The sequence below is a fragment of the Apibacter raozihei genome (assembly GCF_004014855.1).
Taxonomy (GTDB): Bacteria; Bacteroidota; Bacteroidia; order Flavobacteriales; family Weeksellaceae; genus Apibacter; species Apibacter raozihei.
This window is the reverse complement of the sequence record NZ_CP034930.1, coordinates 461374-692059: the sequence shown is the minus strand read 5'-3', so window position 1 is coordinate 692059 and position 230686 is coordinate 461374. Positions and strand designations below refer to the sequence as shown.

General features: G+C 33.2%; 198 protein-coding genes and 2 tRNA genes (2 of these 200 running past the window's edge). 135 read left to right on the top strand and 65 right to left on the bottom strand.

The window, feature by feature from the left end; genetic code table 11:
- The 3 genes from EOV51_RS03095 to EOV51_RS03085 all read left to right on the top strand — a co-directional run.
- A protein-coding gene (locus EOV51_RS03095; protein ID WP_128149753.1) for a BatD family protein crosses the window boundary here: on the top strand, positions 1-732 show its 3' end. Its footprint begins 1068 nt before the window's first position; the window shows 732 of its 1800 coding nt (coding positions 1069-1800); its start codon lies beyond the left edge, outside the window; its stop codon occupies positions 730-732.
- Positions 733-821: 89 nt separating this feature from the next.
- Positions 822-1412 (top strand): MarC family protein, encoded by a 591-nt coding sequence (locus EOV51_RS03090; RefSeq protein WP_128149751.1) that lies wholly within the window; start codon positions 822-824, stop codon positions 1410-1412.
- A gap of 45 nt (positions 1413-1457) precedes the next feature.
- Positions 1458-1649, top strand: coding sequence for a hypothetical protein (locus EOV51_RS03085; protein WP_128149749.1), 192 nt, complete (start codon positions 1458-1460; stop codon positions 1647-1649).
- A gap of 10 nt (positions 1650-1659) precedes the next feature.
- On the opposite strand, the gene rnpA is transcribed toward EOV51_RS03085, so the two are convergent.
- On the bottom strand, positions 1660-2031 hold the full coding sequence (gene rnpA / locus EOV51_RS03080) for a ribonuclease P protein component (RefSeq protein WP_128149747.1): 372 nt from the start codon (positions 2029-2031) through the stop codon (positions 1660-1662).
- 160 nt (positions 2032-2191) lie between these two features.
- Between rnpA and EOV51_RS03075 the strand changes: the two genes are divergently transcribed.
- The 4 genes from EOV51_RS03075 (at position 2192) to EOV51_RS03060 (ending at position 4426) form a co-directional block, all read left to right on the top strand.
- Positions 2192-2605, top strand: coding sequence for a BrxA/BrxB family bacilliredoxin (locus EOV51_RS03075; RefSeq protein ID WP_128149745.1), 414 nt, complete (start codon positions 2192-2194; stop codon positions 2603-2605).
- 10 nt (positions 2606-2615) lie between these two features.
- Positions 2616-2942, top strand: coding sequence for an iron-sulfur cluster assembly protein (locus tag EOV51_RS03070; protein WP_128149743.1), 327 nt, complete (start codon positions 2616-2618; stop codon positions 2940-2942).
- A gap of 172 nt (positions 2943-3114) precedes the next feature.
- Positions 3115-3576, top strand: coding sequence for a PepSY-like domain-containing protein (locus tag EOV51_RS03065; protein ID WP_128149741.1), 462 nt, complete (start codon positions 3115-3117; stop codon positions 3574-3576).
- A gap of 136 nt (positions 3577-3712) precedes the next feature.
- A complete protein-coding gene (locus tag EOV51_RS03060; RefSeq protein WP_128149739.1) occupies positions 3713-4426 on the top strand; it encodes an RsmE family RNA methyltransferase in 714 nt (237 codons plus the stop codon).
- On the opposite strand, the gene EOV51_RS03055 is transcribed toward EOV51_RS03060, so the two are convergent.
- From EOV51_RS03055 to EOV51_RS03030, 6 genes are all read right to left on the bottom strand, one after another.
- Positions 4427-4942, bottom strand: coding sequence for a DUF2480 family protein (locus EOV51_RS03055; protein WP_128149737.1), 516 nt, complete (start codon positions 4940-4942; stop codon positions 4427-4429).
- A 17-nt stretch (positions 4943-4959) separates the two neighbouring features.
- Complete coding sequence (gene trmD / locus EOV51_RS03050; protein ID WP_128149735.1) at positions 4960-5637, bottom strand: tRNA (guanosine(37)-N1)-methyltransferase TrmD; 678 nt, start codon at positions 5635-5637, stop codon at positions 4960-4962.
- A gap of 33 nt (positions 5638-5670) precedes the next feature.
- Positions 5671-6207: a YfiT family bacillithiol transferase gene (locus tag EOV51_RS03045; protein ID WP_128149733.1), complete on the bottom strand. Its 537-nt coding sequence runs from the start codon at positions 6205-6207 to the stop codon at positions 5671-5673.
- A 9-nt stretch (positions 6208-6216) separates the two neighbouring features.
- On the bottom strand, positions 6217-6618 hold the full coding sequence (locus EOV51_RS03040) for a hypothetical protein (RefSeq protein WP_128149731.1): 402 nt from the start codon (positions 6616-6618) through the stop codon (positions 6217-6219).
- A 123-nt stretch (positions 6619-6741) separates the two neighbouring features.
- Entirely contained in the window at positions 6742-7434 is a 693-nt protein-coding gene (locus EOV51_RS03035) for an NUDIX hydrolase (protein WP_128149729.1), read from the bottom strand.
- A gap of 4 nt (positions 7435-7438) precedes the next feature.
- On the bottom strand, positions 7439-7915 hold the full coding sequence (locus tag EOV51_RS03030; RefSeq protein ID WP_128149727.1) for an Lrp/AsnC family transcriptional regulator: 477 nt from the start codon (positions 7913-7915) through the stop codon (positions 7439-7441).
- 240 nt (positions 7916-8155) lie between these two features.
- Between EOV51_RS03030 and EOV51_RS03025 the strand changes: the two genes are divergently transcribed.
- Positions 8156-9073 carry an ion transporter gene (locus EOV51_RS03025; RefSeq protein WP_228427700.1) on the top strand — a complete coding sequence of 306 codons (918 nt, stop codon included), beginning with the start codon at positions 8156-8158 and terminating at the stop codon, positions 9071-9073.
- Between the two features lie 2 nt (positions 9074-9075).
- Positions 9076-9510 (top strand): nucleoside deaminase, encoded by a 435-nt coding sequence (locus EOV51_RS03020; RefSeq protein ID WP_128149725.1) that lies wholly within the window; start codon positions 9076-9078, stop codon positions 9508-9510.
- Here the strand turns inward: EOV51_RS03020 and EOV51_RS03015 are convergent, their stop codons facing one another.
- The 4 genes from EOV51_RS03015 to EOV51_RS03000 all read right to left on the bottom strand — a co-directional run bounded on the left by EOV51_RS03015 (position 9511) and on the right by EOV51_RS03000 (position 14589).
- A complete protein-coding gene (locus tag EOV51_RS03015; RefSeq protein WP_128149723.1) occupies positions 9511-10575 on the bottom strand; it encodes an inorganic phosphate transporter in 1065 nt (354 codons plus the stop codon).
- A 9-nt stretch (positions 10576-10584) separates the two neighbouring features.
- A complete protein-coding gene (locus EOV51_RS03010; RefSeq protein WP_128149721.1) occupies positions 10585-11226 on the bottom strand; it encodes a DUF47 domain-containing protein in 642 nt (213 codons plus the stop codon).
- 107 nt (positions 11227-11333) lie between these two features.
- A complete protein-coding gene (dnaG, locus tag EOV51_RS03005) occupies positions 11334-13268 on the bottom strand; it encodes a DNA primase (RefSeq protein WP_128149719.1) in 1935 nt (644 codons plus the stop codon).
- A 196-nt stretch (positions 13269-13464) separates the two neighbouring features.
- Complete coding sequence (locus tag EOV51_RS03000; RefSeq protein ID WP_128149717.1) at positions 13465-14589, bottom strand: efflux RND transporter periplasmic adaptor subunit; 1125 nt, start codon at positions 14587-14589, stop codon at positions 13465-13467.
- A gap of 250 nt (positions 14590-14839) precedes the next feature.
- On the opposite strand from EOV51_RS03000, the gene EOV51_RS02995 reads away from it, so the two are divergent.
- Positions 14840-16708: a RecQ family ATP-dependent DNA helicase gene (locus tag EOV51_RS02995; RefSeq protein ID WP_164875237.1), complete on the top strand. Its 1869-nt coding sequence runs from the start codon at positions 14840-14842 to the stop codon at positions 16706-16708.
- 42 nt (positions 16709-16750) lie between these two features.
- A complete protein-coding gene (locus EOV51_RS02990; protein ID WP_128149713.1) occupies positions 16751-17410 on the top strand; it encodes a uracil-DNA glycosylase in 660 nt (219 codons plus the stop codon).
- A gap of 36 nt (positions 17411-17446) precedes the next feature.
- Here the strand turns inward: EOV51_RS02990 and EOV51_RS02985 are convergent, their stop codons facing one another.
- The 4 genes from EOV51_RS02985 to EOV51_RS02970 form a co-directional block, all read right to left on the bottom strand.
- Positions 17447-18241: a hypothetical protein gene (locus EOV51_RS02985; protein WP_128149711.1), complete on the bottom strand. Its 795-nt coding sequence runs from the start codon at positions 18239-18241 to the stop codon at positions 17447-17449.
- Between the two features lie 106 nt (positions 18242-18347).
- Positions 18348-19592: a hemolysin family protein gene (locus EOV51_RS02980; protein ID WP_128149709.1), complete on the bottom strand. Its 1245-nt coding sequence runs from the start codon at positions 19590-19592 to the stop codon at positions 18348-18350.
- Between the two features lie 8 nt (positions 19593-19600).
- A complete protein-coding gene (lptC, locus tag EOV51_RS02975; protein WP_128149707.1) occupies positions 19601-20176 on the bottom strand; it encodes an LPS export ABC transporter periplasmic protein LptC in 576 nt (191 codons plus the stop codon).
- 28 nt (positions 20177-20204) lie between these two features.
- On the bottom strand, positions 20205-21482 hold the full coding sequence (locus tag EOV51_RS02970; protein WP_128149705.1) for an aromatic hydrocarbon degradation protein: 1278 nt from the start codon (positions 21480-21482) through the stop codon (positions 20205-20207).
- A 167-nt stretch (positions 21483-21649) separates the two neighbouring features.
- Between EOV51_RS02970 and EOV51_RS02965 the strand changes: the two genes are divergently transcribed.
- The 5 genes from EOV51_RS02965 (at position 21650) to EOV51_RS02945 (ending at position 26845) form a co-directional block, all read left to right on the top strand.
- Positions 21650-21722, top strand: a tRNA-Phe gene (locus EOV51_RS02965).
- 449 nt (positions 21723-22171) lie between these two features.
- Complete coding sequence (locus tag EOV51_RS02960; RefSeq protein ID WP_128149703.1) at positions 22172-22462, top strand: hypothetical protein; 291 nt, start codon at positions 22172-22174, stop codon at positions 22460-22462.
- Positions 22463-22661: 199 nt separating this feature from the next.
- Positions 22662-22910 (top strand): helix-turn-helix domain-containing protein, encoded by a 249-nt coding sequence (locus EOV51_RS14930; RefSeq protein WP_394343674.1) that lies wholly within the window; start codon positions 22662-22664, stop codon positions 22908-22910.
- Between the two features lie 124 nt (positions 22911-23034).
- Positions 23035-26100 (top strand): Eco57I restriction-modification methylase domain-containing protein, encoded by a 3066-nt coding sequence (locus EOV51_RS02950; RefSeq protein WP_128149701.1) that lies wholly within the window; start codon positions 23035-23037, stop codon positions 26098-26100.
- The gene (locus EOV51_RS02945) at positions 26084-26845 is read left to right on the top strand and encodes a hypothetical protein (RefSeq protein ID WP_128149699.1); all 762 of its coding nucleotides are present in this window, start codon (positions 26084-26086) and stop codon (positions 26843-26845) included. The genes EOV51_RS02950 and EOV51_RS02945 overlap by 17 nt, the downstream gene beginning before the upstream one ends.
- 577 nt (positions 26846-27422) lie before the next feature.
- Here the strand turns inward: EOV51_RS02945 and EOV51_RS02935 are convergent.
- From EOV51_RS02935 to EOV51_RS02920, 4 genes are all read right to left on the bottom strand, one after another.
- Complete coding sequence (locus EOV51_RS02935) at positions 27423-28529, bottom strand: hypothetical protein (protein WP_128149697.1); 1107 nt, start codon at positions 28527-28529, stop codon at positions 27423-27425.
- 121 nt (positions 28530-28650) lie between these two features.
- Complete coding sequence (locus tag EOV51_RS02930; protein WP_128149695.1) at positions 28651-29256, bottom strand: CHAP domain-containing protein; 606 nt, start codon at positions 29254-29256, stop codon at positions 28651-28653.
- Entirely contained in the window at positions 29253-31478 is a 2226-nt protein-coding gene (locus EOV51_RS02925; RefSeq protein ID WP_128149693.1) for a LysM peptidoglycan-binding domain-containing protein, read from the bottom strand. Before EOV51_RS02925 ends, EOV51_RS02930 begins: the two co-directional genes overlap by 4 nt.
- A gap of 35 nt (positions 31479-31513) precedes the next feature.
- On the bottom strand, positions 31514-31984 hold the full coding sequence (locus EOV51_RS02920) for a DUF4280 domain-containing protein (RefSeq protein WP_128149691.1): 471 nt from the start codon (positions 31982-31984) through the stop codon (positions 31514-31516).
- Between the two features lie 114 nt (positions 31985-32098).
- Here EOV51_RS02920 and EOV51_RS02915 point away from each other — a divergent pair, with 114 nt between their 5' ends.
- Positions 32099-32314, top strand: coding sequence for a helix-turn-helix domain-containing protein (locus tag EOV51_RS02915; protein WP_128149689.1), 216 nt, complete (start codon positions 32099-32101; stop codon positions 32312-32314).
- A 22-nt stretch (positions 32315-32336) separates the two neighbouring features.
- Here the strand turns inward: EOV51_RS02915 and EOV51_RS02910 are convergent, their stop codons facing one another.
- Positions 32337-32915 carry a GNAT family N-acetyltransferase gene (locus tag EOV51_RS02910; protein ID WP_128149687.1) on the bottom strand — a complete coding sequence of 193 codons (579 nt, stop codon included), beginning with the start codon at positions 32913-32915 and terminating at the stop codon, positions 32337-32339.
- Positions 32916-33425: 510 nt separating this feature from the next.
- Here EOV51_RS02910 and EOV51_RS02905 point away from each other — a divergent pair.
- The 4 genes from EOV51_RS02905 to EOV51_RS02890 all read left to right on the top strand — a co-directional run bounded on the left by EOV51_RS02905 (position 33426) and on the right by EOV51_RS02890 (position 37892).
- A complete protein-coding gene (locus EOV51_RS02905) occupies positions 33426-33857 on the top strand; it encodes a hypothetical protein (protein ID WP_128149685.1) in 432 nt (143 codons plus the stop codon).
- Between the two features lie 151 nt (positions 33858-34008).
- Positions 34009-34452, top strand: coding sequence for a PACE efflux transporter (locus EOV51_RS02900; protein WP_128149683.1), 444 nt, complete (start codon positions 34009-34011; stop codon positions 34450-34452).
- Between the two features lie 181 nt (positions 34453-34633).
- Positions 34634-35836 (top strand): cation:proton antiporter, encoded by a 1203-nt coding sequence (locus EOV51_RS02895; RefSeq protein WP_128149681.1) that lies wholly within the window; start codon positions 34634-34636, stop codon positions 35834-35836.
- 175 nt (positions 35837-36011) lie between these two features.
- The gene (locus tag EOV51_RS02890; protein ID WP_128149679.1) at positions 36012-37892 is read left to right on the top strand and encodes an ABC-F family ATP-binding cassette domain-containing protein; all 1881 of its coding nucleotides are present in this window, start codon (positions 36012-36014) and stop codon (positions 37890-37892) included.
- Positions 37893-37952: 60 nt separating this feature from the next.
- On the opposite strand, the gene EOV51_RS02885 is transcribed toward EOV51_RS02890, so the two are convergent.
- Positions 37953-38654 carry a Crp/Fnr family transcriptional regulator gene (locus EOV51_RS02885; protein WP_128149677.1) on the bottom strand — a complete coding sequence of 234 codons (702 nt, stop codon included), beginning with the start codon at positions 38652-38654 and terminating at the stop codon, positions 37953-37955.
- A gap of 101 nt (positions 38655-38755) precedes the next feature.
- Between EOV51_RS02885 and EOV51_RS02880 the strand changes: the two genes are divergently transcribed.
- The 10 genes from EOV51_RS02880 to EOV51_RS02835 all read left to right on the top strand — a co-directional run bounded on the left by EOV51_RS02880 (position 38756) and on the right by EOV51_RS02835 (position 49300).
- A complete protein-coding gene (locus EOV51_RS02880; protein WP_128149675.1) occupies positions 38756-41137 on the top strand; it encodes a heavy metal translocating P-type ATPase in 2382 nt (793 codons plus the stop codon).
- A gap of 98 nt (positions 41138-41235) precedes the next feature.
- Complete coding sequence (ccoS, locus tag EOV51_RS02875; protein ID WP_394343662.1) at positions 41236-41448, top strand: cbb3-type cytochrome oxidase assembly protein CcoS; 213 nt, start codon at positions 41236-41238, stop codon at positions 41446-41448.
- An 18-nt stretch (positions 41449-41466) separates the two neighbouring features.
- The gene (ccoN, locus tag EOV51_RS02870; RefSeq protein WP_128149671.1) at positions 41467-43698 is read left to right on the top strand and encodes a cytochrome-c oxidase, cbb3-type subunit I; all 2232 of its coding nucleotides are present in this window, start codon (positions 41467-41469) and stop codon (positions 43696-43698) included.
- A gap of 3 nt (positions 43699-43701) precedes the next feature.
- Positions 43702-43887: a hypothetical protein gene (locus tag EOV51_RS02865; RefSeq protein ID WP_128149669.1), complete on the top strand. Its 186-nt coding sequence runs from the start codon at positions 43702-43704 to the stop codon at positions 43885-43887.
- A gap of 19 nt (positions 43888-43906) precedes the next feature.
- Positions 43907-44893, top strand: a complete 987-nt coding sequence (locus EOV51_RS02860) for a cbb3-type cytochrome c oxidase N-terminal domain-containing protein (RefSeq protein ID WP_128149667.1) — start codon at positions 43907-43909, stop codon at positions 44891-44893.
- Between the two features lie 164 nt (positions 44894-45057).
- Positions 45058-46521 (top strand): cytochrome c oxidase accessory protein CcoG, encoded by a 1464-nt coding sequence (ccoG, locus tag EOV51_RS02855; RefSeq protein WP_128149665.1) that lies wholly within the window; start codon positions 45058-45060, stop codon positions 46519-46521.
- A gap of 3 nt (positions 46522-46524) precedes the next feature.
- Positions 46525-46986, top strand: coding sequence for a FixH family protein (locus EOV51_RS02850; RefSeq protein WP_128149663.1), 462 nt, complete (start codon positions 46525-46527; stop codon positions 46984-46986).
- The gene (locus EOV51_RS02845; RefSeq protein WP_128149661.1) at positions 46977-47702 is read left to right on the top strand and encodes a sulfite exporter TauE/SafE family protein; all 726 of its coding nucleotides are present in this window, start codon (positions 46977-46979) and stop codon (positions 47700-47702) included. The genes EOV51_RS02850 and EOV51_RS02845 overlap by 10 nt, the downstream gene beginning before the upstream one ends.
- 78 nt (positions 47703-47780) lie before the next feature.
- Entirely contained in the window at positions 47781-48527 is a 747-nt protein-coding gene (locus tag EOV51_RS02840) for an MlaE family ABC transporter permease (protein ID WP_164875236.1), read from the top strand.
- Entirely contained in the window at positions 48527-49300 is a 774-nt protein-coding gene (locus tag EOV51_RS02835; RefSeq protein WP_128149657.1) for an ABC transporter ATP-binding protein, read from the top strand. Before EOV51_RS02840 ends, EOV51_RS02835 begins: the two co-directional genes overlap by 1 nt.
- Positions 49301-49311: 11 nt before the next feature.
- On the opposite strand, the gene EOV51_RS02830 is transcribed toward EOV51_RS02835, so the two are convergent.
- Both EOV51_RS02830 and EOV51_RS02825 read right to left on the bottom strand, forming a co-directional pair.
- Positions 49312-50406 carry a mannose-1-phosphate guanylyltransferase gene (locus EOV51_RS02830; protein WP_228427696.1) on the bottom strand — a complete coding sequence of 365 codons (1095 nt, stop codon included), beginning with the start codon at positions 50404-50406 and terminating at the stop codon, positions 49312-49314.
- On the bottom strand, positions 50390-51019 hold the full coding sequence (locus EOV51_RS02825; RefSeq protein ID WP_128149655.1) for a SprT family zinc-dependent metalloprotease: 630 nt from the start codon (positions 51017-51019) through the stop codon (positions 50390-50392). Before EOV51_RS02825 ends, EOV51_RS02830 begins: the two co-directional genes overlap by 17 nt.
- A gap of 164 nt (positions 51020-51183) precedes the next feature.
- Between EOV51_RS02825 and EOV51_RS02820 the strand changes: the two genes are divergently transcribed.
- The 8 genes from EOV51_RS02820 to EOV51_RS02785 all read left to right on the top strand — a co-directional run bounded on the left by EOV51_RS02820 (position 51184) and on the right by EOV51_RS02785 (position 62397).
- Positions 51184-52401, top strand: coding sequence for a PSP1 domain-containing protein (locus EOV51_RS02820; RefSeq protein ID WP_128149653.1), 1218 nt, complete (start codon positions 51184-51186; stop codon positions 52399-52401).
- Positions 52402-52413: 12 nt separating this feature from the next.
- Positions 52414-52863 carry a gliding motility lipoprotein GldH gene (locus EOV51_RS02815; protein ID WP_128149651.1) on the top strand — a complete coding sequence of 150 codons (450 nt, stop codon included), beginning with the start codon at positions 52414-52416 and terminating at the stop codon, positions 52861-52863.
- 23 nt (positions 52864-52886) lie between these two features.
- Entirely contained in the window at positions 52887-55289 is a 2403-nt protein-coding gene (locus EOV51_RS02810; RefSeq protein ID WP_128149649.1) for a penicillin-binding protein 1A, read from the top strand.
- An 82-nt stretch (positions 55290-55371) separates the two neighbouring features.
- Positions 55372-56082, top strand: a complete 711-nt coding sequence (locus tag EOV51_RS02805; RefSeq protein ID WP_128149647.1) for a gluzincin family metallopeptidase — start codon at positions 55372-55374, stop codon at positions 56080-56082.
- Between the two features lie 73 nt (positions 56083-56155).
- Entirely contained in the window at positions 56156-56836 is a 681-nt protein-coding gene (locus EOV51_RS02800; RefSeq protein ID WP_128149645.1) for a LysE family translocator, read from the top strand.
- 114 nt (positions 56837-56950) lie between these two features.
- Complete coding sequence (locus EOV51_RS02795) at positions 56951-59404, top strand: TonB-dependent receptor domain-containing protein (RefSeq protein ID WP_164875235.1); 2454 nt, start codon at positions 56951-56953, stop codon at positions 59402-59404.
- Positions 59405-59775: 371 nt separating this feature from the next.
- The gene (locus EOV51_RS02790; protein ID WP_128149641.1) at positions 59776-61623 is read left to right on the top strand and encodes a M1 family metallopeptidase; all 1848 of its coding nucleotides are present in this window, start codon (positions 59776-59778) and stop codon (positions 61621-61623) included.
- 6 nt (positions 61624-61629) lie between these two features.
- Positions 61630-62397, top strand: a complete 768-nt coding sequence (locus EOV51_RS02785; protein ID WP_128149639.1) for a type III pantothenate kinase — start codon at positions 61630-61632, stop codon at positions 62395-62397.
- A 113-nt stretch (positions 62398-62510) separates the two neighbouring features.
- On the opposite strand, the gene EOV51_RS02780 is transcribed toward EOV51_RS02785, so the two are convergent.
- The 8 genes from EOV51_RS02780 to EOV51_RS02745 form a co-directional block, all read right to left on the bottom strand.
- Positions 62511-62909, bottom strand: coding sequence for a hypothetical protein (locus EOV51_RS02780; RefSeq protein ID WP_128149637.1), 399 nt, complete (start codon positions 62907-62909; stop codon positions 62511-62513).
- A gap of 181 nt (positions 62910-63090) precedes the next feature.
- Positions 63091-64944, bottom strand: coding sequence for a hypothetical protein (locus EOV51_RS02775; protein ID WP_128149635.1), 1854 nt, complete (start codon positions 64942-64944; stop codon positions 63091-63093).
- A gap of 635 nt (positions 64945-65579) precedes the next feature.
- Positions 65580-66605, bottom strand: coding sequence for a uroporphyrinogen decarboxylase (hemE, locus tag EOV51_RS02770; protein ID WP_128149633.1), 1026 nt, complete (start codon positions 66603-66605; stop codon positions 65580-65582).
- Positions 66598-67248: a uroporphyrinogen-III synthase gene (locus EOV51_RS02765; protein WP_128149631.1), complete on the bottom strand. Its 651-nt coding sequence runs from the start codon at positions 67246-67248 to the stop codon at positions 66598-66600. Before EOV51_RS02765 ends, hemE begins: the two co-directional genes overlap by 8 nt.
- Before the next feature lie 139 nt (positions 67249-67387).
- Positions 67388-69085, bottom strand: coding sequence for an MBOAT family O-acyltransferase (locus EOV51_RS02760; protein ID WP_128149629.1), 1698 nt, complete (start codon positions 69083-69085; stop codon positions 67388-67390).
- On the bottom strand, positions 69066-70277 hold the full coding sequence (locus EOV51_RS02755; protein ID WP_128149627.1) for a GDSL-type esterase/lipase family protein: 1212 nt from the start codon (positions 70275-70277) through the stop codon (positions 69066-69068). The genes EOV51_RS02760 and EOV51_RS02755 overlap by 20 nt, the downstream gene beginning before the upstream one ends.
- Positions 70255-71586, bottom strand: a complete 1332-nt coding sequence (locus tag EOV51_RS02750; protein WP_128149625.1) for an SGNH/GDSL hydrolase family protein — start codon at positions 71584-71586, stop codon at positions 70255-70257. The genes EOV51_RS02755 and EOV51_RS02750 overlap by 23 nt, the downstream gene beginning before the upstream one ends.
- Before the next feature lie 134 nt (positions 71587-71720).
- A complete protein-coding gene (locus EOV51_RS02745; RefSeq protein WP_128149623.1) occupies positions 71721-72689 on the bottom strand; it encodes an ABC transporter ATP-binding protein in 969 nt (322 codons plus the stop codon).
- A gap of 116 nt (positions 72690-72805) precedes the next feature.
- Between EOV51_RS02745 and EOV51_RS02740 the strand changes: the two genes are divergently transcribed.
- From EOV51_RS02740 to mscL, 3 genes are all read left to right on the top strand, one after another.
- Entirely contained in the window at positions 72806-73465 is a 660-nt protein-coding gene (locus tag EOV51_RS02740) for a YceI family protein (RefSeq protein ID WP_128149621.1), read from the top strand.
- Between the two features lie 61 nt (positions 73466-73526).
- Positions 73527-75632, top strand: a complete 2106-nt coding sequence (locus tag EOV51_RS02735) for a type IA DNA topoisomerase (protein WP_128149619.1) — start codon at positions 73527-73529, stop codon at positions 75630-75632.
- A 53-nt stretch (positions 75633-75685) separates the two neighbouring features.
- Positions 75686-76078, top strand: a complete 393-nt coding sequence (gene mscL, locus EOV51_RS02730) for a large conductance mechanosensitive channel protein MscL (RefSeq protein WP_128149617.1) — start codon at positions 75686-75688, stop codon at positions 76076-76078.
- Between the two features lie 57 nt (positions 76079-76135).
- Here the strand turns inward: mscL and EOV51_RS02725 are convergent, their stop codons facing one another.
- Positions 76136-77581: an OmpP1/FadL family transporter gene (locus EOV51_RS02725; protein WP_128149615.1), complete on the bottom strand. Its 1446-nt coding sequence runs from the start codon at positions 77579-77581 to the stop codon at positions 76136-76138.
- A 31-nt stretch (positions 77582-77612) separates the two neighbouring features.
- Positions 77613-78845 carry a hypothetical protein gene (locus EOV51_RS02720; RefSeq protein WP_128149613.1) on the bottom strand — a complete coding sequence of 411 codons (1233 nt, stop codon included), beginning with the start codon at positions 78843-78845 and terminating at the stop codon, positions 77613-77615.
- Between the two features lie 177 nt (positions 78846-79022).
- Between EOV51_RS02720 and proS the strand changes: the two genes are divergently transcribed.
- The 9 genes from proS to purE all read left to right on the top strand — a co-directional run bounded on the left by proS (position 79023) and on the right by purE (position 88842).
- A complete protein-coding gene (gene proS / locus EOV51_RS02715) occupies positions 79023-80495 on the top strand; it encodes a proline--tRNA ligase (RefSeq protein WP_128149611.1) in 1473 nt (490 codons plus the stop codon).
- Between the two features lie 48 nt (positions 80496-80543).
- On the top strand, positions 80544-81473 hold the full coding sequence (locus EOV51_RS02710) for an SRPBCC family protein (RefSeq protein ID WP_128149609.1): 930 nt from the start codon (positions 80544-80546) through the stop codon (positions 81471-81473).
- A 26-nt stretch (positions 81474-81499) separates the two neighbouring features.
- A complete protein-coding gene (locus tag EOV51_RS02705; RefSeq protein ID WP_128149607.1) occupies positions 81500-82750 on the top strand; it encodes a 3-deoxy-D-manno-octulosonic acid transferase in 1251 nt (416 codons plus the stop codon).
- 107 nt (positions 82751-82857) lie between these two features.
- Positions 82858-83463 (top strand): cytochrome c nitrite reductase small subunit, encoded by a 606-nt coding sequence (nrfH, locus tag EOV51_RS02700; RefSeq protein WP_128149605.1) that lies wholly within the window; start codon positions 82858-82860, stop codon positions 83461-83463.
- 16 nt (positions 83464-83479) lie between these two features.
- Positions 83480-84964 (top strand): ammonia-forming cytochrome c nitrite reductase, encoded by a 1485-nt coding sequence (gene nrfA, locus EOV51_RS02695; RefSeq protein WP_128149603.1) that lies wholly within the window; start codon positions 83480-83482, stop codon positions 84962-84964.
- A 69-nt stretch (positions 84965-85033) separates the two neighbouring features.
- Positions 85034-86314: a cytochrome c biogenesis protein ResB gene (locus EOV51_RS02690; RefSeq protein ID WP_228427694.1), complete on the top strand. Its 1281-nt coding sequence runs from the start codon at positions 85034-85036 to the stop codon at positions 86312-86314.
- The gene (gene ccsA / locus EOV51_RS02685) at positions 86301-87089 is read left to right on the top strand and encodes a cytochrome c biogenesis protein CcsA (RefSeq protein ID WP_128149601.1); all 789 of its coding nucleotides are present in this window, start codon (positions 86301-86303) and stop codon (positions 87087-87089) included. The genes EOV51_RS02690 and ccsA overlap by 14 nt, the downstream gene beginning before the upstream one ends.
- A 116-nt stretch (positions 87090-87205) precedes the next feature.
- A complete protein-coding gene (locus EOV51_RS02680; protein WP_128149599.1) occupies positions 87206-88330 on the top strand; it encodes a 5-(carboxyamino)imidazole ribonucleotide synthase in 1125 nt (374 codons plus the stop codon).
- A gap of 8 nt (positions 88331-88338) precedes the next feature.
- Positions 88339-88842 carry a 5-(carboxyamino)imidazole ribonucleotide mutase gene (gene purE / locus EOV51_RS02675; RefSeq protein WP_128153281.1) on the top strand — a complete coding sequence of 168 codons (504 nt, stop codon included), beginning with the start codon at positions 88339-88341 and terminating at the stop codon, positions 88840-88842.
- Between the two features lie 9 nt (positions 88843-88851).
- Here purE and EOV51_RS02670 read toward each other — a convergent pair whose 3' ends face one another.
- From EOV51_RS02670 to pyrH, 3 genes are all read right to left on the bottom strand, one after another.
- On the bottom strand, positions 88852-89706 hold the full coding sequence (locus EOV51_RS02670; RefSeq protein ID WP_128149597.1) for a prephenate dehydrogenase: 855 nt from the start codon (positions 89704-89706) through the stop codon (positions 88852-88854).
- A gap of 85 nt (positions 89707-89791) precedes the next feature.
- Entirely contained in the window at positions 89792-90346 is a 555-nt protein-coding gene (gene frr, locus EOV51_RS02665) for a ribosome recycling factor (protein WP_128149595.1), read from the bottom strand.
- A 48-nt stretch (positions 90347-90394) separates the two neighbouring features.
- Positions 90395-91102: a UMP kinase gene (gene pyrH / locus EOV51_RS02660; protein ID WP_128149593.1), complete on the bottom strand. Its 708-nt coding sequence runs from the start codon at positions 91100-91102 to the stop codon at positions 90395-90397.
- Positions 91103-91371: 269 nt separating this feature from the next.
- Here pyrH and EOV51_RS02655 point away from each other — a divergent pair, with 269 nt between their 5' ends.
- The 3 genes from EOV51_RS02655 (at position 91372) to EOV51_RS02645 (ending at position 96482) form a co-directional block, all read left to right on the top strand.
- The gene (locus EOV51_RS02655; protein WP_128149591.1) at positions 91372-93282 is read left to right on the top strand and encodes a DUF3857 domain-containing protein; all 1911 of its coding nucleotides are present in this window, start codon (positions 91372-91374) and stop codon (positions 93280-93282) included.
- Positions 93279-95201 carry a transglutaminase domain-containing protein gene (locus EOV51_RS02650; protein WP_128149589.1) on the top strand — a complete coding sequence of 641 codons (1923 nt, stop codon included), beginning with the start codon at positions 93279-93281 and terminating at the stop codon, positions 95199-95201. The genes EOV51_RS02655 and EOV51_RS02650 overlap by 4 nt, the downstream gene beginning before the upstream one ends.
- 93 nt (positions 95202-95294) lie before the next feature.
- A complete protein-coding gene (locus EOV51_RS02645; RefSeq protein ID WP_128149587.1) occupies positions 95295-96482 on the top strand; it encodes an aminotransferase-like domain-containing protein in 1188 nt (395 codons plus the stop codon).
- 67 nt (positions 96483-96549) lie between these two features.
- On the opposite strand, the gene thrC is transcribed toward EOV51_RS02645, so the two are convergent.
- From thrC to thrA, 3 genes are all read right to left on the bottom strand, one after another.
- A complete protein-coding gene (gene thrC, locus EOV51_RS02640; protein ID WP_128149585.1) occupies positions 96550-97845 on the bottom strand; it encodes a threonine synthase in 1296 nt (431 codons plus the stop codon).
- Positions 97846-97869: 24 nt separating this feature from the next.
- A complete protein-coding gene (locus EOV51_RS02635) occupies positions 97870-98811 on the bottom strand; it encodes a homoserine kinase (RefSeq protein WP_128149583.1) in 942 nt (313 codons plus the stop codon).
- A 198-nt stretch (positions 98812-99009) separates the two neighbouring features.
- Complete coding sequence (thrA, locus tag EOV51_RS02630) at positions 99010-101460, bottom strand: bifunctional aspartate kinase/homoserine dehydrogenase I (protein WP_128149581.1); 2451 nt, start codon at positions 101458-101460, stop codon at positions 99010-99012.
- Positions 101461-101672: 212 nt separating this feature from the next.
- Between thrA and EOV51_RS02625 the strand changes: the two genes are divergently transcribed.
- Positions 101673-102131, top strand: coding sequence for an SRPBCC family protein (locus tag EOV51_RS02625; protein WP_128149579.1), 459 nt, complete (start codon positions 101673-101675; stop codon positions 102129-102131).
- Between the two features lie 23 nt (positions 102132-102154).
- Here EOV51_RS02625 and EOV51_RS02620 read toward each other — a convergent pair whose 3' ends face one another.
- On the bottom strand, positions 102155-102715 hold the full coding sequence (locus EOV51_RS02620) for a Crp/Fnr family transcriptional regulator (protein ID WP_128149577.1): 561 nt from the start codon (positions 102713-102715) through the stop codon (positions 102155-102157).
- A gap of 112 nt (positions 102716-102827) precedes the next feature.
- On the opposite strand from EOV51_RS02620, the gene EOV51_RS02615 reads away from it, so the two are divergent.
- On the top strand, positions 102828-103157 hold the full coding sequence (locus EOV51_RS02615; protein ID WP_128149575.1) for a DMT family transporter: 330 nt from the start codon (positions 102828-102830) through the stop codon (positions 103155-103157).
- A 1-nt stretch (position 103158) separates the two neighbouring features.
- On the opposite strand, the gene EOV51_RS02610 is transcribed toward EOV51_RS02615, so the two are convergent.
- Entirely contained in the window at positions 103159-104112 is a 954-nt protein-coding gene (locus EOV51_RS02610; protein ID WP_128149573.1) for a hypothetical protein, read from the bottom strand.
- 309 nt (positions 104113-104421) lie between these two features.
- Positions 104422-105165 (bottom strand): SDR family oxidoreductase, encoded by a 744-nt coding sequence (locus EOV51_RS02605; RefSeq protein WP_128149571.1) that lies wholly within the window; start codon positions 105163-105165, stop codon positions 104422-104424.
- A 411-nt stretch (positions 105166-105576) separates the two neighbouring features.
- Here EOV51_RS02605 and EOV51_RS02600 point away from each other — a divergent pair, with 411 nt between their 5' ends.
- From EOV51_RS02600 to EOV51_RS14610, 6 genes are all read left to right on the top strand, one after another.
- Complete coding sequence (locus EOV51_RS02600; RefSeq protein WP_128149108.1) at positions 105577-108654, top strand: T9SS type A sorting domain-containing protein; 3078 nt, start codon at positions 105577-105579, stop codon at positions 108652-108654.
- Between the two features lie 28 nt (positions 108655-108682).
- The gene (locus EOV51_RS02595) at positions 108683-118663 is read left to right on the top strand and encodes a SpvB/TcaC N-terminal domain-containing protein (protein WP_128149569.1); all 9981 of its coding nucleotides are present in this window, start codon (positions 108683-108685) and stop codon (positions 118661-118663) included.
- 12 nt (positions 118664-118675) lie between these two features.
- On the top strand, positions 118676-119128 hold the full coding sequence (locus EOV51_RS02590; RefSeq protein ID WP_128149566.1) for a hypothetical protein: 453 nt from the start codon (positions 118676-118678) through the stop codon (positions 119126-119128).
- A 414-nt stretch (positions 119129-119542) separates the two neighbouring features.
- The gene (locus EOV51_RS02585; protein ID WP_128149564.1) at positions 119543-120100 is read left to right on the top strand and encodes a hypothetical protein; all 558 of its coding nucleotides are present in this window, start codon (positions 119543-119545) and stop codon (positions 120098-120100) included.
- Positions 120101-120622: 522 nt separating this feature from the next.
- On the top strand, positions 120623-120967 hold the full coding sequence (locus EOV51_RS02580; RefSeq protein ID WP_128149562.1) for an RHS repeat-associated core domain-containing protein: 345 nt from the start codon (positions 120623-120625) through the stop codon (positions 120965-120967).
- A gap of 51 nt (positions 120968-121018) precedes the next feature.
- Positions 121019-121180 carry a hypothetical protein gene (locus EOV51_RS14610; protein ID WP_228427692.1) on the top strand — a complete coding sequence of 54 codons (162 nt, stop codon included), beginning with the start codon at positions 121019-121021 and terminating at the stop codon, positions 121178-121180.
- Between the two features lie 42 nt (positions 121181-121222).
- On the opposite strand, the gene EOV51_RS02575 is transcribed toward EOV51_RS14610, so the two are convergent.
- A complete protein-coding gene (locus tag EOV51_RS02575) occupies positions 121223-121531 on the bottom strand; it encodes a hypothetical protein (protein WP_128149560.1) in 309 nt (102 codons plus the stop codon).
- Between EOV51_RS02575 and EOV51_RS02570 the strand changes: the two genes are divergently transcribed.
- Both EOV51_RS02570 and EOV51_RS02565 read left to right on the top strand, forming a co-directional pair.
- On the top strand, positions 121526-121987 hold the full coding sequence (locus EOV51_RS02570) for a hypothetical protein (protein WP_128149558.1): 462 nt from the start codon (positions 121526-121528) through the stop codon (positions 121985-121987). The genes EOV51_RS02575 and EOV51_RS02570 overlap by 6 nt on opposite strands.
- Before the next feature lies 1 nt (position 121988).
- A complete protein-coding gene (locus tag EOV51_RS02565; RefSeq protein WP_128149556.1) occupies positions 121989-122432 on the top strand; it encodes a hypothetical protein in 444 nt (147 codons plus the stop codon).
- Positions 122433-122499: 67 nt separating this feature from the next.
- Here EOV51_RS02565 and EOV51_RS02560 read toward each other — a convergent pair whose 3' ends face one another.
- Positions 122500-122775, bottom strand: a complete 276-nt coding sequence (locus EOV51_RS02560) for a hypothetical protein (protein WP_128149554.1) — start codon at positions 122773-122775, stop codon at positions 122500-122502.
- A 237-nt stretch (positions 122776-123012) separates the two neighbouring features.
- On the opposite strand from EOV51_RS02560, the gene EOV51_RS02555 reads away from it, so the two are divergent.
- Complete coding sequence (locus tag EOV51_RS02555) at positions 123013-123933, top strand: RHS repeat-associated core domain-containing protein (RefSeq protein ID WP_164875231.1); 921 nt, start codon at positions 123013-123015, stop codon at positions 123931-123933.
- A 4-nt stretch (positions 123934-123937) separates the two neighbouring features.
- The gene (locus EOV51_RS02550; RefSeq protein WP_128149550.1) at positions 123938-124249 is read left to right on the top strand and encodes a DUF1493 family protein; all 312 of its coding nucleotides are present in this window, start codon (positions 123938-123940) and stop codon (positions 124247-124249) included.
- A gap of 184 nt (positions 124250-124433) precedes the next feature.
- On the opposite strand, the gene EOV51_RS14605 is transcribed toward EOV51_RS02550, so the two are convergent.
- Positions 124434-124574: a hypothetical protein gene (locus EOV51_RS14605; protein ID WP_164875230.1), complete on the bottom strand. Its 141-nt coding sequence runs from the start codon at positions 124572-124574 to the stop codon at positions 124434-124436.
- 191 nt (positions 124575-124765) lie between these two features.
- On the opposite strand from EOV51_RS14605, the gene EOV51_RS02545 reads away from it, so the two are divergent.
- Positions 124766-125677 (top strand): RHS repeat-associated core domain-containing protein, encoded by a 912-nt coding sequence (locus EOV51_RS02545; RefSeq protein WP_128149548.1) that lies wholly within the window; start codon positions 124766-124768, stop codon positions 125675-125677.
- A 9-nt stretch (positions 125678-125686) separates the two neighbouring features.
- Complete coding sequence (locus EOV51_RS02540; protein ID WP_128149546.1) at positions 125687-126190, top strand: hypothetical protein; 504 nt, start codon at positions 125687-125689, stop codon at positions 126188-126190.
- A 115-nt stretch (positions 126191-126305) separates the two neighbouring features.
- On the opposite strand, the gene EOV51_RS02535 is transcribed toward EOV51_RS02540, so the two are convergent.
- On the bottom strand, positions 126306-126581 hold the full coding sequence (locus EOV51_RS02535) for a hypothetical protein (protein ID WP_128149544.1): 276 nt from the start codon (positions 126579-126581) through the stop codon (positions 126306-126308).
- Positions 126582-126818: 237 nt separating this feature from the next.
- Here EOV51_RS02535 and EOV51_RS02530 point away from each other — a divergent pair, with 237 nt between their 5' ends.
- Positions 126819-127619 carry an RHS repeat-associated core domain-containing protein gene (locus EOV51_RS02530; RefSeq protein WP_181951005.1) on the top strand — a complete coding sequence of 267 codons (801 nt, stop codon included), beginning with the start codon at positions 126819-126821 and terminating at the stop codon, positions 127617-127619.
- Between the two features lie 103 nt (positions 127620-127722).
- On the top strand, positions 127723-128211 hold the full coding sequence (locus tag EOV51_RS02525) for a LemA family protein (protein ID WP_164875229.1): 489 nt from the start codon (positions 127723-127725) through the stop codon (positions 128209-128211).
- An 88-nt stretch (positions 128212-128299) separates the two neighbouring features.
- On the opposite strand, the gene EOV51_RS02520 is transcribed toward EOV51_RS02525, so the two are convergent.
- Positions 128300-128662, bottom strand: coding sequence for a hypothetical protein (locus EOV51_RS02520; RefSeq protein ID WP_128149538.1), 363 nt, complete (start codon positions 128660-128662; stop codon positions 128300-128302).
- A 199-nt stretch (positions 128663-128861) separates the two neighbouring features.
- Between EOV51_RS02520 and EOV51_RS02515 the strand changes: the two genes are divergently transcribed.
- The gene (locus tag EOV51_RS02515) at positions 128862-129371 is read left to right on the top strand and encodes a hypothetical protein (protein ID WP_128149536.1); all 510 of its coding nucleotides are present in this window, start codon (positions 128862-128864) and stop codon (positions 129369-129371) included.
- A gap of 465 nt (positions 129372-129836) precedes the next feature.
- Entirely contained in the window at positions 129837-130241 is a 405-nt protein-coding gene (locus tag EOV51_RS02510) for a hypothetical protein (RefSeq protein WP_128149534.1), read from the top strand.
- 212 nt (positions 130242-130453) lie between these two features.
- Here the strand turns inward: EOV51_RS02510 and EOV51_RS14840 are convergent, their stop codons facing one another.
- Positions 130454-130588, bottom strand: a complete 135-nt coding sequence (locus tag EOV51_RS14840) for a hypothetical protein (RefSeq protein ID WP_262901879.1) — start codon at positions 130586-130588, stop codon at positions 130454-130456.
- Positions 130589-131233: 645 nt separating this feature from the next.
- On the opposite strand from EOV51_RS14840, the gene EOV51_RS02505 reads away from it, so the two are divergent.
- The 4 genes from EOV51_RS02505 to EOV51_RS02490 all read left to right on the top strand — a co-directional run bounded on the left by EOV51_RS02505 (position 131234) and on the right by EOV51_RS02490 (position 134458).
- Positions 131234-131647 carry a hypothetical protein gene (locus EOV51_RS02505; RefSeq protein ID WP_128149532.1) on the top strand — a complete coding sequence of 138 codons (414 nt, stop codon included), beginning with the start codon at positions 131234-131236 and terminating at the stop codon, positions 131645-131647.
- Between the two features lie 716 nt (positions 131648-132363).
- On the top strand, positions 132364-132756 hold the full coding sequence (locus tag EOV51_RS02500) for a hypothetical protein (protein WP_128149530.1): 393 nt from the start codon (positions 132364-132366) through the stop codon (positions 132754-132756).
- 333 nt (positions 132757-133089) lie between these two features.
- Complete coding sequence (locus EOV51_RS02495) at positions 133090-133347, top strand: hypothetical protein (protein ID WP_128149528.1); 258 nt, start codon at positions 133090-133092, stop codon at positions 133345-133347.
- 775 nt (positions 133348-134122) lie between these two features.
- Positions 134123-134458, top strand: a complete 336-nt coding sequence (locus EOV51_RS02490; protein ID WP_128149526.1) for a carboxymuconolactone decarboxylase family protein — start codon at positions 134123-134125, stop codon at positions 134456-134458.
- A gap of 28 nt (positions 134459-134486) precedes the next feature.
- Here the strand turns inward: EOV51_RS02490 and EOV51_RS02485 are convergent, their stop codons facing one another.
- Positions 134487-135023, bottom strand: a complete 537-nt coding sequence (locus EOV51_RS02485; RefSeq protein WP_128149524.1) for an RNA polymerase sigma factor — start codon at positions 135021-135023, stop codon at positions 134487-134489.
- 495 nt (positions 135024-135518) lie between these two features.
- Positions 135519-135603: transfer RNA gene (locus EOV51_RS02480), tRNA-Leu, on the bottom strand.
- 620 nt (positions 135604-136223) lie between these two features.
- Between EOV51_RS02480 and EOV51_RS02475 the strand changes: the two genes are divergently transcribed.
- The 12 genes from EOV51_RS02475 (at position 136224) to EOV51_RS02420 (ending at position 149495) form a co-directional block, all read left to right on the top strand.
- A complete protein-coding gene (locus tag EOV51_RS02475; protein ID WP_128149523.1) occupies positions 136224-136754 on the top strand; it encodes an NADH-quinone oxidoreductase subunit NuoE family protein in 531 nt (176 codons plus the stop codon).
- Positions 136755-136777: 23 nt separating this feature from the next.
- Positions 136778-138109: an NADH-quinone oxidoreductase subunit NuoF gene (gene nuoF, locus EOV51_RS02470; RefSeq protein WP_128149521.1), complete on the top strand. Its 1332-nt coding sequence runs from the start codon at positions 136778-136780 to the stop codon at positions 138107-138109.
- Positions 138096-138923, top strand: coding sequence for a hypothetical protein (locus tag EOV51_RS02465; RefSeq protein WP_128149519.1), 828 nt, complete (start codon positions 138096-138098; stop codon positions 138921-138923). The genes nuoF and EOV51_RS02465 overlap by 14 nt, the downstream gene beginning before the upstream one ends.
- A gap of 18 nt (positions 138924-138941) precedes the next feature.
- Positions 138942-139934: a 2Fe-2S iron-sulfur cluster-binding protein gene (locus EOV51_RS02460; RefSeq protein ID WP_128149517.1), complete on the top strand. Its 993-nt coding sequence runs from the start codon at positions 138942-138944 to the stop codon at positions 139932-139934.
- A gap of 6 nt (positions 139935-139940) precedes the next feature.
- Positions 139941-140987, top strand: coding sequence for an NADH-quinone oxidoreductase subunit NuoH (gene nuoH / locus EOV51_RS02455; RefSeq protein WP_128149515.1), 1047 nt, complete (start codon positions 139941-139943; stop codon positions 140985-140987).
- Positions 140988-141063: 76 nt separating this feature from the next.
- The gene (locus tag EOV51_RS02450) at positions 141064-141561 is read left to right on the top strand and encodes a NuoI/complex I 23 kDa subunit family protein (protein WP_128153280.1); all 498 of its coding nucleotides are present in this window, start codon (positions 141064-141066) and stop codon (positions 141559-141561) included.
- Between the two features lie 4 nt (positions 141562-141565).
- On the top strand, positions 141566-142060 hold the full coding sequence (locus EOV51_RS02445; RefSeq protein WP_128149513.1) for an NADH-quinone oxidoreductase subunit J family protein: 495 nt from the start codon (positions 141566-141568) through the stop codon (positions 142058-142060).
- Between the two features lie 36 nt (positions 142061-142096).
- Positions 142097-142420, top strand: coding sequence for an NADH-quinone oxidoreductase subunit NuoK (gene nuoK, locus EOV51_RS02440; RefSeq protein ID WP_128149511.1), 324 nt, complete (start codon positions 142097-142099; stop codon positions 142418-142420).
- 3 nt (positions 142421-142423) lie between these two features.
- Entirely contained in the window at positions 142424-144319 is a 1896-nt protein-coding gene (gene nuoL, locus EOV51_RS02435; protein ID WP_128149509.1) for an NADH-quinone oxidoreductase subunit L, read from the top strand.
- Between the two features lie 31 nt (positions 144320-144350).
- On the top strand, positions 144351-145829 hold the full coding sequence (locus EOV51_RS02430) for a complex I subunit 4 family protein (protein WP_128149507.1): 1479 nt from the start codon (positions 144351-144353) through the stop codon (positions 145827-145829).
- Between the two features lie 659 nt (positions 145830-146488).
- Complete coding sequence (locus tag EOV51_RS02425; RefSeq protein WP_128149505.1) at positions 146489-147469, top strand: helix-turn-helix transcriptional regulator; 981 nt, start codon at positions 146489-146491, stop codon at positions 147467-147469.
- A 283-nt stretch (positions 147470-147752) separates the two neighbouring features.
- Entirely contained in the window at positions 147753-149495 is a 1743-nt protein-coding gene (locus tag EOV51_RS02420; protein ID WP_128149504.1) for a hypothetical protein, read from the top strand.
- A gap of 341 nt (positions 149496-149836) precedes the next feature.
- Here EOV51_RS02420 and EOV51_RS02415 read toward each other — a convergent pair whose 3' ends face one another.
- Genes EOV51_RS02415 through EOV51_RS02400 form a run of 4 tightly spaced genes read right to left on the bottom strand, consistent with a single transcriptional unit; the run spans position 149837 to position 154118 of the window.
- The gene (locus EOV51_RS02415) at positions 149837-150415 is read right to left on the bottom strand and encodes a LutC/YkgG family protein (protein ID WP_128149503.1); all 579 of its coding nucleotides are present in this window, start codon (positions 150413-150415) and stop codon (positions 149837-149839) included.
- Positions 150405-151793, bottom strand: a complete 1389-nt coding sequence (locus EOV51_RS02410; RefSeq protein WP_128149502.1) for a lactate utilization protein B — start codon at positions 151791-151793, stop codon at positions 150405-150407. Before EOV51_RS02410 ends, EOV51_RS02415 begins: the two co-directional genes overlap by 11 nt.
- The gene (locus EOV51_RS02405) at positions 151787-152527 is read right to left on the bottom strand and encodes a (Fe-S)-binding protein (protein WP_128149501.1); all 741 of its coding nucleotides are present in this window, start codon (positions 152525-152527) and stop codon (positions 151787-151789) included. Before EOV51_RS02405 ends, EOV51_RS02410 begins: the two co-directional genes overlap by 7 nt.
- A 16-nt stretch (positions 152528-152543) precedes the next feature.
- Positions 152544-154118 (bottom strand): L-lactate permease, encoded by a 1575-nt coding sequence (locus EOV51_RS02400; RefSeq protein ID WP_228427690.1) that lies wholly within the window; start codon positions 154116-154118, stop codon positions 152544-152546.
- A gap of 396 nt (positions 154119-154514) precedes the next feature.
- Between EOV51_RS02400 and ruvB the strand changes: the two genes are divergently transcribed.
- The 11 genes from ruvB (at position 154515) to EOV51_RS02345 (ending at position 165401) form a co-directional block, all read left to right on the top strand.
- Positions 154515-155540 carry a Holliday junction branch migration DNA helicase RuvB gene (gene ruvB / locus EOV51_RS02395; RefSeq protein ID WP_128149500.1) on the top strand — a complete coding sequence of 342 codons (1026 nt, stop codon included), beginning with the start codon at positions 154515-154517 and terminating at the stop codon, positions 155538-155540.
- Positions 155541-155543: 3 nt separating this feature from the next.
- Positions 155544-155876 (top strand): DMT family transporter, encoded by a 333-nt coding sequence (locus tag EOV51_RS02390; protein ID WP_128149499.1) that lies wholly within the window; start codon positions 155544-155546, stop codon positions 155874-155876.
- Between the two features lie 23 nt (positions 155877-155899).
- Complete coding sequence (locus EOV51_RS02385; RefSeq protein ID WP_128149498.1) at positions 155900-157234, top strand: dihydroorotase; 1335 nt, start codon at positions 155900-155902, stop codon at positions 157232-157234.
- 38 nt (positions 157235-157272) lie between these two features.
- Positions 157273-157758 carry a Cys-tRNA(Pro) deacylase gene (gene ybaK / locus EOV51_RS02380; RefSeq protein ID WP_128149497.1) on the top strand — a complete coding sequence of 162 codons (486 nt, stop codon included), beginning with the start codon at positions 157273-157275 and terminating at the stop codon, positions 157756-157758.
- Between the two features lie 63 nt (positions 157759-157821).
- Complete coding sequence (locus EOV51_RS02375) at positions 157822-158412, top strand: class I SAM-dependent methyltransferase (protein ID WP_128149496.1); 591 nt, start codon at positions 157822-157824, stop codon at positions 158410-158412.
- A 121-nt stretch (positions 158413-158533) separates the two neighbouring features.
- Positions 158534-160456 (top strand): threonine--tRNA ligase, encoded by a 1923-nt coding sequence (gene thrS, locus EOV51_RS02370; RefSeq protein WP_128149494.1) that lies wholly within the window; start codon positions 158534-158536, stop codon positions 160454-160456.
- A gap of 48 nt (positions 160457-160504) precedes the next feature.
- Positions 160505-161023 (top strand): translation initiation factor IF-3, encoded by a 519-nt coding sequence (gene infC, locus EOV51_RS02365; protein ID WP_128149492.1) that lies wholly within the window; start codon positions 160505-160507, stop codon positions 161021-161023.
- 59 nt (positions 161024-161082) lie between these two features.
- Positions 161083-161280 carry a 50S ribosomal protein L35 gene (rpmI, locus tag EOV51_RS02360; protein WP_128149490.1) on the top strand — a complete coding sequence of 66 codons (198 nt, stop codon included), beginning with the start codon at positions 161083-161085 and terminating at the stop codon, positions 161278-161280.
- A 101-nt stretch (positions 161281-161381) separates the two neighbouring features.
- Entirely contained in the window at positions 161382-161729 is a 348-nt protein-coding gene (gene rplT, locus EOV51_RS02355; RefSeq protein ID WP_128149488.1) for a 50S ribosomal protein L20, read from the top strand.
- 273 nt (positions 161730-162002) lie between these two features.
- Complete coding sequence (locus tag EOV51_RS02350) at positions 162003-164132, top strand: TonB-dependent siderophore receptor (protein WP_128149486.1); 2130 nt, start codon at positions 162003-162005, stop codon at positions 164130-164132.
- Between the two features lie 36 nt (positions 164133-164168).
- Positions 164169-165401 carry a PepSY-associated TM helix domain-containing protein gene (locus tag EOV51_RS02345; protein ID WP_128149484.1) on the top strand — a complete coding sequence of 411 codons (1233 nt, stop codon included), beginning with the start codon at positions 164169-164171 and terminating at the stop codon, positions 165399-165401.
- Between the two features lie 34 nt (positions 165402-165435).
- On the opposite strand, the gene EOV51_RS02340 is transcribed toward EOV51_RS02345, so the two are convergent.
- On the bottom strand, positions 165436-166779 hold the full coding sequence (locus EOV51_RS02340) for a PhoH family protein (protein WP_128149482.1): 1344 nt from the start codon (positions 166777-166779) through the stop codon (positions 165436-165438).
- 60 nt (positions 166780-166839) lie between these two features.
- The gene (gene dnaB / locus EOV51_RS02335; protein ID WP_128149480.1) at positions 166840-168402 is read right to left on the bottom strand and encodes a replicative DNA helicase; all 1563 of its coding nucleotides are present in this window, start codon (positions 168400-168402) and stop codon (positions 166840-166842) included.
- A gap of 213 nt (positions 168403-168615) precedes the next feature.
- On the opposite strand from dnaB, the gene EOV51_RS02330 reads away from it, so the two are divergent.
- The 8 genes from EOV51_RS02330 (at position 168616) to EOV51_RS02295 (ending at position 179284) form a co-directional block, all read left to right on the top strand.
- The gene (locus tag EOV51_RS02330; protein WP_128149478.1) at positions 168616-169746 is read left to right on the top strand and encodes a DNA polymerase III subunit; all 1131 of its coding nucleotides are present in this window, start codon (positions 168616-168618) and stop codon (positions 169744-169746) included.
- Between the two features lie 272 nt (positions 169747-170018).
- Positions 170019-171347, top strand: a complete 1329-nt coding sequence (locus EOV51_RS02325; protein ID WP_128149476.1) for a c-type cytochrome — start codon at positions 170019-170021, stop codon at positions 171345-171347.
- Between the two features lie 26 nt (positions 171348-171373).
- Positions 171374-174565 carry a TAT-variant-translocated molybdopterin oxidoreductase gene (locus tag EOV51_RS02320; protein ID WP_128149474.1) on the top strand — a complete coding sequence of 1064 codons (3192 nt, stop codon included), beginning with the start codon at positions 171374-171376 and terminating at the stop codon, positions 174563-174565.
- Positions 174566-174583: 18 nt separating this feature from the next.
- Complete coding sequence (gene nrfD, locus EOV51_RS02315; RefSeq protein ID WP_128149472.1) at positions 174584-175984, top strand: NrfD/PsrC family molybdoenzyme membrane anchor subunit; 1401 nt, start codon at positions 174584-174586, stop codon at positions 175982-175984.
- Positions 175971-176513 (top strand): DUF3341 domain-containing protein, encoded by a 543-nt coding sequence (locus EOV51_RS02310; RefSeq protein WP_128149470.1) that lies wholly within the window; start codon positions 175971-175973, stop codon positions 176511-176513. The genes nrfD and EOV51_RS02310 overlap by 14 nt, the downstream gene beginning before the upstream one ends.
- Positions 176497-177135 carry a c-type cytochrome gene (locus EOV51_RS02305; protein ID WP_128149468.1) on the top strand — a complete coding sequence of 213 codons (639 nt, stop codon included), beginning with the start codon at positions 176497-176499 and terminating at the stop codon, positions 177133-177135. Before EOV51_RS02310 ends, EOV51_RS02305 begins: the two co-directional genes overlap by 17 nt.
- A 4-nt stretch (positions 177136-177139) precedes the next feature.
- Positions 177140-178480: a quinol:cytochrome C oxidoreductase gene (locus tag EOV51_RS02300; protein WP_128149466.1), complete on the top strand. Its 1341-nt coding sequence runs from the start codon at positions 177140-177142 to the stop codon at positions 178478-178480.
- 204 nt (positions 178481-178684) lie between these two features.
- A complete protein-coding gene (locus EOV51_RS02295; RefSeq protein WP_228427688.1) occupies positions 178685-179284 on the top strand; it encodes a hypothetical protein in 600 nt (199 codons plus the stop codon).
- 120 nt (positions 179285-179404) lie between these two features.
- Here the strand turns inward: EOV51_RS02295 and der are convergent, their stop codons facing one another.
- Positions 179405-180712 carry a ribosome biogenesis GTPase Der gene (gene der, locus EOV51_RS02290; RefSeq protein ID WP_128149464.1) on the bottom strand — a complete coding sequence of 436 codons (1308 nt, stop codon included), beginning with the start codon at positions 180710-180712 and terminating at the stop codon, positions 179405-179407.
- A 160-nt stretch (positions 180713-180872) separates the two neighbouring features.
- Here der and EOV51_RS02285 point away from each other — a divergent pair, with 160 nt between their 5' ends.
- From EOV51_RS02285 to EOV51_RS02250, 8 genes are all read left to right on the top strand, one after another.
- Positions 180873-181367 carry an acyl-CoA thioesterase gene (locus EOV51_RS02285; RefSeq protein ID WP_128149462.1) on the top strand — a complete coding sequence of 165 codons (495 nt, stop codon included), beginning with the start codon at positions 180873-180875 and terminating at the stop codon, positions 181365-181367.
- Positions 181368-181925, top strand: a complete 558-nt coding sequence (gene rfbC / locus EOV51_RS02280; protein WP_128149460.1) for a dTDP-4-dehydrorhamnose 3,5-epimerase — start codon at positions 181368-181370, stop codon at positions 181923-181925.
- Entirely contained in the window at positions 181922-182770 is an 849-nt protein-coding gene (gene rfbD / locus EOV51_RS02275) for a dTDP-4-dehydrorhamnose reductase (RefSeq protein ID WP_128149458.1), read from the top strand. The genes rfbC and rfbD overlap by 4 nt, the downstream gene beginning before the upstream one ends.
- 110 nt (positions 182771-182880) lie before the next feature.
- Positions 182881-183279, top strand: a complete 399-nt coding sequence (locus tag EOV51_RS02270) for a hypothetical protein (protein WP_128149456.1) — start codon at positions 182881-182883, stop codon at positions 183277-183279.
- A 313-nt stretch (positions 183280-183592) separates the two neighbouring features.
- Entirely contained in the window at positions 183593-187900 is a 4308-nt protein-coding gene (locus EOV51_RS02265; RefSeq protein ID WP_128149454.1) for a CusA/CzcA family heavy metal efflux RND transporter, read from the top strand.
- Positions 187901-187908: 8 nt separating this feature from the next.
- Entirely contained in the window at positions 187909-189042 is a 1134-nt protein-coding gene (locus EOV51_RS02260) for an efflux RND transporter periplasmic adaptor subunit (protein ID WP_128149452.1), read from the top strand.
- 154 nt (positions 189043-189196) lie between these two features.
- Positions 189197-190459: a putative DNA modification/repair radical SAM protein gene (locus EOV51_RS02255; protein WP_228427686.1), complete on the top strand. Its 1263-nt coding sequence runs from the start codon at positions 189197-189199 to the stop codon at positions 190457-190459.
- Positions 190460-190477: 18 nt separating this feature from the next.
- Positions 190478-191242 carry a TIGR03915 family putative DNA repair protein gene (locus EOV51_RS02250; protein WP_128149450.1) on the top strand — a complete coding sequence of 255 codons (765 nt, stop codon included), beginning with the start codon at positions 190478-190480 and terminating at the stop codon, positions 191240-191242.
- A 165-nt stretch (positions 191243-191407) separates the two neighbouring features.
- Here the strand turns inward: EOV51_RS02250 and EOV51_RS02245 are convergent, their stop codons facing one another.
- Positions 191408-193822 (bottom strand): TonB-dependent receptor, encoded by a 2415-nt coding sequence (locus EOV51_RS02245; RefSeq protein WP_128149448.1) that lies wholly within the window; start codon positions 193820-193822, stop codon positions 191408-191410.
- Between the two features lie 259 nt (positions 193823-194081).
- Between EOV51_RS02245 and EOV51_RS02240 the strand changes: the two genes are divergently transcribed.
- The 10 genes from EOV51_RS02240 (at position 194082) to EOV51_RS02195 (ending at position 212088) form a co-directional block, all read left to right on the top strand.
- Positions 194082-194447 carry an NADH-quinone oxidoreductase subunit A gene (locus EOV51_RS02240; protein WP_128149446.1) on the top strand — a complete coding sequence of 122 codons (366 nt, stop codon included), beginning with the start codon at positions 194082-194084 and terminating at the stop codon, positions 194445-194447.
- A 42-nt stretch (positions 194448-194489) separates the two neighbouring features.
- Entirely contained in the window at positions 194490-195035 is a 546-nt protein-coding gene (locus tag EOV51_RS02235; RefSeq protein WP_128149444.1) for an NADH-quinone oxidoreductase subunit B, read from the top strand.
- 22 nt (positions 195036-195057) lie between these two features.
- Positions 195058-195552, top strand: coding sequence for an NADH-quinone oxidoreductase subunit C (locus EOV51_RS02230; protein WP_128153276.1), 495 nt, complete (start codon positions 195058-195060; stop codon positions 195550-195552).
- 32 nt (positions 195553-195584) lie between these two features.
- Positions 195585-196829, top strand: coding sequence for an NADH-quinone oxidoreductase subunit D (locus tag EOV51_RS02225; RefSeq protein ID WP_128149442.1), 1245 nt, complete (start codon positions 195585-195587; stop codon positions 196827-196829).
- Between the two features lie 174 nt (positions 196830-197003).
- Positions 197004-197681, top strand: coding sequence for a MarC family protein (locus EOV51_RS02220; protein ID WP_128149440.1), 678 nt, complete (start codon positions 197004-197006; stop codon positions 197679-197681).
- A 400-nt stretch (positions 197682-198081) separates the two neighbouring features.
- On the top strand, positions 198082-203235 hold the full coding sequence (locus EOV51_RS02215) for a leucine-rich repeat domain-containing protein (RefSeq protein WP_128149438.1): 5154 nt from the start codon (positions 198082-198084) through the stop codon (positions 203233-203235).
- Between the two features lie 290 nt (positions 203236-203525).
- The gene (locus EOV51_RS02210) at positions 203526-208466 is read left to right on the top strand and encodes a leucine-rich repeat protein (protein WP_128149437.1); all 4941 of its coding nucleotides are present in this window, start codon (positions 203526-203528) and stop codon (positions 208464-208466) included.
- 134 nt (positions 208467-208600) lie between these two features.
- On the top strand, positions 208601-210769 hold the full coding sequence (locus tag EOV51_RS02205; RefSeq protein WP_394343661.1) for a S9 family peptidase: 2169 nt from the start codon (positions 208601-208603) through the stop codon (positions 210767-210769).
- A gap of 261 nt (positions 210770-211030) precedes the next feature.
- Positions 211031-211210: a hypothetical protein gene (locus tag EOV51_RS02200; RefSeq protein ID WP_128149435.1), complete on the top strand. Its 180-nt coding sequence runs from the start codon at positions 211031-211033 to the stop codon at positions 211208-211210.
- A 305-nt stretch (positions 211211-211515) separates the two neighbouring features.
- On the top strand, positions 211516-212088 hold the full coding sequence (locus EOV51_RS02195) for a pentapeptide repeat-containing protein (RefSeq protein ID WP_128149433.1): 573 nt from the start codon (positions 211516-211518) through the stop codon (positions 212086-212088).
- A gap of 2 nt (positions 212089-212090) precedes the next feature.
- Here the strand turns inward: EOV51_RS02195 and EOV51_RS02190 are convergent, their stop codons facing one another.
- Both EOV51_RS02190 and EOV51_RS02185 read right to left on the bottom strand, forming a co-directional pair.
- Positions 212091-213248, bottom strand: a complete 1158-nt coding sequence (locus EOV51_RS02190) for an acyltransferase family protein (RefSeq protein ID WP_128149431.1) — start codon at positions 213246-213248, stop codon at positions 212091-212093.
- A 271-nt stretch (positions 213249-213519) separates the two neighbouring features.
- On the bottom strand, positions 213520-214497 hold the full coding sequence (locus EOV51_RS02185; RefSeq protein ID WP_128149429.1) for a polyprenyl synthetase family protein: 978 nt from the start codon (positions 214495-214497) through the stop codon (positions 213520-213522).
- Between the two features lie 263 nt (positions 214498-214760).
- On the opposite strand from EOV51_RS02185, the gene porG reads away from it, so the two are divergent.
- The 5 genes from porG (at position 214761) to EOV51_RS02160 (ending at position 220780) form a co-directional block, all read left to right on the top strand.
- The gene (porG, locus tag EOV51_RS02180; protein WP_128149427.1) at positions 214761-215612 is read left to right on the top strand and encodes a type IX secretion system protein PorG; all 852 of its coding nucleotides are present in this window, start codon (positions 214761-214763) and stop codon (positions 215610-215612) included.
- 10 nt (positions 215613-215622) lie between these two features.
- Positions 215623-216369 (top strand): isoprenyl transferase, encoded by a 747-nt coding sequence (locus EOV51_RS02175; protein ID WP_128149425.1) that lies wholly within the window; start codon positions 215623-215625, stop codon positions 216367-216369.
- A gap of 20 nt (positions 216370-216389) precedes the next feature.
- Positions 216390-218969 carry an outer membrane protein assembly factor BamA gene (bamA, locus tag EOV51_RS02170; protein ID WP_128149423.1) on the top strand — a complete coding sequence of 860 codons (2580 nt, stop codon included), beginning with the start codon at positions 216390-216392 and terminating at the stop codon, positions 218967-218969.
- Between the two features lie 105 nt (positions 218970-219074).
- Positions 219075-220238 carry an OmpH family outer membrane protein gene (locus EOV51_RS02165; RefSeq protein WP_128149421.1) on the top strand — a complete coding sequence of 388 codons (1164 nt, stop codon included), beginning with the start codon at positions 219075-219077 and terminating at the stop codon, positions 220236-220238.
- Between the two features lie 26 nt (positions 220239-220264).
- Positions 220265-220780 carry an OmpH family outer membrane protein gene (locus EOV51_RS02160; protein ID WP_128149419.1) on the top strand — a complete coding sequence of 172 codons (516 nt, stop codon included), beginning with the start codon at positions 220265-220267 and terminating at the stop codon, positions 220778-220780.
- A 55-nt stretch (positions 220781-220835) separates the two neighbouring features.
- On the opposite strand, the gene EOV51_RS02155 is transcribed toward EOV51_RS02160, so the two are convergent.
- The 3 genes from EOV51_RS02155 to EOV51_RS02145 are packed head-to-tail and all read right to left on the bottom strand — an operon-like array spanning position 220836 to position 224337.
- Positions 220836-221720, bottom strand: coding sequence for a bestrophin family protein (locus EOV51_RS02155; protein WP_128149417.1), 885 nt, complete (start codon positions 221718-221720; stop codon positions 220836-220838).
- A 2-nt stretch (positions 221721-221722) separates the two neighbouring features.
- Positions 221723-223000, bottom strand: coding sequence for a UDP-N-acetylmuramoyl-tripeptide--D-alanyl-D-alanine ligase (locus EOV51_RS02150; protein WP_128149415.1), 1278 nt, complete (start codon positions 222998-223000; stop codon positions 221723-221725).
- Positions 223001-223053: 53 nt separating this feature from the next.
- Positions 223054-224337, bottom strand: coding sequence for a solute carrier family 23 protein (locus EOV51_RS02145; RefSeq protein ID WP_128149413.1), 1284 nt, complete (start codon positions 224335-224337; stop codon positions 223054-223056).
- A 177-nt stretch (positions 224338-224514) separates the two neighbouring features.
- Between EOV51_RS02145 and EOV51_RS02140 the strand changes: the two genes are divergently transcribed.
- Positions 224515-225297 carry a hypothetical protein gene (locus tag EOV51_RS02140; RefSeq protein WP_128149411.1) on the top strand — a complete coding sequence of 261 codons (783 nt, stop codon included), beginning with the start codon at positions 224515-224517 and terminating at the stop codon, positions 225295-225297.
- Between the two features lie 311 nt (positions 225298-225608).
- Here the strand turns inward: EOV51_RS02140 and mdh are convergent, their stop codons facing one another.
- Positions 225609-226547 (bottom strand): malate dehydrogenase, encoded by a 939-nt coding sequence (mdh, locus tag EOV51_RS02135; protein ID WP_128149409.1) that lies wholly within the window; start codon positions 226545-226547, stop codon positions 225609-225611.
- Positions 226548-226707: 160 nt separating this feature from the next.
- On the opposite strand from mdh, the gene EOV51_RS02130 reads away from it, so the two are divergent.
- The 3 genes from EOV51_RS02130 to EOV51_RS02120 are packed head-to-tail and all read left to right on the top strand — an operon-like array spanning position 226708 to position 229722.
- On the top strand, positions 226708-227424 hold the full coding sequence (locus EOV51_RS02130; protein ID WP_128149407.1) for a glycosyltransferase family 2 protein: 717 nt from the start codon (positions 226708-226710) through the stop codon (positions 227422-227424).
- Complete coding sequence (locus EOV51_RS02125) at positions 227421-228092, top strand: lipid-A-disaccharide synthase N-terminal domain-containing protein (RefSeq protein ID WP_317126972.1); 672 nt, start codon at positions 227421-227423, stop codon at positions 228090-228092. Before EOV51_RS02130 ends, EOV51_RS02125 begins: the two co-directional genes overlap by 4 nt.
- Positions 228082-229722: an ArnT family glycosyltransferase gene (locus EOV51_RS02120; protein WP_228427684.1), complete on the top strand. Its 1641-nt coding sequence runs from the start codon at positions 228082-228084 to the stop codon at positions 229720-229722. Before EOV51_RS02125 ends, EOV51_RS02120 begins: the two co-directional genes overlap by 11 nt.
- Here EOV51_RS02120 and EOV51_RS02115 read toward each other — a convergent pair.
- On the bottom strand, positions 229708-230466 hold the full coding sequence (locus EOV51_RS02115) for a Kdo domain containing protein (protein WP_128149403.1): 759 nt from the start codon (positions 230464-230466) through the stop codon (positions 229708-229710). The two genes, EOV51_RS02120 and EOV51_RS02115, sit on opposite strands and share 15 nt — an antisense overlap.
- 148 nt (positions 230467-230614) lie before the next feature.
- On the opposite strand from EOV51_RS02115, the gene porW reads away from it, so the two are divergent.
- Positions 230615-230686, top strand: the start of a protein-coding gene (gene porW / locus EOV51_RS02110; protein ID WP_128149401.1) for a type IX secretion system periplasmic lipoprotein PorW/SprE. 2373 nt of this gene lie beyond the right edge of the window; the window shows 72 of its 2445 coding nt (coding positions 1-72); it begins with the start codon at positions 230615-230617; its stop codon lies off the right edge, out of view.

Genomic DNA, 230686 nt, shown 5'->3' with positions numbered 1-230686 from the left:
GGGAGTTTCTCAATTAAAGTAAAACCATTCACTTTTTTTGATCCGAAGGATGAGCAATTTAAAACTATTTCAGCAGAACCAGTAGTTTTTAAAGTCAGAGAAGATACTCTTAAAAATGTGAAATCTGATAGTATTGAAACAAATATTAAATCCAGAGACTCTGACAAATTAAAATCGTATATTCCTGATTTACATGTTAAAGAAACTATTTCTGAAGTTTTGGAAGGGAAACCGGTAAAAACCGAAAAAAGTGCTGTTCTATTGATTGTTGCAGGAGTAGTATTCTTAAGTGGATTTTTGTTTTTTATTTTATATAAAAAGAAAAAAAGGATTAAAAAAAATGTGAATACTGTAAATGAAATAGATAAAACTTCAGTTCATAAAATTAACAAATTATCACCACCTCCTTCAGATAAGAAAAATTTTGAAGCCGAGTTATTTCAGTTAAAAAAAATAGCAGAGAAAGGCGATGATAAAAAAGCATTTTATTCTTTAGCAGAATCAATAATACAGGCTGCAATTTACCAGAATTTAGGTATTGAACAACAACAATTTATTACTTCTGTAGATATTGAAGAAAAGTTAATCAATAAATTTGGAGATGAGTTTGCAGAAGAATGTAAAAATTTATTATTGAAATCCCAGATTGAACAATACTCAAATTTAACAGATCAGGATTCGTTACTTTCCGTTTATCTGAAAATTGAAGACTTAATAAAAAAATTAAATTAGATTTGTTTTTGTGAGTTAATAAAAGTGGTTAATTCGTATTTTTATTATTTTTTCAAATTTAATTAACTTTGTTGAATAAATATTAAAAAATGCTATCAAACATTTCTATTAAAGAAATTGTAAGTTGCTTTATGGTGTTATTTGCTATTATAGATATAATAGGAAGCATACCTATAATCGTGACAATTAAAGGGAAGATAGGATACCTGCAAGCCAGAAAAACGTCTTTGGTAGCCTGTGGTATTCTTATAGGATTCTTATTTATTGGCGAAAAATTACTCAAAATAATCGGAATAGATGTTTATTCCTTTGCAGTAGCTGGAGCTTTCGTTCTTTTTGTAATCGCATTGGAAATGATACTTGGAATTGAGATTAATAAAATGGATGAGCCACAATCTGCATCTATTGTCCCTCTTGCATTTCCTTTAATTGCCGGAGCAGGTTCCCTTACAGCTGTACTAGCTTTAAAGGCAGAATATCACACAGAAAATATAATTCTTGCGATTATCTTAAATATGTTAGTCGTTTATTTAGTTTTGAAATATAGCGGAAAATTGGAACAAATACTTGGGCCCGGAATTATTTCTGTAATGAAAAAAATATTTGGTGTTATATTATTAGCGATATCGATAAAGCTTTTTACAGCAAACATTGCTTCATTAATTGGAACGATTAATTAAAATTATGGATTATAAAACTTTCTTATATTTGTAAAAATGAGTAAAATGAAAAATTTTCTAAATATAGCCCTTATAGTTTTTTTAGCCGTTGTGGTTTTTAATGCAAGTCTTATTAACTATAAGTTAAATTTGACCCATGAGCCAAATGATAAATTTTTATATTCCGGATTAGTAGCTGTTTTAGGAATTCTAGTAGTATTTATTATTAAACAATTGAGGGTATTATCTAAAAAATAAAATAGATTCATTAGTTTTTATTAAGAGAGCTGATTTTTTCTAAGAGTTTAATGTAATTTTTTTCTAATTCTTTAAACGTAGGTTTATCCTTTCCCGTATATATGATCATTAACAAATGAGCCTGAGGGAAAAGAGTATATATTTTATTTTTATTTAACCTGTAACACTCCCTTAAAAGTCTTTTAATATAGTTTCGATCAACGGAATGTTTGAAATTTCTTTTTGAAACGGAAACACCGGCTTTATGAAGGTTATCTGGTTGCAATTGTGGTGTGTAAATTATTTTAAGTGGAAATTTGCTTGCCCATAAACCTTTTTCAAATAAATATTTTATTTGTTTTTCACCTTTTAAATGTTCGTTTTTCGTATATTTCTGATTCATAAAAACTAATAATACTATAACGAATATTGATTAAAAAAATAATTATCAGTATTATTTTTGAGCTTAAGTAAAGCATTATAGTTTGTCAAAGATATAGAGTATTTGTATGAATGACAAACAATAATTATTTTTGTATAAATATATAAAACAATAGGAGATTATGTACCCAGAAGAAATGGTATTGCCGATGAAGGCACAATTAACAAATAAAGGATTTGAAGACTTAAATACAGCAGAAAAAGTTTCAAACGCATTAAAACAATCAGGAACCACTTTGCTAATCATTAATTCTGTTTGTGGATGCGCCGCTGGTGCTGCACGTCCAGGTGTAGTATTATCTGTAGAAGGCTCTGGAAAAAAACCGGATCATCTAGTTACTACTTTTGCAGGGTTTGATGTAGATGCTGTTAAAACAGCTAGAGAGCATTTAGTTCCGTTTCCTCCTTCTTCCCCATCTATAGCACTGTTTAAAGATGGTGAACTTGTTCATTTTTTAGAAAGACACCATATTGAAGGACATTCTGCTGAAATGATAGCTGAGAATTTACAACACGCTTTTGAAGAATATTGTTAATTAATACATTATGTCTCTAACAGAAGAACAAATACAGGCATTAGCAGAAAAAATAGTTGAAAAGTTAAAAACTGTTTACGACCCGGAAATTCCTGTTGATATTTATGAGTTAGGCTTAATTTATGATGTACAAATAAGTACGGAGGGTAAAGCTGAGATTTTAATGACTTTAACAACTCCCAATTGTCCGGTTGCAGAAACTTTGCCATTAGAGGTTGAAGAAAAAATTGAATCAATTGATGAAATTACTAAAGCAGAGGTTAAAATAACCTTTGAACCTACATGGGATAAAGACATGATGAGTGAAGAAGCTAAATTTGAGTTAGGGTTGCTATAAACAATTACTAATTTAAAAGTTTTAATATAGGGCAAGTAAATTTAACTTGCCTTTTTTTATTATATTAAATTTAAAAGTAAATTTTTTAAGATGCATTATTCGCTACAGAATAGCTTCAGAATTGAATATTAATTTTGTCATTATAATAAGAAAAATTTAAAATCGTAGAGTTATGAAAAAAATAGTATTTAGCTTATTAAGCTTTTTGATGTTTTCTTTAGTTTTGTTAGCTAAAGACATCGATGAAAGTCAGGTTCCAAAAGCAGTAAAGGATTACGTAACTAAAAATTATCCTAACGCTGTAGATAAAGAATGGAAATATAAAGATAAAGACAATACTTTTTATTATTACAAAGTAGAATTTGAAGTAGAGGGTAGAGAAGTTGAATTAGAATTAGAGTCTAATGGCAAGCTTATCTCTTCTAAAGAAGAATTACATATAAAAGATACTCCTTCATTTGCAAAGGATTATATTAAAACTAACTATCCTAATGCAACCATTCTTGGAACTAAAAAGAAAGTGGAGCGTGGAGTTACTACCTATGACGTAGGTATTGTATTTAATAATCATTATGGGAACATACGGCACAGAAATATATACTTTGATACAAAAGGTAATGTTATGAAGCAGTAGGTTAAGCGTTCATGATAATAATTAAGTATACTGGTAAAATAGCTCTTAAAATTTAAGAGCTATTTTTATTTTTGACACATAAAAAAATTTCATATTTCTATTTATCTTTGTTAACCAATAGTAAATTATAGTTTTAATGAAGTTGTTTATAGGTAGTATTTTTAAAGATAATGTTGAGATTAGAGAAGATGAAGCTCATCATATAGTTAAAGTCCTTCGAATGAGTAGTGGAGAGGAAATTTATGTTACAGATGGAGCAGGTAAATTAGCGAAAGGAACTTTGATAATTTCAGGAAAAAAAGCTGAAGTTGAAATTATTGAAATTTATCCGGATACAGAAAAGTCTAAAACTAATTTACACATAGCTATAGCTCCCACTAAAAATATTGATCGGTTTGAATTTTTTTTAGAAAAAGCAGTTGAGTTGGGAGTTTCAGAAATTACGCCGTTACTATGTGCTAATTCGGAAAGAAAAACACTTAAACTAGAGAGATTAGAGAAACAATTAGAAAGTGCTTGTAAACAATCTTTGCAGCGTTTTTTTCCAATATTGAATCCGTTGACAGCGTTTAAAGATTTCGTTCATACAGAATCTAACGGTAAAATATGGGTAGCCCATTGTTATAAAGAATATGAAAAAAGCCCAATACATGAAGCTCTAGGTATATCTGATGCAATTACTTTTATGATAGGTCCAGAAGGAGACTTTTCAAAAAAAGAGATATCTGATTTATACGAATCTGGCGTAGGAGGAGTAAGCTTAGGAGAAAATAGGCTCAGGACGGAAACAGCCGGTATATTTATTGCTGGCGCCCATTATTATTCTCAAATTTCAAAAACTCAAACTTAATTAGGATTCAGTTTTCTTCTTTTTATATATAGGAACTGTACTACAGGCCTCGCCAAACATAAGAGAAGAAACTACAGGCTTTAGTTTTTGAATGATTTGTAAATATGCATTTTGAGGGACAGGCTTATTTGAACAACCTTTTACAATTACTTTCTTATCTATATAATCATTTGCATTTATACTTTGAATAATTTCGGTATATATATCCCTTTCCAGATCTTGTAAGGTACCAAAAGAAATCATTTTAGCATATCCGGTTAAATAACTGGCCACAAGTAAATATGCCCATGAGGGAACAATAGCATCTGAAGAGCAATGTACAGCTACATAGGAATTCTGATATTGGGTCCAATCAAGTTCATTTAAAGATTTTCGAAAATCTTTTTCTCTTAAAATTAATTCTTCATATAAATAGATTTTTAAATCAAATACATGCCGGGATTCTTTAGGATAATAATCTTCTAAATCAAAAGTAATTAAACCGCTTTTTTCTACTTTATTTATAATTTCATCCATTCGTCACTTTTTTAGAGTTATTCATTAAATAAATCAGGTCTTTTTTCCTGTGTATGTTTTATGGACATTTCATGTCTCCATTCCTCAATTTTAGGAAAATTACCACTTAATAAAATCTCAGGAACTTTTATTCCTTTATATTCTTCTGGTTTGGTATATACAGGGGGTGCTAATAAATTATCCTGAAAAGAATCATAAAGGGCAGAGGTTTCATCATTAAGAACACCAGGTAACAGGCGAACAATAGCATCAACTAAGACACAGGCTCCCAATTCTCCACCACTTAGGACATAATCACCTATAGATATTTCACGGGTAACAAATAAATCTCTTACCCTTTGATCTACCCCTTTATAATGTCCACATAAAATAATGATATTTTCTTTTAAGGATAAATGATTACAGGTTTTTTGATTTAAGGTATCTCCATCAGGAGTCATATAAATAACTTCATCGTAAACTCTCTCTGATTGTAATTGCGAAATACATTTATCTATAGGTTCCACCATCATCACCATGCCTGCACCACCTCCATATTGAGTATCGTCAATTTGTCTATAATTGCCTTTACCATAATCCCTTAGATTATGAAAGTGAATTTCAACTACTTTCTTATCCTGAGCCCTCTTCATAATCGATTCCTGCAAGGGGCTTTTCAGTATGTCAGGAACAGCACTGATGATATCTATTCTCATGAATTTCTTAATTTATTTATAATAGCAGGTGAATTAATTCCAGTTTTTAAAATTTTTCAATGTCGTTATATGGGCAAGATGATGTTCTCCATGCCAGGAATACATCTCTATAGCATCTTCGATCTTAACAGGCTCGTCAAAGTCAGGATGTTTGAAAAACTTTTTCATTTCGGCCGGAGACAATTTTTTGAGTAGTATTACCCATCTTTGATGTACACCTTCAATTATTTGTAAAGATGGTCGAATAGGAGCATTTAATGAGTCGTCCAGTACAGCCCATAGTTCCTCTTTATAAGGCTTGATTGCAGGTAATTCTTCTGTTAAAGCCAGCTTAATACGAATAAAAGAATTCACATGACTGTCTGCCAGATGATGAATTACTTGCCGTATACTCCATCCGTCCTCTCTATAAGGAGTATCTAACTGTTTTTCTGACAAGTCAGATACTTCTATTAACAATCTTTTGGGTAAAGATTCCATTTTTTGAATCAATATTGATAGATCTTTAGCTGTTAAATTTTGGGATTTTTTAAACTTTCCAATCGGATACTTCAATTTTTCAATGTTCATAAATTAAAATTATTTAAAAAATTTCCATCGGGGAATAATTGGTACTAAAGCAAATCCGATAAAGAAATATAACCCGTGTATGGCATCCAGTTCTTCCAAACCTAATGAAAGATGAAAAAGAATATCAATAATTAAAGAAACGGTAAATAAATAGATTCCGTTTTTTTTAAAATTGTAGGTTCCGTAGGAGCCAATGATCATTAAAATACCAAAAATAATATTTGAAACAAAAAACCATTGAGGAGCTCCGGGGAAATATATTTTCATAAATCCTAATATACCCAGAAGAATGGGTATGCTTCCCATAAAGCCCATGTAAAGGGAAGATAATAAAAATCCAACAGATTTTTTATTTTTTACTTCAAAATATTCTTTTGGACGTTTACCAAAAATTTCTTCATCACTGCTCATAACTATTCTTTATTTTACTACCCTTAGGCAAAGTAAAGGTAAAAAAAATATTTAATCGAAACAGGAACATTAAATTTTAAAATAAATTGTCAATAAAAGTTAAAAACAGGAGGTCTAAGTGTTTTAAAATAAAAAATCATAACCTTTGAGGCTCAGTTTTTCATATTTTTCTTCATCAAACTTAAACAATTTGGCAGATTTTCTTGAACCTGAATTGTCAGTTAGATCCGTTTCTATAATTAATTGAGAGTTGAATATTTTTTTTCTAAAGTTTCGTTTATCCATTTCCCGGTTGAGTGCAGTTTCATATAATTTCTGAAGTTGAGAAATGGTAAAGTGTTCAGGTAATAAATAGAAGCCTATAGGTCTTCTTTTAACCCTTCGTTTTAAGCGTTCTTTAGCATATTCAATAATTTCGTTGTGATCGAAAGCCAGATCGGGAATTTTAGAGTATTCAATCCATTCTTCTTTCCTGCTTTTGGAATACTCTAATAGCTTTTCATCCAGTTTGACAGTGCCGTAATAGGCAACATTGATGACTCTTCCTAAAGGATTTCTAAAAACTTTAGCAAAAGCCTTTAGCTGTTCAATGTATATTTTTTCTTCGTTTGTGTGGGAATATAACAACTCCTTAACCTTGGAATCAATGCTTTCATCTGCTTTTACATATATGGCAGGAAGAAGCATTGCTCCAAGAAAAGGGTCGTTTTTTTTCTTTCTGAGTAAAACACGTAGTTTTTCCCCGTCAAACCCGAATAAAACCAAAGAGGTTGAAATAGCTACATTAAAATAGATTTCTTTTTCTTCGGGTGACATAATTTTATTTGAATAGAGCGTCCATTAATCTGTTCTGATCGTTGATGTTCTCTTCAAGAGAAATCATACTTTCAGTTCTTAAAACGTCATCTATATCATCTATTTTGTAAATAACATTTTTAGCATCTTCAGCATCTTTAGCGTTTATTTTACAATAAATGTTATACTTTCCTGAAATTACATTAGCAGTTGTTACATTTGGAATTAATGCAAGTTTTTCAAGAACACTTTGAGTTTTGCTTGATTTGGTTAATAATATACCAACATAGGCAATAAAACCATATCCTAAAATGGAATAATCAATGTTTAAGGAAGTTCCTTTAATAACTCCTGCATCTTCCATTTTTTTAACTCTTACGTGAATTGTACCTGCAGAAACATCCATTTTTTTTGCGATTTCTGTAAATGGCATTCTTGTGTTAATAGACAAGTACTGTAAAATGCGTTTGTCTGTGTCGTCTATATAAAATTTTTCTTTCATGATGAAGTAAATTTATTGTTTGTTAAATTAATTTGTTCTTATTTTGCAAATATATGAAATTTATTTAGACAGTATTTAAGTTTTTATCTAAATAATGTAAATTATGAGCAAAATCACCATCAATCAGACAAAAATAAGGAATATTTCCAAGTATACATTATTTTATTTTTATATTTGTTATTATTTAATATGAAAAATAATAAATTTATTCAGAACTGATTATAATAATTCCGATTTGTGATGAAATTTTTTAAAAGAATAAAATTTTTTTTCGAAGGATCTAATTCAAAACAAAGAATGGGAAGTGCCAAATGGAAATTTGAACTTCATGAAATTATTTTTGAATCAGACACATACAAAGGAAAAATATTTGATGTACTTCTTTTGTTTTTTATCACATTAAGTACACTGATTATCATGTTAGAAAGTGTAAGAGGGATAAATAACAAAATTGGTTTCTGGCTTTATATTCTGGACTGGTGGGTGACAATATCCTTTACTATTGAATATGCCTTAAGGCTTATTAGTGTTAAAAATCCTAAAAAATATGTGGTTAGCTTTTATGGAATTATAGATTTATTATCCATTGTGCCTACATACCTTAGCATTATTTTTATACAATCTCACTATCTAGCAATTATACGTATTTTAAGATTGTTAAGAATTTTCAGAGTTTTAAAATTAGGAAATTATGTAGACGAAAGTAACATGATTCTTATTTCTTTGCGTAACAGTAAAAGGAAAATTTTTGTGTTTCTGTATTTTATATTAATTACCACCCTGATATTAGGCGCATTAATGTATGTGATCGAAGGAGGACACAATCGGGAAAGCTTTTCAAGCATTCCGCAATCTATGTATTGGGCAATAGTTACTTTAACTACAGTTGGGTACGGAGATGTTGCGCCTGTTACAATATTAGGGAAAATTATTGCCTCAGGGATAATGATTTTAGGTTATTCTATTATTTCCGTACCGGCGGGTTTAATTTCCGTAGAATACAGACGGAATAAAAACTCTCTCATGAATACGCAGATATGTCGCTACTGTATGGCTGAAAATCATGAAATTGATGCCATTTATTGTAAACGTTGCGGACACTTACTAAATGAACCGGCAGAGGATGAAGTTAATAAAAAGCAAGAGAAAAAATCATAAAGATGTTTACGGATGAGAATTATATGAAAATTGCTTTACAGCAAGCAAAAGAAGCTTATGAAAAAGATGAAGTTCCTGTAGGAGCGGTTATTGTAGCAAATAATAAAATACTGGCTAAAACACATAATTTAAGTGAAATTCTTACAGATGTAACTGCACACGCAGAAATGCAGGCGATAACTTCGGCAAGTAATTATTTGGGAGCAAAATATTTGCACGGCTGTACTTTATACGTAACTCTGGAACCTTGTGTCATGTGTGCCGGTGCATTATACTGGTCCCAAATCAGCCGGGTAGTTACTGGAGCTTCAGATAAAAAAAGAGGATTTATTTCTCAGGGAATACAACTACATCCTAAGACAGAATATGTTTTCGGTATACTTGAAGATGAATGTTCACAATTACTACAGGATTTTTTCAGATCTAAGAGAATGTAATTACATAAAAAGACTTACAAACCAATATACTATCATAGCTAATACAGCACTTACTGGAATGGTTAAGACCCAAGCCCACAATAACTTTATAGTAATTCCCCAGCGAACTGCTGAAACTCTTTTTACCAATCCCACTCCAATAATAGAGCCGGTTATAGTGTGAGTAGTACTTACCGGGATGCCTAAGTGTTCACTTAAAAATAAAGTTATAGCTCCGGAAGTTTCCGCTGCAACACCCTCCAAAGGAGTAACTTTAGTAATACGAGTTCCCATAGTTTTAACAATTTTCCAGCCACCGGACATAGTTCCTAAAGCGATAGCTATAAAACTGCTGATGGGTACCCACCAATAATCTGCAGTAAAATGCTGAAAGCGTTCTGTCGCAGACAGATTAACATATTCAGCGGCATGGACCACGTTTACTTCATAAAAAATAAATGCGGCACCAATGATACCCATTACTTTTTGAGCATCGTTCCCTCCGTGTCCTATGCTAAATGCGGCTGAAGAAACCAGCTGAAGCCTTTTAAACCATTGATCTGCTTTAAAAGGATTTGCCTTTCGGCAAATGTTTATAATTATTAAAGTAATTATGGAAGACATAACCATACCTACAAAAGGGGCTATGAAAATAAACAGGATAATAGGAATAACTACCGGATAATTGATAACGGCCTGACCCGCTTCGCTGAAACCTCCAATATGCGCAATAGCTGCTCCTATAAAGCCACCAATAAGCGTATGAGATGAAGAAGATGGAATCCCTGCCCACCAGGTAAATAAATTCCAGATGATTGCGGCTACAAGTCCAGAAAAAATTACTTCAAGTGTAATAAAGTTTTCGTGCACAGATTTAGCTATAGTATTTCCTATTTTGAATTCTCCAATAATATGCAGGGAAACAAAATAGGCAACAAAGTTAAAAAATGCTGCCCAAAGAACTGCCTGAAAGGGAGTTAAAACTTTTGTTGAAACAATAGTTGCAATCGAATTTGCCGCATCGTGAAATCCGTTAATATAATCGAATATTAAGGCTAATACTACGATAGTAATAAGTAAAGTCATGGGAGTTACTTAAGAATATTTAACTAAAATAGATTCGATAATGTTAGCTGATTCTTCACATTTGTCGGTAACATCTTCTAAATATTCCAAAACATTTTTTATCTTGATAATATCCAATACATCTTTTTTACTTTCAAATAAAGCACTGAGTTCCTTACTGAAAACATCATCTGCTACATTTTCAATACGATTGATTTCTACACAAGAGACAAGAACCTCTTTAGGTTTTTTAAAATCACGCATATTGTAAATTGCTTTCTTAAGCTCCAAGGTACTGTCATTTATAAGATTCGCAAACGTAGAGTAAGCTGAGATGTAAGGAGACTTATAAAGTAGTGTGTACTTGGAAGAAGCATATATGAAATCGGCAATATCATCCAAAGAAGAGGCTAGCTGATGTATATCTTCTCTATCAAAAGGAGTAATAAAGTTTTTTCCTAACTCAATAAAAATGTTATGTGTTAATTTATCATTTTCATGTTCATAGTGTTCCATTTTATTGTAGAACGCTTCCGTGATTGTGTCTGGTGATTTCATTCCTTCCACCATGTCTTTCGACATAGCGGTTAAATTATCTGCAACCTGTTCAAACAAACTATAAAATACTTTATCTTTCGGTTGAAATAATCTAAAAAATGCACTAATACCCATAGTTTTATTTTTAGTTTACTTTCTTTTCTGTGGCAAATATATTGATTTTTATATTAACAGAATTGTAACTCAAGAATTAATTTTATTTAAGCTTTATATGAACTTTGTCAGATGATTCGGTTTTCCAATCCATGAATTTGTTTCAGCAACTTATCAAGATTCATAATCTGCTTAAATATATCAACCCTTCTGTCTTCTGTGAGTTCACTTTCAGAAAGCTCTCCTGCCAATTTTTTTTTCATTTCGAGAATTTTCAGAGCTTTGTATTTTAAAACGACATCTCTGGTGTTTTTGGAAAGATTTTGCTCCAGTGTAGGAACAAAAATTTCCTTTACCTGCCAGTTTTCACTAATGAAATGTTTTTTTAACATTTTTTCTGCTGCGAATCTTGTAAATTCTTCGTCTTCCGATTTAACAAAAAAATCGCCTGTTCGTAATTCATTATTTTCTATTCCTTCAACAATATCTGCAAACACTTTATTATAAAAATCTATGGAAAACTGAATGTCATCTTCACGAAAACGCTGAACTATTTCCTCTATAATGGTTGTTTTATAAGGTTCTTCATCTTCCATGTAATTGATCAGTATTTCATAATTCCCAAAAGAAAGCATTAAATCAAGAATGTCTTCTTCGATTTTATAAGTAAAATCAACCTCTTCCTTTTTTGCAGATTCTACAGGCTGAAGTTTTAGCTCTTTTCGAAACTCATTTGTATGAGATTGAGTGTTTTGTTGCGTAATCTGGGCAAGTTCACTAAACAGAACCTGTTCTGAAATATCTAATAACCTTGAACATTCTTTAACGTAAATTTCTCTTTGGATAAGGTTTTTAATCAAAGCTATACTACCAACAATATCTCTGATAAGGCCTGCCTTTTTAATGGGATCTCCCTTAGTTTCTTTTAATAATACATCCGTCTTAAACTGTATAAAATCTTTAACATTTTCTTTAAAAAATTCAGAAAGTTCTTCAGATGTGTGAGAACGTGAGAAACTATCGGGATCTTCTCCGTCCGGAAAGAGAAGAACTCGAACATTCATATCCTGTTCCAGAATCATATCAATTCCTCGAAACGAAGCTTTAATTCCGGCAGGATCTCCATCATATAAAATGGTTATATTATCCGTAAGTCGTTTAATTAATCGGATCTGATCTACGGTTAAAGAAGTTCCTGAAGATGCTACTACATTTTTTATCCCGTTTTGATGAAGAGAGATTACGTCCATATATCCCTCTACCAAAAAGCAATTGTCTTCTTTAGTTATATGCGATTTTGCCTGAAATAAACCATATAATATTTTACTTTTATGGTAAATTTCACTTTCCGGGGAATTAAGATATTTAGCAGTTTTTGCATTATTTTGTAAAATACGTCCACCAAAACCTAAAACTCTTCCGGAAAAACTGTGAATAGGGAAGATAACCCTCTCTCGAAATCGATCTATGCCCAGAATGTAATCCTCTCTGAATATACTAAGACCTGATTGTTCCAGAATTTCTTTTTTATATCCCTTATCTGAGGCAAATTGTGAAAAAGAATTTTTATTTTTGGGAGAGTATCCCAATTGAAATAATTTAATAATTTCTCCTCTTAACTCCCTTTCATTAAAATAAGATAATGCAATGTTTTGACCTTCTTCCGAATTCCAAAGTTGATCCTGAAAATATTCATTTGCTACTTCGGATAACTGGTATAAACTTTCTTTATTGAGCCGAAGTTCCTTTTGATCTTCGGAAAGCTCTGCCAAATCATCTTCAATCTCAATGTTATATTTTTTGGCTAAATATTTTAATGCTTCAGGATAGGTATAATGCTCCTGCTCCATAATAAAGGTTACCACATTTCCGCCTTTTCCTGAAGAAAAATCTTTCCATATTTGCTTAGCAGGCGAAACCATAAAAGAAGGTGATTTTTCATCAACAAAAGGACTTAAACCTTTATAATTACTTCCAGATTTTTTTAGATTTACAAAATCGGAAATAACTTCTTCAACCCGGGCTGTTGAGAAAATTTTATCTATAGTTTCTTTAGAAATCATAAATACAAAAATACATTATTTATAATTAGATTCTAAATTTGATAAGTAAACTCAATATAATACAAGAATAGTTAAATTATAGTGGACAAATTAGCCAGATGGCTAAGTGTAATTTTTGACAACTATGGCCTGAAAATTTATCGCAACAAAGATTATTGTCTGATTATCAATAGAGGTTTAAATATTTTGTTTAATATTACTCTTGCTGATTATTATTGTTTTTATCCGTATCTGATTCGCTAGGATTCCATATTTTAATCTTATCGGTTTTGTTGATGCCCTGAACCTCAACAAAAAGACCGTCTGAAAGGCCAAGTTTTATAAAAACTTTTTTAAATTTATTATTAGGCTGTAAAATTTCAACAAACGGTTTATCATTTTCATACTGTATAAGAGCTTCTCTTACAGCAAGTATATTTTTTCTTTCATTTAATATTACTTCAGCATTAGCGCTATAGCCTGCTCTGATGGTAACATTTTCAGGTTTTAAAATATCGGCTTTGATTTCATACTTAACAGCCCCGTTTTCTTCTTTTCCTTGTGGAGAAATAAAAGAAAGTTTACCATCAATACTTTTATCCCGTAATGCGCCTATTACAATTTTTAATGGCATTCCTTCTGTCATTTTTCCAGCATCAGATTCATCAACTTTTCCCTCAAAAATCATTTTACTTGTATCTGCTACTGACGCAATAGTGGTTCCTGCGTTAAAAGTATTAGCCTCAATTACCTGGTCTCCTACTTCTACAGGTACTTCCAGAGCAATACCATTAGCTGTGGAACGAATTTGAATACTGGCTAGATCTTCAAGTCCGGGTGCAATACCGGTTCTGGCTATTTCATATTCCTGTTGGGCTTGTTTTAAAGTTTGTTGAGCCATTTTATACTCGGTTTCCGAACTTTCATATTCCTGTTGAGAAATAACTCCCTGACTATAAAGTAATTTTTGACGGTTAAAAATTCTTTGTTGGTTATTTAGCTGAATTTTAGCTGAATTAATTGATTGCATTGCCGTATTGACGGATGCTACCACAGGAACTACCCTTATAGTGGCTATAAGTTCTCCTACTTTTATTTCATCACCCTCTTTGACAAATACTTCTTTTATAATTCCGGAGATATTGGGTTTTATATCAATTTTTTCTTTTGGATTTATTTTTCCGGTAGCTATCGCTTTTTGCTCAATAGTCGTTATTACTGGCGTCTCAGTTGTATACTCCGCATTTTCCTGGGTATTGGTTTTGATGACATACCATAGGCTGTAGATTAAAAGTAGCAAAAAAATAATTAGCAAAGTAATCTTAAGAGCTTTATTTTTCATGACCAGTTTATTTCTGTTTTTTTAATACTATAATTAATAAGTATAATAATTCATTATTTTGTTACGCAAAGATAATTTTTTTATTTGGGAATAATTGTGTTAGACAATTTTTTGAATTGAAGCCTGAACTGAAATTACGAAAATATAAGGTAAACAATTAACAGAAAAAAGAATTAAAAAAATGTAAATGTTAAGATTTTAATATATTTGTGAGAGTAAATACCAAATGTCTGCCTTGATGGATTTTTCAATGCCAAATAAAATATTACAATTATATTGGGGATATCAGAATTTTAGAGATCCACAAAAAGAAATTATTGTAAGTATTTTGGAAGGCAATGATACCATAGCTCTTTTACCGACCGGGGCGGGGAAATCAATTTGTTACCAGGTTCCGGCGCTGATGGGACAAGGAACCTGTATAGTAGTTTCTCCTTTATTGGCACTTATTAAAGATCAGGTATTTCAATTAAAAAAAAGAAAAGTTCCTGCCGCCTACATTTCTTCAGATCAGACGGCTGAACAACAGACAGCTTCATTCACAAGCTTAAGGAATGGAGAATTAAAATTATTATATGTATCACCCGAAAGACTGCTAAACCGTACTTTTCTTGAGATAGTTAAGGATATTGAAATTTCTTTTTTGGCAGTTGATGAGGCCCATTGTATTTCGGAATGGGGAAATGATTTTAGACCCTCTTATCAGCAAATTGAAGATTTTAGAAAATATATTGGTTATCAGACACCTTGCATGGCATTAACTGCCACTGCTACTGAAAAGGTTTTAGGGGAAATTATTAAAAAGTTGAATCTTAAAGATGTACAGCTTTATAAAAAGTCATACGAAAGAAAAAATCTGGCTTTGCAAATAGTTAATACTCAGGATAAAATTGGCCAGATTGAAAGGGTATTAAAAAAATATAGAGGCTCAGGAATTATTTATTGCAGAACGCGTAATGAAACCAGAAATTTATCTCAGCTTTTGAAAAGCAAAGGTTTTGATGTAGATTTTTTTCATGCTGGATTACCTGCTCACGAGAAAGTGAAAAAACAAAAAGAATGGACGAGCAGTGATTCAAAAGTATTAATATCAACTAATGCTTTCGGAATGGGAATTGATAAAGAAAATGTAAGACTAGTTATCCATCTTTCTCCTCCTTATTCATTAGAAAATTACTACCAGGAAGTGGGTAGAGCAGGTAGAGATGGAAATTTATCTTTTGCTTTCCTGTTTTGGTCAGAAAGTGAATTTTCCGATATTTCATCGGTTTTAACTTCTTCAATACCTACACGTGCAGATTATAATAAGATTGTCCGTTACCTGTATTCCTTTTACGGTATAGCTCCTAACGAATTGCCTGAAAATATTTTTGATTTTGATTTACAGGAATTTCAGAAAAGAACAGAGCTTTCTCAAAGTAAAATTATTTCCGTCTTGGAATATTTAAATAATTCTGGAGTTTTGCAGTGGAAGTATGATACATCCGATAGTTTAATTCAGTTGAAATTTCCTGTTGAAAGATTAGATTACCATTCATTTGGCAAAGATTCATTTCTTATGGAAAAAATTGCCAGAATTATCACCGGTGTTTTTTCATATCAGGTTAAAATTAATGAAAAAAAATTATCTGAAACACTAGGGATTTCTTACGAGCATCTTCACAGTACCTTTATAAAATACAATTTAACGGGAGATATTAGTTATGTAGATGGAAACAGGCAAAAAATATATTTCCTCATACCCAGAAGTGATACACTTATTTTAGAGGATTATTGGAATAAATTCCGCCAGATTCAGGAAAATAAGCTATATAAGTTTAGGGAACTTGAGTTTTTTATTCAGAATAAAAAACATTGCAGAATGAGGCTCATATTAGGATATTTCGGAGAAAGGGCTAAACATGATTGTGGTAAATGTGATGTTTGCATACAAAAAAACAAACCCAAATTATCTTTGAATGAACTCTTAAATTTTATATGTATTGAGCCAAGGACCCGAGAAGATATATATACAGAATTTGATTCCAATTCGGTAGCCGAGATTCATGAGTACTTGCAGGAACTACTATCAGAAGATAGGATTAAGTTATTAAATTTCAATACATATTCTATAAATTGACTTTTTTAAAAAAATATGTTTTACTTTAGCTTATAAAAGTGTATGGATATAAAAATAGAACCTTCATGGAAAAAAATTCTGGCTTCCGAATTTGAAAAACCGTATTTTACTTCATTAATTGAATTTGTTAAAAATGAATATAATACTTATACCTGCTTTCCTAAAGGTAAAGATATTTTTAAAGCTTTTGACCTTACCCCTTTCAATCGGGTAAAAGTTGTTATATTAGGACAGGATCCCTATCATGGCGTAGGTCAGGCGATGGGCTTATGCTTTTCGGTTCCAGAAGGAATTGCTTTTCCACCTTCATTAAGAAATATAATGTCCGAATTAAAAACTGATTTAGAAATTGATTTAAAATCAGGGAATTTAACTTCCTGGGCAGAACAAGGGGTTTTTTTACTAAATGCTACTTTAACGGTCAGGGCGCATGAAGCAGGCTCTCATCAAAAAAAGGGCTGGGAAACTTTTACGGATTCAGTCATTGAAAAGATTTCAGATGAAAAAGAAAATATTGTATTTGTACTGTGGGGAAGTTACGCTCAGCAGAAAATAAATCTTATAGATACAAATAAGCACTTTATAATAAAATCGGTACATCCGTCTCCATTATCTGCACACAGAGGCTTTTTTGGCTCTAAACCTTTCAGTCAGACTAATCAGTTATTGGAGGCTAAAAAAATAACCCCTATTCACTGGTAGTAAATAGGGGTTATTTTTTTAGATTATTTATTCAACTTATTCAGAATCTTTTTGATTTTTCAATTCTTTTTCAAGTTGTTTCATTATTTTTTTCTCGTTCTTTTTGTATAACTTCTTTTCTTTTCTACTCATATCCTCATAATTTTTTTCAAATAAATCTGAGGTGTTACCAACATCGTCTTTGGTAATCTGAATAGTTTCGTCCAATTGATTATCAGATGATTCAGTTACTTTAGGGTTTGTTTCGACAGGTTGTGTTTGAATAGCCGGTTCTTCAATTTCTTCGATAATGATTTGTTTGGTTTTTCCTTCTGAATCCGAAGATTTAGTATCAACAACAGGATTATCTATTTGTTTTTGAACAGGTACGTCTTCAATTTTTTTAGTTTCTGTAGTTATGATTTTTATTTGAGAATCTGTAGCCTGAGTACCTTTTGTTTCCGGAACTTCAATTAATTCAGTCTTTTTACTATCATAAATAACAGTTTTTTCAGGTACGCTGGATGATTGAGCTTCTTTTGCCGGTTGAGAATTCTCTTTGTCGTAAGAAGTGATACCGGTTCGGGTAACTATTTCGCTTTTTACAATGGTTCCGTCAATAATATACCAATATTTGTTTCCTAATTCATCCTGAGTCATAATGACATCATTGGGTGATGAAAAAGAAGAAGATGAAGGAACACCTGAACGTGAATTGCTCGCTAATAATTCTATTTTTCCGTCTACTTCTCTAAAAGCTACGTCCCCGCTCGAAGAAGGTCTTACCTTATTATTCTGGGCAAATATGGAAAAACTTATTAATAATGAGAAAATAGTATAGTTTCTTTTCATAATCATTATGCATTAATCAATTATAAATATTTCAGTGTACTAAGGTACTGAAATATTTTTTATTTGCAACAGTTATTTTTTTATAAAAAAAACGAATTTTTCAATTTTAATTCGCATTAAGAGATAAATATACTTCTTCTATTTTAGAATTGGAAACTTGTGTTATTGAGAAAGTTTTATTTTCGAATTGAATTTCACTTCCTTGTAACGGAATATTTCTTGTTAAGCTGATAAGAAAACCACCCAACGATGAATATTCGTTACTTTCCGGTAAATTCAGATTATATTTTTGATTAAGATACTCAATAGATAGTTTGGCAGAAAAACAAAAATGGTGAGAATCAATTTGATTATCTGTGCAATCTGATTTGTCATGCTCATCTTCAATATTTCCGAAAAGTTCCTCTACAATATCTTCCAGAGTTATAAGCCCCGAAGTTCCTCCATATTCATCAAGAACAACCGCTATAGTCCGGCTTTTTTTTAACATACGGTTCATAATTTCCTGCACAGAAGATGTTTCATGTACAATTTCAATCGGCAATAGTATGTGTTTGATGCTTTTAGGCATTTTAAACAAATCAAATATATGAACATATCCAATAACATTGTCTATCACATTTCTGAAAATAAGAATTTTAGAAAAACCACTTTCATTAAATGCTTGAGTTAGTGTTTCAATTTCTTCTTCCACATTTACGGCAATAATTTCTTTTCTGTGAATCATACAATCCCTGGCCTGTAAATCTGAAAATTTTAAAGCATTTTTGAAAAAATGAACTTCTGCATCGATGTGAGCTTTATCAGAAGAATTTTCAATTTTTTCATCAATAAAACACGATAATTCTTCTTTTATAACCAGTGGAGTTTCTGTATCAGAGTTTTTTTCCTCAGTTGTCATCAGGAAGAAAGTCAGAAATCTGGATAAGAGTAACGTTAATGGAGATAAAATTATGTAAAACAGAAAAGCTGGAGGAGATAAAATTTTTAGAAGTGTATCAGAATAAGCAGTGAAAATAACTCTTGAAACGAAAATAAGTATTAATAAAAAGCTGAAAATTAAAAATAATGTCAATAAAAGGGAAATATATTCAGAATTATTAATCAATAAAAATCCCTGTCCCAAATGAAGAATAGAGAAATATCCTAAAAATACTATAGAAATGATGTATCCTGCTGTAAGTGTTGCTAAATAACGTTTGGGATGATCGCCCAGGTAAACGTTTAACTTAGATAACCAGAAATTTTTTTTTCTTTCTAATTCAAGAAGCATCCTGTTGGAATTAAGAAAAGCCTCTTTCATACCGGAAAAAAAGAAAACACAAAAGGTGGATATTATAATGATAGTCATTGTAATATTTATTGTTTCATATCATTATTGTATGGGAGCGTTCCTGAATTGTTTTTAAGCTTAAAATTTTTAAAGTCTTCAGAAGCTTCTATCCCTTGGGTTGAAATATTAGTAGTAACTCCATCACCTCGATATATGCGTACCGTATCGTGAGTAAATATTTTCCTGTTGTTTTTGTCCCAAAACAAAACATTTGTTTTTAAAGTGTCATTATCTGAGTTAATAATTACCACATTGTTTCTGGCTTCATACCAACCGGTTTTTTCAATAATTTTAGCATAATCTGCTTTTAAATGACCGGGTTGCTTTTTATCTTTTTCGTGAAAATCCATATCAACTCCTTTAGGAAAAAGAGTATATGGGGTTTCAGAATATTCGTACTCCTCAATTTCCGGAGCCCTTAACGTGATGGTCGTATAAACGGAATCCGAAAGTATGAGTTTCGCATTGAATATTTTACGGGAGACAAAATTAGTGCTTTTTTTTCCCAGTTTATTAGTTGAATCATCGGAACAGGATACTGAAACTATATAAAATACGCCAGCAAGCAATAAATTAAAAGCAGAAAACAACCTGATTCTCATGTTATTATGTAATTGCAGGATTTATTTTTTAATCATACTGTCTTTTTCTAAACCAAAGATCATCAAAGTTGAATCCTACTTTAAAGTTAAAAAAGTTCTCTTTGATTAATCCATTAGATGTAGTCCCGCGTTGTCCTACTTCTATTCCCAGGTTTAATAAAGAAGGATCCTGTCTTCCGGCTTTTCCTAATGGAACACCTACACCGGCTGTAACTCCATACTGATTAATGGTGTTGTTATACAACTCTATACCGGTATTTTCATAATAAACACCATATCTGTAAATAACTCTTTCAAAATAAGACCTAAAACCATTAACATTAGGTAAAATCCAGCCACCTAAGGAAACCCGGTATTTATTTTTATATTCTAAGTTATTTTTTATGTCTTCAGGAATGGATAGCTTGGATTGATTAGTATATTTGAAATCAGCTGCCAATGACCATTTCTGCTCTTTCCCGTAGGCAACTCCTAATGAAAAAGAAGAAGGAAGCTTGGTATCATGATCACCTCGCGTGTATCGAATTGTATCCACGGAAGTTTTAGCTCCGTCAGTGTTGTAGTAGTAACTGGAATATAAATAGTGAACGCTGGTGCTTACATCATGACCAAGGGTAAAAGTGGCACCGATTTTTAACAAATGATCACTTGGTAATTTTTTAAGGTAGGCAGCTCCTAAAGTGTAATCGAAAAAACCATATTGTTTTTTATTGGATATTCCTGAAATAAGAGTCGAGCCCTCAACCGAATTTTCCTGTTCTTTTTTAAGCTCTCCCCAAACATAACCTATTTTAGCACCTAATGCTAATTCATCGGTAATGTTATAGGAATAAAATCCGCTGAATGAATTTAAACCTCCCCTGCCACTTAATACTGATTTTTGGTTTAAAGTAGTCTGAGTATTAATATTCATGTCATATCCCATGTTGGTGTAGGGTTGTAGACTTAAACCGGCTCTGGATTTATCTCCTATAGGAAATGCAATTGAAACGTTGGCTAAGTAAGTCGTCGATCGTCCACTGCTTTCCGTTGAAGTTTTCGCTTTATTATAATCTGTATTAACTCCCAGATTAAAGCTGGTAAAACGAAGATTCATATTAGCAGCTGGATTTGCAAAGTTGGCTTCATTAGCAAAGTCAGAAATGTATGAGGTACCTATTCCTCCCATTGAGGACAGGGTTAAGTCTGAATTAATTTTACTTTCTCCTAATCCTATAGATGAATAGGCAGAAGTAGAAGTTTGCTGTGCATAAATACAATTAGTGAATGCAAGAATTGATAATATTCTGATTATTTTAATTTTCATTCAGTGAAATTTATTTCAATGTGCAAAGATGTTAATAATGTACCGATTATAAAAATAATTGATTACAAAAATTATGTTAAAGACTTTAACGGAAAAAAAAATTAAATATTTTTTGAAAAATATTTTGAAGTTAAAAAATAAGCTCTATCTTTGCAATCCAATTCTGAGGTACCTTAGCTCAGTTGGTAGAGCAAAGGACTGAAAATCCTTGTGTCCTTGGTTCGATTCCAAGAGGTACCACTTCAAAAATCCATAATCAATTCTCTAAGAAAAGATTATGGATTTTTATTTTACATAGTATACAACGAAGTGTACAACCAAAATTATTTTACTAATCACGTGACATTTTACTTTTCAGTAGAAAACAATTCTTAACTCTTTATTGATAATATATTTAAGAGAAATAAGTTTTCCTTTTGTATAACTATTTTGTATAAAAACACAATGAAATACTATACAGAACAATAATAGGTTATAGCAGTAACCAAACGAGAGCAACTAAATAAAAAAGTTGAAAAATTTTAGACTAAATATGAAATGGACAGTGCCACACCTATCAAAAGAAATTGAATTTCTTTTTTGAAACAAGGTGGCTACTCTCTCTCTATATATATAGACTCTAATCTCCCGAATTTAAAGTTTTTTTATCTTATATAATTTTGAATTATATTTGAAATAAAATATTTGTTATGTCTAAAATGGATAATTTAAAGATAGGAGAGTATATTGAAAATCTAAAGTGTGAAAGTTTCTTCGAAAAAGAAACTAATAGAGTAAGAATTAGAGCCCTAGATAATCAAGATGCACCAACCCATATTTTAATAGAGAGTAGCAAGGTGTATAGGGATATTAAAATTTATCCAATAGGTACTCAATTTGTTATTAAAAGGGTAAAAGTTTGTCTTAAAAATAAAGATGGAGAAATAAGTAGAAAATATCTTAGTGCTAAGGGACAAGAGTTACAAGAATATAAAAAATAAACTTAAAAGCTTCAACAATTTCTTCAAAATATCCTTAATATCGAGTTATATATTTATTACTCTTCTATAAATTTTCTACTATTATTTAATTGTAGATTCTGCTATTTTAAATTCTATATTCATTCATTAATTAGGAACAGAATATATATATGTTAAAAAATATATTATGTTTTCTTGAAATAGAAGAAGAAACTAGAATATTTATCATTTTAAATATCCAAACATAGATGAAGATAAATTTTTAGCTTATAAGAAAGTTCTAGGTAAGAGGCTTAAATCAATACGTGAATCCAAAGAAATATCTTTAAATGATTTAGCATCTCTATGCAACTTAGAAAAAACAGCAATTTCAAGAATTGAAAACGGAAGAACTAATATTACTTTTAAAACTGCTTTAATTCTGTGTAAAGCTCTGGATATTAAACTAAATTATTTTTTTGATATTTAATTTATATTGAAAATATTGATTGCTAAAAATTTGAAATAGTTGAAAATAGTTATTAATTTTAAAAAGGAAAAGTACAAAAAACTAAATGTCTATAGAATTATAGTAAATTTGTAAAAAATAAAGATTGGGAAGTATTCAGCTAAATAAGTTATTAACCAAATTAGGCTTAATAAATGTAGTTTTCTTTAGAAATAAAGAAAAAGATACTTTTGATTTTGATTTTCATACAGATATTAAAAATAGAATAAAAACTATTCAACCAGATGCTATTTATGTTTTTAATAAACAGCCCTTTATTTTATTTTTTGATTTAACAAAAGACAATAATTCTATTCGTGAATATGAAATTCACAAAAAGGTTTGGTCTTTTGATAGCTCTCCAATAATTTTTATAATTAAAAAAACTGATATTCAGATATTTAACGCTCTAAACTATATAAAAAATGAAAATAGTAAAAGCGGTCAACTTGAACAATTAAATTTAACAGAAGAAGAAAGAGATGATAAATTTTCATTCTGGAATTTACAAAGTGGAGAAACATGGAAATGGTTTCAGAGTAGCTATTTAGAGAATAAAAAGAAAAAAGAAACTAGAAAAAGGGTTAATGAAAGACTCTTCCAAAATATAAAAGAAGTTAGACATTTTCTTGTAGACGAAAATAAACCAAATAATTTAACCGAAGAACAAGCTAACTCTTTAATATTAAGGTTGATATTTATCCGGTATTTAATTGATAGAAAAATTACAATAGATGAGAATCTTATTTCTGGAGAAACAATCAATGATAAAAGAAAAAGCTTTAGTGAATTAATTAAACAACCTAAACGTCTAAATCAACTTTTTATTCATCTAAATGATAAATTTAATGGTGTTCTATTTAAAGAATCAGACATTCAACTTGATCAATCTCAAGCCAACTTTTTAGCTAATGTTTTTAGGGGTGAAGTAGAAGAACAAGGTTCTTTATTTGAAGGTTACTTTTTTGAAATTTTTGACTTTTCTATAATTCCTGTAGAAGTAATTTCTGGTATATATGAATCTTTAATTAATGATGAAACCAGAAAATTAGATTCAGCAGTATATACACCTTCTTTTTTAGTTGATTATATTTTAAATGATACTGTTGAAGACTATTTAAATGAATCTCAATCTTCTGAATGTACAATTTTTGAAGTGGCTGTCGGTTCAGGGATTTTTCTTGTGCAATCATTACGAAGGATGATTGAAAAAGAGATTGAACTGAATGGGAAAAACGATAAAGAAGGATTCAGTAATAAGATAAGAGAGATTGCTAAAAATAACCTTTTTGGAATTGATATTAATAGAGAGGCTTTAAAAGTAACATGTTTTTCAATTTATATAGCTTTATTAGATTACCAAGAACCCAAAGATGTTGAAAAATATCCTTTTCCTAATCTTTTAGATGAAAACTTATTTGAAGCTAATTTTTTTGATAGTACTCATAAATTTAATGAAGTAATAAAACAAAATTATCCAAAATTTATTTTAGGAAATCCTCCTTGGAAAAGTAAAAAAAGTGATAGTAAACACATAACTTGGTTAAAACAAAATAACAAAACTGTAGGTAATTTTGAAATAGCTCAATCTTTTCTTTTAAGAACAAAAGATTTTATGAATTATGACACAAAAACAGCTCTAATTGTTACAAGTACAGTTTTTTATAATGTATCTAATACAACTAAAAAATTTAAAAAAGAATTTTTAACTACTTACTGCATTGAAAAATTCTTTGATTTATCCCCTGTTAGAAGATTAATTTTTGAACAAAAAAATAGTCCTGCAAGTATTGTTTATTATAGGCTTTCTAAAGAAAAAGAATATTTCGATAATATTATAAAACATCAATCTGTAAAATCTAATCGATTTTTAAAATATTTCAAAATGTTGGTTATTGAAAAGTTTGACCAAAAGGAAATATTACAAAAACATTTTATTGAAAATGATTGGATGTTTAAAGTTGCATTATATGGTAATACACTAGATTTCTCTTTATTATGCAAAATATTGAAAATTGGAAAAACAAAAATTTTAGATTTATTAAGTATTGAAAATTTACATGCTAGTTCAGGCATTCTAAAAGGTACACCAAAAAATAATTATAATTTTTTGATAGGTTTACCAATAAACGAAAATTCTTCGATAAAGAAATACTACACTAATAATAGTATTACTACCTTAACTTCTAAAGATGTTTATTTAGAAGCTGGAAGACATATTTATAATTTTAATAATAATAAAATATTATTTAAAGAACAGGCTGAAAATGAAAGTGAAATAGTTGTTTCATTTAATAAAAATGCTTCTGTTTATAAAAAAGGGATTTTTGGTTTATGCAGTAAAGACGATGATTTATTAAAACAACTCTATTCATTTTTAATTTCCAATTTATATGAATATTACATATTTATTACTTCAGGTTCTTGGGGAACATCAACAAGACCTCAAATAAGATGGAAAGAGGAGTATCTATCGTTCCCTTTAGTTGAACCAAGTAAAAAAACTAAGATTAGACTAATTCAATTAACAAACCAGTTTTTAGATTCATACATAGAATTTTATAATCAATTTAGTTTTGGAGAAGCAGAAAGAAACAACTTAATTTTTAATGAAATTAATTCAACTATTAATAAATTATACGAAATTAAAGAATACGAAAAAGACCTTATTGATTATGTTTTAAATGTATCGAGATACCAATTTCAAGAAAGCAAACAACATTTGTTTACAAAAAAAGTAGATTCTAATGAAGAATTTCTTGAAAAATATGCAAATGTTTATATTCAGGAATTTGAAAAGATTTATGATGATGAATTCATACAAGTTGAGATTTATCCTTTAAATCATTTTATTGCATTAAATTTTGTCTTTTTAGATTCAAAACCTAATAAATCAATCATCTATCCTGATAAAAATGATGAAACAGAGGTCTTGAAAAGACTGGCTAATAACTTGATTATAGAACAAATAACAAATACTCAGGATGTAACAAAAAATTTATTTATACAAAAAGACATTAAAGGATTTGAAAGTAATTCATTCTATATAATAAAACCGAACGAATATAAGTGCTGGCATAGAGCTATGGCATGGTATGACGTTGCTGAATTTAAAGAAGCAATTCAAAAGGCTGAATTAAAACGACTAAATAGTAATGCTACCAATGATTAGTTCTGCTGATAATTTTAAATCTAACGTAAACAAATTGACTGAATATCGAATTCAGTTAATTATAAAGTATATAATCTATTGCTATCAGAAAACTTTAGCAGATAATAAAAAGTATGATTACTCAAAAAGAGGCAAAATTTCTCAAGAAAGTTATGTCAGGAATGGATTAGTAAATGATTATTTAGCTAAAACATATAATAAAGAATATTTTAAAAAGCATATTTCTGATAACCCTTTTGTTGAAATAACCTTTCATCCAGAAGAAACAAAAACTTACATTGATTCTGTTACAAATGAAGAACGAGATGATAAAATAGATATTTCAATTTGTGAAAGTGAGATTCAAAAATTATGGTCTAAAAAAACCGATGATGAAATAAAATTTGCTATAGAATGTAAAAGAATTAACGACTATAATGATTGTAATGAATACATTAAGGATATTAAAAAATTTACAGAAAGAAATCAAACAACATTCCGTCTGCCAATTGAAGGGCAGATAGCATTTATTGAAACTTCTTCACTAAATCATAACTTAGTTGCAGAAAATATAAATAAAAAATTAGAGGATAGTTCTTCAATACTTACTTTAGACTGCTTAAAACATTATCAAATAAATGATTTGTTTCAAGGTTCATACAAATCAAGACATAGAAAAAAATTTCAAGAGAAAGAGCCTTTTAAAATTTACCATCTTTTATTGGATTATTCTTCTATTATAATTAATATAGAATCTAAAAAATAACATATTATTTATCTAATTATCAAATACTAATATCCTTAATCTCATCCAACAACTCCAACTCAGGAAAAGGAATGAGTATATTTGCGAAATCTAAGAGATTGTAAATATCAATTCGTATATCCTCTTCTACTATCTCTTCTTTCAGGAATAAAGATTGTTGAGATATATCAACTAAGGCAGAAAGTAAACAACCTAAATCTGTATAGCTTTACATTTCTACATTTAAACAATATTTTCCACACTTATTTTTACGAATTGCTTCCAGATAGTTTTTAGCTTCTTTACACAGTTTCTCGCCCTATATCTAGCTATGTTAGTCATAACATTAATAATAAGCTTAAAAGCACTATTAGGCTTTCCATTTACTAAACTCTCTATCGCTAGATTATCTACTTTTAAAGTAATATTCTTTTCATTAAATACCTCCAGAGTAGAAAGTATATTGAAAAGGTTTCTCCCTAATCAGTAAATAATTTATATATTTCATCTTTTATCAGCCAGTAAGTATTGCAGATACCTTTACTATATGCGTCAAGATAAGAGGTAAGTTTAGATTCATCTATAAAGGGTATTCTATTTACATAGGCAATCCTATTCCATCACCTTCTTCTTTTGCCTGTTCCCATAACTTCTTAAAATCAGAAAGATTGTAGTAGTTGTTCTTTTTAAATTCTTCATCGTATTTATCTCCTTCCTTGTCGAATTCATAGAAAGTACCCATGAATTTAAACATAAACCTACTGCTGTATTTTTCCTGTTGAGCAAAATATTCTCCTATATATAAAACATAAGCAAGTACTTGAGCTTTTTGTTTAAAGGGAAGAGTTTGTAGTTCCTTATTTTCTTCTCTATAGTATACGTAGTTTTCTAAAGCTTCTAACATTTTGTTATTTATATTTTCCTTCAATACTTCAAAAGTTTCTTTATGGAAAACAAATTTATTGGAACAGTCTTTCATAAAGAAAAGAGAATTAAAGTCTTCTCCTTTATTGTTTTTGTCAGATAAGGTTTTGTCTATTACCCATTTCAGCAACTCTTTATCATTCATATAACCGAAAGTTTTCACTAAGGATTCTAAAAAGTAGGTATCATTGAATTTTAACCAAACAAAACTTGCTTTGTTGTCATTAAATAGATATTTGTTTCGGTTTACTAAAGTTTGGATATTATTCTGCCTTTCCTGAGCTAAATCGGAGATGTTTTTCCATTTAATAATTTTTATTTTATCATTATCAGAATTCATGTATTCATTGAGTAATTCTTTCTCAAAAGAATCAATTTCTGGGTATTCTTTTTGATAATCAATTACTTCTGGTATTAATAAAAGTTCAGATATAAAGGATTTATTTTTAAAGATAAAAATTCCAGTATAATCAATAACATTATTTTTGTAATATATTTTTTGTGTATTACATTTATTAAAAAGGTTGACATATAATGTTGGATTCTGTGAAGAATAATCTATTTTTCTTTTAAAAATAATTTTGATTTTTTCGTAGAAATCTTTATTTGTAGGTTTTTTATATCCATTACGTATTAAAATATCAGTAAGAATATTTTCCATTATATTCACATCTTTATCATCATATTCTGTCTGGAAATCTACAGCATCTCCAATAGTTGCACGACTTCCTTTTTTAAGTTGTTCTTTTAAAACATTAAACATTTCTATATTAGTACTCATGTTTTTTAATGATTGTATTTGGTTACTTTCTACTGTATTATTATTTTTCTGACATGAGATAAAACTTGTGTTTAATAATAACAAGAAAATAATTTTATATTTGATTGAATTTATCATTTTTCTAAGTTGTTTTGCCTTTATCATCTTCTATGCTTGATGTTTTTAATAAACTACTTGAATTAAGTGAGGTAGGACTTAATTTCTTTTCATCTTCGGTAAATTCATCTTCGGGATTATCTTCATAATCTTCAGGTAAAAAATATCCCACAATTTTTTGTCCATAATCACCTTTAGGGCTTCTATTACTAAATTTCAAACTATTCCCCTGATTCCCTCCAATAGGGACAATATTACCACTTAAAGTATATCCATAATGAAATGCAACATGCCCACCACCTCCAGAGTTATTTTTCCAGACTATAATACATCCATAAACAGGATTAGAGATTTTTCTCATTCCAGAAGGTCTATCTGGCTTACCTGCGCCATCATGCATATATTCAGGATTAAATTCTAAAGCTCTACAAGAACTTGGATTAGAATATTCTGCTTGTTGTAAGCACCAACTTACAAATGTAGCACACCAAGATACTTTAGTTGGGTCTGTTTTATTAGTTGTAAATTCATTTTTAATTGTAAAATAAGTATTTTTTATTCTTGACTTTAAAGGTTCTGTTCCTTCATCATATCCACCATAATTTTTTGTTTCATCTAACACTATTTTCATCCAAGGAGCTCTTTTCCCTTTTTCCTTTTTCTCCTCTTTTTTCTTAGTTTTAACACATTCCCCTGTATATTTTTCTGGAATGCCTGTATCATAATGCTTAGCTTAATCTCCTTTTCAACCTCCCATATATAGGTTTTCCCATCATGATGTCCCCAGCGTTCTTCATATCGTTGCCGGGTATATACCCACTTCTTTCTTTGGCTACGTTCTCCTTCTTCCTTCATAAATGGGGGATTGGAGGAATATCCGTATTTAGTTACCCAAGGCTCTCGGCTGATATTCTTCATTCTCTGCTCTAACGATGTACTGCTTCCATCCCCATCAGGAACAGAAATACTTTCATCAAATACCACATAATTCGGATTACTTCCCTGCCCGACTGCATTAGGTTTTAATACCTGTAAATAAAAATCAACCAGCGTTTTCATTTTATCCTTATTCTGTTTCAAATATTTTTCCACAAAGTCCATCTGCTGTATGAAGGTCATTTTTTTTAGTGCTTCATAGGTAGTACCTAAGCTGTGAGCTGTGGAACTATGGAATTGGATTAAGCCCACATAGCCTTTTCCATTTTCTTTGGAAGGGCTGAAGGTTCCCACGGTTTCCAGATGCATAACAGCCATCAGCATATTGGCTTTTGTCATCTTCTGGTTATCTCCCCAGATATGGGAACAAACCTGTATTACTTTTTTCCTTTCCTCACAGGTCAGTTTCTTGCCCCAGATTAACTCTTTGCATACACAATCCGTACTGTTTTCAGATAAATCCAAAACTCCCTCAGTCACTACACTTTCATTCTGGGGAATATCAGGCTTATGCTGAGATATATCCACCTCAATAATCCCCGAACTCTTGCTTATCTTTGTTCCTTTAAGTTTTATCTCCACGAATATCTCGTGCTTTCCGTCCTGGGTTTCAAACCAGCTGGTTCCCCCTTTTAGGTACATTTCCTTGTTGAGTTGTATTTTTATACTGTCAATGTCTCCTTTCAAGGTGTGAGTACCTTTTTGTAATTCATCCTTAGAAGCCACATCATCTTCATACAAGGTATATTCAAGGGTTTTATCTTTTAGATTCCTGCCTTCTATTTTAAGGGTCAGACTATCTTCATAAGTGATTTGGGTTTTTCCTTCGGGTATTTCCAGTTTTACTCTTTCTATCTGAGGGTCATCAGAGGTGGTCAGTATTTTATAGGTTTCTTTCAGATTGTTCCAGCCTTCTGTAAGCAGGGAAACGCCTTGGTAAATGATAGTATCTTCTTCCTTTTTCTTTTCTTTTTTCTTCTCTGTTTTTTCAGGCGGTTTTTTAGTCGGGGTATTTTCCGCATCTACAGGAGTCACATTGATTACTGTCTCCGTGCTTTCTTCCAGATAGGTGAGAACATTATACTTTTGGATTTTTTGGGGATTCATCAACAATTGAAAATCATCGAGTTGAAAATAAGCGGTTGCCTGTCCGTTCTCTTTGATGGTTTTAGTCTGCTGTTGGTAAAGTTCATATTCAATTCCTTCTTCGCTGTTTCCTTGTTTGTAAGCGGCTTGAGAAGCGGGATCTTTCTTTTTCATGAGCCGTATAACAACCCTGTTTCCTATCCTATTGGTAGTACGTACCGTGACAAAAAAGGTTTGTCCTAATGCCAGTCTATAGGGTTTAGGTAAGGGATTCAGGTTAATATCTTTTAAAGCCACGCCGATAATAGACCGTTTTTCTGCTTGTTGTACTTTCAAATCCAAGGAACTGTCATTATTCAGTTCCGGAGTAAACAAATAGCCTGTTATTTTTATTTTTTGCCCTAAGGATTGTTCGTTAAAGGTAAATTCTCCTTTTCCTGTCTTTTGGGAGTTTTCGTGGGGAATATAGTGGCCCTGAGGGTTCTGTTTATGGATAATCCATTTGACTTTGGCAGGATTCCGTAACGATGTAGGGGTGGCTTCGTACCATTGGGTTACTTCATAAATCTCAGCATTCCCTACAGAGGGTTTCGGGTTTCCTGTAATGGCTTTTACTCCCTGTTTCTGCATGGTTTTTTCTTTTGCCTTTTGAGGGATTTTAAGTACTTGTCCTTCTTTAAGATTGGCTATCTGATATTTTCCTTTCTGAGTAAGGATAATTTGTGGATTCGCCTGTACAATTATATGTTCTTCTACTCCATATTGTTTAGCAATTCCCCAGAGGGTTTCTCCTTTTTTTACTTTGTGGGATATATAGGTATATTCAGGCATGGGATTTAACAAGATTAAAAGTAAGATAAAATTTTCTATTCAACAAAATCTTCATCGGAATTAAAAAGGTCGTCCCAATCAACCAGAGGGTTTAACTGGCTGTGGATAAAAGGAGAAACATTAAGGAAATTCTGGGGACAGAGTTCCTGCTGTTGTCCGTGAAAGGTAATTCTAATACAGCTGTTCCCTCCTATAGGGCAGCCTGCTTTGCTGTCTTCCAGTAATGCCCAGCCACCACCGATGTCTTCAAACAAAACGTTGGAAGAATGATTTTCCCAATGGGTAATAACAGCAGTACAGGAATTTCCATTCTTTTGGGAACAGCTTCCGAATGTATTTCTTTCAAAAGTAGCTCCAACATCCAGAGTGGTTGCAATGGTTTTATTGTCTGCCTTTCCATCATTGATGTAATGTTTGGTATGGGTTTTTACTAAGAGCTTATCAGGAGAACTTCCATAAATACACTGGCATTTAGCTCCTTGACATACGTAATGCTTTTTTTTCATATATCATAGTTTTGAGTAGGTATAATAATTCTTCTATCTAAAAATACAAATATAAAAAAAAATAATGACCGATAGGTCATTGTGCGAAAGTATTTATGTGTTGATATTTTAGTCATGGAAATTGATAATAAGTATGAATTACTGAAACTGGCTAATAGGATTAAATACTTAAGAGCAAAAAAAGGAGTTACTCAAGAAATTGTGTATATAGACACAGGAATACATATTGGAAGAATAGAACAGGGAAAAAGAGATGTTTCCTATACAACTCTTGTGAAATTAAGCAAATATTTTAATGTAACGCTTGAGGAGTTGGTGAAAAAACTTTAATCATTATAAATAATATATCACTTTATCCGTACGGTCTTAATTTAAGAAAAAAAAGAGGGTAATTAAGTTCATTTGTTTCATGAAAAATGGTGAAACCTAACCGGGTATAAAATTTTATATTTTGTGGAGTAGTGGTTTCTACATAAATTACATCTCCTTGGTATCTATTTAAAGTCTCTTTTAATAATTTACTACCAATTCCTTTCCCTTGATATTCTTTGCGAATGCCCATTAACCACAAATGTTTAAACGGTTCTTTAGGATGAGAGGTCATTAAGAGTTTTTCTCGTTTGAGAATTTTAAAAATATTTTGCACACCTATACATTTTAGTAGTAGTTCTGTTTCCCAATAAACTTTTTGTATGCTCGGATATATTTTGTTAATGTATAACACGCATCCATTTTTATCATCACTTAAAAATATTTCGCCATATTTCATAGCCATTTTGAATTGGTAATCCATAAGTGCCATAAGTCTTTCATATCTTTTTGTGTCTTTTTTTATAGTAAAATTTATAGAATTAGGAATGAGTACATCATAAAAAGCACTGTGCAATATTTCGAGGATTACATTTTTTTCTTTTTGAGTTACTTCTATCATTTGTTTTTACGTTAAACTCTTAATTTTATACTTTGTTAATATTCATATATAAAAAAATAAAAATCAAATCCAAAATCTTCTTTATTTACCCTATAGATTTTAAACCCATTTTTTTCATAAAATGGAATATTTTTTAATGTGGATGTTTCTAATACAATTGCTTCTTTTTTTTATTTTAAAACATAATTCACTGATTTATTGTTTACAAAAGCCTTTATCAGCGTATGGTTAATTTTACTATAATTTTCACTTACTGCTTTTTTCATATTTCAAATTCTTTAACTGATAGGAATAAAATAAAAAGCTAATTTAAGCTAAAATGTTCTTGGTTCAATTTTTATAGCTAAGGGAAAATGCGTAGTAATATTTTTCAAGGAAACAATAATTTTCTTCAGATAATTTTTTTGTTTTAGCGTTATTTGTCTGTATGTTAATTTGTTATAAGTATATGGGGAATTATGGCACGCTTTTAGATTATGGGTAAGTAATAAATTAAAAAATCTAATAATCATGAAAAAGTTCTTAATATTAACTTTAATGTTAACAGTAGCATCAACAGCATATGCTCAGAAAAGTTCTAAGGAATTAAATAAAGAATATGGGCAGGAATATAAAAAAATTGGAACAGATCCTTCTCTTACCGGGTATGAAAAAGGACAAAAAAAACGCGAACTTGCTTTAAAACAGAAACAAGCAAATATCAATAATAAAAATCAGCATAATCATCAGCATAATGGTACCGCTGGAACTAATAATGATATAATAAAAAAGGATCTCGAAGCTAAAATAAAACATCTGGATAAGCAATACGACATAGACAAATCCAGAATTGATAAAAGTGTTTCATTAACTAAAAAAGAGAAAAAAGCTCAAAAGAAAACCTTGGAAAAAAGATATAAAGCTGAGAGAGAAGTTTTGAAAAAAGAAAAAGACAAGTATTAATATAGATATAAATAATTCATTACAATTAATTAGTTTAAAGCAGATTCAATCTTTTGAATCTGCTTTTATTATATTAGTGGTTATCCAAAATATAACTAAAATACTCAATAGTTTGATTTGTATAGTATAAGGTTTTAGAATACATTTACGTATGAAATTTATAGAACATATAAAGTTTCGCACACCCTATGAAAGATCTTTTCATGCTATAATGTATGAAGCTGTAGGTATACTTACCAGTGCGCCTATCATATCTTTTCTTACGGATAAATCCCTTGAAGATTCAGGTTTTTTAGCTTTATTGGTTTCACTAACTGCCATGCTTTGGAATTACATTTTTAATTGGCTGTTTGATCAATTACAGCAGAAATTTCAGTTTAATAAAAATTTGTTTATAAGAATCTTGCATGGAGCAGTTTTTGAGATAGGTTTAATCATATTTACCGTACCACTGATTTCATGGATTCTCAAAATGAGTTTTATGAATGCATTTTTTTTAGAATTAAGTATGCTTTTATATTTTTTTCCCTATACAATTGTGTTTAACTGGGGGTACGATAAATTACGTTTTTTACTATTGAAAAAATACAGTTAAAATTGTATTACTGTTAAATTGTGATATGAAAAGCTTTATTACTAGTTATATTTAGTCTCCAAATCAGGTATTTAAATAATGTGGAGTAGATAAATTTACGTTTCAAGCTTATTTTTTTACCTATCTTTATCCGGCTGATAAAAAATTAGATTGAAATTAAAAATATTTACAAGCTATAGTTATGGAATTACCTCTTTTTACTAATTTGTTGATTTTACTGGTTACTGCACGGATTTTTGGAGAAATATTTGAACGTTGTAAGCAGCCAGCGATGATAGGAGAGATATTTGCTGGTATAATATTAGGGCCAAGCGTATTAAATATCATTCACCGGACAGAAGAAATTAAAGTCATTTCTGAATTAGGGATTTTTTTATTAGTTATCATAGCTGGACTTGAAATAAATATTGATGATATAATAAAATCTTTAAAAGGTAAAAATATAATTATATCTATAATGGCTTTTTTCCTACCTAATTTCAGCGGTTTTTTAGTCGGTTATTTTTTTGGATTACAAGCTATGACCAGCGTATTTATTGGTCTGTGTGTAGCCATAACCGCTTTGCCCGTCAGTATAAGAATTTTGATGGATCTGGGGAAAATAAATTCGGAAGTAGGACAGAAAATAATATCCATTGCAATATTTGATGATGTATTAGCCTTATCGGTTTTAGGAGTTTTGCTCAATATTAAAGATACGGATATGTCTATGCTTGCGGTAACCAAAGCAGGAGGAATATCTCTGCTTAAATTATTTGTTTTTATAGGATTGCTGACTTTCACCTATTTAATGATTAAAAAGCTCACTCATAAAAGCAATTATATAGAAGATTTACTGGACAGACTTATATCTGTACTTAAAGGCAAAGAGCCTTTATTTGCTATATTTTTTGTATTTGTTTTACTTTTTGCCACTTTTACGGAAACACTTGGCTTACATTTCATAGTCGGTGCTTTTTTTGCCTCCATGTTAATCAGCGATTCCCTGATAGGGAAAAGTAATCTGAAATCAATTGAAAAAACAACCAGTAATATGGCTATGGGCTTTTTAGCCCCCATTTTTTTTGCAGGAATAGGGCTGGAGTTTGAAATTACATCAATACATAATATAGGCTTGCTGGTTTCTGTCATTTTGGTATCTTATGTATCTAAAATATTCGGAGGATATTTCGGAGGCATTTTAGCAGGGTATGGAAAAAACTTTTCTTTGACTTTAGGTATAGGGTTAAATGCAAGGGGGATAATGGAACTGGTTATAGCTAACATTGCATATAAAGCAGGATTAATATCCAGTGAGATATTTTCCATTTTGGTTCTTATGGGAGTATTTACAACGGTTACCACTCCGGTTATGCTAAAACAAGCATTCAAAAAAATTGAATAAATATTTTGATAGCAGAAAATGCCTTTAAACTGATTAGGGGTAAAGATTTGAATTTTAACACTAACTCATTCAATGGGTGCAAATATTTTATTTAAAATATTAGATTTCTTTATTGATATAACTCTTTTTATATGGGATATGGTGCAGCGATTAGTTTTTTTTCTATTTTTGGGCTATGAATTACTTATCAGTAAATAGCCTTAGTAAATCTTTCGGAATTAGAACTTTATTTTCAGATGTATCTTTTCACGTTAATGAAGGGGAACAGATAGCATTAGTTGCAAAAAACGGAAGTGGGAAAACAACCTTATTGAAAATATTGGCAGGACAAGAACAACCGGATTCCGGAGAAGTAATTATTAATAAAGATGTTAAGGTTATTTTGTTCGAACAATCTGATTCTTTCAAAGAAGAGTTAACTGCTGAAGATTATATATTTACCCATTCAAATCCAGTTTTGGATGTGGTTCATCAGTATGAAAAAATGTTAAAACAAGATCCTGAGAATCCAGGACTTATGGATTTGATAGAAAAAATGGATCAATGGGATGGTTGGAAGGTAGAGCCAGTAATTCAGGAAATTATATCCAAACTTAAAATAGATTTTTTAACCCAGCCTATCAAAAAATTATCTGGAGGTCAGAGAAAGCGTATTGCATTAGCTAAATTCTTAATAGACATAAGCTTTGAGAAAGGTCATGTTTTGTTAATTTTGGATGAGCCTACTAACCATTTGGATATTGATATGGTAGAATGGTTGGAATATTTTCTGAACAAGGAAAATAAAACACTTATATTAGTAACTCACGACAGATATTTTCTCGATGCAATATGTACAAAAATACTGGAATTAGAAGATGAAATGATTTATGTTCATAGTGGAGATTATGAAACTTATGTTGTAAACAAGGCCTTGAGGATAGAAAATCAGGGAGCACAAATAGACAAGGCGAAAAACCTGTACAGGAAAGAACTTGAGTGGATGAGAAGACAGCCGCAGGCAAGAACTTCCAAGTCTAAAAGTCGTATATCAGATTTTTATAAAACAGAAAATATAGCTAAGCAGAAGATTGATAATTTTCAGGTACTTTTAGATATACAGATGACCCGTTTAGGGAATAAAATCATAGAATTGGAAAAAGTCTCAAAAAAATTCAAAGAAAAAGTGATTTTGAACTCTTTTTCGCATGTTTTTTCAAGAGGATCTAAAATTGGCATTGTTGGTAAAAATGGAGTAGGAAAAACAACATTTTTAAAAATTCTGGAACAAGAAGAGTCGTTTGATAGTGGAAATATAGAGTGGGGGGAAACACTCAATATTGGTCATTTTAAACAAGAAGGTATTATATTTAAAGAAGAACAGAGAGTTATTGATTTTGTTAAAGATATAGCAGATTATTTTCCTCTTTCAAATGGAAAACAGCTTTTTGCAGGTCAGTTTTTGGAGCTTTTTCTTTTTAAGCCTGAAACTCAATATACTCCTATCTCAAAGTTGAGCGGGGGAGAAAAAAAACGTTTGCAATTGTTAGCTGTTTTATATAAAAACCCTAATTTTTTAATATTAGATGAGCCAACCAATGATTTAGACTTACCGACATTAACCGTGCTTGAAAATTTCCTTAATGAATATCAGGGCTGTTTACTAATAGTTAGTCACGATAGATATTTTATGGATAAAGTAGTAGATGAATTAATGATTTTTGAAGGAGAAGGGGAAATATCATGGTTTATAGGTAATTATACACAATATTTTTTAGATAAAAAAGAAAATGAGTCAAGTGTAACAACGGATAAGAATGAAACTGTAAAAAAAGATAATAAAATTAAAGATGAGCAAAATAAGCCTAAAAAATTATCTTTTAAAGAAAAAAGAGAGATGGAGGCTTTGGAAACAGAAATTCCATCATTAGAAAATGAAAAGAAAAAGCTTACAGAGCAATTATCCAAATCTGATTTAGAATTTAAAGAAATTCAGGAAATCAGTTCGCAATTAGAAAAAGTAGTTGAGAAATTAGAGGAAAAAGAAATGCGATGGCTGGAACTAAATGATATTTAGTAAATATTATATTTTAAACTTCAGTAAAGGCACGTCTTTTTCCGCAGTTAGTTAAATCCGTTAAAGGGTTACATGTCCCAAACGGGTCAATTTTCGGTGGTCTAGAATTTTTATTCTTCTTCCTTCCACCTCAATGAGTTCATCGGTTTTGAATTCTGAAATCAATCGAATTGCACTTTCAGTGGCAGTTCCGATCAAGTTAGCCATTTCTTCCCTTGTAAGGCTTATTTTTATAAAGCCTTCATTGTCCACGCCTAGCTTGTTTTCAAGTAGCAAAAGGATCTCAGCTAATCGTTCACGAACCGTCTTTTGCGCAAGAAGGGTAATAGTTTTTCCGGCTTCTCCTAAATCCTGAGATATTTTTTTCAAAACATCAAAAGATACCTTGGAACTTACCTCTAATAATTTATGAAAAATTAGTTCAGGAATGTAAACAACCGTAACATCTTCAAGAACAGTACAGGATGCGCTGAAAGTTTCCCCTCCTAATAAAGAGCGGTATCCTACAATGTCTCCTTTCTTAACAAAACGTAAAATTTGTTCTTTTCCATTAAAACCGCTTCTGTAAAGTTTGGCTGTCCCGTGAAGCATTCCGTAAATTCCTGTAGGTTTGTATCCTTCGTGAATTATTTCCTGACCTTTTTCATAATGAATTTCTTTCATCTCTTTGTCAAGAATTTCAAGTTCTTCTTTGGTGAATTGACTCAAAATTTCTTTGCTCTTCAATTCCGATATAATCAGTTCAACTGAATGTTTCGGCATGATATTAGTCATATTTTTAAGTAAAATTGACTACAAAAATAATGTTTTATTTTTAAATAAAACAATAACTTTGTACACATCTATTAATGGTATAAAGAGTTATGGCTGAGAATTGTTTTCATTGTGGACAAAAAATTGAAGATGTCAAAATTGAATTCGATCAAAAAATATTTTGTTGCAATGGGTGCAAAACAGTTTTCGAGATTTTAAATCAGAATAATCTTTCCAATTACTATGAGCTAAATACGAAAGCAGGAATTAAACCTGAATCTGCTCCGTCTCATTTTGAATTTCTGGATACACCTCAGATATTTGAAAAAATCATTGATTATTCTGAAGATGGAATCACACTGGTTACTTTTAAAATTCCTGTTATTCATTGTAGTGCCTGTGTGTGGTTATTAGAAAGTCTTAAAAACATAAATAAAAATATTATTTATTCAACTGTAAATTTTACTACAAAAACAGTTCAGATAGCTTACAGACATGAGGCTTACAAATTAAGCGAGCTTGCCAATTTCCTTACTGATTTAGGTTATAAACCAATAATTAATCTGGAGACAGTGGATAAAAAGCCTGAAAAAATAGACAGAACTTTAATTATCAAAATAGGGATTGCAGGGTTTGCGTTTGGAAATATTATGCTTTTAGCTTTTCCTGAATTTTTAGGGCAAAATGGAGATACCTGGTTAGAACAATACAATCATCTTTTCAGAATTTTGATGTTTGTACTTTCCCTTCCCGTGATGCTATATTGTGCATCTGATTATTATAAATCTGCTTGGGGAGCCTTAAAACATGGGATTTTAAATATTGACTTACCTATTGTCATTGGGATCTTTGCATTATTTTTCAGAAGTTGTTATGAAGCATATGAAGGATTAAGTAACGGATATTTTGATTCGCTCTGCGGATTGTTATTCTTTATGCTATTAGGTAAATATTTTCAGCAGAGAACCTATAGAACCTTGGCATTCGACAGGGATTATAAATCTTTTTATCCTATAGCGGTAACCCGAATAGATAAAGGTAAACAAGAAAATGTTTTAATATCAAACCTGCATGTTGGAGATAGAATTTTGATCAGGAATAATGAAATTATTCCCGCAGATTCAATCTTAATTCGTGGTCAGGCTTATATTGATAACAGTTTTATTACAGGAGAATCCAGGTTGATTGAGAAAAATAGTGGTGAGAAAATTTATGCCGGAGGTAAGCAAATAGGTACAGCATTAGAATTGGAAATCATTAAAGAAGTGAATCAGAGTTATCTGACTCGTTTGTGGAACAATGAAGCATTTAAAAAGGAAGATTCCGTACTTAATACCATTACCAATAATATTAGCAAGTATTTTGTAGTAGTAATTCTCACTATCACCGTTTTAAGTGCTCTATATTGGTATTTTGTCGAAAAAAACACTTCGCAAATGTATCAGGTGATTTCAGCAATTTTAATCGTAGCATGTCCCTGTGCGCTTGCACTTTCTGCACCCTTTACAATTGGGAATATGATGCGTGTATTCGGGAATAAAAAATTTTACGTCAAAGATGCTGTTACCATTGAGAAGTTATCAAAAATTGGTCACATAGTATTTGATAAGACAGGTACTCTTACTGTTAACAAAGCAGCTAAAATTAGTTATATTGGTGAAAAATTAAATGAAACCGAGTTAAAAAAATTAAAATCTCTTTTACAAAATTCAAGTCATCCCTTAAGCCGAAGTCTGTACGATTTTATACCTGTAGCTACTGACTATACAACTGTTTCAGAATATAAAGAAATTTTAGGGAAGGGGATCAAAGGGAAAATTGATAATGATTACTTGCTGGTAGGTTCATCAAGTTTTGTCAATGATGAAAAACTCTTACAGCAGGAAACTTCCGTTCATATAAGTATCAATGGAGTTAACAAAGGATATTATGTTTTTCAGAATCAATATAGAGCGGGAATAACTCAGACAATTCAGTCCCTGCATTCATATCCAATTACGTTATTGAGCGGAGACAATAGTTCTGAAAGACAGGTTTTAGAAAATATATTTCCCGAAGGAACCATTATGGAATTTAATCAATCACCTCAAGACAAACTGGAATACATAAAAGCACTTCAGCTTAAAGGAGAAAAAGTGATGATGCTGGGTGATGGATTAAACGATGCGGGCGCATTAAAACAAGCCAATGTGGGTGTAGCTATTTCTGATGATGTTAATAGTTTTACTCCTTCTTCAGATGCTATTTTAGATGGAAATAACTTTACTTTTTTACCTGTTTATTTAAAATTATCTAAAACAGCAATGACCATAGTGGTATTATGTTTTTTTATAAGTTTTTGTTATAATATTATTGGATTAAGTTTTGCTGTTTCTGGTAAATTATCTCCACTGGTAGCTGCAATTCTGATGCCTGTAAGCTCTATATCCGTAGTTACTTTTACGACTTTAACAACTTTGTTTGTAGGCTATAAGGCATTTAAAAGTCAATAAAAAACAAAAGCATAAATAATGTATTATTTAGAATTATTCTAAATTTCGTGTCAGATTCACAAATATGATATAAATCATTATCACTCCAACCAAATAAAATGTATTTTTGTCCAATAGGTATGGAAATATTATATTTAATGATATTATGCAGTGTGTCTTTAGCTGTGATTTTTTTAATTCTTTTTATTTACGGGATGAAAAAAGGACAGTTTGATGACGATGAATCTCCCGCAGTTAGAATATTGTTTGATTCGGAAGAAAATCAACCTAAAGAAGATTCAGATAAAAAAGAAGACAAAAAGAATATTTAAAGTAACTACACAATAAAGATGGAAACACAGAAATTTTCGTATGACAACAAAATAACAAGAGCTTTTGCTTATGCGACAATACTTTGGGGTGTTGTTGGTTTTATAGTAGGGCTTACAGTTGCTGCGTTGTTATTTATTCCAACATTACCAGAATTTATTTTCGGAAGTGGAGGTTCCGATTTAGCAAAATCTCACGGATTTCTAGGTTACGGAAGACTAAGAATGTTGCATACCAGTGCAGTAATTTATGCTTTTGTAGGTAACGGAATTTTTACAGGATTTTATTATTCAACTCAAAGATTACTGAAAACCAGAACTAATGATTTGCTTGCTTGGATACATTTCTGGGGATGGCAGTTAATTATTGTTCTTGTTGTTGTAACTTTCTTAATGGGGCTAAATACTTCAAAAGAATATGCGGAGCATGAATGGCCGATAGATATTTTGGTAGCTGTTATCTGGATATTGTTCGGATTAATAATGTTTATTGCCATTGCTCAAAGAAGAGTAAGCCACATGTATGTTGCTATCTGGTTTTATATAGCAACATGGATAGGTATTACTTTATTATGGGTGTTTAATAACTTAGCCATCCCATTAGACGGAAATATTCTGAATCCTAAAAGTTATTCAATCTACTCAGGAGTTCAGGATGCTATGGTTCAATGGTGGTTTGGACATAATGCGGTAGCATTCTTTTTAACAACTCCGGTTTTAGGATTAATGTATTATTATATGCCTAAGGCTGCGAATCGCCCGGTGTTTTCATACAAACTATCTATAATACATTTCTGGTCGCTTATTTTTGTGTATATGTGGGCAGGTCCTCACCATTTACTATATACTTCATTACCTGGTTGGGCTCAAATGCTAGGGACTTCATTCTCAATTATGCTTATAGCACCTTCCTGGGGAGGTATGCTAAACGGATTGTTAACTCTGAGAGGAGCCTGGGATAAAGTAAGAGAAGATCCGGTTCTTAAAATGTTTGTAGTTGCTGTAACTTGTTACGGTATGGCTACTTTCGAAGGTCCGTTATTAGCAACAAAAACCTTAAATAAAATAGGACATTTTACCGATTGGGTAATTGGGCACGTTCATATAGGAGCTTTAGGTTGGAATGGATTTATGATCTTCGGAATCATTTATTTTATTGTTCCAAGATTATATAAAACAAAATTATATTCAGTAAAATTAGCGAACTGGCATTTCTGGTTAGGTACTTTAGGAATTATTTTATACGCAATCCCTATGTACATGAGTGGGTTCACACAAGGATTAATGTGGAAACAGTTTAATCCGGACGGAACTTTGGTTACCAAAAATTTCTTGGAAACCGTAACTTCACTAAGATATTTCTTTATATTCAGATTTATTGGAGGACTCTTGTATTTGTCCGGAGCTTTATTGCTTGTAATTAATATAATAGCTACAGCCAGAAAAGGTACTTTTGAAGCAAACGAAGCCGCTGAAGCGCCAGCATTGAGGCTTTCTAATAAAAAAGGAGCTAATGAAAAAACGCATTCATGGTTAGAGAGAATGCCTTTATTTTTCTCTGTTTTATCTTTTGTTGCTTTAGCAGCAGGGGGAGCAGTAGAAGTTTTACCAACCATATTTGTTAAATCAAACATACCTCAGATTACTAGTGTAAAACCTTATACACCCTTAGAATTAGAAGGTAGAGATTTATATATAAGAGAAGGTTGTAATGCCTGCCACTCTCAAATGGTTCGTCCTTTTAGAGACGAGGTCGTTAGATACGGAGACTACTCTAAAGCCGGAGAATATGTTTATGATAGACCTTTCCTTTGGGGGTCTAAAAGAACAGGACCCGATTTACATAGAGAAGGAGGGAAGAACCCAAGTTCATGGCACTTTACACACATGTTGGATCCAAGAGAAACTTCTCCAGGTTCAATTATGCCTCGATATCCTTGGCTAATTTATAATAAACTGGATGTATCCAGAACCAAGGAAAAACTGGAATTAATGAAAAATTGGTTTAGTGTACCATATGATCAGAAAGATATAGATAACTATCAATCAAATATGGATGTTCAGGCAAAAGAAATTGTTGCCAGTATATTTACTGACAGACCAGATTACAAAGAAGGTTTTGCGCAATCAGCGAAAGAAGATGGGGCTAATTTCGTTCCATTGGAAAAGAGAGAAATAGTTGCTTTAATTGCATATTTACAAAGATTAGGTACTGATATCAAAAAAACAGAAGTACAAACAGCAAGTAAATAAGGGATGCTCAAATTTTATAATAAAATAATTGCAGGAACTGACCATGCCGTAGCTTATCAAAGCGCTGCACTACTGCTTTTTGTTCTCTTTTTCATAGGCATGACTTATGTCGTAATGAAAAAACCAAAGGATTATTATAAAGACATGAGCGATATGCCATTGGAAGAAGAAGAAAATAAGGAAAAATAATAAAATACTAATAAGAAAAATGAAACCTAGAACACCCTTTGTAGTTAATCTGGTGATTGCAGTTTTTATAATTACTGCAGCATTTAATATGTTCTTGCAAAGTTTTGACTTTATAACCAGTCCTATATTTTTAGCTACTATTTCAGTTTCAATAGTATTGTTGCTAATTAACAATTCCCTCAATTCTTTAATTGATGCGGAAAAGTTCAAACAACTTTCTGAAGAGGAGAAAAAAGAATATTTAGAACTTTTAAAAACTCCTTTTTTTACAAGAGTCTGGAAAGATGCCTTTAAGAAAAGTAAAGAAGAAGAATCTGGAGAAATCGGAATTTTGGATCATGGATATGATGGTATTCAAGAGCTAGATAACCAACTTCCTAAGTGGTATATCGGGTTATTTGCTGTTACCATTGTATACGGTGTCGTATACTTTATTGCATATAGCTTTACGGATTTTGCACACCCCTATGCGGAGTATGACGAAGAATATAAAACTCAATTAGCAGAAATTGCAGAATATGAAAAAATTGCTCCACAAGCAACTCTGGAAACAGCTGAATATAATCCGGATTGGGTGGAAGATGGTAAAGTAATATATGAACAAGTATGCAAAACTTGTCATGGAGAAGGTGCTACCGGACAATCAGGGCCTAATCAGACCGATGATTATTGGATAAATATTGTTGAACAGGATGAATTCAAAAATATGTTTTCAGTGGTATGGAACGGGAGTAAAAACGATCCGACCATGAGACCTTTTGGCGCAACAGGTGAACTTAAAGGGAATGATATTGTTAAAGTAGCTAGTTATCTATACTATTTAAATACGAATACTAAGAAAAATCCTGACGGTTCTACTCCAGGGAAGGCTCCTCAGGGAAGCATTGCTCCGTGGGTTAAAAATGCTTCATCTGAAGCTGCTGCTGCAAAATCTGAAGGAAAAGATGTAAAAGTATCTGAATCAGCTGGAACAGCAAAATCTGATTCGGCATCTACATCTAAATAATAATAAAATATTTGGAAAAAAAGGTCTGTTTATTTCCTAATTAAACAGACCTTTTACCTTTCTGAATGATTGAAACTCAATAACATTTGACTAGGTTTATAATTTGTATTTTAAACTTAGGTTATGTAAATTTGTATGAACCCCAACGTCTTAAATTTTAAAAAATGTCTCAGGAAACAGAAGATAAAAATAAAACTACTATAGAGGGGAAAACTGAAGATTTTAGAGAAAGTCTTGCCACTGCCGAAGAATCCGGAAAAAGAAAATGGGTATTTGCTAAAAAACCGCACGGTAAATATACACGATACAGAGACATTGTAAGTGCTACACTGCTTATTCTGCTTTTTGCTTTTCCATTTATTACTACTCCCGGAGGTAATCCGATTTTCCAGTTTGATATATTAAACCGGCAATTTTATGTATTCGGATCTTATTTTTCACCCTCAGATTTTTATCTGTTTGGGATTGGATTGGTAACTACAGTAGTGTTCATTATTGTTTTTACCGTTATTTACGGACGAATTTTCTGTGGATGGATTTGTCCTCAGACCATATTTATGGAGCATGTATTCAGGAAAATAGAATTTTTGGTTGATGGAGATAGAAATAAGCAGATACGCCTTTCAAAACAAGAGTGGGATAGTGAGAAAATAAGAAAAAGACTATTAAAATGGACACTTTTTGCCATTTTTTCCTTTATAGTATCCAATCTTTTTCTTACTTATATTTTTGGTAAAAAGGAAATGCTGAAAATGATTATTGAAGGACCAACTAAAAATATGACTCTATTTGTTTCTTTGATCATATTTACAGCACTTTTTTATTTTGTATTCGCCTGGTTCAGAGAACAAGTTTGTACGTTTGTTTGTCCATATGGTAGGCTTCAGGGAGTATTAATAGATAAAGATACAATCAATATTACCTATGATTTTGTAAGAGGAGAAGGAACCGCGGGAAGATCAAAATGGCGTAAAAATGAAGATAGAAAAGCTTTAGGCAAAGGAGACTGTATTGACTGCGGTCAATGTGTGGTAGTTTGTCCGACAGGAATTGATATCAGAAATGGAAATCAACTGGAATGTGTTAATTGTACTGCCTGTATTGATGCATGTGATGATGTCATGACTAAGATAGGTCTGCCTACAGGACTAATCAGATATGCCTCTGAAGACATGATTGAAAAACGGACCAAGTTTAAATTTAACACGAGAATCATAGCTTATACAGCTGTCTTGTTTATTTTGGTTTCCGTATGTATGTCCTTATTGTTTATAAGATCCAATGTTGAAACTAAATTTCTTAAAGTAGTAGGTACTCAGTTTACCATAGAAGATAATCAGGTTATAAATGAATATCAATTTATATTTATAAATAAAACTACTGATAAAAAGACATTAAACGTAAAAGTACTTAAGCCCGAAAATGCAGATATATTTCTTATGGGATATGGTACACATTTGTATATTGATTCTAAAAGAACAATCAAAGGAACAGCCACAGTCAAGATACCGCAGTCATCATTAAAGCATACCAAGGAAGAAATAATTATTGCTGTATTCGATGACCAAGGTAATAAAATAGATGAATATAAAACCAACTTTATAGGACCTTTAAAAGAGAGATTTTAACATATGAAATTTAAATTTACCTGGGCTCATGGAATTATTATTGCATTAGCCAGTTTTATTATTTTTATCAGCTATATGGTTTTTACCATAGAATTTTCAAAGAATTCCTTTGATTTAGTAACTGATGATTATTACGAAGACGAAATTTATTTTCAGAAGGAGATTGATGCCATGGAAAGGGCTCAAAAATTAACAGAAAAACCTCAGGTTTCTATTTTAGAGTCTCAGGGAATCAAAATAACCTTTCCAAAAGATTTTACTTCATTAAATACAACTGGAAGGTTTCAATTGTTCAGAGCGAATTCAAAAGACCTTGATATTAATAAAAAATCATTGGACTTTGAGACGGGTAATTCAATTCTGATTCCAGTTAAACTCCTAGTTAAAGGTAACTATGTTTTAAAGCTATATTGGGAAAAAGATAAAGATAAATATCAAATGGAAATACCTATCGTATGGAAATAGGAATTTATATATACGCATTATCTCTGGGATTGTTGACCGGGTTTCATTGCGTAGGTATGTGTGGACCCATAGCATTTTCATTAGGACTGGATGCTAATAATAAATTTAAGTTTTATTCCCAAAATGTTTTATATCAGTTGGGTAGAATAACCACTTATTCGCTTTTAGGAGGTATTTTAGGTATAGTTGGTAAAAGTTTTGATATAGCAGGTTATCAAAAATATATTTCAATATTGGCAGGAGTATTGCTAATTCTTATGGTCTTACTTCCTGGTAAAACAACAGAAATAAGCAATAACTTCAAGCCTGTAAACAAACTAATGATTAAAGTTAAAATTTTTTTAGGCCAATACCTTCATAAAAAAGATAATACATCCAGATACTTTACAGGAATTTTAAATGGTTTTTTACCTTGCGGAGCGGTTTATGCTGCATTGGCTGCATCTATAGCTGCAGGAGGAATAATACAGGGAATGACCTTTATGACTATATTTGGAATAGGTACTTTTCCATTTATGTTTATTACAGTTTTAGCAGGAAAATTTATCGGAGTTAAGATAAGAACTAAAATTGTGAGACTATTTCCTTATTTTATAGTATTGCTTGGTATACTTTTTATACTAAGAGGTATGGGATTAGGTATACATATGATATCTCCTTCAGATAAATCTTTAAAACTAGAACAGAAAACAACTAAAAGAAATTGTTGCGAATAATTTAAATTTTATAACTCTGTTTTCATAAAATATCACATTATTATTAAAAACAAAAAAAAGTAGTAACTTCGCACCGTTATGGGGATGATATCAAACATTGGTTCATATTCTCTTTTGATGGTAAGGGTTTTCAAAAAACCTCAAAAGAGAAGAATCTTTAGAAAAAGTTTACTTAGGGAAATAAATGATTTAGGAATCAATTCAGTAGGATTGGTTGCTTTTACATCTTTTTTTGTAGGTGCAGTAGTTGCAATACAAATGTTTAACAATTTCAAAACTTCTTCGTTTCCTATTCCAGATTACTATGTTGGATATGCTACCAAGGTAGTTTTAATATTAGAGTTTTGCCCAACAATTATAAGTATTGTATTGGCAGGAAAAGTAGGCTCTTTTATAGCTTCAAGTATTGGTACAATGAGAGTAACCGAACAGATTGATGCCCTAGAGATTATGGGAGTAAATACACCTTCTTACCTAATACTTCCGAAGGTGGTCGCATCTTTATTTTTCAATCTAATCCTTATAATGATTAGTATCACTATGGGGATTTTAGGAGGTTATTATGCCGGAGATTTAACCGGAAGCTGGGCTTCCGTAGATTATTTACAAGGTTTGCAAATGGCATCTCCGGATTTCTTCATATACTATTGTTTCATCAAAACTTTGGTTTTTGCTTTTATGATTGCTACAGTTCCTTCTTTTTACGGTTATTATGTAAAAGGGGGTTCACTGGAAGTGGGACATAACAGTACACAGGCAGTTGTTTGGACAACAGTCTTAATCATTATTACCAACCTTATGTTAACCCAATTGTTACTAGACTAATGATTACAGCTAATAATATAACCAAATCATTTGATGGAGTAGAGGTACTGAAAGGAATTACCGCTAAATTTGAAAAAGGGAAAACTAATCTAATTATAGGACAGAGTGGTTCTGGTAAAACGGTGTTCTTAAAATGTTTATTGGGTCTTTTTGAACCAACTTCCGGAGAAATTCTTTATGAAGATATAAATGCCTCTAAGCTAACAACCATGGAAAGGCAAAAGCTGAGAAGTGAAATAGGGACTGTCTTTCAAGGAAGTGCTTTATTCGATTCAATGACTGTTGAGCAAAATGTGAAATTTCCTTTGGAAATGTTTTCAGACATGTCTGAAAAAGTGATGCGAGAAAGAGTTAATGAGGTTTTGGATAGAGTGAATTTAAGTACTGCAGGAAAAAAATTTCCATCAGAAATATCCGGAGGTATGCAAAAAAGAGTAGCTATAGCCAGGGCTATCGTTAATAATCCTAAATATTTATTTTGCGATGAGCCTAATTCAGGGCTGGATCCTCAAACCTCTCAGTTGATTGATAAACTCATTCATGAAATAACAAAGGAATACAATACCACAACCATTATCAATACACATGATATGAATTCCGTACTAGAAATAGGAGAAAAAATTGTTTACCTTAAAAATGGTTATAAAGAGTGGGAGGGTAATAAAGATACCATTGTTACTGCAGATAACCCGGCATTACAGGAATTTGTGTTTTCTTCAAGGATATTTAAAATGGCAAGAGAAGCTATGATACACCATATTGATAAGAAGTAATAGTTTTATGATTACATAAAACTATCACCCTCTTCCAATTTTTTAATATTTTCAAGATATTCTTTTATTTTTTGATCTTTGTCTCTTGGGCAAATCAATAAAGCATCGCTTGTATCAACAATTATAAAATCTTCAAGACCATCAATAATAAACATTTTATTATTCTGATTCGTTTTTATAATTGTATTTTTTGTATTATAAGTGTGAATGAATTTTCCATGTACGGCATTACCTTCTTCATTCTTACTAAAATTTTCATATAATGCATTCCATGTACCTAGATCACTCCAACCGAAAGACGAAGGGATTACCCAAACGTTAATCGACTTTTCCAGTATACCGTAATCAATAGAAATCTTTTCAATTTGCTTATAGATATTATCTACTGCAATATATTCACTATCAGTATTGTATTTATTTTTAGCTGACTCAAATATTTTAAACATTTCAGGAAGATATTTTTCAAAAGAATGAAGAATACTTTTTGCAGACCATATAAAAATTCCTGAATTCCATAAAAAGTTTTTAGATTGCAAAAAAATCTTTGCAGTTTCAAGATCAGGTTTTTCTTTGAAAGATTTAACTTTATGCAAAGAGCCTTTTGTTTCGTTTTCAAATTCAATATATCCATACCCCGTGTCAGGACGAGTGGGTGTAATGCCCAGTGTAATGAGTATATTTTCTTTTTCAGCTTGTTCAAGGGCTAATAAAATATTAGAGGAAAAGGCATCTTCATCAATGATTAAATGATCGGAAGGAGCAACAACAATAGCAGATTCCGGATTTAATTGGAAAATTTTTTCTGCCATGTATAAATTACAGGCAGCTGTATTCATCATTTGAGGCTCTCCTATAACCTGAGAATTTGAAATTTTAGGTAATTGTTCTAAGGTAAGATTTACATATTCATTATTAGTAATAATATAAATATTTTCATCAGGAATAACTTTAGCTATTCTTTCAAAAGTTTGTTGAATTAGTGTTTTGCCTGTACCTAAAATATCGTGAAATTGTTTTGGGAATTTAGAAGTACTCATTGGCCAAAAACGGCTGCCAATACCTCCTGCCATTATTACACAATAATGATTTTTACTCTTTTTCTTCATAATAATTTACTTCCTCAATCGGAGCATTTCCATCAATGAGGTATTTTTTATTCGTCTTTTCTTCGATGCAAATATAACGAGATTTTGCTTTTTCAAGTTTAAAAAATGTTCGATTCTTAATTTTGAAAGGATAATTGTGTTTTAAATCCTTTAATAATAATTGATTAGGATTTTGTAATCTGTTGAAATATTCAGATAAATCCTTATCAGCGTAATAACTTGCTTTAGGATTTTTTGCATATTTCATAATGAGTATTTTTAAGTCTGCTTCATACACCTCAATGCTTTCGAACAAAAGAGAAGAAAATACACTTTTCCATTCTTTTCCGTGTGGAAGTATACTGCGGGAATATTGGTCAAAAGCAATTAAATGGGCGATTTCGTGAGTTAATGTTAAAAAACAAAGAGATGGAGGCATGCCTGCATTAATAGTGATTTTATGAGGTGTTCCTTTCATAGGGTATCTGTAATCCCCCAATTTAGTATCTCTGGGATTTTTAATAATTAAGTAAAACCAGTAAGGATGCAGCCATTTTTCAATAAAAAATATGGCTTTATCATTAATATGTACAGAGAGTTTAGAATAATCAATGGGATAGGAAGAAGACTTCATTTTATTTTTAGATAAATAGGAAGTGAAAGTACGAAAAATTTAATAATTGAATATAGTTGAAATAATATATGAGCCTATTGGGTAAAACAATTAATATTAAAAATAAATTTAAATAATATAAAATCAAATTAACTATCTTTGTAAATTAGATTAAAATGTAAGAAATGGAAACATGTGGTTCATGTAGTTCGAATGATTTACCAAAAGGATGCAAAAATAACGGAGCTTGTGGAACAGGAAGTTGCAATACTAAATTATCAGTTTTTGACTGGCTTTCTAATATACACTCACCCATATTTGAAAATCAACCCCAATATATAGAAGTACGTTTTAAAAACGATAGAAAAGATTTTTATAAAAATGATTCATTGCTACCTATTAGTATAGGAGATGTTGTTGCTGTAGAAGGCAACTCAGGTCATGATATTGGAGTTGTCTCGTTAACAGGAGAGCTTGTCAAAGTTCAGATGAGAAAGAAAAAAGCAAAGTTAGAAGAAATTCATAAGGTATACAGAAAGGCTACAGCCAAAGATATTGAAATTTGGCAAAATAATAGAAATAAAGAAAATGCAGTTATGCTTGAAGCCCGGCGAATAGCCAAAGGCTTGGGGTTACAAATGAAAATTTGTGATGCGGAATATCAGGGAGATGGCTCTAAAGTGACTTTATATTATACTGCGGAAGGACGAGTAGATTTCAGGCAGTTGATAAAGGATTATGCTATGGCTTTTAGATCGAAGATTGATATGCGTCAGATTGGCTACAGGCAGGAAAGTGCTAAAGTTGGCGGTATTGGTTCATGTGGGAGAGAATTATGTTGTTCTACCTGGCTTACAGATTTTCGTTCAGTCAATACAGCAGCGGCAAGATATCAGCAGTTATCTATCAACCCTCAAAAACTAGCAGGACAGTGTGGTAAGTTAAAATGTTGTCTCAATTTTGAGTTGGATACTTATGTAGATGCATTAGCAGATTTCCCTTCAAATCAAACTGTTTTAAATACAGAAAAAGGAAAAGCTTACTGCATTAAAGTTGATGTATTTAGAAAGCAAATGTGGTTTACATATGCGGATAATTCTATTTCATGGTATCCTATAGACATTTATGATTTACAGAAGTTGATAGAGCTCAATAAAAAAGGAATAGCCATAAAGCCTTTAGATGAATTAAAAGAGAAAGAGGCTCTTAAAATAGATCTTATTGAAGAAAATAATCTAAATAGATTTGAAAATAGAAATAGATCTAACAACAAAAGAAAGAATAAAAATAAATCGCAGCAAAGAAAAACCAATAAAGCGGCCAGTCCTAATCCATCTAATGAATCAAAACCTGCGGTCAATAATTCAAATCAGAAAAAGAGAGCACCCAAAAGACCTAAATAAAATATTAATTTGATGCGGACATTAGTTATAACATTTTTTTTCGCCTTACTTTTTATTCAATGCAATCATAGATACGAATATTCGGAAATGGTTCATATTAATAATTCATGGAATAAAAATGATACACTTCAGTTTGATTTTACTATTAAGAAGCCCGATGAAAAAAAGAATATAAATTTGGTTGTAAGAAATAATAATGACTATCCGTTTAGTAATTTGTATTTATTTTTAAAACTAAAACAAGGTAACACAGTATTGCGTGTAGATACATTAAAATACGAACTGGCGGATAATACAGGGAAATGGAAAGGAACAGGTGTAGGAACTGTAAAAGAAATTTATTTAGAATATAAAAAAGGTTTAGAATTTAAAAATAAAGGAGAGTATAAACTCTTAATAGTTCAGGCAATGAGGAAAGATACATTGAAAGGAATAGAAGACCTGGGAGTAAACATTGAATAAGAATATTTACCATATTATAAATTATGGAATCAACAAATAAAACGAATAATTCAAATAAAGGAGTTAAACAATTAAATTCCAGAAAAAAGTTTATTAAAAAATTCCTTTTATGGTTTTGGGGACTTTTTTTCTGTGGATTATTAGCTCTGGTTTTACTATTTGTTCTTACCATCTACGGTGTTTTTGGAGAAATGCCCAATGTAAGAGAACTTGAAAATCCGGATATCTATGTCGCATCAGAAATAATATCTTCAGATGGAGTAGTAATTCAAAAATTTGAAAAAGAAAAAAGGATACCTGTAGAATTCCAGGATTTACCTCAAACGATGGTTTATGCTTTAATGGCAAAGGAAGATGAACGATTTCCCTATCACTCAGGAGTAGATAAAAAAGCACTTTTTCGAGCTATAGTATATCGAGGTACCAGAGGAGGAGGAAGTACCATTACCCAACAATTAGCAAAACTTCTTTTTACCCAGCGGGAAGATGAAGATGGTAAACCCTCTTATAACGGTGTATCTTCAAATAAAATAGGAAGGGCTTTTCAAAAGATAAAAGAGATTATTATAGCAGTTCAGCTCGAAAGGCTGTATACTAAGGATGAAATTATAACCCTTTATTTAAATAAGTTCGATTTTCTTTATAATGCAAACGGAGTGGCCACAGCCTCAAGGGTATATTTCAATAAAGACGTAAAAGATTTATCATTATCCGAATCAGCAACGTTAGTTGCCATGCTGGAAAATCCCGTAGTTAACAATCCTAAGATTAATCCGGAAAATGCAAAAAAGAGAAGAAATGTAGTTTTATCTTTGATGAAAGAACAAAAATACATTTCTCAGGCAGACTTCGATTCAATCAAAGAAACACAGGTAAAGATAGACTATCGTCCGGTTAAAGAAATCGGGGAAGGTTATTCCGCTTATTTTAAGTACGCATTAAAACGAGAAGTCAGAGCTATTTTGAGTGATTATGAAAAGCAAACAGGAAAAAGCTATAATTTGTATAAAGATGGACTAAAAATATATGTTACCTTAGATTCCAGAATGCAAAAATATGCAGAAGAAGCTATTGAAAAACATGTAAGATACCTTCAAAATATTTTTTTTAAAGAACAAAAAGGTAGAAAGTATGCTCCGTTTTATACTTATGCTGATCAGCGCGATAAACCAATAGCCGAAGTGTATAACAGTATTATGGTTTCGGCAATGAAACGAACTCAGAGGTATAAATTTTTGAAAAACAGGAATTTAACAGATGAGCAAATTATTGAAGAGTTTAAAAAACCAATCGAGTTACAGATTTTTACATGGAAAGGCGATAAAGATACTATTATGTCACCTTGGGACTCTATCAGATATCACAAGCATATAGTACAGGCAGGATTGATGGCAATGGAACCTCATACAGGGAATATAAAAGCATGGGTGGGAGGTGTTAATTGGAAACATTTTCAGTATGACCATGTAAAACAAGCAAGACGTCAGGTAGGATCTACATTTAAACCTTTTGTTTATGCAACAGCGATTAAAAATATTAACTATACACCTTGTACCCAGGTATCCAATGCTACCTATACCAAAGGAAACTGGACGGTATACGGAAATGGGGCAATGATGACTCTTAAGTCGGCATTAGCTTTTTCAAAAAATGCTGTTACCGCTAGACTTATTGATGCTACAGGAGCTGATGCCGTTATACAAATGGCTAAGGATTTAGGAGTGGAAAGTCCTATTCCTAGAAACAATACCATAGCTTTAGGTTCTGCTGATTTAACAATATATGAAATGGTAGGAGCATATAGTACCTTTGCAAATTATGGAAACTACACTAAACCTGAAATGATTTGGAGAATTGAAGATAATAATGGAAAGGTTATAAAAGAATATGAGCCTCAAATCAGAGAAGTGATGAATGAAATCTATGCCTATACTATGATAGATTTGATGAAGGGAGTTGTTGATATAGGTACAGGACGTAGAGTTAGAGGAATGGGTATTAAAGCTGAAATAGCCGGTAAAACAGGTACGACCAATAAAAATGCTGATGGTTGGTTTATTGGTATAGCTCCTAAACTGGCTACCGGAGTATGGGTAGGTTGGGAAGATAGATATGCTCACTTTGCTTCAACTTCTATAGGGCAAGGATCGAGTATGGCCTTACCGATATGGGGGTATTTTATGCAAAAAGTTTATGCAGATAAAAAACTTGCTATTAGTCAGGAAGATAAATTTGAAAAACCGGAAAGTATTGGTAATAATTTTAGCTGTGATGACCTGGCATCCTACGGAGATTATGATGGGGGATACTCGGGGCAGCGATACTATGATATTCAGGAAGAAGTAGATAACGTACCAACTCCAGCAGTACCTGAAACTGTAAATACCAAGTTGAAAAAGAAAGATTCTGTAAATTTTGATAAATAATATAACACTGGAAAGTATTTACTTTCCAGTTTTTTTTGGTAGCTAAACAATGATTAGGTTTACTTGTTTTTTAATTTTAAACATGGTATGTATAAGCTGTTCCACTGTTATAAGTACAGGAACAAAAAACCATCATTATTTGAATCATGAAAATTTCGTCTGGAAAGCTTTCCAGACAAAAGAATATATTGCCTATTATCAAGCAGGCTCAAGAGCTGATAAGAATTTGAAAATTGTTGAAGAAAAAATTAGTAAAGGTATACATCAAGCTAAAAAAGTGACAGGAATCAGCGATATACAAATTCCCGTTTATTTCTTTATAGTAGATGATGCGGAGGAGTTTTTTCGCTTGACTACTATGTCTCATACAGGAATTTCATATGCAAGAAGCAACACCATTATTGAAAGTTATTTTTTGTTAGGACAATCTCATGAAGTAGTTCATTTGCTAACGTATCAAAAGTGGGGGAATAGTAAAACATGGATCATGGAAGGCATCGCAGTATATTCAGATAATCACTGGAATGGTAAGTCGCTTGAAAAACAATGTATTCAATTATATAAAGAAAATAAATTGATTCCTTTTCATGACTTAAATAAAAAAAGGTTTCAAAGCTTTAATTCACAAATTATTTATCCACAATCGGGATGTATTGCTAAATATTTAATATCTCAATATGGTTGGGACAAATTTTTGATTTTTTGGAAGAAAAAGAATTTTCAAAAAGTATATCAGATTAGTGAAAAAGAGATGGAAACCCTTTGGATTAAATATTTACTAAAGGAAGCATAAGAAACACTCTTCTTTTCACGTTTAATAAATTAGTCAAAAAAACGTAAATTGCAAACTTATTTAAAATAACTGAATGATCTCTCTTATAACATCTGCCGTTTTAGTAGGGGTATTGCTAAGTCTTATTTTAATCGGACCAGTATTTTTTTTATTGATAGAAACTAGTCTGACTAAAGGAGTTAAACCGGCAATAGCTCTGGAAGCAGGCATTATATCCGCAGATATTTTATGCATTATCATAGCCCATCAGGGGAGTAAAGGACTTAAAAATTACATCGAAGCACACCCTTCCATATTTATGATAGCTGGATTTGTAATATTTGTTTACGGTTTATATAGTATTATGTCTAGAGGAAATTTACACCTTAGAGGTGGGGTAAATATTGCTACTACTAATTATGTAAAGACCTTTATGAATGGCTTTCTTCTCAATTTAGTTAACATAGGAGTGATTATGTTTTGGATTACAGCAATTATGATTATAGCGACTCAGTACCCCAGGCATTCTGATTTTTATATTTATATAATTATATTGCTTATTACTATGATTACCGTAGATATGTTAAAAATCTTCTTAGCTAGTAAATTTCAAAATAAATTAACAGATCAGCTTGTCTATAAAATAAAAAAAATTGTAGGTATTGCACTTATAGTCTTTGGAGTGGTATTATTTTCTCAAAGTATATTTAAAAAAGAATCTGAAAATCCTATAGAATTTATTGAGAAAAATAATCCCATGAGAAAACGTCAATAGATTTATCATATCAGATAAACACAGATAAATTAAAACTCCGGTATTAAACCTTTTTATTTTTTAGTTGTCTACCACTGAGTATACCATAAATTATCCATGTTTATCAAATCAACTATGTCAGCAAAAATTTTTATTACTTTTTTAAGTACCGCATTACTATCCATACAATTATTTTCCCAAACAATTAAAGTTTCAGGAACAGTATTTACATCCGATCATCAACCGGTACCTTACGCAAGTATTACCTTAATTGATTCATCAGACGAAACAAAAGTATTTGGAGGATTAGCAAATGCTGAAGGTATTTTTAATTTGGATGCATTCCCAGGAGAATTTGAAATTATGGTAGAGCAGGCTGGTTTCGAAGCATTTTACGGACAAAAAACAATTACAAAAGATAATACCTCAATAGGAGAAATATTATTGAAACCTATAAATAAAGAGCAGGTTCTCGAAGGGGTTGTTGTTGAGGGTAGTCGTCCTATTTATAAAGTTGAATTAGATAAAAAAGTTTATGATGTTTCGCAAGATTTAACCGCAAAAACAGGTACACTTTCAGATGTTATGCAAAATGTACCCTCTGTAAGTGTGGATGTTGATGGTACTGTTAGTCTGAGAGGTAATGATAATGTTAAAATACTGATAGACGGTAAGCCCTCTGCTATGCTAGGTATTAATGATACAGCAGAGGCTCTTAAATCTATTTCAGCAGATATGGTTGACAGGATTGAAGTAGTTACAAATGCATCAGCAAGATATGAAGCATCAGGTACTGCAGGTATTATAAATATCATTACTAAAAAAAACAGAAAAAGAGGACTGACAGGAAATATCCAGACAATAGCAGGTTCACCTCAGCTTTACGGTACCAACATTAATCTGGGATACGGTAAAGAAAAATGGAATTGGTTTACTAACGTAGGTTTTAGATACGGAAAAAATGAAGGTACCGTTAAAAATTATTATGAAGGATATGATTCAGAAGGAAACTTAAACGAATATTCATTTCAAAATTCGGATAGAGAAAGAGAAAGAACATCAATAAATGCAACCACCGGTGTAAATATAAATTGGGATCAGAACAACTCCTTATCAACTTCCGTAGGATATAAGTACAGTACCAGTAATTATTTAAATGTAACTAATTACGATAACAAATATTTATTACCGACTTGGTCTGAAACTTTTTCAGAAAGAACTGAAAGACAAAAAAGAAACGAATACGGAATTGACGGAAATTTAAACTATACCCATAATTTTGCTAAAAAAGGGAATACATTAACTTTAGATGGTACATTTAATTATAGTCAGGATAATTCTGATTCACGAATCTATGATAAAATACTTGGAAAGAATACAAATGATAATACACAGACCCGATTTATGCTTAAGTCAGATTATGTGCTTCCAATTAAAGAAGGTTCTCAGTTTGAAGCAGGAGTAAGAGCTGATTATTCAAAAATTAAAACAAATTTTGTACTTAACGAATTAAATACAACCAGTAATGTCTGGATTGAAAATCCGGAATATACAGATAACACAAATTATGAAGAAAATGTTTTATCTGCATATCTGCAATATGGCAACCACTGGGGGGATTTTTCATTTTTGGCGGGTTTAAGAGAAGAAACTTCATATATTAAAGTACTATCATTTAAAGATAACTCATCAGTAACTAAAAATTATACAGATTTATTTCCAACCCTGCACCTAAACTATGACCTTACAGAAAAAAGTCAGCTTCAGATAAGTTATAGCAGAAGAATAAATAGACCTAACAGCCGAATGCTTAATCCGTATAAAAATATATCAAATGACCGAAATACCCGTCAGGGTAATCCGGATTTAAATCCTTCTTATACAAATTCCTTTGAATTGGGCTATAATTTACAGCAAAGAAGCTGGGGTATTACTCCTTCAGTTTATTATCAAAGAACTCAGGATCCTTTTCAAAGTGTCACCAGTTCAGATCAGTTTGGAAATCTAAATACCATGCCCATCAACATAGGACACGAAAACAGATATGGAGGAGAATTATCCTATACCTTAAGTCCATATAAATGGTGGAAAATTTTTGGAGATGTAAATTTATATCAGTACGAAAGTTTTGGAAATCATGTATACAATAAAATAGATCCGGTTTCAGGAGAAAATACAACAGTGATTGAAAATCTGGATAAAAATGGTTTTACATGGAGAACACGTCTTACCATAAATCTGAAGCTTCCGGAAAATTTTAATTTTCAAATGCAAGGAAATTATATGGGGCCGGTAAAATCCGGACAAAGTAAAAATAAAGAAATGTACGGAATGAATTTGGGAATAAGTAAAGATATATTTAAAGGTCAGGGTACATTATTATTTAATGTACAAGATGTATTTCAATCAAGGAAAAGAGAAACAGAAACTTTTGGAGAAGATTTTTATAAATATGCAGATATGAGATGGAGACCCAGACAGTTTACCATTTCGTTTACCTACCGCTTCAGCAAAGAGAAATCAAAAAATGAAAAAAGGAATAAAAGTCAGCAGGAAAACGGCTCAGATTTTGAAGATGTGATGCAGTAAAAATATAAATAATAATTTGATTTAAATATAAACACTAAAGGTCGGCTATATAAGCCGACCTTGTTTGATCTTATCTTTTATTTTAAATAAAAAACTCTGTGCATAGATCTGTCCAGTTATCATTATTTTACTTCCGGTAAAAGAATTGTTTAAAAAATAATATATAAATTAAAAGTTTATTTTAAACACTTGATGCCTTATATATGTCTGATGAATTAACTTTTAAAAAATTCATTCGTCAAAATAGTAAACAATATGTATCTTTAATCTTAATTTAGTTTTAAATTAATAAATAGAATATTCTTAATATTATATTTAAAATAGTAGGTAACTAAATAAAATAAAAACCAATTTACCAATTGTAATAATTAATGAAAAAAATATTTACTATCGGTTGTCTGTTAATGATCTTTGTTATACAATCTCAGATGCAGCAGTATTATCAGCAGCATGTTGATTATAAAATGGATATAGATGTCAATGTAAAAGACTATCAATACTCAGGAAACCAGACAATAACATATACTAATAATTCTCCGGATACCTTAAGTGTTTTTTATTTTCATTTATATTGGAATGCATTCCAGCCTAATTCAATGATGGATCAAAAGCTTCAGGAATTAGGGAAAAGTTCAGATGGCAGAATGATAACGAAGGAAGGTGTATCCCGCATATCAATTTTAAAGCCTAATGAAATAGGGTATCAAAAAATTAATTCGCTGAAGCAGGAAGGAGTAGAATTAAAATTCACGGTTGAAGGAACAGTGATGAAAGTTCAGTTGGCAAAACCTATTTTACCTCATCAAGCAACTACTTTTACTATGAACTGGGAGGCGCAGGTACCTATGATGATTCGAAGAGCCGGAAGAAACAACCCTGAAGGTATTGATTTAACAATGACACAATGGTATCCTAAAGTTGCGGAATATGATTATGAAGGATGGCATACTTTCGATTATATAGCCCGAGAGTTTCAGGGAGTATTTGGTAACTTTGATGTATCTGTTACTATTGATAGTAAATATATTTTGGGAGCTGGAGGAGTTTTACTAAATCCACAGGAAGTAAAAGGTTATAGCGTTCAGTCAAAACCAATAGTAAAAAACAATAAAAGCCTATGGCATTTTAAAGCTGAGAATATTCATGATTTTGCTTGGGCCGCCGATCCTGACTATACCGTAGAAACTGTTCAGGTACCTGAGGGGCCATTAGTTTATTTAGTATACCAGAAATCTGAAAAAACGAAATATTGGGAACAAACCAAAGCTATAATTCCTCAATATTATCAAATTATGAAAGAAAATTTTGGACCATATCCTTATCCTACCTATTCATTTATTCAGGGAGGAGATGGTGGTATGGAATACGGAATGTGTTCCATGATCTTAGGAAATGCTAAATCGTTGGAAGGTTTGGCCGGACTCATGTTTCATGAAGGATCACATTCGTGGTTTCAACAGATTTTAGCTACCAACGAAAGTATGAGAGCCTGGATGGATGAAGGATTTACCTCTTATGCAGAAAGTTTAGCTATGGCAAAAATATTTCCGGATTCTGTTAATAATACCCCCAACGATCACATAAAAACACTTACAGGATATATAGGCTATATTAATAACAGAGTTGAGGAGCCTATGGGGTTGTTTGCAGATCATTTTAAGACTAATAACGGATATTCCGTAGCTGCTTATCTGAAAGGTGAAATATTTCTAGTTCAATTAGAATACATTGTAGGAAAACAAAATTTTCATAAAATAATGAAAACCTATTTTGATACTTGGAAATTTAAACATCCAACGGATAGAGATTTTATTCATATTGCTCAAAAAATATCCGGAATGGATTTAAAGTGGTACTGGAATTATATGACAACAACTACTCGTAAAATAGATTACAGTATTAAAGAAGTTTCGGAAAATGCAGGGAATACAGTAGTAACTCTTGAAAATATGGGAGAATTTCCTATGCCTGTAGATATATATGTAACTTGTGCAGATGGCTCACAAAAAATATATACTATTCCTCTGAATATGATGCATGATGCCAAAGATCAGGAATTTGATATTCCTCAGGTTCAACTCCCTTATTGGAAATGGACACAAAAAACTTATTCATTTGAATTGCCAGTAAAACTTAATAATATTAAAACTATAGAAATTGATTCAACGCAACGACTTGCGGACAGTAATATCACCAATAACATTTATAAAAATAAATAATGCACTATGCTTTTAGTTGTAAATATAGGTAATAGTAATATACGACTGGGAATTTTTAAAGACGATGAATGTGTAAATTCATGGGTTATGAATACCAAACCGTATAAAACAGAAGATGAATTGTTCTCGCAATTTAAAATGACTTATCGAAACTATGGAATCAATCCTGCTGATATAGAAGAAATAGCAGTAGGTTCGGTAGTACCGCATTTAACATATCCGGTTAGAAAATCATTAGCCCGGCTGCATGGAGTAAAAACTATTTTAGTTAGCAGGAATACTGATACCGAGTTAACTTCAGCATCACCTCAAATGGGAACAGATTTATATGCAAACGCTTATTATGCACATAAAAAATATTGCGGTAATAAAATCATAGTAGATTTTGGAACTGCTTTAACGTTGACTTGTGTGGATAAGAATGGGGAAATTAAGGGAGTTATTATTGCTGCAGGAGTTGTTACATCTTTAAACTCCTTAATAGGAGCAACTGCCCAATTGTCCGATGTAGAAATGAGAACTCCTAAAAGAGTTTTAGGAAAAACGACAGAAGAATGTATGCAAAGCGGTATAGTATTTGGTTTTTTAAGTATGGTTGAAGGATTAATTGATAGAATCAATAAGGAGCTAGGGGAAGAGACTTATGTAGTTGCAACTGGTGGAATAGGTCATCTCTTTGCTCCTCTGACTACAAAAATTGATATCTACGACCGTTTTCATACAATTAAAGGATTAAGAGAGCTTTATTTGCGCTTGAACAAGCAGCAAGATTAAACAGTTTCTTAATAAATCAATTATTGTTTTAAATATTTATCTCTTAACATTAAATTTATAAAGTTGTTGAAATATTTCAACAACTTTTTTTTATAATTAAAATAGTATGTAAACTAATTTTGAGCGCCTATTTTTTCAAGATCAGTAGCTGCCTGAAAATTTTTAAGTTTTTCATATATATTACGGGTAGACTCACCGGATTTCGATAAATTAAATATGGTAATTCCCGTTTCCATATTAAAATAATAGGTATCCTGATTATTTTTAATCGAAAACCATTGTAAAGCTCCATTTTGAGCTTGAACACCTACCCAGTTTATAACAGCACTTTTTAAATCAAATTCGATCTGTTCATATCCAGGTTTAGATCCTTTGAAATATATTATTTCCCCATAAACGTAAAGAATTCCACTACAATCAAAACCTGTAAATTTAAAAATAGAATCATTTTTCCTCGAACTGTTAACTCTTACGGCTACTTTAAAGGAAACATTTTCGGGTAATGAATCCATAATTACCTTTTGTTTCCTTTTCCTTGATTTAAATGCTAAATAAGAGATCAAAAAAATAGGTGATACAAGTAGTAAAATAAATAAAATGATACTCAATATTAGAACAACAACAATAACAATATAATTCATAGATTTTACATATATAATACACAACTAAAATACAAAAAAATAGTATAGTAAATTATATAATATTTTGAATAAAGTTGTCCAGATCTTCTTCTTTTTTTAGATTTAATTTTTGTTTTAAGCGGTATTTACTCATCCGTATTGTCTTTAGCTCCACATGAAGCAAATCTGCCATTTCCTTGGTAGGCATTTTCATAAAAATATAGATACAATATTTTAAGTCAAGCGTAGTCAATTTCTGATTGGCTTTTGATTGTAAACGATGGTAAAATTCCGGATGAATTTCATTAAGCATGGTTTTAAAATCATCAAAATTTTTGTCGAGAATTTCTTCGTTTTTAATGATTTTTTTAAGTAATACTGGATATTCATTAGGGTTAACAGTAGTTTGCCGTTTTAAACTATCAAGCAATTCATTCTTGTGGGATACTTGTACATATTTTGCAAGAACTTCTTTTTGTAATCTATTGGTTTCTTCCTCTTTAATACAAGCCATAAGCTCAACATTTTCTTTTTCAAGTTTTAGCATTTTCGCTTCTTCTTCTTTAATTTGAACTAATAATTTAGCCTCATTTTTCTTTTTATTTAAATATTTAATTCTGAATTTATAGCTGAAAAAAAGAACCATAAGTAACAAACACAAAATGCAGATGACAATAAAATGCCAAAAATTTTCAGTTTTTTTTATCTCTATTTCTTTCTCTTTTTCAGCAACGTTGTATTTATTAAGGAGCTCTTGGTTAGCAAATGAATATTTATATTCAAAATGCTGTTTATAATACTCAAAAGATTTTTTCAGATTCAAAATGGCAGACTTATTATCTCCTATTTCTTCATATAATTCTGATAGTAATTGATGAAATTCGTAATTCTCTTTAAATAGATAATCTATATTGGAGGTTTTTGTTAATATTTGATGAGTAAATTTAATAGCATTCAAATAATTTTTTTTATTTATTTCAGTAGTAATTAATAGATTATAATAACTAACTTGAAAATTAATATGATTATTTCTTTCAGCTAAATATTTTGCCTTATTAAGACAATGTTCAATTTTATCAGCATACACATCATTAGGTGAAAGCTTGTTTTGAATATTATATAAATTCGATAGATTAGTAAGTGATATTAGTAGCAATATGTCAGGAATATAACCATCGTGATTGTCACCATAATCTAAAGCTTTTTCAAAGAAATATCTGGATGAATCTAAAGCTGCTTTTTTTTTAAACAATTGGTAGTCACTCAAATATTTACTCCCTAAAGATGTGTAACCTATGTAAATAGAAGTAGGTTTTTTACTTTTTAATGCTGCATCTAAACTTAATTGTGAATACTTTTTAGAGTATTGAGGAGTTAAATCGTATTGTGAGCTTAATAAATTATATCCTAAGGCTAAACCGTGCCATTTATCACTATACTTTTTATCATGGCTGTTTTTATAATTCATTTTTTTAAAAAGCTCAATGGAAGTAAATATATCTTTAATTCCATCTTTGTCATTTACCATGGATTTAATCAATCCAAGTCGTAAATAAGCAAATGCATTTTTATCAATATCAGTAGATTTTTCCAGATAGAACATTATAGAATCAATCACCTCGTACGTCTTATGAATATCTTTTTTATAGGCATAAAGTGTTCCCAAAGAGGAGTAACTATAAACTATATATCCAGGATCATTTTCTTTTAATGCAAGTTTTAAAGATTCTTTAGCCATTTTCATAGCACGGGCAGTATCGCTCATATCCATGCCCGCCATATTTGAAAGAGGAATAATTTTTTCTTTATCAGGTATTCTTTTATCAGAAACAATATTTTGAAGTGAATCTAAAAGTTTTCTTTGTGCATTTGTAAAATTAGAAAATAAACAAAATACAACTAGTTGATAAAGTAGTAGCTTTTTCATAGAGTTTTAACTAAGAGTATAACAAAAATAATAAAGGAGAGCCAAAATAAAAAGAGATTATCTTAAATTTAAGATAATCTCTTTTTCATCATCTATATATTAACTATAACTAAATTTAAATAGCCATTTAAAAAAAGTATATTTTTAGTAGAAATAATAATCGTAGTTTTTTTAAGTGTTGAATTTTTTGTTTTGTAAAAAAGGCGAGTTATAAATTTTTTGTATATAATCTTTTATTTTTTGAGAGTTTTTAAAGACTATGATTGATATCAAATATAATTAAATAGAATAAAAAAAACTAAAAAAATTAAAGGTATTTTAAGAGATTACATTAAAAAACTTAATTTAATTCGATGGGACAAAAGTAATCTTAATATGCTGAACAAAACAAATTGTAACTGTCTACAAAACGTCTACATACTTTAGGAAAAGAAGTTAATCCATTAATTTTTTTTTGGTCACGATCTTAGTAAGTATAGAGTTTATATTGTTGATTATTAGTATTTTATTTATCTGTTTTTAAACTAAAAACAGATAAATAAACAACGAGATAAAAGTTACACAATCCAAAATTGTATTTGATATAAATGAGATATTTAACCTGAAATACCCACTCAATAACTACACAAAATTACTTATTTTTGAAATTCAACGATTGCTTTTATAAAAGCCTCAGCATTTTCAACAGGTACATTAGGTAAAATACCATGACCTAAATTTGCAATATAAGATTTTGTTCCAAAATCACGAACCATCTGTTGAGCTTCATTATAAATTTTCACAGGCGATGATAGTAGCTTAGCCGGATCAAAATTTCCCTGTAAAGTAATTTCGCCTCCGGAAAATTCTCTTGCTTTTTGAGGAGATATAGTCCAGTCTACACCTAAGGCACAAGCTTTAGATTGAGACATAGTTTCCAAAGCAAACCAACAGCCTTTGCCGAATACGATAACTTTACTCTTTTGTTCAAGAGCATCAACGATTTGGTTAATATATTTCCATGAAAACTCATTATAATCTTTAGGAGACAGTAAACCTCCCCAGCTATCAAAAATTTGAACTGCATGTACTCCGTGTTCAATTTTCTTTTCAAGATACAGAATGGTATAATCGGTTATTTTCTGCAAAAGTTTGTGTGCCCATTCAGGTTTTTGAAAACAGAATGATTTTGCTTTGTCAAAAGTTTTAGAACCTTTACCTTCAATAGCATAGCACAAAATGGTCCAGGGACTTCCTGCAAAACCAATTAAAGGAATTTCATTATTTAGTTGCTCAAGAGTTATATCAATGGCATCCAACACATATCCCAGACTATCTTGAATGGGCGGATTAACAAGACTTTCAATATCTTCTAAACAAGTAATTGGGTCTTCAAGATAAGGTCCTACGGATTCTTTCATTTGAAAATTCATTCCCATGGCCTGAGGAACCACCAGAATGTCAGAAAACAATATAGCAGCATCTATAGGAAACCGTTTTACAGGCATTAATGTTATTTCAGCAGCCAATTCTGGAGTTTGGCATCTAGTAAAAAAATCATATTGGTCTCGTAATGCACGAAACTCCGGTAAAAACCTACCAGCCTGTCTCATCATCCAAACAGGAGGCCTTTGTACTTCTTTTCCTTCTAAAGCGTCTAAATATAATCTGTTTTTAAGCATCTAATTTATCATTTATTAAAGTAATCAAGGATTCCTTTGTGGTTTCTTCCGGAAAATATACTCTGTAATTTCCGTGCTGTTTTACAGCCTCTGCTGTAGTTTTTCCGCTTGTAAATATAAGAGTTTCTTCAGGAATTTTATTCATAGAAGTAAATGACTTTACTGCAGAAGGACTCATAAAAATAATTGCATCGTAAAAATCAGTAACTTTCTGAGGGGTTAGGCTTGTTTTGTATGTTTCGATACCCCGAACTTCAATACCATTTTCTTTAAGTATATCTGGCAGAGTAGTTAAGGATAAATTTCCTTTAAAAAAAACATAATTTTTAATACCTGTTTCAAGCATTCGTTCTAAAAGATCCTCAGAATAATTAGAGATAAAAGATATCTCTCTGTCCTGACCGTTTAATTTTTTAGCAGTACTTTTACCCACTACAAAAAATTGTCCATTCAGTTCAATATCTTTAATTGCTTTAGCTGAATTTTTACTGGTGACAATAAAAGAGTGTATATCGGTAGGAATTTGAGAAATTATTTTTTCTTTAGGATATATATCTATAGACACAAAAGGAATAACATCAATCTTCCATTTCCGATCATAATCTTCCGGAAAAGAGGAAGAGGTTGCTAATATACGTTTCATTAAGCATTGGTTTTACTTACAAATATAAAAAAAATAATTTTTCGTTTTTTAGAGTAACTAAACTCAACCAGGATATTTCTAAGTGTAAATGATTGTATTTTATACTATTATATGTAGTATACGAAAGTTTTCAGCAAGCTCAAAATTGAAAATATATGAAAGGTTGAATTTCAGAAGATTTAACCTGAGCTACAATTAATACTATTACAAACAAAAACAACAAAACAGCCCAATAGGGAGCTTTTTCAAATTTAAGTTTAAAAATTTCTTCCCATCTGGGAGGGGTAAAATGTAATATAAATCCTAAAAGCATTAAAACAAATACCAGTTTATAGCCATTTACCATCTGTAATAAAATGTGAGGCTCAAATTTGTGGAATATTTGTGTAAGCATTTGCCATGCTGTGTTCATGTCTGACACTCTGAAGAAAATCCAGCAAAAACATACAAAATGAAAAGTAATTAAAATACCAATTAAACGAAACCAGAAATAACTTTTAGTGTTTTCAGTCTTAGATGAGCCGGATAAATTGATATAAGTTTTATGAATAGAAAGTGCAAGGCCGTGCATGGCTCCCCACAAAATAAAACGCATAGACGCACCATGCCAGAGTCCTCCCAAAAGCATAGTTGTCATTTGATTAAAGCTACTGTAAGATGCCTTCTTTTTTTCTTTAGATAAAAGAATCGACGAAGCAAAAATAAGTATAAAAATCAGTGCAGTGATGATTTGCCAGTAACTTTCATGAATGGCACTATTGATACCCCATAGTATAAGACCGGTAAAAAAAAGTACAGGAAAAAAATATCCCATAAAATGTCCATTACGGTTACCTCCCAGTGAAAAATATAAATAATCTTTCAACCAAGAAGAAAGACTAATATGCCACCTTCTCCAGAACTCAGTAATATTTTGAGATTGATAAGGAGAGTCAAAGTTTTTAGGGAATTTAAAACCTAAAAGAAGTGCTATTCCGATAGCCATATCTGAATACCCTGAGAAATCACAGTAGATTTGCAACGCATATCCGTAAATTCCGAATAAATTTTCGATTCCAGAATATAATTCAGGTTGATCAAACACTCGATCTACAAAATTAACGCCAATGTAATCAGATATTACTGACTTTTTAAAAAGCCCTATACTTATTAAAAACAAAGCTCTTCCTATCATTGATTTGGTAATAATGGTAGGCTTATAGAGCTGAGGTATAAAATCATAGGCACGTATGATAGGACCAGCAACTAATTGAGGAAAAAAGGAAACAAAAAATCCGTAGTCAAGTAAATTTTTCACAGGCTCAATTTTTTTTCTGAAAACATCTATGGTATAACTCATAGACTGAAAAGTGAAAAATGAAACACCAACCGGTAAAAAAATATCAATTTTTTTATATTCTGTGTCGGCAACAGTATTAAATGAATCTATAAGAAAATTAGTGTATTTAAAATGGATTAAAATTCCTAAGTTAACAGCAAGACTAAAAAAGAGAAGTAATTGTCTCGTTATTTTCTTTTGTGCCTTATGGATTAAATGTCCAGTAAAAAAATCAAAAAAAACGCAGAAAATTAAAATTAAATAGTAATATCCGCTGGATCTATAGTAAAAATAAAGCGAGAATAAAATTACATAAATTACCTTAGGGAAATGCGTTTTATGTAATAATGCATACCCAATCATAAAAGCAGTGAATATAAATACAAAATATCCGCTACTGAAAATTAAAGGCTCTTTAGGATTAAAATAAAACTGCTCAATCAGCTTATGAAGGTCGAGATCCGGAATAATTTTAGAAATTTCGTTTACGGTAATATATTTATGGGTTATTGGAAACATACTCGTTAAAAGAGTTAATTAAAGCGTTAAATAATAAGTTACCCTGTAATTGATAACCTTTGATGTTATAGTGAATTAAATCTTTACTGAATAAATTGTAATTTTTCCAGTTTGATGCATTACCACTTACTTCCTGTAAATCCCAATATGCGAGTTGCTGTTCATCAGAATAAGAAACCAATATATCATGTATAATTTTTAATCTGGCGTTTTGATATTTTTTATTTACGTAAGCATTAGCCGGAGTTGTTATTAATATAGGCACACCCGGATTATGTTTTTTTAAGTTGTCTATAAAATGTTGAATTTCTTCCTTTATAATATCTTCGTTAAAATCATTGTCTTTTCTGTAGGCCTCATTGGTGCCTAACGAAATAATCAGTAAATCAGGTGAGAGAAAAGGGGTTTGTACATTAAAATATTCTGAAGTATCATAATGAAAATATTCGGCCCCGTTTACACCAATACTATGATATATAACTCCGGGATTATCATTTCTTGTGTTGATTCCCAATATAGTCATGTGATTTTGAATCGGTAAAGACTTGATACTTACAAACTCAATTTTATTTGTCGGTTTAGATAGATTTATTTTCGATATGTTTTTATCTTTTAAAGTAATAAAATTTTTAACAGATATGGATTGATGATTCAATGTATCTTCAATTTTTAAATCAAAACTATGCTCATCATTTTCAAAAAATATATCTAAATGAGTAAACTTATATTTTTCAGGAAGTTCCAACATAAAAGCTGATATTGAGTCTTTAGTTTCAATGGTAATACCTCCGATGCCTGTTGATTGAGGGAGTAAAGGCTTACAGTTTCTTTTTCCGGCCCATACAAACTGAGAAGAAGATTTAATATCTTCAGGAGAATTGGTACCCGCCACCTGATAGGGAACAACCAAACCTCGTCCTGCATTACCAAACAAAGTCTGGAAATTTGTTCGTAAAACATGACTTATGTGATTCGCCTGAAGGTGTGAGTCTCCTATATGAACAATATTTACTTGTTTATTTTTTGAATTACGCAACGAATTGAAAAAAGAATCAAGAACTTTAGCATTATGTATAACGTTTTTCTCTTTTTTTATAAAAGGATAGTTTTGTTGAGTATACGCTTTTTGAAAAAAGCAAATACAAAGCACCAAAAGGATTAGGGCAGGTTTATTTAGATTTTGCTTTTTCATATTCGAATAATAAACTGTTAAATAATAAAGTTCCAATTTCTTTACCACCTAAAAAATTGATATGTGTATAGTCTTTGTTTGCCTTAGGAGGATTGGCAGTTACATAATCAACCATAGAACTTTCTCCGCCCATGGCTTCATACATATTCCAGAAAGCAATTTTGTTTTCAGCTGCAATTGCACGTTGTGCTTCCACCATTAACTTAATAGTTGGAAGAGTTTTATAAGCTCCATTAATTTTTTTGCTTCTGTCGCCAACGCTGATTAAAAGTATTCCTGCCTGAGGATAAGAAGCTTTCATTTCAGTTATAACCTTATTCATCATTCGAGTATACCATGCAAAGTCACTAGCTTTTTCTGACACGGCATTAACTCCATACTGAAGAATGATTAGTTTGTAATCTTGTAGCCGGTTTAAAGATTTATGCATTTCACTCGAACTCGATAAAAGAGATAAACCAGCATTACCTCTTAAAGAAAAATTATCGACATACACTCCTGATTGATCCTCAAATGAAAATCCATACAAAAATATATTCGGATCTGAAGCGAAAGTAAGATTGACCTTTTTCGATTTATTTATAAGTATAGAATGATCCTGTATATTTTTACCAGCTTTTAGTTGAATGTTTTGAGAATTACCATCTGAAATAACTTTAGCAGAGAAAGGAGATTTGGATTGATATAAAATCCTGAAATTCGGAAGTTTATCAGTTCGCGGTGAAAAATGAGTAGAATAATAGGTAGCACTGTTGTTGGGTAAAGGTTGTGTGCAAATACCAAAAGGAGGATAGGGAACTTTTTCCTTTGGATGATGTACAGCGTCAAAAGTTGTATAATTTTTAAAATCTTCTTTTATTGTTTGTCGGAATTGGGACACCTCTGAAGTGACAGGTACCCATCCAACCCCCATGCCTCCAAACTTTTCTTGTAATAAGTCTCTGAAATCCCCACAAAATACATCCCCTTCAATAAAGCTGTCTCCAAAAAAAGCGATACGAACTTTGCCTAGAGTATCTGATTTTAAATTATCAATTGATAAAAATAAAGTTTTAAACATATTCTGATCCACAGAATAATCTTCAAAACAAATTTTATTTTTAGGGCATCGGATTTCAACTTTAGGCTCAACCTTGGGAACAATTTTTATAATATCAGAAGCAGGTTCCTTTTCTACATCTGAAAACATATCTATGGTTTTCAACTCATACCCGAAAACAGTGACAGGAGGTAGATAGCGTAAAGCTATCAGGCCTGCTAGAAATATCAGGCATAAAATCGGAACGTAGAAAGCTTGGTCTTTTTTCACAGAATATATACTTAGTTCCTTACAATTATAGTGTTTTAATATAAAAATTATTGGGCGCTAAATTACATATTTGTTACATATAAAGTTTAAAATTTTTTTAATTTTTTTGTAGAAAAAATTAATCAAAAAAGTATTTAATCAAAAATCTGAAAATTTTCAATTTGCAAAAAACATTCATCTCCAGCCAGGAAGAAATTAGGGCTGTGAAACCAGATTCGTTTAAACTTATAAATACTTTCAACCAAGTAATGACTTCCTAGATAGTAACTTTTTAAGACTTTAACCCTTAATCCGTTATCTGAAAGTATCAATTGATGAGGGTAAACAAGTACAGGAGAATGATGAGTATATTCTGATAAGCCGGGAAATTCTTCTTTGGAAAGTACGTTGGTTTCTCCGAAAAGGTTTGCTACATATTCATTTTCAGGCATTTTGTAAATATCTGCGGGTAAACCTTTCTGTACAATAGTTCCCTTTTTAATTATAATCATTTCATCAGCAAAGGCTAAAGCGTCTTCAATTTCATGAGTAGCAAGAACAATAGAAATATTATTTTCTTTGGCAAAATCGAAAACAGCTCTTTTTAACATGCTTTTCTTAAAAGTGTCAACCTGAGAAAAAGGTTCATCCAAAAGTAGTACAGAGGGTGTCTGAGCCAAAGCTTTAGCTAAAGCTACTCTTTGTTTTTGCCCGCCGCTTAAGTTATCCGCTTTACTATCTATATATTCATCCATTTCTACCAGGCTTAACAAAAAAACAATGCGTTCATGTTTCTCTTTAAGATCTATATTAGATAAGAATTTCCCAACATTTTCGCCTACAGTCGCATAAGGCATTAATCCGAAATCCTGTTCCAGATATTTGAATTCAGATTCTCCGGGTACCAGATTTCCTTTGAAGCCGGTAAGCTTACGGCCATTGTAAATAATTTCACCGCTTTCCCAATCTAGTAAGCCGTAAATTAATTTCAGAATAGTACTCTTACCACTACCGCTTTCACCTATAAGTGCCAGCATATTTCCCTGTTCAACATGAAAGGTAAGAGATGATATTATTTTCTTATCTGAATCGTATGAAAATGATAAGTCATTAATTTCTAACATAAATAGCCTGTAAAAAAGTTTTAAAAATTTTTTATAGAAGTATATTATAACTCTTAACTAATACGTTAGATTAATCAAAAGATAATATTTCCTTTCACAAATTTAAAATATTAAAAATGAAAAAACCACTTTTAGGATTTCTGATTATATTGTTTTTATTCATTTCATGTAGCGAAACCCCTAAAAATGCTCTTCCGGCCAGCGGAAAAATAACATCAGCTGCCATAAACCTTAAAAATTATAAAATAAATTTAAAGTTAAGTAAGATTAACTGGTCCATTTATATAATTAAAAATAACCTGAATATTTGTCATTTTGGTTGGGGTAAATTTAAAGAAGGGTTTTTAAATATATCAAATGCACAATTAAAAAACGCAAGTTTAGTTGTCGATTGGGCAAGTTTGGTAAATGAAAGTATTGAAAAAAGAGAAGAACGAACGAAATTACTTGAGAATATGAAGGGGAAAGAGTTTTTAGATATAGCAACATACCCGGTTTCAATGATAAAAATTATTTCATCTCAAAAAATAGAAGGAGTATCCGATTATAATACACAGCTGGATATGGTTGTCGAGTTATGTGGAATTAAACAAACTATTTCAGTAAAGGCAAACCTAAGGGAGGAAAAGCAGCATCTATACTTAAATACAGAAAGATTTACTTTGAACTTCAAAGATTTCGGAATGAGCTATAAAGGAAAAAATGAGGGTGAATGGACGGATAATTTTGATTGGCAGATGAGTATTGTTGCAGATTCGACTCAGTCATTGTTCTGAAGGATGTTTTTCTTTTTAAAAGAAAAAATTGCAATTTTGCAGGTTGAAATTGGACAAGATAATGATAGTTTGTATTGCTGAAAAACCTAGTGTAGCAAAAGATATAGCCCAGATAGTCGGAGCCAGAGACCGAAAAGACGGATATTTCGAGGGAAACGGTTATAGAGTAACCTGGACATTCGGTCATTTATGTACTTTAAAAGAGCCACATGATTACAATCCCAATTGGAAATCCTGGTATTTAGAGGATCTACCTCTTATACCGGCAAATTTTGGAATTAAGTTAATACAAAATAAAGGAGTTGAAAAACAATTTCACGTTATAGAAAAGCTTGTCCATGATTGTAATGAAGTTATTAATTGCGGGGATGCAGGGCAAGAAGGGGAATTGATTCAGCGATGGGTATTGCTGAAAGCCAAATGCAAGGTTCCTGTAAAGCGGCTTTGGATATCTTCACTGACAGAGCAATCCATTAAAGAAGGATTTAATAACTTAAAAGATTCCTCAGAATATGAAAATTTATATTCAGCAGGAAGTGCCAGAGCAATAGGTGACTGGCTTTTGGGTATAAATGCAACCAGGCTTTTCACAAAAAAATTTGCGGTTTCAAAAACATTGCTTTCCGTTGGCCGGGTGCAAACTCCTACTTTGGCAATGATAGTTCAAAGACAAAAAGAAATTGATGCTTTTGTAGTTGAAGAATATTGGGAACTGAAGACTCTTTATCGTGAAACAGAATTTAATGCTGATATTGAAAGGCTTAAAACAGAGGAAAAAGCAAAAAAAGGGTTGGAATATTTAAAAAATCATCCTTTTGAAATTGTTTCTTTTGAAGAAAAAGAAGGGAAAGAAAAAAATCCACGTCTTTTTGATTTAACCTCTTTGCAGGTAGAAGCTAATAAAAAATATGGTTTTTCAGCAGATAATACCCTTAAATTGGTTCAGGGTCTATATGAAAAAAAGTTTGTAACCTATCCTCGTGTAGATACCACATATCTGTCTGAAGATATATATCCTCAAATTCAGGGAATTTTGGCAAGTATGAAATTCTATGAAAAATTTACCCGATATTTACTTTCTCAGCCTATTCCTATGTCTAAAGCCGTGTTTGATAACTCTAAAGTAACTGATCATCATGCTATAATTCCTACGGATGTTCTTCCTGAATATATAAATTCAGATGAAAAAAGAATCTACGATCTTATTGCCCGCAGGTTTATTTCCGTATTTTATCCTGAATGTAAAATATCGAATACCTTAGTAGTAGCGAAAGTAGGAGAGCTTCCTTTTAAAGCTTCAGGCAAACAGATCTTGGAATTAGGCTGGAGGGAAGTTTATATTCAGGATAAGAAAACGGATAAAGTTGAAGAAGAAAAAACGATGCCGGTTTTTGTCGCAGGAGAATCTGGACCGCATGAACCATTTATACACCAGGGTAAAACTACTCCTCCCAAACCTTTTACTGAGGCAACTCTACTTAGAGCAATGGAAACAGCCGGAAAACAGGTTGAAGATGAAGAAATGCGAGAACTGCTCAAAGATAATGGTATCGGAAGACCTTCTACTAGAGCAAATATAATAGAGACGCTTTTTCGTAGGAAATACATAGAGAAAAAAAGAAAAAATGTATATGCATCTCAGGCAGGTATAGACTTAATAGATACCATTCAGAATGATTTACTCAAAAGCGCTGAACTTACAGGTGTTTGGGAAAGAAAACTCAGATTGATTGAAAAAGGAGAATATGAATTGGATATTTTTAAAAATGAATTAATCGAAATGGTTACTCATTTAACAGAAGAGGTAAAGAACAGTAAATTTCGGAGAATATCTGTTGTCGAAAAGACGGAAAGTCAGCTAAAAGGTAAAACTAAAACAATCACAAGTAAAAATGAAACCGATATTTCTAAAATAACCTGTCCAAAATGTAGCACTCATACTTTAATTCAAGGGAAATCAGCTTATGGATGTAGTGATTATAAAAATTGTAATTTTAAAATTCCCTTTGAAATATATGGAAAAAAATTAACAACAAAACAGATCTCTGATTTAATTACTAAGCGGAAAACATTAAAAATTAAAGGTTTGATTTTTCCCGAATCAAATGAGAAACGGGAAGGTAAAATTGTTTTAGATGATAATTTTGGAATAATATTTGAAACATAACAAGCTGTAATCATGGCAAAAGTCATGAATTTTATTTAAAATTAAGATTAAAAATGAGCTTTATTAAAGAATTTAAAGAATTTGCCTTAAAAGGCAGTGTAGTCGATTTAGCCATAGGGGTTATTATTGGAGGAGCTTTCAACAAAATAGTTTCATCTTTGGTAGATGATATTATTACTCCGTTAATACTGACTCCGGCATTAAAAGCAGCCAATCTGGATGATTTATCCCAGTTGACGATACCGGGAACAGCGGTTAAGTATGGAAACTTCTTATCAACATGTTTGTCATTTTTAATTGTAGCATTTTCTTTGTTCCTTATCATTAAAGGAATTAACGCTATGAGGAAAAAAGAAGAGAAAGTTTCTAAAGAAAAAGAAGTACCAAAGCCTTCACAAGAAGATTTGTTAACTGAAATTAGAGATTTGCTTAAAAATAATAAGTAATTTACAATAAAAAAGGCTGACCATTGCGTCAGCCTTTTTTATATATTTTAAATCATATTAAAATCTCATCCCAAGAGTAAGGATAAAATTATTTTGAACATTTTTAACTTTTCCTAAAATGGGTCTATCATTTTCAACTACGGTTACCCTCGAATTATCATAATAATTAAAATATTCACCAGAGAAAGAAGTGTAATTATCAGATTTAATGTATTGATAAGCTAGATCTATAAAAAATGGTCCTACATCATATCCCGCTCCAAATGACAATTTATTTTTTTCTCCTGCCATATAATTTTTAGGATAGACAATTGAGCTGGTCAGACTGTTGTCATAATAACCACCTACAGACTTGTTTTTCACAGGTGAAGAGGCATATGCATACCCGGCTCTTAGTTTAAGTTCTTTATATCTGTATTCAACACCTGCCCGATATTCCTGCGAACCCTGAATAGAATGATTAACAAAATTATTGTTTAGCTGATAATCATAATCACTTTTAAAGTAAATATCTTTATTAAAATAATTAATAAAATCAAGATTAACCGCCAATGAATTATTCTCGTTTATAATATCTGAAGCAAAAGCTCCACTTAATACTATTTTACCGGGAGAGTTTAACTTATAATTGTCATAATACCAATAATTCTGAACAATATCATTATTAGCATCTAAAGTATAAGATAAATAATCATATTTCATATTTGACCACCAGATAGGTGAGTGATAGGCAGCCGCAAGCCTTATTTCGGGTGTTATTTTACCTAAAATACCGACACGAAGTCCAACTCCGTTGTTTTCTTGACGATAAGGAGTTAATTGCTCGTTAAAACTCATAAGTTCTCCGTCAACAGTGTTACGGTGAGAATATCTTGTTTCTCTGTCCATGTTCAAATAATGCCAGTCTAAGCCAATCCCTAAATATAGGATATCCTGTAAATTACTTGCGAAAGTTATATTAGCCTTAGAACGGTATCCGTTAGTATATTGCTCAAGACTTTCAAACCGATAGGTTCTTTCAACTCCAGATACATCAGGATATTGATAATTAATATTATCATTTTTTGAAAACTGTACACTATTATCAAGTCTTTGGTAGGAAAAGCTACCCCCAACGTTAAATTTCCATATTTCTGAATTACCACCTAAAGCAAGTACAAAACCAGCACTTGGAAAATTAAAATTAGTATCAGAATTAGAATATGAGGACCCCATAGAGGCAGTATTTTTATTGGAAAGTACGCTAGCAGAGATGCTTGCTTCAGAACCTCTGTAAACACCTAAGCCTGCAGGGTTCATTTCTACTGCGCTGAGATCTCCTCCCAGTGCTCCCATAGATCCTCCCATACCTATAAAGCGTGCAGTACCCACAGCATCAAAAGTATTGCCATATGCATTCAATGCATCAGATATATCATTTGGATAAAAGTCTGTTGTCTGTGACTTACCGATAGACTGAACTATTGCCATTAAAACAAATCCATAGATTATTTTAGTATTCATATTTAGTAATTATTTTCATGTAAATATTAGATTATCTTCTACTTCCGCCCATAGAACCACGAGAACCTCCTCCCATAGAACTACCACCAGAACGGGAACCACCCATAGAGCTGCCACCGCCAAATCCTCCTCGGCTACTTGAACTTGGAGCTGAATACGTTGGAGTTCGTGATGAGGAAGAACTTGAGCTACTTCTGCTGTTTCCACCTATAGCACTACTTCTGCTACCTTCATATGAGTTGCTTCTACTTCCGCTGTTAGAGCTGCTGCTTCCAATAGAATTACTTCTGCTATTATCAATAGAATTGTTTCTACTGCTTCCAATAGAATTGCTTCTGCTTGTAGAGTTGCTGCTTCCAATAGAAGAATTACTTCTGCTTCCGTTGGAAATTGAACCACGGGAATTACTTATAGAAGAGTTGCTTCTGCTACCATTATAGATATTACTGTTAGTTCTCCCGTTTTGAACAGCTGAATTTGTTCTGTTTGCTGAAGCTATAATTTCACTTCGGGAATTTCTTCTTTGAACGTCCTGCATTTGTCTGGAACGGGAAGCATTATAAGACTGACCTAAATAAGACGAACTTCTTCCGCCGTAAGCAACAGAACGAGGGCCGTAATTACCGTAATATCTTGGGTAGTAGCTGTAATAATCCCAGCCCCATGGTCGGTACCAGCCACCTCCCCAGTAAGAAGGATAATCCCACCAGCTGGAACCCCAGCCAATAGATCCCCATCCCCATCCAACAGAAACACCCCAGCTCCAACCCGGACGCCAGTAATTACCCCACCCCCAATAAGGAGAATTCCAGTAATAAGAACCATAGTATGGTGAGTTCCATCCATAGCTGTTTCCGTAATAATAATTGTTTATAACAGTACCTCCATCATCGCCCCATCCGCTATTGGTGTTGGGAGAATAGTTATAAGAGTTGTTATTGTTTGAGGAATAATTTGAATTGTCAGATTCCTGATCGTATAAAAGTTCCTCAGTATTTGTCCTCGGTACTATATATTTCTTTCCAATTCGTACTTCTGTATCATCATTACTCGATGAATTATTGGAATCGTTATAAATATATCCGTAAGACTGTTGGCTTTGGCTTCTTTTATATTGATTAGATCTATTAGGATTATAGTATATACTGTCTTCCCCTGCATATGATGTCTGACCAACATAACATGAAGTTAAGGTGCCGGATAATACCAGAGAGACTCCCGATATCAGCCAAAATCTTTTTAAGTTATTTGTAATAATCTTCATGATATTTTTTTTAGTAGTTTATATATTTTATTTTTGCTCTAAATTTAGTTAAAGAAATACAAAAGTCATACCAATTAAAATAAACGTATCCTTATATACAGTAACGTTAAATTTTAGTTAATAGTATGACAGTTTGTAATTGAAATAGTTTAATAAACATAAGAATTAAGTTACAATATGGCAACACTTACATCAAGAGCGGAGGACTATAGCAAATGGTATAATGAATTGGTATTAAAAGCGGATATGGCAGAGAACTCCGGTGTTCGGGGGTGTATGGTTATTAAGCCTTACGGATATGCAATATGGGAAAAAATGCAAAAGCAATTGGACCAGATGTTTAAAGATACAGGACATGAAAATGCTTATTTTCCATTATTTATACCTAAATCTTATTTATCTAAAGAAGCTGACCATGTTGAAGGGTTTGCTAAAGAATGTGCTGTTGTAACTCATTATAGACTTAAAAACTCACCCGATGGAAACGGAGTGATAGTTGATCCAGACGCTAAGCTTGAAGAGGAATTGATCGTTAGACCAACCTCCGAAACCATTATCTGGAATACCTATAAAAATTGGGTTAAATCTCATAGAGACTTACCTATTTTAGTTAACCAATGGGCAAATGTGGTACGTTGGGAAATGCGAACACGTTTATTTTTAAGAACAGCCGAATTTTTGTGGCAGGAAGGACATACCGCACATGCAACTCAAGAAGAAGCAGTAGCAGAAGCTGAGCAAATGCTACGCGTCTATGCTGAGTTTGTTGAGAATTTTATGGGAGTTCCGGTAATAAAGGGATTAAAATCTCCAGCTGAACGTTTTGCAGGAGCCGAAAAAACTTACACAATTGAGGCCATGATGCAGGATGGGAAAGCATTACAAGCAGGTACTTCACATTTCTTAGGACAGAATTTTGCTAAAGCCTTTGATGTAAAATATCAATCTAAAGAAGGTAAACAAGAATATGTATGGGCAACTTCGTGGGGCGCATCTACACGTTTGATAGGAGCATTGATAATGGCTCACTCCGATGATAACGGTTTGGTACTTCCTCCTAATATAGCTCCTATACAAGTGGTTATAGTTCCTATTCACAGAACCGATGAGCAATTGGAAGCAATATCTGCAGTGGCCACTGAATTAATAAATAATCTTAAAGGTAGAGGAATCTCTGTAAAATTTGATTCCAGAACCGAATACAAACCGGGTTGGAAATTTAATGAATATGAATTAAAAGGTGTACCTGTTCGTATTGCAATTGGACCTAAAGATTTGGAAAATAATCAGGTGGAAATTGCAAGAAGGGATACTCTTGAAAAACATACTCATTCTGTGGATGGTTTAGATCAGCACATACAGGATTTATTAACAGAAATTCAGCAAAATATTTATAATAAAGCGAAAGCTCATAGAGATTCTTTAATAACAGAAGTAGATACCTACGAAGATTTCAAAAAAGTTTTAAGTGAAAAAGGTGGATTTATTTCTGCACATTGGGATGGTACTGTAGAAGTTGAAGAGAAAATAAAAGCAGAAACGAAAGCTACGATACGCTGTATCCCCTTAGATGCTAAAGAAGAAGAAGGAAAATGTGTTTATTCCGGTAATCCGTCTAAAAAACGTGTTTTATTCGCCATTGCTTATTAGTATTTAAAAATTCAGATTTTTAAGTCTTAATAAATTGAAAATATAAAGATGTTTAAAGAAATTTTGATCAATTTTCTAACAATAACCTGTTGTTTTCTTTTAGGAATAATATCAATTAAATATCTGTCGGTTTACGGTCTGACCATCTTTATATTTTTACCCTTTTTATTAGGAGCTGTTCCATCATTTTACGTAACTAAAATAAAATATAAAAGGAATGTATATTATCAGGCTGTTATAAATTTATCTATATCTCTTTTTTTATTGTTATTCTTAGCAATGGAAGGGATCATATGTATAATAATGGCTTTACCCATTTTATTGTTATTAGTACTCTTAGGAGCACTTATAGGTAAGTCAGTAGCGAAAAAATTTAAAGTAAATGAAAAGTTACTGACAGTTTTTTTTCTGACATCTTCAATGGTGTTTTTAAGTTTTGACTCTAAAAATAAAGCATCGGCTCTTATTTCAGTTACGACGGAAATTGATATAAATTCTTCGGTTGAAAATGTTTGGACCAATGTATTAGAATTTGATTCAATTTCACCACCAAAGGAAATCATATTCAAAACGGGTATTTCTTATCCTACCGATGCTAAAATAAAAGGGAGAGGTATTGGAGCTATTAGATATTGCAATTTTACAACCGGTAGTTTTGTCGAACCAATTACAGAGTGGAATGCTCCTTATGAGTTGAAATTTGCTGTTGAACGACAACCATTACCCATGAATGAAATGAACCCTTTTTGGAATATTCAGCCTCTTCATTTAAAAGGATATTTTTTATCAAAAAAAGGAGAGTTTAAGTTGAGAAATATCGGAGATAATCAAACTCAATTATCCGGAACAACTTGGTATGAATTAAATATAGCTCCTGCAGGATATTGGAAATTGTGGTCTGATTTTATCATACATAAAATTCATTTGAGAGTTTTAAATCACATTAAAGAAAGATCGGAATTGGACTTATGTGATTAATTATTGTTTAAAATAAATATGAAAAATTGTATCACACTATATATAAACTAAGCATTTATTTTTTAGGATTTGGAATGAGAGTAGCTTCAATTTTTCATCCCAAAGCAAAATTATGGGTAAATGGAAGAAAAAATGTGTTTACCTTAATAAAGGATAAGATTAAGCCGGATAATAAGGTTATCTGGATGCATGCTTCTTCGTTAGGAGAGTATGAACAAGGTCTTCCTGTGCTGACAGCCTTAAAAGAGAGATATCCGGATTACAAATTTGCCATTAGTTTTTTTTCACCTTCAGGTTTTGAAGTTGTCAAAGATAATACTTGGGCTGATTTAGTGTTTTATCTTCCTTTAGATACAGCATACAATGCAGAAATGCTTATAAAAAATTTACATCCGGAAATAGCAATTTTTGTTAAGTATGATTTTTGGTATAATTTGCTTATCAGACTATCCAGTACAAAGATTCCAATTATTTTTATATCTTCAGTTTTTAGGGAAAATCAGATTTATTTTAAGCCAGTCGGTAAATGGATGGTTTCAGTACTGAAAAATATTTCCTGCTTTTTTGTTCAAGATGAAAAATCTAAGATACTGCTAAACTCTATTGGAATAGATAAAGTTATAGTTTCAGGGGATACAAGATTTGACAGGGTGAAAATGCTTTTGAATCGAGATAATCATTTATCATGGTTGGAAAAGTTTAAAGATGACCATATTTTATTGGTTGCCGGAAGTACATGGAAAGAGGATGATATTGTTTTGGAAAAGTATGTGAACTTGGATACCCGGCTTAACTGTAAGTGGATAATTGCTCCTCACAACATGGATGTGGAACATATTAAAAATCTTAAGTCAGAACTAAAGCTAAAAACTATTCTTTATACAGAAATAATAGATCAGAATTTAGATGAATTTGAAGTATTGATTCTGGATACCGTTGGTTTATTAACCAAGGTATATTCGTATGCAGATATTGCATATGTAGGCGGTGCATTCGGAAAAGAAGGGGTTCATAACGTGTTAGAACCTGCAGTTTTTGGTTCACCGGTTATTTTTGGACCTGTTTATCATAAGTTTATAGAAGCCGAAGAATTAATTCAGGCCGGAGGAGCAATCACAATTCAAAATCAGTCAGGATTTGATATAATAATATCAGATCTTCTTAAAAATAAAAAATTAAGAAATAAAATTGGGCATGAGGCTCAAAATTATGTACTTAGCAAACCAAACTCTACTCAACTGATTTTAAATTATTTGGAATCATTCCAAATAATTTAATTTTAATGATTTTAATCAATACGAAAACTGATCAATCTCAATATTATTGATTCGTTAAAATATTTTGAAGCCAATTATCTTTGTCGTCAAGGTAAATGGTATAAAATATGACGATTCTTAAAAAAATACCTAAAAAATTTGTTTTTCCCATTTTTTTGTTAATAAGTGTAGGCTGTGGACTTATAGCCTATCTATTTTATATTTCACGGGCGACATCTTATCTTTCAGATGATCCAAAAGCATGCGTGAATTGTCATATTATGACACCCTATTATCAGTCCTGGCAGCATAGTTCACATGGCAGAGTGACAAACTGTAATGATTGTCATGTTCCTCATAACAATGTAATATCCAAATATGCATTCAAAGCCAAGGACGGTTTGTATCATGCTGCTGTATTTACATTAGATATGCAGCCTCAGGTCATTAGACCTCGTAAGGAAAGTTATGAAGTAATTATGAATAACTGCATCCGATGTCATTCAGACTTAAATACCTCCATGGTCAATACTGGGAAAATTAACTATACTCACACATTGGCAGGAGATGGCAAAGCATGCTGGGAATGTCATACGGAAGTGCCACACACCAAAAATATAAATATTAATTCTTCTCCCAGTGCAATAGTGCCTTTACCTCCTTCACCCGTTCCAGATTGGTTGATGAGGTTAACAGAGAAACAAAAGGAAAAAGAGAATAATAAAATAAATTAAGATTAAAAGTGAAAATATGGCAACGAGAAAGCGAAAACCTGTTTGGGGCTGGATATTGTTTATAGTAGTTTTAGGAGTAGTATTCTGTTTAGGATTACTTGCTGCTTCCATCACGCAAAGAAGAGCGGAAATAGCTACTTTGTATGCTAATAAAAAAGTTGACATTAATGGGATTGAAGCCCGTAATGAGATTTGGGGAGAAAACTACCCGAGAGAATATGAAACATGGAAGGAAACTGCAAAAATGGATTTCAGAAGTAAGCACATGGGTAATCAGGAGGAGGATATTTTAGCCTCTCGTCCCAATATGGTTGTTCTATGGGCCGGGTACTTGTTTTCTCAGGATTATAAAGCTCCGAGAGGGCATATGTACGCCATTGAAGACAATAGGAATACATTAAGAACAGGAACTCCCTCTTCTCCACAAGATGGACCGCAGCCAGCTACCTGTTGGACATGTAAAAGTCCCGATGTTCCCAGAATGATGAAAGAATTGGGAGTGGAAAATTTTTATAAAACGAAATGGGGAGCTTTAGGAAATCAAATTGTTAATCCTATAGGTTGTGCCGATTGTCATGACCCTAAGACCATGGGATTAGTAATTACACGCCCTGCTCTCGTTGAGGCTTTTCAGCGTCAGGGCAAAGATATTAGACAAGCTTCAACTCAGGAAATGCGATCCTTAGTTTGTGCCCAATGTCACGTGGAGTATTATTTCAAAGGAGACGGAAAGTATCTTACACTACCTTGGGACAAAGGAATGTCTATGGAGGCTATGGAAGAGTATTACGATGAATCTAATTTTTCAGATTTTACTCATGCACTTAGTAAAGCACCAATTATTAAAGCACAACATCCGGATTACGAAATCGCATCCATGGGTATTCATGGGCAGAAAGGAGTTTCTTGTGCCGACTGCCATATGCCTTACAAAACTGAGGGAGCAATTAAAGTTTCCGATCATCACCTGATGAGTCCTTTACAAAATGTAGCAAATACTTGTCAGACTTGTCATAGAGACAGTGAAGCAAATTTAAAACAATATGTCTATGACAGACAGGATAAAATATTGGAAACACGTGATAGGGTTGAAAAAGAACTTGTTAAAGCACACGTAATGGCTAAATATGCATGGGAGCACGGAGCAACAGAAAATCAAATGAAATCCTCTTTAAAACTTATCCGTCAGGCACAATGGCGATGGGATTTTGGAGTTGCATCTCACGGAGCATCTTTCCATGCACCTGTAGAAACACAAAGGATACTTTCTCACAGCTTAGATAAATCATTACTTGCACAGATAGAAATACAGAGGGTTTTAACAAGTATAGGAATAAAGGAGGAAGTGCCTATGCCTGATTTATCGACGAAAGCAAAAGCCCAATCGTATATAGGTCTTGATATGCCAGTACTTGAGGCTAAGAAAAAGAATTGGATTGAGACGGTAGTTCCAGTCTGGGTGAAAACTGCCAGAGATAAAAAAAGATTAGTTTCAAAATAAGATAATTTATTTAATTGAATAGAGTCCTTATTTAAAAATAAAATAAGGGCTTTTTTTAAGCAATAGTAAATGAAAAAAAGAAGAAAAAAAAAGCTGTGGCAATTCCCTTGGGCATATAAGGAAAGCGTTTTATTTTTAGCTGGTCTCTGTTTTACGGGAATAGTTTTACAAGTTTTATGCGGAGAATTTCCATTAGAATTACTAAGTTATCCGGTAAATATTTATTGCGGATTGTTTATTATCATTAGCTTAAGTTTTTTTTCTTTTTGGAGTAATAATTATATATATCAGTGGATATCAGGCATTCCTTTTTCGGTTACCGTACTTGGATTTTTTATGTTACTGTCTTTATTCATGGGACTTATCCCACAATCTGCTCTCGATGAAGCAACTATATTTTCTCAATTAATCATAAAACTAGGATTTAATAGTATGACGTCATCCTGGTTATTTGCTATTGTATATAGTCTATCGTTAATTTCTTTAGGGGCACTTATTATAAGAAGGAGTAAAAAATTTAAATGGTCGGATTATGCATTTTACCTCAATCATTTTGGCCTGTGGATGATATTGTTTTTCGCAGGTTTGGGAGCTGCTGATATAAAGAAATTTCAAATGTATGTAAACAAGGGAGAAACAGAATGGCGTGTGTATAATAAAAATGGAGAAAGTCTGGAACTTCCATTGGCTATTCGTCTCAACGATTTTGTAATGGAGGAATATAAACCTAAGCTCGTAATTATAGATAAAAAAGGAAAACCACTTCCAGTTGAAAATCCTGACTATGTTCAAATTGAAGCTAAACATAGTGTAACCAGTATAATGGGAGAATATGAAGTACTTGTACAACGATATATTCACGATGCTATGCGGAAAGACAATTACTTTGAGGAAAGAAAAATGACCGGATCTTGCCCTGCAGCCTTGGTTAAAATTAAAAGTAATAAAACAGGATTTACCAAAGAAGGCTGGATAAGCTCTGGAAGTCCGTATATTATATATCAAACTTTACAACTGGATAGCTTGCATACCCTGGTAATGACCCAGCCGGAACCCAAAAAGTTTTTGTCAGATATAACTGTTACTAAAAAGCCAAACAATAAAGAAAAGGTTTCAGAACAAATTTCATATTTGTTGGAAGTTAATAAACCTATTAAAATAGGAGACTGGTCTATTTACCAATACGGATATGATGAAAAAGCAGGTAAAGTTTCAAATTATAGTAGTTTTGAATTAGTCTATGATCCATGGGTTAATTACGTATATATAGGGATGATAATTCTGGCGTTGGGTAGTATAAGTTTGTTGTGGAAAGGAAATAAAACAAATAGTAATTATGATTTGGGATAGCTTTATAATTTTTGCTTTGCCGTTCTGTATTTTGGGAATAGCTGGTTCTGTTTCGGTTTATATCCCAAGGTTTAAATGGTTATCAGATATGTGTATGATGTCAGCTGTTATTCTACTGGGTATTTTTATAGCTCTATTATGGCATGAACTGGAAAGACCTCCCCTGAGAACCATGGGTGAAACTCGTTTATGGTATGCTTTCTTTTTGTCATTTATCGGATATATTACGTACAAACATTGGAAATATCGATGGCTTTTAGGGTTTAGTATGTTCATGGCAATCCTATTTGTACTTATAAATTATTTCAAACCTGAAATCCATTCAAAAAATCTTATGCCTGCATTGCAAAGTTTTTGGTTTATCCCACATGTGTCAATTTATATATTTTCATATGCAACACTAGGAGCAGCAACGATTGCAGCTTTAGTACAAATTTTTATGCTTTTAAAAAAGCAGGCAATTAATTATAAACTGGTAGAATTTATTGATAATATTATTTATATAGGTTTTGCATTTCTTACCTTCGGAATGCTTTTAGGCGCAATCTGGGCGAAAGAAGCCTGGGGTCACTACTGGTCTTGGGATCCTAAAGAAACCTGGGCTTTTATTACTGCATGTGCTTATCTGATTTATATACATATAAGGCTAAGAAAAAAATACTTAAAAACGGCACTTTTTCTCCTTCCTTTTGCATTTCTGCTGCTTATGATAGCCTGGATAGGGGTTAACTATTTGCCCTCTGCGCAATCCAGTATACATACTTATGCAAGATAACTGTAAATTGTAATACTCTAATTCAATTATTCTAAAGATGTAAGCTTTTGTAGCCTTTATTACCTAATATCGAGTCTATATTTTTATATTTGTACGACAACATAAATCTTTATAAAATGAAAATAGGTATTCTTGGAGGCGGACAGCTGGGTAGGATGTTTATGCAGAATGCTATGAACTATCCATATGAAATTTTTTTTCTGGAACCTGATATTTCAGGACCTTGCTCTATATTCAAAAATTATTTTACACAGGGTGATTTTAAAGATTATCATACTGTGCTTGAGTTTGGTAAAGATAAAGATGTGGTAAGCATTGAAATTGAAAATGTAAATGTAGAAGCTCTGCGGGAACTGGAAAAACAAGGGAAAATTGTTATTCCCGGACCTAATTGCTTGGAAATAATTAAAGATAAAGGACTTCAAAAGAATTTTTATAAAGAAAACCATTTACCAACGGCAAACTTTTTTTTAATAGATAATAAGGATGAATTAACACCTTCATCTGCTATTTCTTATCCATTTGTTCAAAAACTTAGAGTAGGAGGATATGATGGAAAAGGAGTACAGGTTATTAAAAATGAGGAAGAGATGAATAAAATGTGGGATGAACCTTCGGTAATTGAAGAGGTTGCTGATATAGCAAAAGAACTTTCGGTTATAGTTTCTAAAAATGCTAATGGAGAAGTAAAAGTTTTTGATGTTGTCGAAATGGTATTTGATCAAAAGTTGAATTTGGTAGATTATTTGTTTTCTCCTGCAGATTTAGATAAGGATTTAGCACACAAAGCAAAAGATATCAGTTTGAAAGCAGTGGAAGCTTTTCATACTCCGGGGATTTTTTGTGTGGAATTATTTTTACTTAAAAATAACGAAATACTTATTAATGAAATAGCTCCTCGGGTACATAATAGTGGTCATCAAACCATTGAAGCTAATTATTCTTCACAATATGATCAAATGTTAAGAGTCTTGACAAATTTACCCTTAGGAGATATAGCTACAAAGGAATATGCTGCAATGGTTAATCTCATAGGGGAATCCGGATACGAGGGAGAAGTATTGTATCAGGGTTTAGATATAATTGTTAAACTTTCGGGAGTTTACATACATCTTTATGGGAAAAAAATCACAAAGCCCGGAAGGAAAATGGGACATGTTACCGTAGTTGGAATCTCCAAAGATGAAATAGAAAATAAAATTCAGGAAATAAAGTCTAATGTTAAAGTAATTTCAAAATGAAAACAGCAATAGTTGGTATAATTATGGGAAGTGATAGTGATCTTCCGGTTATGGAACCCGCCACTGAAATATTAAAAGAATTAGGAATTCCTTATGAACTAACTATCGTTTCAGCACATCGCACTCCTGACCGGATGGCAGAATATGCAAAAACTGCTTATCAAAGAGGATTAAAGGTTATCATTGCTGGCGCTGGAGGAGCCGCTCATTTACCAGGCATGGTAGCTTCGCAGACAACATTACCCGTTATAGGAGTACCTGTTAAATCATCTAATTCCATAGACGGATGGGATTCTATACTCTCTATCCTTCAAATGCCTAATGGTATTCCTGTAGCAACCGTTGCATTAAATGCATCAAAAAATGCAGGAATATTAGCTGCAAGAATCCTCTCTCCTTTTTCCGATGAAATATCAAAAAAACTAATGGAATTTCAAAAGATTAATGAAATTAAAGTTTTGCAAGCTGTTGAAAAAGTGAAAAGAAGATATCCTAATGATTTCGATGACTAAATAAAATATCTATTTTTTTTCGAGTTTCGATTTTATACGATTAGCCTCCTTAATAAAACCGGATAATTTTTCTGTTTCTCCATTTTTCAGATAAGATCTGAATTGATTTAGTTTCTGAAGATAGGTATCCAGAATAGGAAGAACATATTTAGAATTTTGTTCAAAGATGGGTAACCACATATCAACGGAACTTTTAGCCAAACGTACAGTTGAGGAAAAACCTCCTGCTGCGAGGTTGAAGATGGCTGCGTCATCTTTTTCCTTTTCAAGAACGGCTACAGCTAAAGCATAAGAAATTGCATGAGATAGGTGAGATACGTATCCTACATGTTCATCATGAGATTCAGAATCCATCAAAATTAAACGGGAGCCCAGATGAAAATAAACTTCAGAAACTAGATTAACTGCTTTAGGATGAGATTCTTCAGAGTTACAGATAATAGCAACACGATCTTTAAAAAGATTGTGAAATGCTGCTGATGGTCCGCTGTATTCCGTACCAGCCATAGGATGGGAAGGAACATACGATTTACGATTAGGGTGATCTCTAACCGCATCAATTAAAGAAGACTTGGTAGATCCAACATCCATTACATACACATTGGATGGGATAATATCTAAAATCTTAGGAAGTAGCTTAAGACTGGCATCAACCGGAGCAGCTAAAATTATCAGGTCAGAATTTTCAATAGCCTCTTTCATGGGTAATATTTTATCCGCAATACCTAACTCAATAGCTTCATGTTCATGTTTTTTAGACTTATCCACACCAATAATCTGATGAGCAAAACCGCACTTTTTTAGATCCAGAGCTATGGAACCTCCAATTAATCCTAATCCTATAATAGTTACTTTTTTTGACATTTTTTTGTTATGATTTAATTTAAAAAAATAAAAAAGCCGATTACTAAATAAACGGCTTTTTAAAGATAATAATTTTTAAAAAATATTAAACCGTCATTATTTCTTTTTCTTTTTTTACCAGATATTCATCTGTTAATTTCACATACTTATCGGTTAAAATCTGGATTTGTTCTTCAGAGTCCTTTTTTTGATCATCGGAAATATTTTCCAGTTTTTTAATATCAGCATTGGCTTCCTGTCTGGCTTTTCGTATACCGATTTTGGAATTTTCAGATTCAGATTTAGCTTGTTTAACCAAATCTCTTCTTCTTTCCTCTGTTAACGGAGGTATGGTGATAATAATGGTTTCCCCATTATTATTAGGAGTGAAACCTAAATTGGCTTGAAAAATGGCTTTTTCAATAGCTCCTAATGTAGATTTTTCCCAAGGTTGTATGCTTAAAGTCATTCCGTCAGGTACAGAAATATTTGCCACTTGAGACAATGGAGTAGGAGCCCCATAGTAGTCCACTAAAATAGATTGTAGCATGGCAGGGTTTGCTCTTCCTGCACGTATTTTGTTGAAAGCAATTTCCAGATGCTTGATAGATGCATCCATGCTTTCTTGAGTAGTATCAATGATTAACTGTAATTCTTCCATGATTTATTTAAAAATAAGATCGCCCTGCAAATATAAAATATTAATTAGTTAAATAGTAACTAAAGTTCCTACTTCTTTTCCTTCCACAATTTTTTTCAGGTTGCCATCTTTATTCATATCGAAAACAATGATTGGAATTTTATTTTCCTGACTTAAAGTAAAAGCTGTCATATCCATAATTTTCAATCCTTTTTCATATACTTCTTCAAAAGATATACTATTAAATTTCACAGCATTTTCATCTTTCTCCGGATCAGTGTTATAAATACCATCTACACGGGTTCCTTTCAAAATAACATCAGCATTAATTTCTATAGCTTTTAAAGTAGCTGCTGTATCCGTTGTAAAATAAGGATTACCGGTTCCAGCTCCAAAAATGACTACTCTTCCTTTTTCCAAGTGGCGTTCCGCTTTTCTTTTAATGAAAGGTTCTGCAACCTGCTCCATTCGTATGGAAGTTTGAAGTCGGGTTTTAACACCTGTTGATTCCAGAGCGCTTTGTAAAGCCATCCCGTTGATAACAGTTGCCAGCATTCCCATATAATCTCCCTGAACCCTGTCAATGCCCGTAGCTGCACCGGTCATTCCGCGAAATATGTTACCTCCGCCAATAACGATAGCAACTTCAACACCTAGTTCGGATATTTCTTTAATTTGATGAGAATAATTTTGAAGAATTTTGGAATCAATTCCATATTGTTGCTCACCCATTAGAGCTTCTCCGCTTAGTTTCAGTAATATACGTTTGTATTTCATGATATTGTAAAGGAATAATTATCTATTTAAATCCAGAAAAAAATTAGTGTTTATAATTCCATAAGACTTTGTTTTATCTAAAAACCGAAGATAAAAATAGATTTTAAAAATGTACAGAATATATGTATTATACTAACAAATTTTCTGTATGCAAAGATAAGAATGATTTTTTAAATAGCGGGAATCTATCAATAGTTTGACGTAAGAAATTAATCATAGTTTGTTAATGTAAAGAAATTCATATTTTTGTAAGTAAAACTGCCTTTCATATGAACACAGCCATAAAAATTATATATTTATATATAATAACTTTATCTATTCCGTATTATTTATATTCACAAAAATTTCCGGTTTCCAATATTAATAAAGATTTTTTGCTTACTTCCTCTGCGGTTATAAGAAATGATGAAACTATAGTAAAAATATTATCTCGTAAGAAAATGGAGATTTCAGAAGAAATAAGTGTTACAGTTCTGAATAAAAGCAAAGATGAATTTTCAAACCTATATTTTCCTTACGATGCACATACTAAAATAAAGAAACTACAAATTATAATCTATGACAAAGACGGGAAAAAAATTAAAACTTTAAAACGGTCTGATTTTCTGGATATAAGTTCTAGTGATGGGAATAGCTTATATACAGATGATAGATACTTATATTACAAGTACTATCCTGTCTCTTATCCTTATACCGTTGAAATTTCTACAACCAAAGAAAGCTCAAACACAGTTTTTATAAAAGATTATGTCCCCTTATCAACTTTCAACGTTTCCGTTGAAAACTCATCGTATACCGTGTTAAATACATCGGGTATAGCGCTACGTTTTAAAAAGTATACTTCTGATTTATATGAAATTAATGAAGAAAAAACAGAAACCGGCTGTAAATATTTTGTAAATAATATACCTTCATTTACTCATGAGTCCTTAGCACCATCTTTAGATATTTTAACACCCAAAGTATCTTTTTCTCTTTCAGAATTTAGTTTAGCAGGTAGAGAGGGAGGTTTTTCAAGTTGGGATGAATTTGGAAAATGGATGTATTCCGATCTATTACGTCCAAGGCAACAACTTTCAGAACAAGTAAAAAAAGAAGTAAGAGGTTTAATCAATAATCAAAGCAGTGATAAAGATAAAATTAAAGCACTTTATCAATTTATGCAGGATCGTACACGTTATGTAAATGTATCTATAGGAATCGGAGGCTGGCAACCGATGAATGCTACCGAAGTATATATGAAAGGCTATGGTGATTGTAAAGGACTTACAAATTATATGCAAAGTATTTTACATGAAATAGGAATTAAGGCTTATTATACAATTATTTATTCAGGAGATTCGGAGCGTAATTTTGATAAAGATTTTCCTAAAATGGCAGGTAATCATGTAATTTTATCGATACCTGTAAAAAATGATACCATTTGGTTAGAAAATACTTCACAGAACCTAGCATTTAATCATCTGACCAGCTCAACAGCAAATAGAAATGCATTAGTTGTCTCAGAAGAAGGAGCTAAAATAATCAACAGTAAAAAATACAATTCAATTGACAATACTGAAAATATAAACTTTTCAATCAATATAGAAAAAAATGGGAATGCTGCTTTAAATGGAAGTATTATTTATAAAGGATTACAATATTCTAATAATTTATTTTTTACAAGTTTAAAATCTCAAAAGTTACAGGAATATTATAAAGATTTTTTCTCTGAATTAAATATCAAAAATTATAAACGTTGTACGGTAAATAATGATAGAGATAAAGGTTTACTAACTACAGAATTGGAATTGGAAATAAACAATTATGCTAAAATAATTGGTAATGAGATTTATTTTGACGCTGTTCCGTTTAAACCCGTAAAATCGAATTATCAAAAAGACAATAACAGAAAATTACCATTGGAAATAAGTTTTGGATACAAGGATGAACATTCTTATTCCTTTACACCTCCGCAGGGATATACTTTCACTACAGTACCGGGAAATATACTTGCAGTATCAGAGTTTGGGTTTTATAGCTTAAATTTTCATCTGGAAAACGATATTTTAAAAGTAACAAGGAAACTATACATTAATAAAGGAAGATATAATAAAGATAAATTTAATGAATATGTCAAATTTAGAAATACAATACTTAAACATGACCAGTCAAAAGTAAATATAATTAAAAAATCATGAAAAACACACTAACTATTTTGTTTATTGCCTGCCTTACTTCATTAATGTATTCACAGAAATATACATTTGGAAAAATATCAATTCAGGACATCGAAGAACAAGAATCAAAAATAGAAACAGAAGCACCAGCAGAAATCATATACAGAGACGTATATATAGAGGTTGATATTTCAGGTAAAATGGAAATTCAGGTAACAGAAAGGCTTAAGATTTATAATAAGGACTTGGCAGAAAATTATCTTACCTATCAGATCCCACTGCACAAACAGGTAAATAAGCAAGAAGATATTTCAGGATTTAAAGCTTCAACATATAATTTAATTGATGGAAAAATCGTAGAGACAAAAATCAAATCGAGTCAAACTTTTACAGAAGAAAAACATAAATATTTGAATTTTTATAAGTTTACGTTTCCCGATGTTCGGAATGGATCAATACTGGAATATAAATATACGTTGCATTCTCCATTTATTTTTGAAATTCCCGAACAGTATTTTAACTATAAAATACCACTTCGGGAAATCAATTATCAGGTTAGAATTCCCCAGGCCTTTTATTATGTACCGGATTTAAGAGGTGAAAATATTCATAAATTAGATATAAAAACAGAATCTCAACAATCACCCAATGGATATCCGATATCCATTTATAATTTAAATTTAAAAGAAGTTAAATCGTATCAGGAAGAGCCTTTTGTACTAAATTATAACAACATCAGAACTTCTGTTCGATATGAGTTAGTTAAAATACAATATGAAGGTAAAACCCCTAAAAGTTTTGCTACCACCTGGGAAGAAATTGGAAAGACACTCCTTAAAAATGATAATTTTAATTTATACATATCCACTCGTCATTTTCAAAATATTTTGCAGACTATTTTAGAAGGAAAACAAACAAATGAAGAAAAAGCAAAAGCCATACTTACTTATATACAGGAAAATTATGTGTGGAATGAATATAACAGCATTATGTCAAACCAGAACATAAACAAAACGGTTAAGGAAAAAACAGGTAATTCAGCCGATTTAAATTTGTTACTTGTGGCAATGCTCAGAGAAGCGGGTATAGATGCAAATCCAGTAGTTTTAAGTACCGTTTCAAACGGTATGTTAAATTATTCATTTCCTTCTCTGCAAAAATTAAATTATGTTATTGCAGGCTATTACGATAATCAACAATTACAGCTTTTAGATGCCACCAGTAAATATAGTTCTTTAAATTTAATACCTAAACGAGCGTTAAATCATAGAGGAATTTACATAAAAAAAGACAACGTACACATTGTAAATTTATCCAATAAAATTAAAAGTACAAGTGCTTATATGCTTAAATATGAAATCAAAGACGATTTCGAATTTGCTGGTACTCTAGCTAAAAGGAATACACATTATTTAAGTATGACCGATAATGAAGCATATAATAATAATCAATCTGAATTTCAAAGTAATCTAAAAAAAAATTATAATTTATCAATGGATAAACTGGAAATAGCTTCGGGTAAAAATTCTTTCCGATATTCTTTTAATTTTAGTTCAGTATCAGGAGCTGAAAGAATAGGGGAAAAGATAATTTTTAATCCATTGATTTTTTTGCAGGATAAAGAGCAGATATTCAAATCAGAAACCAGATCTTATCCTATTGAACTGGGCTCTGCATTCAAGCAGACTAAAAATGTTACAATTACACTGCCTAAAGGGTATAAGGTAGATGCATTACCTAAGTCTCACAAATTTATACTTGAAGAAAATTTAGGGAGTTATACATATATAATTAAAGATTTAGGAAACCAGATAGAATTGAAAACAGAGCTGGAAATTAACCAGTATTTTTTATCTGCTGATTATTATAGTATTCTTAAAGAGTTTTGGCAGCATATGATAAATACAAACAGCCAGTACATCTCTATTATTAAAGAATAATTGATTTTTAAATATGGACTGTGTATAAATAGAAATTGAAAATAATAAGATAATAATTGTAATTTTACATATGTAATCTATTATATAACAGATATGGCTCCTAAATATGCGAAGCGTGTTCTGAATCTAAAAGCATCAGAAATTCGTGAAATATTAAAAATAACTGAGAATCCGGAAATTATTTCTTTTGCCGGAGGACTACCTGCTCCGGAATTATTTCCGGTACAAGAAATTATGGAGGTAAGTCGAATTGTTTTAGAAGAATCCGGTTCTAAAGCATTGCAATATTCAACAACAGAAGGCTATAAGCCCTTGAGAGAATGGATAGCCAGTCGTATGAATCATAAGTTAAATACCTCTTTCGATGCAGATAACATTCTCATTACTCATGGTTCGCAGCAAGCATTGGATCTCACTGGAAAAGTTTTTTTAGATGAAGGTGATGTAGTAGTCTGTGAAAGTCCTACCTATCTGGCAGCAATCAGTGCCTTTAAAGCATACGGTTGTATTTTTGAAGAGGTTGAAACAGATGAGCAGGGAATGATTATGGAAGATTTGGAAAGAATATTGCAAAATACTCAAAACGTTAAAATTATTTATATCATTCCGGACTTTCAAAATCCAACAGGGAAAACCTGGAGTCAGGAAAAAAGAAAGAAGCTGGCTGAATATGCAGAAAAATACGGAGTCATGGTTATAGAAGATAATCCTTATGGAGAACTAAGGTTTGAAGGAGAATCTTTTCCTTCCGTAAAATCATTTGATTTGGATAATAATGTTCTTTGTACAGGAACTTTCTCAAAAATATTTTGTCCCGGATTCCGTATTGCCTGGATAGCAGGAAATCACGAAATTATAAAAAAATATGTTTTAGTCAAACAAGGAGCAGACCTGCAATGTAATACCTTTGCTCAGATGCAGATTTACAAATATTTACAAACGTATAATATAGATCAGCATATAGAAAAAATTAAAGATCTATATAGAAAGAGAAGAGATTTAGCTATACAGATTATGGAGGAATCTTTTCCAGAAGGTGTTTCTTTTACGAAACCATCCGGAGGTTTATTTTTATGGATTGAACTACCCAAAGATATTGATGCTAAAGAAGTACTGAAAAAATGCATTGAAAAAAAGCTTGCCTTTGTTCCAGGAGGAGCGTTTTTTCCGAATACTCAAAAAGAAAACACTTTAAGGATTAATTTTTCCAACATGCCGGAAGACAGAATAAAAAAAGGATTAACTATTCTGGGGGAAGTAATTAAAGAATTTATAAATTAAAATTTTTTAAAAGTATATAGAAAAGGCCGGAAATATTATCCGGCCAGTTTTATTATAAATAAAAATTTTAATTGCTTAATAAAAAATCTTTAAAATCGGCATACGTATTTTTCATAGAATGCGCAGTACTATTTTTTTGTTCCAGTTGTTTAACCTGTTCCGGTATGAGTATTCTATCTTTAAGCTCTTGAGTATACACATCTATAAATTTACATGGATGTGCCGTAGATAAAAATATAGTATAAACGTCAGGACTTACGATTTGTTTTGCAGCCAGATAAGCTACTGCCGTATGTGGACAAGCAATATAAGAATACGTATCAAACAGTTCTTGAATACCCGTAAGTGTATCCTCATCAGTAAATGAACAGGCAGAAATCATTTTTTTCATAGATGTCAAATCCTGATCAAACATATCCATGATTCGTACCCAGTTGCTGGGATTTCCAACGTCCATAGCATTCGAAAGAGTTTGCAGGGAAGGATGTGGCTCATAAACCCCGTTATTCATAAAACGCGGAACCGTGTCGTTAACGTTGGTAGCAGCGATAAATTGTTGAACAGGAAGACCCATTTTATAGGCGAGTAAACCAGCTCCTATGTTACCAAAATTACCACTAGGAACCACAAAACGTATATTTTTTTTATTGTTTTTTAATGCTTGAGCATATGCATAAACATAGTAAAAAGTTTGAGGAATTAATCGGGATATATTAATTGAATTTGCAGAAGTAAGTTTAAAACGTTCATTCAGCTCTGAATCATTAAATGCCTCTTTAACCAGTGCCTGACAATCATCAAAAGTTCCGTCAACCTCAATTGCCCGTATATTTTGCCCGTTAGTTGTTAATTGCAGTTTCTGTATTTCGCTCACCTTGCCCTTAGGATAAAGAATGGTTACTCTTGTACCCTTTACTCCTAAAAATCCAAGTGCTACCGCCCCACCGGTATCTCCGGAAGTAGCTACCAGAATATCCAGTGTTTTTTCGTTTGCATTGGAGAGATATGCCATGATTCTGCTCATAAAGCGAGCTCCGAAATCTTTAAAAGCAAGAGAAGGACCATGGAAGAGTTCAAGAACCCCCATTTGATCAGATAAAGGTACTACAGGGGCATCAAAATTAATAGCTTCGGTAATCAAGTGATGTAAATCATCTTTGGGTATATCATCCCCCAATAAAGTAGAGGCAACTTCAAAGGCTATTTCAGAAAACGTATAATCAGTAATAGATTGGATAAATTCTGGACGGAATTTCGGTATTTCGACCGGCATATACAATCCTTTATCCGCAGGAAAACTATTAAAAACAGCTTCTTTAAAGGAAACTCTAAGATCTTTATTGTTAGTACTGTACAATTTCATAGGTAAAGATTTAAATGAATATAATTAAGAAATAACGACAGCTCCCCGGGTATTTACAGTAGAAGAATAACCGTTGCTACCAATATGTTTGCTTTTTAAATGCTCTTTCAGAATTTCAGTAATTTCCTTAGCCTTGTCAAGGCCTTTAGTAAAAGAAACTACTGAAGGACCAGAACCTGAAATTCCAAATCCCAGAGCTCCTGCTTCCCTAGTAATTTGTCGCATAGCGTCAAATTCAGGGATTAAGATTGAGCGGGCAGGTTCAATAAGATCATCCTGTAAACTTCTGGAGATTAAATCATAATCATTGGAAAACAATCCGGAAACCAGTCCGGCGATATTTCCCCATTGTTGTGCTGCTTTTTTCAGTTCAACCTGTGTTCTCAGGATTTGTCGTGCTGCCCGGGTCGGAACTTCAACATGAGGGAAAATAACAGAACAGCAAAGTTCAGAAGGCACAGGCAGGTTAATAACATCCAGAGGCTGATAGCTTCGTATTAAAGTAATTCCTCCTAATAAAGAAGGGGCTACATTATCCGCATGACCATGCCCGCAAGCGAGCTCTTCACCCCTTAGGGCAAAAGGTAGTAATTCTTTTCTGGATAAGGGCTCTCCGAGCAGTTGATTTATAGCGAATAATCCCGCTATCGTACTAGCCGCACTGGAACCTAATCCACTACCGATAGGCATTTTTTTATGCAGTTCAATTTCGATTCCAATGTCGTTACGCTGTAAATGATCCAGAATCATTTGTACACAGGCTCCTACCGTATTTTTCGTAGAATCTAAGGGTAGAAGACCATTATCACCAGTAATTTTAGTTATAGTAACTCCCGGACGATCTACCTTTTTAAGAATTACTTCATCTCCGGGTTCATCCAGAGCTAAGCCTAAAATATCATATCCACAAATAAAATTTGCAGAAGTAGCAGGAGCAAATACATGTATGCTGTTCTTTTCTTTCATTAAATAATAATTCTCAGGATAATTTTTTTGCAAATTTAGGTAAATATATGCAATTAACGACTACCGGTGATAATCTCGTATTCAGTCAACTAATTAAAAATAAAAAAGAATAGATGAAATAAACAGTTTGTGGATATTTTATCTATTCTTTTTTTTATAATAAAAGAAGTAGAAATCTACTTGTAATTTTAATTACGTTTAGCTTGCACCCACGTTAATCAGATCAGCAAATACACCGGCTGCAGTTACTTCAGCTCCTGCTCCCGGACCTTTGACAACCAGAGGGTTGAATTTATATCTTTCCGTAGTAAAAGAGATAATATTATCGCTTCCGGACAAATTATAAAAAGGATGCGAACTGTCTACCATTTCCAGATTTACTGAAGCTTTTCCATCCTCCAGTTTGCCTATATATCGTAAAACTTTATTTTCTTTACGGGCTTTTTCTTTTAAATCATTAAAATACGCATCAGAATTTTTTAATTCTTCATAAAAAGCATCCACCGAAGAAGCAGCAATGCAGCTTTCAGGAAGAATAGCACCCAGTTTTACATCTTTTTCTTCGGTTGTGTGTCCTGCATCTCGTGCAAGGATCATGACTTTTCTCATAAAGTCTTTACCGCTTAAATCATCTCGGGGATCCGGTTCTGTGAAACCAAGTTCCTGAGCTTTTTTAACCACATCGTAAAATGAGGCATCACCGGTAAAGTTATTAAATATATAAGAAATTGTACCACTCAGGATAGCTTCAATTTTCAGAATTCTATCTCCACTGGTCATTAAATCTTTTAACGTTCTGATAATTGGAAGACCTGCACCTACATTGGTTTCATAGAAAAAGTCTACCCCTCGTCTTCGGGCAGTATCCTTCAATAATTTATACTCTTTATATGAAGAAGAATTAGCTATTTTATTACATGTAACGACCGAAACATTAGATTCAAAAAGCTGATGATAGAATTTACCAGGTACTGGACTGGCTGTGTTATCAATAAATACACAATTAGATAAATTTAAAAGTTTAATTCTATTCACAAATTCTTCCAGACTGGCAGTTTCACCTTGTTGATCTAGCAAATCTTTCCATTGATTCAGCTCAATACCATCCTCATTAATAAGCATTTTTCTCGAGTTGGCAATTCCGGCAACTTTAATTTCAATATCATTATTTTCACGCAGGAAAGAGCTTTGTTTCTGAATCTGTTCAAACAAGGTAGATCCGATATTTCCGGTTCCAATGCTAAATACGTGTAGCGTCTTGGTAAGTTCTTTAAAAAACGCATCGTGTACGGTATTAAGAGCTTTGGAAATATTTTTTCTTTTGATAATTACAGAAATATTATATTCGGAAGATCCCTGAGCTATTGCATGAATGTTGATTCCGTTACGCCCCAGGGCATGAAATAGTTTTCCTGATATTCCCGGAGTTTGTTTCATGTTTTCACCTACGATAGCCAATACGGAAAGATGTTCCTCTATAATAGGCGGATTCAGTTTATTAGTTTCCAGCTCAAGTTCAAATTCTGAATGGAAAAGAGCTCGTGCCTTAGCCATATCTTTAGGTTCAATGGCAAAAGTTATGCTATGTTCTGAAGAAGATTGAGTAATTAATATCACATTAATTTGCTCACGTGCCAATAACGAAAATAATTTACCACTAAAACCAATTTTCCCTATCATGCCACTTCCGGTAATATTGAAAAGGCTTATTTCATTGATAGAGGAAATACCCTTGATCGGATAAGGTGTTTTTTCTATGCATTCCTGAACTCGGGTACCTTGAAACTCTGTATTGAATGTGTTTTTTAGCAGAATAGGTATTTTTTTACCAAAAGCAGGAATCATAGCAGGAGGATAAATAACCTTGGCACCAAAATATGATAATTCCATAGCTTCGGTATAAGAAAGTTCAGATAAAGAAAAGGCCTTTTTCACCACCCGTGGATCAGCAGTAAGCATACCGTCCACGTCTGACCATAATTCAATTTCTTTCGCTTCCACAGCCGCACCTATAATTGCCGCTGTATAATCGCTTCCGCCTCTGCCTAATGTGGTTGTTCTGTTTTCATCGTTAGAGGCAATAAATCCGGTCACAAAAAGCATTTTCTCCTTATGTGACGATACAAATTCACGAATTATTTCCTCTGTTCTCGGTATGTCTACTTTTGCATTTCCAAAATTACTGTCCGTTTTAATCAGCTGTGTAGCATCAACAAACATACTTTCCGCAAAATATTGTCTGGCAATCTGGCTAAGCAGAAAAGTGGAACATTTTTCTCCATAGCTTAAAATTAAATCTTTACTTTGAAGACTAAGCTCTCTTAAGCTATACACCCCCTGAAGTAAATCTTCAAGCTCATTAATAAATATTTTAATCTGAGTAAAAACAGGATTTTGATTTTTAACCTCAATCATTTCCTTAACAACAGCAAAGTGTTTTTGCTCAATTTCAGTAAGTCCGGATTTGTAGTCGTTTCCCGTAGATGCCGTTTGAGCTAATTCCGTTAAGAGATTGGTTATTCCGCTCATTGCGGAAGAAACAACAATAAATTTTTCTCCTGACGAATTTTTCTGTTGTAAAATATTTAAAATACAACGGATACTCTCTCCGGAACCTACCGAGGTTCCTCCGAATTTTACTACTTTCATAAATGATTAGTTACAATTGATTACAATTTTAGTGATTTTGATTTGAAGAAAAAAGTAATCTGAGCTCGATTTTTACAAATGCCTGATAATTTGTTTAAATTAGAAATAAATAGTAGGAAATTGAAAAAAAATAAATTAATTAGGATGAATTGAAAATTAAGGTATGACAATTGTTATCTATTAAGCTGAATTTAATTAATACTAAAACAAAAATGGTTACACTTATTCGGGAGCAACAGTTGCCTATATCATTAGATGATGCCTGGGATTTTTTTTCAAAACCCGTAAATCTTAGCAAAATTACACCCAAAGAAATGAATTTTATTATTAAAACGCCAAACTTAACAGATGCGTATGCCGGACAAATTATTGAATATACGGTAAGTCCTTTATTTTCAATCCCCCTGACCTGGGTAACGGAAATCTCTCAGGTGGAAAATAAGAAGTATTTTGTGGATACACAGTTACAGGGGCCTTACAAAGTATGGCATCATGAACATTTCTTCACAGAAAATGATCAGGGAGTTTTAATGAAAGATATTCTTAATTATCAGCTTCCATACGGATTTTTTGGAAAATGGATGGGGAAGCTGTTTATATCTAAAAAGGTGGAAGATATATTTACCTATCGGCGAAAAGCTATAGAGGAATTTTTTCAATTGCCCAGGTAAAAAAGTAAATTTTTCAATTTAACTTATTTCATGCCCCGTATTCTGCTTAAGGAAACTTGAGTAATTCCAAGGTAACTGGCAATAATACTTAACGGTAATCTTTGCAATAACTGAGGTCTTTCCTTGAGTAGAAGATTATATCTCTCTTTTGCGGAAAGATAAAGTTGGTGAATTAATTTGTTTTCGGTTTTAATAATTTCATATTCAATAAATTTCCTGCCCCAGTTAGCAATTTCAATATTTTTATCATATAAACAAGTAAGGTCGCTTATCTTGATTCTGAATAGTGTACAATTTTCAAGAGTCTCAATATTTTCATAGCTTGGTTTATTTTCAACATAATTCCTCATTGAGCATGCGATACTTCCTTCTTCTCCGATCCAAAAGGTAACCTCTTCGCCGTTAATAATCCGGTAGGCTCTTATAATGCCTCGAGTAACTATATAAATATATTTTTCAATTGTATCTTGTTTGCTTAAGACATGACCTTTAGGGTACGTTGACAAATCCCACGAATGCATAAGTTCGTGTAGTGAGTTTTCAGATAAGGGATGAATAGAAAGCAAAGCTTGCTGTAATTCCATACGATGAAAATCTAATGAATTTAAATAATTAAATTATTTAACAAATGTAAAAAGAAGTATCTATATTTTTTTGGAATTTTGTAGCTCTTTAAAAAAATAGAAGATTACATTTATGAATTGGATTTTATTAGTTTTAGGAGGGCTTTTTGAAGTTGGATTTACTTATAGTCTGGGACAGGCAAGGATTTCACAGGGTAGTTCGGTTTATTGGTGGTATGGATGTTTTTTTATCTGTTTAATTTTAAGCATGTCTTTATTGATTAAAGCCACTGAACAGTTACCTCTGGGAACAGCCTATGCGGTCTGGACCGGGATAGGTGCTGTAGGTACAGTTGCGTTAGGCATACTGGTATTTAAAGAACCCGTTACTTTCTGGCGAATATTTTTTATAAGCACTCTCATTGCATCCATCATAGGATTAAAATTTGTTTCCAGTCACTAATTTACATTTTATCAATTAAATCTTTTTGCTGGTTAAAATATCTTATTCGGTGAGGTTCGCCGGATTGCGAGATTAGCACAGAATATTTTTTGAGAGAGTTGATCCAATTTTTGTGAATTTGACACACCTCAGGATCTTCAGAATTAAGGGATAAAAGAGAATAAATTTTAGTTGAGCTGAATTGTTTATTACCATATTCAAAATATAAATACGTAGAATCCAGAAATATTGATGAAAGATATATCATGATTTCTTCATGAGAGTTGCTTTTGCCATGAATGGCAAAGTTTTCAATTTTAGCAAGTATTCCGAGTAGTTCGTTCTTTAATGTGTTTAAGCTATCTTTTGAAATGAGTTCCAATTGGCTGAAATATACAATATCTTGTATGACCGATTTAAACACATTGACATCCAGTGTAATCTGTACTCTTTGAATCTGGTTGACATAATAAAAGCATTCTTCTTCTTTTTGTCGTATAATTTCCGGAATTTCAAATTCGGAAAAAGGCTGAGGGAGTAATTTTTGCTGATATACCCATTTATATAAATAAAGGCGGGATAATTCCTTAAACTCCAAAGAAAATATATACGGAATTGTATTATTTGCCATCTTCAAATGATTGGGGTACTGGCAGGCATTTTTAAAAAAACGGGTAAAGAATTCCACTCTTTGTTGATAAACATCAAATAAATCTTCATGCCCAGATAGCATATCCAGTTCATAAAGTGCATTTTTATTGGGTTCATTACGAACCAAATGATCCAAGGAAAAACCTAAACGAGAGGATAATAGTACAACTTCATCAAATGAAAAATTTATTTCCCCGCGAAGCCTTCGATAAGCAGATTCTTTTCCCATATCAAGTATTTCTGATAAAAAATCCGCAGCATTTATATTTACGGGGATAAATTCCTTGATCGTATTTATCAGCGATTGATTTAAATTTTTGTTCATAGGTTCAAATATGTTTTTTCAACTTCTGACAAGTTATTAACGCCTTGTTTGAATGATAGTCTGAAATTTTCTGACGTAGATATAAAGACGATATTTTGTCTTAATTAACAACTGAACGGGCAACTTATAAGCTATTTTACGACGAGGGTATCATTCTTATTAGTATCAATAACACTTAATTATCGATCATAACTAACATTTCAATGGCTTAACCGGTATTGGTTATTGAATTAAAATTGGGTTGTAAATATTACACCGTGGCAAAGAAATGTTCAGTTATTCCTTTGCCACCATGTATTCTTTTTGAGTTTAAAATTCCTGGGATGTAGGTCTTAATACAATTTCATTAATACCTACCTCCTTAGGCTGCTCTATTGCATACGCAATAGCTTTGGCAACCGATTCGGCCGGAATTGCACTTTTATAAAATTCAATGACAAAATCGGAGCTTGCCTTGTCTGTACTACCGTATTTAAGCTCTGAGTCTACAGCTCCGGGTTCAATGCTGGTCACCCGTATGTTTTTGCCGGCTATTTCCTGTCTCAATCCATCGCTGATGGCTCTTACGGCATACTTGGTTCCGCTGTAAACAGTTCCGCCGGGTGCAAAGACTTTTATTCCTGCAACTGAAGATAAATTGATAATATGGCCATGACCTTGCTTTAAAAAATGCGGAAGCGAATAAGAAATACCGTATAAAACTCCTTTTATATTAATATCTATCATTTTTTCCCATTCATCTACCTTATTTTCTGTCATTGGCGCTATAGCCATTAACCCTGCGTTGTTAACAATGACGTCAATCTTGCTGAATTTTTCAACAGCTTTATGTATTAAGTTCTCTACCTCTGATTTTACAGTTACGTCCGTTACAGCATATTCAGCCTCGCCTCCTGCCTCTTTAATTTTATTTACTACTTGTTTTAATTTATCTTCTCTTCTTGCTCCTAAAAATACTTTAGCTCCCAATTTTGACAGATGGTAAGCAGTTGCTTCCCCTAATCCGCTGCTAGCTCCCGTAATAACAACTACCTGATCTTTAATCATGCTCATATATTAAATTTTTAATGTTTTAATTGAATTTATAAGATAATAATTTTTTTAAAGTGATGCGTCCATGTAGCTAGAACATTTTTAAATAATCAAAATTCATTCCTTTTTTTTGGATTAATTTAAAAGAAGAAGGATTTCAAAAAGAGAGAGTTTGAGTAGGGGTTAGGTAGGGGGGGGGGATCCGGAGATAACAGATAAATCCAGGTAAAATCCTTATCCCGTATTATTTTTTATATCAAAAAGATCATAAGGGGGAGTGTAAAAGAAAAAAACGCAATATTTTTCAGTGATAAATATCCTGAAAAGCAGTAAAATAGGGTATAAAATATATAATAAGGATATAAAACAGGGTGAAAATAAGGATAATTTTTTTAACTTCGTCGGCTTAAAAAATTAATATTTATTAACTATATGAAAAAATTTTACTTATTATTCAGCCTTACCCTCAGTAGTCTGCTACAATCGCAGCAGGTACTATCCGGGAGCAGTCCCGGCGGCGTACCCGGGGCGGTATTATGGATGAAGACCGAGCCGGCCACAGCCAATTTATACGGTACCTACCGGTGGCAGGATTACTCCGGAGATTCACTCATCGTACGGTACTACGATGCCCGAGGCGGCCGTTTCGGGACAGAATACCTCGTAGATGCCCGAACCTTTTTACGTAACTACAACTTTAACCCGGGACTTAGTTTAAATAACGGGACTAATATCAGCAAAGAAATCTGGATAAAAAACAGCCCCCTAACCACGGCGACTATCATCGGCGCGATAGCCTCCCGCGGGGAGCCCAAAGACAAACACACCCGATCCGCCTACTTGCTAGGGCTTAACAGCTTACCCGGAAAAGGCGTATTGCTGGGCACCGATAAAATCATCAACAGTACCGAAAGTTCCCGGGGCGTATTAGATTACGGTTCCCAGGAAGGCTATGATCTGATGTACCACGCAGGTCAGAGTCCGGAGCCAACCCTGGAAAAATACCAGGAAAGAACACTTCGTTCGTTTGTGTATTTCCGTACGAACCAGCCCAACCACAGCATATGGGGGGAACCCCGTCACTCCGTACTATCACTAGGGTCCTTTTTCGACTCCCGCAATGTAAATAATCGTTCCGGCTTTAGCATATCCGGAACCGACGGGAATCAGTTCGAGGCCTATATACCGGAGCTGTTAGTATATGAGCGGATTCTGACCCCCGTAGAAAGGATCAAGGCCGAGAGCTACCTGGCCTTAAAATACGGATTTATGCTGGAGCGTTCCCTGCTGGGCAGTAACAACCAGTTACTCTGGGACAAAGAACAGAATAAAACCTACGACCACCGGGTTACGGGCCTTTACCGTGACGATGCCAGCAGTTTGAACCAAAAGCAGGGGAGCACCTCCTATGAAGAAACCCCTTACTTCAGTTACCAGTCGGCAGGAGATTCCTACGATCTGGCCAATAACTATAACCTGTCGAACCGTAACCGGCTGCTGGTTATTGAAAAATTCCCAGGAGAATCCATGCACGATCAGGACTATGTACTATGGGGAGACAATGCCCAGGGCAAAACAGTAGAAACCCGGGAAGATTACCTGGGGATGAAGCTGATGCCCCGCCACTGGAAAATAAAGACCAATACAGGCTTCACCTCCCCTCAAAAAGACTATGTGAGATGGAACAGCAAAGAAATAGAAGTTCAGAGCGAAGGCTTTAAGACCACGTTTTATAAAGCCGCAGGGAGCAATACCCTCGGAGAAGCCGTTACCCAGGAGCCCTTACAAGGGACTCAGGGCCAGATCTCCTTCACCCTGGGCAGCCTACCCGGCTACAGTCACATCAAATTCGGAGGAAATACCGCCGATATAAGCAGCGGGTACGATTACGGCATTTTCATAGACGAATCCGGTCGGGTGTATCCGGTGATCCAAAGCCAGGTACAATATAACCGTCCCTGGAGTCTGACCTTAAAAGCAGGCGACCGTGTACGCATCAGCAAGACCGAGAATAGCATTATAATCAGCACCAATGGCAATTCAACCCCACAATCCGGTCAGAGTCTTCCCCAGATATTTTTGGCAGCAGAAGACCGGGACAAGCCCTTTTATGCAGCCTTGTTGATGCATAAGAGCAACCGCGATGTCTGGATGAAAGACGTGCGGGTAGGCGGTATCGTAGAATCCGGCCACCGCATAGAACTCTCCTATATGCCCGGTCAGGCCGATGCATTTTCCGATTATGCGACCAATACTCAGTCGTATATTCTCATCGACCGTTCAGGCAGCGGCGAATTCAAAAAAGAACACACCGATATCTATCCCTCAGACGAATACGATCCCTACAGAAAAAAGATTGTATTTAACCACGTCTTTTTCGATACCGATACCAATGGGAGCGATGTATTCACCTTTGGTTACCGCCAGAGCAATATAGTGGCGAACCTGGAGAAACAAAACCCGGGTTGCGATGGAACAGGAGAACCCCTATCCAACGGTAGCCTTCAGGTAGAAATCCGTCAGGGCGATGCCGGATTCGAATACCAGCTGGTAGACGAGCAGACGAGCGAAGTCGTAAAAAGCGGAGTATTTTTCGGTACAAACCTTCAATTGGACAGTCTGGCAGCAGGCAATTACAAGCTGAAGCTTCAGGAACTCGGAGGGTTTCATATCCTGCCCACAGAGAATCAGTCAGACTCCCAGTCCAACAGCCACCAGAGCATAGACTGGAATCGCGGCGGTTTTTTTGAGACGACCCTTAAATCTACCGAGCAGCAGTACCAGATGGGCTTAACCCCGTATCCCGAAGGCGGGAGTGTTTCCAATATCTACATCGAAAACGGATTTGAAATCCGCCAGGGACGCCTCTATATTATCACCAACCGCCAGAAAAGCACCACTCCCTTAGCCGGAGTGTACGTAAAACCCGGCGACAAGCTTCAGATTTACAAAGATTACAACGAGCGCCAGGCGCCGTATAATGTATACTACCGCATCAATGGCAGTACCGTCTACACCCAGAGCAACCTTCGTTCCTTTAAATTCTTTATGATAAAACAAAGCGCAGGCAACAGCGGGGTCTATCACGTAAAGAACAGCAATGGCAGTAGCTGGAGCAGTCCGTTGAACTGGAATTACCAGGGAGCCCAGAGCGAGCCGAAAAGCAGCAACCTGTCCTTTACCAGTGTAGAGCACCCTGTAGTACTGGAATCCGACTGCCACAAGAATGCTCTGATAGGGCCCTATGCCCAGATCAGAGATGAGAACCTACTGTTCTACTATAAAGACTATTCCGATAAATCACAAATCACGGCCCGGGTAAAACTCAATAGCCCGTCCCCGATTCAGATAGCTTTATATGACTATGCCGGCAACCAGGTGTACAGCAAATACATCAGCGAGAGCGTCAAAGAACATACCGTAGATTTGAGCGGCTTACGCAAAGGCGTTTACATCAGCAAAGTATTCAGCAACGAAGGCGAATTAAGCAAAAAGATACTCATAAATTAAGACTAACACATAGAAAAAAATACATATAATGATGAAATTAAGCTCTAAACAAGCTCGATGCATATCTTATTTTCTGCTCTGGCTGATGGTGGTACAAAGCTTTACCCCCTATCTGGCCGGCAGGACGACAAGCAAAGCAAACCTATCCGGGCGGATCACCCCCCGGGCAGAATCCTCGGGGTTGTTGACCCCGGGAATCCCGGGAGCCAGCCTCCCAAGTATCCCCCGCTTACAGACCCCTTCGGTCTTAGCAGGAGCAATCCCAGCAGTAAGCACGACCCTTCATTATTCCTCGGATTTAACCGAAGGAGAAATAGGTCTGTACAACCAAAGAAGTTTCGATAACCCCCAGGATAACGTATTCAGCATCCACCTGGATCGTCAGCCCGAAGCCGGTCAGCAGGTTTACCTGAGCTATGACCTGTACGGAGTAAGCGATAAAAGCGGCGTTACCCGCAGTATCAACGACCGCGCGTCCCGCGGGGGCTATCTGGTGAGTCTCCATAACGGCTGGAGTCACCAGCGCGAAGAAATAGCTTCCAACTGGCTGAACGCCGGAGAAAACCGTATTTATTTCACCGTACCCCAGGGCGCGACCTACGGGTATAAAATAAAAAATCTTCAGATAGAAGTATCCACGGTACCTGCCAGTAGTTCCCCACTGCAATGGGAATCCGTAAGTTATCAGGATGGGAATACCTACGTACGCGGATATTTTGCCGATCAGCGCGAAGGAGAGGTTCAGCTCAACGGCCTGTCGAGCCCGGTGTACCAGGGCGAATTCGAAGCCGTATTAAACGGAGCCGTATCCCAGGTAGAGTTACAGAGCCAGGGGCAGACCTACGCACAAGTCCCCCGGATTCTTTCCGGGAGTGCCCGCTACCGTTTTTCAACAGAAGAAAAACTAGTACGAAAAACCTTCGATTTCAGCAAAAAACAGGCAGCCAACCAACTGAACTTTCAGGGAGTTCAATTAGAAGTCCCCGGCAGTCAGTTAGTAAACGATAAAAAAATCACGGTACAGAATTTACGATCCGTAGACTTACCGGCCTTAGACATGGGCTTGCACAATGTGACCTCCCAAAGCCGGGGGTATCGATTTTTACCCCACGGAGAACACTTCCGCCCGGGAGCCGTAGTCAAACTCGCCTACGATCGCAGCAAGCTTCCCAGCGGCTATACCGAACAAGACATCCGCACCTATTACTTTGACCTTCAGACCAAACATTGGGTGGCCTTAGAAAGAGACAGCGTAGATACCAAAAATCAGGTGATCATATCCCGCACCACTCACTTTACCGATATGATCAACGGAGTCATCCAGGCGCCGGAATCCCCGGAGACCAGTGGCTTTACCCCTACGACCCTGAGCGATATCAAAGTAGCCGACCCCCAATCAAAAGTTAACCAGGTAAGCGCCCCCCAGTCCAACAACCGGGGAACAGCCTCCACCGGGTACAGCTTTGAAATGCCCCCAGCCCGAAACGGGATGAGTCCCTCCTTAGGAATCCAGTACAATAGTGACGGAGGTTCCGGCTGGTTAGGCGAAGGCTGGGATTTGCAAGTACCCGGCATCTCCGTAGAGACCCGTTGGGGCGTTCCGCGGTACCACAACGATCAGGAAACCGAGACCTACCTGATGGACGGAAGCCAGCTGGTTACCCGCGGAGCAGATGGCAAGCCCTCTTTAGCCCACCGGGGTAATAAGATTGCCCGGGAAGCCGACCGTTATTTTTATCCGCGAAAAGAAGGCAGCTTTGCCACCATACAGCGAAAAGGAAGCCATCCGGGCAATTATACCTGGGAAGTAACCGATAGAAAAGGGACAAAATACACCTATGGAGGCAATCAGGGAGTAGTCAAAGGACGCTTTACCGATGTTTCAGGACAAAGCCGCGAGGTGATCTCCGAATGGAAGCTCTCGCGAGTAGAAGAACTCCATGGCGACTGGATTGAATACCACTACGAACCGGTCTCAGAAGCCGTACGCGGAGGACTTACCTCCCAGGCCGTTTACCTGAAAGAAGTACGTGCGGGGAACAAAGGAAGTTCGGCCCATACGGTAGTAAAATTCCAGAGAGACCAGACCAAACAAAAGCAAACCAGCAGTGCTCGTTACGGATACCTGACCTCACAAAATCAGCTGCTTACCCAGGTAGAGATATACTTTGAAGGCCAGAAGCTTCGTGAGTACAGCTTTACTTATACCCCCGGAGCCTTTTACAGTGATTTACTACAAAAAATTACCCACAAAGACGACCAGGGAAAAGAATTTACCAGCAATACCCTTACCTACCATGACCCGGTAAAAGAAAAAGGAGCCCTGTACGGAGAACCCGAAACCTGGAATACCTACGACGATGGTATTTCGGCGGATTTTGTCAATGCTGTTTCCCGTTCCCAACAGACCGGAGATTTTACAGACAAAGCTACCGCCCTGGGAGGTTCTAAAAGCATTAGTCAGGGAGGTTCCATCTATGTAGGAGTTGGTTGGGGTGGAAATATAACATCTAAAGTTAATTCAGGTGGAGCAAGTTTTGGGTATTCTTACTCAGAAAATAAAGGGCTTTCAACCTTGGTGGATATTAACGGGGACGGAATACCTGATAAAATTATAAAGAAAAATACCGGATTATATTATCGTCCCGGAAAAAGAGACGGCAGCTTTGGAGAGAAGATCAAAATCCAGGGAATCGACCAGTTTTCAAGCTCGTATACCAATACAACTTCTTTTGGAGCTAGTGCACTTGTAGGAGCAGTGAATTTAGTTACCATAACAGGAATGGATAAAGAAATTTCCACTACCAAAGTAAGTCGTTATTTTGCAGATGTGAACGGCGACGGTTTATTAGATTTGGTTGTAGGGAACAAGGTCTTATTTAACCATATACATAAGGATGAACAAGGCAATTTGATACCTACCTTTACCAGCAGCAGTACAGATACCCCGAGTCCGATTATGGGGGGCGGTAAGATAGATGATAGCGATACAGCGGTAAGCGAAGAGGAAAAGGAAGAAATGATCGCCAATAATCCCTTACAGGATGTAGTCCGCGTATGGGTAGCTCCTTATTCAGGAATGGTCAAAATCAGCGGAAATGCCCGTTTACTAGCTCCCGAAGGAGAAGTAGACAAAGAAGTTCTGGCTAAGGCTGATGGCGTACGTCTGGCAGTTCAGCATACAGGAACCGAACTAAAATCGATAGTAATAGGGTCTACAGACTACAGCCTTAAAAATATGGCCGTAGCTTCCTTTGCTGTACAAGCCGGAGAGAAAATTTACTTTCGGGTACAATCAGGTACAGACAGAGCCTCTAACGGAAACTTCGATCAGGTGGACTGGAGTCCTCAGATTACCTATACGGACGTAACCGCTCAGGAAGATCCCAATGGATATACGCTTACCTATGAGGCAGGAAAGGAAACCTTAGCTTATCAAAGTGGAGTCGTAATGCTTCCGCAGGTGGCATCTTATACAGTAAAAGGATCCTTTACCAAACCGGTAACCTCCGATAAGGTAACCCTTAAAATACTGCTTGGAGACTCCGAAGAAGTTTATCGACGGGAGTTTGCTGCTGAAGAAGAGTACGACGGAGAACTGGAAATTCCGGTTGCCAATAGCCAACAGGCAGAGCAGTTACAATTTATCATGGACTCTCCGACGTATATAGCCTGGGAAACAGTAGAGTGGAAACCGGTGGTTCATTACCAGCAGAAGGTAGATGTTTCCGAAGGCGTAAGCCAGCAAATAGAACAAAGCCAGCCCGCGGGCGTACGGATTGCCACTACTTACCAGGTGGCAGTAAGCCCGGAAAGTCCGCAAACTATCACCCATTCCGGAAAAGGAACGCTGGTTCTTTCCTTGCAGCAGAAACCTTCGCTAACCGCGGAACAGTTAACCGCAATTAAAGGGGATTTTGAAGTAAAAGTCAAAGATGTCTCAGGGACCTTCCATAGCGGTAGTCTGAAAGTAGAAAACGGACAAATCACCGAAGGTGCTACGCAGGAAATAGACTTACCCCAAGGTAAGGTATGGGTAGAACTATACAGTACCAATGTCAGCCGCAAAGGATTAGACCATTTGAAATCCGTTCAGGCAAGCATTACCGATAGTTTACATGTTCAGACACAATCCACAGCAGGGGTTTACCGCAATTGGGAACTACAGGGTTACGGTCCGTTGCATCGCCAGTGGGGACATTTTTCCTACAACGCGATGAATAAGAGATCTCAAAAACCTATCGAAGAATCCCTGTTACAACTTCCGGAAACCGAAGCAGAGGCTGATCCGAGAAAAATGGTATTTATACCGTTGCATACGGATATCCAGACCCGGAGTTTCTGGCAGGGAAATGATTCTCAGGTGTATATAAACAAAGCCGTGATGAGTTCTTCCCGCTTGGGAATCAAAGATGTGATTTTAGAAAACCCATTGACCGGTTTAGGAAAATCAGATAGTACGGATTCATTATGCATCAACGGCGGAACAGCCATCGGAGTACGCCAGGAATCTAAAAATGAAAGCACTTCACTATTAATGAGTGAAGGTGTACTTACCCGAAGCAAAGCAGAGGGTAGAGGACAGTCTCTATTAGCATTTATGGATATGAATGGGGATGGTTATCCGGATATAGTATCTAAAGGTCAGGTACAGCTAACCAATACCCGGGGAGGATTTGATGGAGAAATTGTAACTAAAGACAGAGGCTATGCAGGCTTTCAAAATACCGCTTCCCGCAGGATATCTTTAGGTATAGGAGGAAGTCCTGTGCATGCGTATTCATTTATATCAACAGCAATAAAAAGCTTAGCAACAAAAAATAAAGGCTCAGAAAAAGAAAAATCGGAGAGTTCATCCAATTCCAATAGCAATTCTAAATCGGCTTCACTCTCTTTTAGTGTTAATGCTTCCATAAATAAAGCAGAAGATGAAACCTACGATAGTTTTACAGATGTGAATGGGGATGGGTTACCGGATAAAATTCTAAGAAACAAACAGGTACGGATTAACTTAGGATACAGTTTTTCGGAACCGATAGATTGGGAGTTAGATAAAATACAAGAAGGAAGTAGTCAGGATGTGACTTTGGGATTAGGTTATGATATTGGCAAATCCAGCTGGTCTGTAGGAATTGGATTGGCAGCCTCTAAGATAAAACCGGAATTTATGTTGATAGATATCAATGGTGATGGATTAACGGATAAGGTCAGAGTATCCGGATCTACCGTTTATGTCTCTTTAAACAAAGGAAATTCCTTTGCTCCGGAAATAGAATGGAACGGTTTAAGCAGACCTAATCGTTCAACTTCCGTAAGTGAGTCTCAGAATGGAGCATTTACGTATGGTTTTACTTTATTTGGAGCTACAAAAATGGTTTTGAATCCTTCCGTTAATACAGGGCGAAGTATGAATCGCATTTTGTCAGACTTAAAAGACGTAGATGGCGATGGTTATTTAGATATCGTAAGTTCCGACAAAGAGAACCAGTTACAAGTACAACGTTCGTTAATCGGAAAGAGCAACAAGCTAAAAACCGTAACAAACACCCTAGGAGGCAGTTTCAGTGTGGACTATACACGTTCCGAAGCCACCTATGATCACCCGGGAGGAAAATGGGTACTATCAAGCGTAGAAATCAATGACGGAATCCATGATGACGGAAGTAACACCCGAATGGAATACCGTTATAGCAAAGGAAAACATGACCGCCACGAGCGGGAGTTTTTAGGCTTTGGCAAAGTAGAAAGCCTGAGCATCGATACCGAGAATAATAATCAGGTGTATCGCAAGCACGTTCAGGAATACGACGTGAGCAACTACTACCGTGCCGGGAACAGTTTGCGCAGCAGCGTAGAAGATGCCCAGGGGAAACTCTATAGCGAAAGCATCACCCGTTACTACCAGTACGAAGTACGTCAGTCAGGGAAAAACAACTATACCCTAAGCAATACGGATTTATGCGGCGATACCCAGTCTTCATATACCCCGGTACAATACACCCGCAGCACCGTCTACGAAGGACAAAACGAAGGGATGGTAGCCAACGAAAGCTGGTACGCCTACGACACGCAGGACCAATACGGCGAATTAGTACGTTACCGGTACAGTGACAGCGGCAGCTTAGGCGAGCAGGGCAAAGGAAGCTATAACTACGAAACCCGTATCCGCTATACCTCCAACCCGTCTAAAAACATCTACGGATTACCCGTACAAGTACAAGTATACGGCAGCCAGGGAACCCTTTACCGGGAAGTACAGGCGAGCTACGATACCCAATATGCCAACCACCTGACCCAGGTGCGCCAGCGATTAAATGAACAAGGCGAAGAATCCGTAACCGATATCGTTTACGATAAATACGGAAACATCACCCAAAAGACCCTTCCGGGCAACCAGAAAGGCGAACGCTTATGGTATAAATACCGATATGATAGGGAATACAATATGTACCTGGAGCGCATTGACGATGCCTACGGCTACACCAGCGAGCTGGAGAATTACGATTACCGTTACGGAGTACCACTAAGCACCAAAGACTACAACGGTTACTATATGGCCACGACCCTGGACAACCTGGGAAGAATCCGGACCATTACCGGACCGAACGAAATGGAGCTGGGACTACCGTACACGATCAAATTTGAATATGAGCCCCATGCCGAACTCGCCCAGGATGGCAGCATCCAGCGTCCGGCCTATGCCATAACCCAACACTACGATCCGCAGCACCAAGGCAATGATATAGAAACCATCAGCTTTGTAGACGGAGTAGGACGCGCCCTGCAAGTAAAAAAAGACGGAGTACTTACCCAGACCGATGCCCAGGGCAGTCATCCCGAAGATAAAAAAGTACTGATAGTAAGCGGCAGAAGCAAGCTCGATCCGTACGGACGAGTAGTAGAAAGCTACTATCCGGTCAGCGAAGACCCATCCCAACGGTTAACCTTTAACCGCAGCTTTGATGCCGTAACCCCGACACGAACCCGTTACGACATTCTGGACAGAGCCCTGGAAACCGTGCTACCGGACGAAAGTGTGAGCCGTATGAACTACGGAATCGATACCTCCAGCCGTACCCTGGTTACCACCGTAACCGATGCGCTGGGAGGAAAACAAAGCACCTATACCAACGGCTCAGGACTTACCCTGAAAACCGAGCAATTATCAGGCCCCTCAGGAACCATCAGCACAAGCTTCAGTTACGATGCCATTAACCAGCTGCTCACCGTTACCGATACCGAAGGGCAGCAGACCCGCTCGGAATATGACCTGGCAGGTCGCCGCATCCAGGTTCAGCACCCAAGTGCCGGAACCACACAACTAAGCTACGATGCCCTGGGGAATGTTATCAGCCGCCAAAGCTCGAACTTAGCCGCCAGCGGGAAACAGATTAAATACGAGTACCAGTATGCCCGTTTAACGAAGATCCTATATCCCGAGCATCCCGAAAACAACGTTACCTACCACTACGGCGGCAAAAATGCCAAAGAAAACCGGGTAGGACGAGTAGTCTTACAAGAAGATGCCACCGGAGCCCAGGAATTCAAATACGGTCGCTTAGGCGAAGTAACCGAAGTACGCCGTACAGTGATTATCCCCAACCAGGCGATAGCCACCTACGTAACCAAGACCAAATATGACAGTTGGAACCGTATCGAACAAATCATCTATCCCGATGAAGAAAAAGTAGAATACAAATACAACACAGCCGGTCAGTTAGTACAAGTAAAAGGCAGCAAAGCCTACAGCTACAACTACGTAGAGAAAATAGGCTATGACCAATTCGAACAACGCAACTATTTAAAATACTGCAACGGTTCAGAAACCAGTTACACCTACGATCCACAAAGAAGAAGGCTGAGCCAGCTACAAGTATGGACGCAGTCCCGTAGCAACAGTACCACTCCAAGAACCCAGATCATGGACAACCGCTACACCTACGATGCCGTAAGCAACGTACTAAGCGTAGCCAACCAGGCCCCCTTACCCGGCAATGGGAAGAACCTGCAGGGCGGACAGATGGAGCACCGTTACAGCTACGACGGGCTGTACCGATTAACCGGAGCCAGCGGAACCTATACCGGAGCCGACCAGAAAACGGCCCGTTACCAGTTAACGATGGCCTATGACAACCTTCATAACATCACCCGCAAAACCCAGGACGTAAGCCAGCAGAATTTGGCATTCCAGGGCGGGCTGAACGCCGGATACGATTTGGTGTACAACTATAACCAAAGCAAGAAAAACCAGATAGAGCAGCTGGACGACACGAACTATCGCACCGAAGAGAAACAAGAAGAAGAAAAACGCGAGCAGAAGAAAGCGTACCAGTACGATGCCAACGGGAACCTGGTGTACGTGAACACCCGTTTAAAAAAACAAGACCAGAGCGAAAGCGACAAGACCAATGAGCGCAAGCTTCTGTGGGATGAAGAGAACCGCCTGCGCGCCCTGGATGACAACGGATACGTAAGTAACTACTGGTATGATGCCAGCGGCGAGCGAGTAATCAAAACCAGTGGCGAGAGCGAGCAGGTATATGTAAACTCACTCTTTGCCGGAGGAGTTACCCAGACTAACCGCTTCAGTGCCTACATCAACCCGTATATGGTCGTAGCCGCCGGAGGCAAATACACCAAACACTACTACATAGGCAGTCAGCGGGTAGTAAGTAAGCTCGGCGATCTGGAAAGCTTCGGAGCCGACCCCAGAAGAATTGAATATGCAGGAGCCACCCTGGACGGAATAAAAATAGACTGGAAAGGCAAGTACCAGCAGAGTCTGCAAGACATCCGCAGCAACTATGCCCACTTTGAAGTACCCTATAACGGGAAAGACAATGACGACTATGTGAACGGACAAGGCTTCTGCTGTAGCGATGACCAGAGCACCAGCAAGCAAAGCAGCAGCAAAGCCACCGCAGGCACAGAACCCGTGAACTACGAAAAGCTGCAGTATTACTACCATGCCGACCATTTGGGAAGCAGCAGTTATATCACCAGTTTAGACGGTGATATCGTACAACACGTAGAATATGTACCTTTTGGCGAGGTTTTTGTGGAAGAACGTAATAACAGTTGGAATACCCCTTACTTATTTAACGGTAAGGAGTTGGATGAGGAAACAGGTCTTTACTATTACGGAGCGAGATACTACAATCCTAGGGAAAGTGTATTCTTATCAGTGGATCCACTTACAGAGATGACAGGTACTCCTTACCAGTATTGTTATCAGAATCCAGTAAAGTATATAGATCCGACTGGTATGAAAGCTGATTGGCATGAAGATGGGAATGGGAATTTAGTTGCCGATAAGGGTGATAGTGCAGGTACACTGGCAAAAAAATTAAATATGTCTCAAAAGGCAGCAGAAGAAATGTTAGAAAAACAAGGTTATAAGACATATGAGAGGGATGGAAAACGTTATACTCAGATAAATCAAGGAAGTAAAGTGAAATGGTATTGTAAACTTTCCGATGCACCAAAATCTAAATCAAAAAGTTCTGGAAATGCACAAGGAGCTAGTTCTACTAGCAATACTACTTCTGGATCTAATGTATCAACGACGACAAAATCTATAGTTACTGAAAGAGAATTAATTCCTAATCCATTAATTTCCGTTACTTCTAATGTAACAAAAACTTATGGAAATGCGGGTATGTTTAATACAGATTCTAAAGTAACTAATGGAATTAATGCTTCCCAAGATTATCAGTTTAATTTGTTAGATCTTATTAAATCAAATACTGAGGTATCTTCAAGTTCTATTTCAATGGGAGTCGGAATATCTGTATTTGGATTAAATGATGTATCAGCAGGAGTAAAACTAGATTCAAATGTACTCAATTCTGAAATCAATGTTGGGATTTCTGAGGATATTAATCGAGATAATACTAGTACAGGTAGTAGTATTGGTGTTAAACCTTTAGGGATTTTAGTAATTCTGGGGATAATGAAATCAGGAAATTTAGCACCATTATTAAATCCTCAAACAATACTTAGTTATTAAAAACAATAATGAATGAAAAAATATAGATTTTATTTAGGTAGACTACTCCTAATGATAGTTTTATTGATTTTTATTTGTGCTGTATATAATATAATTTATTATAATATTTCTTCAGCGAAATTAATAGAAACAAAAAATAAGACATATAAAATAGGAAATTTACTTGGAATATCAGAAGATAGAATAAATTATATTAATTCTTTTGAGCTAAATAAGATGCCATTTTCTGTTGAAGCTATAATGGATGAGAGATATTATATTGCTTGTTTCAAGATAGGCTATATTTTTGAGAATAAATCATTATTTGATATAACTAGATTGTCTACAATTCCATTTTTAAAAAAGGAACAAGATAATTTTTTAACAGGAGGTAATTATATTAGATTTCCCCCAACAACTATTAATAATCCATTTTCAGTTCTTTTTAATACGCAGTTATTTCCTAATGCTGAAATAAAACAATAGAAATTTATACTGATCAAAATGATTATATTTATAAGGATTTATCTTTAAAAGGGGAAATAAGTTTTATTACCGAATCTAAAAATATTTCATTTAGTCTGAATAGGAACAATGAAGAAGAAATGCTTGTTAATTCTTATTATGAAATAGGATATAGGACTAATATAATAATTTCTAAAGATGATAAAAGTAATGTATATATAATATGTTTATCGCCTAAAATAGATATTATAGAAGATAAGAGAGTTATTAGTGCGCCATTTAAAACTCTTAAGGAATTAAGGGAAGTATCAAATTAATAAAAACAAAGAACCCCTCGCGTAAGCGAGGGGTTAATAAAAGAGCAGTAAAAAATAGAATAGAACAAAAAAAATAAAAATAGAAACGAATTAAAAAGAAGAATAAAGAATTATTATTATGAAAAGACAATTATTAGTAGCCTTATTGGTAGTATTAAGTAGTTTAGTTTATGGACAAATAGGGAGTAAAGCTCCTTGTAAGGTATATTTGAAAGATGGGACGGTAAAAGAAGGGAAATCTTCAATAGACCGAGGCAGTAGCAGAATAAAAATAGCTGGAGTAGGAATAGGGTTTAAAGGTAAAAAGTTTATGCAGGAGATTACTTTAAAGTCCCAAGACGGAAAAAAAGAGAAAATAGGCATAGATCAGATAGATAGGATAGAGTATGAGCGAAAGCTTAATAAAGAGGCTAAAACTATTGTCTATAGGCCGATAAAAATCAATGAAGAAATAATATTAGCCAGAGAGCTGATATCAGGTAAATTATATGGAGCCTATCAGGTTTCAAAAGTAACACTAGGAGAAGCGGATGGACAGAATGAATTTTATTACATAAAAAAAGGAGATGCATACGAGAAAACGACTTTAGGCTCCCTCAAAAAAGAATATAATTGTAGTATGGAAGAGGGTAAAGGAAAAGAAGACAAGATTATACGATGTTTACAAGGGAAATAAGAGGAAAGATCATTTTAAATATTAAGAGCGGCAACTTTACAAAGTTGCTGCTCTTTTTGATTACTCCTTATTCAGTAAATCCAACAACTCTAACTCGTCTTTAGGAATAAGGGAGCGGATAAGCGCAAGAATGTTGTAAATGTCCATTGGTTGTGTTCGGTGTAATTGGTGAATGATAGGTCTGCCAATAAAGCGGTCTGAGTAATTTTACAGAGGGATTTGAGGGTAAAGCCTAAGTTCTCGTAGTCGGGAATGGTTTTTAGCTTTTGTAAAGTAACTAAAAAGTCTTTAGGGTTCAGGTTTTGTTTTGAAGACTTGTTTTGTGTTGTCATGATAAAAAGTGATTAAATTAAATAAAAAGGCAGGTCGCTGACAACACATTCTACAGAGTAGAAAAGTCTCGGGACTTTTATTTGTATTTTATCTTAAAATAGTATCTTTGGCAGGTAAAAAGTTGATTGAAATAGTTTGCTGTAGACTTGTTTAGATATATAAACAGGAGTAAGAGTTTTTTAGAAAGAAATAATACCCAAAGGAAAAAATCTTTTCTTATGTAAGGGTAAGGAGTTGGATGAGGAAACAGGTCTTTATTATTACGGTGCCAGATACTATAATCCGAGGGAATCTGTGTGGTTATCTACCGACCCGTTAAGCGGTTACAATCCTATCTTTGAAACTGAACATTACATCGATGGTCAGCATAACGGAGGAATATTTAACTCGTTTAACCATAATACCTATGGTTATTGTTATCAGAATCCGGTTATTTTAGTTGATCCTAATGGAAAGCAGGCTAGATCTACAACTGTGTTTGGAGTTAATGGAGGATGCACCAGTCTTATAATTACTATAATGTGCCTAATATAAAACTGAGTGCCAAGGCGCAAGCTAAGTTTAGTGTAGGGGGCTCAAATAGGTGTGAAATTTAATTCAGGAATAGTGAAGGGCAAAGTAGAAGCAGGAGTTGCTACAGTAAATGTAGGAACTGTTTCTGTAGGAACCCAGGTCTTAAAGCTGTGGAATGGGATGGGACAATGCATAATTTCGTTGGAGGAGAATTGTCACTTCCTGTTCAACTAGGAAAAACAAAAGAACTTACTATAGGAGAAAGCTTGATTATAATTATGAATATGACAAAGAAAAGGCTGATGGAATTAGTGCAGTTGAAAATACAGCAAATTTAGACTGGGAAGCAAATTTAGTCTTATTAAAATATAAGCTACTGCTAAACTTGTTCCAGGTAGAATTGAAGCAACTACTAAGGTAAAAGTAAAAGCTGGAAACTGAATTTATAGGATTAGATTTTGGAGCAGGAATAAAAGTGGTTTTTGGAGTAGATGTAAATGTTAAATTTGGAGTAGAAGTGGCAGATCGAAATCCAACAGTAGATACGTCAAATAGAACTTCAACAGTGGATATACAATAATGCATACAAATTATTTAATATATAATACAATCGATAAAATTGAAGTATTTGATTTAGAAAAAGGATTAATTTTTCATGTAAATAGAAAACAATCTATTCTAGATAAATATAGATTGGAATATTGTGATATTAATGAGAATACTTTTTTTATTATAGAAAAATATGATTTTTTATTATATTCAACTAGAAAAGTAATTTTTAATGAATTAGGATATAGGGCTGTTTTTGACAAAAAAGGTATATTATCTTTTGAAGGGAGAGAAATTAGATTTATATCTCAAAATTATTTTAGAACTAAAGAAATTATTTATATGAATAATATTGCAATTGGAGAAATAAACAGAATAAAATTTACACAAGAAATTGAAGAATATGAAATTGTTTTGAATGGAGAAATTGAAGAAAATAAGCTTTTAATTTTAATTTCATTTTGTTTAAAATCTAATTTTAATTTTAATTGATGTGAAAAATTATAGAAGAAGATTGTTGCCTTTATGGATTAAATTTTTTTGCTGGATATTTATGGTAATAGGGGTTCTATCAATACTAATAATGCTAATAGTCTCTATAGGAGGAATTGGTTTTAGACCAGCGCTATCTATGTATGGTATAGATTCTCAGCAAGGCAATTTGAGTACGTTGGTGATTTTTATCACATTCGTATTTAACGGTATTGTAGCTTATATGTTGTGGTTTGGTAAAAGAATGGCTATAAGAATAGCTTTTATAAATATTATTTGGACTTTCTTATTATGCTTAACATCAATGTATGTAAATTATCATTATAATTCAGAATTTAGAATAAGATTTGAGTTAATATGTATAATTATTTTTTTTATAAAAATTAGGGAAGTAAAATTTAAGTGGGAAAATAAATTAACTCCTGATAAAGAAAATTTTTTATAAATATAAAATATTAGATCTTATTTCTAAAAAGTATAAACCTAACCCCGCACTTAGCGGGGTTTTTGTTTTAATGTTCTTTATTGATTAAATCCAACAACTCTAACTCATCCTTAGGGATGAGTGAGCGGATAAGCGCAAGAATGTTATAAATATCCCATTGAGTATGCTCGGTGTAATTGGGGAAAGAGATTTCCGCTAACAGTGCGGTCTGGGTAATTTTACAGAGGGATTTGAGGGTAAAACCTAAGTTCTCGTAGTCAGGAATGGTTTTTAGTTTATGTAAAGTAACTAAGAAATCTTTAGGGTTAAGGTTTTTGTTTGAAGACTTGTTTTGTGTTGTCATGGTAAAAAGGGATTAAATTAAATAAAAAGGCAGGTCGCTGCAAACACATTCTACAGAGTAGAAAAGTCTCGGGACTTTTATTTGTATTTTATCTTAAAATAGTATCTTTGGCAGATAAAAGAGTTGATTGAAATAGTTTACTGAAGCCTTGTTTGGATATTCAAACAGTAAAAAGAGTTTTTTAGAAAAAAGTAAAAACTGAAAGAATAAATCCTTTCGTATGAAAACGGTAAGGAGTTGGGTGAGGAAACCGGTCTTTATAATTATGGAGCGAGATACTATAATCCCAGGGAGTCTGTGTGGTTATCTACCGACCCGTTAAGCGGTTACAATCCTGTGATGGAAGTTGAGCATTACATTGATGGTCAGCACAACGGCGGGGTATTTAACTCATTTAACCATAACACCTATGGTTATTGTTACCAGAGTCCAGTTCATTACGTAGATCCGAACGGGAAGCAAGCATCTGCAATTTATGGAACAGATCCAGCAGGGTTATTAGATCCGTCTAACTTTAAGACTTCTACACCGAAAACAACAGGTGCTTTATATGGTTCAGGAAGAACTTTAAATTGGTTAGGAAATAACAATGTACATGTATCAGGTAAGCCAGGAACAGAGGCAGGTACCGTGACTAAGGGGACTTCGAGAGCTTCCAAATATTTAAGATATGATACTAATTGGGGAGCAGCTAAGTTACCTAAAGGATTGCATAGAAGACTTCCAAAGAAAATATCTTTGCCGGTATTAGGAACAACTCCAATAAAGACAGATACTTGGGGAGGGCTAGCAGGAAGAACAGTTCCAGTAGTGGGTAGAGGATTAGTAGTAGTAGGAGTAGCAGGGTCACTATACAATATTTCAACAGCAGAAGATAAATCTCTTGCAGCAGTGCACGAAGGAGGTACTTGGGCAGGAGTCATAGCTGGAGCAGAAACAGGGGCATCTTTTGGAACTTCAGGAGGTCCTTGGGGGATTGCCGCAGGAGGGATAGTTGGAGGAATAGCTGGAGAATCTGCTATTAAAAATCTTACAGAACCGTTAGTCCCTTGTGGATCTTGTGTTAAACCGAGTCAGAATTATCTTGAAGAGGGGATGAGAACAGATGGAGGATTAAAGGCTGCTCAAGACAATAACAATCAGAATAAAAATAATTAGAGTTATGGAGTTAACATTGAATAATTTGATTTTTTTCAGTGAGAAATACAATGACTACGAAACAGAGATTAGTGAAGTTACTTTAGTTACTGATATAGCTAATCAAGGAGATGATGTATATGATTTGCTAGATTCATTAGAAGAAGAATTTAATGTGTCTTTTGATAATTTTGATTTTAAAAAATATTTTTTAGAAGAATGGGAATTATCAAAAGGATGTTTAACATTTGGTATAATTAAAAGTAGAAAGATAGAACACGAATTAACGATAGGAGAATTATATGAATATATGATTAAAAACAGGAAGTTAGATTGAAGAATATAAATAAAAAACCCCGCTTAATAGCGGGGTTTTTGTTTTAAGGCTCTTTATTGAGTAAATCCAGCAACTCGAGTTCATCCTTAGGGATAAGCGAGCGAATAAGTTGCAGGATGTTGTAGATGTCCCATTGGTTGTGCTCGGTGTAGTTGGGAAAAGAGATTTCTGCCAATAGGGCGGTTTAAGTAATTTTACAGAGGGATTTGAGGGTAAAACCTAAGTTCTCGTAGTCGGGAATGGTTTTTAGCTTTTGTAAAGTAACAAAGAAATCTTTAGGGTTAAGGTTTTCATTGGAATTTGTTTGTACATTTTCGGTTTGCATAATGAATAATTATAAAAAGACGGCAGGTCACTGCAAACCAACTTATCGCTAGATGGAGTAATTTTTTATTTTACCTGAAAAAATATATCTTTGGACAGTTAAGAGATGATTGACATAGTTTTTAGCAGGCTTGTTTGAACAGTAAAACAGAGAGAGGGAAAAAGGATAAGCTCGGGCGAGGGTAGGAGGGTATAGATGCGTGTTTATACTATTACGGTGCGAGATACTATAATCCTAGGGAGAGTATATTCTTAAGTGTGGATCAAATGGTGGAGATGACCATGACGCCTTATCAGTATACGTATCAAAATCCAATCAATTATACCGACCCTACGGGTATGATTCCAGGAGATCCTGAGAATGGTGAAACTAGATCTACATCTTCAGGAGGTACAGAAGTTTATGATGACGGAAGCTGGCATAAAACAATTGATCCTGTTGTAGTAGAAGGTAAACGAAGATCTTCAGGTAATCTAGCTGCGCGTTTATATGGTGGTGAAAATGGATCTGCAACTACCCGATTGCAACAAGCTATACGCTCTGATCCAGCGACAAGAGATATAGATCGGACATTAGCTGAAACTATATCTTGGATTCCAGGGGCAGAATCTATGGAATTGCAGAATGCGTATGAAGATTATGAGAATGAAGATTATTGGGGGGCAGGGTTTTCAGCGTTTGCCTCAATTCCGCTAGTTGGTAAATTAGGTAAACTGTTTAAGTTAGGTAAATCTAATATTGGAAAAACAGCGGTTAAACTAGGTGCTGGTGTCATGACAAACTTAGGTGAAACACTTGGTAAGTTTGCTGTTCCTAAATACTATACTTATATTACTAAAGGAGGAAAAGGCGTATATGTGTCACCTCATGCAATGAAACATTTAGAAGAATTAGCGGAGCATGGTGCAGGAAATCCTCGTTATTTAAGACTTCTTGGACAAGTACACTTACAATCTATTAATTCTGCTATTGATGATATATTATCTCAAGGAGCTATTCAGTACAATAAAATGTATATTTCGGGAGGTAGTGAAATTATGTTTGGAGCACCTAGGGCTTTTGGAGAGTTACCCGCAGTGAAGCATTTTAGATCAATTCATTAATTTTTTATTATGATAAAAGTAAAATTAGAATTATTGGCAAATTTACCTAAATCCAATATTGAGGTATATGATAATATTAATAGAATTCCCCTTTTACTAACAGTGGATACTTCAATGCATAAGGAAGAATCTATATATTGTAGAAACTTAAATGGTGAAAATTTTCTAGAATTATGGTTTAATAAGAGAGATAAAAAATTAAAGGAAGTCGATTTATTAGCCTTACAGGAAAACACAGTGAAAATAGTTGAGAAAATAAACTTACCTGAAGACAATAGTTATTATAGTTGCTTTATTGAGATTAATGAAAGTGTTTTAGAGTTTTCTTCTCCTATGATTATTCTTAGAAGTGACGTATCAATTAATATATTATTTAAATCCATAGAGGAGTATAATATTACTTATCATTATTTAACTAAAGAATGCTATATAGGAATAACTCCTGATAATTATTTAATATCGGTAGGATTATCTTTAGGAAAAGAACAAATTGTTAATATATTTGGTTTTTGAATAAACTAAGATACACAAAACTTCTCGCAGTTGTAGATAGTACTCAAAATATTAGACAAATATTACAGTAAATATTTAAAAAGAAAGCGACCGATTAATCGGTCGCTTTTTGTTTTCAAGGTTCTTTATTGAGCAAATCCAGCCATTCCAGTTCGTCTTTAGGGATAAGGGAGCGGATAAGTTGCAGGATGTTGTAGATGTCCCATTGAGTGTGTTCGGTGTAGTTGGGGAAAGAGATTTCCGCCAGTAAGGCTGTTTGAGTAATTTTACAGAGGGATTTGAGGGTGAAACCTAAGTTTTCGTAGTCAGGAATGGATTTGAGTTTTTGTAAAGTAACTAAGAAGTCTTTAAGGTTAAGTTTTTGGTTTGAAGACTTGTTTTGGGTTGTCATGGTAAAAAGGGATTAAGGGTTAAAAAATAGGCAGGTCGCTGACAACCCATTCTACGAAGTAGAAAAGTCTCAGGACTTTTATTCGAATTTTAGCTTAAAATAGTATCTTTGGCAGGTAAAAGAGTTGATTGAAATAGTTTACTGAAGCCTTTTTTGGTTATTCAAACAGTAAAAAGAGTTTTTTAGAAAAAAGTAAAAACTGAAAGAATAAATCCTTTCGAATGTAACGGTAAGGAGTTGGGTGAGGAAACAGGTCTTTATTATTACGGAGCGAGATACTATAATCCGAGAGAGTCTGTGTGGTTATCTACCGATCCATTAAGCGGTTATAATCCTATGATGGAGTTTGAACATTATATTGATGGTGAGCATAACGGAGGAGTATATAACTCGTTTAACCATAATACCTATGGATATTGTTATCAGAATCCGGTGCTTTATGTAGATCCGAATGGGAAACAGAGTGAATTCTTTAAAAATAAGTGGGATAAAATTAAGCAAGGTTTTAGTAATAAGAAATCACAAATAGCTAATGATTTGAGTAATAAAAAATTACAATTAGCTAATGATTTAGTTAAAAAGCATCAAGCCAATGAAGATAAAATAATGGCATATTCAATAGCTATGGATGTTCTGATTGAGACTACAGAATATGGAGAATGGGTTACAAAAGCAAGAGAGAAAATAGTTAATACTTATGGAGATAATGATATGAAGAAGGCTAATGAAGTCTATAGTAAGGTTATAAGTACATTAAAGGATGTAAAAGAAGCAATAGAAGGAAATATAAATTCTGAAGATAAGTCTAAAAAGATGGTGCTAGATAAATCAGATAAGAAGCAAAAGAAATTAGATAGGTATATCTATATTACTGTAGCTAAGTTAGGTGTAAAGACTATAGGTTTACAAGTAGAAAATAAGACAATAGAAGAAACTGTTAAGAAACTTGATAAGAAAACTTATGATAATAAGTTAGATAATAAACCTAAAGATAGTACATTTGGAGGAGCAGGCTCTAGTGGTAAATATCAAAATTAAATTTATGAAAAAAATATTAGTTTACTTAGGTATAGGACTAGGTGTAATTTTTCTTTTTGTTATATTTTTTACGAGGATGTACATTAACAACATCGAATCTAATATGAAGGAGAAATTGATTAATGTAGAAGATAGCTGGAGTAAATTTTACGAGCTTAGAAATAAAAGGATTGCTATATTATATAGTATTGTAAACACATATGATAAAAGTAATATAAGTGCAGATAGTTTATTGTTAGTAATAAAACAAGTGAAGCAATTAAAAAATGATAGTTGTTCTCTAAGTTTTGTTTTTGGTGAGTACGAAGTTAATAGAGAGTATTTGAAGTTATTAAAGCATGAAAATATAGACTCGTTAAAGGTATCGAAAAGAATAAAAATTAATACAGAAGAATTAAATAAATTAAAAGATATTTATAACGAAAATGTTAAAGATTATAATACTTATATAATTAGACTACCTAATAACTTCATTGCTAAAAAAGGGGAATATTATCAAAAAGAATATTTTGGTATTACTTATGGAATATATAATAGAGACCCTATTAAGAAACGAGAGGAATCATTTAAAATGTTAAAAGATTTCTTCTAGATTAAAATTTGAGTTAGCATAATTTAATTAATAAAATTCTTAATTAAATAAAAAACCAAGAACCCCGCACTTAGCGGGGTTCTTTCTTTTACGGCTCTTTATTCAGCAAATCCAACAACTCCAGTTCATCTTTAGGAATAAGCGAGCAAATAAGTTGCAGGATGTTGTAAATGTCCCATTGGTTGTGTTCCGTGTAATTTGGAAAAGAGAGGTCGGCTAATAAAGTGGTCTGCGTAATTTTACAGAGGGATTTAAGAGTAAAGCCAAGGTTTTGATAATCTGAGATGTTTTTAAGTTTTTGTAAAGTAACTAAGAAGTCTTTAGGGTTAAATATTTGGTTTGAAGCATCGACTTTTTTGTTGTCATAGTAAAAAGGGATCAAGTCAAATAAAAAGGCAGGTCGCTCCAAATAAATTTTACAGTGTAGAAAGGTCTCAGGACTTTTATTCAAATTTTAGCTTTAAATAGTATCTTTGGCAGGTAAAAGAGTTGATAGAAATAGTTTACTGTTGCTGTCTTTAAATATATTTACAGGAGTAAGAGTTTTTTAGAAAAATGTAATAGCAGTTTGTATATTCTTTATTTTTCAATATAGGTTAATGATCGAAATTTAAATAACAAACTATTACAAATTAATCAACATTAATTTTATGAAAAAAATATTATTTTTAATACTTTGTTTAAGTATGAGTTTTTGCAAGAATATGGAGGTGAAAGAATATGTTGTTCCATGTGGTTTTGAAGGGCCTTTTGTAGTTTTTTTTAATGTTGAAGATGGAGTGGATATTCCATCGGTTAATGGAAGGAATAGTTTTACAATACCGTCTAACGGAATTCTTTTTGTGAGAAATAAATTTGACAATGATGGTTATTATGTTGAACATTATAGGATTTGTGATGGGATAAAGTTGGAAGTGCCAAATGTAGGGTATTTACGATATAATAAATTGTTTACAAAAAATGATTCCGTTTTTAATTTTGATGGAGTATCAGTTTCTACGGAAATGGCAGATAATAAGAGTTATAAAGTCAAAGCTTTTATGGGCTATATTGGAAAAGATACACTTCAAGCGGCTGAATATAAAATGCGGGGTCGGGCAAATAAGATCTTTGATTCCATATCGCAGATAATATTAGATAAACGTTTGTTAAATGATTAGTTTAAGTATAAATAAAATATTCAATTGTAAATAAAAGCCCCGTTTCATAGCTGTTTTTTTTGTTTTACTATTCTTTATTAAGTAAATCCAAGAATTCCAGTTTATATATAGAAATAATTGAATGAATGTTGCAAATGTTTCAATAAGTGTCTTTAGTGTAGTTGGGGAATAAAATTTTATTTAGTAGTACATTTTTGTGAAATTTACAGCGGGATTTAAGGATAGGAGTCTTTAGGAATATACGTATAATAATTTGATGAAACCTATAGATAAGTAGAATTTTTTTCACCAGTACATATAATTAGCTCTTTTGATTTTTCAATGAGGTAAATGATGACGATGAAACGGTTACCATTGGTTTTATATAATTTAAAATAATAAAATGGTTATCAGATAACAATTTATTCTCAGTATCAAATATTAAAAAAAATAAGAAGTTACGTCTCATCAATACTATAAATTCATATGGACACAAAAACTAAAATAAATACATTATTATTGGTATTACTATTGTTGTGTTGTAAATCTTGTTGGGGAGTTGATGAAAAAATGAAGGAGGAAGCTTTAGTTCAAGATTTTAAAATTATAAATTTGAATCAGAATGAATATGATTTAGTCTTAAAAGAGGGTGACGGTGTCTATACTTATATTGATAGACAATGCCAGGAATTATTTTTTGATTCATTAAACCTATATGTTAAATCAAGATCAACAGATAGTTTATCAAAATATAGTCATATAAAATTGTTTCAAGATCGAAATCATAAATATATTAGAAACAAGATAGAACAAAAAGAATATTATTTAAGAAAAAAAGAATGCAATAATTGTTTAATTAAACAATGGGAGAATCTCCCTCTCGCAAATTAGACTGCTCTAAAAATAGATACAAATATTCAGTAAATATTAACAAGAACAAACCCGATACATATCGGTCGTTTTTTTTACTCTTTATTCAATAAATTCAGTAGCTTCAGTTCATCCTTAGGGATAAGAGAACGAACAAGCGCAGAGATATTGTAAATGTCCCATTGAGTGTGTTTTATGTAATTGGGGAAAGAAAGGTGTGATAGCTGAGTAGTTTAAGTAATTTTACAGAGGGATTTAAGAGTAAATCCAAGGTTTTGATAATCTGAGATGGTTTTAAGTTTTTGTAAAGTAACTATGAAATCTTTAGGATTTAGTTTTTCATTGGATGACTTGTTTTGTGTTTGCATAGTAAAAAGGGATTAAGTTAAATAAAAAGGCAGGTCGCTGCAAATAAATTTTACAGTGTAGAAAGGTCTCAGGACTTTTATTCAAATTTTAGCTTTAAATAGTATCTTTGGCAGGTAAAAAGTTGATTGAAATAGTTTAGTGTAGCCTTGTATGGATGTTTGAACTGGAGTAAGAGTTTTTTAGAAAGAAATAATACCCAAAGGAAAAAATCTTTTCTTATGTAAGGGTAAGGAGTTGGATGAGGAAACAGGTCTTTACTATTACGGTGCAAGATACTATAATAAGAGAGAGAGAGTGTGTGGTTATATACCGATCCATTAAGTGGTTACAATCCGATTATGGAAGTTGAGCATTATATCGATGGTCAGCATAAAGGAGGAGTTTATAACTAGTTTAACTTAAATTCTTACGGATACTGTTGTCAGAAAATAAGTTTATTACTTTATGGAGAACTGATAAAGGAGTAAATATAATTCCTTGAAAATATAATAGTTTCTTTCCTCCAGAGAATAATTATGTATTGACAACAAATAGAGAACATACTGTAGGAGTGAAAACATATTAGGAGGCGGTTAGAGAGATTCGGGAAAGTCAGATGAAACGACCTATATCTTTTGGTTTAAATAAATTTTAATTAAATAATTATGAAAAATGTAATAAAATTTTTAATTTTATTCTTTATTTTTATAGGGTGTTTTTTATTGTATTTAGTACAAAAAAGAGAGTATTATCAGATATCAGATAAGTATGTTACTGTATGGAAGACATCAGGAGGTTGTTATTTAATTCCAGGTAAATATAGGAGTTGGTTTATACCTAAAGATAATTATATAAAAACTAGTAATATGAATGCAATTACTATTATTATAGATAAAAATTCAAATTATGATTATATTATTTCAAATGATTATAATAAAGAATTAAAAATTATAATGAGTGATTATAAAATTAGGTATTATGGATATAAACAAAGAGATGAATTTGTCAAAGAATATTATAAAGACAATAAATTAAAACTAGGATTAAAATGTGAACCTATAGATATAAGTGAATTATAATACCAATCGGCAACTTTAAAAAGTTGCCGATTTTTTGTTACTCCTTATTCAACAGATCCAGCAACTCTAGCTCGTCTTTAGGAATTAGTGAGCGCATGAGTTGGAAGATATTGTAAATGTCCCATTGGTTGTGTTCCGTGTAATTAGGGAACGAGAGGTCGGCTAATAAAGCGGTCTGTGTAATTTTACAAAGGGATTTGAGGGTAAAACCTAAGCTCTCGTAGTCGGGAATGGATTTTAGTTTTTCAAGAGAGACTAAAGATTCTTTAAGGTTTGGTTTTAGTATGAAGGCGTTATAGTAAAAAAAATAGTTAAGATTAAGAAATAGGCAAGTCGCTGATAACGAATTCTATTTAGCAAAATGAATCCAGAACTTGTAAATTAGGTTAAATCTGAAAAAAAGCATTTTTTAATGAAAAAAGTTGATTGAAACAATTATTGCCTTTAGTTATAGATAATAATAAAATACGATGTATAATATCTCCAAAATTTATTTATATTAATTTTTTGGTATATTGATTTATATATAATAAAATATGTTAAATATAACATTGTTTAATAAGAAAATAAATTATATAATGATAATAAATATATTTATATATACTTTTGTAGAGGCCTTATGAAATAGACTGTCAATTAAAATAACAGTAGCGTATGTTAAGTGTAGCATTATAGCATAATGTTTCAATTTAGATTCGATGATCAAGCTAAAGAATATGAAAGATCTTACTAAGTATTTCCTTGATGCTATTAATAGCAATTTATATTGGAAACATGATATGTTTTTTGATGCAGTTAATTTATTACAATTAAATAAATATACTATTTCATTTTGGCTTAATGAGGAAAATTGGGCTATTATAAATTTGGAAGATAAAACAATAGGATATATGTGGATTAATTATCCCTTATTATTTGTGCTAAATGAATATATCGCTGATATACTTACTTTATTAGATAGTAGCCAAATTACTATTGTGGGAATTAAGAGTTTACAAAAGAAAGAATTTAAAGTAGATTATAATCTGCTGAAAGATTATTTAGACTATGGATTTGATAGTAAATGTTTTTCAATAGAGGATTTGTGGTTTTATACTAATAGTATATAAATTTAGCTTGATAATTTTTAATTAGTTATTGACTTATCTAAACCCTTATCATCAAGCATGTTTTTTAGTTTTTTAAGATTGCCTGATCAATAAATCCAACAATTCAATTTTATCTTTAGGGATAAAGCGGAAGAGGAATTACTATTTTTTTGTTATATTCGGTTTAGCTTTGAAAAAATGTTTTCGTAAATAAAGCAATATGAGTAATTTTAGATAAGGATTTGACGGAATAACCTAAGTCCTCATAATCCGAAATAGTTATAAGTGTTGCAAAAGTAATAGCACTAGAGTTTTAGTTTGAATTCTTAGTTTATATGTGAAGTTTATATTGAAATGAGTAGTATTAATCATAATTGTAAAGTTTGTGGATTGTATATAGAAGATTTTCCGTGGGGTGAAAATGGTGATAGCCCTACATATGAAATTTGTCCCTGTTGTGGAGTAGAATTTGGAAACGAAGATTATACGGTAGAATCAATCAATGAATATAGGGATAAATGGATGAATGAGGGTTTTGAATGGTTCAATTCGAAAGAAAAGCCTAAGAGCTGGAATAAAGAAGAGCAATTTGGAAATATTTTCAAAAGCTAATTGATAATTAATCTTGCATTAGTATAAATAATATTATTTTTAATAAGTGAATATCAATATCTTTTTATATTTTATTTATTCCATATTTAATATTTACAGTTTAAAAAAATAATTTTCGTCAATATAACACCCAGATCATTTGCATTTAAAAAAGATGCGCTTGGTTGAATATTAAATTAAAAATGATTAATGAACAAGATAAAAGAGAGTTATTTAATATCAGTAAAATTTATTTAGAACTAATTTTACACGAAGAATCTGTGCAGGAAGAGTTATTATCCTTTTATCAAGCAACCCCTGGAGATTTAACATACGAAGTAATTCAGATTAGCAAAGTTATTTATCATACTATAATTCCCACACCATCTATCCACATTAAGATTAATATTAATTTAAGCACTAGGATAATCGGGTATTATTCAATTTATTTAGATAATCAGCATAATTTTTTAGATGAGTTCTTTTACTTTAAGTAATTTACATTTATTGTTTAATATTCATTTTATTTATATAACCACTATAAATGTCAAATTTATATTTAAAGCCAGAAGGTAGGATTTAGCGTTTATATAAGAAATTTTTATGCAGTATGGTGCAATATAAAAATATCAGATATAACAAAAAATAATTATATCACGTGTAAAAGTGAGTATGATGCTAAGAAAAGCCTAAAGAAATATTATTTGATTTTTGTGTATAAAAATATTATGAACCTTTTTCAAGGTGATTAAAAAGCTTTAATGGTATATATATATAACATTAAAGTAAAATCAACATGAAACAGTATTCAGAACCGTCAGACAAACAATTTACGAACGACATTATTAAAGGCTCCCCTAAACAAGTAGAAGCTTGGTTGAGTTTTGATGAAGAGATTCACAATGTAGAATCTGCGATACCCTCAAAATACAAAGAGCTAATATCTATAGCAGTAGCATTAACAACACAATGTCCCTATTGTATAGAAGTTCACACGAAAAAAGCAGTAGAAATGGGTATAAGTCAGCAAGAATTAACGGAAACTATTATGATTACGGCAGCTCTACGCTCCGGAGCAGCTATGGGATATGGACTTTTATCAATGAAATTTTTTAAAAACATAGAAAAATAGACCTCACTAAGAAGATGAATAATACAAATTATTCATCTTCAACTTTACGTTTAGCTTTCTTTAATTGTTGAATACACTTATATTTTTGATTAGAAGCACTATGTTTATTCTTCCATCCCATTTTTGTCATTAACTTTTCAATAGGTTGATTATAAAAGAAAATAGCTTTAAGTAATTTTTGACAATGATTAGAGATATGGCTCAACCATAGCAATACCTTATTCTCCTTAGTTAGATTGTTACTTGCTTCAGGAAAAAACTCAATACTATGTTTATCATCAAATGATTCTTTTCGAAAAAAATGATTGTCTCTTAAACGTTTTAACCAAATATTTTTGGCAATAGCAAAAAGAAAAGTAGATAAAGTAGAAGTGAGTATAAAATCTGGATTTCTGATTTTTTGAATGAGAACTAGGTAAGACTCATGAAAGACATCCTGAGCATCTTCCATATTTCCGTTGTTTCTCATAATATAACGTGCTACAGCAGAGAAATTTTTATTGTAAAATGATTTCGGCAAGTAACTTTTATCGGCTCTTATATTAGTAATGATTTCTTGATCCATGTTTCAATAAATAGTATAGTTCTATTTCAAGATAGTTCATACCATAAACTTAAAATTATCACCCATATTGCATTTTAAATTTATTTATAAGTTTTTAATTAAATTTAGAATATTTAAAGACATATTTTATAAACAAAAAGTTAGCTCCCTGCTAAACGCTTTAAAATCAGTTAAATAAAATTAATGAATTTCTATAGTGAACGTTAAGAACTAACTAAACGTAACAACAGGAGCTAATTATTACTAATGGTTTTGTAAATATAGGATGAATACTATCAAGAGAATTTGCCTACATAAAAAGGTGTAATATACATATTCATTTATATAAATAAAGATGCTGCAGTCTTGGTAAAAATCAGCAGTTACTTATAAATAAATATTTTGGAGTCAGCATAAGTTTCAGAGGTTATTGAATTTAAAATAATTGGATGCTAAAATAAATGTAATTAAATCAAAAAAGCAATTAACTGATTGAAAGTTAATTGCTTTTTATTTTGGTACGGATGAAGGGAATCGAACCCCCACGCCTCACGGCACTAGATCCTAAGTCTAGCGTGTCTACCAGTTCCACCACATCCGCATGTCTTGGTTTTGGACTGCAAATATACACTTATTTTCTAAATCAAAAAATATTTGGAGTAAAAAATATAGTAAAAAAAATAAATATTCAGGAGGTGTTCGCGTAAATATTTATAAATAAGATATATACTGACTAAAGTGAAACTTATCGTAGGAGTTGCAGTTAAAAAAAAGTTTCTTTAAAAACAAGATGTATTAAAAAATGGGAAACAATCAGATACTTCTTTTATCTTAAATAGAATAATAATGAAATATAAGCTAATTTATAAAATGGAAGTAGGAGAACTTAGTAAAGAATAGTTGATTGAAAAAACGATAAATATCTTTACTTATGTAAGAGCATTTCTTAAGATGTAGGGTAAATCTTATTTAAAGTTATAATTAAAGAAAGGAGCTATAAGGGAATGGTTGAAATTTATCTTATTGAGATAAAAACAATCCAGATACAAATATATATTTAAGAACTTCTATTTTTTTGAATCTTAGGTTAAAAGAAAAATAATTGAGGATTTTCTTATTTAAAACAATTCTAGATAGCGTCAGAACAGGGTAAAAGTCAGATTTAATTTTTTTAACTAAGATCCATTATTGTATATTTGCACTCTAACACAAAAACATAAAATGGACGCAAACAGCGTAAAATCTAATAATGTAGTGGTTTTTAGTGAAGAAACCTTAACGAAGGTAAATAAGATCATAGCCAGATATCCGGAAGGGAAGCAGAAATCTGCTCTTATTCCAGTATTGCATTTGGCACAAAAAGAATTTGATGGTTGGTTAGATGTTCCCGTAATGGATTATGTAGCATCTCTCTTATCCATTACACCTATAGAAGTATATGAAGTTGCAACTTTTTATACCATGTTTAATATGCAGCCGGTAGGCAAATATGTGTTAGAAGTTTGCAGAACCGGACCATGTATGTTAAATGGAAGTGATCAAATCATTGAGTATATCAAAGAAAAACTACAAATAAAAGAAGGTGAAACCACACAAGATGGTTTATTTACCCTGAAGCCCGCTGAATGTTTAGGAGCATGCGGATATGCGCCTATGATGCAGATAGGTAAGTTCTATCACGAACACCTTACCAAAGAAAAAATAAATGAGATTATAGATCTCTGCAGAGCGGGAAACATAGCAATTGATTAGAAAAAAATAGACAGCTTACACCAATGAGCAATAAGTTATTACTTAAAAATAGCAAAGTAGAAGGCATCAAAACATTTGAGGTTTACAGAAAACATGGAGGATATGTAAGTGCGGAAAAAGCCTTGAAAATGTCTCCGGATGAAATTTTGGAAGAAGTCAAGACCAGTGGCTTACGAGGAAGAGGAGGAGCAGGGTTTCCTACAGGTATGAAATGGAGTTTCTTAGCTAAACCGGAAGGAATACCTCGTTACTTAGTAGTCAATGCAGACGAGTCAGAACCCGGAACATTCAAAGACCGGTATCTTATGGAGTATATTCCACATATACTTATAGAAGGGATTTTGATTTCATCTTATTGTTTAGGGGCCAATACATCCTATATATATATAAGAGGGGAATACTCATGGATTCCTGATATATTGGAAAAAGCAATTGAAGAAGCTAAAGCGAACGGTTTTCTTGGTAAAAACATAAAAAATACAGGATATGATCTTGAAATTTATGTACAAAGAGGAGCCGGGGCTTATGTATGCGGAGAAGAAACAGCCTTGTTAGAATCATTGGAAGGAAAAAGAGGAAATCCAAGATTAAAACCTCCGTTTCCGGCAGTAAAAGGATTATACCAGTGTCCAACAGTGGTAAATAATGTAGAAACCGTAGCCTCCATTCCATCAATAATAGAAATTACAGGAGCTGAATACGCTAAGTTAGGAGTAGGAAGATCTACAGGAACCAAGTTAATTTCTGCCTGTGGTAACTTAAATAAACCAGGAGTATACGAAATAGACTTTAACCTGAGTGTTGAAGAATTTATATATAGTGAAGAATATTGCGGAGGAATACCTAATGGTAAAAAACTCAAAGCATGTATTCCGGGAGGGTCTTCAGTACCTATTGTACCCGCAAGACTATTATTAAAAACGGCAGAAGGCGAACCTCGTTTAATGAACTATGAAAGTTTATCTGTCGGTGGATTTGAAACAGGAACCATGTTAGGCTCCGGTGGATTCATAGTGCTGGATGAAGATCAGTGTGTAGTACGGCATACCATGACATTAGCGCGCTTTTACAACCACGAAAGCTGTGGGCAATGTACGCCTTGTCGGGAAGGTACCGGATGGCTTTACAAAATTTTGAAAAAAATTGAAGAAGGCAGAGGTACTTACGAAGACATAGATCTTCTTTGGGACGTACAAAGAAAAATTGAAGGAAATACCATATGTCCGCTTGGAGACGCGGCATCTTGGCCGGTGGCAGCAGCCATTCGTCACTTTAGAGATGAATTTGAATGGCATATTAACAATCCAGAGTGCTTAACAAGAAACTATGGAATAGCAGACTATGCACAAGTATAAAAAATTAGTAAACAGTTTATTACTTTTTCTGTTAAGTTCATCATTAACATGGGTGTACGGACAAACAGACAAAAAAATTGCCCACAAAAAAGGCGAGTTCTACGCCTATTGGGGTTGGAATAGAGCCTATTACGGTAGATCTTCCGTACATTTCACAGGAAATGATTATAACTTTACCCTTCATGGTGTCAAAGGAGACGATAAGCCAATCGGCTGGAATTTTAATGACTTTTTAAACCCGGGAAGAATTACAATCCCTCAGGTGAACTATAGAATAGGATATTTCTTTAAAGATAACTGGGCTATCTCTTTGGGTATGGATCACATGAAATATGTGGTCAGACCCGGACAATGGGTCAAAGCCACCGGAAGTATAGAACGCCCCGGCTATGAAAACCAGATTGTGGAAGGAGAATCTACCTACCTAACCGATGAATTTCTGCATCTGGAGCATACCGACGGATTAAATTACCTCAATGTAGAATTGGAGTATTATCATAATTTCATTAAAGCTGGATTTTTCAAGCTAAATGGAATTGCCGGAGCAGGAGTAGGAGCTGTAATACCAAAAACCAATGCTACCCTGATGGACAAAGACAGACACGACAAGTTTCATCTCGCAGGCTATGGAGTAGACGCTAAAGTTGGCGCAGAGCTCCTTTTTTGGAAAATATTTTTTCTTAGAACAGAACTGAAAGAAGGTTTTATAGGCCTTCCAGATATAAGAACCAGTTCAGATAAATCAGATAAAGCATCACAAAACATATTATACCTTCAGTGGAATTATACCTTTGGAGTAAGCTGGCATTTCTAATGTAGTATTATAAAGAAAATGAGTGAAGAAGTAAGTAAAATAAAAGTAACAATAGATGGAGTAACAGTAGAAGTAGCTCCCGGAATTACTATTGTAGACGCTGCTCGTCAGATAGGAGGAGCCTCTGTGCCTCCGACAATGTGTTATTACAGTAAACTGGAAGGGAGCGGAGGACGTTGCCGTACCTGTTTAGTGGAAGTATCAAAAGGATCTGAAAAAGATCCGCGCCCTATGCCTAAACTGGTTCCTTCTTGCAGAACCAATGTTATGGATGGAATGGAAGTAAAAGTAATTACTTCAGAAAGAGTTGTACAGGCAGTTCAGGGAATAACCGAATTTTTATTAATCAATCACCCGCTCGATTGTCCTGTTTGCGATCAGGCAGGAGAATGTAAATTACAAGATTTAGCCTACGAGCACGGTTTAGAAAGAACCCGTTCTGAATTTCCAAGAAGAACATTTCAGCCTGATGATATCGGCCCTTATATAAAATTAAACATGAACCGTTGCATTCTTTGCGCGAGATGTGTCTTAGTAGCCAATCAGCTTACCAATCAAAGAAATCACGGAATACTTTTCAGAGGAGATCATGCAGAAATTAGTACGTATCTGAACAAAGCCATAACCAATGATTTTTCAGGAAACGTAATAGATGTTTGTCCCGTAGGAGCACTTACAGACAGAACTTCAAGATTTAAAAGCAGAGTATGGTTTACAGAGCCGGTTAATGCTACCTGTAAATGCGAAAAATGTAGCGGAAAAGCAGTTCTTTGGATGAAAGGAGATGAAATATTGAGAGTAACTGCCAGAAAAGATCAGTACAATGAAGTAGAAGAATTCATTTGTAACGATTGCAGATTCGAAAGAAAAGAACGCAAATATTGGAACATAGAAGGACCTACCCATATCAGCGATCATTCGGTAATATCGTTAAATCATTATGAATTACCATTGCCTAAAAACGATCCTCACTATTTAACAAAACAAAATAAAACAAAAACGATAGAATAAAATAATATGTGGTTTACAGTATCATTAGTGGTAATTCTCTTTATAATATGCCTTGGAGGAGCAGCTTATGAAACCTGGATGGAAAGGAAAGTGGCAGCACTTATGCAAGACAGGTTTGGACCAAGCAGAGCCGGTAAATTCGGTTTATTACAACCCCTTTGCGACGGAGGAAAATTATTTTTTAAAGAAGACTTTGTTCCTAGAAATGCAGAAAAGTGGCTGTTTATAATATCACCGGGTATACTAATGTTAATAGCATTAAGTACCGGTGCAGTAATCCCTTGGGGAAAATCCCTCTTTATAGCAGGAGTTTCTTATCCCGTACAGGTTGCCAGCATAGATGTCGGAGTACTTTACATAATGGGAATTGTTTCCATAGGAGTTTATGGGATTATGTTGGGAGGATGGTCTTCCAATAATAAATATTCGCTCTTAGGAGCCATAAGAGCTTCATCACAAATGATTTCGTATGAATTAGCTATGGGATTATCTCTCTTATCTATTATTATGATGTCCGGAACTCTTGATTTACGGGTTATGGTAGAAGAACAGGCAACCAATTTATATGGAATTTCATTTCTTAATGGTATGGCTTGGAATGTATTTTACCAGCCTTTAGCATTTATTTTATTTGTCACCTGTTCATTTGCTGAATTAAACCGTGCCCCTTTTGATTTGGCAGAATGCGAGTCTGAATTGGTTGGAGGATATCATACCGAATACAGCTCCATGAAATTTGGAACATTTCTATTCGCTGAGTACATCAATATGTTTATTAACTCAGCTTTAATTAGTACGTTGTTCTTTGGTGGCTACAGCTTCCCTTATATGAATAAACTTGTGGAGAACGGTTTAGGTGAAAACTGGATTGGAATAATCAGTATCCTTGCTTTTCTTCTTAAAATAGTATTCTGCGTATTCTGTTTTATGTGGGTAAGATGGACTCTTCCTAGATTCAGATACGACCAGTTAATGAGACTTGGATGGAGAATAATGATACCGTTAGCCATTCTTAATTTATTAATAACCGCTACGGTAGTAGTATTTACGTAATAATAAAAGTATAATCAGTTATACATAATTTATGCAACGATTAACCAATAGATCAAAAGTAGTTTCAAACAAAGAAATGAGCTTAAAAGAAAAAGCATATCTTCCTGCCATCCTTGGTGGAATGAAGATAACTTTAAAACATTTCTTTAAGAAACCAGTTACTATAGCTTACCCCGAAAAGAAAAGAGAATTTAGCCCTGTATATAGAGGCCAGCACGTACTAAAAAGAGACGACCAAGGTAGAGAAAGATGTACAGCCTGCGGTTTATGTGCAGTAGCCTGTCCAGCAGAAGCTATAACTATGATTGCCGCAGAAAGAAAACGAGGAGAAGAAAACCTGTACAGAGAAGAAAAATATGCCGAAAAATATGAAATTAACATGTTAAGATGTATATTTTGCGGACTTTGTGAAGACGCTTGTCCAAAAGAAGCTATTTTCCTTACTGATAGAATTGTGATGCCGGAGCCTAAAAGAAATAATTTCGTTTACGGGAAAGATCTCTTAGTCGAAACTTTGGAAAATAGAATAGACGTATCTCAACGACAAATAAAAAGTTATACAGTAGAAAAATAGAAATATGGAGGAAATTTTGTTTTATATAGTATCTGCATGCGCTATTATCAGTGCGTTCTTTGTAGTTTTCAGTAAAAGCCCCATGTACAGTATCATATCTTTGATTGTTACTTTTTTCTCCATTTCCGGTTTATACATCATGTTAAATGCACAGTTTCTTAGTGCTGTTCAGATTATAGTGTATTCAGGAGCCATCATGGTACTATTTCTATACGTATTAATGATGCTGAACCTCAAGCAAAAAGATGAACCTTTAAAAGGAAGTGGCTTTCAAATTTTGGCAGTTATCTCGGGAGGACTTGTTTTTATCGGTTTCATAGGAGCATTAAGAGGGTTTCAATCTATTGACCTTCCGGTTTCACCGGACAGTCAGATAGGGTTAACTAAAAATTTGGGATACCTGCTTTTCAGTGAGTACGTATTACCTTTTGAGTTAGCAGGGATACTGTTTTTATCAGCTCTCGTAGGAGCCGTAATGATAGGAAAAAGAGACTTATAACAATACAAATTTAATTTCTTGAAATAAACAAAAGAAATGGTAAACAGTTTATTACAAAGCATACCGATAGATTATTTTATTTATTTATCTACATTACTCTTTTGTATAGGAGTAACAGGAGTACTGGTAAGAAGAAACGCAATCATTATTTTAGGTTGTGTGGAACTTATGTTAAACTCTGTTAATTTATTATTAGCTGCATTTTCCGCATATAAAGGAGATGCAGACGGACAAATTTTAGTATTTTTTATCATGGTTGTTGCTGCAGCTGAAGTTGCAGTAGGTTTGGCAATTATAACCATGCTGTACAGAAATACACGTTCAGTAGATGTAAGTTTATTTAATAGATTAAAGGGATAAATAATGGAAAACATAATATATTTAATACCAATTTTACCCTTACTAGGGTTCGCAATTTGCGGGATTTTTGGAAGTAAATTACCTAAAAACATAGTAGGAGTTATTGCAAATCTGATGGTTTGGGTACCTTTCTTCTTATCCGTATATCTATTTATTAACTTTACAGGCCCGGCTCCAATTAAAGCAGAAGCATTTACCTGGTTTGCCGTGGATAATTTTAAAGTTAATTTTTCCTTTCAGATAGATCAATTATCTTTAGTAATGATGATGATTGTTACCGGAATAGGCTCACTGATACATTTGTATTCCATAGGGTATATGCATGACGATAAAGGTTTTTATAAATTTTTTGCCTACCTGAATCTTTTCATATTTTCCATGCTTTTGCTAATTATGGGAAGTAATTTTTTGATCCTTTTCATAGGATGGGAAGGGGTAGGATTTTGTTCATATCTTTTAATCGGATTCTGGTTTAAAAATAAAGAATATGGGTACGCTGCAAGAAAAGCTTTTGTTATGAATAGAATTGGTGACTTAGGGTTACTGATAGGAATATTTATGCTGGCATATTATTTTGGAAGTGTTGAATTTACCGATATTGCTGCAAAAGCAGGTATGTTCAAATCCAATGATACCGTTCTTATAGTGGCAACACTCTTTTTGTTTATAGGGGCTATGGGTAAATCAGCTCAGATACCTTTATACACTTGGTTACCTGATGCGATGGCAGGTCCTACTCCCGTTTCAGCGTTAATACATGCGGCTACAATGGTTACCGCAGGTATTTATTTGGTTATACGTTCCAATGCTATATACAGCCTGGCTCCGTTTACATTGGATTTTATTATGTATATTGGATTGGCTACCTCTATACTGGCTGCATTTATAGGATTACGTCAAAACGATATAAAGAAAGTATTAGCATACTCAACAGTATCACAGTTAGGTTTAATGTTTGTCGCCTTAGGCGCAGGAGCCTACACTACCGCTTTGTTTCACGTAACTACACATGCTTTTTTCAAAGCACTTCTATTCCTCGGAGCAGGAAGCGTTATACATGCGATGGGTGGTGAACAGGACATGAGATATATGGGCGGTTTAAAAAAGAAAATTCCGGTTACCTACTGGACATTTTTAATTGCTACTCTGGCTATTTGCGGTGTACCTCCATTAGCGGGTATGTTTTCTAAAGATGAAATTTTAGTAGCCATTTGGCAAAAAGATAAATTAGTTTGGGGGTTAACTCTCTTTTCAGCAGCACTAACCTGTATATACATGTTCCGCTTATTGTTTTTAACCTTTTTCGGAGATTTCAGGGGAACCGAAGAACAGAAAAAACATGTACATGAAAGTCCTTCTGTAATGACAATTCCTTTAATAATTTTAGCTATATTAACCGTTTTCGGCGGAGCTCTTAATCTACCTCACTATTTAGGTGAAAATATTTCCCAAAAACTGGCTCATTGGTTACAACCTATATACGTAGGTATTCACGCACATGAAGAGCCACCATTCTCTACCGAAATGATATTGCTGGCAGTAACTTTATTGGTAATTGCACTTGTAGCTGCATTGGTATATAACAAATATGTAGTGAAAAAAGCCCAGCCTGTCATTGTGGAAAACATGACCGGATGGGAAAAAGCTTCAGCAAAAGCAGCTTACGTAAACGAACTTTACAACGAAGTTATAGTTAATCCGGTATTGGCATTAGGAAGATTTTTCAAAAATATAGTTGATAAATATATAATCAATGGAATTGTAGAAGGTACAGCCCGTGCAGTTCAGGGATGCGGTAGTTTGCTAAGAATGGTTCAAAACGGAAATGTAGAATATTACGTTTTAGCAATGTCTTTGGGTATTTTTATACTACTCTTAGTAGCTGGATATTTAAGTTAATAATAAAGTAAAAATAAAGTAAACACATATAATGTTAGTTTTAGCAATTCTACTCTTACCGATAATCGGATCAGGATTATTATTTGCCTTGAAAGGCACATTTTCAAAATATATAGCATTAGCTGTGTCATTGGTGCAGTTACTGCTCACAATTTTCCTTTGGCATAAGTTTAATATAAACGATACAGAAGCCTGTCAGTTATTATTGGAACAGCCAGCCTCAGTACTACCAATGCTGTCAAACATCCATTTCGGTGTCGATAGCTTAGGAATCTTAATGGTTTTATTAACCAATGTTTTAGTACCTATTATAATTTATTCAGGCTTAAATGATGAAAGACCCTCAGTTTTTTATGCTCTGATATTATTTATGCAATTTGGTCTGATTGGGATCTTTACATCTATGGACGGATTGTTATTCTATATATTTTGGGAAGTAGCACTTATTCCTATCTGGTTTATATGTGGAATGTTTGGCACAGGAGAAAACAGGTTAAAAATAAACTTAAAGTTCTTTATATATACTTTTTTTGGATCGCTATTTATGCTTGTAGCCTTAATATATGCCTATTTACAAGCAGGATCATTCGATCTGGCTAAATTATATCAGGCAAATTTATCACCAGAATCTCAGATATTTATCTTTTGGATGTTATTTTTAGCCTTTGCAATAAAATTACCAATTTTTCCTTTTCATACATGGCAGGCAGATACCTACTCAATGGCACCTACACAAGGATCTATGCTTTTGTCAGGAATCATGCTAAAAATGGGTGTTTTCGGAATTCTTAAGTTGTTACTACCTTTAGCTCCCGAGGCTGTTGCTGGTTCTTCAGGTATCATTGCATTGGTATTATCTATTATAGGAATAGTATATGCTTCATTAATTGCTGTAGTACAGACAGACATAAAAAGATTGATAGCATTTTCGTCTATGGCCCACGTAGGCTTAATTGCTGCGGGTATTTTCTCAAGTGCGATTATAGCTTTAAATAAAGGTTCAAATCTGGCAGGAATAGAAGGAGCTTCCATTCAGATGCTTGCTCACGGAATAAATGTTGTCGGGCTTTTTTATGCTGCTGATATATTAATTAAAAGGTTTGGAACCAGAGATCTTACTAAGATGGGAGGACTGGCTACAAAAGCTCCCTTTTTCGCAGTTTTATTTATGATTATCTCTCTTGGTACTATGGCAGTTCCATTAACAAATGCCTTCATCGGAGAATTTTTACTTCTAAAAGGAATTTTTAATTTGTCAATTGCCGGAGCTGTTATAGCTGGTTTAACATTGATTTTATGCGCCGTATATACCACTAAAATGTATGGTATGTCTATGTTTGGTACAGGGAATGAAGAATTTTTGAGTAAACAAAAAGATATCGCTTTACAACCTAAAATTGGGCTTATAGTAGTTGCAATTTTAATCTTAGTTATGGGAGTTTATCCACAGCCTTTGCTTACTTTATCTACAGAAACGGCTACTCAGGTATTAAGCTTATTAATTAAATAAATATTTAAATAAATAAAAATAATAAAAACGGAAACAGTGTATACTGTTTCCGTTTTTAATTTTATACGAGAATAAAGAAAGTGGGTATAATCTCTAATAATCTAGATAGTAAGAGAGTTTATTGAATAGGAAATACTAGTAAGATATAAAAATCTTAAATTATCTTTATACATGCATTGGTATCTGTCGGAAAATTAAAAAAATAGTGTTTATATTTTTTAATCTAAATAATCAGGTATGTAATTATAAATATAATTATTGACTGAAAGATATGTTTTCTAACGAGTATGATCTTAAGATATTTAAAACTATTTCTGATTTTATATTTTAACAAGATCAGGTCATCAACTTTCATAAATTTTTCAGGTCAGATAGGCGTACAAAAAATTATAGCTATAATAATTTACTAATTCATTTTTTGAAACGTTGCCGAAAAGTTGAATATATATTTTTTTCTATAATAAATATAACAATATTAGAAACTAGGCATTTACTACCTTAGGATAATTTTATTTTATAATTATTGAAATTTATAAAAATTTAATAATTTAAGAGCATTATTAATAGCGTAATAATTATTTGTTGACTTTCTTTGTTTTTTTAGTATTAGATCTAAAAATTGTAACTTTGCATTTTTATAAATTATAAGTCTATATTTTATGAATTTACAAAAAATATGGGATAATATCTCGGATATAGGAATAGAACATGAAGAAGATGAAAAAATTGTTTATCGTGTTAGATTATTAAATCAATATATATTTATTGTCTTTTTGGTTTTTTTTATTCATGCATTGCATAATTTCTTATACATAAAAGATATGTATTCGGGAAATGTTTTAATGTATTTATCAATGTTTTTTTTGATAGCGCTTTTTATACCTGTAAAATTAAAAAGTTTTCGTTTTCTGGTTTTTTCAGTTTTTCTATTACTCATATGGGTTATTTTTTTTTATGAATCTTATTCAAATAATGAATCCGGAATTTATTTTTATTATTTTCCATTAATATTGGCACTTCCATTTATTTTTGATTTCAAGACTGATTATATATACATGATAATTATTGTTTTACTTGTCTTGATGTCAATTTTAATTAATATTGTAACCGAATATTCTTGGTTTATTAATGATGAATTAACCCATTCAATAAAAAGAAATACCACCTTTATATCAGCATCTATCAGTGGAATGATTGTTATTGTTGATTTAGTCTTCATTATAAAGAAAAATTATATTATACATAAACTATATGAGGAAACTTTTCAAAAAGAGCTTCAATTAGAAGAACAAAAAAAACAGCTATTGTTGCTATCTGAAAAAGGAGTTATAAACTCAAAACAAAAATTAATACAGTTAGCAATTAATAATGATTCTTCTTTTTTTTCAACCTTTTCTGAAGTATATCCTTCATTTTTTTCGGGTTTATTAAAACTGGATCCGGACTTATCAGTTGCAGAATTGGAATTTTGTGCCTACACTAAACTAGGTTTTTCCATTAAAGAAATAGCTACGTATAAATACATTTCAATTAGAGCTGTGGAAGCTAGAAAATACAGAATACGTAAAAAATTGAATTTTGCTACAGGAAAAGAATTAAATGCCTGGATTTTAGATTTTGATATAGATAGCAGAATATAATTAATATGTATATTAATTTTCAGTAATATAATTTTTTTACCTCTTTAAGAAATTTTGAATTCTCAACATAACACGTTTTAAATATTTAATAATCAGTAATTTATTAAAGTGAGTGTTTTTGAGTGTTATTTTTGAGTGCATTTGTATGTAGTTGTGTGAAGGTTTAAATGGTTCATTTTTATTTTAGAATTTCATGTCTGTTATATTTTTGTCCGCTCAAATGGTAGAACGACCATTACTATAAAACATTATCTATATAAAATGAAATTCAACTTTTTTTAAAATGAAAAAATTAGCTCTTATTTTAACAATTGCTCTTACACATGCAATAAATGCACAGGTGGGGATAGGCACTGATATACCAGATACAAAATCTATTTTAGACATTACTTCAGTGGATAAAGGAATATTAATTCCAAGAATGACAGAAGTTCAAAGAGATAAAATTAAACCTGAAGATGCTCAGCAAGCATTAATGATTTATAATACCTCCGAAGATTGTTTCAATTATTGGAATTTAATAGAAAATAAATGGGCAAGTATTTGTGGTGCTTTGGGTAAAGCCCAGTTAAGCTGTGTAAGCTATAAAGTAGCAGGTACATTTGTAGAAGGACTTGAACTAACAGATTCCAACCGTATTTACTTAACTTTGAACGTAACAAAGCCAGGTTCATATTCTATTTCAGGAATAACAAAGAATGGATACAGTTTTTATGGTTCCGGCACTTTTCTGACAGCAGGACAAAATACTATTAAACTAGAAGGTCAGGGAACCCCTCTTAAAGCTCAGGTTGATGCAGTAACAATTTCCATTAACGGAGTAGAGGACACAACGGTTTGTACTCCTTCCGTAAAAGTAAATAGTTCTTATTCTAATTATTCGATAAGCTGCAAAAATTCGGTAGTCAATGGAGTATATAAACAAGGAACTTCATTAGATGGGGCCGGAGGAACTCATTATGTAACAATTTCTCTGAATGCGACATCTAGAGGTTCCTGGAATATAAAATCCAATACTGTAGATGGAATTTATTTTGAAGGTTCCGGAGAAATAACTGCTGTAGGAGCACAAACTGTGACCATCTACGGATATGGTACTCCAACTTCAGTATCAAATAAAACACTCACTCTTACGGCAACTTCATCCTTAGGAGAAAGTACCTGTCAAATTACCGTAGTGGTAGTAATACCTAAAAAGAATATATTGCATATAGGCTCAGTAAACTCAACGCCCGGTTACATAGCACAACCCGGTTCTGGAGCATATAAGATGATTATGGCTCCGGTTAATTTCGGACAAACGGAAACCAGTACAGTTAAAGCTGAAGGATTTAATTCACAGGTAATTGTAGGCGTGCCTAATCAATTAATGATTGATGCTATAAATGCGAAGCCGGATATAGTATTAATCGGATATTATTTTGATTGGAATGCAGGACTTAGCACTCAGTTCATTTCTGCTGTGGTAAATTATGTGAACAATAATGGAGTCTTAATGATAATGTCTCAGAATAGTACAGACGAATCGTTCCTGAAAGCATTATATGGAGATACAAATATAAGTACCAGTCTCATCGATGATCCCTATCGATGGGTATATCCGATTGCAAGTATGCAGGATGACATAGCGAACGGTCCGTTTGGTGATCTGAGAGGAAAATATTGGGGGGGTGACGTAGGAGATACACGTGTTGTTAAAGGAATACCATCTTATGTTATTTCATATAGTACAGGTAATACAAACAGAGCAGGATATCTGTCATTTTTCAGGGATCCAAATCTAAACTTTATTTGGAATGGAGAAGGAGGTTTTCTTGCAAATCCTTCCGGTTGTACGGGAGATGGCTGTGGCGCTGCTGCAGCGACAACTTATCCTTTTGCTATTGACGCAAACCTGAAGCCGATTCCGCGAGTAAACTGGGGGAGTGGAGTAAATACAGGAACAGTTTACAATTCAGCACTTTTTGCTAATATGATGGCTTGGGCTTTGAATCAGGCAGAATTTAATGGTATCAATACAAAGTAAAACAAAAATTATTTTTTAAAATGACATAAACTGTTGCATAGTTTGGTATATGATTGATCTAACGAAGGCTGTCAGATTTATTCTGGCAGTCTTTTATTTACAGGCCAATCGAACAGGGAAATCTATTTTGCAGATTTGTAGGTATCATAAAATGAAATACAAATCGATTGGAAGATACAATCGTTTAGATAGTAACTATCTGCTCAGAAACAATTATCCAAAAAATCTCACTAGCTACTTTTTAAATATATATGATATAGCAGAACTAATATCTAAAATTAAAATCATTACAAAAAATCACTGATTACTATAGTATCAGTGATTTTTTGTAAATAAAATCTTTATGTTAAAATGACAGTAAGCCCTTTAGGACCATGAGCACCCACTACCAAAGCTTGCTCAATATCGGCTGTTTTAGAAGGACCTGAAATAAAAATGCCAAATCCGGAATCATTCGATTCAATAGTCCGATAGGCTTCATGCATATTATTTACCAGCTTGGTTCTATCTAAAATAATAACCAGATATTCACTGATAAAATATAAAGCTTTGTGAACTACGTTCTGCGGAATCCAAATACATCCGTTTTCTGCAACTCCAACCTCTCCCTTAATAATAGCTAAATCCGTTCCGTTAAGTAGATGAGGATCATCCAAATCATCCGGATTAAAAGTGCTGATTGTAATTTCAGGCAGGTTTGAACCTATAGATTGAGCTTGCGAATACAATTCTTTAATTAATATATTTACATCTTCCTGTTTTTCAAGAATTCTGGCATCTCCACCCACAGCTTTACAAATATCAACAAATTGTGAAAGTAAATGATCAAACTGAATACCCAGAACATCCATTTTAGGTTTGTCCAGTCGTGTCTTAATATTTCTTTTAATATTCTGAAGTATATATTCCTTACTGCTCATCTTTTTTTATAGTTTTAATTTTACCTTTTTTCCACATACTTGTAAAACTTTCCTTAGCAAATTTGGGTAAACTGCGTCCCTCTTCCCATTCTTTTAAGCCAAACGCCATCGATCGGGGAACCCAATTAATTAAAGACGTAAATTTTAAACTCGTATTAAACAAGGTCGGATGGGTAAATAAAAATTGCATCCCCAAAGAAATCATTTTTTTTGAAGAACTGGCAGCACCCAAAGAATCAAGATTCTGCCTCCATTCATAAATTTGATCGGCAAGGTCAATTTTTACAGGACAAACATTATTACAGGAATAACACAGCGAACAGGCAGAAACATTATCCGTATATTTATGAGGATCTTTTAGCATACCTAGATTAATTCCTATAGGACCCGGAATAAAATAGGTGTAAGAGTATCCACCGCTTCTACGGTATACAGGGCAGGTATTCATGCAAGCACCACAACGGATACAGTTTAAAGACTTTATATGCTCATTATTTGTTAAAATTTCACTTCTTCCATTGTCAACAATAATTACATGCATTTCTCCACCTTTTTTTGGTTTTTTAAAATGAGAAGTATACGTAGTAACCGGTTGTCCGGTTGCAGAACGAGCGAGTAATCGGGTGTAAACGCTTAAAGCTTCATGATCAGGAATGACCTTTTCCATGCCCATAACGGCAATATGCAGATCGGGAAGTGAAGTCCCCATATCCGCATTACCCTCATTAGTGCAAACAACGATTTCACCGGTAGAAGCCACAGCAAAGTTTACCCCCGTCATTCCTGCATCAGCTGTAAGAAAATCATTCCTTAGAGAAGCTCTTGCTGCCCGCGTAAGATAGGTAGGGTCACTATTTCCTTTTTCAGTATGCAGTTTTTCTTCAAATAACTCACCCACTTCCTGCCGGGTCATATGAATGGCAGGCATAACAATATGTGAGGGTGCAGTATGATTAAGTTGGAGTATTCTTTCGCCCAGGTCGCTTTCAATAACATCAATGCCTTTATCAATAAGATATGGATTTAAATGGCACTCTTCTGTAAGCATAGATTTACTCTTTACTAATTTTTTAACCTTGTGTTTGCTTAAAATATCATAGACAATATCATTATGTTCTTTTGCATCCTTTGCCCAATGGACAATCACGCCATTGGCTTCAGCATTTTTAGAAAATTCCTCGAGATAAATGTCTAGATTGCTTACACTATGGAGCTTTATTTTCTCGGCAATTGTACGAAGCTCTTCCCATTCCGGTAAACTTTTAGACATACGATCTCTTTTCTCTCTTACAAACCACAAGGTTTCATTATGCCAGGAAGCCTGTTTTTTATCTTCCTGAAATTTTTCAGCTGCTATAGAATGTTGAGTACTCATAATCCTGCGGATAAAATTTGAACTACATGAATGGTTTTAATCGGAAGGTTTTGTTTTTCTATAATCCCTCCCATATGCATAAGACAAGAACTGTCCGGACCAGTAATGAATTCGGCACCGGTGTTTATATGATTTTTAATCTTATCTTGTCCCATACAGATAGATACAGCCGGTTCCTCTATGGAAAACATTCCACCAAACCCACAGCATTCATCAATTTTTGCCGGTTCAACTACTTCTACTCCTTCAATTAATCCAAGCAAGTCTTTTACTTTAGAAAAAGAAGGAATGTTTAGCTCACTGGCCGAGCCAAGTTTTAATTCTCTTAGTCCGTGGCAGCTGTTATGTAAGCTTACTTTATGTTGAAAACGACCCGGTAATTTATTGATTTTAAGTATATCGTGCAGAAATTCACAAATATCGTATACTTTGCTGCTCACTTCACTCAGGCAACCTTCTTTTTCCAGAATTTTTGGGTAAGAATCTTTAACAAAACCCACACAACTTCCCGAAGGAGCAACGACATAATCAAAAGTCTCAAACATTGAATTAAAGCGGTTAGCTAAAGGAAGCGCTTTATTTTCAAAACCAGCATTAGCCATGGGTTGACCACAGCAGGTCTGATCTACAGGATAATCCACGTCTAAACCAAAGTGAGTGAGTAATTTATAACTAGCTATAGCCACTTCAGGATAAACGGTATTAACATAACACGGAATAAATAATCCTATTTTCATTTTATTAATTTGTAATTTATTTTCCCAGATAAACAATGATGCCGGCTACTACAATGTAGATTAAAGCATAAATAATGGCTTTTTTCATAATGATACCTTCCTGCCCCTGTTGCCCGCAGGCTGTGGTGGCTACAGCGATACTTTGAGGTGAAATAATCTTTCCTCCTGTTGCTCCGGCTGTGTTGGCCGCTGCCAGCCATCCTTTATCGGCACCGATTCTATCTGCAACAGTAGCTTGTAGCTTTCCGAATAAAATATTCGAAGAAGTATCGCTTCCCGTTAAAAAAGTTCCTATACATCCGATTAAAGGAGCGAATAAGGGGTATAAAGTACCGGTGGTGGTCGCTAAAGCGATACCCAACACTCCAATCATTCCGGAGACATCCATTAGAGTTGATAAAGCAATTAAGCAGGAAACAGTGATAACAGTTTTGCGTAGTTGAATAGTAGTTTTTCCTAAAAGTTTAAATAGCTCTTTAAGTTGAGCTCCCTGTATGAGGCCGCCAATAATAGAGCCTAAAAATATTAAAATTCCCGTATCGGTTAACCAAAAAATACCCACGGTTTTTTCAGTATCTAAAATTTTAAAATTAAAATTGGTTTGAAAAAAATCAAAATTACTTTTAAGTAGATCCTTTATAGGTAATAACGGACTGGTTAAAATTACTAAAAACAGTATTAATCCATATACGCTCCAGGCTTGTAAAACATCAGTTAATGAAAACGATTTTTGATTAGAAGCTTCAGAATCTTTGCTTTTGCGGGAAATTATTTTACCAAACAGAACAATTGTGATTATAGAAGCTATGCTACCTAAAATAGCAGGAGTTTCTGCTCCAATATATAAGGCTGAATAATATTGAACGGCAAGTGAAATGCTACCCACCAATATGCTGAGTATTATGTTTTTAGGTAAAGCTTTAAGGCTTCGGTCCGTAAGAGTTACAATAATAAAAGGAATTAAAAACATTAATACAGAAAGTTGTATAACTAAATCTGAACTTATGCTTTGTATATTTTCAGATAGTCCCACTTCTCTGGCGAGTACAATAACCGGAGTACCTACAGCACCAAATCCTGTAGCCACACTATTAGATATTAAACTAACTACAGCAGAAAAAACAGGTTTAAAACCTAAACTTATAAGAATTGCTGCCGGTATTGCCACAGCGGTACCAAAGCCGGCCATTCCTTCCAATAGTCCACCAAATCCCCAGGTCAGAAGAAGTACCTGTATACATTTATCAGTAGAAATAGATGAAAATTGTTCTTTAATAATTTCCATTTTCGTAGTATAAACTTGAACATTATAACTGAATATAGCCATTAGTATAATGATAAGTATGGGGAATATGGCTTTAACGATACCATATAAAACGGAGATCCCTGTATCTTTAACAGGTAAATGAAAAGCAAATAATGCGATGATCAATGTGACTATTAAAGTTAACAGAGCACTTTTTTCTCCTGCCATTTTTAAAATACCTAAAAAAAGTATCAGTAAAAAAACCGGGGTTGCTGCAAGTAATAATTCTCCCCATGTAAACATTTCTCCAAGAGATTGAGCAAGTAGAATAAAGTAAATATTCATTATTTTTGTTTTTAAATATATTAAAATAATCAATACTTTTTAAAATATTTATAACTTATTGTATCTTAATTTTTTAAACAATTTTAAAGATAATAGTTTATGATAAATATCTAAACATAAATAGACTTAAAGTATTAATAATTAAAAAGAGTTAAAAGTCCTTTTTCATTTTGCTATTAATTTTAGCAAATGTGTATTAATAATCATTCTAAATAATAAATAAGTCTTGTGATATGTAATTATTTTAGTTGAGATGGTAAATATGGGACTTGTCTGACAACGATGTGAGCTGATTATAAAAATAATAAATATATTTCAATTATATAGAAATAAATGAGTATTCATTTTTGAAAGATATTATTTTTTTGATACCCAAAGATGTATTAATTTTACAAAATGTCTGATTTATTAGATCCCGATAAAAATAAATATACCCGAGAAGAAATAGCTCAGGAAGAACAGGTTCGTCCCAAAAATTTTCATGAATTTGCAGGGCAGGAACATATTATGGATAATCTTGAGATTTTTGTTAAAGCAGCAAAGCTTAGAGGTGAATCCTTAGACCATGTTTTATTACATGGCCCCCCGGGATTAGGAAAAACAACATTGGCTAACATCATAGCAAACGAATTAGGAGTAGGTATAAAAATCACGTCAGGTCCTGTGCTTGATAAGCCGGGAGATTTAGCAGGCCTTCTTACAGGGTTAGAGGAAAATGATGTTTTGTTCATAGATGAAATACACCGATTGTCGCCTATAGTAGAAGAATATTTATATTCTGCGATGGAAGATTATCGTATTGATATCATGATTGAAAGTGGACCGAATGCACGATCAGTCCAAATTAACCTGAATCCTTTTACGTTGATTGGTGCAACAACCCGATCCGGATTGTTGACAGCTCCTTTACGGGCACGTTTTGGAATTAACTTCAGATTTGAATATTATCACACTGAGCTTCTAAGTACAATTGTTGAAAGAAGTTCAAGGATTATGAGCATGCCTATAGAGCAACAGGCTGCCATAGAAATTGCTTCCCGCAGCAGGGGAACCCCCCGGATCGCCAATGCGCTGCTCAGGAGAATCAGAGACTTTGCTCAAATTAAAGGAACCGGTAACATAGATGTTAAAATCGCAGAAATAGGGCTAGAAGCTTTAAAAGTGGATAAACACGGTTTAGATGAGATGGATAATAAAATTTTAAGTTCCATAATAGACAAATTTAAAGGAGGACCTGTGGGGCTTACCACCATAGCAACAGCAGTGGGTGAAAATCCGGGAACACTGGAAGAAGTATACGAACCCTTTTTAATACAGGAAGGGTATCTTATGCGTACTCCAAGGGGAAGAGAAGCTACAGAAAAAGCGTATATACATTTAGGGAAAATTAAAACACTGGGCAATCAATCCGAACTCTTTTAATATATGAAATCCTATATCTTTTTATTATTTGCTATTTGCTTTGAGGTAGTTGCTACATCCACCCTGCCTAAAACAGAAGAATTTACCAAGTGGAAACCTACTCTTGTTTTTTTTGCTTTATTCTTCTCTGCCTTGTATTTTCTGACAAAAGCAATTCGGACGATTCCATTAGGAATAGCCTATGCAATATGGTCGGGAATTGGAATAGTTTTAATCAGTTTTGCAGGGTATTTTTTTTATAAACAAAAATTAGATCTTCCGGCGGTTATTGGAATAATTTTTATAATTATAGGTGTTCTTATCATCAATTTGTTTTCTAAAACAGCAGGGCACTGAAAACTTAACTTAAAACTTAAAAAATGATACTTATACACAATGCAATAATTATTAATGAAGATAAATCTTTAGCAGGTTCTGTGCTGATTAAGGACGATTTAATTTCTGAAATATATTATAAAGAAGTACCTGAAGAAATTTTAAAAAAATCTAAGGTTATCAAAGCGGATGGACTATGGCTAGTTCCAGGTGTAATTGACGATCAGGTTCATTTTAGAGAACCAGGTTTAACTCACAAAGGTAATATTGCAAGCGAAAGTAAAGCTGCAATTGCAGGCGGAGTTACCTCATATATGGAAATGCCTAATACTAATCCGCAAACTATAACAATAAGTGTCTTAGAAAATAAATTTGAAATTGCTTCAACAAATTCGTATTCCAATTATTCGTTTTTTATGGGAGCAACTAATGACAATCAAAAAGAATTAAAAAAAGTTGACCCTAAAAAAGTGTGTGGTATTAAAATTTTTATGGGTTCTTCTACCGGAAATATGCTGGTAGATAATAAAAAAGTTTTGGAATCGATTTTTGCAGAAACAGAAATGCTTATAGCAACCCATTGCGAAAAAGAAGAAATTATTAAAGCAAATCTTGAAAAATACAAAGCAAAGTTTGGTGAAAATATACCGATAGTTTATCATCCGTTGATTCGTAGCGAGGAGGCATGTTATCGTTCTTCATCAGAGGCTGTGGAGTTGGCTCACAAATATGGGACAAAACTTCATATTTTACATATATCAACCGCAAAAGAACTAAGCCTTTTTGAAAATAAACCTTTGGCTGAGAAAAAGATTACAGCAGAAGCTTGTGTGCATCATTTATGGTTTACAGACGAAGATTATCTTACCCAAGGAACACGGATTAAATGGAATCCGGCCGTAAAAACGAAAAACGATCGCGAGGAGCTTTTGAAAGCAGTTAGTGAAGATAAGCTGGATGTTATAGCAACGGATCATGCTCCCCATTTATTAAGTGAAAAAGAAGGAGGTTGTTTACAGGCGGCTTCCGGAGGGCCTCTGATTCAACATTCGCTACAAGTAATGCTTGAGTGTGTGAAAAAGGGTAAAATAACTAAAGAAAAAGTAATCCGTAAAATGTGTCATGCCCCGGCAGAGTTATTTCAGATTCATAAGAGGGGATATATCAGAAAAGGGTATTACGCAGATTTGGTATTAATAAATCCGGATAAAAATTATACGGTTACAAAAGATAATATTCTTTACAAATGTCAGTGGTCTCCATTCGAAGGATACACATTTTCATCAAGCATAGATACAACTTTTTTAAATGGAAAAATTGCGTTCGAAAATGGAAAAGTAAATGAAGTAAGAGGTAAAGCATTGGAATTTGAAAGATAATTTAAATATACAGTTAGAAAGTTCGTCTAAATTGTTAAATGAGTAAATTTAAAAATCATAAAACTAATGTAGCACGATTGCTGGATAGTGAAAAAATTCCTTATGAGCTTATTTCTTATACAGTAGATGTTAATGATTTGAGTGCTTTACACGTAGCCAATCAATTAGGGCAGAATATTTCTCAAATATTTAAAACATTACTTTTAAAAGGAGATAAAACGATATATTTTGTGTGTCTGGTATCGGGGGATAAAGAACTGAATCTTAAACTTGCAGCGCAAATATCCGGTAACAAGAAGTGCGAGCTAGTTCCGATGAAAGATTTATTTAATCTGACCGGATATGTACGGGGAGGATGTTCACCTATTGGGATGAAAAAAAAATTTCCTACCTTTATTGATGAGAGTTGTCTAAATTTCAATGAAATATTCATTAGTGCCGGGCAGCGAGGGTTACAAATTCAGCTCGACCCACACAATCTTGTAGAAATATCGAAAGCCATAATAGTAAAGATTACCGATTAAACATATTTTAGGCCATCAAATAATTACTCTGAATATTAAAAACGAAACATTGGAAACTATGTTATGGAAATAACTGAAAATAAAAATAAAAAAACATTCAAACGTTTGGTTTCTAAAGGTGTATTTCCATATCAGTGGGCTTTTACCTTATTAATTCCTTTACGTAATATTTTTCTTTCTCCCAGAGAATTAGTTAAAAGATTAGAACTTAAAGGGGAGATGACTGTCATGGAATTAGGGCCCGGGCCAGGATATTTTAGTAAAAAAGTAGCTAAAGAACTTTTTGCAGGTAAATTGGTTTTAGCAGATATCCAGCAGGAAATGTTGGATTATGCAAAAAAAAGACTAAGTAAGAAAAAGGTTACTAATGTAGAATATTATTTATGCAATGGTAACAATTTTGAATTTACTGATGAAATGTTTGATCGTATTTATATGATTACGGTTATTGGCGAAGTAGAAAATAAAGACAGCTATTGTAAAGAATTTTACAGAATGCTGAAAAAAGGAGGAATACTCTCTATCTCAGAGCAGGCAGGTGATCCGGATAAACTATCAATAAGTGAAACAGAAGACTTATTTGAATCGTACGGATTTACTGCATATAAATTATATGGTACTCAAAAAAATTTTACGATTAACTTTATTAAATAACTCATTCATGAGTTTTGGAGTCAATATAAATCCCTCTCTGATATATAATTCATCTTTGACTACCTAAAAAACGAATAAATTGGACAAACTTTTGTAAATTTGTACCCTTAAAAATAGAAGAATGATAAAAATAACCCTTCCTGATGGGAGTGTAAAGGAATTTGAAAATTCCGTTACGCCGTTGGATGTAGCCAGAAGTATTTCAGAAGGTTTGGCTCGCAACACAATTTCTGCGTTAGTAAATGGTAAGCAAGTGGAAGTAACCACACCTATAACGACGGATGCAACGGTGCAATTGCTTACCTGGAATGATGATATGGGTAAAAAAGCATTTTGGCATTCTTCTGCCCATTTATTAGCGCAGGCTATAATGGAATACTATCCGGAAGCTAAATTAACTATCGGACCGGCTATTGAAAATGGATTCTATTACGATGTAGATTTTGGCAATGAAGTATTTTCAGAAAAAGATTTTGAAAAGATAGAAAAGAAAATGCTTGAAAATGCGAAAAAGAATTCAACATTCAAGCTGTATCCTGTATCTAAAAAGGAAGCTCTGGAAGCCTATAAAAATAATGAATATAAAACGGAATTAATTGATAATCTTGAAGATGGATCAATTACTTTTGTAACACATGATAACTTTACAGATTTATGTAGAGGTGGACATATTCCATTCACTGGAATTGTTAAAGCAGCTAAAGTATTGAATGCAGCAGGAGCCTATTGGAGAGGAGATGAAAAGAATAAGCAGTTAGTCAGAGTATATGGAATAACTTTTCCTAAGCAAAAAGATCTTACAGAATATTTGGAAAGAATTGAAGAGGCTAAAAAAAGAGATCATAGAAAGTTGGGTAAAGAACTGGGGCTGTTTACGTTTTCGGAAAAAGTAGGAGCAGGATTACCTTTATGGTTACCCAAAGGTGCAAAATTACGTCAAAAGCTAATTGATTTTCTAGGGGCTGCCCAGCAAAAGGCAGGCTACGAGATAGTAGCCACTCCTCATATCGGTCATAAAGATTTGTATGTTACCAGCGGCCATTATGAAAAGTATGGAGCAGATAGTTTCCAGCCGATTAAAACTCCTAATGAAGGAGAAGAATTTTTGCTAAAACCGATGAATTGTCCACATCATTGTGAAATTTATCGTTCGGCACCCTGGTCTTATAAAGATTTACCTAAACGTTTTGCTGAATTTGGTACTGTATATCGCTACGAGCAAAGTGGTGAGTTACATGGTTTAACCCGTGTGAGAGGATTTACTCAAGATGATGCTCACATATTCTGCACTCCGGATCAATTAATAGGTGAATTTGAAAATGTAATTGATTTAGTATTGTATACCTTTAAATCACTAGGATTTGAAAATTTTACGGCTCAGATATCTTTAAGGGATAAGGAAAACAAAGAAAAATACATAGGTACAGACGAAAATTGGGAAAAAGCGGAAAATGCTATCAAAAAAGCCGCTAAAGATAAAGGATTACCTACAGTTATAGAATACGGTGAAGCTGCTTTTTATGGGCCTAAACTGGATTTTATGGTTAAAGATGCTTTAGGTAGAAGCTGGCAGTTAGGGACTATACAGGTAGATTATAATTTACCGGAACGGTTTGATTTACATTATATAGGATCCGATAATGAAAAGCATAGACCAGTTATGATACACAGGGCTCCTTTTGGATCTCTGGAAAGATTCGTAGCGATTTTACTGGAACATACCGGTGGAAATTTACCTCTATGGTTAAGTCCTGAGCCATTTATTATACTTCCGATTAGTGAAAAGTACACAGATTATGCAAAAAAAGTTTTGAATTTGATGGAAAATTCGGATATTTGCGGTCGAATTGATGAGCGTAACGAAAAGACTGGTAAAAAGATACGTGATGCTGAAATTAACAAAATTCCTTACATGTTTGTTGTAGGAGAAAAAGAAGCAGAATCTAATACAGTGTCAATTCGTAAAAGAGGAGAAGGAGATATAGGTACTCTTTCTTTGGATGAAGCAGTATCAATGATGAAAAAAGTAACAGATAAACCTTAAAATTTTTATACCATAGCACTTAACAGAAATTATTCAAGAGGGAGATACATCCCAAGGAAACAGGAACCGGAACACAAAATCAACAATTTTATTGATGTTCCAGAAGTACGATTAGTAGGAGAGAATGTTAATCAAGGAGTTCTTCCTGTAAAAGAAGCTCTTAGAATAGCTGAAGAACAGGAATTGGATTTAGTTATGATTACAGCAACGGCAAATCCTCCGGTTTGTAGAATAGTTGATTATAAAAAGTTTCTATACGAACAAAAAAAGAAACAAAAAGAACTTAAATCAAAACAAACCAAAGTTGTTGTTAAAGAAATACGTTTTGGTCCTCAAACAGATGAACATGATTATGAATTTAAAAAGAAACATGCTCAGAAATTTTTAGAAGAAGGGTCTAAATTAAAAGCATATGTTTTCTTCAAAGGGCGTTCAATTGTATTCAAAGATCAAGGACAAATTTTGTTACTTAGATTAGCTCAGGAATTGGAAGAATGGGGGAAAGTAGAACAAATGCCAAAATTAGAAGGAAAAAGAATGATCATGATGATGGCTCCTAAAAAATAAGAGTTGTTTCTTGATTTATAAATTAAATATATTTTGATAACGAAATAAAAAGTAAGAAAATGCCAAAATTAAAAACAAAATCAGGTGCTAAAAAGCGTTTTTCTGTTACCGGATCAGGTAAAATTAAAAGAAAACATGCATTTAAAAGTCATATTTTGACCAAAAAAAGCACAAAACAAAAACGTAATCTTACCCATTCAGCTTTAGTAGCTAATGTAGATGAGAAAAGCGTTAAAAGACAATTATTACTTAAATAAGAATATAATTAAATATTCGGTTTAAAAACAACAAAAGTTTAACCCTGAAATGGAGCTTTAAGAGAATTTAGTTTCCGCCCATTTCAAAAAAACAAAAAATTATGCCAAGATCAGTAAATTCAGTAGCTTCAAGAGCTAGAAGAAAAAGAGTCTTAAAATTAGCTAAAGGTTATTTTGGACGAAGAAAAAATGTTTGGACAGTTGCCAAAAATGCTGTTGAAAAAGGTTTGCAATATGCCTATGTAGGTAGAAAGCAAAAGAAAAGAAATTTCAGAGCTTTATGGATTCAAAGGATTAATGCTGGAGCCAGACAACAAGGTCTTTCTTATTCTAAATTTATAGGATTATTAAAAGACAATAAAATAGAATTAAACAGAAAAGTACTAGCAGATTTAGCTATGAATCATCCGGAAGCGTTTAAAGCGGTTGTGGATTCTGTAAAAAAATAATTTAAATAATTCGTTATCAAAATATAAAGACTGTTCATTGAACAGTCTTTTTTTATGAATTAATATGAAATAGAAGTTTACAAACGCTACAATTTTACTTTTGTTGATTAATAATCAGTTCAAATAATTATATAAATGAAATTGAGAATTATTTACTTCTGAATTTTTCGGATAAAATACACTATTACCTCATATGAGAGATATATTTTTATACGTATTATTTTTAATTAGAATAAATTAAAATAATATTATATTTGCAAAAATTTTTTTCTTATGAGTAATAAATTAAGCATTTTGGCAATCTTTGGAATTGCAGTATTAAATGCACAACATAAAGATAGTATTCAGGACAATTATTTGAAAGGGATAATTATAGAAGGTAAATATTACAAAAAATATGTTGAAAAGAAAAGTTCTTCCTCTTTGCGTTTAGACGAAGAACTTTTAAAGATACCACAAAACATATCAGTAATAACAAACAGTGTACTTCAAGATCAACAAATAACAACATTAAGTGATGGCGTAATTAGAAGTATTGCCGGAGCACAACGTTTAGAACACTGGGGAGAACTTTATACACGCATAAATATGAGAGGTTCGCGTGCTGCAGCTTTTCTTAATGGAGTAAATATCACCTCTACCTGGGGACCTTTAAGTGAAGATATGAGTTATGTGGATCATATTGAAATTATAAAAGGGCCTGCGGGTTTTCTTATGTCAAACGGTGAACCTAGTGGAATATATAATATAGTTACTAAACAGCCAACCGGAAAAAGTTTTAACGGAAACGCAAGAATAACCTTAGGTAGCTTTGATCTGTATAGAGGAGAAGTAGATCTAGATTCTAAAATATCCGATAAAGTTGCGGTTCGTTTAAATTTAATGGCACAAAACAAAAATAGTTTTCGTAATTATGAATTTAATGATAGATATATAATAAATCCATCTATAAAAGTTAATCTTACTGAAAAAACTACCTTAATTGCAGAATATATCTATCAAAAAGCTAAAATGTCTGATGTTGGTTCTGCATATGTATTTTCATATGCCGGTTATGCGACTAAACCTGTAAAATACACTTTGTCGGATCCGGGCATAGCACCAACCAATATAGACAGTCATACGTTTAATGTTAATCTGCAACATCAGATTGATGCTAACTGGAAATTGACTACTCAGCTGACATACCTTAACGAGTATACATTGGGAAGTAGTTTATGGCCTTCGGTATTTAATAATGACGGAACTATGATTAGAAGAGTAGGATATTGGGAATCCAGTAATATTATGAAATTTGGTCAGGCTTTTTTAAACGGGAATGTTCAGACAGGAGCCATTTCACATAAAATTTTAGCAGGGCTGGATGTAGGAAGTAAAAAATATTTAGCCGACTGGAGTCAAGGCTATAATTTAGATACCGCAGAAAAACCTTTCGACACTAATTCTTCAGTTTACCAAGCTCCAAGTAGTGGTTCAATTGCATTTAATAAGACTAAATCATTGGAAGAAAGGGCAGGTGCCGGATCAACAATTTCACAAACTTATTCAGGAATCTACTTACAGGACGAATTAGGTTTCTTTAAAGATGCATTACGTTTAACTCTTGCCGGTAGGTATACCAAGGTAAATCAGAATGATTATGGAACTACAAAAAAAGCGGAAAAAGTTACACCACGGATAGGATTAAGTTATTCCATAGATGAAAATATTTCTATATATACTCTTTATGATCAGGCTTTTACTCCTCAGACAGGCTTTTTAAGGTCCGGTAAATCTGTTAAGCCAATTACAGGAAATAGCATGGAAGTAGGCGCAAAAAGAGATTGGTTTAATGGGAAATTGAATACTACAATATCCATTTATCAAATTATGAAGAATAATGAATTAACTGCAGACCCTGAAAATACAGGTAGTGAAAAATATTCTATAGTATTAGGTAAAACCAGAACAAGAGGTATTGAATTTGATTTGAAAGGAGAAATTGTTAAAGGTTTTAACGTAATTGTAAATTATGCATTAACAAGTAATAAAATTATTGATTCAAATACACCGGAATTTCCTGATGGAACTAAGGTGGCAGGATATGCAAAACATACGGCAAATGCCTGGTTAGACTATATATTTTCCGAAGGTTTATTGAAAGGTTTTGGATTAACATTTGGAGGGACCTATTTAGGAGACAGAAGTACATGGAACTGGGGAGGAAATGGAAAATTATCGTTAGATGACTATGTGAAATTTGATGCGGGTATATCCTGGGAAAAATCCAATCTGAAACTCAATTTAAATGTATACAATGTTTTTGACAGATATTTATATTCAGGCTCTACCTATGGAGATTATTATTATTATCAGGCAGAGGCTCCCCGTAACTGGAGATTATCGGTAGGTTACAAATTTTAAATAAATAATATAATCAAGGGATACAGCCTGAATCGCATGTCGAAAAATAAAAAAAATAAAAAAGGAAAAGGCATCATAAAAAAATGGATAAAAAAAATCCATTTGTGGTTTGGGCTGTTTATTGGGATTCTCATATTAATAATTTCTTTGACCGGAGCATTGTATGTATTTAAAGATGATATCGAAAATATTACCCGAAAAGAATATATATATCATCGTGAAAAAAATATAGATAAAAAAGAAGTTCTTCCTATCCGGAAACTTGAAAAATTGGTTAATGCTCAGGTTCGTGAAAAATATCCTTTACATTGGGTAAATATTCCCATAGATTCCCAAATGTCATACATGTTTTACTGGTATGAGCATAATGATAATGCATGGAACTATTTCGATGAATTCCCTCTGTTTAAATTGGCTTATGTAAATCCTTACAACGGAAAAGTATTAAAAGTCTATGATGAAAAAAACGGCTTTTTTAATATAGTCAAGATGATACACTGGAGTTTTCTTTTCAAAATGGAATGGGGAAAGTACTTGGTTGGAATTCCTGTAATACTATTTGTTTTAATGCTTATTTCCGGAATTATATTGTGGTGGCCAAAAAATAAAGCCGCAAGACAGCAAAGGTTTTGGTTTAAATGGAAAAATATTAAAAATTGGAAAAGAAAAAATTATGATTTACATAATATTCTTGGCTTTTATTCCTCTATATTCGCTTTAGTTTTGACAATTACAGGACTATTTTATTCCTTTTTAATTGTCCAGACTTTTATCTACACTCTATTTTCCGGTGGGAAAACTGAATATCCAGATTTTTCACATATTAAAACAAGTGCAGATGTTGAAATGCGCACAGATATAACCTTAAATAATATAATAGATAAGGTAAAAGAACTGTACCCTCAATCTCACAGTTTTAGTCTTGACCTCGGCCATCCTCACATGGATCATCATGAACATCCAAATTTTCAGGTTTTTGTTAAACATTTAGCATATTCATATCACAAAAACAGTAGTTTAATATTTGATGAAAATTCTGGAGAATTATTGCACGTTCACAATCCTGAGAATAAAAATTTCGGAGAAAAAGTGGTTGCCGCAAACTATGACATACATGTAGGTTCAATTTTAGGATTGCCGACTAAAATTATTGCTTTTATAGTAAGTTTAATGATTGCGTCTATGCCAATAACTGGTTTTTTAATTTGGAGAGGTAGAAACAAAAAAAATAAATCTAAAAAAAATAAAGCCAAACAGTTAGATTTATAACTGTTTGGCTTTTTATATTATTATAATAAATTTACTATAAAAGTTCGTTAGCTAAATTGGCTAATTCGGATCGTTCCCCTTTTTCAAGGCGTATATGAGCAAAAAGATTTCGACCGTGGATTCTGTCAACTAAATAAGACAATCCATTGCTTTGTTCATCAAGATATGGAGTGTCAATCTGCTTAACGTCTCCGGTAAAAATAAATTTAGAATTTTCTCCCGCTCGTGAAATTATAGTTTTCACTTCGTGAGGAGTTAGGTTCTGAGCCTCATCCACAATAAAAATCACGTCTGATAAACTTCGGCCTCTTATATAAGCAAGGGGTGTGATGAGTAATTTTTCCTGTTCAACCATTTGCGATATCTGTTTAAATTCTTTATCATTTTCATTAAACTGATTTTGAATAAATTTCAGATTATCCCATAAAGGTTGCATATAAGGATCCAGTTTAGATTTTATATCTCCGGGTAAAAATCCAATATCCTTATTACTTAAAGGAATAATGGGTCTGGCTAGATAAATTTGTTTATAATCTCTTCGTTCTTCCAGAGCACTAACCAATGCCAATAAAGTTTTTCCAGTACCGGCCACACCATGAAGTGCAATTAACTTTAATTCCGGTTTAGCCATCACATACATTGCAAAAGCTTGTTCCGCATTTCGAGGATTAATCTTATAAAATGCCTTTTTGCTTACTACTTCAAGTTCCTCAGTAAAGGGATTATAGTAGGCTAGAGCAGAAGACTTTCTTCCTTGTAGAATATAACATGCGTTAGGATATATGTTTAATTTTCCTTTGATTTTTGAATACGGAATTACTTGTTTTTTGTGAATTTCATCAATAAGCTGCTGATCAAAATTTTCAACCTTTTCGATTCCGGACGGAAGATTATCTACTTTTACCTTTCCTGTTTCAAAATCTTCTGCATTTAATCCGATAGCACGAGCTTTGAGCCTTAGATTAACATCTTTAGATACCAAAGTTACCGTTCTGTCTTTTTCATCTTCCTTGAGTTTCAGGCATACATTCAGAATTTTATTATCCATGGAATTAGAATCAAAAATTTTGGTAGCAGAATAGCTCACTCCATTCGTGGACATAACAATTTTAAATTTTCCTTTATTCTCACCCGGTAAATCAATCCAATTATTAATATCTTTATTTAGTGAGCATTTATCAAGAAAACGAATAAATTCACGGGCCTCGTAATTTTTAGTGTCATTACCCTTTTTAAAATTATCCAATTCTTCTAATACCGTTATTGGAATGACAATATCATGTTCGGCAAATAAGGTGATTGATAAATGGTTAAATATGATTACGGAAGTATCCAGAACAAAAATCCTTTTTTCGGATACAATTTTTTTCTTAGCCATAGGTTTATATAAGGTTTATAGCTAATTTATAAAAGATTTCGTAATTATTTGAAAAATATTTTAAAAAGGCATATCTGCATCCTGATCATTAATATTATCATCTATTCCGAAAGAATCGCTGGGATTAATAGAAGGCAAATTGATAGCGCTTTCAAATGAACTTTCATCATTAATTCTGCTTTCAAAAGTAGTTGAAATATCATTGCCCTGATCACCCCCAGAGTAGAAATTATCATCCAGATCAGAAAATTTAGCCTGAGAACTGGTAAACTTAAGTCTTACATCCTCAAGAGCACCGTTACGGTGTTTAGCTATAATAAATTCTCCTTGCCCTGAACATGGTGTACCATCTTCCCATGTTTCCAGTTTATAATATTCAGGTCTGTATATAAATGTAACAATATCGGCATCCTGTTCAATTGCACCCGATTCCCTCAAGTCGGAAAGTAAAGGTTTTTTACTTCCCCCTCGTGTTTCAACCGAACGCGATAACTGGGATAAAGCAATTACCGGTATTTCTAACTCTTTAGCAATAGCCTTTAAGGAACGGGATATAGTTGCAATTTCCTGTTCTCGGTTTCCTATGCCTTTTCCACCGGCAGACATTAATTGTAAATAATCTATCATGATTATTCGTACACCGTGCTGAGATACCAGTCTTCTGGCTTTTGCACGAAGATCAAATACAGAGATACCCGGAGAATCATCAATAAAAATTGGCGCTTTTTCCAACTTATTAACCCTCGAATAAAGTTGTTGCCACTCAAGTTCTGATAAATTAGCTTTTCTTAATTTTTCAGACTCTATTCCCGTTTCACTCGAAATCATACGCATCATAAGCTGTTCAGCTGACATTTCCAGAGAAAATATTCCGATAGGAACCTCAGAGCTTATGGCTATATTTCTGGCCATGGATAAGATAAATGCTGTTTTACCCATACCCGGTCTTGCGGCAATAATAATTAGATCTGAAGGTTGCCAGCCAGCTGTAATTTTATCGACATGTTTAAATCCGGAAGGAATTCCACTCATTCCTTGTTTAGATTCAAGGGATTTAATTTTTTTTAATGCATTTGATACTAAGTTTTTAGCTTCATTAAAAGTTCTTTTTAAAGTACCGTTTGTTATTTCATATAACTGACTTTCAGAGTAATCTAATAAATCAAAAACATCTGAAGTTTCGTCATATGATTTTTCAATCATATTCGAAGAAATTTCAATGAGTTTTCTCAAAATATATTTTTCCAGGATAATGCGTGAATGATATTCAATATGGGCGGAAGAAGAAACTTTATTAGAAAGCTGGATGAGGTTAAAATCACCACCGGCAGCTTCTAATTTTCCCTGCGAACGTAATTTGTTGGATATAGTAAGAATATCTATAGGTTCAGTTTCTTTAAATAAATCCTCAATTGCCTCATAAATAAACTGGTGTTCCTTTTTATAAAAAACCTCAGGAGACAGTATATCAATAATTTCATCCAGTCCTTTTTTATCTATCATCATAGCTCCTAACACGGCTTCTTCAAGCTCAACTGCTTGCGGGGGAAGCTTACCTTTTTCCAAGGTTATGATTTTGTTTGACTTAGTGAAATTATTTGATTTTGATTCTAACTGTTCCATAGATCTTCAAAAGTATAGAAAAAATAGATATATATAAATCATTTTTGTGAACAATTTTCAGACCTTTAGCCAGCGAACATGAGAAGACTTATTAACAAAAATTGTTAATTAAGTTTGTTGATGGTTACTAATACCTCATTCAAATTGCTCTTATCAATAAACTGTTAATATTTTTTAAAAGCAGTGCTCAATAATATTTATATCTTTGTTTATATGAAATGGGAGGAAGTAATAGGCCAGGAATTATTAATTAAACAATTAAAAGACTCAATCAGCGAAAACAGAATTAGCCATGCCCAATTATTCATTGGTAAATCAGGGTATGGTCTATTAGCGATCGCTTTGGCCTATGCTTCAGAAGTTCTTTGTTCAGGATCGGAAAGCTGTTACAAGCAAACAGAAAAGCTTCAACATCCGGATCTTCATTTTTCTTTTCCTACAATTAATAATGCTTCTGAAAAAAAAGAAGCGATTAGTTCAGATTATATAGCTCAGTTTCGAGAGTTTGTATTAAAAAGTTCCTACCAAAATATTAATCAATGGTATGAGTTTTTGAACGAAGATAAAAAACAAGGTTTTATATCTGTTAAGGAAATGGAACATATCATTGAAAAGCTGAATTTAAAAAGTTTTGAAGGAGGATACAAAATTCAGTTGATATGGATGGCTGAAACCATGCGTACAGAAGCAGCGAATAAGTTATTGAAAATTCTTGAAGAGCCTCCTGCTAAAACTCTGTTTTTACTTTTAGCGGAAGATGAAAAAAAAATATTACCTACTATTCTATCCAGATGTCAAAAAGTAGACATTCATCGTATTGACGAAGGAAAAATAGTAGCCAAGTTACAGTCTGTATTTGGGGTTGATGAACAGAAAGCTTCTCAAATAGCCTCCAGGGCAGAAGGAGACTGGGAGCTAGCTTCCAATTTGGTTATAAATAGCCATCTTCAGGAAGAATTCGAGCAATATTTTATACGTTGGAACCGTGCCGCAGTGATGGCTCCGAAAAAACCTGAGTTCCTTAAGGAAATCGTAGATTGGTCTATGGAAATTTCTGGCTGGGGGAGGGAAAAGCAAAAGAACTTTCTTCAATTTTGTGCAGAAATATTTAGGCAGGCACTTCTCGAAAACTATCAGGCCGGGCAGCTGGTAAATAATCCTCTTATCTACAACAATTTCAAATGGAAAAGTTTCAGTTCGTTTGTTCATGGGAATAATATTGAAGATATTATGGAGGAAATAAACGCTGCATTTTTTCATATCGAAAGAAATGGTAATGCCCGCATAATCTTTTTAGATATGGGAATAAAGCTGACTCGATTCTTAGCCAGGAAGAGAGTATAAAAGAATAAAAAATCAATGATATATATCATATTCTTTCTTTTAAATCATTTGTCAGTAGACAAGGTGATTAATCTAAGTTGTTATTAAACAATAAACTAGCTTATAATGCTATTTAGAATAGTTATAAATTAAGCTTTTGCGCTATATATATCAAAAAAAACGTTTGGCGATAAACTTCATATTTATATTTTTGCAATAGTCACTTTTTGTGGGACAATCTATATCTATATTATAATTACAAGTAAAGTTTCATTCAATTGAAATCAATTATTATGAATAAAATTATAGCAGTATGTATGCTGGCTCTCTTTACCGGCATTTCTGTTTTTGGACAGGATGTTACTGGAGATGCAAAGAAAGGAGAGACATTATTCAAAGCCAATTGTACCGCCTGCCATGCTTTAGACCGGAAATTGGTAGGACCTGCACTTAAAGGAATCGTAACTTCTCTTGCCGCTGAAGGAGTAACTAAAGAATGGATTCACAAGTGGGTAATGAACAATGAAGCTCTTAGAAAAAGCGGTGATAAACGAGCGAATGAAATCTATGAAGAATATAACAAAGCTTCCATGGATATCTTTGAAGGTCGTTTATCTGAACAGGACATTGAAGATGTTCTTACTTATGTAAACAATCCACCGGAACCTAAAGAGGAAGAAGTAGCCGCTCCTGCAACCGTTCAGAAAAGTGATGCTCAGGATACTAAGCTAATTTTACTGGCTTTTTCAGCTATTGGCGTTATTTTGATCCTTACATTACTTAAAATCAATACCCTTGTAAAACTTAAAACAGCGAATTCAGAATTGTCTGAATTGCAAGCAACTAAAATCAGGTCTTTTTCTCAGTTTTATGAGAGGTACAAAGGATTTACTTATATATTAGTTGGTTTAATGCTGGCACTATCTTTATACGGATTTTGGGCTTGGTTAATGGGCATTGGAGTAGATAAAGGATATGCTCCTGAGCAGCCAATATACTTCTCGCATAAAATTCACGCCGGTGAAAATAATATAGACTGCCAGTTATGTCACTCAGGTGCTAAATATGGTAAGGTTTCTGAAATTCCATCTCTAAGCGTTTGTATGAATTGTCATAGAAATATTAGTGAATATACAGGAAAATATGTAGAACCTGGAAAATCAAAAGAGTTTTATACAGGCGAAATCAAAAAATTATATGAACATGTAGGATGGGATGAAGACAAACAAGCCTATACAGGAAAACAAACACCTGTTAAATGGGAGCGTATTCATAACATGCCTGATTTTGTTTATTTCAATCACTCACAACACGTAGTTGCAGGAGAAAAAGCAATAATTTCAGCCTACAATAAGAAAAATCCGAACAATCAGATTGATGTGGTATGTAAAGCTTGCCACGGAGCTATAGATACTATGAATGTTGTTAGGATGGCTAACGACTTCACCATGGGATGGTGTGTCGATTGCCATAGAACAACCGAAGTAGATATGAATAACGGGTATAACGCAGCTTACTTTAATAAACTTCATGACAAGCTGAAAAAACAATATGGAGAAGATAAATCTAAGATAACAGTAGATGCTATCGGAGGTTTGGAATGTGGTAAATGTCATTATTAATCAATTAAAATCATTAGAAGATCAACATGGCTTCAAAAGATAAAATAAAGTTCAGAAGTATAGAAGAATTAAATGATCCTTCTCTAACTGAAAAATTAGCGAGAAATGAATTTGTAGAGGAACTTCCGATTGATGAATTTTTAGGCGATGACAATGCAATGTTCTCAACTAAGACTTCCCGAAGAGACTTCTTAAAATTCTTAGGTTTTGGAACAGCAGCAGTCACTCTTGCTGCCTGCGAGGCTCCGATTACCAAATCTGTTCCTTATGTAGTAAAACCTGAAGGAATAATTCCGGGAATACCTAATTATTATGCATCTACTCTTTTTGACGGATTCGATTTTGCTAGCGTTTTAGTTAAAACCCGAGAAGGTCGACCTATCAAAATAGATAAAAATACAAATGCTAATTTATTTGGTGGTTGCACAGCAAGAAGTTTAGCTTCCGTGCTGTCCCTTTATGATAACAATCGTGCTAAAGGACCGGTACTTAATAATGCAGATACAGATTGGAAAACTTTAGATGCTTATGTATTAAAAGGTCTTAATGAGGCAAAATCGACAGGAAAAAAAGTAGTAATCTTAACACCGTCATTACCCTCTCCATCAACCAAAAAAATTATTTCAGATTTTAAAGCCGAATATCCGACTACTGAGCATGTAGTATACGATTCAGTATCATACGCACCTGCACTAGATGCAGCTCAGGAGGTTTTCGGGGTTCGTGCATTACCTATATATGATCTCTCCAAAGCCGAATTATTGGTATCATTTGGAGCAGATTTTCTAAATGACTGGAATGGAGGGCATTTAGAAGAAGGATATGCGAAAGCGAAAACTCCGGGCCAGAATATGCTTAAACATATTCAAATTGAATCAAATTTAAGCTTATCAGGGGCTAATTCAGATGAAAGAATTCCTTTAAAACCTTCTGCCGTACAAAAATTTTTAGCAGAAGTTTATAAAGCTATCGATGGTGTATCAACCGATGCAAATGCAAAAAAAATTGCGGACTTGTTAAAAGCAAAAGGTTCAAAAGCTGTTGTTTTTGCTGAAGGAGATAAATCTTCATATGTGTTGGCTAATCTGATTAATCAGAAAATAAACTCTGAAGTTATTAGAAAAGATAAAGTTCTTTTAAGTAAAGAATCTGATGACACCAGATTTGAAGAATTTGTAAATTGGATGTCATCTGGACAGGTAGGTGTTTTATTAAACTTTAATACAAATCCTGTTTATTCTTATTATGACAGTGCTAAGTTAACTCAATTGTTAACTAAAATACCATGTTCAGTATCATTAACAGAATATGCAAATGAAACAGCTTCAACAGCAAAAGCATTAGCTCCGGTTCCTCATTGGTTAGAATCATGGGGAGATTTGAATCCAGCTACAGGAGTTTATTTGTTATCACAGCCGACAATACAGAGAATTTTTGATACTCGCCAGTTTCAAGATTCACTTCTAATATGGAAAAATCAGCCGGCAAAAAATATTTCATCCATTTCCGAAGCTAATAAAATCACTTCAGATTCTACTTCAAACGATTCTGTGTCAATAGCTGCTTCATCAGTAAGTGCAGATGGAACTACACAGTTTAACTCCGCATATACTACAGCTACCGCAACACCGGTACAAACGAATGCATATTATACCTTTTTAAAACAATTCTGGCAATCTCAACTAGGAGGTATGTTAGGATATAGCTTTAATCAGGCTTTATATAATGGATACAACGAAACATCAGAAAGTATATCATTAACCGCTAGTGGTGGAGATGCTCAAAAAGCTTTATCTGCACTTTCTTCTATAAAAGCGGGTAATTTAGAACTAAATTTATATACAAAAACAGCTATAGGAGATGGAACACAGGCCAATAATCCTTGGTTACAGGAATTACCAGATCCTATTTCAAGAATAGCTTGGGACAACTATCTAACTATTTCTGAAGAAGACGCTAAAAAATTAGGAATTAAAAATAAAGTAAACGGAAGAATGCAGTTAGATGGTTCTTTAGTTAATTTAACCATTAACGGAAAAGAAGTAATTAAAAGTATTCCCGTATTTATTCAACCAGGACAGGCACATGGTTCTGTAGGATTAGCCATAGGATACGGACAGGCAAAATCAGGAAAAGTCGGTCAAACCGGAATTAATGCTTATCCGGCTTATTATAAGTCAAATTTTTCACAATACAGTGTGGAAATAAAGCCTGCTGAGGGAATGCATGAATTTGCCTCTATGCAGATGCAAGGTACCTTAATGGGAAGGTATGAAATAGCGAGAGAAGTTCCATTAGATACCTACTTGAATACAGATTCGAAAGAATGGAATCCTCAAATGTCTATGCAGACTTATGTTGGAGAAATGCCGATTGGAAAGATAGACCTTTGGAGAGATTATGACAGTACCGATGGACCTCATTTCAATCTATCAGTTGATTTAAATGCATGTACAGGTTGTGGTTCTTGTATTATTGCTTGCCAGGCAGAAAATAATGTGCCGGTAGTAGGAAAAGAAGAAATGAGAATGTCAAGAGATATGTATTGGCTACGTATTGATAGATATTACTCATCTAAAAAGAAAATTGAACAAAAGCAGGAAATTCTGGAAAACTTGGATCAGGTTCCTATGTATAAAGAACTTATAGATCCTCATCCAACCAATCCGGATGTAATTTTTCAGCCGGTTATGTGTCAGCATTGTAACCATGCGCCTTGTGAAACCGTTTGTCCGGTAGCAGCAACTTCACATGGAAAACAGGGGCAAAACCAAATGGCTTACAACCGATGTGTTGGTACAAGATATTGTGCTAACAACTGTCCATATAAAGTACGTAGATTTAACTGGTTTAACTATGCTTTAAATGATAAGTTTGATTACAATATGAATAACGATCTAGGGCGTATGGTTCTTAATCCTGATGTAGTGGTTCGTTCACGGGGGGTTATGGAAAAATGTTCTATGTGTATTCAAATGACACAATCAACAATTCTTGAAGCTAAAAAACAAGGAAGAAGAGTAGAGGACGGAGAATTCCAGGTGGCTTGTTCAACTGCATGTTCTACAGGAGCTATTAAATTTGGTGACATGAATGATCCAAATTCAGAGATACTTAAATTATCTAAGGATAAAAGAAAGTATGTATTATTAGAAGAAGTTGGAACCAAGCCGAATGTGTTCTATCAGTATAAAGTAAGAAACAGAAAAGAATCATAAAATATTAAGAAAGTTACTATGTCAGGACATTACGAAGCACCTATTCGCGAGCCGTTAATTTTAGGAGATAAATCCTATCATGATATTACGGAAGATATAGCCAGACCTATTGAGAGTAAAGCCGGAAAATTGTGGTGGTTTTCTTTCTATATAGCATTAGTTGCATTTATCTACGGAGTAGGTTGTATAGCCTATACTGTCGGTACAGGTATAGGGGTATGGGGGCTAAACCGAACTACAAACTGGGGTTGGGATATTACCAACTTTGTATGGTGGGTAGGTATCGGGCATGCAGGAACCCTTATCTCTGCAGTGTTGTTACTTTTCCGTCAAAAATGGAGAATGTCAATTAACCGTTCAGCGGAAGCTATGACTATTTTTGCAGTTATTCAGGCTGCACTTTTCCCGGTAATTCACATGGGAAGACCTTGGCTTATGTATTTTGTATTTCCTATTCCCAACCAATTCGGATCATTATGGATCAACTTTAATTCTCCGTTGTTATGGGACGTATTTGCTATCAGTACATACTTTTCTGTATCTGTTGTTTTCTGGTATATAGGATTAATTCCTGACTTTGCTATGGTCAGAGATAGAGCTGTTAAACCAATTACAAAAAAAATATATAGTATATTAAGTTTTGGGTGGGGAGGTAAAGCCAAACATTGGCAGCGATTTGAAGAAGTGTCTTTGGTTTTGGCCGGTTTAGCTACACCGTTAGTATTTTCCGTGCATACCATTGTATCATTTGACTTCGCTACATCCGTTATAAAAGGATGGCACTCCACCGTATATCCACCATATTTCGTAGCCGGGGCTATTTTCTCTGGTTTTGCAATGGTACAGACTCTTTTGAGTGTTGCTCGTAAAGTATGTCATTTAGAAGATTATATTACGATTAAACATATTGAGTACATGAATATAGTTATTGTTGTTACCGGAGGAATGGTGACCGTAGCTTATATTACCGAGTTTTTTATCGGTTGGTACTCAGGAAGCAGATATGAAGATTTTACTTATTTTTCAATCGGTGCAGCAACCGGTCCTTACTGGTGGGCATTCTGGTTATTGATTTTGTGTAATGTATTAATACCTGCTAGTCTTTGGATAAAAGGATTAAGAAGGAATTTCCTTTGGACATTTATCGTTTCAATAGTTATTAATGTCGGAATGTGGTTTGAAAGATTTGATATCATCGTTATTAATCTTTCAAGAGATTATTTACCATCTTCATGGACTATGTTCCAGCCTTCATTTGTTGATGTAGGTATTTTCGTAGGAACTATTGGATTTTTCTCGGTATTATATTTATTATACGCAAGAACATTCCCTGTGATAGCACAAGCTGAGCTTAAGACTATTGTAAAATCATCAAGTGAAGGTCATAAAAAACATCATTCAGAACATGAACACCACTAAGACAATAATATACGGTTTATACGGAGATGATGATCTCTTGTTAGATGGAGTAAAACAACTTCGTGAAAAAGGAATTCAGATAGAAGAAGTATATACGCCTTTCCCGGTACACGGGCTAGACAAAGCCATGGGACTTAAAGAATCCCGAATGTCGGAATTTGCATTTCTTTATGGATCAATAGGTATTACTGTTGCAGGTTTATTAACCTGGTATACCATGAATCATGACTGGGCTCAGAACATAGGAGGGAAACCAAGTTTTAGCTGGGGAGAAAACGTACCAGCGTTTATTCCAATCATGTTTGAGTTAACAGTGTTTTTTGCGGCCCACCTTATGTCTATAACTTATTTGGTTTTAAATAAACATTTTCCGGGGCAAAAAGCTCAGAATCCGGATCCAAGAACAACCGATGATAAATTTTTGGTTGAATTAACTAATCAGGATTACGAGAAAGCTAAGGAAATTCTTATAGCTACAGGAGTTGAAGAAATAACTGTTAAAAAAGTTGAAGATGAAAAAGTTGACTAAATATATTTTAATAGCTGTAACTGGTAGCTTGATTATTGCGTCATGTAGTAAAAAACAGCCGAGTATAGTTTATTTTCCAGATATGTATTATCCGGTGGCTTATGATCCTTATCAGGAAGCAGTAGTCGCTTACGGTGAACAAAGTACAACAGTGCCTTTGTTTTCAAAACAATCAGGAGCAACCGCATTGGCTCCGGTGCCGGGTTCTATTTCCCGAAATCCGGAAGGAGTTTTACCTATGGAACTGCCCAATACACCGGAAGGATATGATGCATCAAAACAAATTTTAAAATCTCCTTTAAATCCAGATAACAGAGAAAAAGATTTAGCAAGAGGAAAAGATTTATACGTAAAGACGTGTTCTGCATGTCACGGAACTGCTGGAGACGGACAGGGAAATATTGTACAATCAGGCGCTTATTCAGGAGTTCCTAATTATAAAGATAGAGTAATAACTGTTGGGTCTGTTTATTATGTTATTGAACATGGAAGAAATGCAATGGGATCTTATGCCGGACAGCTTTTGCCTGGTGACAGATGGAGAGTTGCAGAGTATGTAATCAATGAGTTTAAAGGAGGTCAGCAAGCCCCGAAAACAGAACAATCAACAGAACAAAAATAAAACTATGAGATATACATTTTCATCAAGACTTAAATTAACATCCATAGTATTAATCGTAGTAGGATTAATAGCCTTTGGAATTGGTTATTATCAAAACTCTAATATAGATCATAAAGACATAGAACTTATTATAAGCCAGAATGAAGCTATAGCGAATGCTCAACCTATGAATTCCGCATATCTTCATGATGAACCTCATTCTGAAGAACATATGGAGCATGCGCTTGTACAGGTTCATAACCGGCCTTGGGCAGCATTTTTCGTTCCATTAATGTTGTTTTTTGGAATTTCTGCAACCGCCTTGTTTTTTGCATCAGTTCAACATGCGGGACAGGCAGCCTGGTCAATGGTTGTGATCAGAGTAATGGAAGGAGTGGCTTCCTTTATTCCTGTGGGAGGCATATTAATGGTAATTTTTATTATTCTTTCATCCTATGGAGGTGAGCATGGAGGGTTAAATCATTTATATCACTGGATGGATCCGGCTTTAACAGATCCTAAATCTTCACATTTTGATTTGCTAATAAAGTCAAAAGAACCTTTCTTAAACAGATTTTCTTTTGTAATAAGAACATTAATTTATATTGCGGGTTCAATATTCTTTTTATGGAAAATTAAGTCATTAACAAGAAAACTGGACGAAACTAAAGCAATTGCAGATCATAAAAAAGTTTATAACTGGAGTGTTGGATTTATAGTTTTCTTTGCCCTAGCTTCTGCTTGTTGGGCATGGGATTGGTTAATGTCAATAGATCCGCACTGGTATTCAACCCTATATATGTGGTACACGATGATAAGCTGTTTGGTATCATCCGTAGCGGTTATGCTGATTATATCAATATATTTGAAGAAAAAAGGAAATCTTCCTGCATTTAATGATAATCATATGCATGACTTAACTAAATTTTTATTCGGATTTAGTTTACTATGGTCTTACCTTTGGTTTGCACAGTACATGCTTTATTGGTATGCAAATATAGCAGAAGAAGCCAACTATTTCTTTGGAAGATACAAGCTTTACAGTCAGACTTATTTCACCATGTTAATTCCTAATTTGGTTTTACCATTCCTAATCCTAGTAAGTAGTAAGGTAAAAAGGAATTTTGTAATTGTTCCTATTATGGCTTGTGTTGTTATTTTTGGACATTATATGGATTTCTTCAATATTATTATGCCAGGTACGGTAGGTGCATTCTGGAATATAGGTTTATTAGAAATAGGTTCATTTATATTTGTTTTAGGATTATTTATATTTACAGTTATGACAGCTATTAGTAAATTAAATCTTGAAGCAAAAGGAAACCCATATTATCACGAAAGTGAATTATTTGAGTACCCATTCTAAACAGAAATCAAAATATTTAAAAAAGCGACTCATTGAGTCGCTTTTTTTTATAAGTTGTTATATTAATGAAATTCTGATAGTTTTTGCCAAACTTAATTAGAAAAAAGAATAGTAAAAATTAATATTTATTTTATTTACTGAATATTATAAGTTGGCATGGTATTTTCTTATTTATAATTGTATAAATTAAAATTATAAAATATTATGAGTAAAATTAAACATTTTTTACCATTGATTATGTTTTTTGTAATGGGAAGCTATAACCTGGTACAGGCGCAAATTCAACAAGGAAATGTTATGTGGGGAGGTTCTATCACTAATATGGACTTTGGATTGAAAAAAGGACAAGCATGGAGTATAGGTGTTACTCCAAAAGCAGGGTATTTTATTAAAGATAATCTGGCTGTCGGTGGTTACGTTAATTTGAATATCTCTAAACAGGGAACTGGTAGCACAACCAGAACTGGTTACGGAGTAGGTGCTTTCGGGCGTTACTACGCTAGTAAAGAGGATATTAACAACCTGCTTAAACACGGACGTTTTTTCTTTGAAGCAAATGCTGGTTTTGAGGGAGCTAGTCAAAAAAGAGAACCTACTACTAACGGATTCGGCTTTGGATTCGGACCTGGTTATTCTTACTTTATTACACCTAACGTAGGACTTGAAGCACTTGTAAAATATCAAGGTTTAGCCGGAGGTGGAAACACAGGTTATCAGCATGATATTACTTTTGCACTGGGTCTACAAATTTATTTACCTTCTTCCAGAATCAAAAATGCAGTTAAGCATCCGGGAGATTTATAAATAACCCTTTTTTAAATTATTATATTAGTAATAAAAACATAAAAAAAGACGGTAGAATTTCTTTACCGTCTTTTTTTATGTTTTTATATGTTTTATATAGTCAAAAATTAAGAGTAAAGTTTATTTCTGTCTGAAATATATTTCAATAGGAACTCCGGTAAAATCAAAATGTTGGCGTAATTTATTTTCAACAAATCTTTTGTACGGTTCTTTAATGTATTGAGGTAGATTTGCAAAGAAAGCAAATTGAGGAGTTTTAGTAGGAAGCTGGGTACAATATTTAATTTTAATATACTTTCCTTTAATACTTGGAGGTGGAGTAGACTCAATTATAGGAAGCATAATCTCATTAAGCTGACTGGTTTTTACTCTTCTTGCTCTGTTTTCAAATACTTTCATAGCGGTTTCCACAGTTTTAAATACCCGCTGTTTGGTTATTGCAGATGTAAAAATGATAGGAACATCAGAAAAAGGAGCTAGTTTTTCACGAATATAATTTTCGTATTGCTTAAGTGTATTCGTTTCCTTCTCAACTAAATCCCATTTGTTAACAACAATTACAATACCTTTCCTGGATTTTTGTGCCAGATGAAGAATATTCATATCCTGTTTTTCCCAACCCTGGGTAGCATCCGTCATTAAAATAACTATATCAGAATCCTCAATAGAACGTATAGAACGCATAACTGAGTAAAATTCCAAATCCTCACTTACTCTGTTTTTTTTACGCATTCCTGCAGTATCTATAAGAACAAATTTGTATCCGAATTTATCGTATAAAGTCTCTATACTATCTCTGGTTGTACCCGCTATATCGGTAACTATATTTCTGTCATTTTCCAGTAAAGCATTTGTCAGAGTAGATTTCCCGACATTTGGCCTTCCCGCAATAGTTATTTTAGGTAATCCTTCAAAAGGATCTACATATTCAATTTCTTTAAAAGTAGGTATAATGTCATCCAGCAGATCTCCGGTTCCGCTTCCCGTCATTCCGGAAATCGTATAATATTTATCAAAACCCAGGCTGTAAAATTCCATGGCATCATTTTCTAACATTGCGTTATCAACTTTGTTTACAACCAGAAAAACAGGTTTATCAGTCCTTCGTAAAAGACTTGAAACCTCTTGGTCCATTTCAGTAATTCCTTCAGTAACGTCAACCAGAAAAACAATAGCAGAAGCCTCTTCTATAGCAAGCTCTACCTGCTTTCTGATTTCCTCTTCAAATACGTCTTCAGAACCAACAATATATCCACCGGTATCAATTACTGAGAAATCGACACCGTTCCAATCACTTTTTCCGTAATGACGATCACGGGTTACCCCGGCTACACTATCAACAATAGCTTCTCTCTTTTGTAATAAACGGTTAAAAAGAGTCGATTTACCTACATTGGGTCTTCCTACTAATGCTATTATGTTGGCCATATAAACTGTATATAATTTTTGCAAAGGTAATTAATTTTAAGAGAAATAGGATTTTTGTTTCTAAGTTCAAATACTTACATTGAGTTTTATCATTGAAATAATAATTTAGGTATGGCAAAAACGGTTATATTTGTGTGCTGAAATTATAGTTTACAAAAATATGTTAATTAAAGAACCCGAATCTCTGCATAAAGTACGTTTTATGGATTGTGATCCGATTGGTCATCTTTCCAATATTCGTTATTTTGATTATATGCTAAATGCTCGCGAAGATCATTGTCTTGAATATTATCAGATAGATAATTTTGAACAATCTAAAAAAACCGGCCGTTTGTGGGTTGCATTACAAAATCAGATAGCTTATATTAAGGAAGTTAAATTTAATCAGGAAGTTACAATTACAAGTAAAATAGTTAAATTCTCTGATAGAACCAACACCGTAGAAATTCTAATGTGTAATAAGGATAAAACCGTTATACATGCAGTATTATGGTTAACGTCAATCTATTTTAATTTAACAAGTCGTAAATCTGAAGATCAGCCGGAATATTTTATGGATTTATTTCATAATATTAATGTAGATATACCAGAGCATTTATTTGAAGATAGGGTTAACAGTTTACGAAATTTAAATAAATTAAATCTGAACAAGTAAATGAATATTGTTGATACTCCCTTAGAAGGATGTTTTATAATTGAACCTGCATTTTATGAAGATTCACGTGGATTTTTTATGGAAACCTTTAATCAAGAACGATTTAACAAGGTTACAGGCCTAAAACCAGTATTTGTCCAAGACAATCTTTCAAAATCCAGTTATGGGGTTATAAGAGGTTTACATCAGCAATTACCTCCATTTGCCCAATCTAAGCTGGTGTATGTTTTGGAAGGAAAGGTCATTGATGTAGCAGTAGATGTAAGAAAAAATTCGCCAACCTTTGGTCAGCACATTGCTGTAGAACTATCGTCAGAAAATAAAAAACAGCTATTTATACCCAAAGGATTTTTACATGGTTTTTCAGTACTTTCAGAAACCGTTATATTTGCATATAAGTGTGAAGGCTATTACCATAAAGAAAGTGAAATGGGGATAAATCCTTTAGACACCTATTTAAATATTGACTGGAAAATAGAAAAAGGTAAAGAAGTATTATCGGAAAAAGATTTACAGGCAATTACATTTGATAAACTAAACCCGGTTGAACTAAAATGAAAAGAATATTAGTTACAGGAGGAGACGGCCAGCTGGGTATGTCTCTTAAACAAAAAATCAAAGAAAAACCAATTGCGGAAAGTACTTTTGTTTTTACAGACGTTCAGGAATTAGATATTATGGATGAAATGTTTGTTAAAACGTATTTTTTTTCAAATAAATTTGATTACGTAATAAATTGTGCCGCTTATACGGCAGTTGATCGTGCAGAATCAGATCAACAAATAGCAGAAAAATTAAATGCAGAAGCAGTAAAATATCTGGCTAAAGCAAGTGCTGCACAAAAAGCGACATTTATTCAAATTTCAACAGATTATGTTTTTTCCGGAAATGAATCTACTCCACGAAAAGAAGATGATCCTGTAGGACCACTCGGAGTATATGGTAAAACTAAATTATCAGGAGAAAAATTTGCTTTGGAATACAATCCGAAAACATATATTTTGCGAACTGCATGGCTATACTCTCCCTTTGGTCATAACTTCGTTAAAACCATGTTGAAATTGTTTAAAGAAAGAGAAGAAGTTAACGTTATTAATGATCAATTAGGTTCTCCTACCAATGCTTTAGATTTGGCAGATGCCATACTCACTATAGTTCAAAATGATATACAGGCTTATGGAGTTTATCATTATTCTAACGAGGGAGAATGCACATGGTATCAGTTTGCAGAAGAAATTAAAAAATTATCACGTTCTGCAATAAAAATAGAACCTATTCCTACTTCAGGGTATCCAACTCCCGCAGAAAGACCTAAATATAGCTTGTTGGATAAAACTAAAATTAAGACAACCTTTGGAGTATCTGTTCCGGATTGGAAAGAAAGTTTAAAAAGCATACTATAAAAAACTCAGTACAATAGAATAGATATTTAAATTAATAATAAAATACAATTTCTTATAAATAAAAGCCAAATTATATTTGGCTTTCAATTTTTAATTATCTTTGCAAAGTTGTGAAGTTGATTAGAAACATATCAATGACTATTGCCACTATTATCATATTGGCGCATACGGTTATACCCCATCAACACAAAGCCCAGTTGGAAAATATTATTCACGAGTGTTTCTTTGCAGATTCAGATGAGGATTCATTTGCTAATCTTTTCGATAAATTTGAAGACATCATTAAGCATGTTAATTTGGGGGAAAAACATTTAGAAAACTTTAGGGTATCTAATTTCGAGTATAATTTTAATCCGATAATTATATTTCAGGTACCTGAAGTATTATCTCTGTTAAAATTTCAGCTGAAAGATCCTGAAAAAGTAGCTCATACATTTTATTATAACTTCAATTACTCATCCGTAGAAAATGATTTAGGTTGCGGATTAAGGGCTCCACCCAGCATATAATTCTATTGATATAAATTACAATTTTATCATTATAAATAACGAGGTAAATATTGTAATATCTACTATTTGAGATAAAATTAAAATTGAATATTTTTATTATTTACAAGTATAGCTCTTATATAATTGTATCCATTTATTCAATAAACAAATAAGTCTTAATAAATTAAAATCTGATTAAATATTTATATATAAATCAGTATAATTAAGATGTTAATATGTTGATTTGCAATTGAATTGCATTTTGTTAATTTTAATTTTACCATAGAATCAAGTAGTATAAGTTTTATGTTAACCATAAAAAAATACAGAATTTATGTTTAAAAAAATTATTGAATTATCTATACAAAACAAGTTATTAGTTATTGTAGGCACGTTAGCCTTACTTATAGGCGGGATTTATTCTGTGAAAGATATAGCGATAGATGCCACTCCGGATATAACCAACAATCAGGTACAGGTAGTAACAACATCGCCTACACTGGCACCACAGGAAGTAGAACAGCTCATTACATTTCCCTTAGAATCTCAGCTCAGAAATATACCGGGGACTACCCAGGTCAGATCCATATCAAGATTTGGTTTATCTATCATAACCGTTGTATTTAAAGAAAGTACACCGACACTTCAGGCACGACAACTGGTAAAAGAACAGATCGATATTGCTAAAGAAGACATTCCTTCGGGTTTAGGAGAACCTCAGCTTATGCCTATAACTACAGGTTTAGGAGAAATTTATCAATATGTAATTAGAATAAAACCTGGGTACGAAAATCAGTACGATACAGAAAAGTTAAGAACTATTCAGGACTGGATAATTAAACGTCAGTTAAGCGGAGTAGAAGGTATTATTGAAATTTCGAGCTTTGGCGGAAAAGTAAAAGAGTATGAAGTTTCCATAAATCCGGTGGCTTTACAAAGTTATAATCTTACTTTAGAAGATGTTTATACCGCTTTAGAAAGCAATAACCAAAATTCGGGTTCTGGATATATAGAGCAAAAACACAATCTGTTTTATATACGTACGGAAGGAATGCTTAAAAATTTTCAGGACATTGAAAATGTAGTAGTATCGGTAAATGAAACCGTACCGGTAAAAATATCTGATATAGCTGAAATAAAAATAGGTTCTGCCCAAAGATTTGGAGCGATGACTATGGATGGGAAAGGAGAGGTTGTTGGAGGTATAACATTAATGCTTAAGGGCGCTGATTCTTATAAAACTGTTGAAAATGTAAAACGACGAGTTGCCCAGATAGAAAAAAATCTTCCGGAAGGAATAGATATTTATGAATATCTGGATAGAGCAAAATTAATTGATAAAACCATATCTACAGTTACAAAAAACCTAATTGAAGGAGGGCTTATTGTTATATTTGTTTTGATTTTACTTTTGGGTAATCTAAGAGCAGGCTTGATAGTAGCCTCTGTGATTCCGTTGTCATTACTTTTTGCATTAACCATGATGGATGCCTTTGGTGTTTCGGCTAATTTACTCTCCCTAGGAGCTATGGACTTTGGAATTGTAGTTGACGGCGCCATAATTATTATAGAAAGCGTTATACATGTACTATATACAGGTTATGTCGGGAAAAAACTGACCCAGAAACAAATGGATGAGGTAATAGGCAATACTGCAGGTGAAATATATAAATCAGCTGCATTCGGTATCATGATTATTATTCTTGTTTTTGTGCCAATCATGACTTTGACCGGAATTGAGGGGAAAATGTTCCGTCCTATGGCCTTAGCGGTTAGTTTTGCAATCTTAGGAGCCTTTATATTATCACTTACCTATGTGCCTGTAATGACAACAATATTTCTTAAAAAGAATATTGTTCATAAAGTAACCTTTGCGGATAAGATTATGAATAAGTTGAAGTTACTTTACGTACCCGTGTTAGATAGAGTTTTAAAAATACCTTATACTATAGTAAGTGCAATTGTTATTGTTTGGGTAATCTTTGTTATCGTGTTCATGAAAATGGGCTCAGAGTTTGTTCCCACATTACAAGAAGGAGATATTGCTATGCAGATGAGTATACAGCCGGGAAGTTCTTTAACCGAAAGTATACAAACCACTACCAAAGCAGAGAAAATTTTAAAAGAAAATTTTTCGGAGGTGCTTCATGTGGTTTCAAAAATAGGAACGGCAGAAGTGCCTACCGATCCTATGGGTATAGAGGATGCGGATATTATGATAGTATTGAAGGAGAAAAATGAATGGGTAACGGCTAAAACTCAGGAAGAATTAGTAAGTAAAATGAAAGAAAAATTATCTTCTATCTTAGGTGCCGCTTTTGAGTTTTCACAACCTATTCAGTTACGATTTAATGAACTGATGACAGGAGCAAAGGCAGATGTAGTAGTTAAAATTTTCGGAGATGATACCAGAGAGCTTAAAGAATTAGCAGATAAGTCTGCGGAAATTATTAGGAGTATCAAAGGCGCTGCTGATGTGAAAGTGGAACAGACAGAGGGGTTAAAACAAATGAAAATTAGTTATGACCGACTTAAAATTGCCCAGTATGGACTTACAATTAATTCTTTGAATCAAATTATAAGATCCACTATAGCAGGCCAGGATGCAGGAGTTATTCTGGAAGGCGAAAAAAGGTTTGAGTTGATAGTAAGGCTTAGCCAAGAATACCGTAATCAATTAAATCTGGATCAACTCTATATAAGAACATCAAAGAATACTCTTATTCCTCTTTCAGAAGTGGCTACAATAGATTATGAATCCGGTCCCATGATGATATCAAGAGAACAGGCACAGAGAAAGATTAATATTGGGGTAAATGTAAGAGGAGTAGATGTTGCTACCCTTGTTGAGAATATACAAGAAAATTTGGATAAAAATATCAAATTACCTCCGGGTTATACCTTTGAGTATGGAGGAGCCTTTGAAAATTTACGGGAAGCAAGTGCCAGGCTTAGCATAGCAATTCCTATAGCTTTGGCCACTATCATACTGTTACTATATATGGCATTTAAGAGTATGAAAGATGCTTTAATTATTTTCACTGCAGTACCCTTGGCGTCAATCGGCGGAATTATTGCTTTGGTTGTCAGGGGACTCCCCTTTAGTATATCAGCAGGAGTTGGTTTTATCGCATTATTTGGAGTAGCCGTTTTAAATGGAATTGTATTAGTAAGCGAATTAAATTACCTGAGAAAAACTAAAAATCATGCTTCTTTAAAAGAGTTAATAAAAGAAGGGGCTCTTACTCGTTTACGACCTGTTTTTATGACAGCCATGGTAGCAACCTTAGGATTTTTTCCAATGGCGTTATCCACTTCAAACGGAGCAGAAGTTCAAAGACCTTTGGCTACAGTTGTTATAGGAGGACTGGTAACTTCTACTCTGTTAACGTTGCTTATTGTACCAGCTATTTATTATATAGTTGAAAATAAAAGATTTAAAATGAAATTAAATAGAAAAGGACTTACCCTAATTATTTTTTTTATAGGTGGGATAATTTCTGTTAATGCACAAACCAAAGTAACTCTTGAACAGATGTTGCAGAGAGTATCTGAAAATAATAAAGAGCTTAGACAGAAAGAGCTTGAAATTCAAAGAGAAAACGTTGAAAAAAAGTATGCGTATTCTTTGAAAAATACAACGGTAACTGCCGGATACGGTCAATACAATAATAAACAAGGAGACTATCAGATAGAAGCGCTACAGGATTTTGGAAATCTTTTCAGTTATAAAGATGTCAGAAATTTATCCGAAACGAAAAAAAACTGGTTAAGCACTCAATTTGTTTTAAAGCAGCATACTTTAAAATTTCAGGTGGAACAGTTGTATAATCAATGGATGTATACACTGGAAAAGAGAAAAATGTTTGAATCAATGGATTCATTATACAAGTCCGGATTAAAAAGATCCGAATACAGATATGAAAAAGGTGAAACTGACTATATGGAAAAGCAGTTTTTTAAAGTAGAATTGGAGCAGGTACTCAAACAAAAAGCAATGAATGAACAAGAATTCCTTACTATAGAAAATCAGTTATTTTCGCTTTGTTATATTCAAAATCAAGAAAACTTAGAACCGGTTGAGAAATTTTCCCGTATTTCCCATAGGTTTCAGTCAGATAGTGCCAACTCAGTATATATTGAACAATTTGACAAAGCCAGAGATGTTAATAAAAAAACTATCGCCTTAACCAAGGCACAAAGAAGACCGGAATTATCTTTGGGAGGATTGGTCCAAAGTATTGATCAAAGTTCCGGGTACTATGCAGGAATTGTAGGATTATCGGTTCCTTTATTTAACAACTCATATAAAAAAGCAAAGGAGCAAAATAGTATTGATAATCAAATTTTAAATAATCAACAAGAACAAATTGTACATGATTTGCAGGTAAGAATCAAGCAATTGCAAAAATTAGAGGAAATGTATCGAAATGAATTGGAGTTTTTTGGAGATAATCCTTTTAAAGAACTTCAAAAGATGAGAGAGGTGGCAACAACAAAATATAAATACGGAGAAATAGACTATTTGCAATATTGCAGTATGTTAAAATCTTCTGTAGATGCCAACATAACTTATCTCGAGCTTCTTAATAATTATAATCAATCAATCATCGAGCTTAAATACATTACCAAACAAAATTGATAGAAATAATGAAAAAACTAGTATACATAAATAGTATTATATGGCTGGTATTCTCTTGTTCAGGAACTGAGAATAAAGCAAGTTCTGCTGAAAATGAAAATAAATCAGAAGAAATTACTCTTACAGATGAACAAATCAAAACCAATGGAATAAAATTTGGAAAACCTGAACTTAGATATATTGATACCAAAATAACAGTAAGTGGAGTAATTCATGCCTTACCGGAAAATAAGTCATCAATACACAGCCAGGTAGATGGATTTATAGACAAAGTAAACTTTATTACCGGAGAATTTGTAAAAAAAGGTCAGGTTTTGGCTACCGTTAGAAATCCTTCCTTTATCACTTTACAAAAGCAATTTTTAGAAGCTTACTACAACATGAACCTGAATCTAAAAGATTACCAAAGAAAGCAATCTTTGCTATCTGCCGATGCAATAAGTCGAAAAGCCTATGAACAATCTCAGGCTTTATATCAGGTTTCATCAGCAGAATATGAAGGATTACGTTCTGAGTTGCAATTATTAGGATTCAATCCTTCAACGATAATCAGAACAAAAAAAATAAATCCAATATTGGCCATTGTCAGCCCGAAAAGTGGTTTTGTTCATGCAGAAGAAATTTCTCCCGGCAAACAAATTACTACGGCTGATGAATTATTTATGATTATTAATCAGGATGAACTGCATATAGAGTTAAATGTTCCTTCAAAACATGCATCAGGTTTGTTTACCGGACAAAATGTAGAATTTATGTTACCGGAAATTAAAGATACTTTAAGAGGGAGTATACATTTAATAGGAAAAGTAACTAATACTGAAAACAACACTATTCAGGTGCATGTGGATATAGATTCTAAACTTCCTCCAACAAATTTTTATGAAGGAAGATTTGTGAACGCTTCAATTATTAACAGAACGAATTCCGTTCTTACCTTACCTAAAGAAGCCATTTTTGAAGAAGCTGGAAAAAAATATGTATTTGTCAAAAAAGGAGAGCATGTCGAAAAGAAAGAAGTAAAAACAGGAGCAGAAAATGAACAGTTTGTTGAAATAATGGATTGGGATAATCAATTACAAGTTGCCGTATCTGGAGTTTACTATCTTAAAGCCGGTGAAATGGAATCAGGGCATAGCCATTAATAAAATTTAACCTTATACAATTTAGATCCTCTCTACTATAATCAGTAGAGAGGATTTTTTAATTTCAGAGTTTAAGTGTCTGGTAATTAGTGTTTTATTATTGTTTATCGTATATTTAGTTTATTATTGAAAATATGTTTAGTAACTTTGGTATATGGTGAATGAAAATCTCATTAACAAACTTGCAACTTTATCTGAGTCAGCTAAATACGATGTTTCCTGTTCCTCAAGTGGAGTTACAAGAAAGAGTAAATCCGGTGATATAGGTTCAGCATCCGGATGGGGAATATGCCATTCATATACTGAAGACGGAAGGTGTGTTTCTCTGTTAAAAGTTCTATTGACTAACTATTGTATTTATGATTGTGCATATTGTATTAATCGTAAAAGTAACGATATAAAAAGAGCGGCATTTAGTGTGAAAGAATTGGTTAATTTGACATTGGAATTTTACAAAAGAAATTATATTGAAGGCTTGTTTTTAAGTTCAGGAATAATCAAAAATCCCGATCATACCATGGAAAGAATGGTTAGGGTAATCAAAGAGCTTAGAACCATTCATAGATATAACGGTTATATTCATATGAAGAGTATACCTGGGGCAAGTAAGGAATTAGTATATCAGGCCGGATTATATGCAGACCGACTAAGTGTTAATATTGAGATTCCTTCAGAAAAAAATCTAAAATATCTGGCTCCTGAAAAAGATCATGCCAGTGTTTTTACTCCCATGAAATACATACAGAACGGAGTAACTGAATATAAGGAAGAGCGAAAGAAATCTAAATCGGTTTCAAAATTTACACCTGCTGGCCAGAGTACTCAAATGATTATTGGAGCAACTAATGAAACTGATCAGGATATACTTCGAGTTTCGTCTGTTTTGTATTTACAGTCTAGTATGAGAAGAGTCTATTATTCCGGATTTATACCCGTTAATCCGGGTGACACTAGACTTCCGGCAATCAGGCAAGCGCCTTTAGTTAGGGAAAATCGTTTGTATCAGGCTGACTGGCTTATGAGGTTTTATCAGTTTTCATCAGAGGAGATATTAGACGATGTAAATCCCAATCTGGATCTGGAAATAGATCCTAAATTATCATGGGCTTTACGTCATCCCGAATATTTTCCTGTAGATATAAATATTTGTGATTATCACTTGCTTTTAAGAGTTCCCGGAATAGGAGTTAAGTCTGCAAAGCTCATTCTTGCTTCAAGAAGATTTGGCTTATTAGATACATATCAATTAAAAAAAATAGGAGTAAGTATGAAAAGAGCAAAATTTTTCATGGTTTGCAGAGATTATAGAGGGCTCAATGTTAACAGTTCCAGTCCTGAATATATAAGAAGTTTACTGGTAAAAAAAACGCCTCGTTCAGTAGCAAGTAATCAAATGTCATTACTTTTCAGTGAATAACAATATCTTTGGATGCTTATGGTAGTTTTTCAATATGATAAATCCTTTGAAGGTCTCTTATGCGCTGTGTTCGAGGCCTATGATAAAAAAAAATATCCTGAGTCGTTAATATCACAGGAACAGATAGTACCATTACTTACCCGTGAGGTTTTTGCTATTGAAACTCAAACAGAAAAATTTTTGCGCGTTTTAACCTTGCTTAAAAATAAAATGTCAGTGATGGAATTAAACAGGCTGAATGCGGTTTGGTTGTCTGAAATTGAAAATAGTGATTTTCTTTTGTTTCAATATATAAAATATGCGATTGACAGTAAATTCGAACACTCAGCTAACTTTGGTCATCCGGTAGTTCTTGAAATACATAAAATAGCAAAAAAGGTATCCAAAGAAGTTCATGCATGGCAACAGTTTGTAAGGTTTCAAAAGTCTAAAGATGAAATTTATTTTGCACCCGTACATCCCGTATATAATAGTTTACCATTAGTTATACCTCATTTTAAAGATCGCTTTTCTTCTCAACAATGGATTCTTTATGATCTTAAACGAAACTATGGTTTTTATTACGATTTGTCGGAAGTTCATCCCATGGTTCTCGAAGGAAGCGGAGAACACCTCAGAACAGGTTTTGTTGATGAGGAAATGTTGCATCCGGATGAGAAGTTATTTCAGGAATTGTGGAAAAAATATCATACATCAGTATCAATCAAAGAAAGAATCAATTTAAAATTGCAAAAACAATATATGCCTAAGAGATATTGGAAATTCCTGACCGAAAAACAGTAATTAAAAGTAAAACTTTTTATACATAGGATAAATAAAAAACTACAGAATACATTCTGTAGTTTTTTTATCTTTTCAGATCTTTTGTGTATAATTTAATTTGAAAACTTTTATATAAACCTACCCAAAATGAGGGGTAGGTTTAAAAAACATAATTATATGTGGAAATTAGAAATTATATGATAACTGAATTTTAAAGTTTCTAGGATCTATTTGATTTATATAACCACCACGGTAGTAAGAAGTATATCCCAGTTCATCAAATATGTTGTTAAAGAAAACTTTTAGTCCCACATCTTTATAAGTATAACCAAGCTGGGCGTTAATAGTTGTATAACCAGGCATATTAAATGGTTTTACTCCTGGAGTAGTTCCATGTCCGTCAGTTCTTAAATCTGAACTATAATCGTTAACAGGTCTGTTGCCTACATAATATACACCTACACCTAATGAAAGATTTTTTAATGCACCCTGGTTAAATAAATATTGTACCCATCCGTTTGCCGTTGAATAAGGGGCATTCATAGGCCTTGAGCCATTTACATAAGCAATACTTTTTCTGTATTGAACATCTGAATAAGAATATCCTAAAATAACTCTCAGGTTTTCAAGAATCCGGCCATTTGCTTCAATCTCAATTCCATTTCTTCTTAAATCTCCTGCTTTTTTGTAGTATCCTGTAGCAACACCATTATCATAGACCTGATAAGCAATATCGTTATTATTAATAAAATAATATGTCACATTAAAATCCAGTTTTTTATTAAACCAGTCCGATTTTACTCCGACTTCCCACTGATTGGTTACTGATGCTCCAATGGTTCCACCATCCTGGGTTGGATTACTGGCTGAACGTAAATTTGTCGTAGTGGCAAAATTTCCAAACAGGCTGATATTTTTTACAGGCGTTATCATTATCCCAACAAACGGGTCCCATGCATCGTTAGCGGCGCCTACATTCGATTTTCTTCCGTCAACACTGTATCGTAAAGCAAAGTTTGCGCGTATATATGGATTAAATTCTATGGCATCATGTACTGTAAATCCGTATACTTCTGAATAAGTTTTAGTATTTACAGCTGTGGTTCCAAATGATTTTTTGGAAATACCAGAAGGTAAATTATTACCAATTTTTTCTAAAATATTAACTGTATCAACAGTTATGGAGCCATGAGAAATTGAAGTTTTTTCATTAGATTTATAGTCAAATCCTGCCTGAAACGTATGCTTAATTTTACCGGTAAATAAATTTTTACCGATTAAATCGATTTGAATAACTTTATTTTTATCTTCACTCTCAGACCAACTAAGGGTTCTTATTCTCTTTGTGTAATCAGAAATAGTTTTGCCAGTTACTACATCCTTGTACCTGTAAGGGTTAGCCATTGAACCTACTCCATAAGTTTCGTCATTGTTTACCGAACCGGCATATACGGCTCGTAAGCTAAGTTTATCATTCAGTTTTCTAACTATTTTTGCAGAATAAGTGGTTGTTTTGGTGTTAACATTATCCGTACCCCAACCAAAAAAGTTTTTAGATGTATCTAATAAATTGTAAGTATTTATTTCAGATAAGTTTGTAGTTCCTCTATCTGGGGTCGTATTATCATTCATGTAATCCATTTCAAGAGTCACCGTTGTTTTATCATCCGGTCTCCATTCAAAAGAAGGGTTTACATATACACGATTGTTGTCCACTCTTGGCTTATAGCTGTCTGCTCTTTGAAAAGCAGCATTTAATCGGAATGCCGAAGTATTTTTTTTATCCAGAACCGTTTGGTAATCAAGTGTAGATCTAAATAATCCCCAACTACCGGATTCCAATGCTACCTGTCCGGCATCCTTTAAAAATAGAGGTGTTTTGGTAACTACGTTTATAACTCCTCCAGGGCTGCCTAATCCGTTACCGATACCTTGGGTTATTGACGCAGATCCTCTTAAAACCTGAATACTTGAAACCCCTTGCATATCTGTCAAAATTCCTGATGTTCTAAAATCAGAATCAACCTGAATACCGTTTTTTAATACCGGAGTACCTCTGTATCCCCTGATAGACATACTCTCAGTAGTTCCACCGTAAGTTCCGAAGAGCGTAACACCGGGAACATTTCTTACAGCATCAGTTAAAGTAAGAGCACCCTGCTCGTTAATAATTTCATCAGATATAACTGAAATGTTTTGAGGTAATTCTCTGGGAGATAAAGGTATACGGGTGATCATATCAAGACCTTTGGGCTGTTTTCCTTGTCCGTAAATTAAAATTTTATCTAGATCTCCCTTTTGGTAGACAGTCATTCTCAATTCTTTAGTTTCATTTGAGTCTAAAGAAAAAGATTCCGTATACTGACCAGAATCAGGGCTAATGATGGTAATTTTATGTTTACCGGGAGATAAACCTTTAATTTCAAAAGAACCATCACTTTTTGTAGTTTCAGATACTGACTGTCCATCTACAAGGATGACAGCATCTGCAACAGGGAGGTTTTCAATATTAGAAACATTCCCTTTAATTGATGAAGTGTTTTGGGCCATAAGAAACTGACCGCAACAAATTAAAGAACAAATTAAGTATAATTTTTTCATGTTAGTTAAAATTTAGAAAGTTACGGCAAATATAATTTTTATTTAGACTAATTACAAACTAAATATATGATATTCATCATTTAAATAATGGGGTGCTTAAATCCCAATCTGTTAGAGGCTTTATGATACTTAATGAAAAATTAGTTTATCGTTAACAGATAAAAGATTAGAATACTAAAAAATGAAGGTATAGTTTAAAAAATGTATTAACTTTGCAAGGCGATAAATTTTGTATAATAATTAAAAAAATTACTAAAAAATGAGTTTACCCGTTGATTATGTACCTATATTAATTCAGGTAGCTGTAGCATTAGGTTTCAGTGTAATGACACTTATCGGCTCAGCTATGTTAGGGACAAGAATTCATGGTAAGGCAAAAGATGATACTTTTGAATGTGGTGTAGCATACGAAGGAGATGCACGTACACCGTTTTCAATTAAGTATTTTCTAACTGCAATTTTATTTGTTTTATTTGATATAGAAATAGTTTTCTTTTATCCTTACGCACTTAATGTTAAAGAATTTGGCGTTGCCGGATTTTTAGCTGTAGTCACCTTTATTTCTATTTTCTTACTAGGCTTTTTATATGTAGTGAAAAAAGGAGCTCTGGATTGGGAAAAATAAAAGATACTATTTACAATATACTTTAGATTTAGAAAGAGAAATATGTCAGAAAAAGTTACGATGGTCGAACCTCCTGAGGGAGTAAGCGGACCAGGATATTTTGCCGGGAGCTTAGATAAAATTATCGGGTTGGCCCGCTCATATTCTTTATGGCCTTTACCTTTTGCAACCTCTTGCTGCGGTATTGAGTTTATGGCTATACAAGCATCAAACTATGATTTATCCCGTTTTGGGGCTGAAAATATGAGGTTTTCTCCCAGACAGGCGGATTTACTGATGGTTTGTGGAACCATATCTAAAAAACTAGCCCCGGTGCTTAAACAGGTTTATTCTCAAATGGCAGAGCCTAAATGGGTAATGGCAGTGGGTGCCTGTGCTTCCAGTGGCGGTATTTTTGATACGTATTCTGTACTTCAGGGAATTGATAAGATCATTCCGGTAGACGTTTATGTACCCGGATGCCCTCCAAGACCGGAGCAAATTATTGAAGGTTTTATGCAGATTCAGGAAATGGTACAAAACGAAAGCCTGAGAAGAAGAGATTCACCAGAGTATAAAGCTTTATTAGAATCATATAATATTTCGTAATTTGATGGAAGAAAATACAATTATAGACAATCAATTTGTTTTACAGCTTTTAACAGATGAATTTGGAGACTCTATTCTTAGAGCTTATGAGCCGGATGGTATTCTGACATTGGAAATTAAGGATGAAGCTGTTCTGCCTTTAGTCGAATTTGTAAAAAAGCATACGATTAAAATAGATTTTCTTACAGATATATGCGGTATCCATTATCCGGATCACAAAGGTGCTGAGCTAGGAGTAATATACCATTTACATAGTTTTATTAATAATTTCAGGCTGAGGTTAAAAACCTATTTGTCTATTGATAAGCCAGATGTAGATTCTTTAACTTCTCTTTATTCCGGTGCTAACTGGATGGAAAGAGAAACGTTCGATTTCTATGGAATCAATTTTAAAGGACATCCCAATTTAAAGCGGATTCTTAATATGGAAGAAATGGAATATCATCCTATGCTGAAACAATATCAGCTGGAAGATGCAACACGTACAGATAAAGATGATGCCATGTTTGGTAGATAACCCGTCTAATATTAAAAGATAAAAAAAGAAAAATGTCTCAGGAAAATAATAAAAGTGAGTTGATAAACCTTGCGGGTGTCGTTGATAATTATATCGTTAAAGAACAATTAGACGGTCAGCTTCAGAAAATAAATTTAGGACCTACCCACCCGTCAACTCATGGTATATTTGAAAATCATATATTAATGGACGGAGAGCGAATTGTCTCTTCATCCTCTACTGTTGGATATATTCACAGGGCTTTTGAGAAAATATCCGAAAGAAGAACCTATGCTCAGATTACGACTTTAACAGATCGGTTAAATTATTGTTCGTCACCAATCAATAATATGGGGTGGCATATGACTATGGAGAAGCTTTTAGGTATAAAAGTTTCTAAGAAAATAGATTATATGCGAATCATAATTATGGAGCTGGCGCGAATAGCAGACCATTTGGTATGCGACTCCGTCATGGGAGTAGATACAGGTGCACTAACCGGATTTACGTATATGTTCCAGGACAGGGAAAAAATTTATGATCTTTACGAACAGGTATGTGGAGCCAGAATGACTACCAATATTGGTCGTATTGGTGGTTTTGAAAGAGATTTCAGCCCTAAATTTCATCAGTTAATTCGTGAATTTATCGCTGATTTTCCGAAAAGACTGGAAGAGTTTGCCAGCTTACTTGAAAGAAACCGGATATTCATGGACAGAACGATTGGGGTGGGAGGAATATCTGCAGAAAGAGCCTTAAATTACGGATTTACAGGCCCAAACTTACGTGCTGCCGGTGTGGATTATGACGTTAGGGTAATGAGTCCTTATTCTTCCTATGATGACTTTGATTTTATCATTCCTATAGGTACTGCCGGTGATGCTTATGACCGTTTTATGGTACGATTGCAGGAGATAAGAGAAAGTTTCAAGCTGATAAAAAATGCGTATGAAAATTTGCCGGAAGGAAATTACCATGAAGATGTACCGGACTTTTATCTGCCGGATAAGCCGGATGTTTACAATAGTATGGAAGCGCTAATTTATCATTTTAAAATCATTATGGGGGAAACAAAAATTCCAACCGGTGAAGTATATAATTCTGTTGAAGGTGGTAATGGAGAGTTAGGCTTTTATTTAGTTAGTGATGGAGGAAGAAGTCCGTATCGTTTACATTTCAGAAGACCGTGCTTTATTTATTATCAGGCTTTTGAAGAGCTGGTTAAAGGACAAATGTTATCCGATGCCATTATTGCACTGGGAAGTTTAAATGTAATTGCAGGTGAGTTAGACGCTTAATCGTACAAAATAATAGTATAATAAAAAATCCCCTTCATTTGAAGGGGATTTTTTATTATATAAAGTAGTTTATATATTAAATTTAAAAATTTAGGTTAAATAAATATTTTTTTATAAAAAATGATGTTCACTTGAGTTAAAATACGATCTTTACAACTCAAAAAACCTAAAGAAATGGTACAGAATTTTATACATGTATTTTCAGCGGCTATGGTAGCCTTGTTTCCCGTGGTTAATCCTATTGGCAACGCATTTATTGTAAATAATTTTCTGGAGGGATTAGGGGAAAAACAAAGAAAATCTGTAGTAAAGCAAATAACCATTTATTGTTTATCTATTGGGTTAGGAAGCTTACTTATCGGTCGTTTAATATTACTGCTGTTTGGTCTGTCCATTCCTGTTATACAGCTGGGAGGAGGTCTCATGATTTGTAAGACAGCCTTGGGCTGGTTATCCGATGGGAATAATAAAGGAAAAAGTAAAGAAAAAAAAGAGAAAACCATAAACGATTTAGATAATGAAAATATTCAAAAAGATATATTTTATCCTATTACCTTTCCCATTATAATGGGCTCAGGTAGTATTTCCGTTATATTTACTTTAACCGCTAACAGCTCAATTGAAGAAAACATGTACCTGACTTTGATTAACTATCTGACTATTGCTCTGGTTATACTTGTTCTTTGTATTTTAGTATACTTTTTTTTGTCAAATGCTTCAAAGATTGTTGATAAGGTAGGTAGCTCTGGGAATATAATTATTAATAAACTTATAGCTTTTTTCACCTTTTGTATAGGCATACAAATAACCTTGACAGGTATATCCAAAATTTTTCATATTGATATTATGTAATATAATCCAAAGTAAGTTATCTGGCTATTTTAAATTTATAATTATAGTTGGTGTAATAAAAATTCTGCTTTTTTTAAAGACTTCAAATAGTTGAAAAATCAATCATTGTAGAATAAAATTTAATATATTATATTTTATCAAATTTTTTTAGTTGTTAAGCTATTCAGTTCTTGTTTTTTATCTACAATACTTGTAAAACCTTTAATATAAAATCTAAAAATTGATAGTTTTATGCCTAATTTTTACTAATATTGTATAAAAAATAACTGTAAATATATGAATTTAAACTGCCTGCCAAATTCTGCCTTTACTTCTTTTATTCTAAAAATGCACATTGGAATAATAAAAAATCAAAAGTCGGTTTTAATCAAAAGTAAGAAATCACATTAAATTATATTATATGAAACAAAGCTATTATTTATCGCTTTTATGTTTCTTTCTATGCTTTTCTCTTTCATGGGGGCAGCTTAGTAAGAACTACGAAGTAGCGACACCCGGAACCCTATCCCAGCTGGTAGGAACGGATAAGGCTAAGATAACTGATCTCAGCCTTACAGGAACCCTTAATAGTGTAGATTTTGAGACTATTCGTCAAATGTCTGCATTAAAGAATTTAGACATGCTAAATGCTGATTTAGTAGATAACATTTTCCCGACAAGGGCATTGGCTTATATTAAATTGGATATGATTACATTGCCTAAGTCAGTTTACACAATTGGCGAACAAGCCTTTGTGGGAGCTACCCTGAAAAGTCTGGATTTTTCAAAAAGTCCGAACCTTACTTCTATAGGAGGCTCTGCTTTTGAAGCTATAAAGTTAGGGAATAATACATTGGATTTTTCTGTCAATCAAAAATTAAATACATTCGGAAGAAATTATTTTGGACAACGGGGAGCTTTTTATGGAAATAACAGCCATGTGATTCTTCCTAAAAATATGAAGAGGATCCCAGGACTTTTATTTGTTGATTTTAAAGGAAGTATAACTCTTCCGTTGGAATTGGAAACTATTGAAGAGCAGGCGTTTTTAAGGGCAAGTATGTCAAATTTGGATTTCTCAAATAGTCTCAACCTAACTACCATTGGAGGCTCTGCTTTTGAGGCTATTAAGCTAGTAAATAACACATTGGATTTTTCTGTCAACCAAAAATTAAATACATTCGGAAGAAATTATTTTGGACAACGGGGAGCTTTTTATGGAAACGCGAGCCATGTAATATTACCGAAAAATTTAAAATCAATTCCGGAACTTTTATTCGCGGATTTTAAAGGGAGTATAACTCTTCCGTTGGAATTAGAAACCATAGGAACTCAGGCATTTTTAAGAGCAAATATGTCCAAATTAGATTTCTTACATAGTCCAAGCCTTACTTCTATAGGAGGATCAGCTTTTGAGGCTATAAAATTAGAAAATAATACATTGGATTTTTCAACAAATAGAAAATTAACAACTTTTCTTACAAATTATTTTGGAGAACGAGGGAGCTTTGCAGGTAACGATAGCCATGTAATTCTTCCTACTAATATGAAAGTAATTCCGGCAGTCTCATTTTCTTTTTTTAAAGGAAGTGTAACCTTACCATCCGAACTAGAAACCATAGGAGCACGAGCTTTTAGAGGGGCAACAATGACAGTGCTGGATTTTTCCAAGAGCCCTAATCTTACGACTATAGGAGAACAAGCCTTTTTGGAAGCAAGTATGTCTAAATTAGATTTTTCTTATAGTTCCAACTTAACAACTGTTGGAGGCTCTGCTTTTGAGGCTATACGTTTAGAAAATAATACATTAGATTTTTTAGTAAATCACAAATTAGCAGTTTTTGGTTATAATTATTACGGACAACGAGGGGCTTTTTTTGGAAATAACAGCCATGTGATTCTTCCTAAAAATTTGAAGACTATTCCAGGACTTTTATTTACCGAGTTCAAAGGAGATTTAACTCTTCCGTTGGAATTGGAAACTATAGGAGAACAGGCATTTTTAAGAGCAAATATGTCCAAACTAGATTTCTCAAAAAGTCCTAACCTATCAACCATTGGAGGTTCAGCCTTTAAAGGTATGCAGTTGGGAAATAATACGTTGGATTTTTCAGCTAACACGAAATTAACGAATTTTCTTACTAATTATTTTGGTGAATTTGGAGTTTTTACCGGTTGTTCTTCAGATGTATTTTTGCCTTCAAATCTAAAATATCTTCCTAATGTTACATTTAGAAGCTTCAGTGGTTCAGTATCAATTCCTTCTGAATTAGAATCATTAGGTAAATTCGTATTCAAAGAATCAACTATTAAAGAATTATCCTTGCCATCCACAATACAGACTATAGGTGAAGGTGCTTTTTCAGGATGTAAAGAATTAGAGAAATTATCTATCTGTGCTATAAATCCTCCTCAATTAGGGAGCAATGTTTTTAATGGAATAGATTTTTCTAAAACACAGTTGGCTGTACCGAAAAATACTCTTACAAAGTATAACCAGACCAGCCAGTGGAAGGATTTTACTGTATCGGTAGAAACCGAACTTTGTGTTGCTGGGCCGGAAATTATAAAAGATCCTCAGGTGAATGCACCTAATAGTTACATCTATGATGTGGATGCTGCGAAAGCAAATAACTATGGAGGATTAGAAATACCGGTAGCAAAAGCCTACGCCATGTGGGAAACTAATGAATATTTGGAAGGAAAAGGAATTCCTGAAGGAACTCTTTCTGCTTCCATATATTGGGAGGATGTTAAAGGTCTGGTACGTTCGGTATCTGTTGACCAGAATGCTAAGGATTCCAAAATAAAGGTAATGATTAACCAGGCAAAAGGAAAAGGGAATGCCGTAGTAGCCTTACATGTAGGAGCAACTGGAGATCCTTTAAAAGATCCGGTATACTGGAGCTGGCATGTGTGGGTGACCGATGACCCTACTAATGGAATAACCTATGATAATAATCCAGGGAGCAACGAGCATTTAGTTAATACCTTTATGGATCGTAATCTAGGAGCGTTATCCAATTCATTTTTAGGAAATGATTGGACTCGTTCAGCAGGATTAATGTACCAATGGGGAAGAAAAGATCCTTTTCCTGCTATGGTTTATAAAGATGGAATCTCAGTCAGAATAAACTCTTTACGTTTTGGGGAAGTAACTAATGCGAACTATCTAGCTATAGATGGTTTCCAGAAAGAAAGGGCTTCGAATATTATATCTGAAAATATACGGGAAAGTATTAATAACCCTTTTACAATATATACACCTTTAGAGTCTGAGATTGTAGTAAATTCGGGAGGTAAAAAAACTGTGCCTGCAAGATCCACCTGGTTTCATAATAACTTAGAGGAATTCTACTCAAAAAATGAAAGAACTCCTAATTTATGGTCAGATAATACGGGAGGAAAACGTATGCCGGGATTGAAATTTGAACAGCAGACTAAATCTTCTTTTGATCCTTGTCCAGCTGGATGGAGAGTTCCTGCTTATGCGCATATGTTTATTAATACTCCATCTAATTCTCCTTGGGGCGGGCAAAATATGCCGACAATTCTAGATTTTCAAAATGAAGATTATGAAACCAAATACAAAGAACATTATAAAGGAATACAAATTTATCCTGGTTTAGGTATAGATTTTAGTGGAATACCAAATTATAATTTAGGTCTTATGCCACTTACTGGACATTATGTCTTTTATGGTAATAAATTGGTTTATCAGGATCAAGGTGCTGAAATTGCACTTTCAAGTTCAACAATGAATATGTGGGGAGGTATTACGGGTCTTGCCATAATAGCAGATTTTCTTCAAAATAATTCAAAGGGTCTATATCAAATACGAACCATAGATATTGAAGGACACAGTGGAGGACTTGCTGCTATTCGTTGTGTGAAAGAAGATTTTCCTACAATGGAAGTTACTACAACTTATATTTCAAATGATGTTGAAGAGTACACTGAGGGATTAAAAAATCCTAACAGTTATATGTTGGTGAAAAATGTATCAGAGCAAGAGATATCCATACCTGTTAATAAAGCCTTTGCTGTATATAACCAACTTTTGACCGACCATCAATGGCCATCTGGAAAATTATCTACTAATGTAAATTGGACTACAGATACTCAGTTAATTAAAGAGGTAAAAGTAAATGGCGTTGATGAAAATGCAGTTATTTCTGTAAAAATAAATGCAAATAAATCGGGAAATGCAGTTATTTCTCTACATTCTGGAGATAAAGAAACCTCTGAAGATCCTGTATTATGGAGTTGGCATATTTGGGTATCGAATAATGAGATACAAACTATAACCTATACTACAGAAAGTAAATTTTCAAAAAATTATGAAGAATATTTAGCATTTAACACTTATGGAGGAAATGTGCCATTAACAACAACATTTATGGATAGAAATTTAGGTGCCATAGAGTTTGATGTTTCGTCTAAAAATTCTCAAGTTATAGATAATACAAGAGGTTTGCTTTATCAATGGGGAAGAAAAGATCCTACGCCTTTATTTATACCATTAAGTGGTGGTTTTTGGGGGGAGCATGATAGAATTTATTTAGGAACTACGAATTTAAAAAAGCAACAATATAATTCTGTAGTAAGCTCATCACTTGAATATGATAATTATGCCTTATTTTCTGCAGATACAAAAGTTCAAGATGTATTACTCAAATCAGTAAGAAATCCATTTTTACATATATCCAGAGGAAATACGTATAGTTGGTTACCAGAAATAGTTCCAAATTTATGGGGACATGCCGATTCTAAGTCTCCATTTGATCCCTGTCCTGAAGGATGGAGGGTGCCGGATTTTTCAAGTGCCGGAGTTTATGGTTCTCCTTGGTATAAAGAAGGAATGGGATTATGGAAAAAGAATAAAGACAATTTATGGGATTTTGACATTATTCCACAAAACAAGTCTTTGGAAGCTTTATCCGGAAGATTAATATCTAATCGTGCAGGAACAGTAGGTGTAGTACTTACATCTGAAGAGTATAATTTAGGACATTTTCCTTCAGACGGAGGTAGAGGAATAGAGAAAGATAGACCTATATTTTTGGATGGACTACTAATTTATGGTCAAAATTGGTCTGCATCTATGTATGGAAGTAGCCAACGATCTCTAGAACCTTTAGCAATGGCTTTTGGTACTGGAAATGATGGGGTAGACCCTTCAAATTTAGTCAGACCAAGAACGGGCCTACCAATAAGATGTGCTAAAGACGAAATAAGATTTAATAAAGAGTTAATAAAAAAATCACCAATTAATCGATTATCAAGCCGTAATTATGTAGAAGTTCAGTCAGTAGAAGCTCAAACTACAACGCTAACCGAGTCTCAAATAAAAATTACCCCGAATCCTACTTCAGGCTTATTTAAAGTACTGCTTACAGGTGTAACGGAAGGAAAACTTAGTGTGGTGAACATCAACGGAACAGTAATTCATAGCAAAATGTTTGCTAATAGCACCGAAGTGGATGTGAATATACAAAATCAGCCTTCGGGAGTGTACATGGTACAAGTACAAGCTCAAGGGCAGGTAGTGAACAAAAAAGTAATAAAAAAGTAACCAATCATTTATAGTTTAAAAAACCGGCAATTTGCCGGTTTTTTTTTAGGGTTAGTTCATTGAAAACCTGTTTTGTATATAATCAAATACTGATTATTGTCTCATTTATGTTTGAATTAATAATGAATATTTATTAATATTGTATAAAAAATAACTATAAATATATGAATTTATACTGTCTGTTATATTTTGCTCTTACCTTTTTTATTCTTAAAAAAACACATTAGAATAGTAAAAAAATCAAAAGTCGGTTTTAATCAAAAGTAAGAAATCACATTAAGTTATATTATATGAAACAAAGCTATTATTTATCGCTTTTGTGTTTCTTTCTATGCTTTTCTCTTTCATGGGGGCAGCTCAGTAAGAACTACGAAGTGACAACACCCGGAACCCTATCCCAGCTGGTAGGAACAGACAAGGCCAAGATAATCAATTTAAGCCTTACAGGCACCCTTAATAGTGCAGATTTTTTGACCATTCGTCAAATGAATGCGCTAAAGAATTTAAATTTGTTACACGTTAATTTAGTAGATAATATTCTACCTCGTGAAGCATTTAGTGGGATAACTTTAAATGAAATTGTTTTACCAAAATCTTTAAAGATTATCTCATCTTATGCATTTTACGCAAGCAAAGTATTCAAATTGGATTTTAATCATTTAGTAAATTTAGAGACCATAGATAATCTAGCGTTTTCAAACATTCAGTTAGAAGAGAACGTACTTGATTTTTCAAAAAATTCCCGGTTGGTAAACTTTTTAAGAGGGTGGAATGGAGGAGCCTTTACAAATAACACAAGTAAAGTTATTTTACCCTTGAATTTAAAAGTTTTATCTCCAGCAACCTTTATTCAATTCAAAGGAGAGGCAGTTTTACCAGAAGGATTAGAAGAATTAGGAAATGAATCATTTAAACTTTCAGCACCATCAATAGAATTACGCATCCCCAGTAGTGTAAAAAAGATTGGTTATTCTGCTTTTGAAAGTATGAAGACACGTCGATTAGACTTTACTAAGGTCAGTTCCTTAGAGACCATAGATAATCTAGCGTTTTCAAACATTCAGTTAGAAGAGAACGTACTTGATTTTTCAGAAAATTCTCGGCTGATAAACTTTTTAAGAGGGTGGAATGGAGGAGCCTTTACAAATAACACAAGTAAAGTTATCTTACCCTTGAATTTAAAAGTTTTATCTCCAGTAGCCTTTATTCAATTCAAAGGAGAGGCAGTTTTACCAGAAGGATTAGAAGAATTAGGAAATGAATCATTTAAACTTTCAGCACCATCAACAGAATTACGCATCCCCAGTAGTGTAAAAAAGATTGGTTATTCTGCTTTTGAAAGTATGAAGACACGTCGATTAGACTTTACTAAGGTCAGTTCCTTAGAGACCATAGATAATCTAGCGTTTTCAAACATTCAGTTAGAAGAGAACGTACTTGATTTTTCAGAAAATTCCCGGTTGGTAAACTTTTTAAGAGGGTGGAATGGAGGAGCCTTTACAAATAACACAAGTAAAGTTATTTTACCCTTGAATTTAAAAGTTTTATCTCCAGCAACCTTTATTCAATTCAAAGGAGAGGCAGTTTTGCCAGAAGGATTAGAAGAATTAGGAAATGAATCATTTAAACTTTCAGCACCATCAACAGAATTACGCATCCCCAGTAGTGTAAAAAAGATTGGTTATTCTGCTTTTGAAAGTATGAAGACACGTCGATTAGACTTTTCTAAGGTCAGTTCCTTAGAGACCATAGATAATCTAGCGTTTTCAAACATTCAGTTAGAAGAGAACGTACTTGATTTTTCAAAAAATTCCCGGTTGGAAAACTTTTTAAGAGGGTGGAATGGAGGAGCCTTTACAAATAACACAAGTAAAGTTATCTTACCCTTGAATTTAAAAGTTTTATCTCCAGTAGCCTTTATTCAATTCAAAGGAGAAGTAGTTTTACCAAATGGACTGGAGAAAATAAGCAACCAAGCATTTAAATATTCTTCAATTAAAGAAATTTATCTGCCGTCATCATTAAAAATAATAGAAACAGGGGCATTTATGGAGTGCGGTGAATTGGAGAAACTTTCAATCTGTGCTATAACTCCTCCACAATTAGGAACGGAAGTATTTAAAGGAATAAACTTTTCAAAAGTTGAATTATCCGTACCGAAAAATACTCTTAAGAAGTATAATCAGGCCAGCCAGTGGAAGGATTTTAAAGTATCGGTTGAAACGGATCTTTGTTTAGCAGGGCCGGAAATTATAAAAGATCCTCAGGTGAATGCACCTAATAGTTACATCTATGATGTGGATGCAGCGAAAGCGAATAACTATGGAGGATTGGAAATCCCCGTGGCAAAAGCTTATGCCATGTGGGAAACCAATGAATATTTGGAAGGAAAAGGCATTCCGAAAGGAACTCTTTCAGCTTCCGTATATTGGGAAGATATTGAGGGATTGATACGTTCGGTATCTGTAGACCAGAATGCTAAGGATTCCAAAATAAAGGTAATGATTAATCGAGTAAAAGGAAAAGGGAATGCCGTAGTAGCCTTACATGTAGGAACAACAGGCGATCCTTTAAAAGATCCGGTTTATTGGAGCTGGCATGTATGGGTAACCGATAATCCTACCCAGGGAAAGACGTATATAAACAATCAAAACGGAGAAATGACAAATACCTTTATGGATCGTAACCTGGGAGCCTTGTCTAATTCGTTTTTAGGGCATGATTGGAATCGTTCCGGAGGATTGATGTACCAATGGGGAAGAAAAGATCCTCTTCCTGTTATGAGATATATAGATAACACCTTTCCAATAATAAGTACATTCCCATTTGGTAAAATTCAAAATGAGTTGCATAATTTTTCGGTTATAAAACCGGGAGGTACCGATATAAATAAAAATATCCAGTATGCAACTCAGAATCCACTGAGAATATTTAAAAGCGATCCAAATGAAAATGGTCATGAAAGCCTATTAAATTGGTTTTCAGGAGTAGGAGTACGAGCAGATTTGTGGGGAGATAACAATCAGGCGAAAACAGGATTGGTAACTTATAAACCAGCACTTAAATCTTCTTTTGATCCGTGTCCGTCAGGCTGGAGGGTCCCATCCTTTGCCTATTCGGTAAATGTAGACGTTCCAAAACTTCCATCTTACTTGCCTTGGGGTAACGGATATAAGCTGGGAATTACTGAACTATTGGGAGCGAAAGAAGAAGACTTGAGCAGTGAATACGTAAGGGCGCGATATCCATCGGTAAAAATATATCCGGGATTAGGGATGGATTTTAAAGCCGGAAAAGGTAATTATCCATTAGGTCAGTTATCCCTTACCGGGCATTATCGAAAATATGCAAACGGTGCTATTGTTTACGAAGATCAAGCTTCAGAAACATATTTATGGGGAGCTACTCAGGCGTACAAAAACGAACTAAGAGAAATTGATGGAAGAGGACTTGGTTTACGAATAATATCAGACGCAAGTCAGAATGAAAATAAAGGTTTCTTTCAAATTCAGACTGCGAATGCAAATTCAACTTATTCAGGACAAGCGGTTCGTTGCGTAATTGATACCCGTATATCCGAAATTGGTAGTTATCCAACCCAATATTTAGCACCCGATCTGCTTGAATATATCGAAGGAATTAATAATCCGAACAGTTATATGGTTGTGAAAGAAGAAAATGCCCAAACCATTCATATACCGGTAAACAAAGCATATGCTATGTATAACCAATATCTGACCGATTATGAATGGCCGGATAAAGAGGCAAAATTATCAGTGAATATATATTGGACCACAGATACCAATTTGTTGAAAAAACCTGTGTTAGAAGGAACGAATGAAAATGCGACCATTAAAGTAACGGTAAATCCAAACAAATCGGGTAATGCTGTTGTATCCCTTCACTCCGGAGTAAATGGTAACTCTAATGACAAAATACTTTGGAGTTGGCATATCTGGGTACCTAATAATAGCCCGGTTCAAAATTCGGTTACCTATACTACAGAGGAGAAATTTGGGTCAGGCAAGCTTAACTTCGAACAACTAGCGTATAATACGGAGAGTTTTTATCCTCCGTTAACAACGGAGTTTATGGATAGAAATCTGGGAGCCCTGGAATTTGATATAGCTTCTTCAGATCCCAACGTATATAGACACACTGGAGGTATGTTGTATCAATGGGGGAGAAAAGATCCCTTACCATCTTTTTTTACCTACGAAGATAGTCCTTGGCTTGGTAATTACTCTATATTCAAGGGAAATAGTAATAATGCTTACTGGCATGAATTAGGTATAACTGAATATGAAATATATGATGTAAGTTATAGAGATATGTTCAGGGAAGGAGATTCAAACCGATCGGTTATGAAAAGATCAGTAGAAAATCCTTTAACCGTCATGTTTGGCCCTGGATATTATGTTATTGGGGATAAAAATATTCAAGCTAACTGGTTGCCTGAAAAAGATCCTACTTTATGGGGGCATGCTACTAAAAAATCTCCTTTTGACCCTTGTCCGGAAGGATGGAGAGTACCTGATCATGGTTTTAGTATGAGTGAAAATTCCCCATGGAAAAAAGAGAATGTAGATATAAAAAGTATTATTACTAAAGGTTATAAAGGCGTTATTATTGCGAATAGAGGAGTCTCAGTCCCAGGTTTAGGTCAATTACCTTTTACAGGGTATAGGGCTTATCCTAATAGAGGTTCAAAGGAAGGTACCGGAGTATTAGAACCAGGGGACGTCGGAGGACTTTGGTCAGCTAGTATGATAAATGGTATAAGAAATTACGCATTATCATTACACTACAAACGAAGTTCAGAAAAAATTGATGTAGGAGAGAATGAACAACCTAGAACAGCCATGCCAGTACGATGTGCAAAAGACCAACCGAGATTTACAGAAGAATCCATAGCCAACACACCGGTAAATTCTTCCGTAAGACGTAATTGTGTAGAAGCTCAGTCAGTAGAAGCTCAAACTTCAACACTAACCGAGTCTCAAATAAAAATTACCCCGAATCCAACGTCAGGCTTATTTAAAGTACTGCTTACAGGTGTCACGGAAGGAAAACTTAATGTTGTGAACATCAACGGAACAGTAATTCATAGCCAAATGTTTGCTAATAGCACCGAAGTGGATGTGAATATACAAAATCAGCCTTCAGGGGTGTACGTGGTACAAGTACAAGCTCAAGGGCAGGTAGTGAACAAAAAAGTAATAAAAAAGTAACCAATCATTTATAGTTTAAAAAACCGGCAATTTGCCGGTTTTTTTATTTAAGTAATATCGTATCTGTTTTTATTATCAATTCAGGATCAAAAAAATAGTTATATTTAGCTGGTATAAATAAGATACAAATTAGTATGATATATAAACTATTACTGGTTAAAAGATGCTTTTTAGTTCAAATAAAAACTCTGATATTGTTGTCTTTGTTTTTATTTCCACTTAATTTTGAAGCGCAGAATAAACAAGAAACAAAAAAGATGGAGGCACCTAAAGTAAAAAAGATCCCTAAAACATTATCCATTCACAATGATACGAGAATTGATAATTATTATTGGCTTAACGATAGAGAAAATCCGGAAGTAATAAAATATTTAGAACAGGAGAATGCTTATACCCAAGAGCAAATGCAATCCACTCAAAAATTGCAGAACGATCTCTTTGCAGAAATGAAAAGCAGAATAAAAGAAGAGGACGAATCTGCGCCTTACAAATTTAACGGATATTGGTACCTTACACAGTTTGTGAAGGGAGGAGAATATCCTCTGTATATAAGAAAAAAAGATAATTTAAATGCACCGGAACAACTTATGTTTGATGTGAATCAGATGGCTTCCGGGTATAAATTTTATCAGCTGGGAGGAATTAGTATCAGTCCGGATAATCAATGGGCATGTTTTTCAACAGACACTGTAGGGAGAAGAATATATACTATACAGATAAAGAATCTGTTAACGGGAGAAATACTGGCCGATCGACTGGAAAATACGACCGGAAATGTCGTTTGGGCAAATGATAATAAAACTTTGTTTTATAGTGTTCAGGATTCTGAAACCTTAAGATCTGACAAGGTATATAAACACGTTGTAGGAACTGCCCAGAATGAAGATGTTGAGATCTATCATGAAACGGATGAAACCTTTACGGTATATGTTAGTAAAACCAAATCGATGGAGTATCTGGTGATATCGTCCGGAAGTACGGTATCCGATGAATATCGTTTCATCTCCGCTTCAAATCCCGGTGGTGAATGGAAAATTTTTCAGAAAAGACAAAGGAATTTGGAGTATTCTTTCGATCATTTTGAAAATAATTTTTATATACTCACCAATAAAGATCAGGCTTTCAATTTCAAATTAATGAAAACGCCGGTAGATAAGACTTCTAAAGAAAATTGGATAGAAGTAATTCCACATAATAAAGAAGTATTACTAGAAGGGTTTGAGCTCTTTAAAAAGTATCTGGTAGTAGAGGAAAGAAGCAATGGTCTTACCCAGATAAAAGTAACCCGTTGGGATCAGTCTTCAAATTATTTACTTCCTTTCGGAGAAGAAGTTTATACAGCAGGAATATCGGTAAACAGAGATTTTGATACCCAGATTCTTAGATACAGATATACTTCCCTGACAACCCCCTGGAGTGATATTGATTTTGATATGGAAACCCGGGAAAAAACCATTTTAAAAGAGCAGGAGGTTTTAGGAGGATTCGATAAAAACAATTACGAAACTCACAGACTTTGGGCTACTTCAAGAGACGGAGTAAAGATACCTGTATCTCTGGTTAAAAATAAAAATACACCGCTATCCAAAGAAACTCCATTGCTTTTATACGCTTACGGTTCGTATGGATATTCTATGGATCCTACATTTAGTTCTCTTCGTTTGTCTTTGCTGGATAGAGGGTTTATCTATGCTATTGCTCATGTGAGGGGAGGAGAGGATTTAGGAAGACCCTGGTATGAAAATGGGAAGATGTTAAAAAAGAAAAATACTTTTTTTGATTTTATAGATTGTGCTTCGTATTTAATTGATGAAGGTTACACCTCAGCCCAGCATTTATATGCTAATGGAGGAAGTGCCGGCGGATTATTGATGGGGGCTGTTGTAAATTATGCTCCTGAGTTGTTTAACGGGGTAGTGGCAGATGTACCCTTTGTAGATGTGGTAACTACCATGTTAGATGATAGCATTCCTCTGACTACAGGAGAATACGATGAATGGGGAAATCCTAACGATAAAGAATATTATGAGTACATGAAATCCTATTCCCCCTATGATAATGTAGAAGCTAAAGAATACCCTAACATGCTGGTCACTACAGGGCTACATGATTCTCAGGTGCAATATTGGGAACCGGTTAAGTGGGTTGCCAAATTAAGAGAACTTAAAACTGATTCCAATCTTTTACTTTTGGAAACCAATATGGATGCTGGACATGGAGGAGCCAGCGGAAGATTTGAATCGCTCAAAGAAGTAGCTTTGGAATATGCTTTTTATTTATTATTAGAAAATAAAGTTAAATAACGCACGTAAAATTTTATAATTATATTATATTAGGGTGAATTACCGTATCTTTATATTAAATATTAAGATGTGGTAAGGGTTATAATGATAAGTATACGATGCCTAATAGGGATTTTTCTGACTTTATCATCAGTTTTGATATTCAAACATGAACAAAAATATAGTTTCTTATGCATAATTATTTTAAAAGGAGGATTAATTTGTTTTCCTATAATTAGAAGGTGTATTGAGAATTTATTAGGTTTTAAATTAAGCAGGTTTTTGAAATATGAAATTGTTTTGTTCTCGGGTATTTTATCGATAATTTTTAATGGAAAAATAGAGGATAGTAATACACTTAAAAAACAAAAGTCATTGGTAAATGAAGGTAGTTTTTTTGTTCAGGAACAAAAAAATGAGGAGAAAGTAGATTTCAATCAAGAAAAAAATTACAGCAAATAAAGTTAGTTCCACAAAATGAACAGAATGTTTTAAGTTCAATAAACACAAAGAAAGTAAAAAGAATATCTGGTATAAACGGTAAAGAGAAACAAAAAGGGACTATATATCAACCTAATAAATCTATAAAGAGCAATAAATCTAAAAAAAATCTGAAAAACAATATATTAGAGGGCCAAGGGGAGGTTGTTATTATATAAATAGCAAAGGCAATAAAATCTATGTAGATCGAAGTCTTTGTAATTAATTTATGCTTAATTAGATAAAAGTTTATTTCAATAATTAGAAATGTTTAATATAAATAAAAAATGAATACTCTGTATATACGTGACCAGGATTTTAAAGGAGAGGATTTATTAGTGGATAAATTTATTATAGGAGATTATGAAAATTGCTCTTTTACCAATTGTAATTTTTCAGAAGTGGATATTTCCGGATACAATTTTATAGATTGTAAGTTTGAAAATTGCGATATAAGCATGGCAAAATTAAATAATACGTCATTACAAAAAGTTAGTTTTAAAAATTGCAAACTGCTGGGTTTACATTTTGAAAACTGTAATCCTTTTCTCTTATACTTTACATTTGAAAATTCAATACTTAATTTCAGCTCTTTTTATAAGATTAAAATGAAAAAAATAAAATTTATAAATTGTAGTCTTCACGAAGTAGAATTTATTGAATCAGATCTTCCTCAGGCAACTTTCGAAAAATCAGATCTGATGGGAGCTGTTTTTCAGGAAAATAATCTGGAAACTTCTGATTTTAGAACTGCTTATAATTTTTCTTTAGATCCCGAACGTAATAAACTGAAAAATTCTAAATTTTCAATTAATGATATTAAAGGTCTTTTAGATAAATACAAATTAATCATTGAATAATATTAAACTTTTATAAAAATCTTTCTTCTATACAATATATAGCCGATCAACCAGCATAAGGTCATAAAACTTATGGCAAATATCAGAGAGCCCGGATAGTTTCCAAAAATAGGTTGTAAGATATCAGAATATATAAAACCATGTAAATTAATGCTTTCCGAATCGGAAGAGAAAGAAATAACTCTAAGTATGGTAGATAAGATTCCAGCCATAACAAAAATAAACAGAGGATTTACTCCAAAGGATTTAAAGTAGAATGTCCATTTATGGTATCCATGTATATCAATAATCCATATTAACAAAGCTAAAAAACTGGAAGCCATTCCGCAGGATACTAATACAAAGGTAGGAGACCATATTTTTTTATTGATAGGACAACCGTAACTTAGTAAAAAACCTGTAAATGTGAGAAGAGTTCCAACAATAAATAAGTTGACTATCCGGGAATAATTATCTTTACTGTTAAGCATAATTTTTCCACAATAAAAACCTATGAGTACTTGACAGACTGAAGGAATAGTACTTAATATACCTTCCGGATCAATAGCCAGACCTGCATCTTTATACATATGGTTTACACCTAAAATAGCCCTATCTATCACAGATACAATATTATTTTCGCTTTTATCAAAACCGTCTCCAAAGTATAAAATCAAGAAATACACAATTAAGGTTGAACCTACTATATATGGAATATACTTATGACGTATAAAGATTACAAGGAGAGAGGCAAAACAATAAGATAAAGCTAAGCGTTGCAATACACCAAGAATTCGTATTTTATCAAAATTCAAAAGGGAATTTAAAAAACGATCTATAAATGGTAAATTATCAGTTTGTTGATAAGTTCTGCAAAATAATGAAAACCAAGCTATTCCCAGCCCGATGATGAAAATAATAATCGAACGTTTTAGAATTTTATATAAAGTATCATTAGTATGACTGAAATTTAGTTTTTTAAGAGAAATATACATGGATACTCCCATGATAAACATAAAAAAGGGAAATATGAGATCGGTAGGAGTAAGGCCATTCCATTCTGCATGTCCTAGAGGTGCATAAACAAAGTTCCAGGATCCCGGATTGTTAACGAGAATCATACCGGCAATAGTGATTCCCCTCAAAATATCCAATGAAAGTAAACGATTATTAGTAGTCATTTTGTGAATTTTATTAAAAATAATTGATAAAAACAAACAGATAGTAAATGTAATAAAAAAAATAAAATATTGGTATTTTAGTATAATCTAAATATTTTTAATGCTTTTAAATCTTGATATTAGACGCAAATATCTCCTTTATACTAAGATTTATTATAATGTTATTAATAAATACTTATAAGAAAAATACAAAAGTAATTTAGATGATAAAAATTATTAAAATGATTTGAAAGTAAATAAGAACAGAATAAATATAACTAATTAAGAAGATTTAATTTTTTCTTTCAATAACATAAGTAAGCATTAATTCAAGAGAATCTCTATTTTCATTTTTAGGAAAAGAAAGAAGGATTTCCAACGCTTTTTGTTTAAAGTCATTCATAACAGCCCTAGCATATTCCAGTCCTCCGTTTTGTTTAACAAATTCAATGATTTCAGCTACGCGCTTTTTGTTCTTATTATGATTTTTTATAGAATTTATTAACCATTTCTTTTTGTCAGGAGTTGTAGTGTTAAGAACATAAATAAGCGGAAGGGTCATTTTGCGTTCCTGAATATCAATTCCTATAGGCTTACCAATAAGATTGGTACTTGTATAATCAAACAAATCATCTTTAATCTGAAAAGCAATTCCCGTATACTCACCAAAAAGACTCATTTTTTCTGCTACTTCATCAGCTGCATAAGTAGAACGTGCTCCGGATTCACAGCAGGCAGAAATCAATACAGCTGTTTTTTGGCGTATAATCTCAAAATAAATTTCTTCTGTAATATCTAATTTTCTGCTTTTCTCGAGTTGAAGTAATTCTCCTTCAGCCATTTCTCTTATTACTCGGGAAATGATAGAAAGTAGATCAAAATCCTGATTGTCTGTAGCTAATAAAACACTTTTGGATAAAAGATAATCACCTACTAAAACGGCAATTTTATTTTTCCATAAAGCATTGATTGAGAAAAAACCTCTTCTCATATAACTTTCATCTACAACATCATCATGAACCAACGTAGCCGTATGGATGAGTTCTATCAATGAAGCCGCACGATAAGTTTTGTCTGTAATTTTCCCTGAAAGTTTAGCTGTTAGAAAAACAAACATCGGACGCATTTGCTTTCCTTTTCTTCTAACTATAAAATGAGTGATTCTATCTAAAAGGGGGACTTTGCTCTTCATAGACTCGTAGAATCGCTTCTCGAAGAGTTTCATCTCATCCGCAATAGGAGTTTTAATTTGTTCGGTAACTTTAGACATTCAGAGGTCAAAAATAGTGAATTTTTAGAAATTTTAATTTTAAATATCAAATTTATTTTAAGAAAAATGCGAAGTCTTTCCAAGAAAGGTAAGACATCTGAAATGCATTCATAAAAATAAGTTAAATGTGAAATAAAACCTGCATACCCAAAAAGAATTATTATATTTGTCGTCTGAAAATCGGACAAAATACTTATATTGATGCAACAAAATATACGTGTTTTCCGTTAAACATAATTATTGTAAAATAATTAAAACTAAATATGAGAAAATATTTCTTATTAGCAACCTTTATAATAACCAGTTGCCTTATGCTTTTGTTTGCTCAAAAGCATGAGATAGGAATTTCTATAGGTAAGGCTAATATAATAGGCGATATAGGTAAATCTAATTATATAGAATTATTTCCCATGGATATGGAACGTTTACCTATTTCTATAGGTGCGCTTTATCGTTTAAATTTAAATAACAGGCAAAGTCTCCGCTTTAATCTTATATACAATCGTGTGTTTTTCGACGACTATGAAGCTAGTGAAGATTACAGGTATACTCGTGGTTTAGCCGGTGATAATACAATAATTGAAGCTTCTGCTGTATTTGAATATTATTTCTTCGATATAAATGATATAAAACGTTCCGGATCTTCTCCTTATATTTTTGGAGGAATAGCTGCGTACGCTTCCAACGATTTGGATTTTAAAATAAATCATGATACCTATTATAACGCAGACGGTTCTCCGAGAACTCCTGTTTCTCCAACGGATTTTCAAACTATTGTAGATACGAAAAAAAGTAATCGCTTTGATTTTAGTATTCCTTTTGGAGTAGGGTATAAATTTAAGTTTAATTATAACTGGTTAGTTTCGTTTGAAGTAGGAGCTAGATATACCTTGCAGGACAATCTGGATTACAGTGCAATTGAAACTAATAAATTTGAAATTAACACAAGTCCTTTGCTCAATGAGCCTGCTTATGAGAGCGAAATTGGAAAAAGGAATGCCGAAATTATAGGAAGGCATCAAACCGGAAATACATTTAAAAGTAATGACTGGTATCTGATTTGGGGATTTAATATTACATATACTTTCGGAAGACCACCTTGTTATTGTTATTAAATATTTATAAATGTCTAAAGAGATTGTAATAGATAAGGAAAAACTGCCTCAGCATGTAGCTATTATTATGGATGGTAATGGTCGGTGGGCAAAGAAAAAAGGGATGATGAGAACTTTTGGTCATCAGAACGCTATCAAGGCGGTTAGAGATGCCATTGAGTTTTGTAATGAAAATGATATTCCTTATCTCACACTATATACATTTTCCACCGAAAACTGGAAAAGACCTCCATTAGAAATCTCCCTACTAATGAATCTTCTTATTGGTACAATAAAAAAGGAAACCAATAAACTCAGAGAAAAAGGAGTAAGGGTTAAGGTTATAGGGAATATAGAAAAACTACCCAAAGAAGCCAGAAAAGAGCTGGAAAAGCTTATAGAAGATACAAAGGAAAATACTTCAGGTACTTTAGTATTGGCTTTAAGCTATGGTTCTAAAGAAGAAATTGTTGACGCTGTTAAAAATATCACTTCAAAAGTGATTAACAATGAGTTGTCTCTCGAAGAAATTAATGAGCAATTACTTCAGAATCATTTGTATACGAAAGATATTCCTGATGTAGATCTTTTAATCAGAACCAGCGGAGAACAAAGAATCAGTAATTTTTTATTGTGGCAGATAGCGTATGCCGAGCTATATTTTACTGAGGTATTATGGCCTGATTTTAATAAAGAAGAATTTTTAAAAGCAATAAAATTTTATCAATCTAGAGAACGAAGGTTTGGAAAGATAAGTGAACAATTAAATGTCAAGTAAAAAAGTAGTGTAAATAATCCATGAAGAAGTTATTAGCAGTTGTTGCAATTTTAATACAAATATCCCTTTCATCGCAAGTCACCCAAGATTCAGTATCAGTAAATCAGTCAGTACAGACTGAAAAACCAGATGCAGAAAATAGTAGTTCTCCTGAAAATGAATCTTCTACCATTGATGAATCCTCTTTTAAAATTAAAGAAATACGTATAACCGGAACTTCAAAATATTCCAAAAATCAGATTATGCGTTATACCGGACTTTACGAAGGAGATTATGTTGATATTCCGGGTATGCAATTAAACAGCGCAGTGAAAAAACTTTGGGACTCCAAATTGTTTTCCGATGTTGAAATTTTCCTGAGCAAAGTTGAAGGTAAAGATGTGTATTTACGTATCAATCTTAAAGCATTACCAGAATTAGGTTCTGTAAAATTTGAAGGAGCCAGTAAGTCTAAAAATGAAAAGTTAATAAAAGAAAACGGGTTAAAATCCAAAACTAAAATAACTGATGACTTACGAACAAAACTTCAAAATTCGATAAGAAATCAATATACGGAAAAAGGATTTCCAGATGCTCATGCTGTGATTAAAGAAAAAGTGAATCCTGCTGATTCTTCATCAATCAACTGGACTATAGCTATAGAGAAAGGTCCGAGGGTTAAAGTTAAATCAATTCAGATAACAGGAAATAAAGAGTTGAGTGCTTCAAAAATCAGAGCTCGATCATTCAAAAACACAAAACAGAAAAAAGTATACAGATTCTGGAAAAAATCCAAATATGTACCTGAAAAATATGAGGAGGATTTGGTGAAAGTTGTTGAAACCTTACAATCGTATGGCTTCAGAGATGCTAAAATTACCTCGGATACCGTAATCAGAACGGATGAAAAGAATTACGATATTAAGTTAAATGTTGCTGAAGGTAAGAGGTATTATTTAGGTAATATTACATTTTCAGGTAATTCGGCATATTCAAGTGAAATTTTAACCAAAGTGGTTGGATATAAAAAAGGAGAACCGTATGATGCAGTAGGTATAAATAAAAAAATATCCGGTTCTGAAAAAAATGATGATATTGCTACTTTGTACTACAACAACGGTTATGTATTTTCAAGTGTTGTTCCTATAGAAAAGGCAGTGAGAAATGATACCATAGATGTTGAAGTTAAAATTAGAGAAGGAGAGCAGGCTTATTGGGATAAGGTAACATTTTCTGGTAACACCCGAACCCATGATCATGTAATACAACGATCATTGAGAACTGTACCCGGAAAATTATTCTCGAAAGAAGACATACAAAGAACTATTATGGATTTAGCCCAAATGGGGTATTTCGAAGCTCAGGGATTACGTCCGGACATAACTCCAAATGCAGAAACTAAAACAGTAGATGTTAATTATAAATTAGAAGAAAAAGGTTCTAACAGCCAGGTAGAATTACAAGGTGGTTATGGAGGTAACAGATTTATCGGGACTTTAGGATTAACTTTTGGTAACTTTTCATTCAATGATTTCTTTAAGAAAAAAGCATGGAAGCCTATTCCCATGGGAGATGGACAAAGCGTATCTTTAAGAGCTCAGGCAGGAAGTAATTATCAGAATTATAGTGTTTCTTTTACAGAGCCTTGGATTACTGGGAAAAGACCAACATCATTAACAGTATCTTTATATAGTACTATTTTAAATTATGACAGGTATTATACAACAACCGGTAGAAATAAATTAAACATTTATGGAGCACAGGTTGGACTAACTACTCGTTTAAACTGGCCGGATGATTATTTCAGATTATCCTACGGAATTAATTATCAATTATATTCATTCAGGAACTATCCATTTAGTATAGTTAGCGATAGTGGTTCAAAAGACTGGCCTAATGGAGAAAGTAACAATTTCAGTGTGTATGCTAATATTGGAAGATATTCCGCAGGATTAGATCCTATTTTTCCTACCATGGGTTCAGAATTCGAATTATCATTGAAGTTAACCCCTCCGTATTCTGCATTTAAAAATGAAGATTATAGTAAAAAAACGGATAAAGAAAAATATAAGTGGTTAGAATATTATAAGATAAAAATGAAGGCTTATTGGTATAAAGAGTTGGTGGGTAAATTTGTGCTGAAAGCCGGAGGAGAATTTGGTTTCTTAAGCAGCTATAATAATAACATCGGTATTCCTCCTTTTGAAAGGTTTTATCTTGGAGGTACAGGACTATACGGAAACAGATTTGACGGGAGGGAAATTATTCCTTTACGAGGATATAAAGATTCATCTTCTTTCGGAGGACAAACTAATGATATAACTCCTTTAGGAGGAGGTACCTCTTATGCACGTTTCATGATGGAATTGCGTTACCCGGTACTTATGGGAGGAGCTACTAAAATATATGCCTTAGGTTTTGTAGAAGCAGGTAATACCTGGAGCAATAATAAATCGTTTAATCCGTTTGAATTAAAAAGATCTGCCGGTTTCGGAGTTAGGATTTTTATGCCTCAGTTCGGTATGCTAGGGTTTGACTTTGCTAAAGGATTTGATAAAACTATTAATTCAACCAGTGCTAATGGATGGGAAACTCACTTTATATTCGGACAGCAGTTTTAAAACCTTAACTTAAAAACAGATAAAATTAATTAGGATAGATTCACAATTAATTATATTTTTGTCTAAACTTGGTATGATTTTAGAAAAGATTTTAAAACATTTCAAATGAAAAAACTGATACTATATACTTTAATACTGTTGTTTTTTAGCCAAATCAACGCTCAGAAAATGGGCTATGTGGATACACAGGTCATACTCAAGCAAATGCCTCAGTATCAACAATCGGAAGATAGGCTTAATGCAGAAGTAAAAAAATGGCAGAATGAAATATTAAGTAAACAGTCTAATTTAGATAAGTTAAGGACTGAATATGAAAATGAGAAAGTTTTATTAACAGAAGAACAGAGAAAAACTAAGATAGCTGTTATAGATAGTACTGAAAAGGGATTAAATAGTTACATAGAAAAAAAGTTCGGTGCTAATGGTGAGTCTATAAGTTTACGTCGCAATTTGATTAAACCGTTACAGGATCAAATTTGGAATGCTATTAATACTTTAGCAGCTAAAGACAGATATAATTTTATTTTTGATAAGTCTTCTGATTTAATCATGGTGTTTACAGACTCCAAATATGATTTAACAGATAAAGTTATCAAACAATTGGGAGGAATTAGCATTGATTCTGAAAAAGATAACAAGCCAGGAAGTTCAGGGAAAAATTCAGATTCTTCTAAGAAAAGCCAATCTAATAAAGAAGCTAAAAATTCAGGAAATAAAAACACAACATCAACATCCAAATCTAAAAGCGGATATGGTAGCAAGTATGTACCTAAAAGCAAGCAGAATGCTAATCAGGAAATGGATCAGGAATCAGTTGAAGATAGTGAATCAATCAGGGAAGACATTCAGTTAAATGAAGGGGAAGAAGTAAAAGAAGAAGCTGAAACCAAAAAATCAGGATATGGTAGTAAATACGTACCTAAAAAGAAAGAAATAAAAAAAACGGAGGTAAAATCCGAAGAGGTTAAGAAAAACTCAGATAAGGATACTAAGACTTCCGATACAAAGGCAAAGGATAGTACGGTAAAAACTACAGAAAAGAAAACTACAAGTTCAGATACCAAATCTTCATATGGTAATAAATATGTACCAAAAAAGAAAGAGGTTAAAAAGACAGAAGAAAAAACAGAAACTAAAGAATCGGTAAAAGAAGAAGAAGCAGAATCAAAAGAAGTGGAAACTAAAGAAACATCTACTACCGAAACCAAGCAAAAATCTGGATACGGCAGTAAGTATGTTCCAAAAAAAAAGAAACAAGAGAATAATTAATTAATAATATCAAAAAGCGAAATAAAATGAAGAAAATTACATTCGTATTCCTTTTAACAGTATTCGCAGGAGTTTTCCAGTTAGCTAAAGCTCAGAATATAGCTCACCTTAATTCCATCGAATTACTGAATTTAATGCCAGAAAAAAAATCAGCTGACGATCAATTAAAAACTTTAGCAGATCAGAAAAAAGCAGAACTAAAAAAACAAGAAGATGCTTTTACGGCTAAATATCAGAAGATTCAGGATGAAATAGCTAAAAAACCTCAAGCAGAGCAAGAAAAAGAATTCCAGAAATATCAGGAAGAATTTCAGAAAGACAATCAAAACCTGTTGGCTTTGAGAGAAACAGCAGCTAAAGAATTAGAGAAAAAACAAGATGATTTATATGATCCAATCACTAAAAAAGCTCAGAATGCTGTAAATGATGTAGCTAAAGCTAAAGGATATCTTTATGTTTTTGATACATCTCAGCCTTCACTTATTTATGCTGCAGGTCCAAACATCTTAGACGAAGTAAAAGCTAAATTAGGTTTAAAATAAAATTAAATTTATAAGCTATGTTTAAAAAGCTATCCGCAAAGGATAGCTTTTTTTATTATTTATTTTTTGCAAGAATGTCTAAACAACTCTTTTTTATGTTCTCAGCAATTTTTTTTGTAGGTATATCATTATCTCCGTTATTAAATGGATCTTCAATATCTTCTGCTACCAGTTCCAAACTAATAAGTACATAAAAAACAAACATTACCAGAGGGACTACCCAATATCCTAAATTTATAACATATCCTATAGGCATACTAAATACGTACAAAGCAATAAACTTTTTGATAAATAAAACATAGGAAAACGGGATAGGCGTATTTTTTATTCTCTCACAGCCTCCACAAACATCCATAAAACCTTTAAGTTCCTGATTAATAAACAATAATTGTTCACCTGTAAGTATATTTTCTTTGTTTAATTGAACAATTTTATGAGTTAGCTTAACGGCTACCTGACTTGGAGAGTATCGAAATTCTGTTGTATCATCAGAATTTTCATGCTCATCTAAAGTATAACGAGTGGTATCATTGGTTAAATGTCTGTGAAGAATCTGTGCAAATAAAGGGATATATTTAATGAAAAATTCCCTGTTTTCTTTATCATGAGAAGGGAGCAAGGCATTAAGCTTAATGGACAGATTTCTGGAAATGTTTGTTAATTGTCCCCATAACTTTCTTCCTTCCCACCAGCGATCATAAGCTGTATTGGTTCTGAAAACCAATACCAAGGATAGTACGAAACCCACAAGACTTTGTCCTACGGTCACATAGCTGGAAGCTTTCATTTTATCAATTTCTATATAATTAATTTCTACATAAGCTATGATAAAAGCAAAAATTCCGGTTACTACCAGCATAGGCCATAGCTTGGTAATAGTATCCGCTTTATATATTTTAAAAACAAAAGAAAACCAACCTTTAGGATTGTAAATAATCATAATTAATAAATAAAATCAATTAATTTTTCTAGAGCCATACCTCTGGAACCTTTTAATAAAATGTTTTCGGATGTAAGAGAATTATTTTTTAAATAATTACTCATATCTTCCGTAGACTTAAATTTTTTAATTTGAGAAGCCGTAGTAGTGGTTGTGGAAAAATTACTTCCTACTAAGAATATATATTCAAAATTCAAATTTTGAGCTAATTCAGCAATTTTTTGATGTTCATCTGCGGAGCTATCTCCCAGCTCAAACATATCCCCTATAATAATTGCTTTAGAGCCTTCAAAAGAAGAGAAATTTTTCAATGAAGCTTCCATGCTGCTAGGATTAGCATTATAGGTATCTAATAATAGCCTGACACCATTTTTTTTAACTATCTGAGAACGTTGATTGCGAGGTTGATAATTTTCAATTCCATTTTTAACCTGAAAAGCTGTTAATCCTAAATAAAAGCCAAGGCTGGCAGCTGCGCAGATGTTTGAAAAATTATAAATACCTGTGAGTTGTGAATTGAATATGCTATCTTTATAAGATACACTGACAAAGTGATCAGATTCTTTCAAACCAAACCTATAAACTCCTTCTGAACCAAATGTGATTTGTTTAATATCTTGGGTTAATTCAACTTGTTTAGGATCGTCTGTATTAACTAATGCAGTACCATTAGATTCTTTCAGAAAAGCATAGAGTTCAGATTTGCCTTTAATAACTCCCTCAAATCCTCCGAATCCTTCCAGGTGAGCTTTGCCAAAGTTGGTTATATAACCTATATCAGGCATGGAAATACCAGCCAATAATTCTATTTCTTTCTGATGATTGGCTCCCATTTCTATGATAGCTATTTCATGCTTAGGCTGAATAGATAATACAGTAAGTGGAACACCAATATGATTGTTTAAGTTCCCCTGGGTAAACAAAACGTTATATTTTTCCTTTAAAACAGAAGCAATAAGTTCTTTAGAAGTCGTTTTACCATTACTCCCGGTGATACCTATAACAGGTATATTGAGTTGTTTTCTGTGATGTCTGGCAAGGTTCTGTAAAGCAAATAAGCTATTCTCAAAATAAAAAATTCCTTTCTGAGGGTCTGCATATTTTTGCTCATCTACTACACAGGCTAACGCGCCTTGCTCCATTGCCTGTGAAGCATAAAGGTTTCCATTAAAATTATCACCTTTTAAAGCAAAAAATAGTTGGTTTTTATTTATTTTTCTGCTGTCAGTTGTAATTCCTGAAGATTGCAGATATAGAGAGTAAAGTTCTGGTACGGTCATGATATATAAAAATAAATATGCGTAAATCTAAGAAAAAATAAGATGTATAGTAGTTACTCTTTAAACATGGAATCAAAATTAACTACTTCTTTCCCCGGAAGAATTTGGTTAAGCATAACACCGGTAAGGGATGCTAAAGCCATGCCTTCTAGTGAAAACGAATTTCCGAGATGAATGGATGCCCCCCCGATACCTAAAACGAGAATGACGGATGATATGATAAGGTTTCTCTTAGAAGCGAAATTTACCTTGCTGTCTACCACCATACGTAAGCCGCTCGAAGCAATAATACCGAACAGCAGTATTGAAATTCCACCCATGACAGGAACCGGAATTGATTTAAGTAAAGCAGCTATCTTCCCGCAAAAGCCAAAACCGATAGCAAAAATAGCAGCCCCTATAAAAAGATATATACTGTAAGCTCTCGTAATTGCAAGAACGCCTATGTTTTCACCGTAAGTCGTATTAGGAGGCCCGCCAATTACAGAAGCTATAATGGTAGCCATACCATCACCGAAAAGGGATTTATCTAGGCCCGGGTCTTTAACTAAATCTTTGTTAATAACTTTACCCAGAACTAATTGGTGTCCGATGTGCTCAGCTATGGGAACAATGGCTACAGGAGCCATCAACAAAAAAATAGACCATGAAAAATGTGGAGTAAAAGTATAAAATGGAATTTCAAAATTAGGAATTTGAAACCATGCAGCGTTTTTGATCGGTTCAAAATCTACAAGACCCATAGGTATTGAAAATAAGTAGCCTCCGACAATTCCTATCAAAACAGGAATAACACTAATAAAACCTTTAGTGAAAATGGCTATTATAATAGTTATTATTAAACTGATTAAACCTACGGCAACAAACTTAATATCATAAGAACCCGAATTATTAGTAATCATATCTATCGCTGTAGATGAAAGGCTTAACCCAATAACCATAATAATTGGACCTACTACAATAGGCGGAAGTAATTTCATTAACCAGGAAACCCCTGTACGGTTTATGATTAGGGCAATAAGAGCATATATGCATCCCACTATAAAACTTCCGACCATTATTCCTTCTGCACCTGAGGCTGCTTTAATAGCTATAATAGGACTTATAAAAGCAAATGAAGAACCCAGATACGAAGGAACTTTTCCCTGAGTAATAGCTATAAATGCAAGGGTGGCTAATCCGCTAGATACCAAGGCTACTGCAGGATCCATTCCTGTAAGTGTAGGTACCAAAACTGTCGATCCAAACATAGCAAAAAGATGTTGAAAGCTTAGTGTAAACCATTGTAAGAACTTAGGCTTATCATGAATATTTAAGACTATCGATTTGTTTTCCATTAATTATTGTTTCTAATATAATTTTTTCGCAAAATTAAGATTTCCACTCTTAAAAAAACAATCAATTAGTAAAAACGTAGCATGCTAGTGATTTTGCTTGAAAAATTGTTTATTACCTATGATTAAAATCATTTCTGATTTTTAAATATTAATAGTATTTTTAAAAAAAATAAAGATATGGGTGCCTACCGTTTATTTTGTGTTCTTGTTCTTTTACTACTATTAACCGGATGCAAAGGTGAAAAGTTCCTGACGGATTCACTTAACAGTCGTTATGCATATTTGAAAAATTATGATAACCGGTTAAAAGAAAATAATGTAAGTATTGTTAATGAAGAATTTACAGACACCTTATTTGCAGTACAAAAAATAAGAACAGCCATTTATCCCTATATTATAGCATGGGGAGGTGAAAGCGAATATAAGGTTAGTTTAAAATCCATTCCGATAGGCTTAGTAAATCGTTACATTAAAGATTATTCAGGTACAGACTCATTAAAAGAAAAATTACATGGTAGGAAAATTGAATTAACGGTAAAAAGTATTCCCAATTATTTTAATATAAAATTCAGTAAAGGAGTACTCCTTATAATATTAATAAATATAACATCCAGAGAAGGAGAAGCAGAATCAGATATTTCAAATCTAATCGTAGATTATAAGCTTTTAAGTGAAAAATTTGGTGAAATTCAAAAAAAAGGAAGGATTACTATAGAAAATATAGATTATTCTAACTACAGTGAAGGCTCATCGTCTACCATGGTTCCTTTTGCAAAAAGTAAAAAATTATATAATAATCTGGGACAGCCCATTTTTAAAGAACCGGAATATGTCATGTTTGATAATGCTAAAAATACTAAACCTAAAAACTTTTTAAACAATTATTTGAACTCTTACGAATTAAAGTTAAGAAAATTTAGTCAGGAATTAGTAAATCGTCTAATTGAAGAAATTGACTAATGTTTTTATTAAATTTTATTGGTAAGGTTTAATGAGATAATATTAAAATATATTAATACTGAATAAAAAGCCTTAGATGTAAAAACATAAGTATAATTTAAATAAGATAATAAGTAAATATTAATTCGATAATAGTATTGGTTTATTAAAAATACTATTAAATTTATCGGGTATTTTTAAAAGATAAAATATTTATAAGAAATAAGTATTAATTTTCCACGATAATAAATAAAGAATTCTTCAATAATAAAAAAAACAGCTTACCATGTAAGCTGTTTTTTTATTGAATGGAAATATAGTAACGAAAATTCTTAGAGAACTTTCATTTCATGTAATACATTATTCATATTTCTTACGGCATCAGCAGAAGCTTTAAATTTCGCTTTTTCATCATCATTAAGATCCAGTTCTACAATTTTTTCAATACCGTTTTTACCTAAAACTACAGGAACACCAATACAAATATCAGATTCACCATATTCACCTTCCAGAAATACAGAACAAGGAATCACTTTTTTCTCATCACGGATGATAGATTCCACTACGGCAGCTCCGGCAGCACCCGGTGCATACCATGCAGAAGTACCCAATAATTTAGTTAAAGTAGCTCCACCAACCATAGTGTCTGCAGCGACTTTATCAAGTTGTTCGTTAGTTAATATTTTAGAGAAAGGCACTCCCTGACAAGAAGCCAGACGTGTTAAAGGAATCATAGTCGTATCTCCATGTCCGCCGATAACCGTAGCTTGAATATCATTCTGAGAAGCACCACTGGCTAAAGATAAATAAGTCTTAAAACGAGAAGAATCTAAGGCACCTCCCATACCTATTACACGGTTTTTAGGTAAACCTAAAGATTTAAGAGCTAAGTAAGTCATCGTATCCATAGGGTTGGAAATGATGACTAAAATAGCATCCGGAGAATATTTTAAAATATTGGAAGCAACTTCTTTAACAATTCCTGCATTGGTTCCGATTAAATCTTCACGGGTCATTCCAGGTTTTCTGGGGATACCTGAAGTTATTACAGCAACACTGGTGCCTGCCGTTTTAGAATAGTCATTGGTGCTTCCGGTTATAGTTGTATCAAAACCTAAAAGAGAAGTGGTCTGGGTCAAATCCAAAGCTTTTCCCTCGGCAAATCCCTCTTTTATATCAACAATTACCAGTTCGTCAACAATTTCTTTTCTTGCAATATTATCGGCACAAGTGGCTCCAACGGCTCCGGCACCTACTACAGTTACTTTCATGTTTTTGTATTTTTTAATTATGTTATTATTAAATTTATTCAAAGTTAAGCCATTCGTACAACAAATAAAATGTCGTTTGTCAGCTTTTTTTAACTTGAATTTGTAGGTGTAATTTAAAAAAAAATAATAATTTTATATAAAATAATAATCAGGTATTTTAATGGGATACGAACTAACGATTATTATTCCCGTTTATAACGAGGAAGATAATCTCGAGCGTGTAGTTAAAGAAATGCAAGCCTACATAAATAATGCTAATAAAAAAACTAAAATTCTCTTTGTTAACGATGGTTCTAAAGATAACAGTCTGGGGGCTATAAAGACTATATGCAGTCAGGATTCTAATTTCACTTATATCTCTTTTGATCGTAATTACGGTCTGAGTCCCGCAATAAAAGCAGGCTTTGATTATGCCGATACTCCCTGGGTGGGATATATTGATGCCGATTTGCAGACAGCACCTTCCGATTTTAACATTCTTTTGGAATATGCCGGAGAATATCAGCTGGTAACCGGAGTAAGGGCTCAGCGTAAAGACAGCTTCGTTAAGAATTTATCTTCAAAGATAGCTAACGGAATACGCAGAGCTTTTACCCATGACGGTATGGATGATACCGGTTGTCCATTGAAAATTATACGTACGGATTTTGCTAAAAAAATTCCTATGTTTAAAGGTTTGCATCGTTTTCTCCCTGCAATGATATTGCTTCAGGGTGGAAAAGTGAAACAGGTTCCTGTTCAGCATTTTGAAAGAATAGCAGGGAAATCTAAATTTCACTTATGGAACCGCTTATTTGGTCCTTTAAGCGATTGTTTTGCTTACCTGTGGATGAAGAAAAAATATATTAACTATGTGGTTTCAGAAAAAGAATTATGAATCATTCGTTCACAGAAGTTTTCATTGTCAATGTTAAAATGCTTAAGTACATAACACTGTCTATAGGCTTTTTAGCACAATTGCTATTTTCAAGCCGTATGATTATACAGTGGATTTCTGCTGAAAAAAATAAAAAAGTAACCTCTGATCTCATTTTTTGGCAGGTAAGTCTTGTGGCCTCTTTCTTTTTATTTATCTATGGATATCTGAGACACGATTTTTCAATTATGTTAGGTCAGGTTATTACTTATTATATTTATATTCGTAATATCCAATTACATAATGCCTGGATGAAATATCATATAGTGTTTCGTTATTTTGTGTATTTCTTTCCGATTTTGGCTATTTCCTTAGCTCTTTGGAATGGGACTATCAATACAAATAAGCTTTTTAGTAGAGAAAATATACCCTTATGGCTTTTAATTTGGGGAAGTTTAGGACAAGTATTATTTACTATGAGATTTATTTATCAGTGGATTTATTCAGAAAGGATAAAGAAATCAGAACTGCCCTTAGGTTTTTGGATTCTCAGTCTTACCGGTTCCCTAATGATTTTTATTTACTCTATCATAAGAAAAGATCCGGTGCTTTTTGCAGGACATTGTATGGGAATTATTGTTTACACAAGAAATATTATAATAGTAAGAAAAAGTAATTATGCTGAATAATCCTGGAAAACATCTTATATTTCTTTTCATCGTCTCCTTAATCATGTTAGTTTCCAACCTTGGGATTCTGCCAGTTAATATTATGGAAGCCAGAAATTTTATTACAGCCCGTGAAATGGTTCAAGACAATCATTGGATTTTAACGACAATGAATGGTGAACCTCGCTACGAGAAACCTCCTTTGCCAACCTGGATAACGGCTGTCTTTGGATCAATCCTGGGATTTGACTCTAATTTGTCTTTACGTTTACCCGTAGCTTTTATAACCATTTTATTAGTGGTATACTTATATAAATTTTCTTTGAAATTAGGTCTTTCTGGACTTAATAGTCTGCAAAACGGATTGATTGCAATTACATCTTTTTATATTTATTTTGCTGGAAGAGATAACCAGTGGGATATGTATTGTCACAGTTTTATGATTGTTTCCATATACTATTTATGGGAAATACTCAGAATACGTAAAAATCCTTTTAAAAATGCTGTTATAGGAGCCGTTTTTTCAGCATTTTCTATTTTAAGTAAGGGCCCTATCTCATTATATGCATTATTATTACCATTTTTAATTGCCTATGGATGGGTGTACAGATATTCATTCAGAAATGAAAGAAAACATATTCTGGCAATACTTTTATATACGATTTTAGGAATATTTACAGGTATTTCCTGGACAACCTACGTGCATTGGGCAGATCCCGAAACCTTTGCTTCAATGGCAAAAGTTGAAACTTCCCGATGGGTTAACGATTATAATTCCAAATCAGTTTTTTACTATTGGAGTTTCTTTACGCAATCTGGGATTTGGACTCTCGCAGCATTTTTAGGTCTATTATACCCGTACATGAAATTAAGAGTTTCTAATATCAAAGCCTATCAATTTACTTTAATATGGACGCTGGCATCAGTAATCCTTCTAAGTATTATACCTGAAAAAAAGACCCGTTATTTATTACCTGTACTTATCCCATTAGCTTTAAATACAGGTTTTTATATTAATTATCTGACTTGTGGAACAAAAAAGAAAATTGATAGAATTCTTGGCAATATATCTTTAGGTTTAGTGGGTATTGTCGGTATTGTATATCCGGCAGTTCTTTATTTCTTTTTTAAGGATAGTATCTATAGTCAGAAAGGATGGGTAATAATGTCCTCTGTAGCTATGTTTATTTCAGGAGTGCTTATTTGCTATTATCTAACCAAAACAATATTTGACAAAGCTTTTTACATGGTAGTAGTAGTACAATGTGTAGTAATCGCCTTTATTTTTCCTTTGTCAAAAAGTTTCTTACATAATTCCAACTACAAATCCGTAGAGGATTTAAAGCGAGTTCTAAATAAGAATATTGAACTTTATACATTTAACAGCATGACTCCGGAAATTGTATGGGAGTATGGGAAAAAAATGCCGGTAATTAACGAATACGAGCTTGCAGAAAAACTGGAAAATGAATCTGGGCAGCCTATTGGAATATTATGCATTAAAGGAGATTCGGAGTCTTTAATGAAAAAGTTCAGTAGTAAATATGAAATTAAAAATCTTTCTTACGTTGATCTGAATACGGTTTCTCCGGGCTCAGAAGATTACAGAGATCGACTTCACCGAGAATTGTTTATACTATACAGGAAATAATTTTCTAAGCCTTTTCTTTAATTTAGCTTTAGACTTCATTTTTCTTGCAAATTCTCCCTGATAAAAGAATATTTTTTCTTTTATTTCCTCAATGGCATATCCAGAAGCCAAGGCATATTCATTCATAAAAATATCAAGATAAGGTTGTTCTTTAATATTATTGGAAAGACTTTTCATTTTTTGGTCAAAAGTTAATTCATTATGAAACTGCATGCGATTTAAGTCCACTAAATACATTTCATATTTATTATCTTTCCGAATGACCAGCGTATTACCCGGCGTATTATCTTTAATAAAAACTCCTTTGGAATGTACAAAATGAGAAAATCTGGCGTATGCCCGAACACATTGAATGGCATCAGGTTGATCATACACTTCGCGAATAGTAAAGTCATAAGGAGTGTAATAGGATATATAAAAACTGGAAGTGATACCTATAAGGTCTGAATTTTCAATATAAGCGATAGGTTCAGGATTTAATATTCCTAATTTTAAAAGTTTTTCTCCATGTAAAAACGAGCGTTCGGCCTTTGATTTCCTGAAATATTTATAGGCAATTTTATTGATGAAATGTGGTTTTTTAAAGCTTTTTACAGCTATGCAATCATTTTGAAAAGGAATCTTTTTGATTATATTTCTCTCCGGGTTACCTAAAATATCAGTGAATGTATCAAAATCTTCTATAATAGAATACAATTTTTTTTTGTAACTTATATATTTTTCAGCAAGTATATAATTTTGCATTAATTTATTCAATTTAACATTAAATTTACTAATTAAAATTTATCAATTCAGATAATCTTTTAGTTAGTAGCTTAATTGTGCTTTTTAAGACAACAAATATAAGATATTTTCGTTTTTTTAGTAGCTTTGCTATAAGTTAATAAAATAAATGAAAAAAATACTTTATATCTTACTTTTATTGAGTTTTATAGTTTCATGTTCTACTAAAAAAACAGGAATT

Excerpts from the sequence above, each read along its gene's own strand:
- EOV51_RS03090 (WP_128149751.1), top strand. The coding sequence starts at position 822 with ATGCTATCAAACATTTCTATTAAAGAAATTGTAAGTTGCTTTATGGTG.
- EOV51_RS03085 (WP_128149749.1), top strand. The coding sequence starts at position 1,458 with ATGAAAAATTTTCTAAATATAGCCCTTATAGTTTTTTTAGCCGTTGTG.
- rnpA (WP_128149747.1), bottom strand. The coding sequence starts at position 2,031 with ATGAATCAGAAATATACGAAAAACGAACATTTAAAAGGTGAAAAACAA.
- EOV51_RS03075 (WP_128149745.1), top strand. The coding sequence starts at position 2,192 with ATGTACCCAGAAGAAATGGTATTGCCGATGAAGGCACAATTAACAAAT.
- EOV51_RS03070 (WP_128149743.1), top strand. The coding sequence starts at position 2,616 with ATGTCTCTAACAGAAGAACAAATACAGGCATTAGCAGAAAAAATAGTT.
- EOV51_RS03065 (WP_128149741.1), top strand. The coding sequence starts at position 3,115 with ATGAAAAAAATAGTATTTAGCTTATTAAGCTTTTTGATGTTTTCTTTA.
- EOV51_RS03060 (WP_128149739.1), top strand. The coding sequence starts at position 3,713 with ATGAAGTTGTTTATAGGTAGTATTTTTAAAGATAATGTTGAGATTAGA.
- EOV51_RS03055 (WP_128149737.1), bottom strand. The coding sequence starts at position 4,942 with ATGGATGAAATTATAAATAAAGTAGAAAAAAGCGGTTTAATTACTTTT.
- trmD (WP_128149735.1), bottom strand. The coding sequence starts at position 5,637 with ATGAGAATAGATATCATCAGTGCTGTTCCTGACATACTGAAAAGCCCC.
- EOV51_RS03045 (WP_128149733.1), bottom strand. The coding sequence starts at position 6,207 with ATGAACATTGAAAAATTGAAGTATCCGATTGGAAAGTTTAAAAAATCC.
- EOV51_RS03040 (WP_128149731.1), bottom strand. The coding sequence starts at position 6,618 with ATGAGCAGTGATGAAGAAATTTTTGGTAAACGTCCAAAAGAATATTTT.
- EOV51_RS03035 (WP_128149729.1), bottom strand. The coding sequence starts at position 7,434 with ATGTCACCCGAAGAAAAAGAAATCTATTTTAATGTAGCTATTTCAACC.
- EOV51_RS03030 (WP_128149727.1), bottom strand. The coding sequence starts at position 7,915 with ATGAAAGAAAAATTTTATATAGACGACACAGACAAACGCATTTTACAG.
- EOV51_RS03025 (WP_228427700.1), top strand. The coding sequence starts at position 8,156 with ATGAAATTTTTTAAAAGAATAAAATTTTTTTTCGAAGGATCTAATTCA.
- EOV51_RS03020 (WP_128149725.1), top strand. The coding sequence starts at position 9,076 with ATGTTTACGGATGAGAATTATATGAAAATTGCTTTACAGCAAGCAAAA.
- EOV51_RS03015 (WP_128149723.1), bottom strand. The coding sequence starts at position 10,575 with ATGACTTTACTTATTACTATCGTAGTATTAGCCTTAATATTCGATTAT.
- EOV51_RS03010 (WP_128149721.1), bottom strand. The coding sequence starts at position 11,226 with ATGGGTATTAGTGCATTTTTTAGATTATTTCAACCGAAAGATAAAGTA.
- dnaG (WP_128149719.1), bottom strand. The coding sequence starts at position 13,268 with ATGATTTCTAAAGAAACTATAGATAAAATTTTCTCAACAGCCCGGGTT.
- EOV51_RS03000 (WP_128149717.1), bottom strand. The coding sequence starts at position 14,589 with ATGAAAAATAAAGCTCTTAAGATTACTTTGCTAATTATTTTTTTGCTA.
- EOV51_RS02995 (WP_164875237.1), top strand. The coding sequence starts at position 14,840 with ATGCCAAATAAAATATTACAATTATATTGGGGATATCAGAATTTTAGA.
- EOV51_RS02990 (WP_128149713.1), top strand. The coding sequence starts at position 16,751 with ATGGATATAAAAATAGAACCTTCATGGAAAAAAATTCTGGCTTCCGAA.
- EOV51_RS02985 (WP_128149711.1), bottom strand. The coding sequence starts at position 18,241 with ATGAAAAGAAACTATACTATTTTCTCATTATTAATAAGTTTTTCCATA.
- EOV51_RS02980 (WP_128149709.1), bottom strand. The coding sequence starts at position 19,592 with ATGACTATCATTATAATATCCACCTTTTGTGTTTTCTTTTTTTCCGGT.
- lptC (WP_128149707.1), bottom strand. The coding sequence starts at position 20,176 with ATGAGAATCAGGTTGTTTTCTGCTTTTAATTTATTGCTTGCTGGCGTA.
- EOV51_RS02970 (WP_128149705.1), bottom strand. The coding sequence starts at position 21,482 with ATGAAAATTAAAATAATCAGAATATTATCAATTCTTGCATTCACTAAT.
- EOV51_RS02960 (WP_128149703.1), top strand. The coding sequence starts at position 22,172 with ATGTCTAAAATGGATAATTTAAAGATAGGAGAGTATATTGAAAATCTA.
- EOV51_RS02945 (WP_128149699.1), top strand. The coding sequence starts at position 26,084 with ATGCTACCAATGATTAGTTCTGCTGATAATTTTAAATCTAACGTAAAC.
- EOV51_RS02935 (WP_128149697.1), bottom strand. The coding sequence starts at position 28,529 with ATGAGTACTAATATAGAAATGTTTAATGTTTTAAAAGAACAACTTAAA.
- EOV51_RS02930 (WP_128149695.1), bottom strand. The coding sequence starts at position 29,256 with ATGAAAATAGTGTTAGATGAAACAAAAAATTATGGTGGATATGATGAA.
- EOV51_RS02925 (WP_128149693.1), bottom strand. The coding sequence starts at position 31,478 with ATGCCTGAATATACCTATATATCCCACAAAGTAAAAAAAGGAGAAACC.
- EOV51_RS02920 (WP_128149691.1), bottom strand. The coding sequence starts at position 31,984 with ATGAAAAAAAAGCATTACGTATGTCAAGGAGCTAAATGCCAGTGTATT.
- EOV51_RS02915 (WP_128149689.1), top strand. The coding sequence starts at position 32,099 with ATGGAAATTGATAATAAGTATGAATTACTGAAACTGGCTAATAGGATT.
- EOV51_RS02910 (WP_128149687.1), bottom strand. The coding sequence starts at position 32,915 with ATGATAGAAGTAACTCAAAAAGAAAAAAATGTAATCCTCGAAATATTG.
- EOV51_RS02905 (WP_128149685.1), top strand. The coding sequence starts at position 33,426 with ATGAAAAAGTTCTTAATATTAACTTTAATGTTAACAGTAGCATCAACA.
- EOV51_RS02900 (WP_128149683.1), top strand. The coding sequence starts at position 34,009 with ATGAAATTTATAGAACATATAAAGTTTCGCACACCCTATGAAAGATCT.
- EOV51_RS02895 (WP_128149681.1), top strand. The coding sequence starts at position 34,634 with ATGGAATTACCTCTTTTTACTAATTTGTTGATTTTACTGGTTACTGCA.
- EOV51_RS02890 (WP_128149679.1), top strand. The coding sequence starts at position 36,012 with ATGAATTACTTATCAGTAAATAGCCTTAGTAAATCTTTCGGAATTAGA.
- EOV51_RS02885 (WP_128149677.1), bottom strand. The coding sequence starts at position 38,654 with ATGCCGAAACATTCAGTTGAACTGATTATATCGGAATTGAAGAGCAAA.
- EOV51_RS02880 (WP_128149675.1), top strand. The coding sequence starts at position 38,756 with ATGGCTGAGAATTGTTTTCATTGTGGACAAAAAATTGAAGATGTCAAA.
- ccoS (WP_394343662.1), top strand. The coding sequence starts at position 41,236 with ATGTATTTTTGTCCAATAGGTATGGAAATATTATATTTAATGATATTA.
- ccoN (WP_128149671.1), top strand. The coding sequence starts at position 41,467 with ATGGAAACACAGAAATTTTCGTATGACAACAAAATAACAAGAGCTTTT.
- EOV51_RS02865 (WP_128149669.1), top strand. The coding sequence starts at position 43,702 with ATGCTCAAATTTTATAATAAAATAATTGCAGGAACTGACCATGCCGTA.
- EOV51_RS02860 (WP_128149667.1), top strand. The coding sequence starts at position 43,907 with ATGAAACCTAGAACACCCTTTGTAGTTAATCTGGTGATTGCAGTTTTT.
- ccoG (WP_128149665.1), top strand. The coding sequence starts at position 45,058 with ATGTCTCAGGAAACAGAAGATAAAAATAAAACTACTATAGAGGGGAAA.
- EOV51_RS02850 (WP_128149663.1), top strand. The coding sequence starts at position 46,525 with ATGAAATTTAAATTTACCTGGGCTCATGGAATTATTATTGCATTAGCC.
- EOV51_RS02845 (WP_128149661.1), top strand. The coding sequence starts at position 46,977 with ATGGAAATAGGAATTTATATATACGCATTATCTCTGGGATTGTTGACC.
- EOV51_RS02840 (WP_164875236.1), top strand. The coding sequence starts at position 47,781 with ATGGGGATGATATCAAACATTGGTTCATATTCTCTTTTGATGGTAAGG.
- EOV51_RS02835 (WP_128149657.1), top strand. The coding sequence starts at position 48,527 with ATGATTACAGCTAATAATATAACCAAATCATTTGATGGAGTAGAGGTA.
- EOV51_RS02830 (WP_228427696.1), bottom strand. The coding sequence starts at position 50,406 with ATGAAGAAAAAGAGTAAAAATCATTATTGTGTAATAATGGCAGGAGGT.
- EOV51_RS02825 (WP_128149655.1), bottom strand. The coding sequence starts at position 51,019 with ATGAAGTCTTCTTCCTATCCCATTGATTATTCTAAACTCTCTGTACAT.
- EOV51_RS02820 (WP_128149653.1), top strand. The coding sequence starts at position 51,184 with ATGGAAACATGTGGTTCATGTAGTTCGAATGATTTACCAAAAGGATGC.
- EOV51_RS02815 (WP_128149651.1), top strand. The coding sequence starts at position 52,414 with ATGCGGACATTAGTTATAACATTTTTTTTCGCCTTACTTTTTATTCAA.
- EOV51_RS02810 (WP_128149649.1), top strand. The coding sequence starts at position 52,887 with ATGGAATCAACAAATAAAACGAATAATTCAAATAAAGGAGTTAAACAA.
- EOV51_RS02805 (WP_128149647.1), top strand. The coding sequence starts at position 55,372 with ATGGTATGTATAAGCTGTTCCACTGTTATAAGTACAGGAACAAAAAAC.
- EOV51_RS02800 (WP_128149645.1), top strand. The coding sequence starts at position 56,156 with ATGATCTCTCTTATAACATCTGCCGTTTTAGTAGGGGTATTGCTAAGT.
- EOV51_RS02795 (WP_164875235.1), top strand. The coding sequence starts at position 56,951 with ATGTCAGCAAAAATTTTTATTACTTTTTTAAGTACCGCATTACTATCC.
- EOV51_RS02790 (WP_128149641.1), top strand. The coding sequence starts at position 59,776 with ATGAAAAAAATATTTACTATCGGTTGTCTGTTAATGATCTTTGTTATA.
- EOV51_RS02785 (WP_128149639.1), top strand. The coding sequence starts at position 61,630 with ATGCTTTTAGTTGTAAATATAGGTAATAGTAATATACGACTGGGAATT.
- EOV51_RS02780 (WP_128149637.1), bottom strand. The coding sequence starts at position 62,909 with ATGGATTCATTACCCGAAAATGTTTCCTTTAAAGTAGCCGTAAGAGTT.
- EOV51_RS02775 (WP_128149635.1), bottom strand. The coding sequence starts at position 64,944 with ATGAAAAAGCTACTACTTTATCAACTAGTTGTATTTTGTTTATTTTCT.
- hemE (WP_128149633.1), bottom strand. The coding sequence starts at position 66,605 with ATGCTTAAAAACAGATTATATTTAGACGCTTTAGAAGGAAAAGAAGTA.
- EOV51_RS02765 (WP_128149631.1), bottom strand. The coding sequence starts at position 67,248 with ATGAAACGTATATTAGCAACCTCTTCCTCTTTTCCGGAAGATTATGAT.
- EOV51_RS02760 (WP_128149629.1), bottom strand. The coding sequence starts at position 69,085 with ATGTTTCCAATAACCCATAAATATATTACCGTAAACGAAATTTCTAAA.
- EOV51_RS02755 (WP_128149627.1), bottom strand. The coding sequence starts at position 70,277 with ATGAAAAAGCAAAATCTAAATAAACCTGCCCTAATCCTTTTGGTGCTT.
- EOV51_RS02745 (WP_128149623.1), bottom strand. The coding sequence starts at position 72,689 with ATGTTAGAAATTAATGACTTATCATTTTCATACGATTCAGATAAGAAA.
- EOV51_RS02740 (WP_128149621.1), top strand. The coding sequence starts at position 72,806 with ATGAAAAAACCACTTTTAGGATTTCTGATTATATTGTTTTTATTCATT.
- EOV51_RS02735 (WP_128149619.1), top strand. The coding sequence starts at position 73,527 with ATGATAGTTTGTATTGCTGAAAAACCTAGTGTAGCAAAAGATATAGCC.
- mscL (WP_128149617.1), top strand. The coding sequence starts at position 75,686 with ATGAGCTTTATTAAAGAATTTAAAGAATTTGCCTTAAAAGGCAGTGTA.
- EOV51_RS02725 (WP_128149615.1), bottom strand. The coding sequence starts at position 77,581 with ATGAATACTAAAATAATCTATGGATTTGTTTTAATGGCAATAGTTCAG.
- EOV51_RS02720 (WP_128149613.1), bottom strand. The coding sequence starts at position 78,845 with ATGAAGATTATTACAAATAACTTAAAAAGATTTTGGCTGATATCGGGA.
- proS (WP_128149611.1), top strand. The coding sequence starts at position 79,023 with ATGGCAACACTTACATCAAGAGCGGAGGACTATAGCAAATGGTATAAT.
- EOV51_RS02710 (WP_128149609.1), top strand. The coding sequence starts at position 80,544 with ATGTTTAAAGAAATTTTGATCAATTTTCTAACAATAACCTGTTGTTTT.
- nrfH (WP_128149605.1), top strand. The coding sequence starts at position 82,858 with ATGACGATTCTTAAAAAAATACCTAAAAAATTTGTTTTTCCCATTTTT.
- nrfA (WP_128149603.1), top strand. The coding sequence starts at position 83,480 with ATGGCAACGAGAAAGCGAAAACCTGTTTGGGGCTGGATATTGTTTATA.
- EOV51_RS02690 (WP_228427694.1), top strand. The coding sequence starts at position 85,034 with ATGAAAAAAAGAAGAAAAAAAAAGCTGTGGCAATTCCCTTGGGCATAT.
- ccsA (WP_128149601.1), top strand. The coding sequence starts at position 86,301 with ATGATTTGGGATAGCTTTATAATTTTTGCTTTGCCGTTCTGTATTTTG.
- EOV51_RS02680 (WP_128149599.1), top strand. The coding sequence starts at position 87,206 with ATGAAAATAGGTATTCTTGGAGGCGGACAGCTGGGTAGGATGTTTATG.
- EOV51_RS02670 (WP_128149597.1), bottom strand. The coding sequence starts at position 89,706 with ATGTCAAAAAAAGTAACTATTATAGGATTAGGATTAATTGGAGGTTCC.
- frr (WP_128149595.1), bottom strand. The coding sequence starts at position 90,346 with ATGGAAGAATTACAGTTAATCATTGATACTACTCAAGAAAGCATGGAT.
- pyrH (WP_128149593.1), bottom strand. The coding sequence starts at position 91,102 with ATGAAATACAAACGTATATTACTGAAACTAAGCGGAGAAGCTCTAATG.
- EOV51_RS02655 (WP_128149591.1), top strand. The coding sequence starts at position 91,372 with ATGAACACAGCCATAAAAATTATATATTTATATATAATAACTTTATCT.
- EOV51_RS02650 (WP_128149589.1), top strand. The coding sequence starts at position 93,279 with ATGAAAAACACACTAACTATTTTGTTTATTGCCTGCCTTACTTCATTA.
- EOV51_RS02645 (WP_128149587.1), top strand. The coding sequence starts at position 95,295 with ATGGCTCCTAAATATGCGAAGCGTGTTCTGAATCTAAAAGCATCAGAA.
- thrC (WP_128149585.1), bottom strand. The coding sequence starts at position 97,845 with ATGAAATTGTACAGTACTAACAATAAAGATCTTAGAGTTTCCTTTAAA.
- EOV51_RS02635 (WP_128149583.1), bottom strand. The coding sequence starts at position 98,811 with ATGAAAGAAAAGAACAGCATACATGTATTTGCTCCTGCTACTTCTGCA.
- thrA (WP_128149581.1), bottom strand. The coding sequence starts at position 101,460 with ATGAAAGTAGTAAAATTCGGAGGAACCTCGGTAGGTTCCGGAGAGAGT.
- EOV51_RS02625 (WP_128149579.1), top strand. The coding sequence starts at position 101,673 with ATGGTTACACTTATTCGGGAGCAACAGTTGCCTATATCATTAGATGAT.
- EOV51_RS02620 (WP_128149577.1), bottom strand. The coding sequence starts at position 102,715 with ATGGAATTACAGCAAGCTTTGCTTTCTATTCATCCCTTATCTGAAAAC.
- EOV51_RS02615 (WP_128149575.1), top strand. The coding sequence starts at position 102,828 with ATGAATTGGATTTTATTAGTTTTAGGAGGGCTTTTTGAAGTTGGATTT.
- EOV51_RS02610 (WP_128149573.1), bottom strand. The coding sequence starts at position 104,112 with ATGAACAAAAATTTAAATCAATCGCTGATAAATACGATCAAGGAATTT.
- EOV51_RS02605 (WP_128149571.1), bottom strand. The coding sequence starts at position 105,165 with ATGAGCATGATTAAAGATCAGGTAGTTGTTATTACGGGAGCTAGCAGC.
- EOV51_RS02600 (WP_128149108.1), top strand. The coding sequence starts at position 105,577 with ATGAAAAAATTTTACTTATTATTCAGCCTTACCCTCAGTAGTCTGCTA.
- EOV51_RS02595 (WP_128149569.1), top strand. The coding sequence starts at position 108,683 with ATGATGAAATTAAGCTCTAAACAAGCTCGATGCATATCTTATTTTCTG.
- EOV51_RS02590 (WP_128149566.1), top strand. The coding sequence starts at position 118,676 with ATGAAAAAATATAGATTTTATTTAGGTAGACTACTCCTAATGATAGTT.
- EOV51_RS02585 (WP_128149564.1), top strand. The coding sequence starts at position 119,543 with ATGAAAAGACAATTATTAGTAGCCTTATTGGTAGTATTAAGTAGTTTA.
- EOV51_RS02570 (WP_128149558.1), top strand. The coding sequence starts at position 121,526 with ATGCATACAAATTATTTAATATATAATACAATCGATAAAATTGAAGTA.
- EOV51_RS02575 (WP_128149560.1), bottom strand. The coding sequence starts at position 121,531 with ATGCATTATTGTATATCCACTGTTGAAGTTCTATTTGACGTATCTACT.
- EOV51_RS02560 (WP_128149554.1), bottom strand. The coding sequence starts at position 122,775 with ATGACAACACAAAACAAGTCTTCAAACAAAAACCTTAACCCTAAAGAT.
- EOV51_RS02550 (WP_128149550.1), top strand. The coding sequence starts at position 123,938 with ATGGAGTTAACATTGAATAATTTGATTTTTTTCAGTGAGAAATACAAT.
- EOV51_RS14605 (WP_164875230.1), bottom strand. The coding sequence starts at position 124,574 with ATGCAAACCGAAAATGTACAAACAAATTCCAATGAAAACCTTAACCCT.
- EOV51_RS02540 (WP_128149546.1), top strand. The coding sequence starts at position 125,687 with ATGATAAAAGTAAAATTAGAATTATTGGCAAATTTACCTAAATCCAAT.
- EOV51_RS02535 (WP_128149544.1), bottom strand. The coding sequence starts at position 126,581 with ATGACAACCCAAAACAAGTCTTCAAACCAAAAACTTAACCTTAAAGAC.
- EOV51_RS02525 (WP_164875229.1), top strand. The coding sequence starts at position 127,723 with ATGAAGGAGAAATTGATTAATGTAGAAGATAGCTGGAGTAAATTTTAC.
- EOV51_RS02515 (WP_128149536.1), top strand. The coding sequence starts at position 128,862 with ATGAAAAAAATATTATTTTTAATACTTTGTTTAAGTATGAGTTTTTGC.
- EOV51_RS02510 (WP_128149534.1), top strand. The coding sequence starts at position 129,837 with ATGGACACAAAAACTAAAATAAATACATTATTATTGGTATTACTATTG.
- EOV51_RS14840 (WP_262901879.1), bottom strand. The coding sequence starts at position 130,588 with ATGCAAACACAAAACAAGTCATCCAATGAAAAACTAAATCCTAAAGAT.
- EOV51_RS02505 (WP_128149532.1), top strand. The coding sequence starts at position 131,234 with ATGAAAAATGTAATAAAATTTTTAATTTTATTCTTTATTTTTATAGGG.
- EOV51_RS02500 (WP_128149530.1), top strand. The coding sequence starts at position 132,364 with ATGAAAGATCTTACTAAGTATTTCCTTGATGCTATTAATAGCAATTTA.
- EOV51_RS02495 (WP_128149528.1), top strand. The coding sequence starts at position 133,090 with ATGAGTAGTATTAATCATAATTGTAAAGTTTGTGGATTGTATATAGAA.
- EOV51_RS02490 (WP_128149526.1), top strand. The coding sequence starts at position 134,123 with ATGAAACAGTATTCAGAACCGTCAGACAAACAATTTACGAACGACATT.
- EOV51_RS02485 (WP_128149524.1), bottom strand. The coding sequence starts at position 135,023 with ATGGATCAAGAAATCATTACTAATATAAGAGCCGATAAAAGTTACTTG.
- EOV51_RS02475 (WP_128149523.1), top strand. The coding sequence starts at position 136,224 with ATGGACGCAAACAGCGTAAAATCTAATAATGTAGTGGTTTTTAGTGAA.
- nuoF (WP_128149521.1), top strand. The coding sequence starts at position 136,778 with ATGAGCAATAAGTTATTACTTAAAAATAGCAAAGTAGAAGGCATCAAA.
- EOV51_RS02465 (WP_128149519.1), top strand. The coding sequence starts at position 138,096 with ATGCACAAGTATAAAAAATTAGTAAACAGTTTATTACTTTTTCTGTTA.
- EOV51_RS02460 (WP_128149517.1), top strand. The coding sequence starts at position 138,942 with ATGAGTGAAGAAGTAAGTAAAATAAAAGTAACAATAGATGGAGTAACA.
- nuoH (WP_128149515.1), top strand. The coding sequence starts at position 139,941 with ATGTGGTTTACAGTATCATTAGTGGTAATTCTCTTTATAATATGCCTT.
- EOV51_RS02450 (WP_128153280.1), top strand. The coding sequence starts at position 141,064 with ATGAGCTTAAAAGAAAAAGCATATCTTCCTGCCATCCTTGGTGGAATG.
- EOV51_RS02445 (WP_128149513.1), top strand. The coding sequence starts at position 141,566 with ATGGAGGAAATTTTGTTTTATATAGTATCTGCATGCGCTATTATCAGT.
- nuoK (WP_128149511.1), top strand. The coding sequence starts at position 142,097 with ATGGTAAACAGTTTATTACAAAGCATACCGATAGATTATTTTATTTAT.
- nuoL (WP_128149509.1), top strand. The coding sequence starts at position 142,424 with ATGGAAAACATAATATATTTAATACCAATTTTACCCTTACTAGGGTTC.
- EOV51_RS02430 (WP_128149507.1), top strand. The coding sequence starts at position 144,351 with ATGTTAGTTTTAGCAATTCTACTCTTACCGATAATCGGATCAGGATTA.
- EOV51_RS02425 (WP_128149505.1), top strand. The coding sequence starts at position 146,489 with ATGAATTTACAAAAAATATGGGATAATATCTCGGATATAGGAATAGAA.
- EOV51_RS02420 (WP_128149504.1), top strand. The coding sequence starts at position 147,753 with ATGAAAAAATTAGCTCTTATTTTAACAATTGCTCTTACACATGCAATA.
- EOV51_RS02415 (WP_128149503.1), bottom strand. The coding sequence starts at position 150,415 with ATGAGCAGTAAGGAATATATACTTCAGAATATTAAAAGAAATATTAAG.
- EOV51_RS02405 (WP_128149501.1), bottom strand. The coding sequence starts at position 152,527 with ATGAAAATAGGATTATTTATTCCGTGTTATGTTAATACCGTTTATCCT.
- EOV51_RS02400 (WP_228427690.1), bottom strand. The coding sequence starts at position 154,118 with ATGAATATTTACTTTATTCTACTTGCTCAATCTCTTGGAGAAATGTTT.
- ruvB (WP_128149500.1), top strand. The coding sequence starts at position 154,515 with ATGTCTGATTTATTAGATCCCGATAAAAATAAATATACCCGAGAAGAA.
- EOV51_RS02390 (WP_128149499.1), top strand. The coding sequence starts at position 155,544 with ATGAAATCCTATATCTTTTTATTATTTGCTATTTGCTTTGAGGTAGTT.
- EOV51_RS02385 (WP_128149498.1), top strand. The coding sequence starts at position 155,900 with ATGATACTTATACACAATGCAATAATTATTAATGAAGATAAATCTTTA.
- ybaK (WP_128149497.1), top strand. The coding sequence starts at position 157,273 with ATGAGTAAATTTAAAAATCATAAAACTAATGTAGCACGATTGCTGGAT.
- EOV51_RS02375 (WP_128149496.1), top strand. The coding sequence starts at position 157,822 with ATGGAAATAACTGAAAATAAAAATAAAAAAACATTCAAACGTTTGGTT.
- thrS (WP_128149494.1), top strand. The coding sequence starts at position 158,534 with ATGATAAAAATAACCCTTCCTGATGGGAGTGTAAAGGAATTTGAAAAT.
- rpmI (WP_128149490.1), top strand. The coding sequence starts at position 161,083 with ATGCCAAAATTAAAAACAAAATCAGGTGCTAAAAAGCGTTTTTCTGTT.
- rplT (WP_128149488.1), top strand. The coding sequence starts at position 161,382 with ATGCCAAGATCAGTAAATTCAGTAGCTTCAAGAGCTAGAAGAAAAAGA.
- EOV51_RS02350 (WP_128149486.1), top strand. The coding sequence starts at position 162,003 with ATGAGTAATAAATTAAGCATTTTGGCAATCTTTGGAATTGCAGTATTA.
- EOV51_RS02345 (WP_128149484.1), top strand. The coding sequence starts at position 164,169 with ATGTCGAAAAATAAAAAAAATAAAAAAGGAAAAGGCATCATAAAAAAA.
- EOV51_RS02340 (WP_128149482.1), bottom strand. The coding sequence starts at position 166,779 with ATGGCTAAGAAAAAAATTGTATCCGAAAAAAGGATTTTTGTTCTGGAT.
- dnaB (WP_128149480.1), bottom strand. The coding sequence starts at position 168,402 with ATGGAACAGTTAGAATCAAAATCAAATAATTTCACTAAGTCAAACAAA.
- EOV51_RS02330 (WP_128149478.1), top strand. The coding sequence starts at position 168,616 with ATGAAATGGGAGGAAGTAATAGGCCAGGAATTATTAATTAAACAATTA.
- EOV51_RS02325 (WP_128149476.1), top strand. The coding sequence starts at position 170,019 with ATGAATAAAATTATAGCAGTATGTATGCTGGCTCTCTTTACCGGCATT.
- EOV51_RS02320 (WP_128149474.1), top strand. The coding sequence starts at position 171,374 with ATGGCTTCAAAAGATAAAATAAAGTTCAGAAGTATAGAAGAATTAAAT.
- nrfD (WP_128149472.1), top strand. The coding sequence starts at position 174,584 with ATGTCAGGACATTACGAAGCACCTATTCGCGAGCCGTTAATTTTAGGA.
- EOV51_RS02310 (WP_128149470.1), top strand. The coding sequence starts at position 175,971 with ATGAACACCACTAAGACAATAATATACGGTTTATACGGAGATGATGAT.
- EOV51_RS02305 (WP_128149468.1), top strand. The coding sequence starts at position 176,497 with ATGAAAAAGTTGACTAAATATATTTTAATAGCTGTAACTGGTAGCTTG.
- EOV51_RS02300 (WP_128149466.1), top strand. The coding sequence starts at position 177,140 with ATGAGATATACATTTTCATCAAGACTTAAATTAACATCCATAGTATTA.
- EOV51_RS02295 (WP_228427688.1), top strand. The coding sequence starts at position 178,685 with ATGAGTAAAATTAAACATTTTTTACCATTGATTATGTTTTTTGTAATG.
- der (WP_128149464.1), bottom strand. The coding sequence starts at position 180,712 with ATGGCCAACATAATAGCATTAGTAGGAAGACCCAATGTAGGTAAATCG.
- EOV51_RS02285 (WP_128149462.1), top strand. The coding sequence starts at position 180,873 with ATGTTAATTAAAGAACCCGAATCTCTGCATAAAGTACGTTTTATGGAT.
- rfbC (WP_128149460.1), top strand. The coding sequence starts at position 181,368 with ATGAATATTGTTGATACTCCCTTAGAAGGATGTTTTATAATTGAACCT.
- rfbD (WP_128149458.1), top strand. The coding sequence starts at position 181,922 with ATGAAAAGAATATTAGTTACAGGAGGAGACGGCCAGCTGGGTATGTCT.
- EOV51_RS02265 (WP_128149454.1), top strand. The coding sequence starts at position 183,593 with ATGTTTAAAAAAATTATTGAATTATCTATACAAAACAAGTTATTAGTT.
- EOV51_RS02260 (WP_128149452.1), top strand. The coding sequence starts at position 187,909 with ATGAAAAAACTAGTATACATAAATAGTATTATATGGCTGGTATTCTCT.
- EOV51_RS02255 (WP_228427686.1), top strand. The coding sequence starts at position 189,197 with ATGGTGAATGAAAATCTCATTAACAAACTTGCAACTTTATCTGAGTCA.
- EOV51_RS02250 (WP_128149450.1), top strand. The coding sequence starts at position 190,478 with ATGGTAGTTTTTCAATATGATAAATCCTTTGAAGGTCTCTTATGCGCT.
- EOV51_RS02245 (WP_128149448.1), bottom strand. The coding sequence starts at position 193,822 with ATGAAAAAATTATACTTAATTTGTTCTTTAATTTGTTGCGGTCAGTTT.
- EOV51_RS02240 (WP_128149446.1), top strand. The coding sequence starts at position 194,082 with ATGAGTTTACCCGTTGATTATGTACCTATATTAATTCAGGTAGCTGTA.
- EOV51_RS02235 (WP_128149444.1), top strand. The coding sequence starts at position 194,490 with ATGTCAGAAAAAGTTACGATGGTCGAACCTCCTGAGGGAGTAAGCGGA.
- EOV51_RS02225 (WP_128149442.1), top strand. The coding sequence starts at position 195,585 with ATGTCTCAGGAAAATAATAAAAGTGAGTTGATAAACCTTGCGGGTGTC.
- EOV51_RS02220 (WP_128149440.1), top strand. The coding sequence starts at position 197,004 with ATGGTACAGAATTTTATACATGTATTTTCAGCGGCTATGGTAGCCTTG.
- EOV51_RS02215 (WP_128149438.1), top strand. The coding sequence starts at position 198,082 with ATGAAACAAAGCTATTATTTATCGCTTTTATGTTTCTTTCTATGCTTT.
- EOV51_RS02210 (WP_128149437.1), top strand. The coding sequence starts at position 203,526 with ATGAAACAAAGCTATTATTTATCGCTTTTGTGTTTCTTTCTATGCTTT.
- EOV51_RS02205 (WP_394343661.1), top strand. The coding sequence starts at position 208,601 with ATGATATATAAACTATTACTGGTTAAAAGATGCTTTTTAGTTCAAATA.
- EOV51_RS02195 (WP_128149433.1), top strand. The coding sequence starts at position 211,516 with ATGAATACTCTGTATATACGTGACCAGGATTTTAAAGGAGAGGATTTA.
- EOV51_RS02190 (WP_128149431.1), bottom strand. The coding sequence starts at position 213,248 with ATGACTACTAATAATCGTTTACTTTCATTGGATATTTTGAGGGGAATC.
- EOV51_RS02185 (WP_128149429.1), bottom strand. The coding sequence starts at position 214,497 with ATGTCTAAAGTTACCGAACAAATTAAAACTCCTATTGCGGATGAGATG.
- porG (WP_128149427.1), top strand. The coding sequence starts at position 214,761 with ATGAGAAAATATTTCTTATTAGCAACCTTTATAATAACCAGTTGCCTT.
- EOV51_RS02175 (WP_128149425.1), top strand. The coding sequence starts at position 215,623 with ATGTCTAAAGAGATTGTAATAGATAAGGAAAAACTGCCTCAGCATGTA.
- bamA (WP_128149423.1), top strand. The coding sequence starts at position 216,390 with ATGAAGAAGTTATTAGCAGTTGTTGCAATTTTAATACAAATATCCCTT.
- EOV51_RS02165 (WP_128149421.1), top strand. The coding sequence starts at position 219,075 with ATGAAAAAACTGATACTATATACTTTAATACTGTTGTTTTTTAGCCAA.
- EOV51_RS02160 (WP_128149419.1), top strand. The coding sequence starts at position 220,265 with ATGAAGAAAATTACATTCGTATTCCTTTTAACAGTATTCGCAGGAGTT.
- EOV51_RS02155 (WP_128149417.1), bottom strand. The coding sequence starts at position 221,720 with ATGATTATTTACAATCCTAAAGGTTGGTTTTCTTTTGTTTTTAAAATA.
- EOV51_RS02150 (WP_128149415.1), bottom strand. The coding sequence starts at position 223,000 with ATGACCGTACCAGAACTTTACTCTCTATATCTGCAATCTTCAGGAATT.
- EOV51_RS02145 (WP_128149413.1), bottom strand. The coding sequence starts at position 224,337 with ATGGAAAACAAATCGATAGTCTTAAATATTCATGATAAGCCTAAGTTC.
- EOV51_RS02140 (WP_128149411.1), top strand. The coding sequence starts at position 224,515 with ATGGGTGCCTACCGTTTATTTTGTGTTCTTGTTCTTTTACTACTATTA.
- mdh (WP_128149409.1), bottom strand. The coding sequence starts at position 226,547 with ATGAAAGTAACTGTAGTAGGTGCCGGAGCCGTTGGAGCCACTTGTGCC.
- EOV51_RS02130 (WP_128149407.1), top strand. The coding sequence starts at position 226,708 with ATGGGATACGAACTAACGATTATTATTCCCGTTTATAACGAGGAAGAT.
- EOV51_RS02125 (WP_317126972.1), top strand. The coding sequence starts at position 227,421 with ATGAATCATTCGTTCACAGAAGTTTTCATTGTCAATGTTAAAATGCTT.
- EOV51_RS02120 (WP_228427684.1), top strand. The coding sequence starts at position 228,082 with ATGCTGAATAATCCTGGAAAACATCTTATATTTCTTTTCATCGTCTCC.
- EOV51_RS02115 (WP_128149403.1), bottom strand. The coding sequence starts at position 230,466 with ATGCAAAATTATATACTTGCTGAAAAATATATAAGTTACAAAAAAAAA.